The organism is Polaribacter sp. Hel1_85 (genome assembly GCF_000766795.1).
In the GTDB taxonomy this organism is placed as follows: Bacteria; Bacteroidota; Bacteroidia; order Flavobacteriales; family Flavobacteriaceae; genus Polaribacter.
Genome location: NZ_JPDS01000003.1, coordinates 1 through 230,686 on the forward strand (window position 1 = coordinate 1; position 230,686 = coordinate 230,686).

212 protein-coding genes, 4 tRNA genes and 5 pseudogenes (1 of these 221 cut by a window edge) are annotated in these 230,686 nt (G+C 29.6%); 111 read left to right on the forward strand and 110 right to left on the reverse strand.

Annotation, left to right across the window (positions count from 1 at the left end; translation table 11 throughout):
• Positions 1-247: 247 nt before the first annotated feature.
• Positions 248-1,516: a hypothetical protein gene (locus tag PHEL85_RS13720; protein ID WP_052108591.1), complete on the reverse strand. Its 1,269-nt coding sequence runs from the start codon at positions 1,514-1,516 to the stop codon at positions 248-250.
• A gap of 362 nt (positions 1,517-1,878) precedes the next feature.
• Here PHEL85_RS13720 and gyrB point away from each other — a divergent pair, with 362 nt between their 5' ends.
• The 3 genes from gyrB to mdh all read left to right on the forward strand — a co-directional run bounded on the left by gyrB (position 1,879) and on the right by mdh (position 6,102).
• Positions 1,879-3,813, forward strand: a complete 1,935-nt coding sequence (gene gyrB / locus PHEL85_RS13725) for a DNA topoisomerase (ATP-hydrolyzing) subunit B (RefSeq protein WP_036826469.1) — start codon at positions 1,879-1,881, stop codon at positions 3,811-3,813.
• Between the two features lie 195 nt (positions 3,814-4,008).
• Complete coding sequence (locus tag PHEL85_RS13730) at positions 4,009-5,040, forward strand: DUF6588 family protein (protein ID WP_036826472.1); 1,032 nt, start codon at positions 4,009-4,011, stop codon at positions 5,038-5,040.
• A gap of 135 nt (positions 5,041-5,175) precedes the next feature.
• Positions 5,176-6,102 carry a malate dehydrogenase gene (gene mdh / locus PHEL85_RS13735; protein ID WP_036826475.1) on the forward strand — a complete coding sequence of 309 codons (927 nt, stop codon included), beginning with the start codon at positions 5,176-5,178 and terminating at the stop codon, positions 6,100-6,102.
• Between the two features lie 62 nt (positions 6,103-6,164).
• Here the strand turns inward: mdh and PHEL85_RS13740 are convergent, their stop codons facing one another.
• Entirely contained in the window at positions 6,165-6,584 is a 420-nt protein-coding gene (locus PHEL85_RS13740; protein WP_036826478.1) for an SRPBCC family protein, read from the reverse strand.
• A 10-nt stretch (positions 6,585-6,594) separates the two neighbouring features.
• Entirely contained in the window at positions 6,595-8,271 is a 1,677-nt protein-coding gene (locus tag PHEL85_RS13745) for a formate--tetrahydrofolate ligase (RefSeq protein ID WP_036826480.1), read from the reverse strand.
• A 166-nt stretch (positions 8,272-8,437) separates the two neighbouring features.
• Between PHEL85_RS13745 and PHEL85_RS13750 the strand changes: the two genes are divergently transcribed.
• The 4 genes from PHEL85_RS13750 (at position 8,438) to obgE (ending at position 14,474) form a co-directional block, all read left to right on the forward strand.
• A complete protein-coding gene (locus PHEL85_RS13750) occupies positions 8,438-9,040 on the forward strand; it encodes a hypothetical protein (RefSeq protein WP_036826482.1) in 603 nt (200 codons plus the stop codon).
• Between the two features lie 154 nt (positions 9,041-9,194).
• Positions 9,195-12,173: a protein translocase subunit SecDF gene (secDF, locus tag PHEL85_RS13755; RefSeq protein WP_036826484.1), complete on the forward strand. Its 2,979-nt coding sequence runs from the start codon at positions 9,195-9,197 to the stop codon at positions 12,171-12,173.
• Between the two features lie 96 nt (positions 12,174-12,269).
• A complete protein-coding gene (locus tag PHEL85_RS17685) occupies positions 12,270-13,388 on the forward strand; it encodes an adenylate kinase (protein WP_081965156.1) in 1,119 nt (372 codons plus the stop codon).
• A gap of 96 nt (positions 13,389-13,484) precedes the next feature.
• Positions 13,485-14,474, forward strand: coding sequence for a GTPase ObgE (gene obgE / locus PHEL85_RS13770; RefSeq protein ID WP_036826486.1), 990 nt, complete (start codon positions 13,485-13,487; stop codon positions 14,472-14,474).
• A gap of 65 nt (positions 14,475-14,539) precedes the next feature.
• Here obgE and PHEL85_RS13775 read toward each other — a convergent pair whose 3' ends face one another.
• From PHEL85_RS13775 to PHEL85_RS13795, 5 genes are all read right to left on the reverse strand, one after another.
• A complete protein-coding gene (locus PHEL85_RS13775) occupies positions 14,540-15,016 on the reverse strand; it encodes a hypothetical protein (RefSeq protein ID WP_036826489.1) in 477 nt (158 codons plus the stop codon).
• A complete protein-coding gene (locus PHEL85_RS17430; RefSeq protein ID WP_156109244.1) occupies positions 14,961-15,554 on the reverse strand; it encodes an energy transducer TonB in 594 nt (197 codons plus the stop codon). Before PHEL85_RS17430 ends, PHEL85_RS13775 begins: the two co-directional genes overlap by 56 nt.
• 202 nt (positions 15,555-15,756) lie before the next feature.
• A complete protein-coding gene (locus tag PHEL85_RS13785) occupies positions 15,757-17,196 on the reverse strand; it encodes a M56 family metallopeptidase (RefSeq protein WP_036826492.1) in 1,440 nt (479 codons plus the stop codon).
• 131 nt (positions 17,197-17,327) lie between these two features.
• Positions 17,328-17,690: a BlaI/MecI/CopY family transcriptional regulator gene (locus PHEL85_RS13790; protein ID WP_036826494.1), complete on the reverse strand. Its 363-nt coding sequence runs from the start codon at positions 17,688-17,690 to the stop codon at positions 17,328-17,330.
• Between the two features lie 4 nt (positions 17,691-17,694).
• Positions 17,695-18,612, reverse strand: a complete 918-nt coding sequence (locus PHEL85_RS13795) for a hypothetical protein (RefSeq protein WP_036826498.1) — start codon at positions 18,610-18,612, stop codon at positions 17,695-17,697.
• Between the two features lie 154 nt (positions 18,613-18,766).
• Here PHEL85_RS13795 and PHEL85_RS13800 point away from each other — a divergent pair, with 154 nt between their 5' ends.
• From PHEL85_RS13800 to PHEL85_RS13815, 4 genes are all read left to right on the forward strand, one after another.
• Complete coding sequence (locus PHEL85_RS13800; protein WP_036826501.1) at positions 18,767-19,267, forward strand: DUF456 domain-containing protein; 501 nt, start codon at positions 18,767-18,769, stop codon at positions 19,265-19,267.
• A 626-nt stretch (positions 19,268-19,893) separates the two neighbouring features.
• The gene (gene lysS, locus PHEL85_RS13805; RefSeq protein WP_036826503.1) at positions 19,894-21,588 is read left to right on the forward strand and encodes a lysine--tRNA ligase; all 1,695 of its coding nucleotides are present in this window, start codon (positions 19,894-19,896) and stop codon (positions 21,586-21,588) included.
• A gap of 124 nt (positions 21,589-21,712) precedes the next feature.
• Positions 21,713-22,630, forward strand: a complete 918-nt coding sequence (locus PHEL85_RS13810; protein WP_036827867.1) for a glutaminase — start codon at positions 21,713-21,715, stop codon at positions 22,628-22,630.
• 201 nt (positions 22,631-22,831) lie between these two features.
• Positions 22,832-23,530, forward strand: coding sequence for a hypothetical protein (locus tag PHEL85_RS13815; protein ID WP_036826506.1), 699 nt, complete (start codon positions 22,832-22,834; stop codon positions 23,528-23,530).
• 38 nt (positions 23,531-23,568) lie between these two features.
• Here PHEL85_RS13815 and rsmG read toward each other — a convergent pair whose 3' ends face one another.
• The gene (gene rsmG, locus PHEL85_RS13820; RefSeq protein WP_036826509.1) at positions 23,569-24,198 is read right to left on the reverse strand and encodes a 16S rRNA (guanine(527)-N(7))-methyltransferase RsmG; all 630 of its coding nucleotides are present in this window, start codon (positions 24,196-24,198) and stop codon (positions 23,569-23,571) included.
• Between the two features lie 117 nt (positions 24,199-24,315).
• Between rsmG and PHEL85_RS13825 the strand changes: the two genes are divergently transcribed.
• On the forward strand, positions 24,316-25,407 hold the full coding sequence (locus tag PHEL85_RS13825; protein ID WP_036826512.1) for a fatty acid desaturase family protein: 1,092 nt from the start codon (positions 24,316-24,318) through the stop codon (positions 25,405-25,407).
• 35 nt (positions 25,408-25,442) lie between these two features.
• On the forward strand, positions 25,443-26,630 hold the full coding sequence (locus tag PHEL85_RS13830; RefSeq protein WP_200882364.1) for a pyridoxal phosphate-dependent aminotransferase: 1,188 nt from the start codon (positions 25,443-25,445) through the stop codon (positions 26,628-26,630).
• 284 nt (positions 26,631-26,914) lie between these two features.
• Here the strand turns inward: PHEL85_RS13830 and PHEL85_RS13835 are convergent, their stop codons facing one another.
• The 3 genes from PHEL85_RS13835 to PHEL85_RS18215 all read right to left on the reverse strand — a co-directional run bounded on the left by PHEL85_RS13835 (position 26,915) and on the right by PHEL85_RS18215 (position 30,276).
• Positions 26,915-27,130, reverse strand: a complete 216-nt coding sequence (locus PHEL85_RS13835; RefSeq protein ID WP_036826515.1) for a hypothetical protein — start codon at positions 27,128-27,130, stop codon at positions 26,915-26,917.
• A 195-nt stretch (positions 27,131-27,325) separates the two neighbouring features.
• Positions 27,326-29,968 carry a T9SS type A sorting domain-containing protein gene (locus PHEL85_RS13840; RefSeq protein WP_036826518.1) on the reverse strand — a complete coding sequence of 881 codons (2,643 nt, stop codon included), beginning with the start codon at positions 29,966-29,968 and terminating at the stop codon, positions 27,326-27,328.
• Between the two features lie 185 nt (positions 29,969-30,153).
• Positions 30,154-30,276 (reverse strand): hypothetical protein, encoded by a 123-nt coding sequence (locus tag PHEL85_RS18215; protein WP_262501564.1) that lies wholly within the window; start codon positions 30,274-30,276, stop codon positions 30,154-30,156.
• 276 nt (positions 30,277-30,552) lie between these two features.
• On the opposite strand from PHEL85_RS18215, the gene PHEL85_RS13845 reads away from it, so the two are divergent.
• From PHEL85_RS13845 to PHEL85_RS18020, 3 genes are read left to right on the forward strand one after another with little or no spacing between them, the layout of a single operon-like run.
• Positions 30,553-31,074 carry a hypothetical protein gene (locus tag PHEL85_RS13845; protein WP_036826521.1) on the forward strand — a complete coding sequence of 174 codons (522 nt, stop codon included), beginning with the start codon at positions 30,553-30,555 and terminating at the stop codon, positions 31,072-31,074.
• 41 nt (positions 31,075-31,115) lie between these two features.
• A complete protein-coding gene (locus PHEL85_RS13850; protein WP_036826523.1) occupies positions 31,116-32,777 on the forward strand; it encodes a T9SS type A sorting domain-containing protein in 1,662 nt (553 codons plus the stop codon).
• Between the two features lie 25 nt (positions 32,778-32,802).
• Positions 32,803-32,970, forward strand: a complete 168-nt coding sequence (locus PHEL85_RS18020; protein ID WP_200882339.1) for a hypothetical protein — start codon at positions 32,803-32,805, stop codon at positions 32,968-32,970.
• Positions 32,971-33,281: 311 nt separating this feature from the next.
• Here PHEL85_RS18020 and ftsZ read toward each other — a convergent pair whose 3' ends face one another.
• The 13 genes and pseudogenes from ftsZ to mraZ form a co-directional block, all read right to left on the reverse strand.
• The gene (gene ftsZ / locus PHEL85_RS13855; RefSeq protein WP_036826526.1) at positions 33,282-35,183 is read right to left on the reverse strand and encodes a cell division protein FtsZ; all 1,902 of its coding nucleotides are present in this window, start codon (positions 35,181-35,183) and stop codon (positions 33,282-33,284) included.
• A 56-nt stretch (positions 35,184-35,239) separates the two neighbouring features.
• Complete coding sequence (ftsA, locus tag PHEL85_RS13860; RefSeq protein ID WP_036826528.1) at positions 35,240-36,571, reverse strand: cell division protein FtsA; 1,332 nt, start codon at positions 36,569-36,571, stop codon at positions 35,240-35,242.
• Between the two features lie 6 nt (positions 36,572-36,577).
• Positions 36,578-37,213, reverse strand: a complete 636-nt coding sequence (locus PHEL85_RS13865) for a cell division protein FtsQ/DivIB (protein ID WP_235318289.1) — start codon at positions 37,211-37,213, stop codon at positions 36,578-36,580.
• 79 nt (positions 37,214-37,292) lie between these two features.
• On the reverse strand, positions 37,293-38,696 hold the full coding sequence (gene murC / locus PHEL85_RS13870) for a UDP-N-acetylmuramate--L-alanine ligase (protein WP_081965157.1): 1,404 nt from the start codon (positions 38,694-38,696) through the stop codon (positions 37,293-37,295).
• Between the two features lie 60 nt (positions 38,697-38,756).
• Positions 38,757-39,854, reverse strand: a complete 1,098-nt coding sequence (gene murG / locus PHEL85_RS13875; RefSeq protein WP_036826533.1) for an undecaprenyldiphospho-muramoylpentapeptide beta-N-acetylglucosaminyltransferase — start codon at positions 39,852-39,854, stop codon at positions 38,757-38,759.
• Entirely contained in the window at positions 39,838-41,022 is a 1,185-nt protein-coding gene (locus PHEL85_RS13880) for an FtsW/RodA/SpoVE family cell cycle protein (RefSeq protein WP_036826536.1), read from the reverse strand. Before PHEL85_RS13880 ends, murG begins: the two co-directional genes overlap by 17 nt.
• Positions 41,023-41,163: 141 nt before the next feature.
• Positions 41,164-42,499, reverse strand: a pseudogene (murD, locus tag PHEL85_RS13885) (UDP-N-acetylmuramoyl-L-alanine--D-glutamate ligase).
• Positions 42,500-43,726 (reverse strand): phospho-N-acetylmuramoyl-pentapeptide-transferase, encoded by a 1,227-nt coding sequence (mraY, locus tag PHEL85_RS13890; RefSeq protein WP_036826537.1) that lies wholly within the window; start codon positions 43,724-43,726, stop codon positions 42,500-42,502.
• 6 nt (positions 43,727-43,732) lie between these two features.
• Entirely contained in the window at positions 43,733-45,196 is a 1,464-nt protein-coding gene (locus PHEL85_RS13895; protein ID WP_036826539.1) for a UDP-N-acetylmuramoyl-L-alanyl-D-glutamate--2,6-diaminopimelate ligase, read from the reverse strand.
• A 1-nt stretch (position 45,197) separates the two neighbouring features.
• Positions 45,198-47,165: a penicillin-binding protein gene (locus PHEL85_RS13900; protein WP_036826542.1), complete on the reverse strand. Its 1,968-nt coding sequence runs from the start codon at positions 47,163-47,165 to the stop codon at positions 45,198-45,200.
• Positions 47,166-47,224: 59 nt separating this feature from the next.
• Positions 47,225-47,551, reverse strand: a complete 327-nt coding sequence (locus PHEL85_RS13905; protein ID WP_036826545.1) for an FtsL-like putative cell division protein — start codon at positions 47,549-47,551, stop codon at positions 47,225-47,227.
• A 1-nt stretch (position 47,552) separates the two neighbouring features.
• A complete protein-coding gene (gene rsmH / locus PHEL85_RS13910; RefSeq protein WP_036826547.1) occupies positions 47,553-48,452 on the reverse strand; it encodes a 16S rRNA (cytosine(1402)-N(4))-methyltransferase RsmH in 900 nt (299 codons plus the stop codon).
• Complete coding sequence (mraZ, locus tag PHEL85_RS13915; RefSeq protein WP_036826550.1) at positions 48,439-48,906, reverse strand: division/cell wall cluster transcriptional repressor MraZ; 468 nt, start codon at positions 48,904-48,906, stop codon at positions 48,439-48,441. Before mraZ ends, rsmH begins: the two co-directional genes overlap by 14 nt.
• 201 nt (positions 48,907-49,107) lie before the next feature.
• Here mraZ and PHEL85_RS13920 point away from each other — a divergent pair, with 201 nt between their 5' ends.
• The 4 genes from PHEL85_RS13920 to PHEL85_RS13935 all read left to right on the forward strand — a co-directional run bounded on the left by PHEL85_RS13920 (position 49,108) and on the right by PHEL85_RS13935 (position 51,986).
• Entirely contained in the window at positions 49,108-49,875 is a 768-nt protein-coding gene (locus tag PHEL85_RS13920) for an alpha/beta fold hydrolase (protein ID WP_036826554.1), read from the forward strand.
• A 2-nt stretch (positions 49,876-49,877) separates the two neighbouring features.
• The gene (gene yihA / locus PHEL85_RS13925; protein WP_036826556.1) at positions 49,878-50,489 is read left to right on the forward strand and encodes a ribosome biogenesis GTP-binding protein YihA/YsxC; all 612 of its coding nucleotides are present in this window, start codon (positions 49,878-49,880) and stop codon (positions 50,487-50,489) included.
• Positions 50,490-50,495: 6 nt separating this feature from the next.
• Positions 50,496-51,182, forward strand: a complete 687-nt coding sequence (locus PHEL85_RS13930; protein WP_036826559.1) for an RluA family pseudouridine synthase — start codon at positions 50,496-50,498, stop codon at positions 51,180-51,182.
• Positions 51,183-51,248: 66 nt separating this feature from the next.
• A complete protein-coding gene (locus PHEL85_RS13935) occupies positions 51,249-51,986 on the forward strand; it encodes a nitroreductase family protein (RefSeq protein WP_036827871.1) in 738 nt (245 codons plus the stop codon).
• A gap of 42 nt (positions 51,987-52,028) precedes the next feature.
• Here the strand turns inward: PHEL85_RS13935 and PHEL85_RS13940 are convergent, their stop codons facing one another.
• Both PHEL85_RS13940 and PHEL85_RS13945 read right to left on the reverse strand, forming a co-directional pair.
• Complete coding sequence (locus PHEL85_RS13940; RefSeq protein ID WP_156109246.1) at positions 52,029-52,718, reverse strand: lycopene cyclase domain-containing protein; 690 nt, start codon at positions 52,716-52,718, stop codon at positions 52,029-52,031.
• A 10-nt stretch (positions 52,719-52,728) separates the two neighbouring features.
• Positions 52,729-55,110: a penicillin acylase family protein gene (locus PHEL85_RS13945; protein WP_036826565.1), complete on the reverse strand. Its 2,382-nt coding sequence runs from the start codon at positions 55,108-55,110 to the stop codon at positions 52,729-52,731.
• 99 nt (positions 55,111-55,209) lie between these two features.
• Here PHEL85_RS13945 and PHEL85_RS13950 point away from each other — a divergent pair, with 99 nt between their 5' ends.
• From PHEL85_RS13950 to PHEL85_RS13980, 7 genes are all read left to right on the forward strand, one after another.
• The gene (locus PHEL85_RS13950) at positions 55,210-56,358 is read left to right on the forward strand and encodes a DegT/DnrJ/EryC1/StrS family aminotransferase (protein WP_036826568.1); all 1,149 of its coding nucleotides are present in this window, start codon (positions 55,210-55,212) and stop codon (positions 56,356-56,358) included.
• Positions 56,359-56,367: 9 nt separating this feature from the next.
• Complete coding sequence (galE, locus tag PHEL85_RS13955; protein WP_036826570.1) at positions 56,368-57,378, forward strand: UDP-glucose 4-epimerase GalE; 1,011 nt, start codon at positions 56,368-56,370, stop codon at positions 57,376-57,378.
• Positions 57,379-57,485: 107 nt separating this feature from the next.
• Positions 57,486-58,421, forward strand: a complete 936-nt coding sequence (locus PHEL85_RS13960; protein WP_036826573.1) for a TIGR01212 family radical SAM protein — start codon at positions 57,486-57,488, stop codon at positions 58,419-58,421.
• A gap of 106 nt (positions 58,422-58,527) precedes the next feature.
• On the forward strand, positions 58,528-59,478 hold the full coding sequence (locus PHEL85_RS13965; RefSeq protein ID WP_036826576.1) for an SDR family NAD(P)-dependent oxidoreductase: 951 nt from the start codon (positions 58,528-58,530) through the stop codon (positions 59,476-59,478).
• Between the two features lie 29 nt (positions 59,479-59,507).
• Positions 59,508-60,611, forward strand: coding sequence for an MBL fold metallo-hydrolase (locus PHEL85_RS13970; RefSeq protein WP_036827872.1), 1,104 nt, complete (start codon positions 59,508-59,510; stop codon positions 60,609-60,611).
• A gap of 5 nt (positions 60,612-60,616) precedes the next feature.
• Complete coding sequence (locus PHEL85_RS13975; protein WP_036827873.1) at positions 60,617-61,528, forward strand: helix-turn-helix domain-containing protein; 912 nt, start codon at positions 60,617-60,619, stop codon at positions 61,526-61,528.
• Between the two features lie 3 nt (positions 61,529-61,531).
• Positions 61,532-62,044 (forward strand): hypothetical protein, encoded by a 513-nt coding sequence (locus tag PHEL85_RS13980; RefSeq protein ID WP_036826579.1) that lies wholly within the window; start codon positions 61,532-61,534, stop codon positions 62,042-62,044.
• Between the two features lie 84 nt (positions 62,045-62,128).
• Here PHEL85_RS13980 and fabD read toward each other — a convergent pair whose 3' ends face one another.
• A complete protein-coding gene (fabD, locus tag PHEL85_RS13985) occupies positions 62,129-63,016 on the reverse strand; it encodes an ACP S-malonyltransferase (protein WP_036826581.1) in 888 nt (295 codons plus the stop codon).
• 229 nt (positions 63,017-63,245) lie between these two features.
• On the opposite strand from fabD, the gene PHEL85_RS13990 reads away from it, so the two are divergent.
• The 9 genes from PHEL85_RS13990 (at position 63,246) to PHEL85_RS14030 (ending at position 70,274) form a co-directional block, all read left to right on the forward strand.
• Entirely contained in the window at positions 63,246-63,932 is a 687-nt protein-coding gene (locus PHEL85_RS13990; protein ID WP_036826584.1) for a queuosine precursor transporter, read from the forward strand.
• A 177-nt stretch (positions 63,933-64,109) separates the two neighbouring features.
• Complete coding sequence (locus tag PHEL85_RS13995; RefSeq protein WP_036826586.1) at positions 64,110-64,820, forward strand: DUF547 domain-containing protein; 711 nt, start codon at positions 64,110-64,112, stop codon at positions 64,818-64,820.
• Between the two features lie 35 nt (positions 64,821-64,855).
• Positions 64,856-65,191 carry an arsenosugar biosynthesis-associated peroxidase-like protein gene (locus PHEL85_RS14000; protein WP_036826589.1) on the forward strand — a complete coding sequence of 112 codons (336 nt, stop codon included), beginning with the start codon at positions 64,856-64,858 and terminating at the stop codon, positions 65,189-65,191.
• 76 nt (positions 65,192-65,267) lie between these two features.
• A complete protein-coding gene (gene arsS / locus PHEL85_RS14005; protein ID WP_036826592.1) occupies positions 65,268-66,323 on the forward strand; it encodes an arsenosugar biosynthesis radical SAM (seleno)protein ArsS in 1,056 nt (351 codons plus the stop codon).
• A gap of 61 nt (positions 66,324-66,384) precedes the next feature.
• The gene (arsM, locus tag PHEL85_RS14010; protein ID WP_036826593.1) at positions 66,385-67,353 is read left to right on the forward strand and encodes an arsenosugar biosynthesis arsenite methyltransferase ArsM; all 969 of its coding nucleotides are present in this window, start codon (positions 66,385-66,387) and stop codon (positions 67,351-67,353) included.
• A 136-nt stretch (positions 67,354-67,489) separates the two neighbouring features.
• Positions 67,490-67,975: a rhodanese-like domain-containing protein gene (locus PHEL85_RS14015; RefSeq protein ID WP_036827875.1), complete on the forward strand. Its 486-nt coding sequence runs from the start codon at positions 67,490-67,492 to the stop codon at positions 67,973-67,975.
• Positions 67,976-68,111: 136 nt separating this feature from the next.
• Positions 68,112-68,723 carry a TIGR04282 family arsenosugar biosynthesis glycosyltransferase gene (locus PHEL85_RS14020; protein ID WP_036826596.1) on the forward strand — a complete coding sequence of 204 codons (612 nt, stop codon included), beginning with the start codon at positions 68,112-68,114 and terminating at the stop codon, positions 68,721-68,723.
• Positions 68,724-68,729: 6 nt separating this feature from the next.
• Positions 68,730-69,431: a DM13 domain-containing protein gene (locus PHEL85_RS17435; protein ID WP_081965158.1), complete on the forward strand. Its 702-nt coding sequence runs from the start codon at positions 68,730-68,732 to the stop codon at positions 69,429-69,431.
• 27 nt (positions 69,432-69,458) lie between these two features.
• Complete coding sequence (locus PHEL85_RS14030) at positions 69,459-70,274, forward strand: purine-nucleoside phosphorylase (RefSeq protein ID WP_036826598.1); 816 nt, start codon at positions 69,459-69,461, stop codon at positions 70,272-70,274.
• A 186-nt stretch (positions 70,275-70,460) separates the two neighbouring features.
• Here the strand turns inward: PHEL85_RS14030 and PHEL85_RS14035 are convergent, their stop codons facing one another.
• Positions 70,461-71,432, reverse strand: a complete 972-nt coding sequence (locus tag PHEL85_RS14035; protein WP_036826600.1) for an IS110 family transposase — start codon at positions 71,430-71,432, stop codon at positions 70,461-70,463.
• Positions 71,433-72,008: 576 nt separating this feature from the next.
• Between PHEL85_RS14035 and PHEL85_RS14040 the strand changes: the two genes are divergently transcribed.
• The gene (locus tag PHEL85_RS14040) at positions 72,009-75,461 is read left to right on the forward strand and encodes a pyruvate carboxylase (RefSeq protein ID WP_036826602.1); all 3,453 of its coding nucleotides are present in this window, start codon (positions 72,009-72,011) and stop codon (positions 75,459-75,461) included.
• A gap of 261 nt (positions 75,462-75,722) precedes the next feature.
• Here the strand turns inward: PHEL85_RS14040 and PHEL85_RS14045 are convergent, their stop codons facing one another.
• The 6 genes from PHEL85_RS14045 to PHEL85_RS14070 form a co-directional block, all read right to left on the reverse strand.
• Positions 75,723-76,454 carry a metallophosphoesterase family protein gene (locus PHEL85_RS14045; protein ID WP_036826605.1) on the reverse strand — a complete coding sequence of 244 codons (732 nt, stop codon included), beginning with the start codon at positions 76,452-76,454 and terminating at the stop codon, positions 75,723-75,725.
• A gap of 68 nt (positions 76,455-76,522) precedes the next feature.
• The gene (locus tag PHEL85_RS14050; protein ID WP_052108643.1) at positions 76,523-77,797 is read right to left on the reverse strand and encodes a POTRA domain-containing protein; all 1,275 of its coding nucleotides are present in this window, start codon (positions 77,795-77,797) and stop codon (positions 76,523-76,525) included.
• Complete coding sequence (locus PHEL85_RS14055; RefSeq protein WP_036826608.1) at positions 77,797-79,203, reverse strand: hypothetical protein; 1,407 nt, start codon at positions 79,201-79,203, stop codon at positions 77,797-77,799. Before PHEL85_RS14055 ends, PHEL85_RS14050 begins: the two co-directional genes overlap by 1 nt.
• Before the next feature lie 8 nt (positions 79,204-79,211).
• Entirely contained in the window at positions 79,212-80,045 is an 834-nt protein-coding gene (locus PHEL85_RS14060; RefSeq protein WP_036826611.1) for a universal stress protein, read from the reverse strand.
• An 81-nt stretch (positions 80,046-80,126) separates the two neighbouring features.
• Positions 80,127-81,131: a glycoside hydrolase family 113 gene (locus tag PHEL85_RS14065; protein WP_036826614.1), complete on the reverse strand. Its 1,005-nt coding sequence runs from the start codon at positions 81,129-81,131 to the stop codon at positions 80,127-80,129.
• 24 nt (positions 81,132-81,155) lie between these two features.
• Positions 81,156-82,028: a hypothetical protein gene (locus tag PHEL85_RS14070; RefSeq protein ID WP_036826617.1), complete on the reverse strand. Its 873-nt coding sequence runs from the start codon at positions 82,026-82,028 to the stop codon at positions 81,156-81,158.
• 159 nt (positions 82,029-82,187) lie between these two features.
• Here PHEL85_RS14070 and PHEL85_RS14075 point away from each other — a divergent pair, with 159 nt between their 5' ends.
• From PHEL85_RS14075 to PHEL85_RS14110, 8 genes are all read left to right on the forward strand, one after another.
• A complete protein-coding gene (locus PHEL85_RS14075; protein WP_036826619.1) occupies positions 82,188-83,537 on the forward strand; it encodes an NAD(P)/FAD-dependent oxidoreductase in 1,350 nt (449 codons plus the stop codon).
• Between the two features lie 3 nt (positions 83,538-83,540).
• Positions 83,541-85,163: a 4Fe-4S binding protein gene (locus tag PHEL85_RS14080; RefSeq protein ID WP_036826622.1), complete on the forward strand. Its 1,623-nt coding sequence runs from the start codon at positions 83,541-83,543 to the stop codon at positions 85,161-85,163.
• Positions 85,163-85,645, forward strand: a complete 483-nt coding sequence (locus PHEL85_RS14085; protein WP_036826624.1) for a toxin-antitoxin system YwqK family antitoxin — start codon at positions 85,163-85,165, stop codon at positions 85,643-85,645. Before PHEL85_RS14080 ends, PHEL85_RS14085 begins: the two co-directional genes overlap by 1 nt.
• Entirely contained in the window at positions 85,645-86,337 is a 693-nt protein-coding gene (locus PHEL85_RS14090) for a glycosyltransferase family 2 protein (protein WP_200882365.1), read from the forward strand. The genes PHEL85_RS14085 and PHEL85_RS14090 overlap by 1 nt, the downstream gene beginning before the upstream one ends.
• A gap of 56 nt (positions 86,338-86,393) precedes the next feature.
• Positions 86,394-87,827 (forward strand): cellulose synthase family protein, encoded by a 1,434-nt coding sequence (locus PHEL85_RS14095; RefSeq protein ID WP_410477255.1) that lies wholly within the window; start codon positions 86,394-86,396, stop codon positions 87,825-87,827.
• A complete protein-coding gene (locus PHEL85_RS14100) occupies positions 87,827-89,185 on the forward strand; it encodes a DUF2029 domain-containing protein (RefSeq protein WP_036826633.1) in 1,359 nt (452 codons plus the stop codon). The genes PHEL85_RS14095 and PHEL85_RS14100 overlap by 1 nt, the downstream gene beginning before the upstream one ends.
• Before the next feature lie 61 nt (positions 89,186-89,246).
• Positions 89,247-90,275, forward strand: coding sequence for a LacI family DNA-binding transcriptional regulator (locus PHEL85_RS14105; protein WP_036826635.1), 1,029 nt, complete (start codon positions 89,247-89,249; stop codon positions 90,273-90,275).
• A gap of 25 nt (positions 90,276-90,300) precedes the next feature.
• Positions 90,301-91,116 carry a Cof-type HAD-IIB family hydrolase gene (locus tag PHEL85_RS14110; protein ID WP_036826638.1) on the forward strand — a complete coding sequence of 272 codons (816 nt, stop codon included), beginning with the start codon at positions 90,301-90,303 and terminating at the stop codon, positions 91,114-91,116.
• Between the two features lie 3 nt (positions 91,117-91,119).
• On the opposite strand, the gene PHEL85_RS14115 is transcribed toward PHEL85_RS14110, so the two are convergent.
• The gene (locus tag PHEL85_RS14115) at positions 91,120-91,962 is read right to left on the reverse strand and encodes a glucosaminidase domain-containing protein (protein WP_036826641.1); all 843 of its coding nucleotides are present in this window, start codon (positions 91,960-91,962) and stop codon (positions 91,120-91,122) included.
• Positions 91,962-92,918 (reverse strand): 1-aminocyclopropane-1-carboxylate deaminase/D-cysteine desulfhydrase, encoded by a 957-nt coding sequence (locus PHEL85_RS14120; RefSeq protein WP_235318290.1) that lies wholly within the window; start codon positions 92,916-92,918, stop codon positions 91,962-91,964. The genes PHEL85_RS14115 and PHEL85_RS14120 overlap by 1 nt, the downstream gene beginning before the upstream one ends.
• A 158-nt stretch (positions 92,919-93,076) precedes the next feature.
• Between PHEL85_RS14120 and rsgA the strand changes: the two genes are divergently transcribed.
• Together rsgA and PHEL85_RS14130 are read left to right on the forward strand one after the other, a co-directional pair.
• Positions 93,077-94,141, forward strand: coding sequence for a ribosome small subunit-dependent GTPase A (rsgA, locus tag PHEL85_RS14125; protein ID WP_036826644.1), 1,065 nt, complete (start codon positions 93,077-93,079; stop codon positions 94,139-94,141).
• A 47-nt stretch (positions 94,142-94,188) separates the two neighbouring features.
• Positions 94,189-94,710, forward strand: coding sequence for a GNAT family N-acetyltransferase (locus PHEL85_RS14130; protein WP_036826646.1), 522 nt, complete (start codon positions 94,189-94,191; stop codon positions 94,708-94,710).
• Between the two features lie 56 nt (positions 94,711-94,766).
• On the opposite strand, the gene PHEL85_RS14135 is transcribed toward PHEL85_RS14130, so the two are convergent.
• Positions 94,767-96,683, reverse strand: a complete 1,917-nt coding sequence (locus PHEL85_RS14135; RefSeq protein WP_036826649.1) for an ABC-F family ATP-binding cassette domain-containing protein — start codon at positions 96,681-96,683, stop codon at positions 94,767-94,769.
• A gap of 45 nt (positions 96,684-96,728) precedes the next feature.
• On the opposite strand from PHEL85_RS14135, the gene PHEL85_RS14140 reads away from it, so the two are divergent.
• The 3 genes from PHEL85_RS14140 to PHEL85_RS14150 all read left to right on the forward strand — a co-directional run bounded on the left by PHEL85_RS14140 (position 96,729) and on the right by PHEL85_RS14150 (position 99,896).
• Positions 96,729-97,133 (forward strand): DUF983 domain-containing protein, encoded by a 405-nt coding sequence (locus PHEL85_RS14140; RefSeq protein WP_235318291.1) that lies wholly within the window; start codon positions 96,729-96,731, stop codon positions 97,131-97,133.
• 100 nt (positions 97,134-97,233) lie between these two features.
• Entirely contained in the window at positions 97,234-99,249 is a 2,016-nt protein-coding gene (locus PHEL85_RS14145) for a sensor histidine kinase (RefSeq protein ID WP_036826655.1), read from the forward strand.
• Entirely contained in the window at positions 99,246-99,896 is a 651-nt protein-coding gene (locus PHEL85_RS14150) for a response regulator transcription factor (protein ID WP_036826658.1), read from the forward strand. The genes PHEL85_RS14145 and PHEL85_RS14150 overlap by 4 nt, the downstream gene beginning before the upstream one ends.
• A 324-nt stretch (positions 99,897-100,220) precedes the next feature.
• On the opposite strand, the gene PHEL85_RS14155 is transcribed toward PHEL85_RS14150, so the two are convergent.
• The 7 genes from PHEL85_RS14155 to topA form a co-directional block, all read right to left on the reverse strand.
• Positions 100,221-101,258 carry an NAD(P)/FAD-dependent oxidoreductase gene (locus PHEL85_RS14155; RefSeq protein ID WP_036826660.1) on the reverse strand — a complete coding sequence of 346 codons (1,038 nt, stop codon included), beginning with the start codon at positions 101,256-101,258 and terminating at the stop codon, positions 100,221-100,223.
• A 76-nt stretch (positions 101,259-101,334) separates the two neighbouring features.
• Positions 101,335-102,189, reverse strand: coding sequence for a gliding motility protein GldN (gldN, locus tag PHEL85_RS14160; protein ID WP_036826662.1), 855 nt, complete (start codon positions 102,187-102,189; stop codon positions 101,335-101,337).
• A 17-nt stretch (positions 102,190-102,206) separates the two neighbouring features.
• Positions 102,207-103,745, reverse strand: a complete 1,539-nt coding sequence (gene gldM, locus PHEL85_RS14165) for a gliding motility protein GldM (protein WP_036826664.1) — start codon at positions 103,743-103,745, stop codon at positions 102,207-102,209.
• 45 nt (positions 103,746-103,790) lie between these two features.
• Positions 103,791-104,426 (reverse strand): gliding motility protein GldL, encoded by a 636-nt coding sequence (gldL, locus tag PHEL85_RS14170; protein ID WP_036826666.1) that lies wholly within the window; start codon positions 104,424-104,426, stop codon positions 103,791-103,793.
• Between the two features lie 55 nt (positions 104,427-104,481).
• Positions 104,482-105,852 carry a gliding motility lipoprotein GldK gene (gene gldK / locus PHEL85_RS14175; protein WP_036826669.1) on the reverse strand — a complete coding sequence of 457 codons (1,371 nt, stop codon included), beginning with the start codon at positions 105,850-105,852 and terminating at the stop codon, positions 104,482-104,484.
• A 107-nt stretch (positions 105,853-105,959) separates the two neighbouring features.
• Positions 105,960-107,120: a formimidoylglutamase gene (locus PHEL85_RS14180; RefSeq protein WP_036826672.1), complete on the reverse strand. Its 1,161-nt coding sequence runs from the start codon at positions 107,118-107,120 to the stop codon at positions 105,960-105,962.
• 36 nt (positions 107,121-107,156) lie between these two features.
• On the reverse strand, positions 107,157-109,670 hold the full coding sequence (gene topA, locus PHEL85_RS14185; protein ID WP_036826674.1) for a type I DNA topoisomerase: 2,514 nt from the start codon (positions 109,668-109,670) through the stop codon (positions 107,157-107,159).
• 202 nt (positions 109,671-109,872) lie between these two features.
• Here topA and miaB point away from each other — a divergent pair, with 202 nt between their 5' ends.
• The 7 genes from miaB (at position 109,873) to groL (ending at position 116,501) form a co-directional block, all read left to right on the forward strand.
• A complete protein-coding gene (miaB, locus tag PHEL85_RS14190) occupies positions 109,873-111,330 on the forward strand; it encodes a tRNA (N6-isopentenyl adenosine(37)-C2)-methylthiotransferase MiaB (RefSeq protein ID WP_036826676.1) in 1,458 nt (485 codons plus the stop codon).
• A 167-nt stretch (positions 111,331-111,497) separates the two neighbouring features.
• Positions 111,498-112,721 carry a sigma-54 interaction domain-containing protein gene (locus tag PHEL85_RS14195; RefSeq protein WP_036826678.1) on the forward strand — a complete coding sequence of 408 codons (1,224 nt, stop codon included), beginning with the start codon at positions 111,498-111,500 and terminating at the stop codon, positions 112,719-112,721.
• Between the two features lie 3 nt (positions 112,722-112,724).
• On the forward strand, positions 112,725-113,231 hold the full coding sequence (locus PHEL85_RS14200; protein WP_036826680.1) for an LptE family protein: 507 nt from the start codon (positions 112,725-112,727) through the stop codon (positions 113,229-113,231).
• Positions 113,225-114,016: a hypothetical protein gene (locus PHEL85_RS14205; RefSeq protein ID WP_036826684.1), complete on the forward strand. Its 792-nt coding sequence runs from the start codon at positions 113,225-113,227 to the stop codon at positions 114,014-114,016. The genes PHEL85_RS14200 and PHEL85_RS14205 overlap by 7 nt, the downstream gene beginning before the upstream one ends.
• On the forward strand, positions 114,013-114,345 hold the full coding sequence (secG, locus tag PHEL85_RS14210; protein WP_036826687.1) for a preprotein translocase subunit SecG: 333 nt from the start codon (positions 114,013-114,015) through the stop codon (positions 114,343-114,345). The genes PHEL85_RS14205 and secG overlap by 4 nt, the downstream gene beginning before the upstream one ends.
• Positions 114,346-114,518: 173 nt before the next feature.
• Positions 114,519-114,794 (forward strand): co-chaperone GroES, encoded by a 276-nt coding sequence (groES, locus tag PHEL85_RS14215; protein WP_036826691.1) that lies wholly within the window; start codon positions 114,519-114,521, stop codon positions 114,792-114,794.
• 75 nt (positions 114,795-114,869) lie between these two features.
• Positions 114,870-116,501 (forward strand): chaperonin GroEL, encoded by a 1,632-nt coding sequence (gene groL, locus PHEL85_RS14220; protein ID WP_036826693.1) that lies wholly within the window; start codon positions 114,870-114,872, stop codon positions 116,499-116,501.
• Positions 116,502-116,655: 154 nt separating this feature from the next.
• On the opposite strand, the gene PHEL85_RS14225 is transcribed toward groL, so the two are convergent.
• Positions 116,656-119,034, reverse strand: coding sequence for a TonB-dependent receptor (locus PHEL85_RS14225; RefSeq protein WP_156109250.1), 2,379 nt, complete (start codon positions 119,032-119,034; stop codon positions 116,656-116,658).
• 599 nt (positions 119,035-119,633) lie between these two features.
• On the opposite strand from PHEL85_RS14225, the gene PHEL85_RS14230 reads away from it, so the two are divergent.
• Together PHEL85_RS14230 and PHEL85_RS17800 are read left to right on the forward strand one after the other, a co-directional pair.
• Positions 119,634-120,092 (forward strand): helix-turn-helix domain-containing protein, encoded by a 459-nt coding sequence (locus PHEL85_RS14230; RefSeq protein ID WP_036825498.1) that lies wholly within the window; start codon positions 119,634-119,636, stop codon positions 120,090-120,092.
• Positions 120,050-120,886, forward strand: a pseudogene (locus PHEL85_RS17800) (IS3 family transposase); the annotation flags it as partial. The gene PHEL85_RS14230 and the pseudogene PHEL85_RS17800, both read left to right, overlap by 43 nt.
• Before the next feature lie 211 nt (positions 120,887-121,097).
• On the opposite strand, the gene PHEL85_RS14240 reads toward PHEL85_RS17800, so the two are convergent.
• The 5 genes from PHEL85_RS14240 to xrtF all read right to left on the reverse strand — a co-directional run bounded on the left by PHEL85_RS14240 (position 121,098) and on the right by xrtF (position 125,276).
• A complete protein-coding gene (locus PHEL85_RS14240; RefSeq protein WP_036826698.1) occupies positions 121,098-121,505 on the reverse strand; it encodes a heavy-metal-associated domain-containing protein in 408 nt (135 codons plus the stop codon).
• 42 nt (positions 121,506-121,547) lie between these two features.
• Complete coding sequence (locus PHEL85_RS14245) at positions 121,548-123,791, reverse strand: TonB-dependent receptor domain-containing protein (RefSeq protein ID WP_036826700.1); 2,244 nt, start codon at positions 123,789-123,791, stop codon at positions 121,548-121,550.
• Positions 123,792-123,865: 74 nt separating this feature from the next.
• The gene (locus PHEL85_RS14250) at positions 123,866-124,267 is read right to left on the reverse strand and encodes an HYC_CC_PP family protein (RefSeq protein ID WP_036826701.1); all 402 of its coding nucleotides are present in this window, start codon (positions 124,265-124,267) and stop codon (positions 123,866-123,868) included.
• Between the two features lie 44 nt (positions 124,268-124,311).
• On the reverse strand, positions 124,312-124,743 hold the full coding sequence (locus PHEL85_RS14255) for an exosortase F system-associated membrane protein (RefSeq protein ID WP_036826704.1): 432 nt from the start codon (positions 124,741-124,743) through the stop codon (positions 124,312-124,314).
• A complete protein-coding gene (gene xrtF, locus PHEL85_RS14260) occupies positions 124,740-125,276 on the reverse strand; it encodes an exosortase family protein XrtF (RefSeq protein ID WP_036826707.1) in 537 nt (178 codons plus the stop codon). Before xrtF ends, PHEL85_RS14255 begins: the two co-directional genes overlap by 4 nt.
• 50 nt (positions 125,277-125,326) lie before the next feature.
• Between xrtF and PHEL85_RS14265 the strand changes: the two genes are divergently transcribed.
• The 8 genes from PHEL85_RS14265 (at position 125,327) to rodA (ending at position 133,363) form a co-directional block, all read left to right on the forward strand.
• Complete coding sequence (locus tag PHEL85_RS14265; RefSeq protein ID WP_036826710.1) at positions 125,327-125,782, forward strand: GAF domain-containing protein; 456 nt, start codon at positions 125,327-125,329, stop codon at positions 125,780-125,782.
• Between the two features lie 235 nt (positions 125,783-126,017).
• Positions 126,018-126,146 (forward strand): hypothetical protein, encoded by a 129-nt coding sequence (locus tag PHEL85_RS18220; RefSeq protein WP_262501565.1) that lies wholly within the window; start codon positions 126,018-126,020, stop codon positions 126,144-126,146.
• Positions 126,147-126,236: 90 nt separating this feature from the next.
• Complete coding sequence (purH, locus tag PHEL85_RS14270; protein ID WP_036826712.1) at positions 126,237-127,763, forward strand: bifunctional phosphoribosylaminoimidazolecarboxamide formyltransferase/IMP cyclohydrolase; 1,527 nt, start codon at positions 126,237-126,239, stop codon at positions 127,761-127,763.
• 78 nt (positions 127,764-127,841) lie between these two features.
• Positions 127,842-128,870 (forward strand): rod shape-determining protein, encoded by a 1,029-nt coding sequence (locus PHEL85_RS14275; RefSeq protein ID WP_036826716.1) that lies wholly within the window; start codon positions 127,842-127,844, stop codon positions 128,868-128,870.
• A 19-nt stretch (positions 128,871-128,889) separates the two neighbouring features.
• Complete coding sequence (mreC, locus tag PHEL85_RS14280) at positions 128,890-129,720, forward strand: rod shape-determining protein MreC (RefSeq protein ID WP_036826718.1); 831 nt, start codon at positions 128,890-128,892, stop codon at positions 129,718-129,720.
• Positions 129,713-130,216, forward strand: coding sequence for a rod shape-determining protein MreD (mreD, locus tag PHEL85_RS14285; protein WP_036826720.1), 504 nt, complete (start codon positions 129,713-129,715; stop codon positions 130,214-130,216). Before mreC ends, mreD begins: the two co-directional genes overlap by 8 nt.
• Positions 130,216-132,102, forward strand: a complete 1,887-nt coding sequence (gene mrdA, locus PHEL85_RS14290) for a penicillin-binding protein 2 (protein WP_036826723.1) — start codon at positions 130,216-130,218, stop codon at positions 132,100-132,102. Before mreD ends, mrdA begins: the two co-directional genes overlap by 1 nt.
• Positions 132,083-133,363 (forward strand): rod shape-determining protein RodA, encoded by a 1,281-nt coding sequence (gene rodA, locus PHEL85_RS14295; RefSeq protein ID WP_036826725.1) that lies wholly within the window; start codon positions 132,083-132,085, stop codon positions 133,361-133,363. Before mrdA ends, rodA begins: the two co-directional genes overlap by 20 nt.
• A gap of 302 nt (positions 133,364-133,665) precedes the next feature.
• On the opposite strand, the gene rpsT is transcribed toward rodA, so the two are convergent.
• The 3 genes from rpsT to proS all read right to left on the reverse strand — a co-directional run bounded on the left by rpsT (position 133,666) and on the right by proS (position 135,600).
• Positions 133,666-133,917, reverse strand: a complete 252-nt coding sequence (gene rpsT / locus PHEL85_RS14300) for a 30S ribosomal protein S20 (RefSeq protein WP_036826727.1) — start codon at positions 133,915-133,917, stop codon at positions 133,666-133,668.
• Positions 133,918-133,953: 36 nt separating this feature from the next.
• Positions 133,954-134,025: transfer RNA gene (locus PHEL85_RS14305), tRNA-Glu, on the reverse strand.
• Positions 134,026-134,121: 96 nt separating this feature from the next.
• A complete protein-coding gene (gene proS, locus PHEL85_RS14310) occupies positions 134,122-135,600 on the reverse strand; it encodes a proline--tRNA ligase (RefSeq protein WP_036826730.1) in 1,479 nt (492 codons plus the stop codon).
• Positions 135,601-135,757: 157 nt separating this feature from the next.
• Here proS and PHEL85_RS17440 point away from each other — a divergent pair, with 157 nt between their 5' ends.
• From PHEL85_RS17440 to PHEL85_RS14335, 5 genes are all read left to right on the forward strand, one after another.
• Entirely contained in the window at positions 135,758-137,059 is a 1,302-nt protein-coding gene (locus PHEL85_RS17440; protein ID WP_156109252.1) for a hypothetical protein, read from the forward strand.
• Between the two features lie 23 nt (positions 137,060-137,082).
• On the forward strand, positions 137,083-138,450 hold the full coding sequence (locus PHEL85_RS14320; RefSeq protein ID WP_036826733.1) for an OmpP1/FadL family transporter: 1,368 nt from the start codon (positions 137,083-137,085) through the stop codon (positions 138,448-138,450).
• A 134-nt stretch (positions 138,451-138,584) separates the two neighbouring features.
• On the forward strand, positions 138,585-139,490 hold the full coding sequence (locus PHEL85_RS14325) for a NifU family protein (RefSeq protein ID WP_036826736.1): 906 nt from the start codon (positions 138,585-138,587) through the stop codon (positions 139,488-139,490).
• Positions 139,491-139,494: 4 nt separating this feature from the next.
• Positions 139,495-140,226: a bifunctional demethylmenaquinone methyltransferase/2-methoxy-6-polyprenyl-1,4-benzoquinol methylase UbiE gene (ubiE, locus tag PHEL85_RS14330; RefSeq protein ID WP_036826739.1), complete on the forward strand. Its 732-nt coding sequence runs from the start codon at positions 139,495-139,497 to the stop codon at positions 140,224-140,226.
• Positions 140,226-140,936 (forward strand): porin family protein, encoded by a 711-nt coding sequence (locus tag PHEL85_RS14335; RefSeq protein WP_235318292.1) that lies wholly within the window; start codon positions 140,226-140,228, stop codon positions 140,934-140,936. Before ubiE ends, PHEL85_RS14335 begins: the two co-directional genes overlap by 1 nt.
• A gap of 88 nt (positions 140,937-141,024) precedes the next feature.
• Here PHEL85_RS14335 and PHEL85_RS14340 read toward each other — a convergent pair whose 3' ends face one another.
• The gene (locus PHEL85_RS14340) at positions 141,025-141,756 is read right to left on the reverse strand and encodes a TrmH family RNA methyltransferase (RefSeq protein ID WP_036826741.1); all 732 of its coding nucleotides are present in this window, start codon (positions 141,754-141,756) and stop codon (positions 141,025-141,027) included.
• Between the two features lie 69 nt (positions 141,757-141,825).
• Between PHEL85_RS14340 and PHEL85_RS14345 the strand changes: the two genes are divergently transcribed.
• The 9 genes from PHEL85_RS14345 (at position 141,826) to PHEL85_RS17445 (ending at position 153,942) form a co-directional block, all read left to right on the forward strand.
• Complete coding sequence (locus PHEL85_RS14345) at positions 141,826-144,339, forward strand: BamA/TamA family outer membrane protein (protein WP_036827891.1); 2,514 nt, start codon at positions 141,826-141,828, stop codon at positions 144,337-144,339.
• 99 nt (positions 144,340-144,438) lie between these two features.
• Positions 144,439-145,506, forward strand: coding sequence for a class II fructose-bisphosphate aldolase (gene fbaA / locus PHEL85_RS14350; protein ID WP_036826744.1), 1,068 nt, complete (start codon positions 144,439-144,441; stop codon positions 145,504-145,506).
• 162 nt (positions 145,507-145,668) lie between these two features.
• Positions 145,669-146,526, forward strand: coding sequence for an acetyl-CoA carboxylase, carboxyltransferase subunit beta (gene accD, locus PHEL85_RS14355; RefSeq protein ID WP_036826747.1), 858 nt, complete (start codon positions 145,669-145,671; stop codon positions 146,524-146,526).
• Positions 146,527-146,681: 155 nt separating this feature from the next.
• Positions 146,682-146,951, forward strand: a complete 270-nt coding sequence (rpsO, locus tag PHEL85_RS14360; RefSeq protein WP_036826749.1) for a 30S ribosomal protein S15 — start codon at positions 146,682-146,684, stop codon at positions 146,949-146,951.
• 240 nt (positions 146,952-147,191) lie between these two features.
• On the forward strand, positions 147,192-149,432 hold the full coding sequence (locus PHEL85_RS14365) for a polyribonucleotide nucleotidyltransferase (protein WP_036826752.1): 2,241 nt from the start codon (positions 147,192-147,194) through the stop codon (positions 149,430-149,432).
• A 133-nt stretch (positions 149,433-149,565) separates the two neighbouring features.
• Entirely contained in the window at positions 149,566-150,543 is a 978-nt protein-coding gene (locus PHEL85_RS14370) for a YHYH protein (protein ID WP_052108596.1), read from the forward strand.
• 49 nt (positions 150,544-150,592) lie between these two features.
• Positions 150,593-151,153, forward strand: coding sequence for a hypothetical protein (locus tag PHEL85_RS14375; RefSeq protein WP_156109254.1), 561 nt, complete (start codon positions 150,593-150,595; stop codon positions 151,151-151,153).
• Positions 151,154-151,272: 119 nt separating this feature from the next.
• Complete coding sequence (folK, locus tag PHEL85_RS14380) at positions 151,273-152,397, forward strand: 2-amino-4-hydroxy-6-hydroxymethyldihydropteridine diphosphokinase (RefSeq protein ID WP_036826756.1); 1,125 nt, start codon at positions 151,273-151,275, stop codon at positions 152,395-152,397.
• 66 nt (positions 152,398-152,463) lie between these two features.
• Positions 152,464-153,942, forward strand: a complete 1,479-nt coding sequence (locus tag PHEL85_RS17445) for an OmpA family protein (RefSeq protein ID WP_081965159.1) — start codon at positions 152,464-152,466, stop codon at positions 153,940-153,942.
• Between the two features lie 173 nt (positions 153,943-154,115).
• Here the strand turns inward: PHEL85_RS17445 and gldC are convergent, their stop codons facing one another.
• Both gldC and gldB read right to left on the reverse strand, forming a co-directional pair.
• Positions 154,116-154,451: a gliding motility protein GldC gene (gldC, locus tag PHEL85_RS14390; protein WP_036826759.1), complete on the reverse strand. Its 336-nt coding sequence runs from the start codon at positions 154,449-154,451 to the stop codon at positions 154,116-154,118.
• A complete protein-coding gene (gene gldB / locus PHEL85_RS14395) occupies positions 154,451-155,410 on the reverse strand; it encodes a gliding motility lipoprotein GldB (RefSeq protein ID WP_036826762.1) in 960 nt (319 codons plus the stop codon). The genes gldC and gldB overlap by 1 nt, the downstream gene beginning before the upstream one ends.
• Before the next feature lie 59 nt (positions 155,411-155,469).
• On the opposite strand from gldB, the gene nadE reads away from it, so the two are divergent.
• A complete protein-coding gene (nadE, locus tag PHEL85_RS14400; protein WP_036826766.1) occupies positions 155,470-156,258 on the forward strand; it encodes an NAD(+) synthase in 789 nt (262 codons plus the stop codon).
• A 273-nt stretch (positions 156,259-156,531) separates the two neighbouring features.
• Here the strand turns inward: nadE and PHEL85_RS18225 are convergent, their stop codons facing one another.
• The 16 genes and pseudogenes from PHEL85_RS18225 to PHEL85_RS14475 all read right to left on the reverse strand — a co-directional run bounded on the left by PHEL85_RS18225 (position 156,532) and on the right by PHEL85_RS14475 (position 177,144).
• Positions 156,532-156,663, reverse strand: a complete 132-nt coding sequence (locus tag PHEL85_RS18225) for a hypothetical protein (protein WP_262501566.1) — start codon at positions 156,661-156,663, stop codon at positions 156,532-156,534.
• Positions 156,664-156,764: 101 nt separating this feature from the next.
• Entirely contained in the window at positions 156,765-158,798 is a 2,034-nt protein-coding gene (gene dnaG, locus PHEL85_RS14405) for a DNA primase (protein ID WP_036826769.1), read from the reverse strand.
• 267 nt (positions 158,799-159,065) lie between these two features.
• The gene (gene clpX, locus PHEL85_RS14410; RefSeq protein WP_036826771.1) at positions 159,066-160,304 is read right to left on the reverse strand and encodes an ATP-dependent Clp protease ATP-binding subunit ClpX; all 1,239 of its coding nucleotides are present in this window, start codon (positions 160,302-160,304) and stop codon (positions 159,066-159,068) included.
• Positions 160,305-160,334: 30 nt separating this feature from the next.
• Positions 160,335-160,997, reverse strand: a complete 663-nt coding sequence (gene clpP / locus PHEL85_RS14415; RefSeq protein ID WP_036826773.1) for an ATP-dependent Clp endopeptidase proteolytic subunit ClpP — start codon at positions 160,995-160,997, stop codon at positions 160,335-160,337.
• Between the two features lie 180 nt (positions 160,998-161,177).
• On the reverse strand, positions 161,178-162,500 hold the full coding sequence (tig, locus tag PHEL85_RS14420) for a trigger factor (RefSeq protein ID WP_036826776.1): 1,323 nt from the start codon (positions 162,498-162,500) through the stop codon (positions 161,178-161,180).
• Between the two features lie 95 nt (positions 162,501-162,595).
• A pseudogene (locus PHEL85_RS14425) lies at positions 162,596-162,956 on the reverse strand (phage holin family protein).
• A 106-nt stretch (positions 162,957-163,062) separates the two neighbouring features.
• Positions 163,063-164,706: a polysaccharide lyase family 7 protein gene (locus tag PHEL85_RS18290; RefSeq protein ID WP_316931388.1), complete on the reverse strand. Its 1,644-nt coding sequence runs from the start codon at positions 164,704-164,706 to the stop codon at positions 163,063-163,065.
• A 284-nt stretch (positions 164,707-164,990) separates the two neighbouring features.
• Positions 164,991-167,540 carry an adenosylcobalamin-dependent ribonucleoside-diphosphate reductase gene (locus PHEL85_RS14435; protein WP_036826781.1) on the reverse strand — a complete coding sequence of 850 codons (2,550 nt, stop codon included), beginning with the start codon at positions 167,538-167,540 and terminating at the stop codon, positions 164,991-164,993.
• Positions 167,541-167,728: 188 nt separating this feature from the next.
• A complete protein-coding gene (locus PHEL85_RS14440; protein ID WP_036826783.1) occupies positions 167,729-168,907 on the reverse strand; it encodes an AIR synthase related protein in 1,179 nt (392 codons plus the stop codon).
• Positions 168,908-169,008: 101 nt separating this feature from the next.
• Complete coding sequence (locus tag PHEL85_RS14445; protein WP_036826786.1) at positions 169,009-170,520, reverse strand: PD40 domain-containing protein; 1,512 nt, start codon at positions 170,518-170,520, stop codon at positions 169,009-169,011.
• 11 nt (positions 170,521-170,531) lie between these two features.
• Positions 170,532-171,872: a CsgG/HfaB family protein gene (locus PHEL85_RS14450; protein WP_036826789.1), complete on the reverse strand. Its 1,341-nt coding sequence runs from the start codon at positions 171,870-171,872 to the stop codon at positions 170,532-170,534.
• A 7-nt stretch (positions 171,873-171,879) separates the two neighbouring features.
• Positions 171,880-172,284 (reverse strand): curli assembly protein CsgF, encoded by a 405-nt coding sequence (locus PHEL85_RS14455; protein WP_036826792.1) that lies wholly within the window; start codon positions 172,282-172,284, stop codon positions 171,880-171,882.
• Positions 172,285-172,306: 22 nt separating this feature from the next.
• The gene (locus tag PHEL85_RS14460; protein ID WP_036826794.1) at positions 172,307-173,026 is read right to left on the reverse strand and encodes a CsgE family curli-type amyloid fiber assembly protein; all 720 of its coding nucleotides are present in this window, start codon (positions 173,024-173,026) and stop codon (positions 172,307-172,309) included.
• 14 nt (positions 173,027-173,040) lie between these two features.
• Complete coding sequence (locus PHEL85_RS14465) at positions 173,041-173,472, reverse strand: hypothetical protein (RefSeq protein WP_036826797.1); 432 nt, start codon at positions 173,470-173,472, stop codon at positions 173,041-173,043.
• Between the two features lie 67 nt (positions 173,473-173,539).
• Positions 173,540-174,538 (reverse strand): hypothetical protein, encoded by a 999-nt coding sequence (locus tag PHEL85_RS14470; protein ID WP_036826800.1) that lies wholly within the window; start codon positions 174,536-174,538, stop codon positions 173,540-173,542.
• A 422-nt stretch (positions 174,539-174,960) separates the two neighbouring features.
• Positions 174,961-177,144: a glutamine synthetase III gene (locus PHEL85_RS14475; protein WP_036826801.1), complete on the reverse strand. Its 2,184-nt coding sequence runs from the start codon at positions 177,142-177,144 to the stop codon at positions 174,961-174,963.
• A gap of 168 nt (positions 177,145-177,312) precedes the next feature.
• Between PHEL85_RS14475 and PHEL85_RS14480 the strand changes: the two genes are divergently transcribed.
• Positions 177,313-178,326, forward strand: a complete 1,014-nt coding sequence (locus PHEL85_RS14480; RefSeq protein WP_036826804.1) for a glutamine synthetase beta-grasp domain-containing protein — start codon at positions 177,313-177,315, stop codon at positions 178,324-178,326.
• Positions 178,327-178,537: 211 nt separating this feature from the next.
• On the opposite strand, the gene PHEL85_RS14485 is transcribed toward PHEL85_RS14480, so the two are convergent.
• Positions 178,538-179,470 carry a calcium/sodium antiporter gene (locus PHEL85_RS14485; RefSeq protein WP_036826807.1) on the reverse strand — a complete coding sequence of 311 codons (933 nt, stop codon included), beginning with the start codon at positions 179,468-179,470 and terminating at the stop codon, positions 178,538-178,540.
• A 557-nt stretch (positions 179,471-180,027) separates the two neighbouring features.
• Between PHEL85_RS14485 and PHEL85_RS18165 the strand changes: the two genes are divergently transcribed.
• The 4 genes from PHEL85_RS18165 (at position 180,028) to PHEL85_RS17805 (ending at position 180,919) form a co-directional block, all read left to right on the forward strand.
• Positions 180,028-180,180: a hypothetical protein gene (locus PHEL85_RS18165; RefSeq protein WP_036826809.1), complete on the forward strand. Its 153-nt coding sequence runs from the start codon at positions 180,028-180,030 to the stop codon at positions 180,178-180,180.
• Positions 180,181-180,192: 12 nt separating this feature from the next.
• Positions 180,193-180,423: a putative signal transducing protein gene (locus PHEL85_RS14495; protein WP_036826811.1), complete on the forward strand. Its 231-nt coding sequence runs from the start codon at positions 180,193-180,195 to the stop codon at positions 180,421-180,423.
• A gap of 58 nt (positions 180,424-180,481) precedes the next feature.
• A tRNA-Arg gene (locus PHEL85_RS14500) sits at positions 180,482-180,555 on the forward strand.
• Between the two features lie 133 nt (positions 180,556-180,688).
• Positions 180,689-180,919 carry a hypothetical protein gene (locus PHEL85_RS17805; protein WP_036826813.1) on the forward strand — a complete coding sequence of 77 codons (231 nt, stop codon included), beginning with the start codon at positions 180,689-180,691 and terminating at the stop codon, positions 180,917-180,919.
• 372 nt (positions 180,920-181,291) lie between these two features.
• Here the strand turns inward: PHEL85_RS17805 and PHEL85_RS14510 are convergent, their stop codons facing one another.
• From PHEL85_RS14510 to PHEL85_RS14530, 5 genes are all read right to left on the reverse strand, one after another.
• Positions 181,292-181,564, reverse strand: coding sequence for a hypothetical protein (locus PHEL85_RS14510; protein WP_036826816.1), 273 nt, complete (start codon positions 181,562-181,564; stop codon positions 181,292-181,294).
• Between the two features lie 2 nt (positions 181,565-181,566).
• On the reverse strand, positions 181,567-181,842 hold the full coding sequence (locus PHEL85_RS14515; protein WP_036826818.1) for an ATP-dependent Clp protease adaptor ClpS: 276 nt from the start codon (positions 181,840-181,842) through the stop codon (positions 181,567-181,569).
• A 23-nt stretch (positions 181,843-181,865) separates the two neighbouring features.
• Positions 181,866-182,702 carry a 50S ribosomal protein L11 methyltransferase gene (prmA, locus tag PHEL85_RS14520; protein WP_036827899.1) on the reverse strand — a complete coding sequence of 279 codons (837 nt, stop codon included), beginning with the start codon at positions 182,700-182,702 and terminating at the stop codon, positions 181,866-181,868.
• Positions 182,703-182,779: 77 nt separating this feature from the next.
• Positions 182,780-183,538, reverse strand: coding sequence for a triose-phosphate isomerase (tpiA, locus tag PHEL85_RS14525; protein ID WP_036826821.1), 759 nt, complete (start codon positions 183,536-183,538; stop codon positions 182,780-182,782).
• 114 nt (positions 183,539-183,652) lie between these two features.
• The gene (locus tag PHEL85_RS14530) at positions 183,653-184,153 is read right to left on the reverse strand and encodes a TlpA family protein disulfide reductase (protein WP_036826824.1); all 501 of its coding nucleotides are present in this window, start codon (positions 184,151-184,153) and stop codon (positions 183,653-183,655) included.
• A 104-nt stretch (positions 184,154-184,257) separates the two neighbouring features.
• Between PHEL85_RS14530 and pyrF the strand changes: the two genes are divergently transcribed.
• A complete protein-coding gene (gene pyrF, locus PHEL85_RS14535; RefSeq protein WP_036826827.1) occupies positions 184,258-185,076 on the forward strand; it encodes an orotidine-5'-phosphate decarboxylase in 819 nt (272 codons plus the stop codon).
• A gap of 68 nt (positions 185,077-185,144) precedes the next feature.
• Here pyrF and PHEL85_RS14540 read toward each other — a convergent pair whose 3' ends face one another.
• The 4 genes from PHEL85_RS14540 to PHEL85_RS14550 form a co-directional block, all read right to left on the reverse strand.
• Complete coding sequence (locus PHEL85_RS14540) at positions 185,145-185,855, reverse strand: DUF4197 domain-containing protein (RefSeq protein WP_036826830.1); 711 nt, start codon at positions 185,853-185,855, stop codon at positions 185,145-185,147.
• 53 nt (positions 185,856-185,908) lie between these two features.
• Positions 185,909-186,073 (reverse strand): DUF5522 domain-containing protein, encoded by a 165-nt coding sequence (locus tag PHEL85_RS17900; protein ID WP_162179439.1) that lies wholly within the window; start codon positions 186,071-186,073, stop codon positions 185,909-185,911.
• A gap of 90 nt (positions 186,074-186,163) precedes the next feature.
• Positions 186,164-186,700: a DUF4136 domain-containing protein gene (locus tag PHEL85_RS14545; protein ID WP_036826833.1), complete on the reverse strand. Its 537-nt coding sequence runs from the start codon at positions 186,698-186,700 to the stop codon at positions 186,164-186,166.
• A 12-nt stretch (positions 186,701-186,712) separates the two neighbouring features.
• Complete coding sequence (locus tag PHEL85_RS14550; RefSeq protein ID WP_036826835.1) at positions 186,713-188,710, reverse strand: urocanate hydratase; 1,998 nt, start codon at positions 188,708-188,710, stop codon at positions 186,713-186,715.
• 17 nt (positions 188,711-188,727) lie between these two features.
• Between PHEL85_RS14550 and PHEL85_RS14555 the strand changes: the two genes are divergently transcribed.
• Positions 188,728-189,102 carry a hypothetical protein gene (locus tag PHEL85_RS14555; RefSeq protein ID WP_316931389.1) on the forward strand — a complete coding sequence of 125 codons (375 nt, stop codon included), beginning with the start codon at positions 188,728-188,730 and terminating at the stop codon, positions 189,100-189,102.
• 72 nt (positions 189,103-189,174) lie between these two features.
• Positions 189,175-192,738, forward strand: a complete 3,564-nt coding sequence (locus PHEL85_RS14560) for a methylmalonyl-CoA mutase family protein (protein WP_036826842.1) — start codon at positions 189,175-189,177, stop codon at positions 192,736-192,738.
• 57 nt (positions 192,739-192,795) lie between these two features.
• Here the strand turns inward: PHEL85_RS14560 and PHEL85_RS14565 are convergent, their stop codons facing one another.
• From PHEL85_RS14565 to PHEL85_RS14605, 8 genes are all read right to left on the reverse strand, one after another.
• A complete protein-coding gene (locus PHEL85_RS14565; protein WP_036826845.1) occupies positions 192,796-193,197 on the reverse strand; it encodes a hypothetical protein in 402 nt (133 codons plus the stop codon).
• A gap of 23 nt (positions 193,198-193,220) precedes the next feature.
• Positions 193,221-193,712: a hypothetical protein gene (locus PHEL85_RS14570; protein WP_052108598.1), complete on the reverse strand. Its 492-nt coding sequence runs from the start codon at positions 193,710-193,712 to the stop codon at positions 193,221-193,223.
• Positions 193,709-194,059, reverse strand: coding sequence for a hypothetical protein (locus PHEL85_RS14575; protein ID WP_052108599.1), 351 nt, complete (start codon positions 194,057-194,059; stop codon positions 193,709-193,711). The genes PHEL85_RS14570 and PHEL85_RS14575 overlap by 4 nt, the downstream gene beginning before the upstream one ends.
• A 424-nt stretch (positions 194,060-194,483) precedes the next feature.
• On the reverse strand, positions 194,484-194,987 hold the full coding sequence (locus PHEL85_RS14585; RefSeq protein ID WP_036826850.1) for a GbsR/MarR family transcriptional regulator: 504 nt from the start codon (positions 194,985-194,987) through the stop codon (positions 194,484-194,486).
• Positions 194,988-195,081: 94 nt separating this feature from the next.
• The gene (locus PHEL85_RS14590; protein ID WP_036826853.1) at positions 195,082-195,264 is read right to left on the reverse strand and encodes a hypothetical protein; all 183 of its coding nucleotides are present in this window, start codon (positions 195,262-195,264) and stop codon (positions 195,082-195,084) included.
• Between the two features lie 19 nt (positions 195,265-195,283).
• The gene (locus PHEL85_RS14595; protein WP_036826856.1) at positions 195,284-195,643 is read right to left on the reverse strand and encodes a RebB family R body protein; all 360 of its coding nucleotides are present in this window, start codon (positions 195,641-195,643) and stop codon (positions 195,284-195,286) included.
• Positions 195,643-195,867: a RebB family R body protein gene (locus tag PHEL85_RS14600; RefSeq protein WP_081965160.1), complete on the reverse strand. Its 225-nt coding sequence runs from the start codon at positions 195,865-195,867 to the stop codon at positions 195,643-195,645. The genes PHEL85_RS14595 and PHEL85_RS14600 overlap by 1 nt, the downstream gene beginning before the upstream one ends.
• A gap of 23 nt (positions 195,868-195,890) precedes the next feature.
• Positions 195,891-196,124: a RebB family R body protein gene (locus PHEL85_RS14605; RefSeq protein ID WP_052108600.1), complete on the reverse strand. Its 234-nt coding sequence runs from the start codon at positions 196,122-196,124 to the stop codon at positions 195,891-195,893.
• 181 nt (positions 196,125-196,305) lie between these two features.
• On the opposite strand from PHEL85_RS14605, the gene PHEL85_RS14610 reads away from it, so the two are divergent.
• Both PHEL85_RS14610 and PHEL85_RS14615 read left to right on the forward strand, forming a co-directional pair.
• Positions 196,306-196,647, forward strand: a complete 342-nt coding sequence (locus PHEL85_RS14610) for a DUF3703 domain-containing protein (RefSeq protein ID WP_036826859.1) — start codon at positions 196,306-196,308, stop codon at positions 196,645-196,647.
• Between the two features lie 232 nt (positions 196,648-196,879).
• A complete protein-coding gene (locus PHEL85_RS14615; protein ID WP_036826862.1) occupies positions 196,880-197,419 on the forward strand; it encodes a sigma-70 family RNA polymerase sigma factor in 540 nt (179 codons plus the stop codon).
• Positions 197,420-197,512: 93 nt separating this feature from the next.
• Here PHEL85_RS14615 and PHEL85_RS14620 read toward each other — a convergent pair whose 3' ends face one another.
• On the reverse strand, positions 197,513-198,193 hold the full coding sequence (locus tag PHEL85_RS14620; protein WP_036827911.1) for a hypothetical protein: 681 nt from the start codon (positions 198,191-198,193) through the stop codon (positions 197,513-197,515).
• A 145-nt stretch (positions 198,194-198,338) separates the two neighbouring features.
• Here PHEL85_RS14620 and PHEL85_RS14625 point away from each other — a divergent pair, with 145 nt between their 5' ends.
• The 6 genes from PHEL85_RS14625 to PHEL85_RS14650 all read left to right on the forward strand — a co-directional run bounded on the left by PHEL85_RS14625 (position 198,339) and on the right by PHEL85_RS14650 (position 204,318).
• Positions 198,339-199,559 (forward strand): sulfite oxidase, encoded by a 1,221-nt coding sequence (locus tag PHEL85_RS14625; RefSeq protein WP_036826864.1) that lies wholly within the window; start codon positions 198,339-198,341, stop codon positions 199,557-199,559.
• On the forward strand, positions 199,559-200,032 hold the full coding sequence (locus tag PHEL85_RS14630) for a hypothetical protein (RefSeq protein ID WP_036826867.1): 474 nt from the start codon (positions 199,559-199,561) through the stop codon (positions 200,030-200,032). Before PHEL85_RS14625 ends, PHEL85_RS14630 begins: the two co-directional genes overlap by 1 nt.
• Positions 200,033-200,046: 14 nt before the next feature.
• The gene (locus PHEL85_RS14635; protein WP_036827914.1) at positions 200,047-200,922 is read left to right on the forward strand and encodes a sterol desaturase family protein; all 876 of its coding nucleotides are present in this window, start codon (positions 200,047-200,049) and stop codon (positions 200,920-200,922) included.
• A gap of 88 nt (positions 200,923-201,010) precedes the next feature.
• On the forward strand, positions 201,011-201,898 hold the full coding sequence (locus tag PHEL85_RS14640; RefSeq protein ID WP_036826870.1) for a dienelactone hydrolase family protein: 888 nt from the start codon (positions 201,011-201,013) through the stop codon (positions 201,896-201,898).
• 111 nt (positions 201,899-202,009) lie between these two features.
• Complete coding sequence (locus PHEL85_RS14645; RefSeq protein ID WP_036826872.1) at positions 202,010-202,831, forward strand: class I SAM-dependent methyltransferase; 822 nt, start codon at positions 202,010-202,012, stop codon at positions 202,829-202,831.
• A 44-nt stretch (positions 202,832-202,875) separates the two neighbouring features.
• Positions 202,876-204,318, forward strand: a complete 1,443-nt coding sequence (locus tag PHEL85_RS14650; RefSeq protein ID WP_036826874.1) for an FAD-dependent oxidoreductase — start codon at positions 202,876-202,878, stop codon at positions 204,316-204,318.
• A 139-nt stretch (positions 204,319-204,457) separates the two neighbouring features.
• Here the strand turns inward: PHEL85_RS14650 and PHEL85_RS14655 are convergent, their stop codons facing one another.
• Entirely contained in the window at positions 204,458-205,609 is a 1,152-nt protein-coding gene (locus tag PHEL85_RS14655; RefSeq protein ID WP_036826877.1) for an adenylyltransferase/cytidyltransferase family protein, read from the reverse strand.
• A 307-nt stretch (positions 205,610-205,916) separates the two neighbouring features.
• On the opposite strand from PHEL85_RS14655, the pseudogene PHEL85_RS14660 reads away from it, so the two are divergent.
• Positions 205,917-206,153, forward strand: a pseudogene (locus tag PHEL85_RS14660) (transposase); the annotation flags it as partial.
• A pseudogene (locus PHEL85_RS18355) lies at positions 206,151-206,466 on the forward strand (transposase); the annotation flags it as partial. The pseudogenes PHEL85_RS14660 and PHEL85_RS18355, both read left to right, overlap by 3 nt.
• Before the next feature lie 69 nt (positions 206,467-206,535).
• Here PHEL85_RS18355 and PHEL85_RS14665 read toward each other — a convergent pair.
• Positions 206,536-207,453, reverse strand: a complete 918-nt coding sequence (locus tag PHEL85_RS14665) for a hypothetical protein (RefSeq protein WP_156109256.1) — start codon at positions 207,451-207,453, stop codon at positions 206,536-206,538.
• Between the two features lie 395 nt (positions 207,454-207,848).
• On the opposite strand from PHEL85_RS14665, the gene PHEL85_RS14670 reads away from it, so the two are divergent.
• A complete protein-coding gene (locus tag PHEL85_RS14670; protein ID WP_036826882.1) occupies positions 207,849-208,049 on the forward strand; it encodes a transposase in 201 nt (66 codons plus the stop codon).
• Positions 208,050-208,155: 106 nt separating this feature from the next.
• On the opposite strand, the gene PHEL85_RS14675 is transcribed toward PHEL85_RS14670, so the two are convergent.
• From PHEL85_RS14675 to PHEL85_RS14685, 3 genes are all read right to left on the reverse strand, one after another.
• Positions 208,156-210,126 carry a YgiQ family radical SAM protein gene (locus PHEL85_RS14675; protein WP_036826885.1) on the reverse strand — a complete coding sequence of 657 codons (1,971 nt, stop codon included), beginning with the start codon at positions 210,124-210,126 and terminating at the stop codon, positions 208,156-208,158.
• A gap of 277 nt (positions 210,127-210,403) precedes the next feature.
• Positions 210,404-210,901, reverse strand: coding sequence for a hypothetical protein (locus PHEL85_RS14680; protein WP_036826888.1), 498 nt, complete (start codon positions 210,899-210,901; stop codon positions 210,404-210,406).
• A 2-nt stretch (positions 210,902-210,903) separates the two neighbouring features.
• Positions 210,904-211,650 carry a DJ-1/PfpI family protein gene (locus PHEL85_RS14685; RefSeq protein ID WP_036826891.1) on the reverse strand — a complete coding sequence of 249 codons (747 nt, stop codon included), beginning with the start codon at positions 211,648-211,650 and terminating at the stop codon, positions 210,904-210,906.
• Positions 211,651-211,910: 260 nt separating this feature from the next.
• Between PHEL85_RS14685 and PHEL85_RS14690 the strand changes: the two genes are divergently transcribed.
• The gene (locus tag PHEL85_RS14690; RefSeq protein WP_036826894.1) at positions 211,911-213,830 is read left to right on the forward strand and encodes a CocE/NonD family hydrolase; all 1,920 of its coding nucleotides are present in this window, start codon (positions 211,911-211,913) and stop codon (positions 213,828-213,830) included.
• A 37-nt stretch (positions 213,831-213,867) separates the two neighbouring features.
• A complete protein-coding gene (locus PHEL85_RS17450; RefSeq protein ID WP_052108601.1) occupies positions 213,868-214,713 on the forward strand; it encodes a DUF3667 domain-containing protein in 846 nt (281 codons plus the stop codon).
• Here the strand turns inward: PHEL85_RS17450 and PHEL85_RS14700 are convergent.
• Positions 214,687-215,919 carry an MFS transporter gene (locus PHEL85_RS14700; RefSeq protein ID WP_036826897.1) on the reverse strand — a complete coding sequence of 411 codons (1,233 nt, stop codon included), beginning with the start codon at positions 215,917-215,919 and terminating at the stop codon, positions 214,687-214,689. The genes PHEL85_RS17450 and PHEL85_RS14700 overlap by 27 nt on opposite strands.
• 232 nt (positions 215,920-216,151) lie before the next feature.
• Between PHEL85_RS14700 and PHEL85_RS14705 the strand changes: the two genes are divergently transcribed.
• The 4 genes from PHEL85_RS14705 (at position 216,152) to PHEL85_RS14720 (ending at position 219,074) form a co-directional block, all read left to right on the forward strand.
• Entirely contained in the window at positions 216,152-217,201 is a 1,050-nt protein-coding gene (locus PHEL85_RS14705) for an SMP-30/gluconolactonase/LRE family protein (protein ID WP_036826903.1), read from the forward strand.
• 17 nt (positions 217,202-217,218) lie between these two features.
• Positions 217,219-217,752: a DUF4252 domain-containing protein gene (locus PHEL85_RS14710; protein WP_036826906.1), complete on the forward strand. Its 534-nt coding sequence runs from the start codon at positions 217,219-217,221 to the stop codon at positions 217,750-217,752.
• 2 nt (positions 217,753-217,754) lie between these two features.
• The gene (locus PHEL85_RS14715; protein WP_036826909.1) at positions 217,755-218,372 is read left to right on the forward strand and encodes a DUF1684 domain-containing protein; all 618 of its coding nucleotides are present in this window, start codon (positions 217,755-217,757) and stop codon (positions 218,370-218,372) included.
• A gap of 90 nt (positions 218,373-218,462) precedes the next feature.
• Positions 218,463-219,074: a type IV pili methyl-accepting chemotaxis transducer N-terminal domain-containing protein gene (locus tag PHEL85_RS14720; RefSeq protein WP_162179440.1), complete on the forward strand. Its 612-nt coding sequence runs from the start codon at positions 218,463-218,465 to the stop codon at positions 219,072-219,074.
• Between the two features lie 8 nt (positions 219,075-219,082).
• Here PHEL85_RS14720 and PHEL85_RS14725 read toward each other — a convergent pair whose 3' ends face one another.
• The 5 genes from PHEL85_RS14725 to PHEL85_RS14745 all read right to left on the reverse strand — a co-directional run bounded on the left by PHEL85_RS14725 (position 219,083) and on the right by PHEL85_RS14745 (position 223,321).
• Entirely contained in the window at positions 219,083-219,331 is a 249-nt protein-coding gene (locus tag PHEL85_RS14725; RefSeq protein WP_036826915.1) for a hypothetical protein, read from the reverse strand.
• Positions 219,331-219,657, reverse strand: a complete 327-nt coding sequence (locus PHEL85_RS14730; protein WP_036826919.1) for a nucleotide pyrophosphohydrolase — start codon at positions 219,655-219,657, stop codon at positions 219,331-219,333. The genes PHEL85_RS14725 and PHEL85_RS14730 overlap by 1 nt, the downstream gene beginning before the upstream one ends.
• Before the next feature lie 67 nt (positions 219,658-219,724).
• Positions 219,725-221,533, reverse strand: a complete 1,809-nt coding sequence (locus tag PHEL85_RS14735; RefSeq protein WP_036826922.1) for a GNAT family N-acyltransferase — start codon at positions 221,531-221,533, stop codon at positions 219,725-219,727.
• Between the two features lie 53 nt (positions 221,534-221,586).
• Entirely contained in the window at positions 221,587-222,840 is a 1,254-nt protein-coding gene (locus tag PHEL85_RS14740; protein ID WP_036826925.1) for an aspartate kinase, read from the reverse strand.
• Position 222,841: 1 nt separating this feature from the next.
• Positions 222,842-223,321, reverse strand: a complete 480-nt coding sequence (locus tag PHEL85_RS14745; RefSeq protein ID WP_036826927.1) for a GNAT family N-acetyltransferase — start codon at positions 223,319-223,321, stop codon at positions 222,842-222,844.
• A 174-nt stretch (positions 223,322-223,495) separates the two neighbouring features.
• Between PHEL85_RS14745 and fbp the strand changes: the two genes are divergently transcribed.
• From fbp to PHEL85_RS14765, 4 genes are all read left to right on the forward strand, one after another.
• A complete protein-coding gene (gene fbp / locus PHEL85_RS14750) occupies positions 223,496-224,506 on the forward strand; it encodes a class 1 fructose-bisphosphatase (RefSeq protein ID WP_036826929.1) in 1,011 nt (336 codons plus the stop codon).
• Positions 224,507-224,617: 111 nt separating this feature from the next.
• A complete protein-coding gene (locus PHEL85_RS14755) occupies positions 224,618-225,226 on the forward strand; it encodes a superoxide dismutase (RefSeq protein WP_036826931.1) in 609 nt (202 codons plus the stop codon).
• A gap of 382 nt (positions 225,227-225,608) precedes the next feature.
• Positions 225,609-225,680, forward strand: a tRNA-Gly gene (locus PHEL85_RS14760).
• A 20-nt stretch (positions 225,681-225,700) separates the two neighbouring features.
• Positions 225,701-225,786 (forward strand) — tRNA-Leu (locus PHEL85_RS14765).
• A 267-nt stretch (positions 225,787-226,053) separates the two neighbouring features.
• Here PHEL85_RS14765 and PHEL85_RS14770 read toward each other — a convergent pair.
• The 7 genes from PHEL85_RS14770 to PHEL85_RS14800 all read right to left on the reverse strand — a co-directional run.
• Positions 226,054-226,758 carry a LytR/AlgR family response regulator transcription factor gene (locus tag PHEL85_RS14770; protein WP_036826934.1) on the reverse strand — a complete coding sequence of 235 codons (705 nt, stop codon included), beginning with the start codon at positions 226,756-226,758 and terminating at the stop codon, positions 226,054-226,056.
• A gap of 19 nt (positions 226,759-226,777) precedes the next feature.
• The gene (locus tag PHEL85_RS14775; protein ID WP_036826937.1) at positions 226,778-227,092 is read right to left on the reverse strand and encodes an Hpt domain-containing protein; all 315 of its coding nucleotides are present in this window, start codon (positions 227,090-227,092) and stop codon (positions 226,778-226,780) included.
• A 33-nt stretch (positions 227,093-227,125) separates the two neighbouring features.
• On the reverse strand, positions 227,126-227,536 hold the full coding sequence (locus PHEL85_RS14780; protein ID WP_036826939.1) for a response regulator: 411 nt from the start codon (positions 227,534-227,536) through the stop codon (positions 227,126-227,128).
• A 126-nt stretch (positions 227,537-227,662) separates the two neighbouring features.
• On the reverse strand, positions 227,663-228,112 hold the full coding sequence (locus PHEL85_RS14785; protein ID WP_036826941.1) for an Lrp/AsnC family transcriptional regulator: 450 nt from the start codon (positions 228,110-228,112) through the stop codon (positions 227,663-227,665).
• A 91-nt stretch (positions 228,113-228,203) separates the two neighbouring features.
• The gene (gene accC / locus PHEL85_RS14790; protein ID WP_036826943.1) at positions 228,204-229,541 is read right to left on the reverse strand and encodes an acetyl-CoA carboxylase biotin carboxylase subunit; all 1,338 of its coding nucleotides are present in this window, start codon (positions 229,539-229,541) and stop codon (positions 228,204-228,206) included.
• A gap of 89 nt (positions 229,542-229,630) precedes the next feature.
• Positions 229,631-230,110, reverse strand: a complete 480-nt coding sequence (gene accB / locus PHEL85_RS14795; RefSeq protein ID WP_036826946.1) for an acetyl-CoA carboxylase biotin carboxyl carrier protein — start codon at positions 230,108-230,110, stop codon at positions 229,631-229,633.
• Between the two features lie 26 nt (positions 230,111-230,136).
• Positions 230,137-230,686: the 3' portion of a beta-ketoacyl-ACP synthase III gene (locus PHEL85_RS14800; protein ID WP_036826948.1), read on the reverse strand. 446 nt of this gene lie beyond the right edge of the window; only the last 550 of its 996 coding nucleotides appear in the window; the start codon falls outside the window, past its right edge; its stop codon occupies positions 230,137-230,139.

Here is a 230,686-nt window from a genome sequence, read left to right on the forward strand (position 1 = left end):
TTTCGAATTCGGAAGGCTTTATATATTTCTAAACAACAACCTTCCAACCCTAACAATTAGGATTATTGAAATTACGATTGTTATTATTGTTTGTCATTTTTGTTTTATTGCTGACAAATATAGACAGAATATATCTTATAAAAACTTCTTTTTTAAGATTTTGTCTAAGCTTTAAAGTATTCTTAAAAAATCAACTTTATATTATGAATACATTAAAAAATCTCTAAAAAGAAATATTTAATTCAATTTATTTTAAAGATATTTGATATTGCATTACAAACATTCCTTTGTAATCTTTCTGCGTAATTGTTGCAGCATCAAAAATAGGTCTATGTTGATATCCCAAACTTAACTTTCTACCATGTTTACCATCCATTAAAAAGTTAACGGTAAAATCATAAACTGTCATTGTATCATTTAAAACATCCCAATTAGAGCTTTGAACTGCAATATTAGGTTGAATTACCATTGGATAACTTAAAATTTTAGATTTTTTAAAAGCATATCCAAATTGTGTATACCAAGTTGTTCCAGTACCAATCATTGGAAAAGCAACACCAGCTCCATTAAAGTCAGATCCACCTCCAGATGTAGGATTGTTAGCTCCTACATTTCTAATATAATCTTTACCAAAATCATAATCATAGAAACCTAAATATGCAGTAATTGCTCCTTCATTATTTAAAGGCAAGTTTAAAAAAGAATCTACCGCCCAATGGTTCATGTCATACAAATTAGTCCCTGCCAATAAAGCATCTCCATCACTCATCGCTTTTTCTTGAAATTGAAATCCAGCTCCTATGTTAAAAACTTTTTTATCCTGTACATATGTCCCTGTTTGATAAGCAGATTTATTAGACTCATGCTCAAAAAACTGATATTTAACATATGATGAAGTTTTAACTCTTGGTCTGTTATTAGCAAAATCAACTCCACCAGTTGGTATACTAGTTACAGCTATTGGATTTCCAAAACTTATTCTATAATCAATTTTACCTACCTGTCCTTTTGCCCAAACACCAATAACTCGACCAATATCATCTGTTTTATTTACTGTGTTTAAAGAAAAAAGAGGAGAGTCTAATCCCATTAATGTTTTATTAGAACGGACATTCCACCTATTTAAACCTTGCCATCCAGATTTTCCCACACCTACTTCAAAAGCCTTACTGAAAGCATATTCTGCATATAAATCCAAAATTTGCATTGGAAAATTTTTAGATTTAAAACTATGATTATTACCACCTATAATTGAATAAAAATATAGTTTGGGAGTTAACTGAGAAGTAACAGGAATTCTCAACCTTCTTATAGAAACATCGGTATAACTACTTGTAGACTCTCCATTTACCAAAGAACCTTCATTTAAATCTGAGTAACGCATCCATAATTGTGCTCTCACATTCCATTTAATAGTTGGCTTAAACTCTTTCTTTTCTTGTGCATTTACAAACATTGATGACAATAAAATAATTGCTATCAAAAATTTATTCATGTTACTCTGTACTAACTTCATTTTAATCTTATTCTTAAATTAGGTGCAAAACTATGGTGTTCTTATTTTTAATAAAGTGACAAACATCATGTTTCATTATTAAATTTTAACAAGATTGATGCTTTTATATATTTTCTGATAAATTTAAGAACGTAAAATTAAACAATTAAGAAGTTTTATTCATTCTATTTCTTGCGACAAATAAAAAATAATTAAAATCCTTATTTAAAGTCTTTTTTAAGCGATTTAAGACACTTTTAGAATTATTAACAATTTCACTATTTATCAACAAAAATCATTTTAACCTTATGTTTTTATCTATATTTGAGAGGTTGTATTTTTTACAATTATCAAATAAATCCAGAAAATTTAAGACATATATAATGAGCGAAGAAAAAAAGAATTATGATGCTTCCAGTATTCAGGCATTAGAAGGGATGGAACATGTAAGAATGCGCCCTTCTATGTATATTGGAGATGTTGGAGTGCGTGGTTTACACCATTTAGTATATGAGGTTGTAGATAACTCTATTGATGAAGCAATGGGTGGTTATTGTGATACTATTGAAGTTACTATAAATGAAGATAACTCTGTTACAACTAAAGATAACGGTCGTGGAATTCCTGTTGGAATTCACAAAAAAGAAGGCGTTTCTGCATTACAAGTTGTAATGACAAAAATTGGTGCTGGAGGTAAATTTGATAAAGATTCTTATAAAGTTTCTGGTGGTTTACACGGTGTTGGTGTTTCTTGTGTAAATGCACTTTCTGATCTTTTAGTAGCAACAGTTCATAAAGAAGGAAAAATTTGGCAACAAGAATATTCACAAGGAAAAGCATTGTATCCAGTAAAAACAATTGGAGAAACTGATTTTACAGGTACAATTGTTACTTTTTCACCAGACAAAACAATATTCACACAAACTACAGAATATAATTACGAGACTCTTGCGACTCGTATGCGTGAATTAGCGTATTTAAATAAAGGAATTACAATTACTTTAACAGATAGACGTATTACAGATGATGAAGGTAATTTTATTTCTGAAACATTTCATAGTGATGAAGGTTTACCAGAATTCATAAAATATTTAGATTCTACTCGTGAGCAGTTAACAGCGAATATCATCTCTATGGAAGGTGAAAAAAATGGCATTCCTGTAGAAGTTGCCATGGTTTATAATACTTCGTATTCAGAAAATTTACATTCTTATGTAAATAACATTAATACACATGAAGGAGGTACACATTTATCTGGTTTTAGAAGAGGATTAACACATACTCTTAAAAAATATGCAGATGAATCTGGATTATTAAAAAATGTAAAATTCGAAATTGCAGGTGATGATTTTCGTGAAGGATTAACAGCTATTGTTTCTGTAAAAGTTGCAGAACCACAATTTGAAGGACAAACAAAAACAAAATTAGGAAACAGAGAAGTATCTTCTGCAGTATCTCAAGCAGTTTCAGAAATGTTAACTGATTATTTAGAAGAAAACCCTAATGATGCTAAGACTATTGTACAAAAAGTAATTTTAGCAGCAACTGCAAGACACGCAGCACGTAAAGCCAGAGAAATGGTGCAACGTAAAACTGTAATGTCTATTGGTGGTTTACCTGGTAAATTATCTGACTGTTCAGAAACTGATCCTGCTCAATGTGAAATTTTCTTAGTTGAGGGAGATTCTGCAGGTGGAACAGCAAAACAAGGACGTGATAGAAACTTTCAAGCAATTTTACCACTTCGTGGGAAAATTTTGAACGTTGAAAAAGCAATGCAACATAAAGTTTTTGAGAATGAAGAAATCAAAAACATGTTTACAGCTTTAGGTGTTTCTATTGGTACAGAAGAAGATCCAAGAGCTTTAAACTTATCTAAAGTACGTTATCATAAAGTAGTTATTATGTGTGATGCCGATGTGGATGGTTCTCACATTGCTACTTTAATTTTAACATTCTTCTTTAGATATATGAGAGAAATGGTAGAGCAAGGTTATATTTACATTGCAACGCCACCGTTATATTTAGTGAAAAAAGGACAAAAAAGAGAATATGCTTGGGACGATAATCAACGTGATTTAATCGCTCAAAAACTAGGAGGAAACGTAGCTATTCAACGTTATAAAGGTCTTGGAGAGATGAATGCAGAACAACTTTGGGATACAACAATGAATCCTGAGTTTAGAACTTTACGTAAAGTTGTAATTGACAATGCAACCGAAGCAGACAGAGTTTTTTCTATGTTAATGGGAGATGAAGTTCCACCAAGAAGAGATTTTATTGAACGCAATGCAAAGTACGCAAATATTGATGCCTAATCATTCAATTATCTTTAATAATATTTATTTTAAACCCCAACATTTTTGTTGGGGTTTTTATTGAAAAATAATGGGTGTTTACACGGTATTTTTACCAAAACAACAACTTATTCTACAATACTTTAACATATTTTTATATATTAGCCTACACAAACACTAACTTTTAAACAAATATTAACCAAAAACTATTAACAAATGAAAAAGTGTATTTTAATTTTTATAGGTGTATTCGCCTTAACTTTTAACACAAAAGCACAAGAAGGATTTGAAGCTATTCTTCTAGCTGATGCAGCAGATTCTAAAAAATTGATGCAATCTTATTTTGCTCCAGGAATGGAAGGTTTTATCAATGCCATGAACAATGGGTGGTATCATACAGCTAAAGTTCACAAACCTTTTGGTTTTGATTTAGCTATAGGCTTAAGTGGTGCAATGATTCCTACTGAAAAAGAATTATTTAACATTTCTGCCTTAGGATTAACATCTATAACTTCCTCTGCAACAACTGCTTCAACATTTGCTGGACCAAGTAACACTACATCAATGACTGTTAACACAACAATTAATGGGCAAAACGTAACTGCAACTTTTGATTCTCCTGGTGGAATTCTATCTGACTTACCAGCTAAAGCTGTACCTGCTCCTATTGTTCAATTAAGTGTTGGATTACCTTGGAAACTAGAAGGTATGCTTAGATTTGTGCCTGAATTAAGTATTGGTGAAGATGATGGTAAAGTGAAAATGCTCGGTTTAGGTGTTAAAAAAGAAATTACAGATTGGTTTGGTCCAATGGAAAAAACTCCTTTACATGTATCTCTTTTAGCAGCGTATACAACAATGGATGTAAGTTATGGTATTGCTGACCAAAATTCTGGAGAAATTCAAGTTCAAAATGCTTTAACAGAATTTAATTTAAAAGCATTTACTGTTCAGGCAATTGCTTCTTTAAATTTTCCAATTATAAATATATATGGAGGTATAGGATATAATAGTGGTAGCTCTAGTTATGCAATGTCAGGTACTTTTATTGGTGAATTTACTGACACTACAAGTGGGCAAAAAGTTACAAAAAACTTAAGCGTTCCAACTGATTTAGAATTTGATTCAAGTGGGTTTGCAACTACTGTTGGTGCTAGATTAAGCTTAGGATTCTTTAAAATATTTGCAAGTTATGCTTTACAAGATTATAATACTTTCTCAGCTGGAGTTGCATTAAGTATTAGATAAGAAAACAATAAAAATATAACAAAAAAAGACATCTCGTGTAGATGTCTTTTTTTTGTTTTCAAGAAGTTAATCCTTGTGTAATTTTTGTACTTTTGCATTTATCAAATTTGAATATAAATATTAAAAATAAAAGATATGAAAGTTACAGTAGTAGGAGCTGGTGCAGTAGGTGCAAGTTGTGCAGAATATATTGCAATTAAAGATTTTGCTTCAGAAGTTGTTATTTTAGACATTAAAGAAGGTTTTGCAGAAGGTAAAGCAATGGATTTAATGCAAACTGCTTCTTTAAATGGTTTTGACACAAAAATTACAGGAAGCACAAATGATTATACAAAAACAGCTGGTTCTGACGTTTGTGTAATTACTTCTGGTATTCCTCGTAAACCAGGAATGACTCGTGAAGAATTAATTGGAATTAATGCAGGAATTGTAAAAACTGTTTCTTCTAATCTAATTGAACATTCTCCAAATACAATTATTATTGTAGTTTCAAATCCTATGGATACTATGACTTATTTAGTTCATAAAACTACAGGATTACCTAAAAACAGAATTATTGGAATGGGTGGAGCTTTAGATTCTGCTCGTTTTAAATATAGATTAGCAGAAGCTTTAGGAGCTCCTATTTCTGATGTTGATGGAATGGTAATTGGTGGTCATTCTGATAAAGGAATGGTTCCTTTAACAAGATTAGCAACTCGTAACTCTATTCCTGTTTCAGAATTTATTTCTGAAGAAAGATTAGAACAAGTTTTACAAGACACTAAAGTTGGTGGAGCAACATTAACTGGTTTGTTAGGTACTTCTGCTTGGTATGCTCCTGGAGCTGCAGTTTCTGGAATGGTACAAGCAATTGCATGTGATACTAAAAAAATATTCCCTTGTTCAACTTTATTAGAAGGTGAATTTGGTTTAAATGACTTATGTATTGGTGTTCCTGTTGTTTTAGGTAAAAACGGAATTGAAAGCATTGTAGAAATTAATTTAAGTGATGCTGAAAAAGCACATTTACAAGAATCTGCTGTTGGTGTTTCTAAAACAAATGGTTTATTAGAATTATAAAATCAAATTACTATTTAGTAATTTTTAGATATTAAAAATCCAGCTTAATGCTGGATTTTTTTTTATTTCTCTAAATATTCTTTTAACCTGTTTGCAAAATAATTCCATCCACCAAGACAACTTTCTCTTGTAAATTCAGGTATATTTTTAGGCAAACTTTCCAAACCAAAGCAACTAATTGTTAAAATTGATTTACCATCAACATCTTCAATCTCAAAAACAGATAAAGATTCTCCAATAATGTCTTTATAATTCCAAGCATAAGAAATCCTTTCATAAAGCATAACTTCTTTAACCTTCCATTGATGATAAAAATCTCGAGTTGTAGATTTTACATTAAATGAAGTTTCAAAACCGACTTTGGCTTCAAAATCTGGAATTTTTTCAAAAAACCATTTTGTCATTTGATTGACTTCAGTTATTGCTTGCCAAATTTTTTCTTTGGAAGCATTTGTTTCTATTTTAACAACTATTGGAATCATAATTTAAAATTTAAGACAATCCAGAAATCACTCCATTATTATCAATCGTCATATTTTCTGAGGCAGGAATAGATGGCAACCCAGGCATTCGCATCATTTTTCCTAAAATAGGAATCACAAATTGTGCTCCAGAAGCAATTTCTATCTCCCTAACTGTTACAGTAAATCCTTCTGGCCTACCAATTAAAGAAGCGTTATCTGAAAATGACTTCTGAGTTTTTGCCATACAAATTGCAAAATCATCAAAACCTAACCTACTAATTCTTCTTAGATTTAATTGAGCCTTCTTACTATACTCAACATTCTTAGCTCCATAAATTTCTTTCGCAATTATTTCAATTTTATCTTTTATTGGAGATTTCCAATCATACAAAGATTTGTAATGAGTTGCTTTATTTTCAACCACATTTACAACTGCGGTTGCTAAGCTTTTTGTACCTTTTCCTCCATTTCCCCAACCTTCAGATAAAACTGCTTCAACACCTAATTTTGCACATTTTTCAATTACAAAATCAGCTTCTTCCTTCGAATCAGAAATAAATGAATTAATTGCAACTACTGGCTCAATATTAAACTTTCTAATATTCTCTATGTGTTTTTCTAAATTGATAAACCCTTTTGATACTTTTTCTAAATCAGGAATATTATATTCTTCTGGCTTTGCTCCTCCATGATGACGTAAAGCTCTAATAGTAGCAACCAAAACAACACATTTTGGATTTAATTTTGCAAAAGTAGATTTAATGTTTAAAAACTTTTCTGCGCCTAAATCTGCTCCAAAACCAGCTTCTGTAACTACATAATTAGACAATGACAATCCCATTTTAGTTGCAATTATGGTGTTTGTTCCTTGAGCAATATTTGCAAAAGGGCCTCCATGAATAATTGCAGGGTTTTCTTCTAAAGTTTGCACCAAATTTGGCTTTATTGCATCTTTTAGCAAAATTGCCATCGCATTTTCCGCTTTTAAATCTCTAGCAAAGATTGGTTTATTATCAAAAGTAAAACCAATAAAAATATCACCTAAACGTTTTTTTAAGTTTTCTAAATCAGAAGCCATACATAAAATAGCCATAACTTCTGATGCAGGTGTAATGTTAAATCCATCTTGCCTTGGAACTCCATTCATAGTTCCTCCTAAACCAATTGTAATATCGCGTAAAGCTCTATCATTCATATCAATTACACGTTTCCAAAGAATTGTTCTTGGATCAATATTTAAATTATTGGTTTTACTTTGAATATTATTATCAATTAAAGCAGACAACAAATTATTTGCTTTTTCTACAGCGTTAAAATCTCCTGTAAAATGCAAATTGATATCTTCCATAGGAACAACTTGCGAATATCCTCCTCCAGCTGCTCCTCCTTTAATTCCAAAAACGGGTCCTAAAGAGGGTTCTCTTAAAACAACAGTTGCTTGTTTTCCTATTTTATTTAAACCTTCTGTTAAACCAATAGAAACCGTTGTTTTACCTTCTCCTGCGGGAGTTGGAGTTAATGCAGTAACTAAAACTAAATTATTTTTCTTAACTTTTTCATCATCAATTAAAGACAACGGAAGTTTTGCTTTGTATTTTCCATACATTTCTATATCATCTTCATCTACTTTTAATTTTTGAGCAATTTTTTTAATATGAATAAGTGTCTTTGATTGAGCAATTTCAATATCAGATAGATGTGCCATATTTAGATTTTAAAAATTTATTTTTACGAATTTAAACGAATAAATATAATGATTTTTAAGAATCAATAAAATAATATTGTTATTTACTTAAAAAATTACATATAATTAAATTAAATAAGATTAGATATTTCAGAACTATAAAGCAATCTTTTTATATATTTGACACATGAAAGTAAAATGGTACATCAGTACTTTATTCTTACTATTTATTTGTTTTGGAGCATTTCAAGAAGAGGTTACAATCCCTAATCAAGAAATTGTTCTAGAATTTGTTGATGCTAAAATCAATAAAAAAAATATTGAAAATACAATTACTGATGTAAAAGAAAAACTGCTAAAAGTTGGTGTTACTAATATTAAAATTAGTGAAACGCAAAACGGTACTTTAAAAATTTCTTACCATAGTGATTTTCATATCGATAACATTAAAAAAGAGCTTGCTAAAGAGAATGAATTAGTTTTAAATCAGCATTCTGAAAATCAACCAAAAAACAAAGATTCTTCTAATTACAATCTTGATATTTATGAGTTAACAAACGAAACTGATATATCAAATTCAGATTTTAAATTTGTATTTGAGGTTAAGTATAATTCTGATAGATTTACAACTTATAATTATTTTGCTTTTCTTAAAAAAATAGATCAACACAAAGCTGATCAACTTTTTAAAAACACATATAAAACAAACAAAAACAATCCTTTTATAAAGGATCATTCTTCACACAAAGAACCAGAAGTTAGAGCAGGTCCCAAAAAACACTATAGTTAAAAAATGTAATTATTTACATTTTTCTATTACCGCTTAACATCATGAGTTTAAACTCATAATATCAAATAAACAATCAACAAAAATAATTGTCAGGTTTTACGAGAAGCTATATATTTGCTCGTTTTAAAAACCTTGACTCTAAAATAAATATAAAATGCAAAATAAAGGACTTATAAAATTATTTGCAATCCTTTTTGGATTGGTAAGTTTATATCAATTATCATTTACGTTTTTAGCTAATAAAGTTGAAGACAATGCTGTAAGTTATGCAGAAAGCAAAGGATCAGATTCTGATGCAAGACAAAGAGCTACTTTTGAAAGAAAGTACTTAGATAGTGTTGCCAACAAAGACATTATTGATCTAGGTGTTACTAAATACAGCTACAATGATGTTAAAGACAAAGAAATGAATCTTGGTCTTGACTTAAAAGGTGGTATTAATGCAATCCTACAAGTATCTGTAAAAGAAGTTTTAAAAAGTTTATCTAACGATTCTAAAAACGAAGTATTTAATCAAGCATTAACTGCAGCAGATGAAGCTCAGAAAAATGACAATGCTAATTATTTAGATTTGTTTTTTGAAGAGTTTGAAAAAATTGCAGGAGACACTAAATTAAGTGACCCTTCTATTTTTGGAACAAAAGCTTTAAGTGACAAAATTACTTTTAACGAAGATAATACAACTGTAAAAGAAACTTTACAAGATGAAATTAACAGTTCTATTGGTACTGCATTTGAAGTATTAAGAAGTAGAATTGATAAGTTTGGGGTTACACAACCTAACATTCAAAGAATTGGAAATTCTGGAAGAATTCAAATTGAATTACCAGGAGCTAAAGATATTGAGCGTGTTACAAAGTTAATTACTAGTAAAGCAGAATTACAATTCTGGGAAGTTTATACAAATGCAGAAGTACAAAACTTCTTTTTCTCTGCAAACACTAAGGTTGCAGAATTATTAAAAGATACTACTGTTTTAGAAAAAGCCGTAGATTCTACAAAGAAAGATGATATTGATGATTTATTAGGTGAAACTACAGATTCTACAAGTGTAGCTCAAAAAAATCTTTTTACTTACTTTTTTCCTAATGTAGCACAGTCTCAACAACAAATGAGTTCTTTAGTAGGACAAGCTAAAGTTTTAGATACTGCAACCGTAAACGATTTATTAAACAGAAAAGAAGTAAGAGCTTTATTACCTAATGAATTAAAGTACGTTAAGTTTTTATGGGATTACAAATCTAACAAAAGTGCTGATGGTACAACTGAGTTAATTGGTTTATACGCAATTAAAGGTAGTAGAACAGGTAAAGCTACTATTGAAGGTGATGTAATTTTAGATGCTGCTCAAGTATTTGACCAGTTAAACAAACCAGAAGTTAGTATGACTATGAATAGTTCAGGTACTAAACAATGGGCTAAAATGACTACTGAAAATCAAGGTAAATTTGTTGCTGTTGTATTAGATAACTATGTGTATACTGCTCCTTCTGTTAATTTACCTATTACAGGTGGTAGAACTTCTATTTCTGGTGGAAGTATGACAATTGCAGAAGCTGAAGATATTTCTACTGTTTTAAAAGCAGGTAAATTACCAGCTGCTGCTAGAATTATTCAAGCAGAAGTTGTTGGACCATCATTAGGTCAAGAAGCAATTGATGCGAGTTTCTTATCTTTTGGATTAGCAATTTTATTAGTTTTACTTTGGATGATTTTATACTATGGTAAAGCAGGTTTATATGCAGATGTTGCCTTAGTAGTAAACATCTTATTCATCTTCGGAATTTTAGCTTCATTTAATGCTGTGTTAACATTACCTGGTATTGCAGGTATTATATTAACAATTGGTATGTCTGTTGATGCAAACGTTATTATCTTCGAAAGAATTAAAGAAGGATTATTCAAAAAGAAAGGATTAAAACAATCTGTAGAAGAAGGATTCTCTGTAAAAGGAGCTTTGTCTGCAATTATTGATGCAAACATTACTACCTTATTAACAGGTATTATTTTATATGTTTTTGGTACAGGACCAATTAAAGGTTTTGCATTAACATTAATGATTGGTATTGCTACTTCTTTATTTACAGCTGTATTTATTACTCGTTTGTTAATTGACAGATCTGTAAACAAAGGAAATAACTTAACATTTAATACTTCTATCTCTAAAGGGTGGTTCCAAAATATAAATGTAGAGTTCTTAAAGAAACGTAAAATTGCTTATGTAATTTCTGGTGCTATTATTGTTGCTGGTATTGTTTCTATTTTCTCTATTGGATTAAAACAAGGAGTTGACTTTAAAGGTGGACGTTCTTATGTAGTTCGTTTTGATCAAGCAATGAGCGCAACAGATGTTGCAGGAACTTTAAAAGATGCTTTTGGTACTGCTCCAGAAGTTAAAACTTATGGTTCTGATCATCAATTAAAAATTACAACAGTTTATAAAATTGACGAAGAAGGTACAGAAGTAGATGACCAAGTGCAAAGTGCTTTATATACAGGATTAAAATCTTATTTAGGAGATACTACTTATGAAAACTTTAAACCAGGTTTCGAAAAAGAAGGAGCAGGCGTAATGAGTTATATGAAAGTAGAACCAACAATTGCAGATGATATTAAAACATCAGCACTATATGCAGTTTTAGGTTCTTTACTAATAGTTTTCTTATACATTTTATTACGTTTTAGAAAAATATCATTCTCTATTGGTGCTGTAGTAGCAGTTTTCCATGATGTATTAATTGTATTAGGTGTATTCTCTATTACTTATAGTTTTATGCCTTTTGATATGGAAATTGGTCAATCTTTTATTGCAGCAATTCTTACTGTGGTTGGTTATTCTCTGAATGATACCGTGGTAATTTTTGATAGAATTAGAGAGTTTACAGGCATACATACTAACTGGAAATATAGTGAGGTTGTAGATAAAGCATTAAGCTCTACTTTAGGTAGAACAATAAATACCTCTTTAACAACTTTATTAGTAATGTTAGCCATCTTCTTATTTGGAGGAGATTCAATTAAAGGATTTATGTTTGCTTTAATTGTGGGTGTAGCAGTTGGTACGTATTCATCATTATTTGTGGCAACACCAATTATGTATGATACTTCTAAAAAAGAAGAAAAGAATAAATAATTTTATTTAAAAATAATTTGAAACCGTTTTTAATGCCTGACTTTCAGATTAAAAACGGTTTTTTCATTAAACATATACTATTATATTTGCAATCTGATGAGCATAATTAAACTTCAAGACCTTTATTTTAAACCTTATATTAATGAGGCAGAAATTGCTACAATTGTTAAACAATTAGCATTACAAGTAAAAGCAGATTTACCAAAAGAAGAAGTTCCTATTTTTGTGGGAATTTTAAATGGATGTTTCTTATTTGCAGCAGATTTTATTAGAGAATTTAATGGAGATTGTGAAGTTTCATTTGTAAAATTAGCTTCTTATAGCGGTACTTCTTCAACCGAAAACGTAAAACATTTGGTTGGTATTAATGAAGATTTAACAGGAAGAACTGTAATTATATTAGAAGATATTATTGATACTGGAAACACGCTTCAGGAAATTTATAATATCTTTAGAGATAAAAATTTAAAACAACTAAAAGTTGCGACGTTATTTTTTAAACCAGATGTATTTAAAAAAGAATTGCCAATTGATTATATCGGAAAAAGTATTGAAGATAAATTTATTGTTGGTTACGGATTAGATTATAATGGTTTAGGTAGAAATTACCCAGCAATATATCAACTATCAACACAACCGAAAATGAAAAACATAGTATTATTTGGCCCTCCAGGAGCCGGAAAAGGAACACAAGCAGAATTCTTAAAAGACATGTACAACTTAGTGCATATTTCTACAGGAGACGTGTTTCGTTTCAATATTAAAAACCAAACTGAACTTGGTTTATTAGCTAAAAAATACATGGATGAAGGAGATTTAGTTCCAGATGAAGTAACGATTAATATGCTAAAAGCAGAAGTAAATAAAAATGCTGATGCTAATGGTTTTATTTTTGATGGTTTTCCAAGAACACAATCTCAGGCAGAAGCTTTAGATGCTTTTTTAGCTGAAAAAGGAGAACAAATAAATGGAATGGTAGCTTTAGAAGTTCCAGAAGATGTTTTAGTAACTCGTTTATTAGAAAGAGGGAAAACTAGCGGAAGAACAGATGATACTGATGAAAGTAAAATCAGAAATCGTTTTAACGAATACAATACAAAAACTGCAATTTTAAAAGACTTTTTTGATGAGCAGCAAAAATACTATGGAATTAATGGTGTAGGGTCTATTGAAGACATTACACAACGTATTGCAACAGTATTTGATACACTATAAAACGTGTAACTGTGTAAATGTTTAATTGTGTAAACTTTTAAATACTATTCACAGAATAATTACACAGACAAACAATTACACGATTAAACAACAATAATGACTGAAGGAAATTTTGTCGATTACATAAAAATATATGCTTCTTCTGGTAAAGGCGGACAAGGTTCTATGCATTTACATAGAGAAAAGTTTATTACCAAAGGTGGACCTGATGGTGGAGATGGAGGACGTGGAGGACACATCATTTTACGTGGTGATAAAAATATGTGGACATTATTTCACTTAAAGTTTAAACGTCATTTTAGAGCAGAAAGTGGTGGTGGTGGAAGTGCTAGTAGAAGTTCTGGTGCAGATGCAGATGATATTTATATTGACGTTCCTTTAGGAACTATTATTAAAGATGCAGATACTGATGAAGTAATTGTAGAAATTACTGAAGACCAAAAAGAAGTTATTTTATTACGTGGTGGAAAAGGTGGACTTGGAAACTGGAATTTTAAATCTTCTACAAATCAAACACCAAGGTACGCACAACCAGGAATGGAAGGTTTTGATGGTTGGTTTAGATTGGAATTAAAGTTATTAGCTGATGTTGGTTTGGTTGGTTTCCCTAATGCAGGAAAATCTACTTTATTATCTGTTTTAACAGCTGCAAAACCAAAAATTGCAGATTATGCTTTTACAACTTTAAAACCCAACTTAGGAATTGTAGAACACAGAAATCATAAAACATTTGTAATTGCAGATATTCCTGGAATTATTGAAGGTGCTGCAGAAGGAAAAGGTTTAGGACATCGTTTTTTACGTCATATTGAGCGTAATTCTGCGCTATTATTCTTAATTCCTGCTGATAGTGATGACATTAACAAAGAATATGAAATTCTTTTAAATGAACTTAAAAAACACAATCCTGAGTTGTTAGATAAAGCTAGATTATTAGCTATTTCTAAATCTGATATGTTGGATGATGAATTACAAGAAGAAATTAAAGCTGAATTGCCAGAAGGTGTTGAAGCTTTATTTATCTCTTCTGTTACTCAAAAAGGTTTGCAAGAATTAAAAGACAAACTTTGGGAAATGCTGAATTAGTGAATAATTAGCTTTAAAACAAAAAATAATAGATCAAAAACTCAAACAAATTCTGTTTGAGTTTTTTATTCTTTTAATTGTATTCTAATTGGTAACTGATACTTTGTAGTAACAGGAATTCCTCTCTTATTTGCAGGAAATATTTGAGGTAAATTTTGAACGCTAACTTTTAGCAAACTATCTAATTGAGGCAATTCTTTTTTTATGTTATTTGAAGACTGAATAGAATCCAAAATAAAAATCCCTTTAGAATTAATTAGCAAATCAACATAAATAATTTCGTCTATTGAATCTTTAATCGTAAATAAATTCTTTTGCAACTCCTCTCCTATTTTTTGATGAATTGTATTTCTAAAACAATCAGATTTTTTTGTTTTATCAATAATAGAATCACAAGGTTTAAATGAAGGAAAAGTATCTACGGAAGAGAAATCTACAATAGTATCTAAAACTTGAATATTTTTGTTTTTTGATAAAGAAATTTTATCACACGAAGTGATAAAAAATATAATTAATAAAAAAGAAAAAATACGTTGAAACATGAAAACCTAATAATAAGTGAAAATAGTAAATTAAAAGATTAGTTTTTGTTTTTTTATCCATTCTTTCTTTTTTCCTTCTCGCTTTTTTTTGTGATTTTGTTTCTTCTACTAAAATTGTAAAAGGTATTGAATATTTTACAGCAACATTTTCTCCTTTTACTTTACCTGCAATCATTTTAGGTGATAAATTCATAACTCTCTTAACCTCCTCTTTTAATTTTGGATGCGGTGCTCTTACAACAACATTCACAACGTCTCCAGAAGCAGTTATTTTAAAACCTATAAAAACTCTATACTTTCCTTCTTTAAGAAGTAATTGATTAGGTAAATCTGAATCAAAGTTCTCAATAAATAATCTTTGAATACCTTGACTAAAGCAATTTTTTAAATCTTGTTTACTTCCTTTACACCCAGGATAAACAGGCACCTCATCAATAATCAAAAAAGAAACTTCTTTTTCGGCTTTCTTATCCTGAGAAGAGACCGTTAAATTAAAGGACAGAAATACAATTATAAAAAAACAAAACTTTTGCAGCATTTTTAACAAGTTAAATAAATATTATTAATACGTGAAATTACAAAACTTTAATGACTTCTGTTCTAAACTTTTTACCTCAAAATACAACTCATTTTTTAGATATTTAAAAAGCTGTTTTTAACAACAAAAAGGTCGAAGTTTGCGCTTCGACTTTTAATATTGCAAATAATAATACAAGTAAAATTTTCTTTTTCATAAAAATCTATTTGGTTTTATCTATATGCAAAGTAAATGGAATTGAATACTTTACAGCTACTTTGTTACCATTATCTTCTCCCGGAATCATTTTTGGTAATGTACTCATAACTCTTATAACTTCTGCTTTAAGTTTTGGGTGTGGTGCTCTTGCTTTTATTTGTACAACTTTACCTTCTTTATCAATTTTAAAAGCGATAAAAACTCTTTTCTTGCCTGTTTCTAAACCCAATTGGTTAGGTAAATCTGCATTAAAATTTTTACCAAAATGCATTTGTACCATTTTAGAAAAACAATATTTATCTCCTGTTTCGCAACCGGGAAAAGTTGGTGCTTTATCTATTGTCATAAATGAAACTGAACCATCTGAATTTATTCTTTCTTCACCACTCTCAGATAGTTTTTTTTCATATAGTTTTCTCTTAACAAACTCATTCATCTTTTCATTAAGTTCGCTTTCCTTATTTAATATAGTTATAGAATCTTTTAGTTTTTTATTAGCTAGAATAGCAGCTTCCAACTCTAAATTTTTAACTTTTAAGTTATTTTGTGCAAGTCTTTCTGATTCTGTAAGTTTATTAACAGTTGCTTTTGAAGCACAAGAAGTATAAAATAGCATACACACTAATACAGGAATCAATACTAAATACTTTAACTGATTCATTTTTTTGGATTGATTTTTCTTCATCATAATAATTCTTTTTTTAATTAATGTTTGTTTGTAAAATTGGTTGACAAACGCAATGTTTTCAACCTGAAAAAAGTTGGATAGCAAATTATTTATATAGATTTCTCTGGTTTCTGATTTTGTAGCAATATCATCAGAAATGTATTCGTGTATTAAAGTGATTCTTTTTTGATAAAAGAAAATCATAGGATTAAACCACATGACAATTTTTAAAAATTCAAAGAACAATAAATCTAACGAATGTTTTTGTTTACTGTGTACTAACTCATGTGCTATAATTTGTTCTTGTTGGTTTTTAGGGATTTCTTTTCCTAAAAATATATAATTGAAAAACGAAAATGCTTTGGTTTGTTTAGGTATAAAAACTAAAGTAAATTGTTGTTTCTTATCAACTTCATATTTTCTAATTAATGTGGCTATTTTAAATAATTTGACTAGAAATAGTATGGTAAAAATACTTACGCCAATCCAAAATAAAATGCTTAGATAATTGACTACAGAAACTGATTGATAAATTTCTGTTTGCTGAATTACTTTTTCTGGTGATAAAACAATTTCTGGTAAATAAATAATAAACTCTTCTGGAACTGCTTTTTGAAACGTCGGAATTTTAATAAATGGTAAAATGAAAGATAAAACTGGTGTACTTATTAAATACCATCTGTTTTTAGCAAAAAAAGTTTCTTTACTAAGGAAGAAATCATAAATAGCCAAGAATAACACTTGGAATAAAATTACTTGTAGAATATAATTTATCATATTTTTTATTTTTATTTTAGATTTGTCATTTCGACCTTGTGGAGAAATCTCAATTTAAAAGATTTCTCAATTTCACTACGTTTCATTCGAAATGACAAGGTTTTACGAAAACTACAACTGCAAACTGCTTACTAATTTTTCTTATTTACTTCTTTTAAAATTGATTCCAATTCAGAAACATCCATTTTGTTCTCTTTTACAAAAAAGGAAACCATGCTTTTAAAAGAACCATCAAAATAACCATTCATTAATTTATGTAAACTTTGGTTACTATACGCTTCTTTTTCTATAATAGGAAAATACACAAACCCTCTCCCAACAGGTTTATGATTTACAAATTCTTTAGTTTCTAAAATTCTAATAATAGTAGAAACTGTGTTGTATGCAGGTTTAGGTTTTGGTAATTTATCAATTACTTCTTTTACAGACGCTTCTTCTAGAGTCCATAAAACTTGCATTATTTGTTCTTCTGCTTTTGTTAATTGTTTGCTCATAATTTTATTTTTTACTTAACCAATATATTAGGTTTCTTATAAACTCAATATTATTTGGTGCTTGTTCAGAATGAAATCCAAACTTATAGGTTCCTGAATTATTAGTAACAGTTTGTGCTGTAAACATTGCAGCTTCTCCAAAAACTGCTAATTTTCCTTTTCCAAAATTTAAGATTGCCCCTTGAAAACTATCTTTTAAATCTGTATTTGGTGTATTCTCTAAAAATTGCCAAGCAACTTCTGGTGCTAAACAACAATCTCCCTTTTTAAATTTTAAAATTCCTTTTGCTTTTTTAGGAATAGAAAAAGAAGAGCCTGTAAATGTTGTTATTTCATCTAATTTTTCACCCAAAAAGCCATTGGTTATATTTGTATTTAATAAACGTTTATTTGATATTGAAAAAACATCTGGCGAATTTTCTACTTCTTTATTTAGATATGCAAAACCATCACAAAAACTAAATCCAAAAGCATTAGCTAAACCATTACTTGCTCCAGAAAAAGGCATATGATCTGCAATTAACAAAAGTTTACCTCCATTTTTCACCCATTCTTTTAAATATAGAATTTCATCTTTTGTAAATGCTTGGTGAATAGGTTTCCTCCAATTTCGTAAATTATTTACATGAATTGGGTTAGCAATAACTAATATATCTTCATTTTTTAACTTTTTTAAATTAATAATACTATCAACTTTATATCCATCAGAAATTAACAAATCAGAAAACGGTTTAAATCTACCTGATTTTTGATGAAAATTTTGATGGCTTTGATCTATATAAAGGTTTGGTCCTTTACCCTTTTGAAATCTTGGTTTACTAATTTTCGGAATTTCTACCACATCTGCTCTTTGTTGAGAAAAGCCTACGATTGAGATAAAAAACACTATTAATATCACTATTTGATATACTAATTTATTCATGATAGGAATTTTAATCACACAAATATAACTAAAAAATTAGTTTAAACTAATTTTTTAGTTGAATATATTTGTAACAAACAATTCAATTTTTCGTCTTATATTTAAAAAACTGGCGCGATTATTGACTTTAAGCTAGTATAATTATTAAAAAACAATGGATATATTTTTATTACTCTTAGGCTTCGTATTTGTTTGTCTAGGAATTATTGGCTCTTTTTTACCCGTTTTACCTGGACCATTAACAAGTTGGTTTGGTTTATTGCTATTACATACAACCAAAATTATTCCGATGGATTGGACTTTTTTAGGAGTCACTCTAGGATTAGCAGTTCTAATTTGGATTCTCGATTATTTTATACCTGCAATGGGAACAAAACGTTTTGGCGGAACTAAATATGGCGTTTATGGAACCATAATTGGTTTAATTGTTGGTTTGCTCTCTCCTATTCCTTTTGGAATGTTAATTGGTGCTTTTTTGGGTGCATTTATAGGTGAAATGCTATTTGACAGTAAAGACACAAATAGAGCAATTAAAGCTTCCTTTGGTGCATTTTTAGGCTTTTTAGCTTCAGCAACTATTAAATTTTCTATAGCTGCCGTGTATTTTGTGCTATTTATCATTCAGTTTTGGGAATATAAAAGTGTTTTCTTTTAGAAGCTATTTCCTGCTTTCACTACTCGCTTTTTTTTATGCTGAATTTATTTCAGCATAAAAAAAGAGCTCAAACAGACCGTTCAATCAGGGCTAAAACTGTTTGCCAACTTATCACAACTTTAATATACTAACTGATTTTTTAAATACTTTTTAGGGGTTCTTGCCTGCGCAGAAATGACAAGCAATTAATAAATTATAAGATTTACAAAAAAACAACAAACAAGTCTAGCCCTGATTGAAACGACATCCTTTTTACTGTCAGTTCGAGTGAATTTGTGAAGAATGAGTAAATTTGTATCGAGAACAGTAGTAAAAAGATACAGTGTAAAGCAGGAAATAGCTTCAAAAAAAAAGTAAAATAAAATCCTGAAGTAAATTCAGGATAAAAAAAAAGCGACCCGTTTCAGGGTAGCTTTCCATTGGTTAACAAAACCACGACGCTTTTACTAAAACGCCAAAACAACACAACTAATACTGCCCTAACAAAAAGCAGCTGGCAAATATACAACGTTTTTAGATATTCGCAAATTTTATAGCTCTTTTTTATTTTATTCTCAATTGTCTATTAAATCAAAGCATTGTATCTTTGCATTCTTTAATAAATAACAGAAAATAAAGACATTAAAATGCAATTATCAGAACAAGAAGTTGTACGTAGAGAAAAGCTTGTAAAGTTACGTGCTTTAGGCATCAATCCTTATCCTGCAGATTTATATCCTGTTGATTCAAACTCAACTAAAATAAAGGAAAAATTCTCTGAAGGAAAAAAGGTAATTATTGCTGGTAGATTAATGTCTATTAATATACAAGGAAAAGCTTCTTTTGCACAACTACAAGATGGTGAAGGTAGAATTCAAGTCTATTTTAATCGTGACGAAATTTGTGCTGGAGAAGACAAAACGAAATACAATGATGTTTTTAAAAAATTATTAGATTTAGGTGATTTTGTTGGTATAGAAGGTGAGTTATTCACTACTAAAGTAGGAGAAAAAACAGTACGTGTTAAAGACTTTACTTTATTAAGTAAAGCTTTAAAACCTTTGCCTTTGCCAAAAGAAAAAGATGGTAAAATTTACGATGCTTTTACAGATCCTGAATTACGTTACAGACAACGCTATGCAGATTTAGTGGTAAACCCACATGTAAAAGAAGTTTTTGTTAAGAGAACAAAATTATTTAATGCAATGCGTTCTTTCTTTAATGACGCTGGTTATTTTGAAGTTGAAACTCCGGTTTTACAACCAATTCCTGGAGGAGCAGCAGCAAGACCTTTTATTACACATCACAACTCGTTAGACATTCCATTATATATGAGAATTGCTAACGAATTGTATTTAAAAAGGCTAATTGTTGGTGGTTTTGATGGAGTTTATGAATTCTCGAAAAACTTTAGAAATGAAGGAATGGACAGAACTCATAATCCTGAATTTACAGCCATGGAAATCTATGTTTCTTACAAAGATTACAATTGGATGATGGATTTTTGTGAGCAGCTTTTAGAACATTGTGCAATTGCTGTAAACGGAACTTCTGAAGCTACTTTTGGTGAACACAAAATAGACTTTAAAGCGCCTTACGCAAGAGTTACCATGGCAGATTCTATTAAACATTTTACTGGTTTTGACATTACAGGAAAAACAGAAGATGAAATTAGAGAAGCTGCAAAAGGAATGAATATTCCTGTTGACGAAACAATGGGTAAAGGAAAATTAATTGATGAAATTTTTGGAGAAAAATGTGAAGGAAACTACATACAGCCAACTTTTATTACTGATTATCCAAAAGAAATGTCTCCACTTTGTAAAGAACACAGAGACAATCCTGAATTAACGGAGCGTTTTGAATTAATGGTTTGTGGTAAAGAAGTTGCAAATGCATATTCTGAATTGAATGACCCAATTGATCAACGTGAGCGTTTTGAACATCAATTAAAATTGGCTCAAAAAGGTGATGATGAAGCTACCGAATTTATAGATGAAGATTTCTTAAGAGCTTTAGAATATGGTATGCCTCCAACATCTGGAATGGGAATTGGAATGGACAGACTAATTATGTTTTTAACAAACAATCAATCTATACAAGAGGTTCTTTTCTTTCCGCAAATGAGACCAGAAAAGAAAGCGCCGGCTGTAGAATTAAATGATGAAGAAAAAGCAGTTTTAGCAATCATTACAAAAGCTGAAAAAATTGATTTATCTGAATTAAAAACACAATCTGGATTATCTAACAAAAAATGGGATAAAACCATTAAAGGTTTAACTAAAAAAGAAGTTGCCAAAGTTTCTAAAACCGATGACGGTTTGTTTGTGGAAATTGTTTAAAAAGTAATTTTTTAATAAAAATTAATAGAAGGAATTACAGCAATGTAGTTCCTTTTTTTTGATTTAGACTTTCTGTTGTTTTGTAAACTATTTTCTGATAGATTTGTTAAATAATAAAACATCAATGAAAAATTATAAAAAAATTATTGAAGACATTTATAATGACGTTAAACAAGTTGATGACATTGGTAAAGTTGCCAATTACATTCCTGAATTAGCAAACGTAAATGAAAATAATTTTGGAGTACATATAACCACTATTAATGGAGAAGAATTTAGCATTGGAGATGCTGATAAAAAATTCTCAATTCAAAGTGTTTCAAAAATTTTAACCCTAACATTAGCTTACAAACTAATTGGAGAAAAAATTTGGAATCGTGTAGATGTTGAACCTTCTGGAAATCCATTTAACTCATTATTACAATTAGAAGCAGATTTAGGGAAACCTAGAAATCCGTTTATAAATGCTGGAGCAATTGTTGTCTGTGATGTTTTAATAAGTGAATTAAAAAACCCGAAAGAAGATTTTTTATCATTTTGTAGAAATATTACCAACAACCAATCTTTAAATTATTCTGATAAAGTAGCGCAATCTGAAAAGAATACTGGTTTCAGAAATATTGCGCTTTGTAATTTTATAAAATCGTTTGGAAACATTAAAAATGATGTTAATCGAGTATTAGATTTTTATTTTTACACATGCTCGTTAGAAATGAGCTGTAAAGAATTATCTGAAATATTTCTTTATTTGGCTGATGACAATTATAAAAATGATAAAGAAGAAACCATTTTATCTACAAGTGAAGCTAAGAGAATAAACGCAATAATGTTAACTTGTGGTTTTTACGATGAATCTGGCGAATTTGCTTTTAGAGTTGGTCTACCAGGAAAAAGTGGTGTTGGCGGAGGAATTATTGCAATTCATCCAGATGAGTTTTGTATAACTGTTTGGAGTCCTAAATTAAACCCAAAAGGAAACTCTTATAAAGGAATGTTGTTTTTAGAAAAATTCACATCAAATACAGAGAATTCTATTTTTTAAAAAAGATATTTTATATATTAAAAATTATGATGAAGCTTCAACATTTCATCACTACCAAAAGGTTTGTATATTTTAACAATTTCTGACTTAGAGAATAAAGATTCTAAAACTTTTAAAATTATTAAAGAATAATAAAACTTCGCTAACTTTGGTAAAAGTCATTAGAACGACATTATTTAATTATTAAAAGTTAAAATTATTATGATTCATTTATCTGATACTGAGAGTCAAATTCAGAATGTCTTAAATTTTCAAGACCTAATTTCTACACCTTTTCAAGGAGAAATTAATGCAATGTGCTGGAATCGTAATCTTATAGGTGATTTTTCTGAGATTGTTAAAAAGATAGAATTAAAAGAAAATATGATTGAACTTGATTTAGAAAAACTTCGGGAACTTCAATTAAGTGAACAAGGACAATTAGCTCGTAAAATTCTTTTAAATGACTTTAACTTACTAAAAGAACATGGAGCATCTCCAACTCTTAATATTATTAAAAATTATGAAAGAGATGACGCCTTTCCATTTTTTCCAACTGATGTGTATTCTTATCATGTAGATCGATCTCCAATACCAACAGCTACTTTTTTATGTACATATTATGGAGCATCGAGTGATATTTTACCAAATTCACAAGCTACACAAAAAGTATTGATTCCAGAAATACGTGCAGAGCTCAAAAAACTACATGGTGAAGATGAAAAAGGTTTTGAATCTTTTTTAAGTGAATATTTCTTTGATTTACATTATCAAGAAAAACCTAAATCGCAACCCATTAACTTAGGAATTGGTCATTTATGGAAACTAGCAATTGATCACCCAGAAAGTAAAGTACTTCCTTGCATTCATAGAGCCCCAAATGAAAAACACGGAGAGAGTCGATTATTATTAATCTGTTAAAGAAAGGTTTTCAAGTATTTAAAGAAGAAATAAAAAATCTATCCTTTATATTTCATCGCTAAGTGAACCACTTTTTTAGTTTCAAAAAAGTCTTCCTCAAAATAATCTGTTAAATTATAAATAGTTGCAGATGTGTATAATTTTAACTCTTCTGTTAAATCACCACCTTTTAAATATAAGATTCCGTTTTTTAACTCATGGTTTTGCTTTTTAGCAATTTTTCCTTTGTTCCAACGTACAAAAGTTTCCATTTGAGCAACTGCTCTACTTACAATAAAATCATACGTATCTTTTACTTCTTCTACTCTACCATGTGTAGTTTTTACGTTTTCTAAACCTAAACCAGCAACAACTTCGTTTACAACTTTTATCTTTTTACCAATAGAATCTACCAAATGAAACTGAGTTTCTGGAAACAAAATTGCTAACGGAATTCCAGGAAATCCTCCTCCTGTACCAACATCCATTACTTTTGCTCCAGGTTTAAAACTCATCACTTTAGCAATTCCTAAAGAATGTAAAACATGACGTAGATATAACTCATCAATATCTTTTCTAGAAACCACATTTATTTTTAAATTCCAATCTTGGTATAAATCTTGTAGCTTAGAAAATTGTTCTATTTGAGTAGTTGTTAAATTTTTAAAATATTTGTGTAATAATTCCATAGAAAAAGTATCAGCTGCAAAAATAGTTATTGTTCACAAACAATTAGCAACAAAATGATACGTTTGTTACATAAAGCTGTTTTAAAAATCATATTTTTGTAAATTATAGATAGATAAATGAAAACAATAAACTTTTCTAGAGTAGATAAAGCCAAGTTCTTTAGAACTCTTAATAAAAGAGTAAATACATATTTTAAAGAAAATAAGCTAAAAAGAACAGGTAATTGGAAACTGTATACAAAGGCAATTATTATGTTTTCTTTGTTCTTAGTTCCTTTTATATTAATATTAACCGTTTCGATGCCTCAATGGGTTATGGCTTTATTAATGGTGGTTACAGGAATTGGAATGGCTGGTGTTGGTATGAATGTTATGCACGATGCTAATCACGAATCTTTTTCTAAAAGAAAATGGGTAAATAAACTCATGGGAAGCAGCATATACATTTTAGCTGGTAACGTTTATAACTGGAAAGTACAACACAATGTTTTACACCATACTTTTACAAATGTCGAAGGTCATGATGAAGATATTGATGCTGGTAGAATTATTCGTTTTTCTCAACATTCCAAATGGTTTAACATTCATAAATTTCAAAAATATTATTCAATTTTCTTATACGGATTATTAACAATTAACTGGGCAATTACTACAGATATAAAACAAATGCACCGTTATTTAAAAAGAAAGTTATCTTATGGTAAGTTCCCAAATCCTGCTACAGAATGGACAAAGTTGGTAATTTCTAAAATTGTTTATTATTCGCTTTGGATTGTTTTACCAATCTTAGTTTTAGATATTGCATGGTGGAAAGTATTTATAGGTTTTTTTGTAATGCATTATACTGCTGGTATGATTTTAAGTTTGGTTTTTCAACTAGCTCATATTGTACCAAATACAGAAATGCCAATTCCTGATAAAGAAGGAAATTTAGAACACACTTGGGCAGTCCACCAATTATACACTACATCTAACTTTGCACCTAGCAACTGGTTGGTAAATTTCTATACTGGTGGGTTAAATCATCAAGTTGAACATCATATTTTTCCACACATTTCTCATGTACATTATGATAAATTAGCTAAAATTGTAAAAGAAACTGCCAAGGAATTTAATTTGCCTTACAATGAATATGACACAATGCGCAAAGCCATTGTAGAACACTTTAGACATTTGGGAGTTTTAGGTAAAAATCCTGAAATAGCATAAGTAAAACAACAATACAACAACAACTAACAGTAAAAATGAAACATCCATTATCGGACAGAATTAACAGTTTACCTGTATCTCAAACTTTAGCAATGGCTGCTAAAGCAAGAGAATTAAGAGCGGAAGGAAAAGATATTATCGGTTTAAGTTTGGGAGAACCAGATTTTAACACACCAGAGTTTATCAAAGACGCTGCCATTGAAGCTATCAACCAAAATTACAACTCATATTCTCCTGTAGACGGATATGCAGATTTAAAAGAAGCCGTTTGTAAAAAATTTAAACGCGATAATGACTTAGTTTACAAACCAAGTCAAATTGTAGTTTCTACAGGTGCAAAACAATCCATTGCAAACATTGCACAAGTTTTATTAAACCCTGGTGATGAAGTTTTATTACCAGCTCCTTATTGGGTAAGTTATTCTGCAATTGCAACATTATGTGAAGCAAAATATATAGAAATCCCTTCTTCTATTGACACTGATTTTAAAATTACACCAGAACAGTTAGAAGCAGCAATTACGCCAAAAACAAAAATGATTTTCTTTAACTCACCTAACAACCCAAGTGGAACTATTTATAGTGAAGCTGAGTACAGAGCGTTAGCAGCAGTTTTAGAAAAACACCCACAGATTTACATCTTATCAGATGAAATTTACGAACACATAAACTACGATTCAAAACCTTTTAGTTTTGCAGCTATAGAAAGCATGTACGATAGAACAATTACTGTTAACGGTTTGGCAAAAGCATTTGCTATGACAGGTTGGAGAATTGGTTTTATTGGTGCTCCAGAATGGATTGCCAAAGCTTGTACAAAAATGCAAGGCCAAATTACATCTGGTACAAATTGTATCGCTCAAAGAGCAGCAATTACAGCATTATTAGCACCGGTTTCTAAAATTCAATTTATGGTAGATGAGTTTAAAACTCGTAGAGATATCATTATTGGATTGTTAAGAGAAATAGACGGATTTAAAGTAAACGTACCTGAAGGAGCTTTTTACGTTTTTCCAGACGTATCTGCATTCTTTGGTAAAACAATAGACGGTGTAAAAATTGAAACAGCTAGTGATTTTTCTTTATTCATTTTAGAAAAAGCAAATGTAGCAACTGTAACTGGTGATGCTTTTGGTACACCAAATTGTATTAGAATTTCTTATGCAGCATCTGAGTTACAAATTAGAGAAGCAATCAAAAGAATTAAGACAGCATTAAGCTAAATAACTGCTTTTGTTAGTTCGAGCGCAGTTGAGAACAAAAATTAAATCCATCTTTTTTAGATGGATTTTTTTTGACTTTATTTTGGCGTGTTTTTGAAAAAACAAAAACCGCGCTTTTCACTATATCTTTTTATGTTGAATTTAATTCAGCATCTCAATTTTCAAAAAAAGTATTTAATTATTTTAACAAATTCTAAATCGAGTTAAGCATAAAAAGGATGCCGTTTCAATCGCTCACGCAAGCTTGTTTGCAAACTAATAGCCAATTATTAGTTAGATCTTTTTTAAGAAGCAATTAAAATAATAGCAACTACAAATAAAGAAACTTGTAAGATAGTACCTGCTTGACTTTCTATTTTTTCATGATGATTTAAAATCATAGATTTAATTTTAGATACAGATTTAGATTTCTCTATTCTCATGTGCTGTTTTATCTCTTGTTTATAAGCAGAAGTTAAAATTCCTCTTTCTTTTACGGATACTGTTTGTAAATATTTCATGGTATTTGGTTTTGTTGATTATATAAAGTAGACGACAATTAAAATATTTTGTTACAAAAAAAAATCAGAAACACCTAAAAAAAACAAGCATTTGCAGTACTGATGGTTTACGACAATATGAAAAAAAAAGTAAAAAAAAATCTCATAATTAAATTCATTATGAGATTTTTTAATAAAATTTAGAGACTTTTTTTTTTAATTTACAACCAATTTTATGGCCTTATAATTTCTAAAATCATTTCTAATTTTCACAAAATACATTCCAGGTTTTAACCCTTCTCTTTGTAAAGAAACTTTGTTGTTTCCAATAGCTGTATTTTCTTCTGTTCTTCTAATTAAAGCTCCTGTTAAATTATAAACTTCAATTTTTGTATTTGAATTTGTTTCAGCATAAAAACTTAATTCAGAACTTACATGCATCGGATTAGGCATTAAAATAGCCTCATTTTCTGCAATCACTTCATTTCCCACACTAAGTACTTGTTGTGTAAACTGAATATCTTTTAAACTCATTTCTTTATTTAAAACCTCTACTCCATCAGAAGACATTGTAAAAACAATATTTACTGCATCATTTAAATCTAAATCACCTCCTGCTACTGAAACAAAGTGTGCAAAAGGAATTGCAAAATGACTCTCTGTTTCGTTTAATTTAATAGTAGTTCTGTATTGGTTTTCCCAAGCATCAATACTTTCTTTAACAATCGTAATTTCTACATCTCCTGTTCCAAAAGCATCTAACTCTAATACATCATAGTCAGATAAATCTATAGCTGTAAATCTTGGAGTAAAAGATCTAAAAGCAGATACATATTCACTGGTAGTTGCTTTTAAAGAAATATTTCTCTCTACTCTATAACCACTTCCCGCATAAATATTATCGTTTTGAGTTATAGAAAACTCATTTACTGTTGTTCCTTCTGGCGAATCATCATTACCCCAAACTCCATCAGACATAAATAAATCGTCTGGTGTTAAATCATATTCATTTTCTATTCTAAAACCAATATCAAAAATGTTTCCTGTTTCAATTACTAAAGATTCTATATAATTACCTGTTAATTCTACAGTATTATTAAAATACTCTGTATTTGAAGTTTCAGTTCTTTTAAAACCTGCATCAATCACAACGCTTTTAGTTCTTCTAACGTTTATTAATTCTAACTCTAAAGTTCCATTTACGTATTTTCCTTTTTTAACAAATACAGGTGGTGGAGTAGATGTATTATAGTTTGATACTGGCCTTTGAATATCAAATAAAGCAATTGCCTCATGACCTAAAGTTAATAAATCATCTACACTATTAGACCAAATTTGAAAATTATAATACGTAGCACCTGCCTCATATTTATCAATATTCCAATGACTATCTATTTCAAAATTTTCTTCACTATTAATTAACCTTCCAGAAAAACTTAAAACAAATTCTTTAGTACCATTACTGTTTTTTATGATTGACTTAATAAATTGTACTCCTTCTACACCTTCGTCTTCTCCTTCTTCTCCAAATAACTCAATTGTAGAAACTGATAATAATTCTGCACCTAATAATCGATCACAAATAAACTTTGTATGCTCATATACACCATTTTCTGTTTTTGTTGCTAATACAACAGCTATTGTTTCATCATCTTTTACATAATCTACAGAATACAATTCTGTTGCATTTGTAATAGCAATTAAATCTAATGGAGAAGACTCTACGGCTGTTGCTCCAGAAAGAACATCTAAAGGAATTAAATCTTTTAATTCAAAAGTAGTAGATTTAGATTTAGCTAAAGTCTTTTTATAACTTTTAGTCTTAATTACTTTCTTTGCTTTTAATTTATCAAATTTAAAATTAGATTTTTTTCTTAAATAATTTCTTTTATTAATCTGTTGAGAAAGACGATCATTACTTTCTAAACCTCCTTCATTACCACTAGAAACCTCTGGAGTTATTACAGGGCAAGCCGCAACACCAGAACAAGCAGGGTCATCACAATCTACCAATCCATCACCATCATCATCAATTCCATTAATACAATCTTCTTGAGGAACTGGTGCTGTAGGACATCTAGCTCCATCATTAGAACTACTAGCAGGACCAAAAGCAAAAAGATTAGACTCCATTTCACCTCCAACTTCTAAACCTTGTACATCTTTAATCATATAAACAGTACCTGTTTGATTTGCAGACACGTAAAAACGACCAGAAGCATCAAAATAAACGGCTCCAAAATGATAATTTAATCCTGTTAATATTGGCACTTCACCTAAATCTATAATTTCACTTGTTGTTGCATTTATTCGATATAAATGATTTGTACCTTTTTCTACAGTGTATAAATGTCCATCAACAGAATTAAATGCCCAATCATGAATACTTAAATTTAAAGAAAATGTTCCTTGGCTTATAAATTTTGTATAATTTTCAGATTCTGGATTTAAATCAATTGTATAATATTTTGTTCCTGCTCCTTTTAAATAATAGATTCCTTCTGAACTAACATCACCAATATAAATACTAGAAGTAGGCAGTTCATCTATATAAAAACTTTCTACATTAAAACTCTTTCCAATTCTTACAATTGTTTGAGAACCGTTAGTTAATGCTCCCCAAATGTATCCATCTGCAGGGTTATAACCTACAGCATTAATATTGCCTTCGGTAACATCTTCTTTTACTAAATAAGAACTTCCTGAAGCTAAATCTAATGCATAAATATCATTTCTTTGAAATAAATATGCATTATAATCACAATTAAAAGGTTCATTTTGCGCACTCAAAGAAATGCTTAAAATTAGAGTAAATAAAAATAAAATTCTTGTCGTTGATTTTTGTAAATGTGTTGTCATCTGTGCTATTTTTATGTAAAAGTATTATTATTTAACCATTAAGAATTACAATTCAAGACAAATAACAATAAAGTATAGACGAATTGTAACTTTAAAATGTTGAGTTAATTTTTCTATAATAAAGAAAAAGCCACATCTACGTGTAGACATGACTTTTTGGCTTTAGGGGTTACCTCTTAAAATATCTAATCTACATTATCATGTAAAAAAGAATTATTCAATTTTAATTGAATATCATCATTTTCGGTATTTAAAGTAGTTTTAGACTTACTCATAGAAGCATTTGTTGCATCTAAATCTACTCCCATTCTCTTATATGCTTGCTAACGTTCTATTTCATCAATGTTTTTATTCATTTGATATGTGAACTTATAATTGAATCCTTTTATCTTTTGATGAAACTATTTTACCTAAAAACTTCTGTTTTTTTTTACATTTACAACTTCTTCTTTAAAACTTAATTCCTAAAAAAAAAGATTTAACACTCAAAAAACACACTTTTATCCCTATTATTTGTTATTAAGGTATATCATTATTAGTTTTAGCCTTATATTTAATTTCAATTTTAAGTCTTTTAAAGATAAATGCAATCATTTTTAAAAATAGCGCTAAATTTTATAATCTTTTTTTTTCTTTCTATATCTTATAGTCAATCATTAGATTCACTTAAAATAAGTATAACTGATGTTGAGAATAAAAACGATTTTAAAGAGGTTGCATTGTTTTTTAAGGAAGTAGAAAATCAGAAAACGAATAACAACTTTAAGTTATTAGAAGAACATTTAATACTTGCTCAAAAAAACCTTATTTGGGCAGTAAAAGAAGGAACAATTGAAGAACAATTATTAGCGAAGTATTTTATCTTCTTATATTATAATAGTAATAATAATGAAGTTGAAATAATAACAAGAGGTAATGAGCTAATTTCTATACCTGAATTCCTTAAACTTCCAGAGTCAATTTTTACACTATTTTGTTTAAAAGCAAGTTTAGAAAGAACAGACCAATTTAATACTCTATTACAAATTCTCCCATTATATTATAAACATATGGAAGATTATGGCGCCGTTTTTGGAGTAAAGTTAGAACAGTTAGTGAGATTTTAACAAATAAAGATGTTGAAGTATCAAATACTGAAACCGATTTATTGGCATATTATCAATTTAATCAAGGTGCAGACGCTGCAAATAACTCAAGTGTTACAACGTTAACAGATAATAGTGTTAACAATTACACCGGAACACTCATCAATTTTGCTTTAACGGGTGCAACTTCTAATTGGCGTTCTTCAAATACTTGGACAGGAGCAACTGATACAAACTGGGCAAATGCAAGTAACTGGAGTTTTAATACTATACCATTCGCTTATACTAATTTAGTAATACCAAATGTAACTAATAAGCCAGTTGTTAGTTCAAGCACAGGAGCTGTTGCAAATGATATTACAATAGACGCTTCTTCTTCTGTAACTGTAGAAAGTGGAGGTTCTTTAATTATTGAAGGAACTGCTACTGTAAATGGAGATTTTAATTATAATGTAAATGTTGCAGATGATAAATGGCATTTAGTTTCTTCTCCTGTTGTAGGAGAACAATATGGTGATATTTGGAACACTGCAAACAGTATTGATCACAATCTACCAAATGAAGCAGTAGCTCGTTATATAAATACAAGTGATACAGATGGTGATTGGATCTATTTTCAAGATTCGGGTTCATCAACTACGTTTGGTTCTGGTTCTGGATATTCATTAAAAAGAACTGCTGCTGGTAATTATACCTTTACAGGTACTTTTCCTGCACCGCCTGTTAATCCAACAATTACTGCAAATGACATTGGTGGAGGTGCTGAAAACAGATGGAATTCTGTGGGTAATCCTTTTCCTGCACATATTAACATTGCTACTTTTTTAGCTGATAACACAACTCCATTAACAGATACACACGAAGCTGTTTATGTTTGGAATGCTACTGCAGATGAATATCAAGATTTAACAACTGGTCAAATTCATCCTGGTCAAGCATTTTTTGTTAGTTCTAATGTAGCTTCTACTTCCGTAACTTTTACTAAAGCAATGCAAAGTGACCAAAATGGAGTTACTTTTTACAGAACTACATCAAACCCAAAATTAACCTTATTAATGGCTGATGATACCAAAACAAAATCTACAGAAATTAATTATTTAGAAGGTAAAACTACCAGTTTAGATCCTGGTTTTGATATTGGTACCTTTACAGGTCAATCATCTAGCTTAAATATTTATACTCATTTAGTTAGCAATAGTGAGGGTGTAGATTTTAAAAGACAAGCATTACCAGATACTAATTTCGAAAACATGATTATACCTGTTGGTGTTTCTGTTACAGCTGATAAAGAAATTACTTTTACTGCAGAAGGCTTAAATTTACCATCGGGCATTAAAATTTTTTTAGAAGATAGAATCACAAATACATTTACGCGTTTAGATGAAGCCAATAGTAATTATAAAATTATTCCATCTGAAAATTTAAACGGAATTGGCAGATTCTATTTACATACAACCAACAGTGCACTAAGTGTTGATAATAATGTAGCTTTAGAGAATGTTAGTATTTATAAATTAGACAAATCTACTTTAAGAATTGTTGGTTTATCACAAGAAAAAACAACAGTTTCTATATTTAATTTATTAGGAAAACAAGTGTTAAATACTTCTTTTACTTCTAATGGTGTTAAAAATATTGATTTACCAAACCTATCTAAAGGTGTTTATCTGGTTCAACTAAAAACCAATTCTGGCAAGTTGAACAAAAAAATAATTTTAGAATAATCTAACTTTTAAAAGACAAAACATCATGAAAAAAAATATAGAAAACAAACAAGACATCACAAGAAAAGAAGCAATTAAAAAAATAGGAAATTACGGTAAATATGCAGCTTTAACTGCATTGGGAACTTACCTAATTTTAAATCCGCAAAAAGCTCAGGCTTCAAGTCCTGAAGCGCCGGGAGAAGGGTTCTAATAATCAAGCTTAATTTTATAGTATTCATAAAAAAATCACATCTATATCTAGATGTGATTTTTTGGTAATCAAGGGGTAAGCATACGTAAAGGGTAATGTTTTTCTATTATCTTATTATCGTTATAAATACTTTTCTAACTTACTATAAAGATATTATTACTTACTCTAAATAAATAAACTATTAGACAAACAAGCAAAAACAATAGACGAACTGTTACAGTTAAGTCGTTAACTTACATTTTATTAACAAAAAAAAGCCACATCTACGTATAGACATGGCTTTATGACCTTAGGGGTTACCTCTTAAATATCTAATCTACATTATCATGTAAAAAAGAATTATTTGATTTTAAACTGATTTCGTCAGTATCTTTTTTAATCGATGTTTTTGTATTACTAATAGAAGTATTTGTATCTAAATCTACTCCAAGTCTTTTATATGCTGGTTGACGCTCAATTTCATCAATATTCTTGTTCATTTGATCGTTGAACTTATAATTGAAACCTTTCATCTTTTTTCTTCTCTCTTCTGCTCTTTTTTGTAACTCAGTAATTGTTAAATCTAAAGGAGAAACTTCTTCACTTTGTGTTTCAATTTTATTAATCTCTACTTGTGGAGTTCTAGTCTTTAATTCAAACTGAACTTCTTCTTCTTCTTCAACTTTCTCTTCAACAAAAGCAGAACTTTTACCAATAGTTGGTTGTGCATCAAACTCTTCTAAAACATAACGTTTTTCAACCTCTTTTCTCTCAAAAACAATTTCTTCAGTGCCTAAAACTTCAATCTCATTAACATTTACTTTTGGCTCTTCTTGCAAACTAAAACGAATTTCTTCCTCTTCTTTTACTTCTGTATAAGAATTTAAAGGTAAATCAAACAATAAATCTGCTTGTATTTGCTTAGGTTCTTCAACAACTTTCTCTTCTTGAACTGGTGTTGCATCTGTAATTACAAAATCATCCTCAGAAACAGTTTCTATTTGAACCTCTTCAAAAAGAACAGACATATTAGCAATTTCATTGGTAGTTTTTACCAAGTTTGCTTTAGGAGTAACTACTTCTACTTCATCTTCTAGTGTGTGTACAATTTTCTCCTCAACTTTATTTGTTAACGGCTCATCTAACGTTGGTGATTTTGTGATTTTTTTCTCACTAAAATCATAAGTCGCTTTTTGTTCATCTTCTAAAGTATGTACAATCTTCTTAACTTCTGTATTGGTAATTGTACTTTGTTGATCTGCTGCAAAACCTGTAGCCACAATAGTTACAGCAATAGCATCACCTAAATCTTCATCTTCTCCAATTCCCATAATGATGTTTGCATCATAACCTGCCTCATCTTGTATATAGTCATTAATTTCTCCAATTTCATCTAATGTAACTTCATTAGTACCAGATACAATTAATAACAATACATTTTTAGCTCCAGTAATTTTGTTATCATTTAACAAAGGAGAGTCTAATGCTTTTACAATAGCATTTTTAGCTCTAGTTTGTCCTTCTTCTTTTGCAGAACCCATAATTGCTGTTCCACTATTAGAAAGTACAGTTTTGGCATCGTGTAAATCAATATTTTGCTTATAGTGATGTGTAATAACCTCTGCAATTCCTCGAGAAGCAGTAGATAAAACTTCATCTGCTTTAGAAAAACCAGCTTTAAAACCAAGGTTTCCATAAACTTCACGTAATTTATTATTATTAATTACAATTAAAGAATCTACATTTTGGCGCAGTTGGTCGATTCCTATTTGTGCTTGTTTTGATCGTCTTCTACCTTCAAAAGCAAAAGGCATTGTAACAATACCCACAGTTAGGATATCCATATCTTTTGCAATTTTTGCAATTATTGGTGCTGCTCCTGTACCAGTTCCACCACCCATTCCTGCAGTTATAAATACCATTTTTGTTTGGGTATTTAACATTTGCTGAATTTCTTGCATGCTTTCTTTAGCTGCTTGTGCACCAACTTCTGGATTTGCACCAGCACCTAAACCAGATGTTAAGTTTGCTCCTAATTGAATTTTATTAGGAACAGGACTGTTTTCTAAAGCTTGTGAATCTGTATTACAAATTACAAAGTCTACTCCTTTAATGTGTTGCGTAAACATGTGGTTTACTGCGTTGCTTCCTCCACCACCTACACCAATTACTTTAATGGTGTTAGATTGTGTTTTTGGCATGTCAAATGAAATGTTATCGAATTCTGCGCTCATAATAACCTATCTATTGTTTATTATTGATTTTTGTTTTTGTTTCTTATTTACAATTTTTACTCTGCGTTGTCTAGAAAATCTTTAAGACCTTCAGTAAACTTTTCAAAAAACGACTTCTTTTTTGGTTTTGGCTTTTCTTCAACAATTGGCTGTGTTTCCTGTTGATTTTCTTCTTGATTTTCATCAATAACTTCTTCAACAATCTCCGCAACTTCCTCTTCAGTAGAACCTTTTTCTAAACCTTCCATTAATAAACCAACAGCTGTTGCATAAGAAGGACTAGATAATGTCTCATCAGAATCTCCAGCTAAATGTTCATTAGGAAAACCAATTCTAGCATCCATACCAGTAATATATTCTACTAACTGACGTAAATGTTTTAATTGAGAACCTCCACCTGTTAACACAATACCTGCAATTAATTTTCCCTTTGCAGTTTCATGTCCATAATTTTTTATTTCTAAATATACATGCTCAATAATTTCTTGAACTCTAGCATGTATAATTTTTGATAAATTCTTTAATGTTATTTCTTTTGGCTCTCTACCTCTTAATCCAGGAATCGAAACAATTTCTGTTTCTTTATTTTCCCCTGGCCACGCAGAACCAAACTTAATTTTTAATAATTCAGCCTGTTTTTCTATAATTGAACAACCTTCTTTAATATCATCTGTAATTACATTTCCTCCAAAAGGAATTACAGCCGTGTGTCTAATAATTCCGTCTTTAAAAATAGCTAAATCTGTAGTTCCACCTCCAATATCAATTAGTGCAACTCCGGCTTCTTTTTCTTCTTGACTTAATACAGCTGATGCTGATGCTAATGGTTCTAATGTAATTTCACTTAAACCTAAACCTGCACTTTTTACACAACGTCCTATATTTCTAATCGATGAAACTTGCCCAACAACAACATGAAAATTCGCTTCTAAACGACCTCCATACATTCCAATTGGTTCTTTAATATCAGCTTGAGAATCTACTTTAAACTCTTGTGGCAACACATGAATAATTTCTTCTCCTGGCAACATTACCAACTTGTGAACTTGATTTACTAAATTTTCAATATCGTTTTCATCAATAACTTCATCTGCATTGTTTCTTGTGATATAATCACTGTGATGTAAACTACGAATATGTTGCCCAGCTATACCCACAACAACTTCTTCAATCTTAACACCAGAAACACTTTCTGCCTCATCTACAGCTTGTTGAATAGATTGTATAGTTTGTGTAATATTACTAACAACACCACGTTTTACACCTAAACTTTTTGCTTTTCCAATACCAACAACCTCAATCTTATCGTATTCATTCTTACGACCAATCATGGCAACAATTTTGGTTGTACCAATATCTAAACCAACTGCTATTTTATTGTTTTCCATTTTGATTTATTTTGTGCACACAACTTGGTTGTGATATTTTACATTAATCGTTTTATAATTCTGTATCGTTTTATCTTCAAATGTTTTGTTATAAAACGCTTTTAACTTCTTAAATTTCACTTCCATTTTGGTTAATTTTCCAAAATCAATTTTATAATTTCCACTTCTCACGGAAAATTGATACTCTTCGTCTGCGAATTTCTGAATTCCTACCACTTCTTTTTGCAAGAAATTATCTTCCAAAATGAACGATATCAAAGGCAATATTTCATTAATTTCTTCACCACCTTCAACACCAGAAACCAATAGTACTCTGGCTGAATAATTACTAGACAAAGGTATTTTCACCCCTTGTTTATCAACATAATAAGAATCGTTCTCATTTACAATTCTAGCAACAGGAGTTCGCTGTTTTATGATTGATTTTAATGTACCAGTAATGGTTAAAAACACAGATGCATTTTCTACATATGGATTTTTAGAAACCGTTTTTTCCAAACTGTATAAATTTATCACAGATTTTGCTTGGTTTTTCACACTTTCATCATTTTGTATTAACAATTTATCAACCATAGAATGTGTTAAAAAATTATTGTCTCCAGCTTCAAATTCAACGACAACTTCATCTACATTTTTTTTCAAATTTCTACTTGAAGAAAAACTATACAAAAAACCCAAACAACCTATTAACAAAAGGAATGCTATATATTTTAAAAACTTCTTAAACTTCATTTTCAATAGGCTTTAAAAGTTGATTTGTTACTTCATTAATCATCACTCCAATGTCACCAGCTCCTAACATTGTTAACACTTTTGCTGATGAATTCTTAATATCTTTTATTAAATCCTTTTTTTGAGTCAATTTTTTATGTCTAGTAGTAATTTTACTCAACAACCACTCAGAATTCACTCCAGAAATTGGTTCTTCTCTTGCTGGATAAATATCTAACAATAAAACTTCATCGAATTTTGACAAAGCAGAAGCAAAATCATCTATAAAATCTCTTGTTCTCGAAAACAAATGTGGCTGAAAAACAACCAACACCTTTTCATTCGGATACATTTCTCTTACAGAGTTTTCAACTGCATTTATTTCTGTTGGATGATGTGCATAATCATCAATCAACACAAAATCTTCTGTTTTAATTTTATATGAAAACCTTCGTTTTACACCTTTAAAAGTTGATAAACGTTGTTTAATATTTTCTAAAGAGACACCATACACATCTGCCATTGCCAATGCAGCTAGAGCATTCATCACATTATGCTGACCTGGTAAATGAAATTCAATATTTTTAATTTCTGATGATGGTGTTTTTACATCAAAAACATACTTACCGCTTTCTATTTTTAAATTGAATGCTTTATAATCTGCATCTTCATCAACTGCATAGGTTAATCCTTTTAAAGGCAACCCTTTTGCAATTATTAATGTATCCGTTACTTTATTTGAAAACTCAACAAAAGACTCGTTTAAAGCTTCAGAATCTCCATAAATATCCAAATGATCTGCATCCATAGAAGTTACACACGCAATATTTGGACTTAATTTTAAGAAAGATCTATCAAACTCATCTGCCTCAACTACACTAATTTTATCTTCTCCTAAAATTAAATTCGAATTATAGTTTTCTGCAATTCCACCCAAAAATGAAGTTGCATTTTCTTTAGCCATAATATGACCTAAAATAGAGGAAGTTGTCGTTTTACCATGTGTTCCTGCAACTGCTAAACAAAAAGTGGATTTCGTTATTTCTCCTAAAATTTCTGCTCTTTTTAAAACTGTAAAATTATTATCTAAAAAGTAATTTAATTCAGTATGATTTTTAGGTATTGCAGGTGTATACACCACTAACGTTTCTTCATTGTTCAAAAAAGAAATAGGAATATTTTTTAACGCATCTTCAAAATGAATTTCTACTCCTAATTCTTCTAATTCTAATGTAATCTGAGAAGGAGTTTTATCATAACCAGCAACTTTTTTCCCATTAGACGCAAAGTAACGAGCAATTGCGCTCATTCCTATACCTCCAATTCCGACAAAATAAATATAAGCCCATCCTAAATCCTTCCCAAAGGGAAGAACTTTCTTACTCTTGTTTATATTTTTATCTTTATTACTCATATTATTTTCACTTTCTTAGCACCACACTTTTCTCAATCGTGTTTCTTCCCTTTGGGAAGATTAAAGATGGGGTAATAATTTTTCTACTTCGTTAACAATATCTGTTGTTGCACCAGGTAATGCCAATTCATTTATATTTTCTGATAAATACTCTTGTTTTCCTTTGTCTTTTATTAAAGTTTCAAAAACAATTGGAAACGTATCTAATTCACTTTCTCTTAATAAAATTGCACCATGTTGATCTGCAATTGATTTTGCATTTTTTGTTTGATGATCTTCTGCCACATTAGGAGAAGGAATAAAAATTACTGGTTTCCCTACGATACATAATTCAGAAACCGAACTAGCTCCTGCTCTAGAAATAATAATATCTGACGCTGCATAAGCAAAATCCATTCTGTTTAAAAATTGATGAACTTGAATATTTTCTAGTTCATTATATTTTTTATAATCCTCAAAATATAATTTTCCACATTGCCAAATAACTTGAACTTCTTGAGTTTTAAAAAAATCTAAATTATCTTCTATAAGCTGATTTATTTTTCTTGCCCCTAAACTTCCTCCTAAAACTAAAATAGTTTTCTTCTTTTTATCTAACTTAAAAAAGCCTTTTCCTTCTTCTGTTTTTGAATGAATAGATAATAAATCTTGACGCACAGGGTTTCCTGTTTTTACAATTTTATCAACCGGAAAAAAACGCTCTAAATTATCATAGGCAACACAAATTTTATGTGCTTTTTTACTCAATAATTTGTTCGTAATTCCTGGATACGAATTCTGTTCTTGTATCAGTGTTGGAATTCCTTTTCTGCTCGCCATAATTAATGTTGGTCCACTTGCAAAACCTCCAGTACCAATAGCAACATCTGGCTTAAATTTTTTGATAATTTTAGAAGCTTTCCACAAACTACTTATCATTTTAAAAGGGAATGATAAATTCTCTACCGTTAATTTTCTTTGAATTCCAGAAATCCACAATCCTTTAATTTCATATCCTGCTTGTGGAACTTTTTCCATTTCCATTTTATCTTTTGCACCAACAAATAGAAAATTCGCATCAGGATAACGCAACTTTAATTCATTTGCTATTGCAATTGCAGGATAAATATGACCTCCTGTTCCACCACCAGAAATTAAAATGTTAATCGATCGTTTCATGAAGTATGTCTAAAGGGTTATCATCTAAAATATCTTCTTCTGTTTCTTCTTTGGATGCACTTACACTTAGAATCATTCCTAAAGCAAAACATGTCATCCAAATAGAAGTACCTCCACTACTAATTAGCGGTAAAGTTTGACCTGTAACTGGAAATAAATTCGTAGCTACTGCCATATTAATAGTTGCTTGAAAGATGATTGGAAAACCAACACCTAGCACTAATAAAGTTCCAAAAATTGTAGTTGTTTTTTTAACAACAACAAAAATTCTAAATAGTAATAAAAAGTAAATGGATACAATTAAAAACCCACCAACTAAACCATATTCTTCAACAATTATTGCAAAAATAAAATCTGATGTTGATTGTGGCAAAAAGTTCTTTTGCACACTTTTCCCAGGACCAACTCCAAATGTTCCTCCGGTTGCAATAGCAATTTTAGCCTTTTCTACCTGATATGCTTCTTTACCTCCTTCTTCAGCAAAACTTTCTATTCTACTTTGCCAAGTTTGTACTCTATTTGGCATTGCATCTGGAAATGCTTTTGCAATCAAAACAAATATTGATAAGGCTACAATGCCTGCTCCTAAAATAAATGCTATATATTTTATTGGATAACCTCCTATAAAAGTTACCATTAAAATCATCACAAAAATAATAGCTGTTGTAGAGAAATTTGCTGGTAAGATCAAAATTAAAACAGCAGCCACAGGTAACCAAAGTTGCCATAAACTTTCTTTAAAATTGATTACTTTTTCTTTATTCTTAGCCAAATACCTAGCTACATAAACCATTAAAACCAAACCTGCTAAAGTTGATGTTTGAAAACCAATTCCACCTATTCGTATCCATCTACTTGCATTTGCTCCTCCAATTGTGGTTCCTTGTGCCAACGTAAAAATCAACAAAACAATAACAACAGGAAGCATTAAAACGGAACCTCCAGAAAAATATCGATAGGGCACTTTATGCACTCCATAAATAATTGCAAAACCCATAATTAGCAAAACAATATGCTTTACTAAATGACCTAAAGTAGACCCAGAACCAACAACGTACACCAAGTTTGTGCTTGCACTATAAACTGGCATAAATGAGAATATTGCCAAAACAGCAACAATTGCCCAAATGGTTTTATCTCCTTTTATATGTTGAAAAATGGTTTTCATAAGCCTCTCTTAATCTCTCCAAAGGAGAGAAACACTCTTGTGTTTATCTTTGTTATTTATTTTTATTCTTTTTTAATACGACCAACTCACCTCCTAACCTCAAACATGCTAATTCCTTCCCTTTGGAAAGGTTGGGATGCGCTACAAACTTCTTACAGCTCTTTTAAATTGACGTCCTCTGTCTTCATAGTTTTCAAATAAATCGAAACTAGCACAAGCTGGTGATAATAAAACAGTTTCTCCTTTTTCTGCTAACTTATGAGAAACCTTTACAGCTTCTTCTGCTCCTGCAGTTTCCACAATAATATCTACTACATTTCCGAATGTATTTTTAATCTTATCATTATCAAGACCTAAACAAACAATTGCTTTTACTTTTTCTCTTACTAATGGTAATAAATCATTATAATCATTCCCTTTATCTACACCACCAACAATCCAAACCGTCGTTTTATCCATGCATTCTAACGCGTAATAAGTTGCATTTACATTGGTTGCTTTAGAGTCATTAATATATTCTACACCTCTAACTTTAGCAACATTTTCCAAACGGTGTTCTGCTCCTTCAAAATCTTCTAAACTTTCTTTAATCGTTTGCTTTCTAACTTTTAATAATTGCGCAGCCATAGATGCTGCCATAGCGTTTTTTGTATTGTGTTTTCCTTTAATTGATAAAGTTGATAATGGCATAGTAAGTTTATCTTTATTGATGTTGATTATAATATTATTGTTTTCTAAAAAGGCTCCGTACTCTATTTTTTTTTCTACAGAAAACGGAACTAATTTTGCTGCTGTTTTATTTTCTTTCAACCAATTATTGATAGCTTCATCATCTGCATCATAAATTAAATAATCGGTTGCTTTTTGGTTTTTTGTTATTCTAAATTTTGATGCGATATACTTATCAAAATCATACTCATATCTATCTAAATGATCTGGTGTAATATTGGTTAAAACAGCAATATGACTGTTAAATTCCTCAATTCCATCTAACTGAAAACTACTGAGTTCTAACACATATTTATCAAAAGAATGTTCTGCAACTTGTTGCGCAAAACTGTCTCCAATATTTCCTGCAACTCCAACATTTAATCCTGCATTTTTTTAAAATATGATGCACTAACAATGTTGTTGTTGTTTTTCCATTAGAACCTGTAATTCCAATAATAGTAGCATCTGTAAACTGTGCTGCAAATTCAATCTCAGAAATAACAGGAATTAAATTCTCTTTTAGTTTTTGAACTAAAGCTACTTTATCAGGAATTCCAGGACTTTTCATCACTACATCAGCATTTAAAATTTTGCTTTCTGTATGATTTTTCTCCTCAAAATCTATTTCATTATTTAAAAGAACTTCTTTATATTTTTGTGATATTTCACCTTTATCAGAAACAAAGACTTCATATCCTTTTTTCTTTCCTAAAAGCGCTGTACCAACTCCACTTTCTCCTCCACCAAGAATTACCAATCTTTTCATTTATCTCAATTTCAAAGTAACTATCGCAAATACTGCTAATAAAATTCCTACAATCCAAAAACGGACTACAATTTTACTTTCGTGATAACTTAATTTTTGATAATGATGATGTAATGGCGCCATTCTAAAAATCCTTCTACCTTCTCCATACTTCTTTTTAGTAAACTTAAACCAAGAAACCTGCATGATTACAGATAGATTCTCTACAACAAAAATTCCTGCTAATATTGGAAGTAATAATTCTTTACGGATTGCAATTGCAATAACTGCTATAATCCCTCCTATAGTTAAACTACCTGTATCTCCCATAAAAACTTGTGCTGGATAGGTATTATACCAAAGAAAACCGACTAAAGACCCTGCAAATGCTAGTATAAAAACTGTCATTTCTCCAGAATCTGGTATATACATTACATCTAAATAATCGGCAAAAATAATATTACCAGAAACCCATGCAAAAATGGCGAGTGTTATTACAATTATTGCTGAAGATCCTGCTGCCAAACCATCAATACCATCTGTTAAATTTGCTCCATTAGAAACTCCTGTTACAATAAAAACAGTGATAAAAATAAACACTATCCATCCGTATTTCTCATAACCTTCTCCTAAAAAACTAAACGCTTTTGAATAGTCTAATTCATTATTCTTAAAAAACGGAACAGTTGTTTTAGTAGATTTATGAGCTTCTCCAAACACAATTTTTCTTCCATCTTTATTTACAACCTGTTGTTCTTTTGGCAATTGTTCTTTTATAGTAACTCCATCATTAAAATATAGCATAGAACCTACAATTACCCCTAAACCAACCTGACCTATAACTTTAAACTTTCCACTTAAACCCCCTTTATCTTTTTTAAACACTTTTATATAATCATCAACAAAACCAATTAACCCCATCCAAAGTGTAGTTATTATTAGAAGAATTATATAAATATTATCTAATTTGGCTAATAATATAGCAGGAATTAAAGTTGCTAATATGATAATAATCCCTCCCATTGTTGGAGTTCCTGCTTTTTGAACTTGACCTTCTAATCCTAAATCTCTGATAGATTCACCAACTTGCTGTCTTTGTAAAAAACCGATGATTCTTTTACCATAAATTGCAGAAATTAATATTGATAAAATAAATGCTGCTGCTGCTCTAAATGTGATAAACTGAAACACACTTGCACCTGGTAAACCAAATTGACTCTCTAAATATTCGAATAAATAATACAGCATTCTTAGTTATTTTTTTAATTGATTGAAACAATTTCTCACTTCTTCTAAATCATCAAAATGAGATCTAACTCCATTTATTTCTTGATAATTCTCATGTCCTTTTCCTGCAATTAATATGATGTCTCCACTTTCAGAGAATTTACAAGCTGTTTTAATTGCTTGTCTTCTATCTAAAATTGATAATGTTTTCTTATAGTTCTCAGAAGCAACACCAACTTCCATTTCATCTAAAATGGATTGTGCATTTTCTGTTCTTGGATTGTCTGATGTAAAAATTGCCTGATTACTTAATTGTGAAGCAATGTGTGCCATTTTTGGTCTTTTTGTTTTGTCTCTATCTCCACCACATCCAACAACTGTAATTAGTTTTTCATTACCTGTTCTAATGTCATTAATAGTTTCTAAAACATTTTTTAAAGCATCTGGAGTATGGGCATAATCTACAATCGCAGTAACACCTTCTTCAGAAACAACATATTCAAAACGACCACTTACATTTTCTAATTGACTGATAATTGTTAAGGTTTCTAGCTTTTCTAAACCTAATAATTCTGCAGTAGCAAAAATTGCTAGTAAATTTGAAGCATTAAATTGACCAATTAACTTTGTCCAAACTTCAGTATCATTAATTTTTAAAAGTGTTCCAGAAAATTGTTTCTCTAAAATCTTCGCTTTGTAATCTGCTACTGTTTTTAAAGCGTATGTTTTCTTTTTTGCTTTTGTGTTTTGCAACATAAAGTTGCCATTTTTATCATCAATATTTGTTAGCGCAAAAGCTGTTTTTGATAAAGAATCAAAAAAAGATTTCTTTACATTTCTATACTCAGCAAAAGTTTCATGATAATCTAAATGATCATGTGATAAATTGGTAAAAATTCCACCAGCAAAAGTTAATCCTTCTGTTCTTTTTTGATGAATTCCATGAGAGCTTACTTCCATAAAACAATAATCAATACCAGCATCAATCATTTTATCTAAATAAGAATTGATTGATACAGAATCTGGAGTTGTATGTGTTGCTTTAAATTCAGTTTCATCAACTAAAATTTTCACCGTAGACAACAACCCAACTTTATAACCTGCTTTTTTAAATAATTGATATAAAAGTGAAGCGATTGTCGTTTTTCCATTCGTCCCTGTTACTCCTATAAGAGGCATCTTTTTAGACGGATTATCATAAAAATTAGAAGCCATAATCGCTAAAGCAATATTTGCATCTGCAACTTGAATATAGGTTACTCCTACTTTTTTATCTGTAGGAAAGTCTTCACAAATAACTGCAATCGCGCCTAAACTAATTGCTTTTTCTATATATAAATGACCATCAACTGTGACTCCTTTTTGAGCAACAAAAACATCATTCTTCTCAATCTTTCTAGAATCGAAAACAACATTATTCACCTCAATATTTGTAAGCCCAAATACTTGATTAATGGAAACCTGATATAATATGTCTTTTAAATTTTTCAGTTTATGAAAGTTTTAAAATGATAGTTGAACCTTTTATTAATTTATCTCCTTTACTCAATGATTGAGATTTTACTTTACCTACACCAGTAAATTTAACTTTGAGCCCAATATTTTCCAATAAGGACAATGCATCCATTCCTGACATTCCTCTAACATCTGGAATTTCTTGATACTCTTTGTTTAATTTAGTATTGTATTTTTCATACTGACTACCTATTGAAGCAAACTCTACTTTATCATCAACAGATTGATTATCTACAGGAGTTGTAGTATATATTTTTTGAGCAATTTCTTTAAAAACTGGCGCAGCAACTGTAGCACCATAATATCCTTTTTCTTTCTTAGGATCATGAATCACAACAATGCATGAGTATTTTGGATTATCCGCTGGAAAAAAACCAGCAAAAGAGGCTACATAGTGTTTTGTTGAATAATAACCACCTTGCCATTTGCCATTTTGATCTTTTGTTCTTGGAATGTATTTTTTTGCTGTTCCTGTTTTTCCTGCCATAGAAAAATTAGATGAATATATATTATCCGCAGTTCCTTTTATTACTACGTTTTCCATCACTTTTTTAATTTTATCTAAAGTTTCTGCAGAAGCTATTTTAGAATTTAAAACCTCTGTTTCAAAAACTTTTTCAGTTTTATCTTGCCTTCTTAATTCCTTAATAAATCTTGGTTTTACCATTACCCCATTATTAGCAACAGCGTTATAAAACATTAAGGTTTGCATTGGCGTAACAGAAACTCCATAACCCCAAGCCATCCATTCTAAAGAAATTTTATTCCAACGTTTTTTATCTTTTGGCTTCGGTACATAAGGCCTACCCTCTCCTTTTATTTGAAATCCAATAGGTTTTGTAAACCCATATTCTTCTAACTTATCTATAAATTTCTGAGGCTTATCATCATAATGCTCTTTAATCATTTTCACGATTCCTACATTAGATGAAACTTCAAAAACTCTTGCAGCAGAAATTTTACCATAACCACCTCTATGAGAATCTTCAACTTTTCTATTATGAATATAAATCTTACCTTTTTCTGTATCAATTACTGTTGACGTATCTATAACTTTATCATCTAAAGCTATCATTAAACTTGCTAATTTAAAAGTAGAACCTGGCTCATGACTTTCCCAAACAGCATAATTTCTTTTTTCAAAATAAGTTCCTTTTGATGTTCTTCCTAAATTTGAAATCGCCTTAATTTCTCCTGTTGCAGTTTCCATAACTACAGCACAACCATGATCTGCTTCAAAATACTCTAACTTACTCAACAACGCATGATGTGTAATATCTTGAATATTTACATCTAATGTTGTTATAATATCATGTCCATCAATTGGCTCCTTCTCATTTACATCATTAATTGGTTTCCATTGGTTTTTAGCAATTTTTTGTTTCCAACGCAAACCATTTTCTCCCTCCATATAATCTGCAAAAGCTCCTTCTATACCAGCACCTCCTCTATAATCATCATAACCAATGGTACGTTCTGCAATTTTACCAATTGGATGCGCACGTACTGTTCTGTGTTCAGCGATAAAACCACCTTTATAAACGCCTTTATTAAATATTGGAAACTGTCTCATTTTTAGATAATCCGTATATCCAATATTTCTTGCAATCAATAAATACCTGCTTTTTTTGTTTTTTGCTTTTCTAAGTTTATCCTGATAAAAAGCAGATGTTTTACCCAACATTTTAGAAAGCTCTTTTGACAAACCTGCAATATTTTTCTCAAAAACACCACTATTAACAGCAGCAACAACATCCATTCTAATTGTAAATTTCGACATTGATGTTGCTAGCAAATTTCCATCTGCAGCATATACATTTCCTTTATTAGCGTAAATAGTATCTTGCTTAATAGTTAGCTCCGTAGATAATTTTCTGTATTTTTCTCCTTCTGAATACTGAATTGCAAACACACGAAAAACAACAGCCAACAAAAAAAGCGTCATAAAAGCAGCCACCAAGTAGAATTTTGTAAGTATGCTTTTTTTGTGAGTTGCCAATTTTATTAATCTTTAATAGTTACTTTTATTTTTTTTGGAGGGGACTGTAAAGGTTGCAAACCTCTTATTTTTGCTTTTTCTCTGATATTAGATTCCATTTTCATTCTCATTAAAATAGTACCTGTATCTACATATTCTGCTCGTAATTCTCTTTTCTCTTTATTCAATTTTGATATCTGAATCACTTTTTTATCAGCCTTATGCGCACTTGTAATCATAATTAAAAGCAGCACAACAACAAAAATGATAATTCGCCAGTTTTTAAAAGCAGATTCATCTGTAAGGAAACTTCCTCTTAGAAAATCATAGACTCCTTTTTTAACTTTAGACATCTTACTTCTTTAAAGTTGCTATTCTTAATTTAGCACTGCGAGCCCTATTGTTTAGTTTAATTTCATGCGGGGCAGGCACTATTAACTTTCCAACTTTCTGCAAGGGCACATCACTGTTTCCAAAAAAATCTTTTTCGGGCTCGCCACTAAATAATCCTGTTCTAATAAATCTTTTTACCAACCTATCTTCCAATGAATGATATGAGATCACACTTAACCTACCATCTTCTTTCAATAAACCTGGAGTCTGAAGTAGAAATTCTTTTAAAACTTCTAATTCTTCATTTACCTCAATTCTAATCGCTTGAAATATCTGAGCAATTATTTTATGCTCTTTTGCTTTTGGCAAATACTTCTGCAACACTTTTCTTAACTGAAAACTTGTATCAATTTTCTCTTCTTCTCTTTTCTCAACAATTGTTTTTGCTATATTTCTAGAATTCCTCAACTCTCCATATAAAAACAATATTTCCGCTAACTTTTCTTCAGAATACTTATTGATGATTTCTTTTGCTGAAACTTTAGACTTCTGATTCATTCTCATGTCTAAATCACCATCAAAACGGGTAGAAAAACCTCTTTCCGCTTCATCAAACTGATGAGAAGAAACTCCTAAATCAGCCAAAATCCCATCAACTTTTCTCACACCATGAAACCTTAAAAATCTTGAGATATACCTAAAGTTCTCTGGAATCAAAACAAAACGTGCATCATCAATACTATTTTCTTGCGCATCTGGATCCTGATCAAAACCAAATAATTTTCCTTTTTCACCTAATCTTTTCAAGATTTCTCTTGAATGACCTCCACCACCAAACGTTACATCCACATAGATACCATCTTCCTTAATAGCAAGACCATCTATACTTTCGTGCAATAAAACCGGATTATGATAATTCATCTAATTCTGTATTTCCCATTACTTCTTCAGCCAAATCCGCAAAATCATCAGACGCATCATCAATAGCTTTTTCATACTTGTCTTTATCCCAAATCTCAATAATATTTACCGACGAAGACATTACTACTTGTTTCTTTATCCCTGCGAATTCAAATAAATCTTTCGGAATTAAAATTCTTCCAGTAGCATCTAACTCCACCATCTTTACACCTGCTGTAAATCTTCGAATAAAATCATTATTCTTTTTCTTAAACCTATTTAGTTTGTTGATTTTTTCCATCATCAAGTTCCACTCACTCATTGGATACAACTCTAAACACGGCTGAAAAACAGCTCTCTTTACCACAAAACCATCTTGCAAAACAGAAGACAATTGCTTTTTGAAAGCTGATGAAAACATCAATCTTCCCTTAGCATCTGCCTTACACTCATATGTCCCAATTAGGTTTATCACTCTAAAAATTTATTAATTGAAATCAAAAATAGATAAAATCTACCACTTTTTACCACTTTTTACCACATTGTTAATAAATAACGTATTTGTTAACAACTCATTGCCTTTTTTTCTCTAAAAAATTAAAAACCCGAAACCTTAAAATCATTATTTAATTCATAAAAAAGGTTTACATTTGCTTTTAAGCGAATTGAAAAATCAATGACTGACGAGTTAATTACTGAAGGAAAATTTAAGTATGCAGAAGCTGGAGAAGGACCTGCAATCATTATTTTACATGGTTTAATGGGAGCTTTAAGTAACTTTGGTTCTACTTATGAACATTTTTCTAAAAATGGTTATAAAGTTTTAATCCCTGAACTACCACTTTACTCTCTTCCTCTTTTAAAAACCAATGTTAAAAACTTAGCAAAGTTCTTAAAAGAATTTATGGAATTTAAAGAATTGGATAATGCTATATTATTAGGAAACTCCTTAGGAGGACATATCGCTTTATATTTTACAAAACATTATCAAGAAAAAGTAAATGCATTAGTGCTTACAGGTAGCTCTGGATTGTACGAAAACTCTATGGGAGATAGTTACCCAAAAAGAGGAGACAGAAACTATGTTACTCAAAAAGCACAAGATGTTTTTTACGACCCTGCAATTGCAACTGAAGAATTAATTGATGATGTTTATGTTGTAATTAATGACAGAAATTCTCTAATTAGAACTTTGGCAATTGCAAAAAGCGCTATTAGACATAATATGGCTAAAGATTTACCAGAAATGAAACTCCCAGTTTGTCTTATCTGGGGAAAACATGATAAAGTTACGCCTCCAGAAGCGGCAAATGATTTTCATAAATTATTACCAAATTCGGAATTATTTTGGATTGATAAATGTGGACATGCTGCAATGATGGAAAGACCAGAAGAATTTAATGAAGTTCTTGAAAATTGGTTGATTTCTAAAAATTTAAAATAGCCATGAAAATAAAATCGGCGGAGTTTATTATGAGTAACAGTAATGTTACCAAGGCACCAAAAGATAGAATGCCAGAATATGCATTTATTGGACGCTCAAATGTTGGAAAGTCTTCATTAATTAACATGTTAATGGAACGAAAAGATTTGGCTAAAATTTCTGGAAAACCTGGAAAAACACAACTCATCAATCACTTTAAAATAAATGATGAGTGGTTTTTAGTTGATTTACCTGGTTATGGCTATGCTCAAGTTTCAAAAAAGAAAAGAACAATTTTTCAGTTTTTTATTGAAAACTATTTTAAAGAAAGAGAGCAACTAGTATGTACTTTTGTTTTAATTGACTCTAGACACGATCCTCAAAAAATAGATTTAGAGTTCATGCAGTTTCTAGGTGAGAATCAAATTCCGTTTTGCATTGTTTTTACCAAAGCAGATAAATTAGGAAGCTCTAAATTAAACAAGCAAATTACTTCTTATAAAAAGAAATTATTAAACACTTGGGAAACGCTTCCAACATCATTTATTACTTCTTCTTCTTCAGGACTTGGTAGAAGAGAATTTTTAGAATTTATTGATGGTGTAAATGAAGATGTTGCCAAAGATTTTAAATAACTTCTAATGCATTCTACCAAAGAAAATTTACAAATTTTATTTGAAGACAATCACATTATCATTGTAAATAAACGCGCTGGTGATATTACACAAGGTGATAAAACTGGTGACAAACCTTTAAGTGAAGTTGTAAAAGAATACATTAAAGACAAATACAATAAACCAGGAAATGTTTACTTAGGTGTTGTACACAGGTTAGACAGACCTACTTCTGGTATTATAATTTTTGCAAAAACTTCTAAATCTTTAGAACGACTTAATAAGATGTTGCGTGACAAAACAATCAATAAAACATATTGGGCTGTTGTAAAAAATCATCCGAAGAAAGAAAAAGACACATTAATCAATTACTTAAGAAAGAATCCTAAAAACAATAAATCTACAGCTTACACCAAAGAAATTAAAGACAGCAAAAAAGCCATTCTTCATTATAAAGTAATTAAAAAACTAGACAACTATTCTTTACTAGAAATTGATTTAGAAACAGGCAGACATCACCAAATTAGAACACAATTATCTAATATTGGAAGCCCTATAAAAGGCGATTTAAAATATGGTTTCGATAGAAGCAATAAAGACGGAAGTATTCACTTACATGCTCGAAGAATTCAATTTACACATCCTGTAAGTAAAGAACAAATAAACATAACTGCACCAACACCAAATGAAGTTATTTGGAAAGCTTGTTTGTAATTTTTGTACTTTGTAACTCTTTTACAAAAAGAGTCGATTTCTATTTCATTTAAAAAACTAAAACTTATGTCAAAAGAGAAAACAGTATCTGAAGCTATTAATTATAGACGTTCAGTTAGAATTTTTGATACTGAAAAACCAATTGATAAAAAAGTTGTAAAAAAATGTATAGAACAAGCTGTTTTAGCACCTAATAGTAGTAACATGCAATTATGGGAATTCTACCATATTACATCTAAAGATATTATTGAAAAGATTGCCCCTCTTTGTTTCAACCAAAATGCAGCAAAAACAGCGCAACAATTAGTTATTTTTGTCACCAGAAAAGATTTATGGAAAAAAAGAGCAAATGCCAATTTAGCTTATTTAGATTCTGTTTTTGGTAAGAACAATCCAAAAAAAGAACAATCTAGCAGAGAAAAAGTAGCCAGAAACTATTATGGAAAAATCATTCCTTTTGCCTACTCTGAGTTTTTAGGAATTTTAGGTTTCTTTAAATATTTAATGATTTTAGGAATTGGAGTTTTTAAACCAATTTACAGAGAAGTTAGAAAAAGTGACATGAGAATTGTTGCCCATAAAACCTGTGGATTAGCTGCACAAAACTTTATGATTTCTATGGCAGCAGAAGGATATGATACTTGCCCCATGGAAGGTTCTGATACTTGGCGAATTAAAAAATTATTAGACTTACCATTTGGCTCAGAAATAAACATGATTGTTTCTTGTGGCGTTAGAAAACCAGAAGGTGTTTATGGCGAACGTTTTAGAATTCCTTTTAATGAAGTTTATAAGGAGGTTTAATTATTTTGGAGAATAGAATATCAACAATTTTTTAACTTTAAATTAAAAAGAAACTCTTTTTTTACCAGACACAAATTCATAAAAAATACCAACGGTAAAACCTATTGTTATAAAATAAAACATTTCTGTTAATGGAATATTTAAAAAGGTTATGTCGTATTTTGTGTTTGCTAGTAAGTAGTACTTTTTCCAATAAGTAGGACTAAAAAAAGTAAACAATGGTATGTAAAAAATTATTTGAATTACCCAGCTTAACAAACCAGTAATTAAAGATTCTTTTATCATACCTGATCTAAAGTACAACATAATAATTCCGTAAAAAATATAAATTCCACTGTAAACAAAAATTGAATTTATCTTTAAAACACCTGTCAGAATATAAACAATAATAAAACTTGCTATAAACATTGCATAAAAAATACGTTGTAATTTTTTTTCTTTTCTATAACTAATCAACTTTAAATTAAATACAGTTTCATAGATAGTTGCAACTACACTTATTATTAATGCCCCCATTAAAACATCTTCAAAATAAGCATATTTAAAATTCAAAATAGATGGAGGAACCCAATAATCTCTGAAGTGAAAATAATCTGTAAAAGGAGCTACAATTCCACCAGCAATTGATGTTCTAACTAATTTTTTCCTTAAATCTTTTCGTTTAAAAAAAACGTATAACCAAATAGGCATATAACACAAACACAGATAAAAAAAAGCATATTCTTCTTTCATAAAAAATATTTTACATTGGTTTAAAAATCAACACATTTTCACTTTGCTCAATTTCAGATTGATTTAACCTCATCTTTACAAACTCACCATTTAAAAATTTTTGCGTTTGGTCTTTATAATACTCACTAAACACATTACCAGATTGACCAGTAGGTATAATTGCTGAACTGTTTTCAATATCAGAGAAATCGATAATTCTTCTTGTTGATGGGCCCGCATTTATTTTATAATAACCTGTACTATCCAATTTAAAAATCTGATTATTAATCACTTCATTTCCTCCAATGGTTTCAAAAGGACCAACATTAAAAAAGCTACGCAACAAACCTCCTGCTTTTCCAATGGCATGTTCATATTCTACAGAAACAACTCTATTCCAAGTCCAATCATCTATATTTTCTCCTAACTGATTTTGTAAAAAAGAAATCGCTTTTTTAAATGAAATTTGAACAATATCACTTCTTGTTTCAATTTCATCTTTTGTATCAATATCATCCCACCAAACAGAATTAATTCTATTTATTTGAGTTGGCAATACTTGATCTTGTAATTGCGAATTTATAAATAATTCAAAACCATCACCCAATTCATCATTATAAGTTGCTTTTAAAAATTCGTATAAAAAGCGATTATAAATTGTTGGACCTATAGAGGTTTTTAAGTGAGTTCCATTCCAGTTTTCTAATACAGAAAATACTTTTCTTTCTGAAGCAGTTAATTTAAATGTATCAACATTTTCTAATAAATCTGCACTAATTTCAGAAGCTGTAGAAGATTTTACATCATAAATCATTTCTACAACATCTTCTTTTGTAAAATCATTTTTATCACCTAAAAATTCAACAATTCTTTTTGATCTATCTTGTGGTTGATAATATCCTGGGTACAATTTACCTCTCACAGAATCTATTTGATGATTTGCAGAATACACATAATTACTTCTTGGATTTATAGCTTGTGGATTTTCATCAAAAGGTAAATACTCAATAATTTCATCATTTCCAGAAGCACCATTTAAATAGGTTTTAGAAGACAAACTATCTCTTAATTGATACAATTTAGCCGATGAAAACCAAGCAATATTATCTTTTGCATCTCCATACATTACATTTAAACCTGGAGCATGAATTCTTGAAACAGAATTTCTAAAATCATCCATTGAATTCGAATGAGAAATTCCATAAGAAACTTCTAACATTTCATTTGGTAATTGGGTGTAAATCCAATTCATTGCAATGGGTCTTTCATCTATAATATGCTCTACCAACCCATTCATTATTGGCCCATGTTTACTTACCTTTACTTGAAAAGAAGTATCAATTTCATTTTTTATACGGATAGTTTTCTCAATAATTTCATATTTCTCATAACCTTCAGGAGTTTTATATTCTAAAGAATTCTCAGGATTATTTTCTTCAATATAAAAATTCAAATCATCATTTGCCAACATTGTCAAACCATAAGCATATTCTCTATTATGCCCTAATAAAGGAAATGGCATTAACGCAATATTGAAACCATAAATTTCAAAATGGGGTGTTTTTATATGATTTTGATACCATACAGAAGGTTGTGAAAATGCAATATGAGGATCATTTGCAAAAATAACTTTTCCATTCTTCGTTTTTTCTGGTGCTATGACCCAAGAATTGCTTCCTATAAATGGCGAAACTGGTAAATCATCCATAATAGAAGCTACCGTTTTAGAGAATGACGCATCTATTTTATCAGGAATACTAGTTCTATTAATTGTTAAGTTTTCGCTATAAGAACTTAACAATTCACTTAAATAAGAATCTCCTAATTTTTCTTTTATTTCTGTTAATAATGGATCTGTTTTATGAGCAACCGCAAAACTAAAAGACATGTAACCAAAAACATTATATACATCTTTTAAGGTATATTTTTCTTTTTCTACTCCAACCATTGTAAACTCCAAAGGTGTTTTTCCTTCTTCTATAAACTGATTAATTCCATTTAAATAAGCCTGTGTTAAAACATAAGCTTCTGAAGTAGTATCTATACTGGCAATTGTTTTCTCTGCAGCTTCTTCAATTCCTAATCCTCCAAAAAACTGATCAACCCTTACCAAGTCTTTTCCAAAAATTTCTGCCAATCTACCTGCAGCAATTCTTCTTATCAATTCCATTTGCCACAACCTATCTTGAGCTTGCAAATAACCTAATGCTACATAGGCATCTTTTTGATTTTGAGCATTAATGTGAGGCACACCAATATCATCAAAATAGACTGTAACTTCTTCAGAAATATTTTTCAAATCTAACTCACCAGAATAATCTGGATGGTACATTTTAGAATACGACCAACCACAAATAAACACCAATACAATAATAATTAATAGAATTCTTAACGAACGTCTCAAAAACTTCATGAAAATTGATTTTTTTCAAAGATAACAGAAATATTATTTACGGATAACTACAAAGAAAATGAAAGGAAGTTCGTATTTTTGGTTTGCAAAATTTTTTATATGAAAAAAATTCAAATGGTTGACCTACAAGGTCAATATAAACAAATAAAAGAAGCTGTAAACACTTCTATTGATCAGGTTTTAAATTCTTCTGCTTATATAAACGGACCTTTAGTTCATGAGTTTCAAGCAGACTTAGAAAAATATCTAGATGTAAAACATGTAATTCCTTGTGCAAACGGAACTGATGCATTGCAAATTGCAATGATGGGTTTAGGTTTAGAACAAGGTGATGAAGTTATTACAGCAGATTTTACTTTTGCTGCAACAGTAGAAGTTATCGCATTATTAAAACTAACACCAGTTTTGGTAGATGTTGATGCAAAAACATTTAACATAGATATTGAAGCTTTAAAAAGAGCAATTACTCCTAAAACAAAAGCCCTTGTTCCTGTTCATTTATTTGGACAAGTTGCAAACATGGATGCTGTTATGGAAATTGCAAAAGAACATAATCTTTTTGTAATTGAAGATAACGCCCAGGCAATTGGCGCAGACTACACGTTTAAAGACGGAACAAAAAAGAAAGCTGGAACCATTGGAAATGTTGGAACAACTTCTTTCTTCCCTTCTAAAAACTTAGGTTGTTATGGAGATGGTGGCGCAATTTTTACCAATGATGATGCATTAGCACACACAATTCGTGGAATTGTAAATCATGGAATGTACACTCGTTATTATCATGATGTAGTTGGTGTAAACTCTCGTTTAGACTCTATACAAGCAGGAGTTTTAAAAGCGAAATTACCTCTTTTAGATAGCTATTGTGATGCAAGAAGAAATGCTGCTCGTTTTTATAACAAAGCTTTATCAGTATCAGAACATATTATTACACCAACAACAAGTGCTTGTGGAGAAATCTGTGACACTTGCGATTGCCACGTTTTTCATCAATATACATTACAAATTACAAATGGTAAAAGAGATGATTTACATAAACATTTGTTAGAAAAAGGAATTCCAAATGCAATTTATTACCCAGTAGCATTGCATTCTCAGAAAGCATATGTAGATGCTCGTTATAAAGAAAGTGATTTCCCTGTAACAAATGGATTGATAAAAACGGTGATTTCTTTACCAATGCATACTGAGTTAGACAACGAACAATTAACATTTATAACGAAAACGATTTTAGATTTCGTTAATTAAAACAACACAATGAAAAAAATATTAGTAACAGGAGGATTAGGTTTTATTGGTTCTCACACAGTTGTAGAATTACAAAACGAAGGCTTTGAAGTTGTAATTATTGATGATTTATCAAATACCTCTATTGGTGTTTTAGATAAAATTACAGAAATTACTGGAACAAAACCAGATTTTCATCAAATTGATTTAAGAGTTAAAAATGAAGTGAAAAACTTTTTCGACAACAATAAAGTAGATGGAATTATACATTTTGCTGCCTTTAAAGCTGTAGGAGAAAGCATGCACAAACCTTTAGATTATTATGAAAATAATTTAGGCTCTTTAGTGTATTTATTACAAGAAATGAGAGACAGAAAACTAGACAACTTTATTTTCTCTTCTTCATGTACAGTTTATGGACAAGCAGATGAATTGCCTATTACAGAAAATGCACCTGTTAAGACAGCTGAATCTGTATATGGTAATACAAAACAAATTGGAGAAGAAATCTTAAAAGATGCAAGTAAAGCTCATGATTTAAATATTATTGCTTTAAGATACTTTAATCCTATTGGCGCGCATCCTTCAATAAAAATTGGTGAACTTCCTTTAGGTGTTCCTCAGAATTTAATTCCTTATATTACTCAAACTGCTGCTGGTATGCGTGATCAACTATCTGTTTTTGGTGATGATTATGATACAGTAGATGGAACTGCTGTACGTGATTATATTCATGTAGTAGATTTAGCAAAAGCACATATTGCTGCTTTAAAAAGGTTGATCAACAAGAACAACAAAAAAGCATTCGAATATTTTAATGTGGGTACAGGTACAGGAAGTTCTGTTTTAGAAGTTATAAAAGCTTTTGAAAAAGCTTCTGGAAAACCATTAAATTATAAAATTGTTGCAAGAAGAGAAGGTGATATTACAGCTGCGTATGCAGACACCACTATTGCAAACAAAGAATTAAATTGGAAAACAGAAAAAAGCCTTGAAGAAGCTTTAGCATCTTCTTGGAAATGGCAATTACAACAAAAATAAACTCACGCTATAAAAACTCCAATTTTTAAAAATTGGAGTTTTTTTTATTTTATAGTCTATTTACTCTTTAAAATAAACCAATAATTAATTATCAACCCCTATTCTTAATGAAATTCTCAGGGAAACGTTATTTAGATTACGCTTCATTTATAAAACTAACTTTTGGAGAAAGAGTTCAAAAAATATCTTTAGATATTGGTTTCTCTTGTCCAAACAGAGATGGATCTAAAGGTTTTGGTGGTTGTACCTATTGCAACAACAATACTTTTAATCCAGATTATTGTGAACCTCAAAAAGGTATAAAACAACAATTAGAAGAAGGAATTTCTAGATTTTCTGCGAAATATAAATCTCAAAAATATCTAGCTTATTTTCAAGCATACACAAATACATATTCTGATTTTGAATCCTTAAAAAGAATGTATGACGAAGCTTTAAGTGTGCCAAATGTTATCGGTTTAGTGATTGGTACAAGACCAGATTGTATTGAAGATGAAATTATTGATTATCTATCTTTATTATCCAAAAAACACTTTATTTCTCTAGAGTTTGGTGTAGAAAGCACATTAAACAGAACCTTAAAAAAAGTAAACAGATGTCATTCTTACGACGACACTATTGCAGCTTTTGAAAAATGTAAAAACAGAGGATTTCATTTAGGAGCACATTTAATTATTGGCTTACCAGGAGAAACCAAAGAAGATCTATTAAACCATGCCATTGAAGTTTCTAAATTACCAATAGACACTCTAAAATTACATCACTTACAAATTGTAAAGCAATCTATCATGGCTTCTCAGTACAAACGAAATCCTGAAAATTTTGATCTTTTCACTTCTGAAAGTTATATCAATTTTATTATAGAATTTGTTGCTTTATTAAGACCCGATTTAGTAATAGAGCGGTTTATTAGTCAAGCTCCTTTTGATTTATTAATCGCGCCTAATTGGAACGGATTAAAAAATTTCGAAATCGTTTCTAAAATCGACAAACAAATGGAACTCGAAAATACTTGGCAAGGAAAAAATCATCAACCTTCATAAAAATTAACAACCAAAAAGTATAAAACATCCGAAAATCTGTATACGTAAATAAGACTATTGCTACCTTAATTTTGCCTTATAATTGTTAATCATAAAAATAGGTGAAATGAAAACAAATCAATTTGGTGAAAATGGTTGGACACCAAACAGAATTGGAAATTTAAATAGCAAAATATACCTCATTACAGGTACTACAAGTGGAACAGGTTTTGAAGCTGCAAAAATATTACTTTCTAAAGGTGCTAATGTGGTAATGCTTAATAGAAATATAAAGAAAGCAGAAAACACCATAAATACTTTACAACAAGAATTAGGTAATTCTATTAATGTAACCAACATACAAATGGATTTATCAAAACAATCATCTGTAAAAAAAGCTGCAGAAGAAGTTCTTAATACAGTTACTCAAATTGATGCACTAATTTGTAATGCTGCTATTGCACAAGTACCTAAACAAATACTAACAGAAGATGGTTGGGAAAGTCAAATGGGAACAAATTACTATGGAAACTGGACCTTACAAGCTTTATTATTTCCTCTTATTGAAAAATCTAAAGGACGAATTGTAACAGTAGGAAGCATGGGATATGATATGGGCCTAAAAACTATCAAATTTGACGATTTAAATTGGGATAAAGATTACACGCCTAATGATGCATATAGTCAAAGTAAATTAGCTCAAATTATGTCTATCTACGAATTACAAGACAGATTAAAAGCAGCAGAAAAATCAACTGTAAAAGCATATGCTTGTCACCCTGGTTCTTCAAAAACCAACTTAATAAATACAAGTGGTAGTTTTATGATGAAATTAATTTTTAATATCATGAAAATTTTCCCAATTGTACAATCTGCAGAAAAAGGTGCTTATCCACAATTAATGTGTGCAACAGAACCTAACTTAGATCAAAGTGGTTTTTATGGCCCTACAGGAAACAGAAATTGGGTTGGACCTGTTGGAGCACATCATATAGAACCACATGCTAAAGATAAATCCGTTTCTAAAAGACTTTGGGAAGTTTCTGAAAAAGAAACTGGTGTCGTTTGGAATTTGTAATTTTAACAATGCGAATCTTAAAAAAAATAATGCTAGGAATCTTTTTTATCATCATTACTATTGGTGCAGTTACTTTTTTGTTCTTAAACACAGAACGTTTTGGTAAACATCCATCTGGAGAGCGTTTAATTAAAATAAAACAGTCTCCCAATTATAAAAATGGTAGTTTTCAGAACCTGAATCATACACCTACTTTAACAGAGGGAATTAGCATTAGCAAAGTGATGTATGAATTTATTTTTTCTGCAAAACCTAAAGAACCTTCTGCAGCAATCCCTTCTATTAAAACTGAATTAAAAACTCTTAATCCAAATGAAAATGTACTCATTTGGATGGGGCATTCTTCTTATTTTATACAATTAGATGGTAAAAAATTTTTAGTAGATCCTGTTTTAAGCGGCAACGCATCACCATTATCTTTCACTACCAAAGCTTTTAAAGGAACTGATATTTATAATACTGATGATTTACCAGAGATAGATTTTTTATTTTTATCTCATGATCATTGGGATCATATGGATTATAAAACACTTAAAAAATTAATTCCGAAAGTTAACAAAGTAATTACTGGCCTTGGTAATGGAGCTCATTTAGAGTATTGGGGATTTAATCCTGAAATAATTTTTGAAGGCGATTGGTATGATACTTTTACTTTTAAAAATGATTTTAAAATTCACATCACTCCAGCAAGACACTTTTCTGGAAGAGGTTTTAAACGTGCAAAAACACTTTGGGCATCTTTTGTATTAAAATCTTCAACCACTACTATTTATATTGGTGGTGATAGTGGTTACGATTCTCATTTTAAAGATATTGGTGATAAATACGGTCCAATTGACTTGGCTATTCTTGAAAATGGACAATATGACCATAAATGGAAATACATTCATATGTTACCAGGAGAGCAATTCAAAGCGGCTAATGACTTAAAAACTAAAAATATTTTGCCTGTACATTCAGGTAAATTTACTTTAGCAAATCATGATTGGAATGAACCTTTCAATAAAATTACAAATCCAAGTAATTCATCAACAATAAAAGTAATGACACCTATGATTGGTGAACAGGTTAATTTAAAAGATAGTTTGCAGCAATATAAACCTTGGTGGAATCTAAAAACGTTAAAAAAATAACCAATATGAAACATTTTAAAACATTATCATCATATCTAGATTATTTAAAACTTCCTAAACCTGAGCATCCTATGTTAAGCGTTTTCAGTTCAAAAGGAGATGGCAACTTACCTTGTCCAAGAGAAAGCTCGCCACCAATTACCAATGATTGTTACACCATCAGTTTTAAAAAATTTGTAAAAGGAGATTTAAACTATGGTAGAACTAAATACGATTTTACAAATGGTGCTTTAATTTTTATTGCACCAAGGCAAGTTTTACAATGGGATGAAAGTGTGGTTTTTGAACAAAAAGGATTTTCTATTAACTTTCACGAAGATTTTTTAAAAGGAACTGAATTAGCTCATCAAATAAAAAAATATGGTTTCTTTTCTTATTCCGTAAATGAAGCTTTACACCTATCACCAAAAGAAGAAAAGCAAATTGAATCAATTGTAGAAAACATAGAAACAGAATATCATAATAATCAAGATGCGTTTAGTAAAGAGATTATTATTTCTCAATTAAATACTTTATTAAAATATGCAAATCGTTTTTATGAAAGACAATTTTTAAATAGAGAAAAAATATCTAACGATTTATTAGAGCAGTTTAATATGCATTTAACTGCATATTTTGAATCTGGTCAATTGCAAGAAAAAGGCATTCCTAGTATAGAACAGATTGCAAATAATATGTTAGTTTCTCAAAGATATTTAAGTGATACTTTAAAAAAAGAAACAGGCAAAACAACTACAGAACATTTACAATTGCATTTAATAGACGAAGCAAAAAATATTTTATTACAACCTAGTAAAAGTATCTCAGAAGTGGCTTATGAATTAGGGTTTGAATATCCACCCTATTTTTCTAGATTATTTAAAAAGAAAGAAGGGATCAGTCCTACTAAATATAGAGAAAAATACAAACTAAATTAAATTATGGAAATCTTAAAACTAGCCACAGAGTGGGCAAAATCAGAAGTCTTTTCTACACGTTTTTTTATCATTTTTGCTCTTTTATTTTTAATTGCTAGTGTTGGATTTTGGCAATTAGGAAAAACAGATTTAGCAAAAGCCTATACCATTCCTACTTTGGTAGCAGGCCTTTTGTTAATGACTATAGGTCTTGGTTTATTTTACACGAATAAAACAAGAATTGTTCAATTTGAAAAAGCCTATAATAGTGATGTCTCTTTGTTTTATCAATCTGAAATTGAACGAACAGAAAGTACTTTAAAAGAGTATAATGTTGTATTTAAGGTCATTCCTATTTTAATTATTGTAGCTGCATTAATTTTGCTATTTATAAATATTCCTATCTGGAGAGCCATTAGCATTACCACAATTGCAATGTTAATTGTTATCTTATTGATTGATGGAACAGCATACTCAAGAATGGGAGTTTACCACAAAGAATTGAAATTATCAACTATAGAAAATAGCTATACATAAGCCTTTAACAAAACCAATCATAAAAAAAAACGCGAACTTAATAAGTTACGCTTTTTGTTATTTATAAGTATATCTAATTCTAGCTTATTCCGCCAAAGCAGCTCCACTTGCAGCAACAGATCTATCAATCTTACGCATTAAACCTTGTAAAACCTTACCTGGTCCAACTTCAATAAATTCAGTTCCACCATCAGCAATCATTGCTTGTACACATTGCGTCCATTTTACTGGCGCAGTTAATTGTGCAATTAAATTTTCTTTAATTTCATCAGGACTCGTAACTGCTTTTGCAACTACATTCTGATACACAGCACAAGTAGGCTCACTAAATTCTGTTGCTTCAATAGCAGCAGCTAATTCTTCTCTTGCAGGCTCCATCATTGGTGAATGAAATGCACCACCAACTGGCAATAATAAAGCTCTTCTTGCTCCTTTTTCTGTTAAAACCTCGCATGCTTTTTCAACTGCAGCAATTTCACCAGAAATTACTAATTGACCTGGGCAGTTGTAATTTGCAGCAACCACAACTCCATCAATTTCAGCACACGTTTCTTCTACAATATTATCTGCTAAACCTAAAACTGCAGCCATTGTACTTGGTGCAGCTTCACATGCTTTTTGCATTGCCAAAGCACGTTTAGAAACCAATTTTAATCCATCTTCAAAAGTTAAAACGCCATTAGCAACTAATGCAGATAATTCTCCTAAAGAATGTCCTGCAACCATTTCTGGCTGAAAAGAATCTCCTAAAACTTTCGCTAAAATTACAGAATGTAAAAATATTGCAGGTTGCGTCACTTTCGTTTCTTTCAACTGTTCTGCAGTTCCTTCAAACATAATATCTGTAATAGAGAATCCTAAAATATTGTTTGCTTTTTCAAAATATTCTTGTGCCAAAGGCGATTTTTCGTATAAATCCAATCCCATTCCTGTGAATTGCGCTCCTTGACCTGGAAAAACATATGCTTTCATGTAATCGTTTTTTGTTGTTGTTTGTTTCGACAAAAATAATCATTTTTATTGGAAGCTATTTCCTGCTTTCCACTATATCTTTTTTGCTTTGTTCTCGATATAAATTTGTTCATTCTTCACAAATTCACTCGAACTGACAGCAAAAAAGGATGCCGTTTTAATCAGGGCTAAACTTGTTTGCCAATGAATAGAAATCTTAAACTAATAGAATATTTAGTAAATTCGCCACATGACCATAAAAGACAAACAACTAGCAAACAATATTTATTTAATTCTTGCTGCACTATTTATAGCTTCTTTGGTTGCTTCGAATTTAATTTTTCAAAAATTCTTTTATTGGGAACCTTTTGGCATCTATCGATTTGAAATCTCTGTTGGTATTTTACCTTATCCAATTACATTTTTAATCACAGATATTTTATCAGAAATCTACGGAAAGAAAAAAGCGAATCAAGTTGTTGTTGCAGGTATTTTTGCCTCTTTTTTCTCAATGCTTATTATTTTGATTGCAGATTTTGCACCTGCTATCAATAATTCTCCTGTCAATGATCAAACCTTTCATCAGGTATTTGGTTTATCTCCTTTAGCTGTATTGGCTTCTATGATGGCGTATTTATTTGCGCAGTTTATAGATATCAGAATATTTCACTTTTGGAAAAAACTCACCCATGGAAAACATTTATGGTTACGTAATAATTTTTCAACATTTGCTTCTCAATTTATAGATACTTTTACAGTAGTTTTTTTATTATGTTCTTTTAAAATTCTTCCTTGGAGTATTTTTACAAGTTTGCTAATAAGTGGCTTCCTTTTTAAAATAATAATTGCTGCTTTAGACACACCTATTTTATATGGAGTTGTATATCTTTTTAGAAAAAGATTCAACTTAAAAGTGGGAGAAGAAATTTTGGAGTAATTAAAAAATGTATTTCGATGTTTCTAACATCGAAAGTTCAATTAAAATTGTCATTCCCGTGAAAACGGGAATCTAAAAAACATAATTTCTGTTTAGTCTCTTATAATAAAAGAAATTATAGTTTTTTTTTGTAATCAATAGAAAAAGCTTTCGTCTAAAAAGTTAGAAATAAAAAAAATGAAGAAAACAGGAATACTTTTAGTAGCAATTTTAACTTTAACGCAAAGTTATGGGCAAACATCAATATTTAACGAATTGTTACAAAAACATGTTACAAAAACAGGAATTGTAGATTACAAATCTTTTAAAGAAGATACATCAAAATTAGATGGGTATATCTCGTATTTAGAAAAAACAACTCCAGATAATTCTTGGTCTACAAACAAGCAAAAAGCTTTTTGGATAAATGCTTACAATGCTTACACTATCAAATTAATTTTAGAGAATTATCCTTTAAAATCAATCATGGACATCAAACAGAAAGGAAAATCTGCTTGGAAAATTCCTTTTGCCAAAGTGGGTGGTAAAACCTATACTTTAGATCACATAGAGCATGAAATCTTACGTAAAAACTTGTTCGACCCTAAAATTCATGTAGGTGTAAATTGTGCTTCAGGTTCTTGTCCTAAATTAGGAAACAAGGCTTTTACAGAAGATAATATTGAAGCAGAATTAACGCAATTGATGAAAGACTTCATCAACGATACAACAAGAAATAAACTTTCTAAAAAGAAAGTTCAAATCTCTTCAATCTTTGATTGGTTTAAAGAAGACTTTACAAAAAACGGTTCTGTTGTCGATTATTTAAACAAATATTCTGATACAGAAATTAACAAAAAAGCTAAAATTAGTTTTCTAAAATACAATTGGACTTTAAACGGAAAATAGTACCTTTATTCTTCATCTGAAATAACACAAAAACAATGTCGAAAAATTATTATGATGCTGCCGATTTAAGAAAATTTGGTAAAATTACAGAATGGAGTGAAGAGCTTGGAAACAAGTTTTTTGATTATTATGGAAAAGTGTTTGAAGAAGGTGCTCTAACAGCTCGTGAAAAAAGCTTAATTGCTTTGGCTGTTGCTCATACAGAACAATGCCCATATTGCATAGATGCCTATACAAAAGACGGTTTACAACGTGGAATTACAAAACCAGAAATGATGGAAGCAATTCATGTGGGTGCTGCCATAAAAAGTGGTGCAACTTTGGTTCATGGAGTTCAAATGATGAATAAAGTAAACAAACTTGACGGATAATAGTTAGCAGTATTCAGTAGCAGTATTCAGTTAAACGTCTACTGTAAACTGAGACTGTAAACTGTAAACTTATAAAATGGCTACAAAATCACTAAAAGCAAGAAATAACGATATTGCAAATACGGCTCGTCAACTAGAAATTCTTTCAGGAGGAATTTTTGCGAATGGAGAATTACCCACTTTTGCTGATAAAATTAAAGAAACCAATCAGTTTCCTTTACGTCCTAAAAAATTAGAAATTTTACAAATAAACTTAGGTTACATGTGTAATCAAGTTTGTTCGCATTGTCATGTAGATGCAGGTCCAGATAGAAAAGAAATTATGACTATCGAAACCATGAATGAATGTTTGGATGTCATCAAAAAAACGGAAGCACACACCTTAGATTTAACAGGTGGCGCTCCAGAAATGAATCCTAATTTTAGATGGTTTGTAGAAGAAGCATCCAAAGCAGGAATTAAAGATTTTATTGTGCGTTCTAACTTAACAATTATTAGAGCGAATAAAAAATACCACGATTTGCCTGAGTTTTTCAAAAAACACAATGTCCATGTCGTTTCTTCTATGCCTCATTGGACACGTGGAAAAACGGACAAACAACGTGGAAACGGTGTTTTTGATAAATCTATAAAAGCTTTGCAAGAATTAAATGCTGTTGGTTATGGAATGCCAAATTCCGATTTAAAACTAGATTTGGTATACAATCCTTCAGGAGCATTTTTACCTGGAGATCAAATGGCTTTAGAAAATGATTTCAAAAAAGCGTTGAAAGCTGATTTTGATATTGATTTTCATAGCTTATTTGCAATTACAAATTTACCAATCAGTCGTTTTTTAGATTATTTAATTGCATCAGAAAACTACGAGGATTATATGTACTCTTTAGTGGAAGCTTATAATCCTGCAGCTGTAGAAAATGTAATGTGTACCAATACACTTTCTGTAAGTTGGGATGGAAATTTATACGATTGTGATTTCAATCAAATGTTAAATTTAAAAGTAAATTCTAAAGTAAAGCACATTTCAGAGTATAACGAAGCCTTGTTGCAAGACAGAAACATTATCATCAGTCAACATTGTTATGGTTGTACTGCTGGCGCAGGAAGTAGCTGCCAAGGAGTTGTTGCCTAACAATATCAAAATTAAAAATGAAGTCTGAGTGATTATTTCACTTTAGCAAAAAATAAAATATATGAGTTATTTAGAAACTACACATAATGTATATAAAGAAGCAGCTTTAACACCAGATGTTGGTTTGTGCTGTACTACAAATCCTATTTGGGAATTACCAGGTCTTAAGATCCCAAGAATTATGCAAGAAATGAACTACGGTTGTGGTTCTACAGTGCATGCTAGAGATTTAACCAACAACCCAAAAATGTTGTATGTGGGTGTTGGAGGTGGAATGGAATTATTGCAATTTGCTTATTTCAACAGAAATAAAGGTGGAGTAATTGGTTTAGATGTTGTTGATGAAATGCTAGAAGCTTCTCGCAAAAATTTCAAAATAGCTGAGGAACAAAATGATTGGTTTAAATCTGATTTTGTAGATTTACGAAAAGGTGATGCTATGGATTTACCTGTAGAAAGTAATTCTATTGATGTTGCTGCTCAAAACTGTTTGTTCAATATTTTTAAGTCAGATGATTTAAAGAAGGCTATTGCAGAAATGTACAGAGTTTTAAAACCACATGGACGTTTGGTAATGAGTGACCCTACTTGTGAGCAACCTATGAATGATGAATTACGTAATGACGAACGTTTACGAGCTTTATGTTTAAGTGGTAGTTTATCGATTGCAGATTATGTAAAAGCGTTAACAGATGCTGGTTTTGGAACGATTGAAATTAGAGCTAGAAAACCGTACAGAATTTTAGATCCAAAGAATTATCCAACAGACGAATTAATTTATATAGAATCTATTGAAGTTGCTGCAATTAAAGATCCAATGCCTGCAGATGGACCTTGTATTTTTACTGGAAGAGCTGCTATTTATTTTGGTGATGAAGATTATTTTGATGACAATGCGGGTCATGTTTTATTAAAAAACCAACCTTTAGCAATTTGTGATAAAACAACTGCGCAATTAAAAGCTTTGGGTAGAGATGATATTTATTTTTCAGAATCTACTTTTCATTATGATGGTGGTGGGTGTTGTTAAGTCGTTTTTAGTTAATGGTTGTTAGTTGATAGTTTGTCATTTTGAGTGAAATGAAATGGAGTCGAAAAATCTATAATCAAATAGTTAAATAGATTTCTCCACAAGGTCGAAATGACAATCTAAAATTTAAATGAGTATGAAAAAAATTCTTATCCTTTTTCTTTTAATTTCATCCGTTTCTTTTGGGCAAAAGAAATTAGATAAATTACTGAACAAATTCAACAAGAATAATGTTCCTTATATTTCTGTAGATTCTTTGGCGACTACAAATGCAATTTTGTTAGATGCAAGAGAAACCAAAGAATATAAAGTAAGTCATTTAAACAATGCCATTTGTGTGGGTTATGATTATTTTGATGTTACTAAAACTTTAGAAAAACTCCCGAAAGACAAAAACGCAAAAATTGTAGTGTATTGTTCTTTAGGAATTCGATCAGAAATTGTGGCCGATAAATTGATAAAAGAAGGATATACCAATGTGTATAATTTATACGGAGGAATTTTTGAGTGGAAAAACAATAACTACTCTATCATTGATACTTTAGGAAACAAAACTGAAAAAGTCCATACTTTTAATAAAGATTGGAGCAAGTGGTTGAAGAAAGGAAAGAAAGTATATTGAAAAAAGTAAGCAGTCTCAGTTTTCAGTTATCATTGTTGTGATAAAAAATAAATCCAATGTCATTTCGACCTTGTGGAGAAATCTAACTAAAACCTAGATTTCTCCACAAGGTCGAAATGACAAATAAAAATATATTTTGAAAAAAAACTTACTATTAATCTTCACAAGAAACCCTGAATTAAGAAAAGTAAAAACACGTTTGGCAAAAACTGTTGGAGAAGAAACAGCTTTAGAAATTTACACCTTTCTACTTCAAAAAACATGTAACATTGCATCCAGAGTAAACGCTGACAAGGCTGTTTATTATTCTGTAAAAATTCGTGAGAATGATATTTGGGATGCCAACGTCTTTCAAAAACACCAACAAGTTGGACAAGATTTAGGCATTAGAATGTTAAATGCTTTTAAAAATGGTTTTACAGCCGGTTATGAAAAAGTGCTAATAATTGGTAGTGATTTGTACGATTTAACATCAGAAAATATCGAAAATGCTTTTCTTCAATTAGACACCAATGATGTGGTTTTAGGTCCTGCAGTAGATGGTGGTTATTATCTTTTAGGTATGAATACTTTACAAGAAAAGGTGTTCAAAAATAAAAATTGGGGCACAGAAACGGTTCGGAAAGACACTTTAAATGATTTAAAAGATAAAAAAGTGAAATTATTAGCATTTAAAAACGACATAGATGTATATGAGGATCTATTAGACATCCCAGAAATAATGTCAACGTTCATCAACCAAAAATAATTAACCATGAAAAAACTACTACTTTTTATATTTCTTACTTTTTCTATCATTCAATTGAATGGGCAATGTTCTGAGGATTTAAGTGGATTTGGAAACAACCCAGACAATGCATCTTACAATATTACCGGCGATGTTTCTATTACTTTAAATACGAATACTACAGTTACTTTAAATTTAGAAAATAATTTTAGCACAACTGCAGGACCAGATGTAAGAGCCTATTTAGTAGCATCTAATGGAATTTCAGATGCTGTTTTAGCAACCACATTAATTGCAGATCTAAATTATATTGAGTTTGGCTTAACGCAAGCTAGTGGAGAACAAACTTTAACGACTACGATTCCTAATGAACAAGATATTACAGAATTTGACAAAGTCTTTTTCTATTGCTTAGAGTTCAATCATTTTTGGGATTTAGGTACTTTCACTAATTTTACTTCAAGTAATTGTGCTGTTTTAGATGTTGATAATTTAAATACTGATAAAATTACTTTCTATCCAAATCCTGCAAAAAACAAAATTCATATTTCAAATATTGATGGGTTTTCTTCTGAAATTCGTATTTTTAATGTTTTAGGAAAACAAGTTTTTCATCAGAAAAATATCACAGAAAAAACAATAGATATTTCAGCTTTTAATAAAGGAGTTTATTTAGTAAAAATAGATGTTGATGAAAAATCGAAAACACAAAAATTAGTTATTCAGTAATTAGATACTGAAATAAAATCAGCATAAATGAAACAACAGCAATTAACAGAAACGATCGATTTTTTAAAATCAAACGGAATTACAAATCCTGAAATTGGTATCGTTTTAGGAACAGGATTAGGCAAACTAGTCGATGAAATTTCCATTGAAAAAGAAATTGCCTATTCAGAAATCCCTAATTTCCCTGTTGCCACGGTAGAGTTTCATTCTGGTAAATTAATTTACGGAATATTAGCTGGCAAAAAAGTTTTGGTAATGGCAGGTCGTTTTCATTTATATGAAGGCTACAATGCTTGGGAAGTTACTTACGGAATTAGAACAATGCATGGTTTAGGCATTAAAAATTTATTAATTTCTAATGCTGCAGGTGCCATTAATTTAGCTTACAAAAAAGGTGATTTAATGCTGATTGAAGACCACATTAATTTACAAGGAAGTTCTCCTTTAGCTTTTAAAGGAGCAAACAAATTTGGTAATATTTTTGCAGATCTGTTAGAACCGTATTCTAAAGAATTAAACACTAAAATTAGTGCTATTGCAAATCAAGAAAACATTTTATTACACAAAGGGGTGTATGCAAGTGTTTTAGGACCTCAACTAGAAACCAGAGCAGAATATAGAATGCTGCAAATTTTAGAAACCGATGCTGTAGGTATGAGTACTGTGCCAGAAGTGATTGTTGCCAAACAACTCAACTTGCCTTGTGCTGCTATTTCTGTGTTAACGGATGAATGCGACCCTAAAAACTTACATCCTGTAGACATTGCAGAAATTATTGCTATTGCTGGTAAAGCAGAGCCAAAAATGATTGCTTTGTTTAAAGGAGTGATTGAGGTATTGTAAAAAACTAACAACGTCAGTTTGTTTCTGCTTGTCATTGCGAACGCAGTAAAGCAATCTTTTTGTTTATAAATGTCATTGCTAATGAAATGAAACAAGCTGTTTATGAGTAGTTACAATTTTATGAGATTGCTTCGTAAACTCGCAATGATCTGTGTTAAAAAACTATTATTTTTAGTTATTTTTTTTTTAATTTATGCAATATAAACTTTGATGGTTTTCATTGTAATATTTTTTGTTTTTTGCGATAGCAAAAATCTGTTTTATTAACTTATTTGCTATTGCGATTTTAATAACTCTCTCGGGTTTTCCTTTTTCTTTTAGTCTCTTATACATTTCCATACACGTTTTATTCACTCTTTTTGCAGACCAAGAACACAAGTATAATAACTTTCTAATTTGTGGTTTTCCCATTTTACAAATATGTCCCTTTCCCTTTACACTTGTTCCTGATTGATATAATCTTGGGCTAAAACCTACAAAAGCTGTGAGTTGTTTATAATTTTCAAATTTTGTAAAATTGTCTGTAATAACACTCATCATAATAGCCGTTTTCAGCCCGATCCCTGGAATTGTTTTTATTCTTTCGACCGTGTCTTTATAGGCTAATTTCCCTATTTGCTCTATCTTTTTCTCAAACTTATCTATGCGTCTTATTAATAATATTAGTACTTGTTTTAATTCTTTTCTAAGATCAGGACTCAACAAACCTGTTACTTCAAAGGATTCTAGTTGTCTTTTTGTTTGATGTTTTTGTTTTTTTAGTAATTCTAAAGCTGTGTAAAGTTGTTTAATCTCTATACTAGGTTTACTCTCTGGGCACCATCTTTTTAACTCATATTGAGCACCATATTCGGCAATTGTCTTTGCGTCTTTTTTATCCGTTTTTGCTCTATATAATCTTGTTTGACTATATCTTCTAATTATCAATGGATTTAATACACATACATTAAAATTAGATGCATGTAAAAAAGTTGCTAACTGAACATAATAAGGACCACTAGCCTCCATTACAATCCAGTCTGATGTACCAATCAATTTAGTAAATTGCTCAAATCCTCTATTTTGATTTTTAAAAATTTTGTGTATCAATTTATCTTTTTCTAAATAAGAAACATCAAAGGTTTGCTTACTAATATCAATTCCTATAATTTTACTCATATCAAATGTTTTTATAGAAAAATTACTACATTTACTTATCAATCCTAAATACAGACTTAGACGTCTAATGATCTGTTCAAGTTTATGTAGTAAGAGGTAAAGTGATTAGCATTGCGAACGGTCTTTAATGACAAATGACGGACTATAATCTTTTCCTTTACCCTTACTTTTCTTGTTAAATATTAAATCTAATTTAAACTTTTTTAAAACAGATTATTATATTTTACAAACATAGGATGACAGGTTGCATTCGTCATTGTGAATGGAATGAAACAATCTGTTTGTTATTAGTTTCAATTTATAAAATTGCCACGTCCTTTGTCTTTGCAATGACAGTATACTACCATAATGATAAAAAAAACCAAATGTCATTTCGAAATGAGTGACCATAGGAATGATTGAGAAATCTCTAGGATTCTAGTGCTTATACATGAGATTCCTCGTCGTTCCTCTTAACAATGACGGAATCTATTTAACTTTCAAGAAAATAAATTTAAAAAACATTTACTACATCGATTTCGCTCACTATCTTTAGCAACAAAAATATTCCTAAACACTAAAAACACGTTTCATAAGATGAAAATTGAAAAAGTATTGGTTGCCAACAGAAGTGAAATTGCTATCAGAATTTTTAGAGCTTGTACAGAAATAAATGTGAAAACAGTAGGTGTTTACACCTTTGAAGACCGATATTCTTTACATAGATATAAAGCGGATGAATCTTATCAAATTGGCGAAGACAATGATCCTTTAAAACCGTATTTAAATATTGATGAAATTATTAAGGTTGCTTTAGAAAGTGGCGCAGATGCAATTCATCCTGGTTATGGTTTTTTATCTGAAAATGCGAACCTTGCTCAGAAATGCGAAGACAATGGTATTATTTTCATTGGACCAAAAGTATCTGTTTTAAAATCTTTAGGCGATAAAATTACAGCAAAAGAAGTTGCTGTTGCCAATAACATCCCTGTTATTAGAAGCAACGAAAAACCGTTAGAAAATATTGAAATCGCTTTAAGCGAAGCAGAAATAATCGGCTATCCAATTATGTTAAAAGCGGCTTCTGGTGGTGGTGGAAGAGGCATGCGAGTTATTCGAAAAGCCGAAGAATTAAAACGTGCTTTTAATGAAAGTAAACGAGAAGCTTTAAATGCTTTTGGAGATGATACTGTTTTTCTTGAAAAATTTGTAGAAAACCCAAAACATATCGAAATTCAAATCGTTGCCGATAATTACGGAAACACAGTGCACCTTTTTGAACGTGATTGCTCTGTGCAACGTCGTTATCAAAAAGTAATAGAATTTGCTCCTTCATACGATTTAAAACAAGAAACAAAAGACGCACTTTACAAATATGCCATTGCTATTTGTAAAGCGGTTGATTATAATAATATTGGAACCGTAGAATTTTTGGTTGATGATGATGGTGCTATCTATTTTATTGAAGTAAATCCAAGAATTCAAGTAGAGCACACCGTTACAGAAGTAGTAACGAATATTGACTTGGTAAAAACACAATTATTTATTGCGGGTGGATATCATTTGTCTGATCAACAAATAAAAATACCAAATCAAGCGTCTATAAAAGTAAATGGTTATGCTTTACAATGTAGAATTACCACAGAAGACCCGCAAAATGATTTTAAACCAGATTATGGAGAAATCTCAACGTACAGAAGTGCTTCTGGTTTTGGAATTCGATTAGATGCTGGAAGTGTGTATCAAGGTGCAATTATATCGCCTTTTTTTGATTCTATGTTGGTAAAAGTCACTGCAAATAGTAGAACTTTGGATGGCGCTTGTAGAAAAGTTCGTCGTGCTTTGGCAGAATTTAGAATTAGAGGTGTAAAAACAAACATGCTCTTTTTAGATAATATTTTACAGCACGAAACTTTTAGAAAAGGAGATGTTACTGTGAACTTTATCAAACAAAACCCTGATTTATTTATTTTTAAAGCACCAAGAAATAGAGCGACTAAATTGGTAACGTATTTAGGCGATGTAATTGTAAACGGAAATCCGGATGTTAAAAAAATTGATCCAACAAAAACATTTGTAAAACCAATTGTTCCTAAATTTGATATAAATGCTACACATCCAAAAGGAACTAAAGATTTATTAACAGCATTAGGTCCAGATAAGTTTTCGCAATGGTTAAAAAATGAAAAAAAAATTCATTTTACAGATACTACCATGCGTGATGCGCATCAGAGTTTATTAGCCACCAGAATGCGAACTTTTGATATGCTAAAAGTTGCTGAAGGCTATGCTAAAAACAATCCAGAAATCTTTAGTATGGAAGTTTGGGGAGGTGCTACTTTTGATGTGTGTATGCGATTCTTACAAGAAAACCCTTGGGAACGCTTGCAATTATTACGCAAAGCAATGCCAAATGTATTGCTACAAATGTTAATTAGAGGTTCCAACGGAGTTGGATACACAGCATATTCTGATAATTTAATTGAAAAATTTGTAGAGAAATCTTGGGAAAATGGTGTGGATCTTTTTAGAATTTTTGATTCTTTAAATTGGATGAAATCCATTGCACCTTGTATAGAATATGTGAGAACAAAAACGGATGGTTTAGCTGAAGGTTCTATTTGTTATACGGGTGATATTTTAAATCCAAAAAACACAAAATACAACCTTAAATACTACACAACTTTAGCAAAAGATATTGAAAATGCTGGTGCACATATTCTAGCAATTAAAGATATGGCTGGTTTATTAAAACCTTATGCCGCTTACGAATTGGTTTCTGCTTTAAAACAAGAAGTGAATATTCCTATTCATTTACATACACATGATACTGCATCCATACAATCTGCAACGTATTTAAAAGCAATTGAGGCTGGTGTTGATGTTGTAGATGTTGCATTGGGTGGTTTATCTGGATTAACATCACAACCTAATTTTAATTCGGTGGTAGAAATGATGAAATTCAACAATAGAGAAAGCAACTTAAATATTGATTCTTTAAACGAATATTCTAACTATTGGGAAACTGTTAGAGAATATTATTATCCTTTTGAATCTGGTTTAAAAGCTGGTTCTGGAGAAGTTTTTAAACATGAAATTCCTGGTGGACAATATTCTAATTTAAAACCTCAAGCACAAGCCTTAGGTTTGGAAGATCGTTTTCATGAAATCACTAAAATGTATGGTGATGTAAATCATCTTTTTGGAGACATCATAAAAGTAACTCCAAGTTCTAAAGTGGTTGGAGATATGGCACAATATTTAGTAAGCAACCATTTAACGGTGCAAGATGTTTTAGAACGTGGTGATACCATTTCTTTTCCTCAATCTGTAGTGAGTTTCTTTAGAGGAGATTTAGGGCAACCTGTTGGTGGTTTTCCAAAAGATTTGCAGAAATTAATTTTAAAAGATGAAAAACCTTTTACAGACAGACCCAATGCACATTTAGAACCTATCAATTTTGAAGAAGAATATAAAGAGTTTAGAAAAGTATTTGAAAATGGTTTAGGAAGGGCCATCAATTTTACAGATTTCTTATCCTATAAATTATATCCAAAAGTATTTTTAGATGCCTTTAACAAACATTTAAAATATGATAGTTTAATCAATTTACCAACTAAAAACTTCTTCTACGGAATGGAAAGAGGAGAAGAAATAATCATCGAATTAGAAAAAGGAAAAACACTTTTAATTACGTTAGATTCTGTTGGAAAACCAAATGAAGATGGCATGGTAACCGTTTATTTTAAAGTAAACGGACAAGGTAGATCTGTACAAATAAAAGACGCATCTATAAAAATTGATAAAGTTGAACACCTCAAAGCAGATAAAAATAACGTGAAAGAAATTGGTGCACCTTTACAAGGAATGTTGTCTACTATTTTAGTTAAAAAAGGGGATCAAGTAAATAAAAATCAACCTTTATTTATTATAGAAGCCATGAAAATGGAAACTACGATTACTGCCATAGAAGCGACAACCATCAAAAAAATCAATTTAAAAGCTGGAATCATGGTAAATGCTGATGATTTAATTTTGACTGTAGAATAATGGGATAAAAAACCGGTTTTTTGAGGTACAAAACCAAATTGTCATTACGAGGACGTTAGGACGAAGTAATCTGTTATTTATAGTTACAAATCTTGAGATTGCTTCGTAAACTCGCAATGACGAAATATACCAAAATGTCATTTCGAAATGAGTGAAGTATGAACGATTGAGAAATCTTAATAATTCTAGTTCTTAAGCATGAGATTCCTCGTCGTAAACTCGCTCGGAATGACAGTGTGCATTCGTCATTGCGAAATGTATTTACTTATTTCTCCCTATTTCATTTGGATACAAAGAAGGCAAATTATCACTTTGAAAATACGCTTTTGTATCAATATTCATTCCAGTAACCTTTCCTTTAAAAGCAGCACCAGTATCAATATTCCAAACACTTTCTATGTTTATTGGTGAAGATTCATCGTAATTGGTTGTTGGTGTATGCCCAATGTAAATTTCTTTATAATGCTGTAATCTTTTTGGATACAAAATAGAATCTCTTGGAATACTTCTATCCATTACTAATAACATTTCCCACAAAGATCTATCCGTATAAAAATATTCTTGATGTTTCTCCTTTTCTACACCATGTAAAGAAGTAAAACCTGCATGTAAGAATAATCTATTTTTAGCATCTAAATGATATAAGGGTAAGTTTTCGAAAAAGGTAAGATGTAGTTTTTTTTCTTCCTCAGAAAAACTCTCATAACTTTCCATCGTTTCTTTACCTCCATGAATGTACCAAGAAGGATTTACATCATTTGTGTCTTTTAACCAGTTTTCACACCAAACATCATGATTTCCTTTGATGAAAACACAATCGAATTTCTGAGAAAACTCGATTAAAAACTGAACAACTTGTGCAGATTCACTCCAACCATCTACATAGTCTCCCATGAAAATAATTTTATCTCCTTCTTTAATTTCTAGTTGATTTAAAACTTGAATTAAAGCTTTTAAGCCTCCATGAATATCACCAATTGCAAAAGTTCTCATCTATTTTTTATTTTCTGCAAAACTAAAAGATTCTTTTAAAAAGAAAAGAAATCAATATTAAATTAACTTTAAAAATATTGCCCAATACCAAAGACCAATCCACCTTTAGAGTTCTCACTATTTCTAGAAACTTTAAATCCGTAATCGATTCTAAAAGTAGCATTGTATATTTTTTTACTGATAAAACGCAGACCAACCCCAGAATAGACTCTTAAATTTTTAGGTTCAATAAAGTCTTTTAATTCTCCTCCAGGATTACGCCAAGTACCAAAATCAGTAAAAACATTGGTTTGAACTGCAAACCATTTTTTGTCATAAACAGTGTGTCTGTATTCTGTATTCCAAACAATACTTCCTGTACCTCTATCTACTAGAATACCAACACCTCGTAAATTAACGTTGTTATCTAATGCAAAAGGTGCAAAAGGAGAATTTTGATTTGAAGACAAACCTACACGTACTCTATTTGCCCAATTCCCTTTATCTCCATGTCTTTTGTAGTAAAAAACATCATTCCAAGCAATAAAGAAATTTTCTTGAAATTTATTATTGGCAGTTACAAATTGAGTCTGTAATACATTTCTAAATCCGCTTAAATACTGATAATGATGTTCTAAATTATTATGTGTGTAAATAAATTTATAAAGTACTTTATTTAGATCTAGTTTTTGTGGAACTTCTGGTGCAGTTGCACCTGATAAATATTGGTATTTCTCATTAAAAAAAGTTACCCCAAATTGAAGTCCGTTTTTTAAATTAATTCTATGCAAGCCTAATACTTCATAGGAAACATTATTATATAAATAATTGGCAGTTTCATTACCAAAATACAGTGGTTCTTCACTTTTCCAGTTTTTAAAATTCAACCCTAAACCCCATTTTTTAGAGAACAAAAAAGGAGCTCTAAAATTTAGTGCATACGAATCGAAACCATTATTTTGATAGAAACCACCCAAGGTGATATGTTTTCCAAATAGATTGTATTCATACAATCCTATTTTATAAGAAAACAGTTTATTGGTGGTGGTCCAAATATTAATATTCGGAATCAAGGTTCCATTTTCTTCTACATGAAATAAAACAATAAGTGTATTATCTTCTCTTGCTTCAACTTTAAAATAGGCATTACTTATAGCTGGTAACCTTTTGAGCCTTGTTACATCTTTTTGTAAAGAAATAGAGTCTAAAACTTTCCCTTTTTTAGTTCTTAACAATTGCTTTAAGAATACTGTATTTGTTTTTTTAGCTCCTTTAATTTTAACTTCATCTATTGTTTCTTCTTGCGAAAACAGAAGAGATGAAAATGATAAAAAAAGAAAAATGAGAATGTTTTTAAATGCCACTACTCCGCTATAAATGATTGTTGAATGATCAAATTTACCCAATTATCAGAACTTAATCCCATTAAGGTGAAATTATATTCATCATCAAAAATTAATTCTGGTGGTGTTTCTGTATTAATGTTTGAAGTTGTATTGGAAAGGTCATAATACTGAAACGTTTTATCTGTTGTAAAAGTCCCTGATAAAAAACTGCTTTCACTATCTGTAAATACTTGAAGGTATCTAACAGAATCATCATAAGTTCCGTCTATCCAAGTAAATTTTGGTTGTAATCTTTCAGAAGAATCTATAGTAACATTTTCGTCGGTTAACCATTCTGTTGGTTTTTCATCAATATTAATTTTTATTGGATTTGATTTGTACAAAATATCTCCAATAACATAGGTTATAATACTCCAACACTCTTCAGTATCTGTTCTAGAATACCTTCTAAACTTAGCTCCCAAAACAGCTCCATCGGTTAAAGTTTTTCTTCGATATTCAGAAAAATCTGTTTCATCTACAGAAGTTCCTACTGTTTCATAATACCTCATATCTGAAGCACCAACTAATGGATAATAATAAATATAACTTAAACTAGATGATCCACTTGCGCTTGCAGCAAAAGCAGTTGCAACCTCAACAGTTTTTGTTGCGTTTACCTCTAAATATTCTTCTAAATTTCTTGGTATAAATGTTTCTTCAATTACTGTATTAACCCAATTATCTTCACTAACAGCCATCATTGTAAAAAGATATTCAGTATCTTCTACCAAATCTTCTGGAGTTTCATCTACATTAATGTCTAGAACAACATTTGTATTATCAAGATATTTAAAAAAAGTATCATTAGTATATGTCCCTGAAAGAAATGTTTCATCTTCACTTTCTGAAATTACTTCAAAATAAATTTCATTGTCTTCTCCAAAATCAGACCATGTAAATTGTGGCATTACTGTTTCTGGAAACTCAATAGTTACTTCATCCGTCCAAGTTGTAGGTTCATTTACGTTTTTTAAACGAATTGGATTTGATTTATGCAACTCTCCATTTAATTTATAGGTAACCAAACACCAGTTTTCTTCAGTATTTGATCTTTCAAACCTTTGTAGCTTTCCTCCAAAAACATCTGTAACAGTTAATATTTGTCTTCTATATTTAGAGAAATCTGTTTCATCTACATCTAAACTATCTGCTTCATAATATCTAATATCTGTTGCTCCTTCTTCTGGATAATAAAAAACATAAGATAAGCTGGTACTTCCTTCAGCACTTGCTGCACAAGCGATAACTTCTCCAAAATCTTTTGTTGACGAGGAATCTATATACTCTTGTAAATTTCTTGGAACTGTAACATCATTATCTTCTGTACAAGAAAAGAAAAAAAGAGAAACAAAAAGAGCTATCAAATAATTTTTAAAAGTCATGTATTATTTTACATTTTTAAAGTCATAATTGGCAAGGTAGAATGATTTGTTAAATCTTCTGCAATACTACCTGCAAAAATATGAGATAATCCTTTTCTACCATGTGTAATTACAGAAATTAAATCTGCACCAACAGCATTAGAGAAATTTAGGATTCCTTTTTCAATAGATCTATCACAAACATAATTTACATTAATCAATCTATGAGAGTCTCCTTCTGCTTTCATTAAAAAATTATTTGCCATGGTTTCCATTTCTGAAGTTGTTTTAAAATCTTCATTAGGCAAGTTTACATATAAAATATGCTTTTGAGCATTTAAAAAATCCAGTGAATTTATCATTTTTTTAAATGCAGGAATACTTTCATCAGAAAAATCTGTTGCAAGTACAATATCTTCAAAATCTACATTTACCATTTCATTTTTAATCACTAAAACCGGTAAACTTGAATATCTAACCACTTTTTCTGTATTAGATCCTACAAAGAATTCTTTTAAACCACTTACCCCATGAGAACCCATAATAATTAAATCGGCATTTACTTCTTCGGCAATTGCATTTACTTCACTAAAAACTTTAAAGTGTTTTATAACAGGTACTATCTTTATGCCTTCTAAATAATCTTTTACCAAAAAATCTTTAAATTTTTGTTCTGCTAATTTTAAAAAAAACATTGCTTTTTCTTGCTGATTTATTTCACTTTCAGTTAAAGACACCTCTTGTATATCTAGCATATGCAAAGCATAAACAGTTGCATTGTGTTTATGAGCCAATAAAGCTGCAGTTTTTAATGCATATTCTGAATGTTTAGAAAAATCTATTGGAACAATTATTTTATTCATTTTGATGATTTAATTGGTTATAACGCAAATTTAAGCCCTAATTTCAAAAATATATAGGACATTCGTCATATTTTTTGATTTCTATTTTTGTTGATATAATTTTCGAAGCACTTCTTCTGCTGGTTTATTTTGTACTGTAAACATATGGTTTTTTTCGCCTCCAACTTTATCGTGAACATGAAACCATTTCCACAGAAAACCACCGGCAAACCAATCTTCTTTCCAAAATTGATTGTGTATTGCGTGCAATCCATTTACTTGAGCTTGTAAATTAACTTCGCCTAAATCTCTATCATATTTCCAAGGCTCTTTGCCTGTAAAATCTACACTTCTGTAACCAAATTCTGTAAATAAAACTGGTTTCTTAAATTGTTTTTGAACTCTTGAAATTTCTTTTTTATGTGTTTGCCAACCTAATTCTAATTCTTCAATTGTAGGTGATTTTTTATCACTTAAAGGAAAATATGCATCAATACCAATGTAATCTATTTCTTTCCAAAAAGCGACTCGTTTAAATTCATCCCAATTTGCTGCGTATGTTAATTTTCCTTTATAAATTTTTCTAATTTCTGAAATTAATTTTTGCCAATATTGTGGTCTGTTTACAACGAATTTTTCTAACTCAGTGCCAATACATAAAATATCTGCTTTTAAATCTTGTGCTGCTTTTGCATAGGTTAAAATAAACTCTGAATAAGTGTTTTCTAGTATTGTCCATTTTTCTTCAGAATCCATTTCAATAAAGCCTGTATATTCTCCTTTCCAAACCCAAATCTGAGGTTTTACCATAATTTTGACTTGTTCGTTCTGAAAAAGTTTTGCGTATTGTAACAACCCTTTTTTAGTTTCTCCAAACCATTGTCTGTTGGTATTATGAATTATTTTTGGTGATGATAATTCTCTTATAAAACCAAAAGGCATCAATGCAACATAATTGCCTTGTGCCTTTATTACCGGAGAAATATGTTTTGTATTAATCGTATCTCTAGAAGCCACAAAACTAATTCCGTTTATTTTTTTATGTTGACTATTGCATGATAATTGAATTATAATCAGCAATAAAAAAAGGAGCTTATTTGTTTTCATAAATCTCCTAAAAATAGTTTTTTATTAAAACAATGCTCTTAAACCAATGTTAAAACTTTGTCCAAGCCCAGTATCACTACCTCTAACAAACTTACTATACAATACTTCTAAGTTAAGAGTTGGGTTTAATTGGTATTTACCTCCAAAACCTAAAGATGTAAAATCTTGAGAAAAATCTCCAAATCTTTGATAATGTTGTAAAAAACCTAATATCGTAGATTTATCACTTGGAAAATAACTCATAAAAACACCAGGAGCAAGTACAAAGGTTTTGTTTGCAAAACTTGCCTCTTCACCAAAATTGTATTCTGTATTTAACTCTGTAAACAATTGCCAGTCTCCACTAGGAAAAGTATGATCAAAGAAAAATCTATTTTGAAAAGTATAGGCTGTTTGATCTAAATAAACCTCATTAACATCTTCTTCTTCTGAGATAACTGGAATGTGAAATGCAGATTGAATAGAGAAATTACCAATACTTTCTATTGGTTGCCATTTTAAAGCTGGCGCAAAAGAAGACAATCCGTTTCTAGAATTTACATCATCTTTAAAACCAAATACCGATGTTGCACTTTTTCCTCCATTTGTATTAGATCTATATTCTAATAACAAACCAACATTTAACCTATTGTTATCTGAAATTCCGGTAAAGATATCTAAAGTAGATGTAAAATAATTTTCTCTAGCTTTGTCTGCTTTTACACCATTATATCTTCCTTTCGTTTCGCTATATAAATTATTAAAAAACTTAATATCCCATTGCCCTTTATCTAATAATTTTGAAGGTGTATATGTTTGTATATTACTTTTATCAACTTTCACTTCTTCTTGTCCATAAGAATATAGACTGATAATCAATATAAAAGCAAATAGAATTCTAGATAGATTTTGTTTCATTTTATTAGGTTCAATTAATTTTAATATAACCTAAGTCTATACATTTTACTACAACTTACAAAAATTTACAAGAATCATTATTTAAAACAATTCTAAATTAAAGTTTGCGTTTAAGTTCTTAACTTTATCTTCGACATAATTTGCAACAATCAATCAACTATGGACCATATTGTAATAATTGGTAATGGAATTTCTGGAGTTACTGCTGCAAGGCATATTAGAAAAAACTCTGACAAGAAAATAACAATAGTTTCAGCAGAAAATAAATACTTTTTCTCAAGAACTGCACTCATGTACGTTTACATGGGCCATCTAAAATTTAGTCATACACAACCTTATGAAGATTGGTTTTGGGAGAAAAACAGCATAGATTTAAAACAAGGTTTTGTAGGCAATATAAATACAAAAGAAAAAGTTTTAAATTTTTCTAATGGAGAAAACCTTACGTACGATCAATTAATCATAGCCACAGGATCTAAACCAAATAAGTTTGGTTGGCCTGGGCAAGATTTAGATGGCGTTATGGGAATGTACCATAAACAAGATTTAGAAAAATTAGAAAAATATGCACCCAATAATGACATTTGTAAAAGGGCTGTTATTGTTGGTGGTGGATTAATAGGAATTGAATTGGCAGAAATGTTAAGGAGCAGAAAAATTCCTGTTACTTTTTTAGTGCGTGAAGCAAGTTTTTGGAACGGAGTTTTACCTGCACAAGAATCTGCAATGATTAATGAACACATTAAAGAACATCATATCGACTTACGTTTAAGTACAAATTTAAAAGAAATTAAAGCTGATGAAAACGGACGTGTAAAATCAGTAATAATTGAAGAAACAGGTGAAGAAATCTATTGTGATGTTGTTGGCTTAACTGCTGGTGTAACTCCGAATATTAATTTTCTAAAAGAATCTGGAATAGCATTAGGGCGTGGCGTAAAAGTAAATCGTTTTTTAGAAACAAATATAAAAGATATCTATGCAATTGGAGATTGTGCAGAACAACATGAAGCCATTGGCCAACGCAGAAACATTGAAGCTGTTTGGTATACCGGTAGAATGATGGGAGAAACTGTAGCACAAACTATTTGCAATCATAAAACAGCATACAAACCAGGACATTGGTTTAATTCTGCCAAGTTTTTAGACATCGAATATCAGACCTATGGTTGGGTTTTTAGTGAAAGAGGAAAAAAAGAAAATGAAGCATATTTTCAATGGAGACACCCAAAAGATAATAAATGTATTACCATTTCTTTTGATAAAAACTCAAACAAATTCTTGGGTATAAATACCTTTGGAATTAGAATGCGTCATGAAATTTTTGATAAATGGCTAACTGAAAATAAATCGATTGAACATGTTTTAGAATATTTAGCTGATGCCAATTTTGATCCAGAGTTTTACAAATTTCACGAGGCTGAAATTATTGCTAAATTCAATCAAGAAAATAACACTAATATTCAACGAAAAAAGAAAAGCTGGAAACGCATCTTTAGCAAAGCATAATATATGAAATTCATAAAACAAACAGGTTTAATTATATTTTTATTAGGATTATTTTTCTTTATAGGAACGATTTTTACAGGTTCTTTCCGATTAACTCAAACAGAATTAGACAATTTTATTCAAGAAAAAGGATATAAAAGTGATGTAATTAAATCGCAACTTACAAATGCAATTGTAACCGATAAAGACTTAAATATTTTTGAATTTTCAAGTCGTGTTAGAAATGCATATAACATGTCGAACAAACATTATGATAAGTTAATTGCTAAATATGATGCTGAAAAAAACTGGGACAAAAAAGCAGCACAATTTCAGTATAAAATATTTGGCAAACCTCATAGTTTAAGTTTTTCACTTGCTAAAAAAGCAGGCAAAGGACTTTTGGTTGAAAACACTGGACTTATGTGGTTTTTAACTTTTGGATTGGGAATTATTGGTGCACTGATGTTTATTATTCCTGATGTAATTTTATTAGGAAAACCAGGAATAAAAAATGATGGAATTTTTCTAAATGCAGCTACAAATCGTGGTTGGATTGGTTGGTTTGCCTTTATCTTTTTAGTTACTTTTTACATTCTCCTATATTTTTATCCAGATTTAATAGTAAACTGGGTGTATTTGGTAGATCCTATTAGCAAATCTATTAGTGGTAACCCTGCAAGTCAATGGTTTTTATATGGTTTTTTATACTGCGTTGTAATGGCTGTGATGGCTGTGAGAATGTATATAAAATACCGTCATAATAAATATCAAATTTTAAGAACTACTTCTGTTTTATTCTTTCAAATTGTTTTTGCTTTTTTAATTCCAGAGATTTTAGTACGCTTCGAAAAACCTTGGTATGACTTTAAAAATGCATTTCCTTTAGATTATGATTTTTTCTTTAAATGGAATTTAGACGAACTGCTTTCTAGTGGAGGTTTTGGTTTATTCATTTTAGTTTGGGGAGTAGTTTTAACAATTGTAGTTGTACCTGTAATGGTCTATTTCTTCGGAAAAAGATGGTATTGTTCTTGGGTTTGTGGTTGTGGAGGATTAGCAGAAACTTTAGGAGATCCTTACAGACAACTTTCAAGTAAAACCTTACTTTCTTGGAGAGTAGAACGCATTGTAATTCACGCTGTACTTGTTTTTGTTTTAGTGATGACAGGTTTTGCTCTATATACATTCTTTTCTGGTGCTGATCAAGCTTTAGGAATTAAGACACAAACAATTCAAGATATTTATGGGTTTTTAATAGGATCTATTTTTGCAGGTGTAATTGGTACTGGCTTCTACCCTATTTTTGGTAACAGAGTTTGGTGCCGTTTTGGTTGTCCTTTAGCAGCTTATTTAGGTTTTATACAACGTTTTAAATCAAGATTTAGAATTACTACAAATGGAGGTCAGTGTATCTCTTGTGGAAATTGTTCTACATATTGTGAGCAAGGTATTGATGTTAGAGCTTACGCACAAAAAGGAGAAAATATTGTACGATCTAGTTGTGTTGGTTGTGGTGTTTGTTCTGCTGTTTGCCCAAGAGGAGTTTTAAAGTTAGAAAACGGACCAGAAGAAGGTAGAATTAATCCTACCGAAATTTTATTAGGAAATGATGTAGATTTAATGGATTTGGTAAACAAAAATTAATGTTTAAATACACTTTCTTCATTTTCTTTTTTCTTTTGATGAGTTTCTCATCCTTTTGCCAAAAAGAATATCATAAAGAATACTATAAAAACAAACAAATAAAAGAAGAAGGATGGCTTTTAGATGCTAAAAAAACAGCTTTTTGGAAGTTCTATTACAAAAATGGAAATCTAAAAAAAGAAGGCCATTTTTCAGACAATTTAGAAACGAATTATTGGTATTTTTACAACAACGATTCCTCCAAAAAAAAAGAGGGTCATTTTAAAAAAGGAACAAAATATAATTGGTGGTTATTTTATGATGATAAAGGTTTTATAAACCACAAATGTCAATTAAAAAACAATCAAAAAAATGGATATTGCTTAATATATAAAGAGGAAAAACTTATAAAAGCATCCAAATATAAAAAAGGTAAAAAAATAAAAGAATGGACAGACTTTTCATCCTTTAGAGTTGAAAACAGTCTCAATGATTTAAGATAATGGCCCCAATAATTAAAGTAATTATACCTGCTTATAACGAGCAAGATTCTATAACAAATGTAATTAACGATATTCCTAAAATCGTTGATGAAGTTATTGTAATTAGTAATAATTCTACTGATAATACAGAAATAAACGCAAAAAACGCTGGAGCAACAGTTCTTAAAGAACATCGTAAAGGCTATGGTTATGCATGTTTAAAAGGAATGGAATACATTTCTAATCAAAAAATAAAACCAGAAATTTTAGTTTTTTTAGATGGAGATTATTCTGATTACCCAGAACAATTAACAGAAATTGTTGCACCAATAATTCATAACAATATCGATTTTGTAATTGGTTCTCGTGTAAAAAAATTGAGAGAAAATGGTTCTATGACGCCCCAACAAATTTTTGGTAATTGGTTAGCAACATTTTTAATGAAGCTGTTTTTTGGAGCAAAATTTACAGATTTAGGTCCTTTTAGAGCTATTAAATACAATACATTACTGGCTTTAAATATGGAGGACAAAACGTATGGCTGGACTGTAGAGATGCAGTTAAAAGCTTTAAAACAAAAATTGAGTTACGTAGAAATTCCAGTGAAATACAGAAATAGAATTGGCGTTTCTAAGGTGTCAGGTACTGTAAAAGGAAGTATCTTTGCAGGTATAAAAATATTAGGTTGGATTTTTAAATACAGTTTTAAATAGTGGTTATAGAATACATCATCATTGTTATTTATTCAATATCGTTATTGCTTATTTTTATGTATGCAATTGCGCAATTAAACTTACTTTTTAATTATTTAAAAGCAAGAAAAAAGGAAGACAATTCAGATAAATTTGATTTTTCAAAGAAAGAAGAAATTCCTTTTGTAACCATCCAATTACCTGTTTATAATGAATTGTATGTTATGGAGCGATTGTTAAAAAACATTGCCAAATTAACATATCCAAGAGCGAAGTTAGAAATTCAAGTTTTAGATGATTCTACAGATGAATCTGTTGAAATTACAGCAAAACTTATCAAAGAAATTCAAGAAGAAGGAATAGATATTCAGCATATTAGAAGATCTAATAGAGAAGGTTTTAAAGCCGGTGCATTAAAAGAAGGTTTAAAAACGGCAAAAGGAGAATTCATTGCCATTTTTGATGCCGATTTTTTACCGAAATCTAATTGGTTGTATCAAACTGTGCCTTATTTTAAAAATCCAAAAATTGGTGTTGTTCAAACAAGATGGGGACATATCAATAGAAATTATTCTACGCTTACAAAAATACAAGCTTTTGCTTTAGATGCACATTTTACTTTAGAACAAGTTGGTAGAAATAGCAAAGGTCATTTTATAAACTTCAACGGAACAGCTGGTGTTTGGAGAAAAGAATGTATTTATGATGCTGGTAATTGGGAAGGAGATACACTTACAGAAGATTTAGATTTAAGTTACAGAGCACAATTAAAAGATTGGAAGTTTAAATATTTGGTTGACGTTGAAACTCCTGCAGAATTACCGGTAGTAATTAGCGCTGCAAGATCACAACAATTTAGATGGAATAAAGGTGGAGCAGAGAATTTTCAGAAAATGATGAAGCGAGTAATTACTAATAAAAATATTCCTTTTAGAACTAAAATACATAGTTTACTGCATTTATTAAACAGCTCTATGTTTACTTGTATCTTCTTAGTGGCAGTTTTAAGCATACCCATGTTATATATCAAAAATGAACATGAACATTTAAAATACTATTTTTATATAATGAGCTTTTTTGTAGTAAGTTCACTCATATTTTTTATTTGCTATTGGTATATGTTTAAGACAATTTATGGTGGTGGCTTTGTAAAATTCATTAAATATATTGGTTCTTTTTTTACGTTTTTTTCTATTGCGATGGGCTTCTCTTTGCACAACACAATTGCCGTTTTAGAAGGGCATTTTGGTAAAAAAAGTGAGTTTATTAGAACACCAAAATTTAATATTAATACGATAAAAGATGGTTGGAAGAACAACAAGTATATTAAGAAAAAACCATCTATTCATGTTGTTTTAGAAGGATTGTTAGCAATCTATTTTGTCTTTGGAATGTACAGTGCATTTATAGTTGGAAATGAAGGTGGAGATTTTGGTTTATTCCCTTTTCATTTTATGCTTTTTGTAGGTTTTAGTTACGTTTTTTTTAAATCAATATTTTCTAAAGCCTAATGTCTTTTTTCACAAAACATAAAGATGTTTTATTAATACTAGTAAGTACACTTCTCTATTTTATTTTTGCTTATTTTTTAGAAAGAACTGAGTTTTATAAACTACTTTTTTTATGGTTTGCACTTTTTGGTTGTTTCTATTTATTGATAAAAAGCAAAACCATTCATACTTCAACTTTAATTGGTTTAGTAATACTTTTTAGGTTAATTTTTCTATTTTCAATTCCTAATTTATCCCAAGATTTTTACCGATTTATTTGGGATGGACGAATGATTCTAGAAGGATTTAACCCCTATTTGTCATTACCAGAAACTTTTATTCAACAAGGAAAACAGCCAATTTCTGAAGCCTACAATTTGTATATTGGAATGGGAGAAATGAATGGAAGTCATTACACCAACTATCCACCAATAAATCAACTTTGTTTTTTAATTGCAGCTTTATTTGCAAGCAAAAGTGTATTTGGATCTGTTATTGTTCTAAGAGTCATCATTATTTTAGCTGATGTAGGAATTTTATATTTTGGGAAAAAATTATTAGAACGCCTAAACTTGCCTATAAAAAACATTTTTTGGTACGCGCTAAATCCTTTTATAATTATTGAAATGACAGGTAATTTACACTTTGAACCAGTCATGTTATTTTTCTTAGTTTGGAGTTTTTATAAATTGCATCAACAAAAATGGATTTGGGCAGCAATTCTAATAGCCTGTTCTATCTCCGTAAAATTAATTCCATTGTTATTTTTACCTTTATTTTATCAATGGTTTGTGAAAAAAGAACAAAATTGGTTTACAGGTTTTAAAAAACTAAGTTTATTTTACGCTATTACTTTAAGCACAGTTATACTTTTATTTCTTCCTTTCTATTCCTCAGAATTTATTACTAATTACTCAGATTCTGTAGGTTTATGGTTTAGAAATTTTGAATTTAATGCAAGTTTTTATTATATTTTTAGAGAAATTGGATACTTATTTAGAGGTTGGAATGAAATTGCAATTATTGGAAAAATTACTCCGATTTTAACAATTGTATTTCTAATAATTATTACTTTTTTCAGAAAAAACAATTCCATGATTCAATTCATAACTGCGTTATTATTTGGTCTTTGTTTTTATTATTTTACAGCAACCACTGTTCATCCTTGGTACTTAGCAACTCCTTTAATTTTATCCGTTTTTACTAAATATCGATTCCCAGTTATTTGGACTATTGTTATCATTTTCAGCTATCAAGCATATGCAAATAATCCTTGGAAAGAAAACTTATGGCTCGTAATTTTAGAGTATTTGTTACTCTATGGATTCCTAATTTTCGAGCTTCGAAAAAATGATCAATATTATAAAATTGTAAAATAGTCAATTTTTTCATCCATAATTAAGGGATTTTTGTATTTTAGTCATTAATATTTGAATTAAAATGAAAAGACTTACCATAAAAGACATTGCCAAAGAATTTAGTGTTTCTATTTCTACAGTGTCTAAAGCTCTGAATGACAGTTATGAAATTAGTGTGAGTACTAAGGAGAAAATCCAAAAATATGCTAAAGAAAAAAATTACAAACCTAATTTTAATGCTTTAAGTTTAAAAAATAGGCAGACCAAAACTATTGGAATTATTATTCCCAATATGTTAAACTATTTCTTTGCTCAAGTTTTTAATGGAATAGAAAAAGTAGCCAACGACAGAGGTTATAAAATAATTTCATGTATTTCTAATGAATCTTTTGATAAAGAAGTAGAAACAATCGAGATGCTTTCTAATGGAAGTATCGATGGTTTTATTTTATCTTTAGCTGAAGAAACCGTTTCTAAAAACAATTTTAATCATTTTCAAGAAGTTTTAGATAATGGAACTCCTATTGTTATGTTTGATAGAGTTGCAGATAAAATAAATTGCGATAAAGTTGTTACAGATAATTTTGACAGTGCTCGAAGTACAGTTGCATATTTAGTGAAATCTGGTCATGAAAACATAGCTTTTATTTCTACCATGAACAGTTTAGAAATTGGAAGAAGAAGACAATTAGGCTATTTAAAAGGTTTGGAAGATTATAATATTAAAGTTGAAAAAAATCTAATTATAAATATAGATGACGACTATAAAAATTATGAAAAAATCTTAGAGCCAATATTTAAAAATAACAATATAGATAGTGTTATTGCAACAGATGAATCTTCTGCAATTGCTGCAATGAAAGTTGCTATAAAAAAAGGACATAGAATTCCTGAAAATTTTTCTGTAATTTCTTTTTCTAACGGAATTTTAGCAAGACACTCTAGCCCAAGAATGACCACAGTTAGTCAACATGGAGAAATTATGGGAGCTACTGCAGCTGAAATGCTTATAAATAGGTTAGAAGACAAATCTGAAGACAAGAAAAAGCCAGAAACAATTGTTGTTAAAACAGATTTAGTTGAAAGAAATTCAACAAAAAAAATCTTATAATTTCAAAAACTACTTTTAAGAAACTATGAACCTATCTAAAGTAAAATTAGTAGTTTCTGATATGGATGGAACACTACTAAACTCAAAAGGAGAAGTTAGTGATTTGTTCTTTGATTTGTTTCAACAATTAAAAAATAAAAACATTCATTTTTGTGCTGCAAGTGGAAGACAATACAATAGTATTGTTCATAAATTAGCTCCAATAAAAGATGATATTTTTGTAATTGCTGAAAATGGTGGAATTGCAAAAAAGAAAGATAACTTATTAGTATTAAATGCTCTTTCACCTGTTAAAATTAAAAAAATAATTCCTGTTTTAAGAACCATAAATAATGCACATGTGGTTTTATGTGGAAAAAATGGTGCTTTTATCGAATCTAAAAATCAAGAATTTATTAATCTTTTTCAAGAGTATTATCACACCTATGAAATAGTAGATGATTTAACGGCAATTGCAGATACTGAAGACTTTTTAAAAATTGCAATTTATCATTTTACTTCATCAGAAGAATATATTTACCCAACAGTAAAAGAGTTTGAAAGTGAAATGCTTATCAAAATTTCTGGTAAAAACTGGCTGGATATTTCAGATGAAAAAGCCAACAAAGGGAATGCTCTAAGAGAAGTACAAGGTTTGCTTAAAGTTACCAAAGAAGAGACAATGGTTTTTGGTGATTATCATAACGATATAGAAATGCTAAAAGAGGCAAATTTTAGTTTCTCAATGAAAAATGCCCACAAAGACATTACCAAACTTGCTAATTATTCAACAGAAAGTAATGACAATTTGGGAGTAGAAAAAATATTGAACCTTTTGATAAAAAGCAACTCTAACTTATAGACTTTAATGCGTTAACAAATGTTGACCAATTGCAATTGTATTGCTTTTTAAACCATTAAGTTCTTTTATTTTGGCAACTGTAGTATTAAACTTCTTTGCTATAGAATACAAAGTATCCCCTTTTTCTACTTCATAATAATTACCTACAGAATATTCTGGCTTTACTTCTTTTTTAGTTTTCTTTACTGTTTCTTTCTTAAACTTAAAGTCTTTCTTTTTTACTTTATCAAATTGGTATAAATTATAATCTTCAATAATTTTAATAAGTTTATTAGGATATTTTTTATCAGTAGCATAACCTGCCTTTTTTAAACCTTTTGCCCATCTTTTATAATCCTTAGAACCATAATTAAACAAGAAAGAATATCTTTTCCTTTTAGTTAAAAATGCTGAATGATCATCATAAGAAGTAGCTACATATTGATATTTTCTAAAACATTCTCCTTCCTCATCATCATCATGATACACACGTTCTCCTTTCCATTGAGTATGACATTTTATACCAAAATGGTTGTTAGATTTTAAAGCTAATTCACTTCTTCCTTTACCTGACTCTAAAATTCCTTGTGCTAATGTTATACTTGCAGGAATTTTATGTTTATGCATTTCCTTTACAGCAATTGGCGCATATTTTCTAATATAAGCTATTGTGTGTTTATTTAGTTTCGGGTTTTTCTTAACTAACTTTTTAGTAATTTCTTTTTGGTTAACAGAAGGTAATTTTTCTGGTTTAGACTCATTTAAAACAACACCAGGATTTTTCTTTTGTTGACTCGTTTTTTTGTGAGACCCACAACTTGATAATACTAATAAACAAACACAATATAAAACAACCTTTAACTTCATTAGACTTCTATTAGTTGTTGATTTTTACTTTTCAACATTTGGTTAAACCCCTCAATTCCTTGAATTCCTCCTGTATGAATTGCTACTATTTTAGTTCCTTCTTTAAAGGTATCTTTCTTAATTAAATCTATAATTCCAAATATCATTTTCCCTGTATAAATAGGATCTAACAAAACATCAGTATCCTTTTTAAAGTTATTGATAAAAGTAATTAATTCTTCATCATATTTTGCATATCCACCAAAATGATATTTTTTCTGCAAACTCCAAGTAACATCTTTAACTACATACTTTCTAATCTCTTCAGATAAAAAATTCCCTTTTAAAGCAGGAAAACCGATAACTTTCTGACGTTTCTTTTTTGATTTTATCAATCCAGCAATTGTTCCTCCAGTTCCTACGGCCGAACAAATATAATCGAACTTAGCATCTTCTTTTGTTAAAATTTCTTGACAACCATCAACCGCTAAACAATTTGTTCCTCCTTCAGGAATTAAATAAAAATCGCCCCATTTATTTTTCATTTTCTCAATAAAGCCAAACGAAGATTTTTGACGATATAATTCTCTAGAAACAAAGTGAAACTTCATACCGTTTTCATGAGCTTCTCTTAAAGTAGCATTTTTTTCTAAGGTTTCTTTTAAGTTTTTACCTAATTCTTCACCTCTAATAATACCAAAAGTTTTAAAACCTGCCAATTTACCTGCAACTGCTGTTGCAGCAATATGGTTAGAAAATGCACCACCAAAAGTAAGAAGTGCATTCTTCTTTAATTTTTTAGCCTCTAGTAAATTGTATTTTAATTTTCTAAATTTATTACCAGAAACAGAAGGATGAATTAAATCTTCTCTTTTTATAAAAAGTTCAACCTTTTTTTCTTCTAAAATTGGAAGAAAAACTTGTTGATTTATGGAAATAAAATCGGTGTCGAAAAAAGAATTACTTGTGTTACTCAATATTATAAATTTGCTACTACAAAAATAACAGATAATAATTTGATAACATGCAAAAGCTAGTTATAAAAATAAAATAAATTACTTTTACTAGTATCTCTAATTTTAAATTTACTTTAACTCACTAATTGTAATTACATTATTTCATAAATTGTAAAATTATGAACAATGAAGACTTAGGATATAACTCTTCTTTTGAGGATTTTAGAATTGAACAAAACCTAACTTCTTTTGATGTTGCTAGAGTAATATCAGAACATAAAGATAGGTATACTGTTAAGAATAGCGCCAATGAATTTGAAGCTGAAATTATAGGGAACTTAAGATTTAACTCTATCAATAGAAAGGATTTACCTGCTGTAGGAGATTGGGTAGCTATTTCTGAATATGACAAAAACAAAGCTTTAATTCATGCCGTATTTCCAAGAAAAGCTATTTTAGAAAGAAAAGCTGTTGGTAAATTAGGACAGACTCAAATTATTGCGACCAATATAGATTTTGGAATTATTGTGCAATCTGTAAACAGAGATTTTAGTATAAATCGTTTAGAACGATACTTAACAATTTGTAATGCCTCTAAAATTGAGCCAATAATTGTTTTAAGTAAAATAGATTTAATAGATAAAGATGAGCTGAATGAAGTATTAAAAACTATTGAAAAGCGTATTAAAAACGTTCCTATATTTACTATTAGCAATCAATCTTTAGTTGGAATTGAAGAAATTAAAGCATCATTAATTAAAGGAAAAACCTATTGTCTTTTAGGTTCATCTGGCGTTGGTAAATCAACTTTAATAAATATTTTAACAGGGACTAATTTAATGGACACTGGAGCAATTAGCGAAAGTATTGACAGAGGGAAACATATTACAAGTCATAGAGAATTAATTGTTTTTGATAATGGTATTTTAATTGACAACCCTGGAATGAGAGAAATTGGAATGACGGATATTTCTCATGGAATAGAAATGACTTTTGAAGAGATTTTAGAGCTAGCAAAAGATTGTAAATTTAGTGATTGCTCACATACAAGTGAAAGAGGTTGTGCTGTTTTAAAAGCATTAGAAAATAAAGAATTAGATAAAGATTCTTTTAATAACTTTCAGAAAATGGAAAGAGAAAGAGATTATTTTGAATCTACTGTTACAGAGAAAAAACAACAAGGTAAAGACTTAGCAAAACTCATTAGGCAAAACAAAAAAAGAAGAGATAACAATAAATATTAGATGCATGCTTTAACCTAAAACATTTTATCTTTACGCAAACAAATTGTATGATTACCACAAAAAGACTAACGCTAAGACCTATAGAATTAAAAGACAGTAAAGATGTTTATTCATACAGATCAGATGCAGAAACAAACAAATATCAAGGTTGGTCTCCAAAATCAATAAATGAAATTGAAGAATTTATTTCTAAAAATCCAAAAGAATTTAACAAACCCACAACTTGGTTTCAATTTGTAATTTCAGAAAACGATTCACAAACAATTATTGGCGATGTTGGAATCCATTTTATTGATAAAGATCAATGTGAATTAGGCATAACTTTAGCCAAAAATAATCATGGAAAAGGTTTTGCTACAGAATCTTTAAAAGGTGTCATTGACTACCTATTCAATTCTTTACATAAACATAGAATTATAACATCAATTGACCCTAGAAATGTAGCTTCTATAAAACTTGTAGAAGCTTTAGGTTTAAGAAAAGAAGCACATTTTAAAAAGAGCCTTTTTTTTAAAGGTGAATGGGTAGATGATATTATCTATGCAACGCTTAAAAAAGAATGGAAATAAAAGTTAACAATTAACTTCTATTTCCATTCCGTAAATTTTAATATAAACTATAAGAATTACTTAAAGTTAGCAACTTCTGCTTCAATTTTTTCCCAATCTTCCATTAAAGTATCTAATTTTGCTTTTTTAGTTTTGTATTTTTCAAAGAAATTTGGTCTTACAGAAACTTCATCATAATTCTGTGCCAATTCTAAATCTATTTTTGCAATTTCTTTTTCTAAATCAGCAATTTGAGTTTCTATATTAGAAAGTTTGTTTTTCAACTTCTTTAATTGTTTTTCTTGCTCTCTAGACATTTGATATGCTTCTTTTTTATCAGAAGTTTTATCAACTTTTACAACAGTTCTTTTTTCTGCTTCTCTAAGGTTTTCAATTTTATGCTGCTCTAAGAAATAATCAATATCTCCTAAATATTCTTTAATCACTTTATCTTTAAAACCATAAACTGTACTTGTTAACCCTTGTAAGAAATCTCTATCATGAGAAACCAAAATTAACGTTCCATTAAATTGTTTTAAAGCTTCTTTTAAAACGTTTTTAGAAGCTATATCTAAGTGATTTGTAGGCTCATCCATTATTAACACATTAAAAGGTGATAATAATAATTTACACAATGCTAACCTGTTTCTTTCTCCTCCAGAAAGTACTTTTGCTTTTTTATCTACTGCATCTCCACCAAATAAGAAAGAACCTAACATGTCTCTAACACGCATTCTGTTTCCATCTGTTGCAGCATCTTCCATTATTTCTAACACCGTTTTTTCTGGTGGTAAATGTTCAGATTGGTTTTGAGCAAAATAACCAACTTCTACATTATGACCAAGCTTAAGATTTCCTTCAAAAGGAATTTCTCCCACCATCATTTTTGCTAAAGTAGATTTTCCTTGTCCGTTTTGACCAACAAAAGCAATTTTACTATTTCTTTCAATTAATAAATCTACATCTTCTAAAACGTGTTTATCACCATAACTTTTGCTTAAGTTTTCTGCTTCAACAATAATTTTTCCTGGTTCTTTAGAAATTGCAAAACGCACATTCATGGCAGCATTATCATCTTGATCAACTTCAATCAATTCAACTTTATCTAGTTGCTTCATTAAAGATTGTGCCATAGATGCTTTACTTGCTTTGGCTTTAAATTTGTTAATTAAATGCTGTTTCTGTTTTATTTCTTTTTCTTGATTTTTCTGTGCTTGTAACTGCTTTTCTTTAATTTCTCCACGTAATTTTAAGAATTCAGTATATGGTTTTTTGTAATCATAAATCTGACCTAAAGAAATTTCTATAGTTCTATTTGTTACGTTATCTAAAAACATTTTATCGTGAGAAACCAACACAATGGCACCAGCATAAGATTTTAAGAAATTCTCTAGCCAAATAATAGATTCTATATCTAAATGGTTTGTTGGCTCATCTAATAAAAGAATATCATTATTCTGTAAAAGTAACTTTGCCAATTCTATACGCATTCTCCAACCTCCAGAAAAAGTATCTGTCAATTTATCAAAATCTTCTCGCTGAAAACCTAAACCTTGTAAAATTTTCTCTGTATCACCTTGATAATTATAACCACCTAGTAATTCATAACGCTCAGTGTTATCAGTTAAATCATGAATTAAATCGCTATAACCTTCACTTTCATAATCGGTTCTAGTTGCTAATTGTTCATTAATTTCATCGAGTTTTAGTTCAATTTCCTTAATTTCTTCAAATGCTTGATATGCTTCTTCTAAAATGGTTCTTCCTTCTACAAAATCTATATCTTGTCTTAAAAAACCTATTTGTACATCCTTATCAAAAGCCATAGTACCACTACTTTCGATGTCTTTAGATAACACCTTTAGAAGTGTAGATTTTCCTGCTCCATTTTTCCCAATAAGACCAATTCTATCTCCTTTGTTTAGTTTGAAAGTAATTCCTGAAAATAAATCAGTTCCCATAAAAGAAACTGACAAGTTATGTACGTTTAGCATGTATTGTAATAATAGTTACTTAAAAAAAAGTTTAAAACTTTATATTTGCAAAAGTATACAAATTTATATTCTATTATGTTTAAAAAGGGAACCAAGTTGTACAGTATTGTAAATGCCAAATGCCCAAGGTGCCATGAAGGAGAATTCTTCAAATATAAATTTACTTACAACCCAAATAAAGTAACTAAATTACATGATAATTGCCCAAAATGTAATTTAAAATACATGATGGAACCTTCCTTTTTTTATGGAGCTATGTATGTAAATTACGGAATAATTGTAGCTTTATTTGTTGCCATTTTTATCATTTGTAAAGTAATTTTAGACTTAACAATCATACAAAGTTTTGCTACTATAATAGTGGCCTCTTTGGTTTTAGCGCCAGTAAACTTAAGATTATCTAGAATTATCTGGATAAATATGTTTGTAAGTTATCAAAAAAAACAATAAAGAAAATTTATTTAATTTTTTTTTAAGGGTATTAACACCCGCTGTTTTATTTTTTTTTTTGCGACTTTTACATATTTTTCAATTAAAAAAATCCCCCCACATGAAACAAATAAATATTTTATATTTATGTCTATCCCTATTTTATTCTTATTCAATTTTTTCCATAAATAAAAATAGTATTTATAATACTAACTTTAACTTAACAAGACAGAGTAAAGAATTACAACTAAGGTCTCTAGATAGTTTAATTAATAAAACAAAAGATGTAAAGTCTTTTAAAAATTATACATTACAGTATATAAACATTGTACTTAAGCAAAACAAACACAATATTGCTGCCTCCAAAATTTTAAATTGGTGCTCTAGACTTGAAGTTGAATTTAATGATTATGATTTTGCAATTCTTTTATTAAATAAATTAGAAAAGCATAAAAAAAATATTAATAACACCTACCTTTTAGGTGGTATTTTTCAACAAAAGGCAAAAGCTTACTTCAATAAAAATAATTTCAACAAAGCCTTTGAAAATTGTAATATTTCTATAAAAAGTTACGGAAAAAGCAAAAAAGATTCTCTTTATAAAGCAGATGCAATATTTTTGAAAGGTCAAATTTTAGTGAAAAAAAATAATTTTATTGAAGCTATTAAAAATTATGAATTAGCCTCTATTTACTACGAAAACTTAAACGACTTACATTATACTTTTTTTATTAAAACAGCTATTATTTCTATTTATAGTAAAATTGGCTTAAATGAAATAGCTATTGAAAAACTTTTAGATATTATAGATAAAAAAAAGTCTTTAAAATATAATATTGGTTTAACTTCTAACTATTACAATTTAGCAATTAATTATAGAGCTATTGATGATACAAAAAAATATAAAGAATATTTAGATAAAGCTCTACTAAATAAAGAAATTAGTAAAGATAACGATGGTTTTATCCCTTATTACCAAACTGCAATTGCAGAATATTATTTACAGTATGACTCCTTAAATAAGGCCGAAAAATATTTAAATAAAGCTACTATACAAATTAAAAACTCTAATGCAAATTCTTTAAGTATCGATTATTTTAACAAAACAAAAAGCTTTTATCTATATAAAAAGAATCAACTAAAAAGCGCATTATATTTAGCACAAAAAACACTGTCAGAAATTGAAAATAATGGAGATATCAATTCGAAAAAAGAGTTAAATAAATTAATTTTTGATATTTATTTAAAAAAAAATGATTCTAAAAATGCCTTAAAATATTATCTATCTTATACACAAACTAAAGATTCTATTGCTAAGATTAATACAATAAGTGTTGTTAACTATTATCAAACTTTGTCGGAAAAAGAAAAAGAAGAACAATTAAAGAATGACAAAATAGTTCTCTTAAAAAAAAACAATAAAACGAAACAACAATTAATAACAGCTATCGTCATCTTTACCCTCCTTGTATTTATTATTATATATCTATATTGGAATCGACTCATTTTTCTAAAAGAAAAAAAAATGCAGGTTGATTTTTCTCAAAAATTATTATTAGCACAAGAAGAACAAAGAAAAAGAATATCTAAAGACTTACATGATGGGTTAGGACATAGTTTATTGTTAATAAAAAACAAAATATTATCTACAAATGACCTATATACAGTGAACTTAATTAATGAAGCTTTAGAAGAAATGCGAAGTATTGCTAGGATATTATACCCTTTTCAATTAAAAGGAATTGGCATAACTAGTGCTCTAGAAAACCTCATGCGCAAATTTGATAAGAATAGTGATACATTTATTTTTGGCGATATAGATAGTATAGATAACCTTTTAAATGTAGAACAAGAAGTAAATGTTTTTAGAATAGTACAAGAGTGCCTTTCTAATATTATAAAACATGCTCAAGCAAATTCTGCGAGAGTAACTTTAAAACTTATAAAAAAAAATCATATATACATTAAAATTCAAGATAACGGAATTGGTTTTAATTATCTTGAAAAATTAAATGAAGATAAATGTTTAGGGCTAAAAACAATAAATCAGCGAGTAGATTTCTTAAAAGGAACTTTAAACATAAATTGCTTGAAAAAAAATAATACTGTTATTAAAATTTTATTCCCCTTAAAATGAAACAATCTATTTTTATAGCAGACGATCATCCAATATTAATAAAAGGTTTAACTGAGTTATTAATTGAAAAAAAAATGAACATAATTGGTGTTGCTTCCGATGGACGATCTGCTCTTAATTTTATTTATAAAAGAAAACCAGAAATTGCAATTTTAGATGTAGAAATGCCTTATTTAACAGGAATTGAAATTGCAAATGAGTGCAAAAAAAACAATATTTCAACTAAAATTATTTTAATTACGCTTCATAAAGAAATAGATCTTTATTTAAAAGCTAAAAAACTAAATATTTACGGTTACTTATTAAAAGAATTTGCATTAGAAGAAATAGAACTATGTATTAATTCTGTAAAAAACAACATTCCTTATTTTAGCAAAAAAGTTAAAGAATACATTGGTTTTACAGATGAAGATGATCGTATTTTAAAAGATTTTTCTTTAACAGAAAGAAGAATATTAAAGTTAATTTCCCAATATAAAACCAATAAAGAAATTGGTCATTTACTTTTTATATCTCATAGAACGGTAGAAAAATATAGAAGTAAAATTATTATTAAATTAAACCTAGACCCACAAACAAATACTCTTGTTAAATGGGTGCAACAAAACAAACACCTTTTTACTATTTCAATAATTATAGGGTATTGATACCCTATGAGGTTTTAAATATTTTTATTTTCTTTGATGTATAACTTTTAACCCCCACATTATGTTTAAAATATATAATTTTATTTTTAAAAAGCAATCAAAAAGCATGGTCAACGATCTAGAAGATGATCAAGTACAACATTTAAATTATAACGAAGAAATAAATATGTTTTTGAGTAGTGTAAATAAAAACGTAATACATTAACTTATAATACAAAGTAGGTAATTAAAAAAAAATTACTATACTTTAAAAGCACTCATTTTTTGAGTTTTATTCCCCCCAAAAAAAGCAACCTAATTCATCTGAAAAAGGTTGCTTTTTACTTAAAACCTATTTATATTTATTTCACTATCTAATTCTTCATCATTTTCTAAATGATGAAAGAGGTTTTTAGCAATGGTTGGTGCAATCATTACTCCACGAGTTCCTAAGCCATTTAAGACAATTAACTGTGTATATTTTGGATGCATACCAACCAAAGGTCTTCTACCAGCAACTGTTGGTCTAATTCCTGCAGTTTGATCAACAATTGTATAAGGCACATTAATTACTTTTTTTAATTTTTCTACCAGCTCTTGTTTTCCTTCCTCTGATGGATTTGAAGTTTTATCTGTCCAATTAAAAGTTGCCCCCACTTTATACAAATTATCTCCTAAAGGAAGTACAAAAAGTGTTGATTTTAATAAAAAATCAATATTTAATTCTGGTGCATAAATTGTTAGCAACTCTCCTTTAGCTTCATTTAATGGTAAGTAATTAAAATACGGATTTTGCTTTATTCCAAAACCTTCACAAAAAACAATTTTAGAAGCATTAATGTCTTTGTATTTTAATGATTCTTCATCAATATTTAATTCTTGATGTTCAAAATTTTCGAACCTGATGAAACCTCTTTCTTTAAGATATGCTCTATAAGATTCTACTAGTTTTTTTGTATCAATTCTACCAGTTTCTTTTACATTTCCAAAACTAAAATCAGCGATAACTCCTTTATAACTTTTAGTATCTAATTTAGGGTCTAAATAATCTACTAATTTTGGTTTGTCTAAAGCTGTAAACCAATTGTTTTGATCTTCAATTGATTTAAAAGATTTTTTGATTACAAACTTTTCATCAATTTTAATATGTAGCTTTTTTTCTAATCTCTGATAAAAAGGAATTGCAACTTCTAACTGTTCTTTACCATTCCAAACAGGTGTAAACCTTTTTAAAATAACAGGATTATATACGCCTCCAGCAACTAGAGAAGAAGTTTGAGAATCATCTTCAAAAACTAAAAATGATTTTTTTGCTGCAATTAATTCTTCTACAAAAGCTAAACCTGCTAAACCTAAACCTACTATTATGTAATCTACTTTCACAGGTTAAAAATAGTTCTTTTAAAACAAAAAACGTTCCAAAATTGGAACGTTTTTTTATATTTTAAATTGAAGAACTTTAATAATTCCACATATCCATTTCTCTGTTTCTAATACCTTCTTTAATCTTATTAGCTTCTAGTAATTGGAATAAAGAATTACCTCTTACATAATCTGAAATAGCTCTATTTCCATAGATATTTTCTTCTCTAACAATTGTACTGCTAAATCTTCGTGCGTTTAACATGTGATCAAAAGAAATCGGATGTGCTACGTTTTTAGGGTTAAATACTTTTGCATCATGCAAAACATCTCTTGTTGAAGGAAAGAAAACCCAAAATAATTCGTATAACTCTTCGTCTTCAATATCTTGAACACCTAAAGTTTGCACATCTTTACCCATTGGAGCTAATGCCAACAATCTATATTTTAATTCACCTTGACGTTTATCAAAATACCACATTCCTTTAATCATGTATCCTTCTACATCTTGTGTTTGCAACCTAATGGTATCGCTATATCCGTTTTCTTCTCTAACACTAGTTAACCTAGAATCAATTTCGTTCTGAGTAATTTTTGATGTAAAAAAAGAATCTGAATATGCTTCTTGAATTTTACCTTGTTTAATTCCTTTAATCAATGTGTCAAATAAAGATCTTCTATCTGAAGAAATATTTGTTGTATCGATAGGAAAATAATAAGGTAAATTTATTTTTTGATTTAAATCTATAAACTCCCAAACTACTTTAGACCATAATACATCTCTATCATCTACATATCCATAAGGAATAGGAGCATCATTATCTGCTGCTATTTGTTGCTCGTTTTTCTTTCCTATTTGATCAACTTTTTTTGCATTCAATAAATTTGCTTGCGCATTTATTGAACCACTTATCATCAAAGCGAAAAATAATATTAAACAATTTTTAAACATATTTTATTTTTTAACTTCTAGTTTGTTAATTCTATATTAACTGGTAATACTTTTTTAAGATTATACCCATTAGCAGTAGCTTTAATACCATAAATATTAATGATATCTCCCCTTTTTGCTTTAGACAATTTTTGTTTTGCAGCGGCATTTAATTTAGATCCGTTTACAATAATTGTCAATTGTCCTGGTACTTTAATTTTAAAACTCTGAACTTTAATTTTTAAATCGAATTCAAAATCTGGTAAACCTGCTGCAATTGGTGCATTAGGCAACCCTGATTTTGGCATTCTTACAGTTCCATATTGACCTCTAACAGATCCCATAGCAGCTGGTATATCTTTAATTCTAAAAGTAGCTTTAGAATTTACTGTTTTACCACTACTTAATTTAGCGCTTACATTAATAACTGCAGTATTACCTGCACTTGGTTTAAGTACATATTTACCTCTACTACCTGATAAACTCCCACCAGTTGCAGAAACTCTTAAGTTATTATCACTAACACCAGGTAAAGAAACTGAAATAGGGTTATTTAATCCTCTATAGACCACATTCATTTTATCTGCAGAAACTACTGCATTACTAGGTTCTGGTATCACAGAATAAGAACTTTCAAAATCTACATTAACTGGTTCTCCATCTTGTGTAAATGTTATCTGTCCTTTAATATCATGATTCCCAACATTCCCTGCTGGCATATCAATAATTACTTGTCCATCTTTAATATTAGTATAAGGTCTTCTATTTAAAGTAACTTTATCTGGAACCATTGTAGCATCATAACGCCCTAAAACAATTTTACCTGTAACTTTTTCACCAGCGAAATACGCGTTTTTATCTAAAGCTACAATTCCTTTATAATTATCTAATGATAATGCTTCTTCTAATTTACCACCCAATAAATCTGCAACAATATCTGCTTCTGTATTTTTAATATCAGCCTGCATTTGCGTTAAATTTGTTAAAGAAGCAATTAAAGGAAATCCTTTATATCTATAATCTAACCAAGGTCTAGGTTTTTTTGGAGCATCTTTCTTTTTGGAAACAACTGGATTTGTATTAAAACGTTTTTCAATCGCACTAATAAACTTATTATCACTACCCAAAACTGAAACTACATTTGTTCTATAAGCATTAATTTTATCCAAAAACTCTTGACCTTCAGTCGTATATTTATCACCTTTAAAGAAGTATTCATCTAAAAAAGCTGTTTTATCCATAGATTCATAGTCTTCCTTATCTTCGACATCTGCTGTCATTTTACCTTTTAAATCCTCTAAATAAGAATAAAAGTCTGTTGAGTATCCTTTAATTTGTATAGCTTGTTTATTAAGTTCACCAAATTTTGCTGCTTGCTCTGAAGCCTTTGTTGCTAAATTAGCATACGCTTCTTTGTTTTTTGTTGTTGTTGAAACGTTGTTTTCAGCTAACTTTTCATTCATAAAACCAAAAGCAGATAAAACCTCTTTACTCATATTTAATGCTAACATTGCAATAAATACCAGATACATTAGGTTTATCATTTTCTGTCTTGCGGACATTTTTCCTCCTGCCATTATAATTAGTTTTTTAAGTTAAATTTATATTAGTTAAACTAATTATTATTTAGACATTGCAGAAAGCATACCACCATAAACTCCGTTTAAAGAAGATAAGTTTTGTGCTAAAGACTCCATTTGTTCTTTTAATTTTTCTGTATTTTCTACTACAGCACCATTTAATTCTGATTGCTTTGTAGTATTTTCTACTTGTACTTTATACAAGTTATTTAAAGTTTCCATTTGTGCAGCTGCCATAGAAACTTGCTCATTATATTTATTTGTTGATGAAATAGATTCTGATGCAGCAGATAAACCTTCTGCAGCTCCTTGAAAATTCTTCATGCTTGTTCCTAAACTTTCCATTAAACCAGCATCAATATTAGCTTCTTGTAATAAAACATCTAATTTCTGAGATAATAAACCTTGTGCTCCAACTTCATCTTTTTCAACAGTAAAACCGTCTTCTCCTAATTCAGGATAAACTTTAGACCAATCAAAATCATCTTCAGGAGTATCAAATGCCGAAATTGCAAATACTATTGCTTCTACTACTAATCCAATCGTTAACATTATTCCACCAGTTAACGGTCCTATAGAAAAATGCTGAATTTTGAATAACGCTCCAATAATAACAACTGCTGCTCCCATTCCGTAAACGAAATTCATTGTCTTCTTATAAGTTCTTGATTGTGCCATAATTTTTTTTATATTTTTATTTAGGGGTTTAATTTTTTGTTGTTAATGTTATTGTTTACTTATTTGCTGTACCAATATAGTTTTGTACAGTTCTAAAACCAATGTAACTTCTTGCTGTATCTGCATATTCATAATCTCTAGAACCAACTTCTAAAAAGTATGCTACATCTTTCCACGAACCTCCACGTATAATTTTTCTTTTATTTTTTCTATCCTCAACATTCGGGTTCATCGTAGAAGCCATTTGATAAGAAGATAAGTTATAGGCAGTGTTTGTCCATTCTGAAACGTTACCTGCCATATTATACAAACCATAATCATTCGCATTAAAAGATTTTGCTTCCATTGTATACAAAGCACCATCAACTGCATAATTACCTCTAACTGGTTTAAAGTTTGCTAAGAAACAACCTCTATCACTAGTAGTACCTCCAGTACCCCAAGGATAAGTTGCGAATTCTAAACCACCTCTTGCTGCATATTCCCATTCTGCTTCTGTTGGTAATCTAAAATCTGGAACAGAAGTTGCATTTTTTCTACCTTTTAAATAATCATTTTTCTTTTTAGTTCTCCAATTACAAAAAGCATTTGCTTGTCCCCAAGTTACACCAACTACAGGATAATCTCCATAAGATTGGTGATTAAAATAATCTTGATGCATTGGGTCATTATAAGAATAGTTAAAATCTTTTACCCAAACTGTTGTATCTGGATAAATATTTAATACTTCTGTTTTAACAAAATCTTTTCTATTACCACCTTTTCTTGCTGCGTTATCTCTATCAAACCAAGTATATCTATACTTTAAGTATTTAGTGTTAAATGTTCTAACTCCATCAACAGCTTCTTCTCTGGGTATATATAAAGAATCCATTACTTCTACATAATCTACATCTGGGTATTCTTCTTTATTCCATATAATATCAGTTTCTTTATTCAATGGCTTTATAGAATCTATACCATCTCCTAAACTATAATAGTTATCATACATATATTTTTGATACGCACTAGCATCTGTTGTATCTGGCACTGCAAAAGCATAATCATGAATTCCTCCAGATAAAGGTGTTCCATCTGGATTAGAACCTAACATTGCTGCAAATTCTTGTTGATAACCTAACCTAGTTCTTACAATAGAATCTTTTACCCACAACACAAACTCTTTATATTCATTGTTTGTAACCTCAGTTTCATCCATATAATATGGTCTAACAGTTACCGTTTTAGTTGGAGCATTCATAGTACCAATTATATCTTGATCTTGCTTACCCATAGTAAAAGAACCTCCAGGAATTAAAGCTGTTCCAAATGGTTTTTCTGAAAACCATTTTTTCTTAGACTTCACCCCTACCAATTCTCCTCTATCATTAGAGCCACAACTGTAAAAAACCGCTATTAAAAGTGCAAATATTGCTGCTTTCTTCATATTATAAAATGTCTTTACTAAAAAGTCCGTAAACCTATTATTTTTTTTGCTAAAAAACAATACTCAAATTGCATTTTAACGTTATGTTATTTCAATATATATATTTATTACACCAATTTACTCATTGCTTTATACCATTTTTCTGGAATAATTTGCTTTGTAGCATCTGTGTAGTCACTATAAGTACATGGTATTAACGCATGTCTTTTGTATTTATTATCTGATAAAATTTTTATCTCTATCCACCATCTACCAGATTTATTACTTTTATAAAATGTTAAAGGATCATCATCCTCTAATAAAACTGTAAATTTTTGATAATTTTCCTTTCCTGAAAACGGATAATCTTTTACTCTAAAATTTACTCCCTCAATAAAATACCAAATCATTTGTGCTATTAAATGTGCTGTTTGATGATTGTTATCAAGCATAGAATTATACTCATAAATTCCAAAAGAAGATACTTTATCACTTAAACCTGCATACCTAGAAATAGCGCAAATTTCTTCTCCATAAAACCCATTTGGAGAAGCATTATTATTTGCTGGAGCTTCACTTTGTCTTACAGAACCTAAATCTATAGAAACAATATCTGCGTTTCTAAAAACTGGCTCAATATTTTCTAGTTCTTTTGCTTTTCCTAATCGATGAGCATCAAAAAACAAACTATCTAATAACTGAATTTCTTCTTGCGAATTAAAATACGTTTGATAACCAACATTACTATAATTAAACAAGTTGTTAGGTTCTTGCATAATTATTTTACTTAAGTAAGACTGTGAGGTTAATTCATCATCTAAATTACCTAAATCAAAACGACTGTCTACAGTAGCGATATTAACTGTTTGTTCTAGAGAATCATATGCTCTATAATTTACGTAAGTAATATCTTGACCACCACCAATAATGATAGGAATAATATTTTTTTTAAGTAAACCTGTTATAATTTCTGAAACAGCAAAATAAGTATCTGTAACTGAATTTCCTTTTAATACATTTCCTAAATCAGCTATTTGAGTATTCCAATTTCCAGGAAATAATCCATATAACTTTCTTCGGATAAAATGTAAATCTTCTCCACAACCAAAATTATTTTCTGAATTTCTATCTTCTTGAACTCCTAAAATTGCTATTTGAACGTTTTCTAAATCAGGAAAACCTTCTTCTTGTGTATGAATTTTAAAAGTTTTCCCTAAACATAAATTGGACTGCAACGATAAATACGCTACAACCGATTCTTTTACAGGGGTTAAGAAATCTTGGTTCATTAATTTTTTTTAATAGGAATGCAATATAACAAATCCCTACTTCTTTTTCGTTGTTTTTTTGGCAGGAGTTTTTTTCTTTACTGCTTTTTTCTTTGCAACTTTTTTCTTTGGTGTTTTAGCCTCAATCATTTTAACAGCTTCGGCTTTAGATAATTTTTCTATTTCTGTTGTTTTTGGTAACTCAATTTTAATTTTTCCTTTTAAAACATTAAAACGTCCCCATCGTGCTTTCTCCACACGAATACCAACATCTTCCCAATTATGAATAACTTTATCTATTTCCTTTTGTTTTTTAACTTCAATTAATTCAACAATATCGTCATCAGAAAGGTTATCAAAATCGTATTTTTTATTTACGTTGATAAACATATTATTCCACTTTATAAAGGGTCCAAAACGTCCAACACCCTTTTGTACTGGTAATTCTTCGTAATGATAAATTGGTGCATCTGCTTTTTGTTTTGCAACAATTAATTCTTCTGCTCTAGGCAAATCAACTTCCATAGGGTTTTCTCCCCTATCAAGAGATACAAACATTTTCCCAAAACGAATATATGGTCCAAAGCGTCCATTAGAAACAATTACTTCTTCACCTTTATATGTTCCTAAAGTTTTTGGAAGCAAGAATAATTCTAATGCTTCTTCCATGGTAATTGTACCTAAATGTTGATCTTTATTTAAGCTTGCAAATACTTTTTCTTCATCTTCTGGAGCTCCAATTTGCGCAATTGGTCCAAATTTACCCAAACGAACTAAAACTGTTTTTCCTGATTCTGGATGTTTTCCTAAAATACGCTCTCCACTTTCTCTATCAGCATTTTCTTTTACGTCTTCTACGGTATCATGAAATTTGTTATAAAAACCTTTAATCATTTCTATCCAATCTTCATCACCATGAGAAATATCATCAAAAGAGTTTTCTACTTTAGCTGTAAACCCAAAATCTAAAATATTAGAGAAATTCGCTACTAAAAAGTCGTTAACAATATTTCCAATATCAGTAGGAATTAATTTATTTTTATCTGTACCTGTTTTTTCAGTCAAAGATTGACTTTTTACAATTCCTCCAGACAAAATCATCTGTTCGTAAGCTCTTTCTACACCTTCATTTTGGCCTTTTTCTACATAACCTCTTCTTTGTACTGTAGAAATTGTTGGCGCATATGTAGAGGGTCTACCAATACCTAATTCTTCTAATTGTTTTACCAAAGAAGCTTCTGTAAAACGATAAGGCGGACTTGTAAATCTTTGTGTTGCGTTAATAAAAGTATAGTCTAAATGTTCACCAACTTTTAATATTGGTAACATTCCTGCTTGTTCTTCATCTTCATTGTCATTTCCTTCTAAATACACCTTTAAAAATCCATCAAACTTTATCATTTCTCCATTGGCAGTGAAAATTTTTGAGTTTTCAGAATTCTCAATTTTCATATTTGTTCTTTCCAACTGAGCATCACTCATTTGAGAAGCCAATGTTCTTTTCCAAATTAAATCATACAATCTATTTTGATCATATTCAGATGAAATAGAATGTGCTTTCATATTTGTAGGTCTAATGGCTTCATGGGCTTCTTGAGCTCCTTTTGCTTTCGACTTAAAAACACGTTGTTTACTATACTCTTTTCCGTAATAATTTGTAATTTCTTCTTCAGCTGCATTTCTTGCATCTACAGATAAGTTTACACTATCTGTTCTCATATATGTTATTAAACCTGCTTCATACAAACGTTGTGCAACTTGCATTGTTTTTGCTACCGGAAAACCTAATTTCCTAGAAGCTTCTTGTTGTAACGTAGAAGTTGTAAATGGTGCCGCTGGCGATTTTTTTGCTGGCTTTTTAGTTAAATCAGCAATAGAAAAATCGGCATTTGCACAAGAATTTAAAAAACTTTCTGCCGCTTTTTTAGAATCGAAATTCTTAGGTATTGAAGCTTTAAAAGTTTTTCCTTCGTTATTAGAAAATTCTGCAACTACTTTATAATGTGTTTCAGATTTAAAATCGTGAATACTTCTTTCTTTCTCAACAATTAATCTTACAGCAACAGATTGCACTCTCCCTGCAGACAAACCACCTTTTACTTTTCTCCATAAAACTGGCGATAATTCATAACCAACAAGTCTATCTAAAACTCTACGAGCTTGTTGTGCGTTTACCATATTATAGTCGATATCTCTAGGATTTTCGACTGCTTTTAAAATGGCTTTCTTTGTAATTTCGTGAAAAACGATACGCTTTGTATGCTTGTCTATTAAATTTAGTTGCTCTTTTAAATGCCAAGCAATAGCTTCTCCTTCTCGATCCTCATCACTTGCTAACCAAACTGTTTCAGCTTTTTTCGCTAAAGCTTTAAGCTTTTTTACGACTGGTTTTTTATCATCAGAAATTATATATTTTGGACTAAAATCTCCTTCTACATCTATTCCTAACTCTTTGGATGGTAAGTCTGCAATATGACCATAACTAGATTCTACTTGAAAATCTTTTCCAAGAAATTTTTCGATGGTTTTTGCTTTTGCTGGTGACTCTACAATTACTAAATTCTTTGCCATTTATCTTTCTTTAATCACTAAAAACGCTCTAAAAACGTATTATTTTCATTTGCAAAAGTAGACAGTTTTTTGTAAAAAAAAATTATTTCGTCAATTTTCAACAAAAAATTATTAGAATTACTAAATTATTTTTTCTGCCAATTTGTCACAAAAATTCAAATTTGGTTGTATCTTTGCACACCTTCAAATGATAAATTGATAGATGGAACACGTAGAAAAAATCATAGACGATAAAATACAAGGAAAAGCACTTGTAACTGAAAATAAAAAAGATAACACTAAAAAACTATTCATTGAAAGCTATGGCTGTCAGATGAATATGAATGATAGTGAGATTGTCGCTGCTATTTTAGACAAAGAAGGTTATAATACAACTCAAGTTCTTGAAGAAGCAGATTTAGTATTGGTAAATACCTGCTCAATTAGAGAGAAAGCAGAAACATCGGTTCGTAAAAGATTACAGAAATATAATAGAGTAAAAAAAGAATCTAATAAAAAAATGAAAGTAGGCGTTTTAGGCTGTATGGCTGAACGTTTAAAGGAGAAGTTTTTAGAAGAAGAAAAAATAGTAGACTTAGTTGTTGGTCCAGATGCATACAAAGATTTACCAAATTTATTAGAAGAAGTTTATGAAGGTAGAGATGCTGTAAACGTAATTTTATCTAAAGAAGAAACCTATGGAGATATTTCTCCTGTTCGTTTAAATTCTAACGGAGTTTCTGCTTTTGTTTCTATTACTAGAGGTTGTGACAATATGTGTACTTTTTGTGTGGTTCCTTTTACACGTGGACGTGAAAGAAGTAGAGATCCAAAAAGTATTTTAGAAGAAATTCAATCTATGGTTGATAAAGATTTTAAAGAAATTACGCTTTTAGGACAAAATGTAGATAGTTTTCTTTGGTTTGGTGGTGGTTTGAAAAAAGATTTCAAAAAAGCAACAGAAATGGCGCAAGCTACAGCTGTAGATTTTTCTCAACTCTTAGACATGTGTGCTACAAAATTCCCAAAAACACGTTTCAGATTTTCTACATCTAACCCACAAGATATGAGTTTAGATGTAATTCATACCATGGCAAAACACAAAAACATTTGTAAATACATTCACTTACCAGTACAAAGTGGAAGCAATGCAATGTTAAATGCTATGAACAGACAACATACTCGTGAAGAATACATGGAGTTGGTTGATAATATTTTTAAAATTATTCCAGAAATGTCTTTAAGTCAAGACATGATTGTTGGTTTTTGTGGAGAAACAGAACAAGATCACCAAGACACTTTAGCATTAATGGAATATGTAAAATACGATTTCGGTTTTATGTTTGCATATTCCGAAAGACCAGGAACATTAGCTGGAAAGAAAATGGATGATGATATTCCTCACGCAGTTAAAAAAAGAAGATTACAAGAAGTTATAGATTTACAACAAAAACACGCTTTATACAGAACGCAACAACATTTAGGTAAAACCGAAGAAGTTTTAATTGAAGGAACTTCTAAGAAAAACCCTAATGAATGGAAAGGAAGAAACACACAAAATACTGTAATTGTTTTTCCTAAAAAACATTATAAATTAGGAGATTTTGTAAATGTAAAAGTAGAAGATTGTACTTCAGCAACTTTAAAAGGAACTGCTGTTGGGTATTCTGATAATAATTAGAAGCTATTTCCTGCTTTACGCTATATCTTTTTTTAAGAAAAATAAAAAAAGGATGTCGCTTCAATCAGGGCTAAACATATTTATATAAAACATAGCATTAAAAGAATTAATTGCCTTTCTAAAATAATTTAAAAAAGCAACAATAATTAACTTTGCAACTGAAAAAAATGGAAAACTTACAAGCATTAAAACAACGTTTTGGAATTATCGGAAACGATATTCATTTAAACAGAGCTTTAGAAAAAGCAGTAAGAGTTGCTCCTACAGATATTTCTGTTTTAGTTACTGGAGAAAGTGGGGTTGGTAAAGAAAGTATTCCTAAAATTATACATTCTTTATCTCACAGAAAACACGCAAAATATATTGCTGTAAACTGTGGTGCAATTCCAGAAGGAACTATAGATAGTGAATTATTTGGGCACGAAAAAGGTTCTTTTACAGGTGCAACACAAGACAGAAAAGGATACTTTGAGGTTGCAGATGGAGGAACCATCTTCTTAGATGAAGTTGGCGAATTACCTTTAACTACTCAAGTGCGTTTGTTACGTGTTTTAGAAAATGGAGAGTTCATAAAAGTTGGTTCTTCAAAAACACAAAAAACCGATGTTAGAATTGTAGCTGCAACCAACGTAAATATGCAAGCTGCAATTCAAAAAGAAAAATTTAGAGAAGATTTATATTATAGATTAAGTACTGTAGAAATTAACTTACCAGCATTAAGAGAACGCAAAGAAGACATACATTTATTGTTTAGAAAATTTGCTTCAGATTTTGCTCAAAAATACAGAATGCCCTCTATTCGTTTAGATGAAAATGCTGTAAGTCTTTTAATGAATTACCGTTTTCCAGGAAACATTCGTCAGTTAAAAAATTTAGCAGAACAAATTTCAGTTATTGAAGAAGATAGAATTGTTTCTGCTACAAAATTACAACAATATTTACCGAACAACAATGGTAATTTACCTGCTGTAATTGGTGGTAAAAAGGAAAATGATTTTTCTACAGAACGTGATATTATGTATAAAATATTATTTGATATGCGTAATGACATCAACGATTTAAAGAAGTTGACACTAGATTTAATGAAGAAAGGAAATATTGAAGAAGTTCAGGAAGAACATAATCAATTAATTGAAAAAATTTACGGAGACAAAGAGGTTCAAGACAATAATGTAGAAGTCTTAAATATTCCTCAAAATTCATCAGCAGAAAAAGATTATGATTTTATTGAGACTATTGAGGAGGATGAATCTTTATCTTTACAAGACAAAGAAATTGAAATGATTAAAAAGTCTTTAGAAAAAAACAGTAATAAACGTAAATTAGCCGCTAAAGAACTCGGAATTTCAGAAAGAACTTTATACAGAAAAATTAAACAATACGATTTGTAATTTATGAAGAAAATTCAATTCATTATCTTATTTTCAATAACTACATTAGTTCTTGTTTCTTGTGGAGCTTATTCTTTTACAGGAGGAAGTACTGGAGATGCAAAAACATTACAAGTAGATTTTTTTCCAAATCAGGCACCATTAGTTGAGCCAACTTTAAGTCAACGTTTTACAAATGATTTGTTAGATCTATTCACAAGACAAACTAATTTAACCTCAGTAAAATCTAACGGAGACTTATATTTTAGTGGAGAAATAACTGGATACAGAGTTACACCAATGAGTGCAACTTCAAACCAAACTGCTGCACAAAATAGACTTACAATTACTGTAAATGTTCGTTTTGTAAATAAGTTAATAGAAAAAGATGATTTTGAAAAACAGTTTTCATTTTACTCTGATTTTGCTGCGGATGCTCAACTTACTGGAGGTGTTTTAGAAGCTGCTTTAGATGAAATTATGGAGAGAATTACACAAGACATATTTAATGCTTCTGTAGCAAAATGGTAGTTTCAAAATTTATAGACATATTAGAAAAGAAACAAAATATTCAGCAATTAGAAACTGCTGAGTTAAAATCTATCGTTGAAGAATTTCCTTATTTTCAAGCAGCTAGATCTTTATATTTAAAAGGATTAAAAAATCAAGATAGCTTTAAATACAATAATGAATTAAAAATAACTGCTTCTTACACAACAGACAGAACCGTTTTATTCAATTATATAACTACAAACGATTTCAATTACCAGAAAGAAGATATCCATCAACAGATCTCTGAAAAAATTTCTGAAGAGAAATTAATTGAAAAACCTATTAAAGCTATTGAAATTCCTTCAGAAAAAACAATGGATGTAGTAGAAAAAGTTATTGAAACTAAAATTATCCAAGAAGTTAAAGAAGAATTAGAGATAGGAAAACCTATTTCATTTTCATCTTCAGAAAGTCATTCTTTTGGTGAGTGGTTGCAGCTATCAACCAGAAAACCTATTGTTAGAAAAGAAGAAAAAACAGTTAAGAATCCTTTAAAAAAGGAAGCTTTGATCGATAAGTTTATCGAAAATAATCCTAAAATTAAACCTTTAGCAAAAGATAAAATAATTGCTGTGCCTGTTGCAAAAAATCAACAAGACTCTTCTTTAATGACCGAAACTTTGGCAAAGGTTTATTTAGAGCAGAAAAAGTATGAAAACGCTATACAAGCTTATCGAATTTTAAGTTTGAAATATCCAGAAAAAAGTGGTTTCTTTGCAGACCAAATTAAAAGAATACAAATTTTACAAAAAAATAAATCATGAGTTACACAGCATTTTTAATTCTAATTTTGATTGTAGCCATTGCATTAATCTTAATAGTGATGGTACAAAATCCTAAAGGTGGAGGATTATCTTCTTCTTTTGGAGGTGGAGGAGCACAATCTTTAGGTGGTGTGCAAAACACTAACAATTTTTTAGACAGAACAACTTGGACTTTAGCTATTGCTATGTTTGCTTTAATTTTATTAGCAAATTTTGCAATTCCAAGAAGTGGAGACGACAACTTTCAGTTAAAAAATACTTTAGAGGGTGTTGAAACTACAGCTCCAGTTGAAAATACAATTCCTACAACTAACGATAGTTTAAAATAATTATCCGTTAGAAACAACTTAAAATGCCAACGTAAATGACACGTTGGCATTTTTTTTGCTAAACATTTAACAAAAATATTAATCAAAGAAAAATTGTCAGTTTTATTGTAATGGCATAATTTCTGACTATTTACTGAAAGTAAACAATAAATTAATTATCAAAAAATATAAAAATGGGATTAAACATTAAGCCTTTAGCAGACAGAGTTCTTGTAGAACCGGCTCCAGCAGAAACAAAAACAGCATCTGGATTAATTATTCCTGACAATGCAAAAGAAAAGCCTCAAAAAGGAACTGTTGTAGCAGTTGGTAATGGTAAAGTTGATGAACCTTTAACTGTAAAAGTTGGAGACACTGTTTTATATGGTAAATATGGTGGTACAGACTTAAAATTAGATGGCGTAGATTATCTAATGATGCGTGAATCTGATATTCTTGCAATTATTTAAAAGTATTCAATTTTCAGTTACAGGTTAGTAACAGATAAACGAATAAACAATTAAACGAATAAACAATTAAAGAAAATGGCAAAAGATATAAAATTTGATATTGAAGCAAGAGACGGACTAAAACGTGGAGTTGATGCTTTAGCAAATGCAGTAAAAGTAACATTAGGACCAAAAGGAAGAAACGTAATTATTTCTAAATCTTTTGGCGCACCAACAGTTACAAAAGATGGAGTTTCTGTAGCAAAAGAAGTTGAGTTAGAAAATGAGCTAGAAAACATGGGAGCTCAAATGGTAAAAGAAGTTGCTTCTAAAACCAATGATTTAGCTGGTGATGGAACTACAACTGCAACTGTTCTTGCACAAGCAATTGTAAAAGAAGGGTTAAAAAATGTTGCTGCAGGTGCAAATCCTATGGATTTAAAACGTGGAATTGACAAAGCTGTTCTAGCAATTGTTACAGATTTAGAAAAACAAGCTAAAAAAGTTGGTAATTCATCAGAAAAAATAAAGCAAGTTGCTGCAATTTCTGCAAATAATGATAATACAATTGGCGATTTAATTGCCACTGCTTTTACCAAAGTTGGTAAAGAAGGTGTAATTACAGTAGAGGAAGCTAAAGGTATGGAAACATATGTAGATGTTGTTGAAGGTATGCAATTTGACAGAGGTTACTTATCTCCTTATTTTGTTACTGATGCAGATAAAATGATTGCTGATTTAGAAAATCCTTATATTTTATTATTTGATAAAAAGATTTCTAACTTACAAGAAATACTTCCAATATTAGAACCAGTTTCTCAATCTGGAAGACCATTATTAATTATTGCAGAAGATGTAGATGGACAAGCATTAGCTACTTTAGTTGTTAACAAACTAAGAGGTGGATTAAAGATTGCTGCAGTAAAAGCCCCAGGTTTTGGAGATAGAAGAAAAGCAATGTTAGAAGACATAGCAATCTTAACTGGAGGAACTGTAATTTCTGAAGAAAGAGGGTTTTCTTTAGAAAATGCTACTTTAGATTTATTAGGTACTGCAGAAGGTATTACTATTGATAAAGACAACACAACAATTGTAAATGGTTCTGGAAATGCAGATTCTATTAAAGCAAGAGTTGGTCAAATTAAATCTCAAATAGAAACTACAACTTCAGATTACGACAAAGAAAAATTACAAGAACGTTTAGCTAAATTAGCTGGTGGTGTTGCAGTTTTATATGTTGGCGCTGCTTCTGAAGTAGAGATGAAAGAAAAGAAAGATAGAGTTGATGATGCTTTACACGCAACGAGAGCTGCTGTTGAAGAAGGTATTGTTGCTGGTGGTGGTGTTGCTTTAGTACGTGCTAAAAAAGTTTTAGAAAAAATTACTACAGATAACTTAGATGAAACTACAGGTGTACAAATTGTAAACAAAGCAATTGAAGCTCCTTTAAGAACTATTGTTGAAAATGCTGGTGGTGAAGGTTCTGTTGTAATCAATAAAGTTTTAGAAGGTAAAAAAGATTTTGGTTATGATGCAAAATCTGATCAATATGTAGACATGTTAGAAGCTGGAATTATAGATCCTAAAAAAGTTACTAGAGTTGCATTAGAAAATGCTGCTTCTGTTGCTGGAATGATTCTTACAACTGAATGTGCCTTAATTGACATTAAAGAAGATGCTCCTGCAGGAATGCCTCCAATGGGTGGTGGAATGCCAGGAATGATGTAGTGGCAAATATTGACACTAACAATATTTAACTTGCTCAAAAAAAAGTTTTAAGAGCAATTTTACTCACTCTATCTAATTTTTGGGTGGAAAAATTATAAAAATACGCTTCTCAAAATTATTGAGGAGCGTTATTTTATATTTGAATTAAATTAATCTACAATCTATCTTTAGTACTCAACTCTATAATATCATAAAATAAATTGCCATTATCATTCATTCCATTTATGAATAACTTTATAATGTCATGTTTTCCTTTATAAACTTTAAGAGAATTTGTTTTATTTGGCAGGATATTAAAATAAGGAATCCAATCTAAGGTTTCATAAAACTGTTGAGAAATTAAAGAGCTAAATTGAAATGGATAATTTCCAAAAAATGGTTTAGAAGTAGTAAAACCTAAATCTGTTTCACTAGTAAAATAATTATGGTTTGTTTTTAACTTATTTTTTTCATTCCCTTTTTTTAAATCAATAGAAATAACACCTGCTCCACCACGCATACCGTAACCAGCACCACTAGCATTTACAGCTATCGAAGCTATTTGATTTAATCGCATTTGATATAATAAATCTAAGTTTGTAGTAGGGAAACCATCAATTAATAATAAAGGCATACTTGAACCGTAAAACGTACTAACCCCTCTTTTAATCCTAAGGTATACCGAGCCAAATTTTTCTTTTGCATCAATATTTACTTGTCTATCTAAATATTGAACTACAGTTAAAGTTAGGGATTGAACCTCACTAATACGTAATTTTTTAGTAAAACCACTCCCTAATAAACCTGGAGTGTTAGGGTATAATGATTCTGGTACTGTTCCCTCTTTTTTTATTTGTGCTGTAACTATCACTTCATCTAACTTTTGAGCATCTTTATATTCCAAAAAATTATAATCAATATTTGTTTCTACATTCTCTTTTTTAGCTGAAATAAATTCATCCTTTTTATATGAAAGCAAGCTATCTACTTTATAACTTTGATTTTGTTTATAAATATAAAATCCTGACTTGAGCAATAAACCCTTTTCATTCAATAAAGCCAGTTTATAATTACTATTATCTTTTAATATTAAATTTGAAAAAGAAAATTTTTTATCAGGTTTTATTTTTGTTACCTCTAAAATTTCACTTTCATTTGAACTTAGTAACACTTTATAATTTTCTTTAATTTCAGCATTAATAGTACCATTTATTTGCAAACCAGTTTCTGGAGCGAATATTGGTTTTTTATTATTTATATGATGACTTTTAAAAGAACTTAATTGAGTTTGCAACAACATATCTAAATCATTATTAGACATTTTATGCGTTGCAGCTACATTTTTATTAATATATGGAGCTAGTAAAAAAGCATCTAAAATATTGATTGCATTATTATTTAACTTAGTATCTTTTGGTAGTACCGAGATGCTTAAATTAGTATTTTTTAAACTGCTTTTTAAGTAAAAATCAATAGTTAATGAATCTTTTGTAATCTCACCATGTTCAGCTATAATATTTATTTTCGACTTAGTTTCTGAATAAAAATGACGCCCAGAGATTGGTTTATTTTCTTTATTAAATAGGGTTAAAGTATTAAAACCGTTAAACAAATTTTCTTTATTAAAAGCCAACAAGTATTTAGTATCTTTTTTATTTATTTTAAATGGTAAAACATATAACAACTTATTATTACGGTGAATAGTTGCAAAAAACGATTGTTCATTATATGTTTTTAATACATCTTTAGTAAACTCTACTACAAAATTTTGTGTAATATTATTTTCTTGATTGTGTTTTTTATGAATAATAACACCTGAATCTTTAGCTGGATCTAAATCGAAAGTATATGTATTATTTTTATAATTTAATGAAGCTGTATAATTATGCATAGGTTTACTTAGCAAAGAAAATTTAGCCTGACCATTTTTGTTAGTTTTTGCTTTAGCTACTATTTTATTAGTTTTATTATCTAATATAGTTATCGGTTGTTCTGCTATAAAAACTCCATTATTTTCCAAATTTAAATAAACCCAATTTACAGTATTATTAAGCAAGGTGCCACTTTCTGGATAAAAATTGAGATTTAAATTATCGGCATTTTTAGCTACAGAATTTTTAGCTGTGACCACATTTATTTTAGGATTAATAATTTGTATAGGAAGCACATATTTTTCCATAAAATTTTTATTCCAATGGGTATCTAATTGTATATAATATGTTCCTGAACTTAAATTTTTTGCCAACTCAATATCTCCATGAGCCATTCCTTTTTCACAATAAAATAAATTATGAGAGATTAGTTTTTTATTTGCATCATAAAAATTAACATATAAATTTGTTGTAGTGGTTGGTTTATCGCTTAAATCACTTACTATATAAGCTTTCCACCAAATGGTTTCACCAGTTAGATAAGTTGTTTTATTAGTATGTAAAAAAAACTTTTCTTGTTGTAGATCGTGAAAAAAATTGGTCTTATCCAATAAATCCTGACTAGGGTTTTGCGAAAAGACAAAACTCGTGATGAAAAGGAAAATAAAATAAAAATTTTTCATTTAATGATAGTTTGTTTTATTAAAGAAATAAAATATTATATCAAAGCAATACCACATTTTTTCTATTTTCTAAAAAACTAAACTATCGCCTAACGTTTTGTAAGATAGTATTTTTAAACAAAAAAAACAATTCTTTTCTTAAGGTACGTAGTAAAATTATTTTTCCTAAAAAAAGTTTATACTCTATAAACCTAAGCACAAACTACTTTTTTTTAACAATAGCGACATTGTCTTTTTTACCTTTTATTTTCTTAAAACCAATTGACTTTTGCTGTTCTATACATATATCATTTAAAGAACTACCTAAATATATAAATAATTTATTATTGTTTTATTGACAAATAAAAACTAAAAATAAATGAAAAAAATATTTTATACTGCTATTTTTCACACTCTTCAGCACATTTAAACATGATTCTTCACAAGTACGTACTACAATAATCATATTATCATGTTCACTAGATTACTCTATACACTATTTAAATTATTAACAACAAAAAAATCATTCATTCATACTCAACTAAGTTGTCATATTAACCAAACAATGAACTTTCCTGAAATAGGTTGACTAAAAATTAAGCAATTAATTACAGTCACTTATGAAAACAAAAAATGAACACTGGCGAAAAAAAAGCTATCAAAAAGTAACTTTAGAAACCAAACTTTTAGTCGTTGACCAAATTCTTAACGGACAACTATCCAATAACCAAGCTTCAAAAAAATATGATGTTCCTAGAACAACCATTACCTATTGGTTAAGAAAATACAGTACCTTAGTACAACAAAATACAGGTATGAGTAAAAACGATGAAATTAAAAAGCTAAAGGAAAAGATTGAAGAACTTGAGTTTCAAAAAGACTTCCAACAGGACATTATCGCTGATATGGAACTTATTACAGGCGTTGATATGTCAAAAAAGTCATTACCCAAAACATTAGCAAAAGAGATAGAGCTAAAGAAAAAGGCACGTATAAAAGAAAGTGGCTTTATGGATGTTTTGGGGTTAGCAAACAAGCCTTCTACAAAAGACTCAAAGTACAACGAAAACAAGAAGTAGACCATCAAAAACTAATCAAATTAGTTAAGCAATACCGCAAAAAAGTAGGTTCTAAAACTGGTGGAATAAAACTTTATGCTGAGCTTAAAAAAGACTTTATAAACGCTGATATTAAGATAGGTAGAGACAAATTCTATCGATTCCTCAGACTTAATAATCTTTTGATTCCTAAAACTAAAAATTACATCACAACGACAAACTCAAACCACATGTACAAAAAATATAAAAACCTGGTTAAAGACCACGTGCCTACTCGACCTGAACAACTTTGGGTAAGCGATATTACATACATTAAAACCGAGAATGGACATAATTACCTCGCCTTAGTAACAGATGCCTATTCTAAGCAAATTATGGGGTATAAAATAGATAACCATATGAGAACATCGCTTTGCAGTGATGCGCTTGCTATGGCTATTAAAAACAGAAAGTATCACAATCAAAAAATTATTCATCATTCGGATAGAGGTTTTCAATACTGTAACCCTAAATACACAGCATTTGCTGAAGAAAATGGAATTATAATAAGTATGACTGAACAATACGATCCCTATGAAAACGCTGTAGCTGAACGAATTAATAGAACTTTGAAATATGAATATGGTTTAAAACAAAACATTAAAAACACTGAATTAGCACAAAAAATGACAGATCAAGCCGTCTATATTTATAACAATTTGAGAACTCATTTTAGCATAGATCTCAGAAAACCTGCTGAAGTCCATCTAAATCCTAACATCAAATACAAATCCTATCGAAAAAATAATGTAAATTTACCTGAACTTAAGATTTAACAACAGAACTAGTTCAAACTATTTTTTGCCTTCTAAACGGCTAAAAAAAATTGTTTGAACGGTATAAATTAAACTAAAAAAAGGTCAACCTATATCAGTATAATACATAATCTTGAAATACTCATACACAGAGGTGTAATTTATTTACATTCAGTAAATAATAAATTTACCGAAAATACCACATCTAATACAAGCATTTTCATTTTTATTATTATTGTTTTTTCTGTTTTTTCAATCCACCTTCATGATCTAGTACTATTTCTTCATCTCTATATTTACAACAAGGATGTACAGAATTATAAGCTTCTTCTGTTGCTGCTATTTTTTGTGCATCTAAACCAACAACATCATGACCAACTTTTAAAATATTTTTTTGAACTGTTAAAACATCGGTTTTACGTTCATCCATAATGAGATTTAATTGATGAGAACTAACATCCCAAAGGGCAAACTTTACACCTTTAGTTTTTAAAGCAGCTGTTTCTATTCGCTTTTTACACATACCACAAATTCCATCAACTTCAAAAGTTACTTTTGCGTTTTTCTTCTTTTTTATTTCTTGTGATTGAACCGAAAATCCAATTAAGAATAAACTGAATATGAATATTATTTTTTTCATTTTATAAACTTTTTATCATTTTAATTAACCCCACTTTGTGGGTTATTTTATTTTAAATCGTAAACCTGCATACATTGCTCTTCCAAAAATTGGAGAATACAGAATGGTACTATCAAAATTTGAACCAAAAGGAGCATCACTTGCTAAAATAGGATTTTCTTGCTGAACATTTGTTAAATTCTCTGCCCCTATATATACTTCAAACTTGTTAGAAAACACTTTTGTTATTTGTGAGTTTAACATTTGATAAGCATCTGAATATTCTGACAATTGATATTGAACAGGATTAGAAGCTGTTTTTGGCAAACGCTGTTTACCGATACTATTAAAGGTTGCATCAAACTTCCATTGAGAACCATTTTCTTTTGCAACAGTTTCATAAGAAAGGTTTGCAAAAAATCGGTTTTTAGGTTGAATCGGTTTTTGCAAATTTTCACTTTTATAATCTATGGAAATATCGAAATACTTATAAGCTGTTCTTAAATTAAAATTTTCAGCTAGAGTATAACTTAATTCAACCTGAAAACTATTTGCAACACTTTTTCCATCTAAATCATAAAAAGAAATTTCTTGCGGATTTTCCCAATCTACAATTACTTGATTTTGAAAATCTGTTTGATAAAAATCAAACGTAATATCTCCTTTTTTATCAAAAACATTGAATTTCTGCATATAAGAAACTCCATAATTCCATGCAATTTCTGGATTTAATCCGTAGATATTACCACCAACATCTTTAACATTAATCTGTCTTGAACTTGCAAATAATTGTTGATTTTCAGCAAAAATATTTGCACTCCTCTTCCCTCTTCCAAAGGAAGCTCTTACTACACTATTTTCCCAAGGAACATATCTTAAATAAAAACGTGGCGTTACAAAAGTTCCTAATAAATTATGAGTATCAATTCTTAATCCTGCAGTAAAACTAAAATCATCTAAATTATCAAATCCATATTCAAAGAAAGCTCCTAAAGAATTTTCTTTTCTATCATAATTAGTTATGTTCACCAACTCATCAAATTTATCATATGTAAAACTAATTCCGGTTTTAAATTTATTTCTAGTATCACCTATAATTGAATTGAATATCAAATTAGAATAAATGCTTTCATGTTCAATATCATAAACATTCAAACCAAAATAAGAATCTTGTTGATGATTACTATATGCCATTTGAAAGCCAATACTTTGAAAAGGCAATTCTGGAAAAACATATCCTAATTTTGCTGAAGTTTCAAAACGTTTTGTATCAATTTCACTTCCCCAAGCATTGGTTGTTCCTTTATCTAATTCTGGATTAAAATTGATTTCTCCTGTTTGTTTTTCATCATTTAAAAAACGAACATTTATAAAACTAACCCAACCTTTTTTAGCATCTGTATATTGCCAACGATTCATTACGTTTATTTGGTTTGCAAGAGGATTATCTAAAAAATTATCATTGTTTTTATCGAATTTTTCTCCTCTATAATTCCCATGAATGTAAATCCCAGTTTGCCATTTATCTGAAACTCTTTGATTAAAATGGGTGTTTAATTCTAGTCTTCCATTTAAAGAAGAGTAAGCATTTAAAAAGAATTTATTATCAGAAAAAGGTTTTACCAATTCTGCATTTATTTGACCAGAAATACTTTCATACCCGTTAACAACAGATCCTGCTCCTTTTGTAATTTGAATACTTTCTACCCAAGTTCCTGGAGTAAATGTGAGTCCGAAAACTTGTGAAGCTCCTCTTACAGAAGGGATGTTTTCTTGAGAAATTAACAAATACGGACTTGTTAAACCTAACATTTGTATTTGTTTTGTGCCTGTTAAAGCATCAGAAAAACTAACATCTATAGATGGATTTGTTTCAAAACTTTCTGCCAAATTACAGCAGGCTGCTTTTAATAACTCTTCAGAATTAACAGTAAACATATTAGCTGTTGATAAAAAGGATTTATAAGTGGCTTTCTTTTTAGTTTTTACAATTACTTCATTCAGTTCACTTTTTAGTGTTAAAAAATGATGAATTGGTTTTAAACTTGTTATTAAAATGGTATCTGTTTTATATCCTAAATAGCTAACTACTAATTTCTTATATTCAGTTTTATAAGGAATTGTAAACCACCCTTTTTTATTTGTAATTGCACTAACATTTGTATGTAACCAATGTACACTTACATCTTCTACACCCAAATTATCTTTGGGATTGTTTTTGTCCATAATCATTCCCTTAAAAGTTGTTTGAGAGAAAATTATAAACGGAATTAGTAGTAAAAAACTACTTAATATGTATTTTTTCATTGTTTTTGATTTTAATAATTATACATCTTAGCTTCTTTGTAAAAAGAAACTTTCTAGAGACAATAATTATAAAATCAAATTAAAAAAGATTGGTATAAAACCTGATAATCTATAGGAATATCTGGTGGAGAAAAGTCTTTGTAATATGTTTTCTTTGATTCGTTTTCAACAAATAAATCATTAAAGGAAATATGAAAAGCAACTAGAAATTGTTGTTTCGATATATCAAAATCATCAATAGAAACTTGTTGTAACTCATCTTGACCTTCAATGTGATGAATCTCATCTTTACAACAATTTTTCTTTTTTGCTGATTTTATTTCCATTTCCATTCCACAATTATCAGCATCACCTGTAAAAGAAACGTCCATCAAAAACTCACCACAATAATGTTTTTCTACGGTAAAAGAAAACGTAGAAAATAACACCAGAAGTGCTAAAGAAAAGGATGCTATTTTAGAAATAATATGTTTCATTGCTTGTGCAAATTTACAATAAGAAAATCTAACTTTTTGTTAAATTATCTATTACTCAACTTTTGATAATAAAATGCTGGTAGCAAAATCAGTAAAAATATTGGATGAATTATAAATCTACGTATATAAAATGGTAGTAAATAACCGCTTTCAAAATCATCTCTTATCAGTAAAACAAAGACAACAATAAGTATCATAAATGCTAACATTAAGAAAAAACCAGAAAACTTTAGATAATCTTTTCTTTCAAACAATACCCATATTAAACCCAGTGATATTAAAGAATTTAACGTGTATCTAAACAACAAATTCACAGTTAAGCGCCAAACATCAATATTATAAATATATTTATATAGATAATCATTTTTAAAATACTCTAACAAAGGATCATAAAACAATTTAGACTCAAATGCTCTAACCATAAAAAGCAGTAAAAAAAGTATTAAAACGAGTACTATTTTTATGTATTTGTTCATCTTTTATAATTAGAAAATTTATTAACCCAAACAACCCAAAGTAAAAAAACAGTACCATAAATGATTGCTGGAAACAGTAAATCGTGTAAAATTCCTATTTGATTTGGAAACTTATAAATTAGAACTGTAAGAAAAGCAATTCTTATTACATTAACTACATAAATAAAAATACTTCCAAAAACAGAAAATAAAAACGTTGCTTTTATTGAACCAGAAAAGGCAATAATAAACGAAACAAATAAAATAATTAAGCTTATAGAATTACAACCCTCAATAACTCTTGCAGTATATTTTCCTTCAATTATCAATTTTACTGACATTTCACTTTCATTCTGTACAGCATCTACTCTATAACCAAAAACATCAAGTACTTTTACTGTTTGATTAGCAACAGCAGTTGTAATTGATGAAGTTTTATATACATTATCTTTTTGTTGAGATTTTTGTAAGTAAGTATCATAAATTGTAACTAACAAAAAATAGGTGATAAAAAACTTAATAAGAAAAATGATAATGTTTTTATGTTTTTTCACAATTATTTTTAATTTAATTTTGCAACTTATTTACATCACGAATATACAAAATGAATATAGATATTATACAACAAGAAATTGATACAATTATTTTATCCAATAAATCTAAGGATGAAAAGCTACAAACTATCTGTGATTACTTAGAAAATGAAATATTTTATTATGATTGGGTTGGTTTCTATTTTAAAAACGGTGATAAGGAAGAATTAAAATTAGCACAATATACAGGTGAAGAAACTGACCATGTTATTATTCCTTTTGGTAAAGGTATCTGTGGGCAAGTTGCAGTAAGCAACCAAAACTTTGTTGTACAAGATGTTTCTGAGCAAGATAACTATATTTCTTGTGGTTGGAAAGTGAAATCAGAAATAGTAATACCAATTTTTGTAAATAATGAAAATATTGGTCAAATTGATATAGATTCACATACTGCTAATATTTTTACAGAAAAAGACGAACAACTTTTAGAATACATTTGCAAGAAAGTAGCAAAAATTTTATCGTAAAAGTTGTTTAATTACTTATTTTTCACTACGTTTGTTGAGTATAAAACACATTTTAATCATTCTATTAATCATTAATCCCCTAAGTAATGAGACAAAAAGAAGACACTACCTACGTTACATCCAGTAACAAAAACTCAAATCTCTATAGAAGCAAACCCTCTATTTTAAATCAAATTACAATTTGGTTTAGAGATTTTATCGAAAATGCAGAATAATTTTTTTAATCCCCCTAATTATGAAAAAACAACCAAACAGTATTGTACTGAAAGTACTTCCATTTTTACAGAAAAAACAAGAAAAAAAAGTTTATCGAGATTATGCCACTTTAGTAAGACATTTTAAATCTAGAGTTCAAATGGAATAATTGTTAACTATTTGCTTGTTTTGTTACTATCTTTTATTGTCTCACAAGATTGCTTTTATTAAATTTGCACGCTTAACAAGACAACACTAAATGAGCACTTCAAAAACAATTAAATCCGCATTAATTTCGGTATTTCACAAAGATGGTTTAGAACCACTTGTGAAAAAATTAAATGAGTTAAATGTAACCATCTATTCTACAGGAGGGACAGAAAAGTTTATTAAAGATTTAGGGATAAACGTTGTTCCTGTAGATGAGGTTACTTCTTATCCTTCAATTCTTGGCGGTAGAGTTAAAACACTTCACCCCAAAGTTTTTGGAGGAATTTTAAACAGACAAGACAACGAAAGTGATGTTGCTGAATTAGCAGAGTTTGATATTCCGCAAATAGATTTAGTGATTGTAGATTTATATCCGTTTGAAAAAACAGTTGCTTCTGGAGCACCTGAACAAGATATTGTAGAAAAAATTGACATTGGTGGAATTTCTTTAATTAGAGCGGCTGCTAAAAACTTTAAAGACACATTTATTGTTTCTTCTATGGATCAATATGATCGTTTCTTAAGCCTTATTTCTGAAAATAATGGAGAAACTACTATATCACAAAGAAAGAAATTTGCTGCTAAAGCATTTAATATTTCTTCACATTATGATACAGCAATCTTCAATTATTTTAATGAAGATGAAATAGTTTATAAAGCTAGTGAACAAAAATCTAAAGTTTTACGTTATGGAGAAAATCCTCATCAAAAAGGATATTTCTTTGGAGATTTGGAAGCGATGTTTGACAAACTTCATGGTAAAGAATTAAGTTACAACAACTTATTAGATGTTGATGCTGCTGTTAATTTGATTCAAGAATTTAAAGGAGAATCACCAACTTTTGCTATTTTAAAACACAATAATGCTTGTGGTTTTGCACAAAGAAAAACTATAAAACAAGCTTATATAGATGCATTAGCAGGAGATCCAGTTTCTGCTTTTGGTGGAGTTTTAATTGCAAATACAGAAATAGACAAAGAAACTGCAGAAGAAATTCATTCTTTATTTTGCGAAGTTGTAATTGCTCCTTCTTTTTCAGAAGACGCTTTATCTATTTTAAAAGGTAAGAAAAACAGAATTATCTTAATTCAAAAAGAAGCTAATTTACCAACAACAACTGTAAGAACTTGTTTAAATGGTTCTTTAGTTCAAGATAAAGATAATATTACAGATAGATTAGAAGATTTAACATATGTTACAAACAATAAACCAAGCCAAAGTGAGTTAGATGATTTATTGTTTGCTTCTAAATTGTGTAAAAACACCAAATCTAACACTATAATACTTGTAAAAAACAAGCAATTGTTAGCAGGTGGAACTGGGCAAACAAGTAGAGTTGATGCTTTAAATCAGGCAATAGAAAAAGCCAATTCATTTAATTTTGATTTAAATGGTTGTGTAATGGCAAGTGATGCTTTTTTCCCTTTTCCAGATTGTGTAGAAATTGCAGATAAAGCTGGTATAAAAAGTGTTATACAACCTGGTGGATCTATTAAAGATCAACTAAGTATTGATTACTGTAATGATCATAATTTATCTATGGTTATGACAGGAACAAGACATTTTAAACATTAATAAATAATATGTATTTTACACTTAGATTTTTAGTAAGTTTGTAAGAATACATCAAAAATAATACAATAAAGATATTTTATGGGTTTTTTCGATTTTATGACGGAGGATATTGCGATTGATTTAGGAACCGCAAATACATTAATAATTCACAACGGAAAAGTGGTTATTGATAGTCCATCTATTGTTGCAAGAAACAGAATTTCTGGAGACATCATTGCAATTGGTAAAGAAGCCAATTTAATGCAAGGAAAAACCCATGAAAATATTAAAACTATTCGTCCTTTAAAAGACGGAGTTATAGCTGACTTTGAAGCGTCGGAACAAATGATTAAAGAATTTGTAAAACAAATTCCATCAATTAAAAAGAAGCTATTTCCACCTGCATTAAGAATGGTTATTTGTATTCCTTCTGGAATTACAGAAGTAGAAAAACGAGCGGTTCGTGATTCAGCTAAACACATGAATGCTAAAGAAATTTATTTAATTTATGAACCTATGGCTGCGGCAATTGGTGTTGGGATAGACATTATGGAGCCTAAAGGAAATATGATTATTGATATTGGTGGTGGTACAACTGAGATTGCTGTTATTGCTTTAGGAGGTATTGTTTGTGATCAATCTGTAAAAGTTGCAGGAGATTTATTTACAAATGATATTATGTATTATATGCGTACTCAACACAATTTACATGTTGGAGAAACGACTGCTGAAAAAATTAAAATACAGATTGGAGCTGCTACTGAAGATTTAGAAACTCCACCAGATGAAATGTTGGTTCAAGGAAGAGATTTACTAAGTGGTAAACCTAAACAGGTTCAAGTATCTTATAGAGAAATTGCAAAAGCATTAGATAAATCTATTTTAAGAATTGAAGATGCAGTTATGGAAACACTTTCTAAAACTCCACCAGAATTAGCTGCAGATATTTACAATACAGGAATTTATTTAGCAGGAGGAGGTTCTATGTTAAGAGGTTTAGACAAGCGTCTTTCTAGAAAAACAGATTTACCTGTATATATTGCAGAAGACCCTTTAAGAGCTGTAGTTCGTGGAACAGGAATTGCTTTAAAAGAATTAAAAAAATACAAAAATGTATTAATGAAATAGCAGTTTTTAAGTTCTAACAATGCAGCAGATTATCTATTTTTTTCAGAAGTTTAAATATTTTCTGTTTTTCATATTGTTAGAGTTTATTGCGCTAACATTCACTTTTAATAACCTTAATTTTCATAAAAGTAAATTTGTAAACTCTGCAAATTCAATAACTGGCGGTTTTTATTCAACTCTTTCTAACTCAACTGAATATTTAGATTTAAAATCTGAAAACGAACTTTTATCAGAAGAAAACACGCGTTTAAAAAATATATTAGAAAAAAATATTACTGTAAGTTTTGATATTGATTCGACAGTAATTGATAGTTTAAAGTATCAACAAAAATATACTTTTACAAACGCAAAAATCATTAACAACAACTACTCTAAACCTTTTAATTTTCTGACTATCAATAAAGGTAAAAACCAAAAAGTAGATAAAGAAATGGCTGTAATTAATAGCAAAGGAATTATTGGAATTACAGAAAACTCATCAAGTAATTACACGAGAGTTCAATCCATTTTAAATAAAAATAGTGGAATTAATGCACGTCTTAAAGGAAATACTTCTTATTACGGAACTTTAAAATGGGATAGTAAAGACTATAATACTGTTCAATTACACGACATTCCAAGACAAGCTCCATTAAAAATCGGAGATACTATTGAAACTGGAGGTAAATCTACTATTTTTCCAGAAGGAATTCCTATTGGAAGCATCTCGAAAATAAACCAAGGAAACACTGCAGATAACAAAGTAGATGTGCTACTTTTTAACGATATGAGCAACCTTGGCTTTGTTTATGTTATTAAGAATTTACATAAAGAAGAAATACAATCTTTAGAAAACACTAACAATGAATAAAAGCTTAAATCAAAGTTTATTTTTTTTATTCTTGCTGTTTTTGCAAGTTCTAATCTTAAATAATATTAATTTTTTAGGATATATTAACCCATATCTATACATCTCATTTGTTTTTCTATATCCCTTAAAAGAAAAAAGGTTTTCATTTCTGTTTTTTAGTTTTCTTTTAGGCCTTTTAGTTGATTTTTTCTCAGACTCAGGAGGAATTCATGCTTTTTCAACTTTATTTATTGCTTATTTTAGATTGTTTTTTGTGAAAGTGTTTTTCAGAAAAATACCTGCTGATTATCCTTTTTTTAACATAAAATCAGAATCTTTTGGTAAAGTTTTTAACTATGTGGTAACTTTAACAATAATTCATCATCTTATTTATTTTTCTTTTGCTAATTTTAGTTTTCAAAATTTATCAATGGTTTTTCTAAACACATTATATGCTAGTGTTTTTACATTGATTTTATTTTTTACAGGAAACTATATTTTTACTAAAAACGAATAATGCAAAGAAGTTTTTTACTCTATTTTCTAATTACAATTATTGGAATAATTTTTATTGGAAGACTTTTTCAACTTCAAATAATAAGAGGCTCTAATTATGATCCAATTCATAATTCTGCTGTAAAAATTGAATATGATTACCCAGAAAGAGGATATGTATATGATAGAAACGGAAAACTTTTGGTTGCAAATGAGCTTTCTTATGATGTTATGGTGCAACCTAACCAAGTTAAGCCTTTAGATACTTTAGAATTTTGTAATCTTTTAAAAATCGATAAAGATAGTTTCTTAAAAAGATTTCAAAGAGCAAAAAATTATGCTTCTTACCTTCCTTCACCTTTTTTAAAACAATTAGCAAAAGAAGATTTTGCTTTTTTACAAGAAAAACTGCATAAATACAGTGGTTTTTTTATTCAAAAAAGAATTATTAGACAATATCCAATAAATGCTGCTGCAAATGTTTTAGGGTATATTGGTGAGGTAAATGAAACATTGGCAAAAGAAAACGACTATTATCAAGCTGGTGAATTAATTGGTAAAGATGGTATTGAAAGAGAATATGAAAATTATTTGAGAGGTAGAAAAGGAAAAAAATACTTACAAAGAAATAACCTAAATAAAGTTACAGGATCCTTTTCGAATGGAAAATATGACACATTACCAGAAAACGGTAAAGATCTCTCGTTAACTTTAGACATAGACTTACAAGTATTTGCACAGAAATTAATGTCTGGAAAAAGAGGTGGAATTGTAGCGATAGAACCTTCGTCTGGAGAAATCTTAGCTTTGGTAACTGCACCTTCTTACGACCCTAACATGTTAGTGGGAAGAAAACGCTCTAAAAACTCTACCATACTATTTAATGACACTATAAGCAAACCATCATACGATAGAGGTTTATTAGCTGCCTATGCTCCAGGTTCACCTTTTAAAATGATGAATGCTTTAATAGGTCTTCAAGAAAACGTTATTAATGAGCAGACATCTTTTAAATGTTACCATGGATATAAATATGGAAAAAGGACAAACGAATTTATGGGTTGTCATTGTGGAATTATTGGAAGACCTATTAAGTTAAAAACTGCTATTGCTAAATCTTGTAACAGTTATTTTGCTAATACCTATAAGAGAATTGTAGAAAAAAACAACAAACCTTCCGAAGGTTTAGATAATTGGCATAAACACATTTCAAGTTTTGGCTTAGGAAATTATTTAGGGTATGATTTACCTGCAGGAAGTCCAGGTTTTATACCAAAAGGAGCAACATACGATGATATTTACAAATATTCTTGGAATGGTTCTACGACAATATCTAACGCAATTGGTCAAGGAGAAGTTTTAACAACACCAATTCAATTGGCCAATTTTACTGCAGCTATTGCTAATAAAGGGTATTTTTATACACCACATATCTTAAAACAAGTTGACAAAAAACCTATTGATAATCCTAAATTCACAATTGCTAAACAAACCACTATTGACGAAAAGCATTTTTCTCCTGTAATTGAAGCCATGCATGAAGTTTTTAAAACAGGTACAGGAAAATGGAGTCAAGTAAAAGGTATAGAAATCTGTGGAAAAACAGGAACTGCTGAAAATTTTGCAAAAATTGATGGGCAAAAAATTCAGTTACCAGATCATTCAATTCTTGTTGCATTTGCTCCTAAAGAAAACCCTAAAATTGCCTTGGCTATTTTTGTTGAAAATGGCGGTTATGGGTCAACAATTGCTGCTCCAATTACAAGTTTACTTATTGAAAAATATTTGACAGGAGAAATATCTAAAGCAAATAAATACAGAGAACAGAGCATGTTAAACTTAAGTTTACAGGACATTTATGACAAATTAAATCAAAAACCAAAAGAAATTGCGTCAGGAACGAAATAACATTTTTGCACAAATCGATTGGATTTTAGTTTTTCTATTCATTACTCTTGTTGGTTTTGGTTGGATGAATATTTATGCGGCTTCTAAAACGGAAGAGAATAATCAAATATTAGACTTTTCAACTAAATACGGAAAACAAATTATCTGGATTGCTTTAAGTGTTCCGTTAATAATTATTATCCTTTTTTTTAATTCAAAATTTTACGAGCGATTTTCCAGTATTTTTTATGTTATTTCATTAATTGCTTTGGTCTTGTTATTTCCTCTTGGAAAAGAAATAAACGGCGCTAAATCTTGGTTTAACTTTGGCGCTATGAGTTTGCAGCCCTCTGAATTTGTTAAAGCTTTTACAGCTTTAGCTGTTGCTAAACTTTTAAGTGACAGACAATACAATTTAAAGCTAATAAAAAATCAAATAAAAGCTTTTATCATTGTTTTTACTCCTGCTCTTTTAATAACATTACAGCCCGATGCAGGTTCTGCATTAATTTATCTTTCGTTCTTTTTTGTTTTAAACAGAGAAGGCTTAACACTAAATTATATAATTTTTGGGTCCTTACTAATCATTCTTTTTATTTTAACAATTTTCTTTGGATACATTCCCATCCTACTATCTTTATTAATTCTGATTACTATTGGAGTTTTTTACGCCATTTACAAAGGCGGAAAAAGGTTTATTCGTTTTAATTGGTACAAAGTATTAACTATTTATTTAGTTTCAACACTTTTTATGTTTGTAACAAATTTTACCTACAATAAAGTTTTTAAACAACATCATAGAGATCGTTTTGAAGTTCTATTAGGACTTAAAACTGACAAAAAAAACATAGGTTATAATTCCCACCAATCCGAATTAACAATTAGTTCTGGTAGTTGGACAGGTAAAGGTTTTTTAAAAGGTGACATTACTAAAGGAGATTTTGTACCAGAACAACACACAGATTACATTTTTAGTACTGTTGGTGAAGAATGGGGCTTTCTAGGAAGTAGTTTTGTAATTATTCTTTTTATGTTGATGCTATATCGCATTATCTACCTCGCAGAAACTCACAACAACAAATTTGGACGAATATATGGTTATGGAGTAGCTTCTATTCTCTTTTTTCATATTATTGTTAATATAGGAATGGTTATTGGCTTATTACCTACTGTTGGAATTCCTCTTCCCTTTTTTAGCTATGGAGGCTCTTCTCTTTGGGGTTTCACAGTCTTGTTATTTATCTTTATAAGATTAGATGCTCATAAAAACTACGATTGGTAAGTTCTAACTACAAATCAACTAATAGCTTTATTCGTATTTTGATAATGTCTTTTAAATACAAGTTGATTCTTCAAAAATTAGTTAATTCAAAATAACCTTATAATATTCTTTAAAATTAGAAGTACAATTTTAGCCAATACAACTATTTTATTTTTCTAACATTGAAAAACAGTACCAAAAAGATATATCAACACTTTATATTATAAATTCAGAAAAAAGAAAATTAAAACTTTACTTTTAAAAATAAAAAAAACTCTGAATTTTCATTCAGAGCTTTTAAATTTTATGATAATATAAAAATCTTACATTGCAGCAACGTGCTTTGTTAATTTAGATTTTAAATTAGCAGCTTTGTTTTTGTGGATAATGTTATTCTTAGCTAACTTATCTAACATAGAAATAACTTTACCTAATTTCCCTTCTGCATCTTTCTTATCTTCTGCAGAACGTAAATCTCTTACAGCATTACGAGTAGTTTTATGCTGATATTTGTTACGTAACCTTTTAGCTTCGTTACTTCTAATTCTCTTTAATGCTGACTTATGATTTGCCATAATTCTTAATTTATTAGTTTTTTATATTAAAACTTGTAGTCCGTACGGGAATCGAACCCGTGTTACATGGATGAAAACCATGCGTCCTAACCCCTAGACGAACGGACCATAACAATTAAATATGTCTCAATTGCGGGTGCAAATATACAACGTTTTTTAAATTCTGCAAGAATTTTGTAAAAAAAATCACTTTTTTTTTCAAAATTAATAAGCCTTTGCAAAAAGCACTCTTTTTGTTGAAGGTTTACCCGTTAAAACACAGACTCCTACCTCCTCTTTTGCATCATTTGGAATACATCTAATAGTTGCCTTTGTATATTCTTTAATTCTATCTTCAGTCTCTTCTGTACCATCCCAATGAGCTGAAACAAAACCGCCTTTATTCTTTATTACTTTTTTAAATTCTTTAAAATCATCTACAACAGTAGTATGCTCTTTCCTAAAACCAATTGCTCGATTAAATAAATTATCCTGAATTTCTTCTAAAAGATTCTCTATAAATAAAACTGCATCATCTTGTGCAACAGTTTGTTTCTCTAAAGTATCTCTTCTTGCAATTTCTAAAGTTCCGTTTTCTAAATCTCTGTTTCCAATAGCAACTCTAACCGGAACTCCTTTTAATTCATATTCTGCAAACTTTGCTCCGGGTCTAAAAGTATCTCTAGTATCAAACTTTACTGAAATTCCTTTTTTGCGCAATTGTTTTACAAATAAGTTCATTTTCTCTGAAATAGCTTCCAATTGTACTTCACCTTTATAAACAGGTACAATAACCACTTGAATAGGCGCTAACTTTGGAGGAAGCACTAAGCCAAAATCATCAGAATGCGTCATAATTAAACCACCAATTAAACGAGTAGAAACTCCCCAAGAAGTTGCCCAAACATATTCTTTTTTTCCTTCTTTAGAAGTAAACTTTACATCAAAAGCTTTTGCAAAATTTTGACCTAAGAAATGGCTTGTTCCTGCCTGTAATGCTTTACCATCTTGCATTAAAGCTTCTATAGTATATGTATCTTCTGCACCTGCAAATCTTTCGCTATCAGATTTTACTCCTTTTACAACGGGCATTGCCATAAAGTTTTCTGCGAACTCAGCATAAACATCTTGCATTTGTCTAGATTCTGCTACTGCTTCTGCTTTTGTAGCATGTGCTGTATGCCCTTCTTGCCATAAAAACTCTGCTGTTCTTAAAAATAAACGTGTGCGCATTTCCCAACGCACAACATTTGCCCATTGATTAATTAATAATGGTAAATCTCTATAAGATTGAATCCATCCTTTATAAGTATTCCAAATAATTGCTTCAGAAGTTGGTCTTACAACTAGCTCTTCTTCTAATTTAGCTTCAGGATCTACTCTTAATTTTCCTGGATTATCAGGATCATTTTGTAAACGATAATGTGTAACAACTGCACATTCTTTTGCAAAACCTTCTGCATTTTTTTCTTCTGCTTCAAACAAGCTTTTAGGTACAAATAACGGAAAATAAGCATTCTCATGTCCTGTTTCTTTAAACATTCTATCTAGCTCTGCTTGCATCTTTTCCCAGATTGCAAAACCATATGGTTTTATTACCATACAACCTCTCACTGCAGAGTTTTCAGCTAAATCTGCTTTTACTACTAATTCATTATACCATTTTGAATAATCGTCGGCTCTTTTTGTTAAATGTTTGCTCATAGTTAAAAGTTTGGCACAAATATTGTTACCTTTAAAGTGAAAGTTTTGTTAAAAAATTAGTATCTATTTTACAAAAACGATACAAAATTACTATAATTTAAAGAGTTTTTAGCAAGATTTAATTAATAAAATAAGTATTCATCTAAATATAATCATCATGAAACTACAAAATATAAACCTTAACACAAACCGACTATTATTATTACTTACAACAAGCTTGCTGTTGGTTTCTTGTGGAACTTATCAAAATGCATCTAATGATGATGGCATTTATGGTGATGATACTGCCGTAAAAGAAAAAAAGAAAGTAGTTATTGTTGATGAAGAAGAATATAAAGATTACGAAGACAATTATTTTTTAAACAAATTAAATAGTTTAGAAAATATAGATAATAATGATGTTTTTACAGAAGTAGATGATTATAATACTGTAGACACCATTTATGTTGATGAAGAAATAATAGATGAAACTTTAAATTATAATCCTAATCAACCTTGGGGACAAGGTGAAAATAATGACGTAGTAGTTCATATAAATTTAAATACAAATCCTTATTGGAATGATTTTTATGGTTATGGATATTATGATAATTGGGGTTACAGAAACTGGAGAAACCGAGGTTATGGTTGGAATTACAATCCTTACTGGCATCCATATCATAATTACTATGCATGGAACGTAGGGTTTTATACACCTTTTTATTACCAACCTTACTACTACGGATATTCAAATCCTTATAGAAATTATAACAACAGATACAATAATAATTATTACAGAAATAGAAATTATAGTAGAAGAACTGCAAACAATAATACTTACAGAAGAAATAGTAGTGTAAATTCTAGAAATAGAAGTACAACTAGCAGAAGAACAAATTCTTCTGTAAATAGAAAACCCACAACTTCTTCTAGAAGAAGTAGTAACACTTCAACTTCTCCTAGAAGAAGTTCTACAACAAGAGGAACCTCTACTACAAGAAGAAGCACATCACCAACAAGAAGTACAAGAAGTAGCTCTTCTACAAGAAGCAGTTCTGGAAGCAGAAGAAATATTGCAAGTGTAGACGCATCTAATGCAAATATTAGAAACCATAGACAAGTTGTTGTAGTAAGAAGATCTTCAACTCCTTCAACTTCTAGAAGATCTTATAATTCCACAAATAGAAATTCTAATACTTCTACAAGAGGAACTGTAAGAAGCACAACAAGAAACAACTCTTCAACTAGAAGTACTACTAACAACTCTTCAAGCAGGAGCTATAATAATTCTTCTAGAAGCAATAATAATTATAAACCTTCAACCAGAAGTTCTTCTTCTACAAGATCATCTTCATCTAGAAGTTCATCAACAAGAAGTACACCAAGTAGAAGCAGCTCTAGAAGTTCATCAACAAGAAGCTCTAGTTCAAGCAGAAGTTCGTCATCAAGAAGTTCTTCATCATCTAGAAGAAGAAATTAATCTAAATTAGAAAAACATTTAAAATGAAAAAGTTTATAACAATAGCGATTTTTTTCGCAGCAACAATTACGTCTTATTCGCAATCTTTAGGGTATCAAGATTTAGGTATTTTATTTTCACAAAATGATGAAAATGGTTCTGCACGTTTTACAGCAATGAGTGGTGCTTTTGGAGCATTAGGAGGAGATGTTTCTGCAATGAGTATTAATCCTGCAGGTATTGCAATATTTAAAAACAGCTCTTTTTCTGGCACATTTAATTCTAGAAATTCTGATATTATTGCTGATTATTATGGAAAATCATTGACAACACAAAATCAATTTTTTAATCTTTCTCATGCTGGTGCCGTTTTAGTTTTTGATAGCGCTTACAATTCTGAATGGAATAAATTTGCAATTGGTTTTAACTATAGAATTACAAAAGATTTTTCTAATAATTTTTTAGCACAAGGAAATAGTGGTGTTGCTACTTTTAGAGATTCACCTTTAGATAACAGTGTTCCTGCCATAGATTTTAATATTGCAGATGAACAACGTTTTTCTAATAATTATAATGGTGAAATTTCTGAGTTAAATATTGCCTTTTCATCTGTTCATCAAAAGAAATTATATGTTGGATTAGGATTAAACTTTTATGACTTAAACTTTAGTCAACAAACACTTTTAACAGAGTTTAATAGTGATGTAAATGGAAATGAATTAGATGTAGATTTATATCAAGAAAACATTACAACAGGTACTGGTTTTTCTGCAAATGCAGGATTTATTTACAAAGCACATCCTAATTTTAGATTTGGTTTAGCCTACCAAACACCAACTTGGTATTCAGAAATTTTACAAGACACCAATTTTAACCAAGATAATGATATTGATATTGGAGAAACTACATTTTATCAAGGAAGCCAAGATTTAACAGAGTATAATGAATGGCAATACATCAGCTATAGTTTAAAAACACCAAGTAAATTAACTGCAAGTGCTGCGTTTATTTTTGGAAAAGATGGTTTAATAAGTTTTGATTATATCAATAAAGGGTACCAAAACATGAAATTATCTAACGGTGTTTTTAATGATGAAAATCAGTTTTATCAAAATGAATTAAGAAACACGCATTCTTACAATGTTGGTACAGAATGGAGATTAGATAGATTTAGTGTTAGAGGTGGGTATAAATTTGAACAGAGTCCAGATATACTAGCTTTAGATTCTGATAACTTAAAAGGATATTCTTTAGGTGCAGGATATAACTTTGGAAGTTTTAAATTAGATTTTTCTTATACTGATAATAATAAAACTAGCCCATATAACTTCTACCCTGGCTTTAATGTAAATCCAGCAGAATTACAATTAGACAACAAAACAATTACGGCTACAGTTACTTTAAATCTGTAATTTTTAAACGCTTAAAATTAAATTCCGCTTAAACAGATAAACACTGTCTTTAAGCGGAATTTTTATTTAACATATCAAAAACATTTCTGTTTCCCTTTTTTCCCTTAATTTTGCAATTCAATTTTTTCAAGACAATGAAAGACGTAAAGATCACAATTCAAGAAACTACCAACAATACAATTATAAAATTTAACACCAATCAAGTTTTAATAAATGGTGGAAGTTATGAATATAGCAATATAGACGAAGCAAAGAATTCGCCTTTAGCACAACAGTTATTCTACTTACCATTTGTAAAGAAGATTTTTATAACAGCAAATTTTATTGCTATACAACGTTTTGATATTTTAGAATGGATAGATGTACAAGAAGAAGTTAAAGAGCAAATTGAAGCTTACTTAAATGACGATGGTGTTGTTGTAGAGGAAAACCCAACATCAAAAAAAGAAGCAATTGAGGTATATTCTGAGGTTACACCAAACCCTTCAGTAATGAAATTTGCAACCAACAAAGCGCTAACGCAAACAAATGTTGAATATAAAAACATTGATGAAGCGAGCAAATCTTCTCCTTTAGCACAAGCTGTTTTTAATTTTCCTTTTGTAAAAGAAGTATTTATTTCTGATAATTATGTTTCTGTTACAAAATACGACATGGTAGAATGGAGTGATGTTTTTGCAGAAGTAAGAACTTTTATTCGTGAGTACTTAGTTTCTGGTAAGGCGATAATTAAAGAACTTCCAACAGAAAAGAAATCTACTAAAGAAGATAAAGTTGAAGTACCTAAAGTACAATTAGAAGGAATTGAAGCACAAATTGTAGATATTTTAGATGAATATATAAAACCTGCTGTTGCTAGCGATGGAGGAAATATAGCTTTTCGCTCTTATGACGAAGAAAACAAAATAGTAAGTGTTATTTTACAAGGTGCTTGTAGTGGATGCCCTTCTTCTACTGCTACTTTAAAAAACGGAATAGAAAACTTACTAAAAGAAATGCTACCAAATCAAATAAATGAAGTGGTAGCAATTAACGGTTAATAGAATGTCAGCAGAAAAGATAAACCCATACAAAGGTTCTAAACTTGGTAAGAAAGAGCAAGTTGCTAAAATGTTTGATAACATTTCTGAAAATTACGATGGTTTAAACAGAGTTATTTCTTTAGGAATTGATGTAAAATGGCGTAAAAAAGTAGTGAAGATTGTTGGGCAAAACAATCCGAAACAAATTTTAGATATCGCCACAGGAACTGGAGACTTAGCTATAATGATGGCTGCTTTAAATCCTGATAGAATTGTAGGTTTAGACATTTCTGAAGGAATGTTAGAAGTTGGAAAACAAAAAATTGCAAAAGAAAATCTATCAGACAAAATAGAAATGATTGTTGGCGATTCAGAAGAAATGCCTTTTAAGGATAATACTTTTGATGCAATTACAGTTTCATTTGGAGTTAGAAACTTCGCAAACTTAAACAAAGGAATTAAAGAAATTGCTAGAGTTTTAAAACCGACAGGTGTTTTGGTTATTTTAGAAACCTCTAATCCAACCAAGTTCCCTTTTAAACAGGGCTATAAATTATATACTAATTTATTTTTACCAATTGTAGGCAAGTTATTTTCTAAAGACAAAGTTGCCTATTCATACTTATCAAAATCTGCAAATTCTTTTCCTTTTGGAGAAGCATTCAACAATATTTTACAAAAAAATGGGTTTACAAATACAGAAGATAAACCCGTAACTTTTGGAGTTGCTACAATTTATACTGCATGTAAATAATGATGAGTAAAAAATTTATAATTTTCAGTTTTTTCCTTTTAACTTCAATTACTTTTTTTGCACAAAATGAAGGGGTTGAATATCTACCAACTTTTGATAAAAGAAAATTACATTATGGCTTTTATTTAGGTCTAAACCAAAATGATTTTAAAGTAAGTTTAAAAGATGTTCCTTCGGTTCCAAATGCAAGTATAACTGTAGAACCTACTGCTGGATTTAATGTAGGTTTAATCGCAGATTTACGATTGCATAAAAATTTAAACTTACGTTTTGAACCTGGTTTAATAACCAATGCTAAAAAAATATATTTTAATCACTTAGCAATACCTCAAGACAGTGTTAGAGAAGCCAGTTCTACTTATTTACACATTCCGTTATTATTAAAATTTAGTACAGATAAATATAAAAATATTCGTCCTTTTCTATTAGCTGGTGTTTCATATAACTACAATTTTTCTAGTAGTGAAGACAACCAAGATGATAATTTTGCAGGACAATTTAGAATGAATACAAGCAACTTTATGTATGAAGTTGGTGTAGGTGTAGACTTTTATTTATACTTCTTTAAATTCTCTCCTTCTATTCGTGGAATTTTTGCAATAAACAACGAGATTAAATATGACAATCCTGCAAATGGAACAAGTCAGTGGACAGCTCCTGTAAATTATATGGGAACTCGTGGTGTATTTCTTACTTTTGCTTTTGAGTAGATATTAGTTGTAAAGTTTTAAAGTAAAAAAGTTGCAAAGTTTAATGCAGCGATTTTTAAAGGTATTTTTTCAAACTTGCTAACAAAAACTAACAACCTCGTTTAAACTCACTTAATAAAATAGCAGTAGCTGTAGCTACGTTTAAACTTTCAGTTTCTTGTATTTCTCCAAATCTTGGTATCGAAATTTTATTAGTAATCAACTTTTTTATTTCATTAGAAACTCCATTAGCTTCATTTCCCATAATAAGAATTCCTTCTTTTGGTAAATTCGTTTTGTATACGTTTTCACCATCCATATCTGCAATAAAAGTTGGTAAATTAGTTGCTGATAAATATTCAGCTAAATCTACATAACGTATAGAAATTCTTGTTAAAGACCCCATACTTGCTTGCACAACTTTTTGGTTAAAACAATCTACGGTGTCTTTTGAGCAAATTAACTCCTCAACACCAAACCAATCACATAAACGAATAATGGTTCCTAAATTTCCAGGATCATTTATAGCGTCTAAAGCAATAACTAACCCTTTGTTTTTAAAAGCTTTTTCATCAGGAAACTTAAACAAACCTAAAACTTTATTGGGTGTTTTTAAATTACTTATTTTCTTTAAATCTGTTTCAGAAATCCGAACTATATTTTCATCAGAAATATTCGTAGAAAAATCATCAGTACAAAAAAGTGTTTCAACTTCAAGAGAAGAATTCAATAATTCTTGCACCACTTTTATACCTTCTGCTATAAATAATTTATGCTTTTGTCTATACTTTTTTTGAGATAAACTTGTTATTAATTTAAATTGATTTTTTGATATACTCATTAATTGATTGTAAATAGAAATAAACCGTCGAAAAATACTATTTTTGATTTTGATAGCATTGCTAAATTAATGAAAAAACTTTCTTTATCATTTTTATTCTTACTCATTTTAGTTTCATGTAATTCCACAAAACATGTTGCTGAAGATGAACACATGCTTACGCAAAATTATATTTTTGTTGACAGTGTTAGAAATAAAAGCAGTGATATTCAAAAATATATACTTCAAAAACCAAATCCAAGGTTTTTAAATTTCCCTTTTGCTTTGTACTTGCACAATATTGGTAGCTATAAAAAACCAAAAACACCATCAGAATGGGGTAAAAAAAACCCACGTTCATATAATTTTATCAAAAATATCTTTTCAGAAAAACAAAGTATTGGATATGCAAACTCCTTTATTGGTTTAAATAATTGGTTTTTAAAATATCAAGGGCCAGAAATCATTAATAATAGAAAAATAAAAAGAACTGCAGATAACTTATGGGCATACTACAAGACTCAAGGATATTTTAAATCTAAAGTAGATACTGTTGTAAACTTATATAAAGACAAAAAAGCCACTGTAGAATATCATATTACAAAAGGAAAGCCAACTCTTTTAGACACCATAAACATTAAAATAGAGTCTCCAGTTTTAGACTCTATTTATAAAAACTCTAACACTTCTTCCATGCTAAAATCTGGAAGTCAATACAATGATAAAACATTTAGAAATGAAGCTAGTAGAGTCTTAAAACTATTTAGAAACAATGGTATTTACAACTTTACAGAATCTTCATTAGGTTTTTATGTAGACTCTACAAGGGCTGATTACAAGACAAATGTTGAGTTTTTAATTTCTGGAAATAGATTAGAAGATAAAAATGGTAGTTATATTAATACTCCTTATAAAATAAAAAAAATAACTGAAGTTAATGTAACTACAGATTATTCTTTTACAAAAAAAGGAGAACCTTTATTAGACTCTTTAAATTATAAAGGGATTAATTTCTTTGCTCATGGAAAAATCAAGTACAACCCAAAATTTTTATCACAATCCATTTTTTTAAAACCGAATGGAATTTACAAAGACACTTTAAGGAACTTAACAAGAAATCATTTAAAATCACTTAAAAACTTTAAGTCTACAAATATAAAATTTAGTGAAATACCTGGAACTGACAATGAACTAAAAATGGACATTTTATTAGCACCAACAGAGAAATATACACTAGGTTTAGAAACCGAAATAACACATTCTAATATTAGAAATATTGGTTCTTCTGCAAAATTTTCTATAACAAATAGAAATGCTTTTAGAGGTGCAGAATTATTAAAACTTTCTTTTTTAGGATCTTATTTTAATTCTAATAGTGGTCCTGGTTGGGAAATTGGAGCAGATGCTTCTTTAGAAATACCAAGATTAGTTGCCCCTTTTGGTTTAAGTAAATTAGTTCCAAAAGAAATGTCTCCAAGAACATTATTTTCTATAGGATCTAGCTTTCAAAAAAACATAGGTTTAGACAGGCAAACATTTACATTTTTATCTGATTACAAATGGCAGTTTAACCCAAAAAAAACAATACAATTAGAAATATTTAACACTCAGTATATTCAAAATTTAAACATTAGTAGCTATTTTGATATTTATAGTTCTGAATTTTCTAATTTAGATGATGTTGCTGAAGTATATGATGCAGCGAATACCTCAACAACAGACCCAAACTACCATCCACTTTCAGATAAAATAGAAGACCAAGTGACTAAGGCAATTATTTTTATGACTAAAGTTTCTGATAACAATAGTTTTAAAACAACAAACCCTGACGATTACAACACTGCTTTAAATATTTTAAATAGATATAATATTATAACATCCGATTTCTTAATTCCCGTTCTAGCTTATTCTTACACTTATAATAGTCAAACAAAGTTTAACGACAATAATTTTTCGTTTTTTAAAGCAAGAATTGCTAATTCTGGAAATGTTTTAGGATTAATTTCGAAAAACACGAATGCAAATGGTAAAAAAACATTTGCTAAAATACCTTTAGCACAATATTTTAAAACAGATTTAGAATACAAACGTTTTTGGGATGTTGGTGCTAATTCAGTTTTAGGTTTCAGAACATTTTTAGGTGCAATTATTCCTTATGACAATTCAGATATTCCTTTTACTAAAAGTTACTTTGCTGGTGGTTCTAATGATATTAGAGCTTGGCAAACTTATGAATTAGGTCCTGGAAGTAGAAACACAGGGTTAGAGTTTAATGTTGGAAGCCTTAAATTTCTTACAAGTGCAGAATACAGATTTGATGTTGTAAGCAAGTTAAAAGGAGCTTTATTTATTGATGCTGGAAATATTTGGGACATTACTGGCTCAAGTTTTGTTGATGAAGATGCTAAGTTTAGTAGTTTATCGTCATTAAAAAACATTGCAATTGGCTCTGGCTTTGGAGCAAGATTAGATTTTAGCTTTTTAATTCTTCGTTTTGATATTGGCTTTAAAACCTATGAACCTTATTTAACTGGTAACAAATGGCTTAAAAACTACAACTTTGCCAATGCTGTTTACAACATAGGGATTAACTACCCATTCTAAAAACAACGAAAAACCTATAACGTTTTCGTTATTTTATTCATATTTTAAGACCTATTTTTAGTACTTTTGATGAGTAATTAATGATTAAAAAAAACAAACATGAGTCATAATATAAAACCAGGTGTTGCAACTGGAACAGAAGTTCAAGATATTTTTAATTTTGCAAAAGAAAAAGGATTTGCTTTACCAGCAGTTAACGTAATTGGATCAGATACAATCAATGCTGTTTTAGAAACTGCAAGAGATTTAAACGCTCCAGTAATCATTCAGTTTTCAAATGGTGGTGCACAATTTAATGCAGGTAAAGGGTTATCTAACGAAGGTGAAAAAGCAGCTATTGCAGGTGCTGTTGCTGGTGCAAAACACATTCATGAATTAGCAGTTGCTTATGGAGTTCCTGTAATTTTACATACTGACCATGCTGCAAAAAAATTATTACCTTGGATTGATGGTTTATTAGATGCATCAGAAAAGCATTTTGCAGAAACTGGTAAACCTTTATATAGTTCTCATATGATAGATTTATCTGAAGAGCCTTTAGAAGAAAATATCGAAATTTGTAAAACATATCTAGCTCGTATGAGTAAAATGGGTATGACTTTAGAGATTGAATTAGGTATTACAGGTGGTGAAGAAGATGGTGTAGACAATTCTGATGTAGATGCTTCTAAATTATACACACAACCAGAAGAAGTTGCTTATTCTTATGAAGAGTTATTAAAAGTTTCTCCTCAATTTACAGTTGCTGCAGCTTTTGGTAACGTTCATGGTGTTTATAAACCAGGAAATGTAAAGTTAACTCCAAAAATCTTAAAAAATTCTCAAGAATTTATCACAAAAAAATATGGTGTTGAAGAAAACCATATCGATTTTGTATTTCATGGAGGTTCTGGATCTTCTTTAGAAGAAATTAGAGAAGCAATTGGTTATGGTGTTGTAAAAATGAATATTGATACAGATTTACAATTTGCTTTTACAGAAGGAATTAGAGATTACATGCAAGGAAAAGCAGCTTATTTAGCTACTCAAATTGGTAATCCTGATGGAGCAGACCAACCTAACAAAAAATACTACGACCCAAGAAAATGGTTACGTGAAGGTGAATTAACTTTTAAAACACGTTTAAAACAAGCTTTTGCTGATTTAAACAACGTAGATACTTTATAATAAGCATCTTTTAAAATAAACGAAAAGCACTTTGATATAATCAAAGTGCTTTTTTTATGACTTTAGATGTCAAAAAGGGAACTTTAAAGAAAAAACTTTTACATTTGTATTTCTAAATTTTTAGATGCAAATTTAGAAACAACCTAAAACAAAACAACTAGTATGGCTTGGTTTAAAAGAACGGATAAAGGAATACAGACTTCTACAGAAGATAAAAAAGATACTCCAAAAGGGTTATGGTATAAAACTCCTAGTGGAAAAGTAATAGATACAGAAGAATTAAAAAGAAACTTATATGTAAGTCCAGAAGATGGTTATCATGTAAGAATAGGAAGTAAAGAATATTTCGAATTATTTTTTGATGACAATAAGTTTAAAGAATTAGATGAGAAATTAACATCAAAAGATCCTTTAAAATTTGAAGACACAAAAAAATACCCAGACAGATTAAAAGCTGCACAGGAAAAAACAAAATTAAAAGATGCTGTTAGAACTGCTGTTGGGTTGTCTTTAGGGAAAGAGATAGTAATAGCTGCTATGGATTTTGCTTTTATTGGAGGCTCAATGGGTTCTGTAGTTGGAGAAAAAATAGCAAGAGCTATTGATTATTCAATAAAAAACAAAATTCCTTTTTTAATGATTTCTAAATCTGGTGGTGCACGTATGATGGAAGCTTCACTTTCATTAATGCAATTAGTAAAAACATCAGCAAAACTAGCACAATTAGCAGAAGTTAAAATACCATATATTTCTCTATGTACAGATCCAACAACTGGAGGTACAACTGCATCTTATGCAATGTTGGGAGATATTAATATTGCAGAACCAAATGCATTAATTGCTTTTGCAGGACCAAGAGTTGTAAAAGATACTACAGGTAAAGATTTACCAGAAGGTTTTCAAAAATCTGAATTTGTATTAGAACATGGGTTCTTAGATGCTATTTATGAACGTAAAAACTTAAAAAAGCAGGTAAACTTGTATATCGATTTAATACAAAATATACCCATAAGAGCATAATATAAAAAGCCAGCAATTGCTGGCTTTTTTATTTTTAGAGTAAAACTACAAAAGAAGAACTTTGGTTCCGTTTTTATTCAAAAAAATAATTATATATTTGCAGCTTCAATGAAACAATCATTGATATACATAATAATCATTTAAATAATATTGGAATGTATTTAACTAAAGAAGTAAAAGAAAGCATCTTCGAAAAACACGGTAAAGGAAAAAACGATACTGGTTCTTCAGAAGGTCAAATTGCATTATTTACACACAGAATTAACCACTTAACGGAGCACTTAAAGAGAAATCGTAAAGATTTTAACACTGAGCGTTCGTTAGTAATGTTAGTAGGTAAGCGTAAAAGTTTATTAGATTATCTTAAGAAAACGGAAATCAATAGATATCGTGCAATTATTAAAGAATTAGGAATTAGAAAATAATTCTTACAAAAAGAGGCTCTATAAACGTGCCTCTTTTTTATTATGATAAATTCTTGTAGCTAGCTACAAAACAATAATTTATCTATCTTGCGAAAGCAGGAATCAAAAAGTATTTAATTCTGACTAACAAACAGAATCTATATAAAAAAATCAAAAATAGTAACAGCATTTTTGAATTTCCATTGCAACAACAGACAACAACACAACAAAACAAAAATTTAAAATTTAGAATTAAAATTTATGATTCCAAAAGTATTTAGAGAGGTAATAGACCTTGGAGATGGAAGAACTATCTCATTAGAAACCGGTAAATTAGCAAAACAAGCACACGGTTCAGTTGTTGTTCAAATGGGTAAAGCAATGTTATTATGTACTGTAGTATCAAGCTACAAAGCAGGAACAGTAGATTTTTTACCTTTAACAGTAGATTATAGAGAAAAATTTGCGGCTGCAGGTCGTTATCCAGGAGGATTCTTTAAAAGAGAAGCAAGACCAAGTGATGGAGAAGTATTAACAATGCGTTTAGTAGACCGTGTTTTACGTCCATTATTTCCAAAAGATTATCATTCAGAAGTACAAGTAATGATCCAATTAATGTCTCATGATGAAGATGTTATGCCAGATGCATTAGCAGGTTTAGCAGCATCAGCAGCTATTCAATTATCAGATTTCCCATTCGAATGCCCAATTTCTGAAGCACGTGTTGCAAGAGTTAATGGAGAATTCGTTATCAACCCAAGTAGAGCTCAATTAGCAGAATCTGACATCGATATGATGATTGGAGCATCAGCTGATTCTGTAATGATGGTGGAAGGTGAAATGGATGAAATTTCTGAAGAAGAAATGGCAGATGCTATTAAGTTTGCACATGAGTCTATTAAAATTCAATGTGCTGCTCAAGTTAAATTAGCAGAAGCTTTTGGTAAGAAAGAAACAAGAGAATACGAAGGAGAAAGAGAAGATGAAGAATTAGCAGCAAAAATAAATGACTTTTGTTACGATAAATGTTATGCAATTGCTAAAAAAGGAACTTCTAAAGTAGAGCGTACTAATGCTTTTTCTGAAGTAAAAGAAGCATTAAAAGCTACTTTTTCTGAAGAAGAATTAGAAGATTATGGTGATTTAGTTGGAAAATACTTCAACAAATCTCAAAAAAATGCAGTTAGAGAATTAACTTTAGCTGAAGGTTTACGTTTAGATGGTCGTAAGACTGATGAAATTAGACCGATTTGGTGTGAGGTAGATTATTTACCATCAACACATGGTTCTTCTATTTTTACTCGTGGAGAAACTCAGGCTTTAGCTACAGTAACTCTTGGAACATCTAGAGATGCAATAAAAATAGATATGCCATCTTACGAAGGTGAAGAAAACTTCTATTTACACTATAACTTCCCTCCTTTTTGTACAGGTGAAGCTAGACCATTAAGAGGAACATCTCGTAGAGAAGTTGGTCATGGTAATTTAGCTCAAAGAGCATTAAAAGGAATGGTTCCTGCAGATTGTCCTTATACAGTAAGAGTTGTATCTGAAGTATTAGAATCTAATGGTTCTTCTTCTATGGCTACTGTTTGTGCTGGTACAATGGCATTAATGGACGCAGGAGTTCAAATGACAAGACCAGTTTCTGGTATTGCTATGGGATTAATTTCTGACGGAGATCGTTACGCTGTTTTATCTGATATTTTAGGTGATGAAGATCACTTAGGAGATATGGACTTTAAAGTAACTGGTACTGCAGAAGGAATTACTGCTTGTCAAATGGATATTAAAGTAAAAGGACTTCCTTACGAAATTTTAGTAAATGCACTAAAACAAGCTCGTAATGGTCGTTTACATATTTTAGAAAAATTAACTGATACAATTACTACTCCAAACGAAGAAGTAAAAGATCATGCTCCTAAAATGATTAACAGAAGAATTCCTAATGAACTAATTGGTGCATTTATTGGACCAGGTGGTAAAAATATTCAAGAATTACAGAAAGAAACAGAAACTACAATTGTAATTACTGAAGACCCTGTAACTGAAGAAGGAATTATTGAAATTTTAGGTACAAAACCAGAAGGAATTGAAGCTGTAATTGCTAAGATTGAATCTATGTTATTCAAACCAGAAAAAGGTTCTGTATATGAAGTTAAAGTAATTAAAATGTTAGATTTTGGTGCTGTGGTAGAATATACTGAAGCTCCTGGAAATGAAGTTTTATTACATGTTTCTGAATTAGCTTGGGAACGTACAGATAATGTTTCTGATGTAGTTAAAATGGGTGATATTTTAGACGTAAAATATTTTGGAATAGACCCAAGAACTCGTAAAGAAAAAGTTTCTAGAAAAGCTATTTTACAAAAACCAGAAGGATTTGTTGAAAGACCACCAAGAGATAATAATCGTGGAAGAGACAACAGAGGTAGAGATAATCGCGGACGTGACAACAGACGTGATGATAGAAAACCTAGAGAAAACAAAAAAGAGGATTAATTTCTTTCAACTATAAAAAAAAATCCATAAAAGATTAAATTTAATCTTTTATGGATTTTTTTTATATATTAAGAACAAGTTTCTAAAAAAAACAACATCTAATACATTAACTACAGTAATAAAAACAATAATTATGAAATTAAAAATGAAACCTCATTATTTATTTACCTGTTTTTTTTCAATCATTATATTAACTACAACATTACAATCTTGTAGTTCTGATGATAGTACAGAAGAAATAACAGAAGAAGAAGAAGAAGAAACAGAATGTGTTCAGCAAGAAATCGTCGAAAATAATGCTACATGTGACAATGAAGTAGACATTACTCAAGAAAATAGTTTTGTTATTGACGGTGACAATAGAAATATTACCACAAATAATATTCCTAGCCACTTAGTTGGTGAATTTAGGAATGCTGATATAAGTGCCCAAAATGAAACTTATACTATAACTACGAATCCTGTGTCAACAGGGAGTTTAACATCACTTCAAGGAGATAGCGGACCAGAATACATGTTCGGAGTATTACTAAACGGTGTAGAATTAGACCCAATTGCTGCAGAACCTTGGCCTCATAGTGATTTAGGTATTATGGATCCAGATGCAAACTGGGACTGGAATTTAGAAGCTTTAAGTGTACCTATTGGTTTAGATTGTAATTATGCGCATGTGCAACCATCTGGTAAATACCATTACCATGGTTCTCCAACATTATACGATTTAATTTTAGATTCAGATGGAACAGAAATGGTTCAAGTTGGATGGGCAGCTGATGGTTTTCCAATTTATTATAAATATGCATATAGTAGCGCAAGCGATAGTAGCTCAGATGTAATTGCAATGACATCTAGCTATCAATTAAAAGAAGGTGACAGACCTGGTGATGGAGTAACTGCTCCTTGCTCAGAATATAACGGAGCTTATTCTGCAGATTTTGAATATATTGAAGATTTAGGAACACTAGATGAAACCAATGGTAGAACAGGAGTTACTCCAGAATTCCCAAATGGCACATATTATTATGTATTAACAGATGGAGATGAATTTCCAAGCATACCAAGATATTTTAGAGGGACACCTTCTGATGATTTTCGTCAAGGTGGAAACTAAAAATACATAAATAATGAATAAATATTTATTAGTAAATATATTTAGCTTCATGTGTATACTTTTTGGGTATGCACATGATACTGATAAAGCATATTTTGATATTGTAACAAAAGGCAATAATACAGTTGTACACAGTGAGTTTCCTTGGACTATACGAAATGCTTTAATAGCATATGACCCAGACTTTAACTATGCAAAAACAGAAGAAGAAATCAATGCTATTTTTTTTAATTATGCTAAAGACAAGCTTAAACTTTATAAAGCTAATGGAGAAGAACTTTCTTTATTAGAAGTTATTCTTGAGAAGGATAATACGCATAACCATGCAACAAAGTATACACTTATATATAAAGGTACCGAAGTAGAAAAAGTATATAACATTATTATGCTAGATCTAATGAAATCTCAAAAAAATTATAATTGGTACACAAATTATAAAGGTGAAAAAATTGAATTTATTACAAGTAAATTATCCCCTAGCTTTAACATAAAGGTTAAAAATAACACCAAAATATATACGTATTATATACTTATTTTTGGGTTTATAATACTATTAGCTGTGTTGTATTTCTTAAGAAAAAAAAGACCTATTATATTAGATAGAAGTTGATAAATAGAACTACCTCTTTTATATAATTTAACTAATATTAAAAATCGTCAAAATAATTTGACGATTTTTTTGTTTAAAACCTAATAATATAAATGCTTTTATTTTCTTTGTAACTCTTTATGAAAATACAACGCATTACATATTTATCATTAGGTACAAATCAAGGAAATAAATTTGAAAACCTACAAAATGCTATTAATTTAATAGACCAACAAGTAGGGGAAATCAAAAAAATTTCATCTATATACAAAACCCGATCTTGGGGTTTTGAAGGAGAAGATTTTTTAAATATTTGCATTAAAATCTCCACTCATCAGCAACCAGAAACTTTAATGAATTCTTTATTAGAAATAGAGAATGAATTAGGTAGATTACGCACTTCTGAAGCAGGGTATCAAAATAGAATTATTGATATTGATATATTATTAATTGATGATCAAATAATATTATCAAAAAAGTTAATTGTTCCACATCCTAGAATGTTACAGCGAAAATTTGTAATGATTCCTTTGTCTGAAATAGCAGGTACAGTTTTACATCCAATAGAAAAGAAGCAAATTTCTACTTGTTTACAGAGTTGTAATGATAGTTCAGACATAATATTAACAAATGAAAAGCTAAAAAGACCGATACCACTTACTGAAAAATACAACTATATTGCTATTGAAGGAAACATAGGTGCTGGTAAAACATCTTTAGCAAATATGATTTCAAATGAATTTAATGCAAAAACAGTTTTAGAACGTTTTGCAGAAAACCCTTTTTTACCAAAATTTTATGAAGACAAAGAAAGATATGCTTTTCCACTGGAAATGAGCTTCTTGGCCGACAGATATCAACAGTTAACCGATGATTTAGCTCAATTTGACTTATTCAAGAACTTTATAGTTTCTGATTATTATATCTTTAAATCTTTAATTTTCGCACAGGTTACATTACAAAAAGAAGAATATTTATTATATAGAAAAATGTTCGATTTGATGTACAAAGAAATTACAAAACCAGATTTATATATTTATTTATTTCAAAATACAGAGCGTCTTTTAGAGAACATAAAAAAAAGAGGAAGAGATTATGAGCAAAGTATAGAAACCTCCTACTTAAAAAGTATTCATAATGGTTATAAAAGTTTTATAAACACTGAAAAAAACTTAAATTTGTTAATCATTGATGTGTCAAAAATGGATTTTGTAAACAATATTGAAGATTACAAGTACATTGTTAATAAAATAAAGCATTTTTAAAAAAAAAATTATATTTTTGCAGGAATAAATAATTCCCCCAATTGTTTAAAAAAAAAACATATTAAAATGAGGAGAATTTTTTTATTTCTTTTATTGGGTAGCTTAATAGTTGCTAAATCATATAGTCAATTTACTACAGATGAAATTACTTACGGAAACAGAATTGATTTAGAAAACAGTAATAGTTGGGCTGTTGGTGGTGGTTTCAGTAACTTTATAATGCATGGAGATTTACGTTCAATAGGATCAGGTGATGATACAAATTATTTGAATTTCGGAGTATTTGGTTCTGTAAACAAAATGTTCAATCCTTTATTAGGGTTAGAATTTAAAGCTACTTATTCTAAAATTTCAGGAGGTGCTCAATACTTTTCTACAACAAATGAATACAAAGTATTATACACTAATAGTACTGTACTTCAAGACAATATATATTTTAAAGGTATAGCTTATGGAGCTGAATTAAACTTAATTTTTAGTTTTACAAATTTATATGAAACAACAGCAAGTAACTGGAATGCCGCTGGTTATTTTGGAGTTGGTTATCATTCATATGATTCTGCACTTTATGAAATAGATGTAACAGGAGCAAGTCCTGATAAACTTTTAGTGGATTTTGGTTATAACCCAGCTCGAAATAGTGTAAACCAAGCAAGTTCTATTTATTTATCTGCACAATTTGGTATGAAAAGAAGAATAAGTAAACGTGTAGACCTAGAGTTTAGAACTGGTATGTATTTTAACTATGAAGACCATTTAGATGCAGCAATATCTAACAAACAAGATTGGGAAACTTTTTTTGTAAGTAGTGTTGGTGTAGTTGTAAAATTAGGTAAGAAAAAAGTATTTACTATTTGGGGTGATAAAAATGGTGGTGGAGATAAATTTAAGATCTTAGATACTGATAAGGATGGTGTAATGGATCAATTAGATATTGAGCCAAATACTCCAGCAGGTGTTATGGTTTATGGTAATGGTAAAGCTGTAGATTCTGATAAAGATGGTTTACCTGATTATAAAGATAAATGTCCTTTAAAATATGGACCTATATCTAATGAAGGATGTCCATTGAATGTAGATTCTGATGGTGATGGAATTATGGATGGAGAAGATTTATGTCCAAATACTCCTGGTGTTGTTGAAAACAGAGGTTGTCCTAAACAAGAAGTAGCATCACCAAATAATGTTACTCAACAAATTGGATTATTAGCAGCAAGTATCTATTTTGATACTAATAGTGATAGAATTAAATCGATCTCTTTTGCTACTATTGATAAAATTATCAACTTAATGAAAAAAATACCAAATGTTAAATTTGTTATTGAAGGTCATACAGATGATAGAAATAGTGATAGATATAATTTGTATCTATCTCAAAGAAGAGCAGCAAGTGTCAGAAAATACATGATACAACAAGGAATCGTAAGTGAAAGATTAGAGTCTAAGGGTTATGGTGAAGCAAGACCTAAATTCTCTAATGATAATGCAGGTGGTAGACAATTAAACAGAAGAGTTGAAATTAAACCTGTAGGTTCATTAGATTAATAATTCTTAAAATTAATAAACAAAAAAAGACTACTTAGAAAGTAGTCTTTTTTTTGTTCTCTACTAATCTATATTTGTTACAAAAAAACACATTTAATACCAATATTTTTAAATTATAGAGCCTCTTAAATTAATTTAAGAGGCTTTATAACATACTTATATAAGAGTAAGTATTATTTTTTAATTTCCAGTTTTTCAGCGAAATAATCACAAAAATCACGCATTGTTGCACTCATTTTTTGATCGTCTGTTGCTCGCTCAAATGTATCTGCCATAGAAACTAAAGTTTGATGATAAAATTGCTTCATTTCATCTACAGGCATATCTTTTGTCCATAAATCCATACGTAAAGTATCTTTTTCCTTATGATCCCAGACAGAAATCATAATAGCTTTAGAAACTTCATTATTTATCCCTCCATCTTTTGCTGTCCAAGAAATTTCTTCTGGCACTTTGTTTTCATCTAAACCAATTTCAAAATTAATTTGTGAATTATGTTTTACTGACATTATTTTTTAGGCTTGTATTTTGATTTTTTGAATAAAACTTCTGAATCAATTGTTAATAATTCTTGCAAAGATACATCATTATTTTGCATAAAAGACTTCACTATTTGCCATCCTAACCATATACCAATTCTTCCAGGAGACTGATTGTCACTTTGTAAATAAAACTTAGAAAATGGAGCATTATCTAAAAACCTTTTATTTAATTTAGTATCTGTACTAAACAATAATTTTCTTTCAATAAAATACTTCCAGATTTCTACTTCATTATTAATTGCCCAGTCAATTTTTTCTTCAGAATATCCTATTTTTAATTTATCAGAAATAGAAGGCAAATACATATCCAATAGATACATTTTTTTTCCTTCATGTATCATCTTACCTATAAAACTTCTATTATTAATTGATAATAATTGCTTGTCTATTATAGAATTTGCAACATCAACAATAATGTTTTCTTTAGTATTATTTTCTTTTACATATTTTGGATACTCTGAATAAAACTCATGCTCTTTCCCTAGATATACATCCAAAGAAATAAGCATTAAACTATCTGCATAAATAACTCTACTATCATAATCTATATTAGATATCATAGTAACAACATTAGGTGTTTTAAATTTAGAATTATAATATTTAATATGCTTAAAAAGAGATATTAATTGAGTTTCTAATTCAGAAATATTACTATATAAGTTTTGAGTTTCTTTATATAAATTTTGCTCATCTTTATCATTAATTTTTGCTATTGCCAAACTATCTGTAAATGATTTTGGAAACAAGTAAGCATATTTCTTTTTTAATAAGGGCAACTTTTCTTTTGAAGCATTATAAAAATCTACTTCATATCTTTTTATTGAGAAATTTAAATCAATATTTGAAACATCGACAGTTTTTTCTTTATTTGATTTACATGAAAGGAAGCTAAATAAAATAAAAAAAACTATTATAAAAAATCTCATAAACTTTGTATCTTGCTATTAGAATTATAAAACGATAAAAATACTAAAATAGTTTATCAATGAAAACCGAAAAAGTTGCAGAACATATAATAAAATGGTTAAAAGAGTATGCCGAAAACGCAAAAGTAAAAGGGTTTGTTGTTGGGGTTTCTGGAGGAATTGATTCTGCCTTAACATCAACATTATGTGCAAAAACTGGTTTCCCTACTCTATGTGTAGAAATGCCAATTCATCAAGCAGAAAGTCAAGTCACAAGAGCACAAGAACATATTAATCAATTAAAAGAAAATTTTAATAATGTTTCTGATGTAAGAGTAAATTTAACTTCTACTTTCGAAGATTTTAAAAATGTAGTTCCCAATACAGAACCTTCTGCTAAAGTAGACTTATCTTTAGCAAATACTAGAGCAAGACTTAGAATGACAACCTTGTATTATCTAGCTGGTTTACACAGTTACTTAGTTGCAGGGACAGGAAATAAAGTTGAAGATTTTGGGGTAGGTTTTTACACAAAATATGGAGACGGAGGTGTTGATTTAAGTCCTATTGCAGATTTAATGAAGTCTGAAGTTTATGAATTAGCTGCATTTTTAGGTGTACCAAATTCGATACAAACTGCACAACCAACAGATGGACTGTTTGGAGATAGCAGAACAGATGAAGATCAAATTGGCGCTTCTTATGACGAATTAGAATGGGCTATGAACATGCAAAATAAAGGAAAATCTGAAGATGAATTTTCAGGAAGAGAAAAAGAAGTTTTTAAAATTTATTCAAGATTAAATAGAATTAATCAGCATAAAATGATTCCAATTCCGGTTTGTGAAATCCCAAAAGAGATTAAATAAAAAATAAAAAAGCCTTAATTTAAGAATTAAGGCTTTTTTATTTTTAAAGAAAATTGGCTGAAATCATTTTTTTCTTAATTCTTACGTATGCTTTTTTCTTTGATCCTTTTATAATTTCAAAAGGGAGAAGAATAAATAAAAAAATAATTTTTAAGAACTCAATTAATCTTTTCATTTTTTAAATTTTTATCAACACTTATTTAGACACACAAATAAAAAAAAGTCACATATTTAATATGTGACTTTTTTTTAAGATTTTACCAAAATAATTAATTAAAGCAGGTTTGCTGCAACCATCATTTTTTTAATCTTCATGTACGCTCTTTTCTTAGAACCTTTTGAAATTTCAAATGGTAAAAAAATGAACAATTGAATAATTTTAAGTAATTGTAATAGTCTTTTCATAGAACTAAGTTTTTCTTTTAGCGTGTGCAATATACAAAAAAACTATTTAAACCTAAAAAATTCCTATGGGTGTAAACACCCTTTTTTACAATTTCTTAATATTAGACAACTCTATTTAATTTTTCAAAAAGCCTCATTTTTAAGTTGGTATAGTTCCTTATAACTTCTAAATCTATTGAAACTCCCTGATCTTTTACTGCAGCATTCATCAACTCTTCAATTTTTTCTCCTATTAAAACTCTTCTTAAATTATATACCACATCATTCACTCCTTTTGCTAATACTTCTAAAGCAGATTTTACTTCAATATTTTGTCCTTCCCAATCACTTAGTTGACGATTAGGGTTTTCTTTCTCCATTAAAATGGATGTTACTATTGTAGCTATTTCAGGGTTTTTATGGTTAATTAAATCATCAATATTTAATTTTTCTAACTGATTTAACTGATGAATAATTTCAGTATAAATTTCTTGAAAAATAGCATTAGAAAACTCTATTTCATCTTCGTGCAAATGCACATAAATTTCTGCCGAAACAGTATTTTCATATTTTCTTAACGCAATTTTTTCTCTTCCTTCATCATCAACATTAATAACCTCTTCAATAAATTCTATCTCTTCGTTTCCATATAAAAGTAGAATTTTAATAATTTCGTTTTCTAAAATTGAGAGTTGATCAATTTTTTGAGAAGAAACTGGGCCACCTTTAACCAAGCCCATTTGAGCTTGTTCTTGTTCCATAAAATATTCTGGTGGTGGTTCATTAGGATCTTGCTGAGGACTATTTTGATAATTTCTATTTTGTTGCCTATTTGTTTTACTCTTTTCTTGTATCCCTTTTTTTAATAACTGCGCTAATTCGCTAAATAAAACTCGCTCAGAAATATCCATAATTCTAGAACATTCTTGCACATAAACTTCACGCTGAATTCCATCAGGAATTTTAGAAATACTCGTTACAATATCTCTAATTACTCCTGCTTTTTTTATAGGATCGTTATTAGAATCTTTTAATAAAAGTGAAACTTTAAAGTTGATAAAATCTTGCGCAGAATTTTCTAAATACGCTTTTAAATCTGCATCTGAATTTGCTTTTGCAAAACTATCTGGATCTTCACCATCTGGAAATTGAACTACTTTTACGTTCATTCCTTGTTCTAGAATTAAATCGATTCCACGAATAGAAGCTCTAATTCCTGCTGCATCACCATCAAATAAAACGGTAATATTTTTTGTAAGTCTGTGTACTAATCTAATTTGATCTGAGGTTAAAGCTGTACCAGAAGAAGCCACAACATTCTCTACTCCAGATTGATTGAAAGAAATTACATCTGTATAACCTTCTACCAAAAAACAGTTGTCTTGTTTTGCTATTTCTTTTTTAGCTTGATAGATTCCATATAGAATTTTACTCTTGTGATAAATATCACTTTCAGGTGAATTTAAATACTTTGCTGCTTTTTTATCGGCAGTTAAAATACGTCCTCCAAAACCTAAAATTCTTCCAGACATAGAATGTATAGGAAACATTACACGTCCTTTAAAACGATCGAATTGCTTGTTTTCTTTTACAATTGTTAACCCTGTTGCCCCAAGATATTTTAAATCATAACCTTTATCTAAAGCTGCTTTTGTAAAATTATCCCATTCATCAATACAATATCCTAATTCGAATTTTTTAATCGTTTCATCTGTAAAACCACGTTCTTTAAAATAAGACAATCCTATTGCTTTTCCTTTATTGGAATTCAGCATTAAATCATGAAAATAATCTTTGGCAAAATTAGAAACCAAAAACATACTTTCTCTTTCATTCATCTGAGCTTTTTCTTCTGATGTTTGCTCAGTTTCTTCAATTTCTATATTGTATTTTTTAGCCAACCATCTTAATGCTTCTGGATAAGAAAAATGTTCATGTTCCATTAAAAACGAGACTGAATTCCCTCCTTTTCCTGTAGAAAAATCTTTCCAGATTTGTTTTACGGGAGAAACCATAAAAGAAGGAGATTTTTCGTCTGTAAAGGGACTTAAACCTTTAAAGTTACTACCTGCTTTTTTAAGTTGAACAAATTCACCAATAACCTCTTCTACTCTTGCAGATTCGAAAATACGGTCTATGGAACTTCTTGATATCATTAATTGGGTTTATTGGAAAGTAATAACAAATATAGGAATTAGAATTTTTGTTTTAAAAGTTCTAAAATGAAAAACTTCAAAGATTTTTATTCTGGTTAAATTTCAGAACAATTGTCTTTGAAGTTTTTATAAATTCTAAAAGAAAATTTTACAAACTTCCTTTTTTAGTGAGCATTACGCGTTAAGGATTGAAACGACATCCTTTTTTCTTTTTCAGAAAAAAGATATAGTGAAAAGCCTGACCTGAAAAGGAACGCCCACAAAGATTTAAGAAGCCGCTTTTAACTTCTTTAAAGTTGTATTTGTTAATTTTGCTTCTGCGTATTCTTTAGTTACATTAAATTCTTTTTGATCTGAACTTGGTAAATCGAACATTGCATCCGTAAAAATCGCTTCACATAGAGAACGTAAACCTCTTGCGCCTAACTTATATTCAACTGCTTTACCTACAATGTAATTTAATGCTTCTTCTTCAATTGTAAATTCTACATCATCCATTGTAAACAACTTAGCATATTGCTTAATAATAGAGTTTTTAGGTTCTGTTAAAATTGCTCGTAATGTTTTTGCATCTAAAGGATTCATATAACTCAATACTGGTAAACGGCCAATAATTTCTGGAATTAACCCAAAAGACTTTAAATCTAAAGGCGTAATGTATTGTAATAAGTTTTCCTCATCTATTTTATCTTCTTCTAAAGAAGCACCAAAACCAACTGCTTGTCTGTTTAAACGTTTGCTAATAATTCTATCAATTCCAGAAAAAGCGCCTCCTGCAATAAATAAAATATCTTTAGTATTTACTTCTATAAATTTTTGTTCTGGATGTTTTCTTCCACCTTTAGGTGCAACATTTACAACAGAACCTTCTAATAATTTTAATAAAGCTTGCTGAACTCCTTCTCCAGAAACATCTCTTGTTATTGATGGATTATCACCTTTTCTGGCAATTTTATCAATCTCATCTATAAAAACAATACCTCTTTCTGCTTTTTCTACATCGTAATCTGCAGCTTGTAAAAGCCTACTTAAAATACTTTCTACATCTTCACCAACATAACCTGCTTGCGTTAAAACGGTTGCATCTACAATAGAAAAAGGTACATTTAACATTTTTGCAATTGTTCTTGCAACTAATGTTTTTCCAGTTCCTGTTTCACCAACTAAAACAATATTAGACTTTTCGATTTCCACATCATCTTCATCATCTTTATCTTGTAAAAGACGTTTATAATGATTGTAAACAGCAACTGCCATTGCTCTTTTAGTTTCATCTTGACCAATGATATATTGGTCTAAAAAGTTTTTAATTTCAATAGGTTTTTTTAGCATTAAATCTTTAGACAAACCATTAGATTTTGAGTCAGAAATTTCTTCCTCAACAATTCCATGCGCTTGTTCTATACATTTATCGCAAATATGAGCATCCATACCTGCAATTAGCAAATCTGTTTCCGCTTTTTTTCGTCCGCAAAACGAACATTCTAAGTTTTCTTCTTTCGACATTTTATCAGCTTTATTCTTTTAGCAATTAACCTATGATTTTCTAGCTAAAACTTCATCAATCATTCCGTAAGTTTTTGCTTCTTCTGCTTTCATCCAGTAATCTCTGTCTGAATCGTCATGAACTTTTTCTATAGTTTGTCCTGAATGACTTGCAATAATTGCATACAATTCATCTTTCAATTTTAAAATTTCTCTTGTTGTAATTTCAATGTCTGAAGCCTGACCTTGTGCACCTCCTAAAGGTTGGTGAATCATCACTCTAGAGTGAGGTAATGCAGAACGTTTCCCTTTTGCACCTGCACACATTAAAACGGCTCCCATTGAAGCTGCCATACCTGTACAAATTGTTGCAACATCTGGTTTAATAAATTGCATAGTATCATAAATACCTAAACCTGCATATACTCCTCCTCCTGGAGAATTAATATAAATTGAGATATCTTTATTGGCATCTACACTTTCTAAAAACAATAACTGAGCTTGTATAACATTGGCTACTTGATCGTTAATTCCTGTTCCTAAAAAGATAATTCTATCCATCATTAAACGAGAGAAAACATCCATTTGGGTAATATTCATTTGACGTTCTTCCATAATATATGGCGTTAAACTACTTGTTATTTTACCTAAATATGTACTGTTGATTCCTTGATGTTTTGTTGCGTATTTTTCGAACTCTTTTCCGTAATCCATTTTCGTGATTTTGTTTTAAGTTTAATACTGTAAATATAAGAACTATTTTCATACTTCTTTGTTACATATAGTCGCTAAAAAAACCTGAATCTAACAATTCAGGTTTTTTTTATGAGATTTCTCGACTTCGCTCGAAATGACAATTTCTAAAGCTAAATTCGAAAAAATAGTCTTTACTTTTTATTTATATACTTCTTTTACGAAATCTTCGTAAGAAAGTTCTTTAGATTTAAAGCTCATATTCTCTTTGTAAAAAGTCAATAATTTTTGACTAATTAATTGAGACTGTAATTTTTGAGCTTCTTCTTGGTTTTGTAAGATTCTACCAGCAATATCATCCAATTCTTTTTCTTCTGGATTCATATTACCAAATTGCGCCATTTGTTGACGGATAAATACCTTAGCATAGTCTACCAATTCTTGATACTCTAATTTGATGTCATTATCTTTCATAATCTTACCTTCGATTAATTGATAACGTAAACCTTTTTCAGACTTGTCAAATTCAGCAGCAGCTTCTTCTGCAGTTAATTCTTTTTCTCCTGCAGTTGCTAACCATTTCTTTAAGAAATCAGCTGGTAAATCAAACTTAGTGTTCTCTACTAAATGCTCTGTTACAGCATTTAATAATTGTTGATCTCCTTGTTGTAAGAATTGCTTTTCTGCGTCTTCTTTAATTTTTTCTCTTAATTCAGTTACAGAGTTTACACTTCCGTCAGCAAATAATTTATCAAATAATTCTTTGTCTAAATCAGCTGGTTCTGTTTTTGTAATTTCTTCTACAGTTAAAGACACTTTTACATCTAAATCATGAATTACATCATGAGATACACCTAATATGTGTTGTAATTTATGATCGTCTTCAAATAATTTCTTAGTATCTAACTCAATTACATCACCAACTTTAGCTCCTATTACTTTCTTTTCGTTTTTCTTCCCTTTAAGGTCGTTTACTAAAAAAGTTGATTTTTTGTTAATTTCACTTTCTTCATTTACAAAAGTACCAGTTACATTAGAATGCTCTGTAGCCTCATCTAAAGGACTCATTTTTCCATAACGAGTTTGAATATTCTTAACTTCTTCGTCAAGTAATTCTTCTGTAGCAATAATATTATATTGAGTTACTTTCTTTTTAGATTTTAAATCCACATCAAATTGTGGTGCTAAACCTAATTCGAATTCAAAAGAAAAAGTTTCAGCATCCCAATTAAAATCTTCTTGCATTCTAGGAATAGGATTTCCTAAAATTTCTAATTTTTCTTCAGTGATAAAATTATTTAAAGAACTCTGTAAAAGCTTGTTAACTTCATCTATCATTATAGATTTACCATACTGCTTTTTAATCATTCCCATTGGCACGTGTCCTTTTCTAAAACCAGGAACATCAGCCTTTTTACGATAATCTGTTAATAATTCTGTTACTTTTGCTTGATAATCATCAGCAACGATATCAACTTTTACAACTGCGTTTAACGCATCAATGTTTTCTTTTGTAATATTCATTTCTTGTTCTCTTATTCTTTAAAAAATCGAGTGCAAAATTAATCATTTTTATTGATTGCACAAATGTTTAAATACTTCTATTTCAGTATTTTTGTTTAGTTTTTAATTGATTTCTTATCTTCTTTTAATAAAGAAAATAATACTGACCTAAAAATGGACAGTAAAACGCTGAATAATAGCGCTGCAAAAAAAGCCTGATACTGCAAAACCATCTACCAATTTATCTGCCAACAATACAATACAAGCATTAATAACAAATAGGAATAAACCTAAGGTTACAATAGTTGCTGGCAAAGTAAAAAAGATTAAAAGTGGTCTTACAAACATATTTAGTAGCGAAATTACAACTGCAACTATAATTGCAGCAGTATAACCAGCTACAGAAATACCAGGTAATATATTAGCCAAAACAATTACTGCTAAAGCCGTTAGTAAAATTTTTAAAAATGTTTTCATAATATGTATTTTAGATTTCTGTATTCTCAGGAATAGTAATTTTTATTATCAAAAGCGAAAACTATACCAAAAGAAAAAGCATGAAGTTTTGGCAGGTTTTAAAACATCACTTCTTTACAATACGCTTATTTACTATACCTAAATCGCCCAAAAATCTAAAATTATAAATTCCTGATTTTAATGTAGAAATATCTATACTGCTATCTTGTACAGTTTTTTTTATAATTAATTTCCCTAATTGATCGTAAACAAATACAGTATTAAAAGATTCAAAATTATTTATATTTATACTATTCTTTGCAGGATTTGGCCATAATGTAATATTCTCTAAATTAGAAAAATTTGAATCAACATTTAAGGTTGTAACTTCAAAAACTCTTAGTTCTAATAAACTTACCCAAGAACCTGTATATAAATCTGCACCTGTTACTGTTATTTTAACAAAACGTGCATCTATTCCTGTAAAAACATCTACTATTGGGCTAGATTCTGTACCAGAAGTTGCATTATTAGATCTATCTACAATATCTGTATAAACACCATTTTCTGTATCAGATACTGAAATTGTGTACTGATATGCTCTGTCTGAATAACAAACTACTTCTGTTCTTTCTATTGGATAACTTTCACCCAAATCTACAATTGCAGATTGTGGAAACCCAGAAACAGACCATCTTGTAGATGTTAAACCATCTACTAAATTTTCTACAGCATTATCACCATCATGAGTTCCTGTTCCGGCAACAGATTTATTTAACGCTAAATTTTGCCCAAACGCATCTTCATATATAGTAACCATACTTGTATCTTTAAAACCTCCTTCATCTGTAGTAACTGTAATTGTAGCTGTTCCGGTAGATTTCGGTGTTACAATTCCGCTTGCACTAACAACAACTATTGATTCATCTGAACTGCTATAACTCACGCCTTTATTTGTTGCAGCTTCGGGTATTATTGAAGCTGTAAGTTGGTAAGCACTACTTTGGGAAAGACTTAAAGGATTTGGCGACAATGAAACTCCTGTTACAGCAACTGCATCATGTACAACAGAAAAATCATATACTAAAACCTCTCCGTAATTATTTGGATCATCAGTATCTGTCTCTTCTTTCTCTGCATTACTTTGCGTATAGTTTCCTATTTTAAAATAGGTTTCATCATAGTTTAAATCCATCACATAATCATTAGCTCCATCTTTAATTAAGTACGACTCTGCAGTTCCATTATTATAAGCTGCTAATAAATTATTGTCTTCTGAGTAATAACAATAATGTTTACCATCTTCTACCACAAAAATCACTTCATGTTTTGTTCCTAAAATATAATTGGTTTTTATGGTGATACCTTCTCTTAACTTACCTCCATTAAAAGATAAAAAAAGATGGTTATCTTCTAATCTTAAAACCATAGAATCATCTATACCATCATCTTTATTACCATGTATTTGTGTTGCTACTAAATGAGGTTTGTTAATTGGCAAATGCGTAATTGCTTGTTTTACATAAACCATGTGTTTACCCTCTGTAGTCCAATAAATATCACTAGAACCATCTGCTTCTCTTTCTCTTAATTCTGAACGGATGTAGCTTGAGTTTGGAGTCGTTCCGTTATCACTTCTAACAGGCGCATTAAATACAATAGCATCTCCAGTACTATTCACATAAAAATATTCATTATTTTCTTCTGTACATAAAGTTTTAACTTCATCTCCATTAGGGTAAGTTATTTTCCATTGACTACAATTTGCCATTAAATCTGCCGGTTTTTGGGCAAAAGAAGGAGTTATAAAACAAGTTAGTAAGAAGCAAAAAAGGAATAAATAACGAGAATTTTGTTTGTTAATTTTCATGTATTCTTAAAATAGTTTTGTACTAAAAAAATAAAATTGGTTAACCAATTTTATTTTACGCAAATTAAGAATAAAAAAAGGAATTACAAAGAATTGGTTAACCAATTTATAATTAACAAAATAAGCATAAAAAAACACCCAAAGCAATAATTGCAATGGGTGTTTTATATTTTGAAATTAAATTTCTATCCACATTTAGAAGAACCACACTCTTGACAGGTTAAACAACCTTCTTGATAAATTAAATCTGTAGAATCACAATTATCACAAGTTTGCCCTTTCGCTTTCGTACCATCTTCTACATAACGTTTTAATGCTCTTTGAACTCCGTTTTTCCATGTATTAATAGATTCTGAATCTAACTGTAAACTTTGTATCAATTCTACAATTTTATCAATTGGCATTCCATGACGTAAGGTTCCTGAAATTAGTTTTGCGTAGTTCCAAAATTCTGGATTAAACTTATGGCTCAACCCTTCAATAGTGGTTTTATAGCCTCTTTTGTTTTGATATTGAAAATCGTAACGAGAAGAACCATCTTCATTTCTACTTTTAATAATCAACCCTTTGTCTACCCAACGAGGAATTAAAATTCCATCTTCATCATCTATTAAACCTGTAAAAATTTCGTAAGGTTTATCATCAACCAAACCTACAAAAGCAATCCATTTTTCTTTTTGATTTTGAAAACGAACAACATCTGCTTCTAAGATTAGAGGACGTTTTTTTGGCAATCTAGAATTAATAGTTTTCTCATCCTTTTTTTCATCCGCAGAAATTAATACTCCAGAACGAGAACCATCTCTATAAACAGTTACTCCTTTACAACCTACTTCCCAAGCTTTTAAATATAATTCTCCAACCAAATCTTCTGTTACATCATTTGGTAAGTTAACTGTAACACTTATAGAATGATCTACCCATTTTTGGATAGCTCCTTGCATTTCTACCTTACTTTTCCAATCAATATCATTTGATGTTGCTTTGTAATAAGGAGATTTTTTTACCAATTCATTTATTTCTTCTTGCGAAAAATTCTTGCTAGAATCTATATTATTTACATCCATCCATTGTTTAAAACGATGATGAAAAACTACATATTCTTCCCAAGAATCTCCAACCTCATCAACAAAATCTACACGAATTCCTTTATCATTAGGATTTACTTTTTTTCTACGTTTGTAAACTGGCATAAAAACAGGTTCAATTCCAGATGAAGTTTGCGTCATTAAACTCGTTGTTCCTGTAGGTGCAATGGTTAACAAAGCAATATTTCTACGTCCATGTTCTAACATTTCATAATACAGCTTGCTATCGGCTTCTTTTAATCTTAAAATAAATGGATTTTCTTTTTCTCTATCTGCATCAAAAATAGAAAATGCACCCCTTTCTTTGGCTAAATTCACAGAAGCTCTATAAGTTTCTATCCCTAATGTTTTATGTACTTCTGTAGAAAATTTATTCCCTTCTTTACTTCCATAACGAATTCCTAAAGCAGCCAACATATCTCCTTCTGCAGTAATCCCTATACCTGTTCTTCTACCTTCGTATGCTTTTTGTCTGATATTTAGCCACAGGTTTTTTTCTGTTGCTTTTACATCATCTTGTTCTGGATCTGCATCAATTTTTGCTAAAATTCCATCAATTTTCTCTAATTCTAAATCAATGATATCATCCATCATTCTTTGCGCAATAACAATGTGCTTTTTGAATAATTTAAAATTGAATTTTGCTTTATCTGTAAAAGGATTCTCTACAAAAGAAAACAAATTCATTGCCAATAAACGACAAGAATCATAAGGACATAAAGGAATCTCTCCACAAGGATTTGTAGAAACTGTTTTATAACCTAAATCTGCATAACAATCTGGTACAGATTCATTGATTATTGTATCCCAAAACAAAATTCCGGGTTCTGCAGATTTCCAAGCATTATGTACTATTTTTTTCCAAATTTTAGTCGCTTCAATTTCTTTCGTATAAACAGGATTATTACTAAATGTTGGATATTTTTGAGTGTACTTTTTATCCGCTTTTACGGCTTTCATAAAAGCGTCATCAATTCTTACAGAAACATTCGCTCCGGTAACTTTTCCTTGCTCTAATTTAGCATCGATAAAATCTTCTGCATCTGGATGATTGATAGAAACAGACAACATTAAAGCTCCTCTTCTACCATCTTGTGCAACTTCTCTTGTTGAGTTAGAATAACGTTCCATAAAAGGAACAATTCCTGTGGATGTTAATGCAGAATTCTTTACAGGAGAACCTTTTGGACGAATGTGTGATAAATCGTGACCAACACCACCTCTACGTTTCATTAATTGAACCTGTTCTTGGTCTATTTTCATGATTCCTCCATAAGAATCTGACTCACCATTATTACCAATTACAAAACAATTAGACAAAGAAGCAATTTGAAAAGGATTACCAATTCCTGCCATTGGACTTCCTTGAGGAACGATGTATTTAAAATTTTTAATTACATCAAAAATTTCAGCTTCTGTTAATGGATTTTTATATTTCTGTTCTACTCTTGCAATTTCTGAAGCAATTCTTTGATGCATTTCATCAGGTGTGCTTTCATAAATATTATCGGCAGAATCTTTTAAAGCGTATTTATTTAGCCATACAGAAGCAGCTAATTCATCGCCTTTAAAATAGTTTAGAGCAGCTTTTAAAGCCTCATCTCTAGAATATGTTTTTTGAGGAGTGAGCACAGTTTGGGATTTCATTATATTTTTAGATTATTTAAATTGAATTGATTATTGGAGTCCTAAATGTCACAAAAAAGCACAAGGAAAAAGATGATAATTGTCATAAAGTTTCCAATAAAAAAGTTAAAACACTTATTTTTAGAATCTTATTGACTTATCAACATTAAAAAGTTAACAAATAATTTGATTTTTTTTAAGAACAGAATTTAATATTCAAAAACACCAAACTCACTTTTAATAGTCAGTTTTTTAGTTTCTGATGCTTCTACTCTTCCTACAATTTGAGCATCTACATTAAAAGATTTAGAAATTTTAATGATGTCTTCTGCAATTTCTGGAGAAACATATATTTCCATTCTATGACCACAATTAAATACTTGATACATTTCTTTCCAATCTGTTTTAGATTGTTCTTGTATCAATTTAAATAATGGCGGAATTGGAAACATATGATCTTTTACAATATGTAAATTATCTACAAAGTGCAAAATCTTTGTTTGTGCACCTCCAGAACAATGAATCATTCCGTGAACTTGATCCGAAGAAAAATTAGATAAAATTTCTTTAATAATTGGCGCATATGTTCTTGTTGGAGATAAAACTAGTTTACCTGCATCAATAGGAGAATTTTCTACTTTATCCGTTAATTTTATATTACCAGAATACACTAGATCTTCTGGTACAGCAGCATCAAAACTTTCTGGATATTTTTCTGCTAAATATTTATGAAAAACATCGTGTCTTGCAGACGTTAATCCGTTAGAACCCATCCCTCCATTATATTCAGTCTCATAAGTTGCTTGTCCAAAAGATTCTAAACCAACAATTACATCACCTGCTTTTATGTTTGCATTATCAACAACATCGGTACGTTTCATTCTTGCAGTTACCGTAGAATCTACAATAATTGTACGCACTAAATCACCTACATCTGCTGTTTCTCCTCCAGTTGAATGAATAGTAACTCCAAAGCCTTTTAAGTCTTCTATTAACTCTTCTGTTCCGTTTATAATTGCTGATAAAACTTCTCCAGGAATTTTGCTTTTATTACGACCAATTGTAGAAGACAACATAATATTATCTGTTGCACCAACACATAATAAATCGTCAATATTCATGATTAAAGCATCTTGAGCAATACCTTTCCATACAGAAACATCGCCAGTTTCTTTCCAATACATATAAGCTAAAGAAGATTTTGTTCCTGCTCCATCTGCGTGCATGATTAAACAATAATCATCATCATTTGTTAAATAATCTGGAACAATTTTACAAAATGCTTTTGGAAATAAACCTTTGTCTATATTCTTAATTGCATTGTGTACATCTTCTTTGGATGCAGAAACACCTCTTTGTGCGTATCTTTTAGAAACTTCTTGACTCATGTTGTTGTGTTGTTGAGTGCAAATTTAGTTTTTCTAAATTTTATATCAATAAAAAAAGCGAACGTTTTTTTATCGTTCGCTTTTAATTTTTTTGTTAGATCTTATTCCCAATCTGGCATAGTTGCGTCAGAAAACATAACTGTCCTTTTAATATTTCCTGATAAATTAGTTGATGTAATCCTTTTTTCTGAAATACCATCATTAGATGTGTTTACAAAAATAACACTCGCTTCATTTGGTGAAAAACGAGGATCTAAATCATTAGTACCATTTTCTTTTTCATCTTCAGAAACATCTATAAAAGTATAATCGGTAAAATTATAAATAAACAACCTTGTATCTAATTGTCTGTAATTAGATGCTTGATGATTAGAAACATCTCTTGTAAACAATAATTTATCACCTGAAGTGGATAAATTTAAACCACCTAAAGCTCCTTGTACTCCAGAAACAACATTTACTAAAATAGTACCATTTAAATCAATAACTAAAATAGCCCCATTGTATCCATTAGAATCGTTTGTTTTAATAGCTACTTTTGTTCCATCACTACTCCAATCACATTCTGATATTAAACTACCATCTAAAGTTTCAAATACTTTATGCAATCCACTTCCATCTTTATTTATAGCATATAGCTTATTAAAAGAAGCGTATAATAATTTACTGCCATCTGGCGACCATGAAAAATCCATTTCATTTAAGCTAAAACCAGATAATGGAATTGTTGACGTTATTTTATTAACGTCATCTCCATTCGTTTTCATAGTAAACAAATGAGCTTCATTGTCTTCTATTCTTAAAAATGCTACTAAGTTTGATATATTATTTCTTCTAGGTCTCCAAGAATTTAAGCTAGAGTTTGTTAATTGTACAGTATTAGAAACTTCACCGTTTTCTTCATTAAAACTTGAAGAATAAATTACATTATTTCCTCCTTCATTTTTTACATAAAAAAACCGGTTTGCTGGGTCATTTATAATTGCAAAGGAACTAATACTACTTATCACCTCTGTATTAATACCATCATTCACTTCAATACTCCAAAAATATTTTGCTCCATATTTTAAATCAGATAGTGTATAACTTTCTTCTGTTAAATCTGTAATTCTGGTGATTTCATTATTAAAATCATTTCTAATTTCAATGATATATAATAAATCATCATCATCTGGATCTGTAGATTCCCAAGTCAATTCAACTTCATTTGGTAAATCTATTTCTCCATCAATAGGCGAAACAAGTTCTGGTTTTGTTGGCGATTTATTTAAAGACGTTGAAATTTCCATTTCTAAAACAATATTTATAACTCCATCTACAACAACTGTTGCTCCCTCATACTCATCTAAATAACCATCTTTAACCCCTTTTACAGAGTACTCTTGCGTTTCTATTCCTTCAAATAAAAAAATTCCTTCAGCATCAGTAAACACTGTATTATTAGTGGGTGACAACACTATTTTTACATTTTCTAAAGGAAGGTAGCCTTCTTTCTCAACAACTTTACCCGATAAGTCTCCATATTCTATTAAACCAATAGTTCCATCTTCTCCACAACTAGCAAAAAAGAGAGTTATGAATAGTATACTTAATAATCTAATTTCTTTTTTCATCTGAATTTTGTTTAAAAATAAAAATTAACACCAATTCCAAAACGCCATACTAAATCATTTTTCTCTCCTACAACTTGTCCATCTAAACCATCACTTAGCAGCATATTATTTTCACCGTTTACAAAAAGTCCCACCTTATTTGAAACTAAATATTCAATACCCAATCCTCCTTGAAATTTAAAATAAGTATTACTCAAGCTTTTTCTAGACATTGTTCCAACTCCAGCATATATATATGGAGTAAATTTTTCATAGGGCAAAATCGTATATTCAAGATTAAGACCTGAGGTTATAAAAGTTTCATGAAAAATATCTTTATTATCGAGTTCAAACCTTCCAAAAGTTCCCCAAAAATTAAATTTTGGATCTTTGAATGTATGTTTTAACTTAAGATCAAAACCAAACTGACTTGTAGAGTTTGCATAATCTCCTTTTATTTGAGACATTCCTAAACCTACCCCTGCAGCAAACTTTGCACGTCTCTTTTCTTTTTTTCGATTATAAAGTTCAGTTTTATCTGCATTTATTTCTTCCTTTTTATAAACTTCTTTAACATGCTTTATTACTCCTTCACCTCCACTAGGCCTCCAAACACCATCAATAATTCCTTCAACAATTAATAAATCTACTGCTTTATCTATTGCTTCTTTTACAGCTAATTGAGAAGGTTCATTTTTAGTAACTCCTGTTTCTACCTCTAACAATCTTTTTAAAGATACGTAGCGATATAAGTTAGCAGAAACACCTTGAGATAAAATTGTTTTTGACACGTATACATTCTTTAATATTTCTCCTGTTGATGTAGATACCACTCTTAAATAAACAGTAATTCTATCTTGACGATATTGATTTGACATACCTGCTCCAAAATAACGCAATCCAGAACCCCCTGTTATAATATTTGAATCATAAGAAACTACGCCTCCTTCAATAATTGTACCTGCAAAAAGTAAAGGTGGCATTGTTACTTTTTGTCCATTTGCATATTCTTGACGTGTATTTCTAATTATTTGTCGTTCATTTAAAAGGTTTCCAATATTTTCTCTTTCAATAGGTCTAAACCATCCAGATTCTTCAAGTGATTTTAGTAAAATTGTAGTTCCTCCTTGTGTTACAGCAGTACTGAATGTAGAACCATTTTCTGCAGGTTTATATTGCCCTGTTTGATCTCGAAACTTATAAACACCTACAATAATTTTCTCTTTAGGAAGAAATTTTTTAGCTAAAAACTCGGGTGAAGTATTCTCTCCAATTCTAGCTTTTGTCTGAGTAAAAGGTTGATTAAAATAAGCGCCGCAACTCGTTAAAACACTAATTATTAACAAGTAAATAATACTTATAGGTTTTTTCATAGTGATTTTAATTGCTATTAGGGACTGCTATCAGGGTTTGCTCACCAGTTGTAATATTAAGTATATTAACATTTAAACCGTTTGTTCCAGGAGTTATTTCAACTACCAAATCACCAAAAGTATAAGTACCAACAGTTAAGTCTGTACTACCTAATTGCTCTTGAAATAAACTTTGAGATAAAGAACTAAGTAATCTAGAATTTAAACTATTAGTAAAACTTTCTAAAGCTGTTGTCACCTCTATTTCTGCACTTTCTTCAGTAAAACTATTTTGAGCTGATACAGATGCCAAAATTTGCTGATAATTAAAAGTACTACCTCCAAAAAATGGACTTATAGGCGTGTATACCAAATCTTGTGAATACACAAAACCAGATATTAAAATGAATATATATATTAATTTATGTTTCATAACGAATAGAATTAAATGATTTCTATAATTTATTACTAAAAGTGGTTTTTCTTTTTTGACTGTAAGCTCTTAATTTCATCATAGCACTTGATACATTTGCTTTTAAATAATCTTCATTAGGTCTTGAAAAGAACTCATGAATTTTATTTCTATCAACTTCAATTGATATAATACTACTCCTCCCCATCGCTGGTTTTTCAATTATCTTAACTATAAATGGATAATTTTTACCCGTTACTAAATATTCTTTGTAAAAAAAATCATGATAATCTCTACCTATCTTTGTCATAGATTCGTCTATAACAATACCTCTTATTAAAAACTGTTCTTCACCAACTTCTTTTTTAACTACTTCTTTATCTTTGATAAAAAATGTATCCCTATGTATTAATTTATTTTTGTACTTGATAAATAGGTATACTTTTAGTTCTTCATCTTTCTTTAAATTGATTTTAATTACTGATAATTGCTTTTCTTCATTTGGTTTTAATGAAAAATCATTGGACTGATTGTTTTTAGATAAATTTCCAGAACTCCCTTTTTTAAGAACTACAAAATTGTAGTAAAGATCGTTTATGAAAAATGATTCTTCATTTATAACTTGAGCTCTAAGTGTTAAAAAATCATCTATTCTAGTTAAATTAATTTCCCCTTTAACTTCATATTTATCAAACTCTTGGGCGTAATAAAAAGTTGTGAAAAAAACATTTACAAATAATAAAACTATAATTTTATTTTTCATAAAAGTGTATCTAACTAATAGTTAATTATACTCATTTTAGCGCCACCAAATTGATATATTTGAAGGTTCTGGAACATAGAATTTGTTCCAACTATTTTTAATAAATTATCATTTCCTGCTTGTAATACACCCAAATTAATTGGTTGACTACTATTATTTAAAAATTGATAATTATTTCCATCTCCAATTTGAAACAAAGTATGTTCTCCATTGGTGTATTTACTGTTAATATTAGCAATATTTTCGTCACCTATTTGCTTTAATGAAATGGTACTAAGAGTTTTTTCTTTATTAACTTGAAAACTATTTGAAATATCACCTTGTAATTGTTGCGTATTTAATTGTAATTGTTCTGAAAAATAATTAGGTAATTTTTCATCTTGAGCACTCACTAAAAGAGAAAATAAGAAAAGAAAAATAATTGATATTTTTTTTATTGATTTCATCTTTCTGCTTTTTAAATTAAGAAAATGAAGTGAGAATAAAATATTCTCACTTCATTTAAAACATTAGTTAAAAGATACTATTTGTTTGGCTTACTTGAGCCGTATTATTGTCACCGAATTGCTTAACACATGAAGCGTTTTTACCTCCTAAAACTGCAGTTTGATTAACTAAAGAAGAGTTATCGCTACCAATTTGGTTAACACAACTACTATTACTTGCTAAATCAGCATATTGAGTAACACATGATATATTATCATTTCCTACTTGATTAACTGTAGAAATATTCATTTCTTCCTCAAAATATCCTATCATAGTTTGAGTTTCAACAGATGTATTTCTATCTCCTGTTTGGTAAACAGATGCAAAATTTTCAGAACCTAATTGTACTTGTTGCGCACCATTATCATTTCCTACTTGGTTAACAAAAGCTACACTTCCACTAGATTGGTTAGGACCACTATTTTGATCTTGAACTACAGTATTTCTATCACCGATAGTAATAGCTGTTGCATCGTTATTATCATAACGTTGTTTTTGAGAAGTACTATTTTCATCTCCATCTTGTTTTGCATAAGCTAAATTACCTTCTGATTTCATTGCTGTATCACTTCCTACATCTTGGATTGCGTAGTTATCGTCTCCTAATTGATGGATACGCCCTTCATTACCTTCACCAAACTGTTTGATATCTGCACCATTACGAGATCCAATCTGCACTGTAGATGCTAAGTTACCTATTTCACTTGGAAGGAAATTAGAGTTATCTTGTCTTATTAAAGACATATTACCAATACCCTCTTGAGTTCCATTTGCTTCATTGCTATCACCCATTTGTCTAACAGCAACTTTATTTCTACCATTTTTTACAAAATCTTCAGGCATTATTACTTGATCTACTTCACACACTGCAGTTGCAGGTGCTCCATCTTGTACAAAAGTTACTACTGCATCTGGAGTTCCAGAAGTTTTTTTAATAGCACCTGTTTGTCCATCAGTTAATATTAAATTTTGAGAAAATGTGATTCCTGTAGCTATACACATAGCCATAATTAATAATTTTTTCATGATATATAATTTTAAAATACGTTTATAAAATTTAGCATATCAAATTAATATTCGATATGTAGCATATCAAATATTAATTTGATATAAATTCAAAAAGAAATGCTAGAATAAATTTTTAGGGGTACTTAAAATTACTGGGGAAAATGTAATTTATAACTTACATTTTGATTCGACTCTCAAAGACGAGAGTTGTAAATATCTATACTAATTCAATCGATCGTTGTTTAAACATATCAAATATAAGAAATTTATATATAATATACCAATAAATAACGCTTATTTTTCTTGTTTTTTAGACAAAAAATTAACCACTGTAAATAAGCATGTTACATGAAAAAAAATAGAGAAAAGTAAAAAATAAATGAAAGTATATACCTATATATATACTTTCATTATTGGAAAAAATTATAATTGACGATTTGCTATCTTGTAAACAATAACTCTCTATATTTTGTAAGTGGCCATAAATTATCATCAACCATACTTTCTAATTTATCACAATGATATCTTATGTCTATAAAATAAGGTTTTACTTTCTTACTGTAATGTTCTGCCAGTTTTAAACCTATATACTTATTCGCTTTAGATTTTTCTTCTTCCATTTTAATTACCAAAGCATTGATCTGTGTAATATGATTAGAAATAATCATTATTAATTCTATTTGTTCTTTAGCAATAATCTTATATTCACCTCCAAAAATTTCTTTTAAATTCTTAGTGTTTTCTAATAATGTATTCTGATAAATTATAGCTGTGGGTACAACTTGATTTCTTGCGATATCTCCTAAAACTCGGCCTTCTATTTGAACCTTTTTAGTATAAGATTCTAAATCAATTTCATAACGAGCATCAAGTTCTACTTTACTCATAACTTCCATTTCTTCAAAAAGAGAAATTGCTTTATCAGAAACTTTTACTTTTAAAGCATCTGGGGTTGACTTATTATTACTTAAACCACGTTTTTTAGCTTCCTTTTCCCAAGCTTCTCCATAACTATCTCCTTCAAAACGAATGGCCTTAGAGTCTTTAATATATTCTCTAAGAATATTAAAAACAGCTTCATCTTTTTTAAGTCCTTTTTCATCTACTAATGTATCAACTTCAATCTTAAATTGTTTTAACTGTTTTGCAACAATTGTATTTAAAACCGTCATTGGAATTGCGCAATTTGCCCAAGAACCCACTGCTCTAAATTCGAATTTATTTCCTGTAAATGCAAAAGGAGATGTTCTATTTCTATCTGTATTATCTAATAATATTTCTGGAATTTTACCAATAATATTTAATTTTAAATCTGTTTTCTCTTGAGGAGATAATTTTCCTTTGGTAACATTTTCTAATTCGTCTAAAACTGCAGACAACTGACTTCCGATAAAAACAGAAATAATTGCTGGAGGCGCTTCATTTACACCTAACCTATATTCATTACTTCCAGAAGCAATAGATGACCTTAACAATTCTTCATAATTATAAACAGCTTTTATAGTATTTATAAAAAATGTAAGAAACTGTAAACTCTTCATTGGCGTTTTACCAGGACTTAATAAATTAGTTCTATTATCTAAAGATAATGACCAGTTATTGTGTTTTCCAGAACCATTGATTCCTGCAAATGGTTTTTCGTGAAATAATACCTTAAATTTATGTCTTCTAGATACTTTCTGCATTACATCCATCAACAAAGAATTATGGTCTACTGCTAAATTTGCTTCTTCAAAAATTGGAGCAACTTCAAATTGATTAGGAGCAACTTCATTATGTCTTGTCTTTACAGGAATACCTAACAACATACATTCTTGCTCTAAATCTTGCATAAAACTCATAGCTCTTGCAGGAATTGTACCAAAATAATGATCGTCTAATTGTTGTCCTTTTGCTGGAGTATGACCTATTAATGTTCTACCAGTAAGTTGTATATCTGGTCTAGAAAGTGCTAAAGCATCATCAATTAAAAAAAACTCTTGCTCCCAACCTAAAGTTGCACTTACTTTACTTGCATTTTTATCAAAATACTTACAAACTGCAGTTGCATGTGTATCTATTGCTTGTAAAGCTCTTAACAATGGTGTTTTATTATCTAAAGCCTCACCTGTATAAGCCACAAAAATTGTAGGAATACACAATGTAGTTTCATAAATAAAAGCAGGTGAAGTAGGGTCCCAAGCTGTATAACCTCTTGCTTCAAAAGTATTTCTAATTCCTCCATTTGGAAAACTTGATGCATCTGGTTCTTGTTGTACCAGTTGCTCTCCATCAAATTTCTCCATTGCCAAACTTCCATTGATTGATTCAAAAAAAGCATCGTGCTTTTCTGCAGTTGCACCTGTAAGTGGTTGAAACCAATGTGTATAATGAGTTGCACCTTTAGACATCGCCCAATCTTTCATACTAACAGCAACTTGATCTGCAATTTTTCTATCTATTTTAGTTCCAAGTTCTATTGCATTCATTACACTTTCATAAGCTGCACGTGTAAGATACTGTTGCATAGCATGTTTGTTAAAGACATTTTGACCAAAAAGTGTCGATCTTTTTTCATTCTGAACTACTTTTATAGGACTTCTATGTAGTGTTTCTTGCAAAGCGTTGAATCTAATCCTTGACATATTACTAATATTTGCTACTTATTTTTAATTTTAAACAAAGATACCCTTTCAAAATTAGGGATAAAATTATTTTTTAATGATTTTCAATATTTTACCCCTCATTTTTTTGATATGTAGGTAAAATATTTGATTTTTGTAGAACGAACATCACACAAATTATAATATATTATGGCAAAAATTAAATTAGAGTACATTTGGCTTGATGGTTACAAACCAACACAAAACCTAAGAAGTAAAACAAAGGTTGAAGAGCATGAAAATTTTCAAGGAACAATTGAAGAATTAGGAGATTGGTCTTTTGACGGTTCATCTACAAAACAAGCAGAAGGTGGTTCCTCTGACTGTTTATTAAAGCCAGTTGCAATATACCCTGATCCTGCTAGGATAAATGGATATTTAGTTATGACTGAAGTTTATAATGCTGATGGTACTCCACACGAATCAAATGGACGTGCAACTATTGATGATGATGATAATGATTTTTGGTTTGGTTTTGAGCAAGAATACTTTTTAATGGATTCTAGAACTCAATTACCATTAGGATTCCCTATTGGAGGATATCCTGGACCACAAGGAATGTACTACTGCTCTGTTGGTGGTAAAAACACTTGGGGTAGAGAATTAGTTGAAGAGCATGCTAATTTATGTATAGATGCAGGATTAAACTTTGAAGGAATCAATCAAGAGGTTGCTGCTGGACAATGGGAATTCCAATTATTTGCAAAAGGAGCTAAAAAAGCTGGTGATGAAATTTGGATTGCGAGATATTTATTAGATCGTTTAACTGAGAAGCACCATTATTATATTGAGTATCATCCAAAACCAGTAAAAGGAGATTGGAATGGTTCAGGAATGCACGCAAACTTCTCTAATACTATTTTAAGAGAATGTGGTTCTAAAGATAAGTACGCAGAAATTTGTGAAGCTTTTCGTCCTGTAACTAAAGAACATATTGAAGTTTACGGAGAATACAATGATGAGCGTTTAACAGGTTTACATGAAACTGCATCTATTAATGATTTCTCATGGGGAGTTTCTGATAGAGGAGCGTCAATCCGTATTCCAATTATCGCTGTAGAAAAAGGATATAAAGGATGGTTAGAAGATCGTCGTCCAGCTTCAAATGCTGACCCATATAAAATTGCTGCAAGAATTATCAAAACTGTAAAACCAGTTAAGTAATATTAACGCTTATATAAAATAAAAAAACACTAACATTAATTTGTTAGTGTTTTTTTTATATGAATGTCTCGTCCTAATATAGTGTTACACTTAAATTCTAATTATTTATGAAAATCAATTATCTGTTTTAATTAAAGTTAGTTTTCAAATAAAAAACTTAAAAACGTTTCATCAAAAATAGATATAAAACATTCATTAAAACTGAATGAACTTATATAGTGAAATAAATAAACAACCCATAAATAGCCAAGAGAACTATACCATCTTTCCAGTTTAAACGCATTCCTTTTGGAAAAAACACCAAAGGAAGAATTAGTAAAGAAACTCCTAGCATCCAAAATATATCATTATTGAGCAACCCCATATCTGTAACTGCTACAGGCGTAATCATCGAGGTAACTCCTAAAACAGCCAAAATATTAAATACATTTGACCCTATAAGGTTTCCTAAAGAAATTGCTTTTTCTTTCTTTAAAACAGCTACTACAGATGCAGCAAGCTCAGGAATACTAGTTCCAATAGAAACTACTGTTACTGCAATTACACGTTCTGTTACACCAAACTCTAACGCTAATGCTGTTGCCCCCTTAATAAGTAATTCTGAGCCTCCCCAGAGCCCCAAACCCCCTATAGTTAAGAAAAGAACAATTTTATATAATGGTAAAGGTTCATCATCTTCTGGAAGCTCATCTAAAATCGCCGTTTTTTGAAAACGCAAAAGATATACAAGAAAAATAATTAGAAATGAAAATAAAATTACCCCTTCATATTGCACAATAACCTTATCACTAATTAAGAATAAATACAACATTGCAGAAGCAATCATCATTACTGGCCAATTTGTTTTATAAAAACTTTTTTGCACCTCCATACTACCTAATAATAAGGTAATCCCTAAAACCAATCCTAAATTGGCAATATTAGAGCCAATAACATTTCCTAAGGCTAAATCTGGTGCTCCACTTAATGCAGCATTTATACTCACAATTAATTCTGGGGCCGAAGTAGCAAAAGAAACTACTGTCATACCAATAACAATTTTTGGTATTTCTAATTTTAATGATAAGGCAACTGCAGATTTTAACAACCAATTACCACCTAAGATCAACAAAACTAAACCCGCAATTATTAATAAAAAATTCATGAATTTTATTTTTGGCGAAGATACATTTTTATCACTTTAAGAAGAAAACAAAAAATGAAAAGCATAAAAATTGGACTTAAAAAAATACATTTTCCTTTACATTTCAAAAACAAACAAAAAACCCCCTTTAAAAACTAACATATTTATACAACATAGCTATTTATAAGTTTAAATAATAAACCTAATAAAAGAAAATAAAGTTTCATATTATAATAAAAATAATTATTTGTATTATAAATAGTAAATCAAATTAATTAATAATTAATATTCCATTTGGTAATCATCTCTCAATCACTATATATTGATAAAACAATATAAAAATTAACCCATTTTACGAACCCAAATACCCAAAACCACTATGATTATTATCTTAATTAAATTTATCAAAACGTTGTCTGAAATTATATTTCAAATTCTATTTTAATTCAAAAATAAAATTCAAAAGAAATAATTAAAGAACAGAAACAGAGAAAGAAAAGTAACTTAGCTTTAAACAACTCAATCTTTAAGGAGAGAGTTGTTTATTTTTAGTAAATTTAATAACTAATTTACGAACAATGAAAAAACAGGCTTTTAAAACTCTTGCAAAGATTAATAAATTGATCTTACCTTCCTTCACAAAAAAAGGACTGGACATTTCTAAAGCATCAAAACTTCAACTAGCTATTGTTGGATGGAGAGCTTTTGTAACTAAAAATTCGTTAAACTAAAAAACAAAAATTATGACAGAAGAATATACAAAAGTATTTACAGAAAGTACAATTATAGTAAAAAGACTTCATACCATATTAAAAGAAGCAGGAGTTTCTTCTAGATTATCAGACAGGGTTGAATCTGCAAGACTAGGTGGTTTTGGAGTTCCTCCAAATTCAGTTGAATTATTCGTATTAAATGAAGATATAAAAAAGGCACAACCTATTATAGATTCTTTTAAAGAAAAAATAAATTCATAAAAAATTGAAATAGCCTTTCTGTTTTCAAAAAATGCTATTATATTTGCACCCGCTTTAAGGCCATGTGGCGCAACTGAATAGCGCACTTGATTACGGCTCAAGAGGTTCTAGGTTTGAATCCTAGCATGGTCACAAAAAAACTCATCTTTTTAAGATGAGTTTTTTCTTTTTACAATATTCTGTAAATGGAAAAGACCCTGAATAAAAATTCAAGGCCTTTTCGTCTAACCAAACTTAGTATAAAAACTAACTACTACTATCTTTAATGATCTTTACAGATCCAAATATTATACCTATTAGAAATAATATTCCTGACAAACCATCTATAGGCAAACCTGGAGGTGGTGGAGGTGGTACTGGAGGTGGAACCATTTGTCCAAATCCTAAAGCCGGAAGCAAAAAAATTATTAAAATTGCTATGATTTTCTTAATCACCATTTATTATCTCACATTTATAAGACTCTTATTCTTTCTAAAAGTCACTACAAATAAATAATAAATCTGACTTTTCTGTAAATCTTTTCGACGAATGACGCTTTAATGAAGATATTGTCTTTAGTTTAGACGATATTTGGAAATGCTCTAATTGTATTTACAATCAAATAAAACTAGCATTTAAAGGACTTTCACGCTAATACACCTTAAATACTTTTTCTTTCTTCAGTTAAAAATTGAAAAAATAAAATCTATATAATATTCCTAAATAAATTTAAAGGATGAGTTAAAATTTAAAGAGAAATTAATTAGACTGACCATATAACCAATTCTTTCTTGGAGTAATCTTATTTTTTTAATGATGGAAATTCTCTTTGCTGAAGGAAATTATTTTTTATAGTGATACTCAAAAAAAATCTAGCATAAGAACAGTTTAATCTAAATACTGCTTAATAGCAATACGATGTTCTGGAATACTTTTATCGTAATTTTCTATCAACAATTCTAGAATTTCTGGTGATTTTGAGCCGATATCTTTTTTATGATGATATCTTGATACATACAAGTTGTAAGATTCTCTATTTTTTTCGAAAATTAAAAAATGTGTCGCATTTAATTCTGTATAGCTAATTTCGTTTCCAGAAAAAGCATCTGATTTATCTACTATAAATTCTGAAAACTCATAATACTTAAAAACGTTTTCCATAATTACACCAATTCAGCAGATAAACCTAGTTGTAATAATTTAGAACATCTTGGTTCTAAATCTTTAAGTTCACCTGATTTAACAGTACATTTTCCTTTGTAATGTACTAAAGTTGCACACTGTTCTGCTTGTTCGAAGGAATGATCACAAACAGAAACTAAAGATTCTATTACATGATCAAATGTATTTACATCATCATTATGCAAAACTATTTCATGCTGAAATACTTCTTGCTCTAAAACATCAACTTCTTCTTGGATTTTTTCTTTTGTACTCATACTATAAAAATAGAAAATATTTTTTATTCTTTATTATATTTTAACGCAACCCAATTATTTCTTTCAATAAATGTTTCTAACTTTAAATTATATTTAGAAACCTCAGCATCTATTATTGGAATATCTTCTTGATAAAATCCACTTAATAGTAAAACTCCATTTTCATTTAAACAATTTGCATAAACCTTCATGTCAATCAATAAAATATTTCTGTTGATATTGGCAATAATAACATCATATTTTTTATTGATTAAAAGTGATGAATCTCCTTCATAAACGGAAATATTCTTACAATTATTGCGAGAAACATTTTCTAAAGAATTCTCATAACACCAATTATCAATATCTATTGCATCTGTAGGATTTGCTCCTTTCATTTCAGCAAAAATTGCTAAAATTCCGGTTCCACACCCCATATCTAACACTTTTTTATTTTCTAAATCTAAATTTAATAAATGCTGAACCATCATGTGTGTAGTTTCATGATGACCTGTACCAAAACTCATTTTTGGTTCTATTACAATATCGTATTTTAAATTTGGATTTTCATGAAATGGCGCACGAATACTCACTAAATCATCCACCTGAATAGGTGTAAAATTCTTTTCCCATTCTGCATTCCAGTTTGTCTGAGCTACTTCATTTTGATTATATTCAATAGAAAACTCATCAGAATTTAAAACAAAAATATTCTCAAGAATACTATTATTCCAATCTTCTTTTTGAATATACCCTGTAACTCCGTTTTCATTCTCAACAAAACTCTCAAAACCAACATTACCCAATTCTGCAATTAGAATTTCTGTGGCAGGTTCTTTTGGTGTTACTGTAAAATTGTATTCTATATAAATGTTATCCATAAATTTATTGTAAAAAAAATGCATCAAGATTTAAAATCTCGATGCAAATTTATTGTAAATATCTTTAAATACTATATTTAAATAGCTTTAATAATTCCTGTAAAATCATCAACATTTAAAGCAGCTCCTCCAATTAAACCACCATCTACATCTGGTTTAGAGAAAATTTCTTCTGCATTTGCAGGCTTAACACTTCCTCCGTATAAAATAGAAACAGCGTCTGCAACTTCTTTATTGTATTTTTTCTCGATAATACTTCTAATAAAAGCATGCATTTCTTGTGCTTGTTCTGCACTTGCAGTTTCTCCTGTACCAATTGCCCAAACAGGTTCGTATGCTAAAATGATACTTTTCCAAGCATCTGCTTCTAAATGAAATAATGCATTTGTTAATTGACTTTCTACTACTTTAAAATGATTTTCAGATTTTCTATCTTCTAATAATTCTCCAAAACAAAAAATAGTTTCTAAATCATTTTCTAAAATTGCATCAACTTTAGCCGCTAAAGTTTTATCTGTTTCATTAAAATAAGTTCTTCTTTCTGAATGTCCTAAAATAACTGTTTTAATACCGATAGCTTTTAACATATCTGCTGAAATTTCACCTGTAAAAGCACCACTTTTTGCTTGGTGCATGTTTTGTGCAACAACTTCAATCTTAGATTTTTTAGCGGCTCTTATAGATGCAGATAAGTTTACAAAAGTAGGAGCAACAATTACTCGAGTGTTTTTTAATTTCTCTTCTTTAATTGCTTTCTTTAAATCTTTGATAAGTTTTTTACTTTCTTTCTTATCATTATGCATTTTCCAGTTTCCTGCTACTATTTTTGTTCTCATAATTTTTATTTTATCACCAAAAAGGTTTGTATTAATTTCTGTTTAATTATGATGTAAATTTAAGAAATGGAAAAACAAAAATCGTTGAGAAAAACAAATAGTTACTAAAACGTTTTATATAGATTTTTTTAATGCTGTAATTATATCATTATCTGATGCATTAGTGGCTTTAAAGAGTATTATTTCTCCATTCTCATCAAGAACTATATATCTAGGAATCCAACTAACATTTAAGAAATTTACCAAATCACCATCTTTCATTCCTTTTGGCAAATTAAAATGTTCTCCTTTTAAATTGTATTTTTTTACACCTCGTTTCCAAGAACCAATTCTTTCATCAACAGATAAAAACAAAAAAACTACTTCTGGAAACTCTTTTTGTAATTCTTTTACCTTTGGCATTCCTGCTAAACAATCTCTACACCAAGAAGCCCAAACATCAATTAAAATTTTTTTTCCTTTATGTTCATCTATAACTTCTTTAAAAGTCGATGAAACATCATTTAAACTAAATATTTTTTCATTTAGTGCTTTTTCTGAAAATTCTGTTGGAGTTTCGAAATTACAACTCACAAAAAACAGTAGTAAAACTAAAATTGATAATTTTTTGAACATAAATTTATTTTTTACTTTTTGTCATCAAATATATCTATTACTTACAATTTGACTCTTTATTTAAAAACAAAAATACCTACTTTTGCCTAACTTTTAGAAAACAGATGAGAACACAAGAACTTATTGCCCAAATTAAAAAGAAAAAATCATTTTTATGTATTGGATTAGATGTGGATTTAAACAAAATTCCGTCGCATCTTTTAAAAGAAGAAGATCCTATTTTTGAATTTAACAAAGCAATTATTGATGCAACTCATCATTTATGCGTTGCTTACAAGCCTAATACCGCTTTTTATGAAGCTTATGGCATTAAAGGTTGGCAATCATTAGAAAAAACGATACAATATTTAAACAAAAATTATCCAGAAATTTATACAATTGCAGATGCAAAACGTGGAGATATTGGAAACACCTCTACCATGTATGCCAAAGCATTTTTTGAAGACTTAGCGTTTGATTCTGTTACGGTTGCCCCTTATATGGGGAAAGATTCTGTAGAACCTTTTTTAGCTTTTGAAAATAAACATACTATTATGTTGGCATTAACTTCTAACGAAGGTGCTTTCGATTTTCAAACAAAAAAGGTTGATGGAAAAGAGTTATATAAACACGTTTTAGAGACTTCTAAAGGATGGGAAAACTCGAAGAACTTAATGTATGTTGTTGGTGCTACAAAAGCTGAATACTTTAAAGAAATTAGAAAAATTGTACCTACTTCTTTTTTATTAGTCCCTGGTGTTGGTGCTCAAGGTGGTAATTTACAAGACGTTTGCAAATATGGTTTATCAGAGAATATTGGTTTACTAATTAATTCCTCACGTGGAATTATTTATGCTTCAAACAACACTGATTTTGCTGTTAAAGCGGCTTTAAAAGCTGAACAATTGCAAAAAGAAATGTCAGCAATTTTAACTGAAATGTAATAATATAATAACAAAAAAAGAGGCTATATTTATTAAATACAGCCTCTTTTTTTGTTATTATATTATTTCTATTTATTGTCTTGCAAAGCAAATACTTGCTTTAACAATGCTGTATCTCTTAATCCTACTTTTTCACGAATTCCTTTTTCCTCAACTTCAATCATTGTAAAAACTCCTTTTAAAGCTTGGTTTGTTACATATTGAGTTAAATCTGGATTCACTTTATTAACAAAAGGAATTGAATTGTATTTAGAAATTAAATTACTCCAAACTTTATCTGCCCCCACTTTACCAAAAGAATTTTTAATTACTGGACTAAAACTTGCCGTTAAATTATCGGTTGTTTTTCCTTGCAAATACGTTGTAGCTGCATTTTGATCACCTAATAAAATATTTTTAGCATCAGCAAATGTCATATCTTTTACTGCATTTACAAAAATTGGAGTTGCAGTTTTTACTGCATCTTCTGCTGCTCTGTTTAAAACTTTAATTCCTTCATCTGCTAAATTACCCAAACCAATTTTACGCAAACCTTTATCTACAGCTTGTAATTCTTCTGGCAATAAAATTTTAACTAAATCATTTTTATAAAAACCATCTGTAGATGTTAATTTAGATACTTGGTTTTTTATTCCATTGTCTAAAGCTTGTTTTAAACCATTACCTATTTGTTCTTGAGACAAAGCTCCTCCACTAGGTAAACTACTAACTACTTTTTGTAATTCTGCACATCCTACAAACTGAAGTACAACCACTAAAACTAAAATTCTTTTTATCATTTTTTTTTACTTATTTATTATTATGAAACTATTTTCTATATAAAGTCACTTTATTATTTAAAAGTATCTGTTTTTTTATCATAACCAAAAGGACAATGCTTACATCCACTTTTACAACAATATCCTCTTTTTAGATGGTACTTTTCTGTAAATACCCTATAACCTTGTTCATTTAAATAATAATCTCCTTCTTCTAATGGAATTCTTTGATTATACATAACACATTCTATTTAACCATAAAATAGGTGTTGCAAAAATAACTTTTTAATCCATAAAAAAAAGCGTTCATAAGAACGCTTTTTAAACTTTTATTTTTCTTGCCCTGGAGGAAACCTAGAAATAATTTCTTTAACAAACTCTTTAATTCTTACTTCCTTTTTCTCTCTATTCTGAAGTTTTAAAGCTCCAGTACCAATTCCTTGCCAAACCAATTCTTTCTTTTCTTTATCAATAAAATCGATAAATAAAGTTCCTTCTGTGTATTGGCTCACATTTACACTCGTATTCATTCCTCCCCACCAAGGGTTCCAACCCCAACCAAAACCTACATTATTTTGATTTTGATTTACATTTACTTTCTCTCTAGATTTTGTAAAAATACCAACCAACATATCTGGGTTTGAAGATTTTGTAAATCCTTTTGCTAACAATTCTGTTTCTATAGCTCTTAAAATTCTTTTTTTGTCTAAATCAGAAATTTTAGCTTTATCAATTTCTGGTTTATAAAAAGCAAAGGTTTTGTATTTATTAAAATCTACTTTAGAGTCATAATCTGTAACCACTTTTACCGAGTTACAAGAATATAATAAAACGATACTTAAAATTAAAAGAATACCTTTTTTCATAATAATTAGTTTTTAAGTTATTAAATCTATTAAAGCATCATCTACAGTATTTGCAAGTGTAACTTTTAAGTTTTTTTCTGCTTTCATTGCTCTTTTAATTGCAAAAACAGCTTCTTTATTTCTTGCCCAACTTCTTCTTGAAATCCCATTATTTACATCCCAAAAAAGCATTGATTCTAAACGCTTTGACGCTCCTTTACTACCATCAAGAAGCATGCCAAAACCACCATTTATAACTTCTCCCCAACCAACTCCTCCTCCATTATGAATAGAAACCCAAGTTGCACCTCTAAAACTATCGCCAATTACATTCTGAATAGCCATATCTGCTGTAAATTTAGATCCATCATAAATATTAGATGTTTCTCTATATGGAGAATCTGTACCCGAAACATCATGATGATCTCTTCCTAAAACAACTGCTCCTATTTTACCTTTTTTAATAGCCTTATTAAATGCTTTTGCTATTTTAATTCTTCCTTCTGCATCTGCATATAAAATTCTTGCTTGCGAACCTACAACCAATTTATTTTCTTGCGCTCCTTTAATCCATTGAATATTATCAGCCATTTGTTGTTGAATTTCTTTTGGAGAATTCTTTCTGATTTTTTCTAAAACTTTACACGCAATTTCATCTGTTTTTGCTAAATCTTCTGGTTTTTGAGAAGTACAAACCCATCTAAATGGACCAAAACCATAATCAAAACACATTGGTCCCATAATATCTTGCACGTAAGAAGGATATTTAAACTCTTTTCCTATTGTAGGATTTTGACTCATAACATCTGCTCCTGCTCTACCTGCTTCTAACAAAAATGCATTTCCATAATCGAAAAAATAAGTTCCTTTTGCTGTATGTTTATTAATTGCTGCAACATGTTTTCTTAAAGTTTCCTGTACTTTTTCTTTGAATAATGCTGGATTTTTAGCCATCATTAAATTCGCTTCTTCAAAAGAAACATCAACAGGATAATAACCTCCAGCCCAAGGATTATGTAATGACGTTTGATCACTTCCTAAATCAATAAAGATATTTTCTAAATCAAATTTCTCCCAAACATCAACAATGTTTCCTAAATATGCAATTGAGATTGTTTCTTTATTTTCTTTTGCTGATTTTACTCTTAAAACCAATTTATCAATATCTGATATAACTTCATCAACCCATTTTTGTGAATAACGAGTTTCAACTGCCTTTTCATTCACCTCTGCACAAACAGTAATACAACCTGCAATATTTCCTGCTTTTGGTTGTGCTCCAGACATTCCTCCCAAACCAGAAGTTACAAATAAGTTCCCTTTTGGTTCTTTGTTTATTTTTCTAAATCCGTTTAAAACTGTAATTGTTGTTCCATGTACAATTCCTTGTGGACCAATGTACATATAACTTCCTGCAGTCATTTGTCCATACTGAGAAACACCTAACGCATTCATTTTTTCTAAATCATCTGGTTGCGAATAATTAGGAATTACCATACCATTTGTAACCACAACTCTTGGTGCATTTTTGTTGGATGGAAATAATCCCATTGGATGACCAGAATACATTGTTAAAGTTTGTTTATCAGTCATTTCTGATAAATATTGCATCGTTAATAAATACTGTGCCCAATTCTGAAAAACAGCTCCATTTCCTCCATAAGTTATTAATTCATGTGGATGCTGTGCCACAGCAACATCTAAATTATTCTGTATCATTAACATAATAGCTTTTGCTTGCTCAGAATTTCCAGGATATTCATCAATATCTCTTGCTTTCATTTTATAATTTGGTCTGAATCTATACATATAAATTCTACCATATTCTTCTAATTCTGATGCAAATTCTGGCAATAAAACCTTGTGATGTTTTTTATCAAAATAGCGTAATGCATTTTTGATTGCTAACTTTTTTTCATCGAGAGATAAGATATCTTTTCTTTTTGGTGCATGATTCAACTCTAAATCATACTCTTTTGGTTTTGGTAAAACAGCTGGAATTCCTTGTTGAATTTCTTCTTTAAATGTCATTACTAAACTTAATTTGTGTGGATTATCAAATATATTTATTTTGGACTGATATTTGTTTGACTACTATTATGATTTTTATTTCTAAATATATGGTTCCAAATGGTTTTGTTGGAATTACGCTTTTTCCTTTTATCTTTCTAAAAAAGGTACACTTAAAGCAAGATAAAATTCTTATCAATCATGAAAAAATTCATTTAAAACAGCAAAAAGAGTTATTAGTTCTATTTTTCTATATTATTTATGTTTTAGAATGGATTTTTAAATTTTTTATTTATAAAAATAGTTATCTTACTTATCAAAACTTAAGTTTTGAACGTGAAGCTTATCAAAATGAAAGCAATCTACTTTATCTAAACAGTAGAAAACCTTGGGATTTCATTAAATATTTTTAATTAATTTAAAGAATCTTTGTGTTTTTTAATAATTCCGTAAATTGCAAGCCTAAAATTAAACATTTATTACGAATGACACAAATTACACCTTATAAACCTAAATATAAAGTACGTATTGTAACTGCTGCTTCTCTTTTTGATGGACATGATGCTGCCATTAATATTATGCGTAGAATTATTCAATCTACCGGAGTAGAAGTTATTCATTTAGGTCATGATAGATCTGTAGAAGAAGTGGTTAACTGCGCCATTCAAGAAGATGTAAATGCAATAGCTATGACTTCTTATCAAGGAGGACATAATGAGTATTTTAAGTACATGTATGATTTATTACAAGAAAGAGGTGCAGGTCATATTAAGATTTTTGGTGGCGGAGGTGGTGTAATTCTTCCTGAAGAAATTAAAGAATTGATGGATTATGGAATTACACGAATTTATTCTCCAGATGATGGACGCGAATTAGGTTTACAGGGAATGATTAATGATTTGGTTGAAAAGGCTGAAGAAGCCTCCCTTACCCCTACCAAAGAAGGGAAACACTCTACTGGAAAAGTGTGTAATGAAGATGGAGGTTGGTTGTTGGAATTAGGTAATGAGAGGGTTTTAGAAAATTTAAAAAACAAAGAAATTAATACAATTGCAAGATTAATATCACTTGCAGAAAATAACCATACAGATTTCGCAAAGATTTTTTCCCCTTTGGGGAAATTAAAAGGGGCTTCTGTTCCTGTTTTAGGAATTACAGGAACTGGTGGCGCTGGTAAATCTTCTTTAGTTGACGAATTAGTGAGGCGGTTTTTAATTGATTTTCCAGAAAAAACAATTGGGTTAATTTCTGTTGATCCATCAAAAAGAAAAACAGGTGGTGCACTTTTAGGAGATAGAATTCGAATGAATGCTATAAATAACGCCCGTGTTTATATGCGTTCTTTAGCAACTCGTCAATCTAATTTAGCATTGTCTAAACATGTAAATGAAGCCATTGAAGTTTTAAAAGCTGCAGAATTTGATTTGATTATTTTAGAGACATCTGGAATTGGACAATCTGATACTGAAATCATAGAACATTCTGATACTTCTTTGTATGTAATGACACCAGAATTTGGAGCTGCAACTCAGTTAGAAAAAATTGATATGCTAGATTTTGCAGATTTAGTTGCCATCAATAAATTTGATAAAAGAGGAGCTTTAGACGCAGTTAGAGATGTGAAAAAACAATATATGCGTAACAATAATTTGTGGCATATCAATCAAGATGATTTACCTGTTTTTGGAACAATTGCATCACAATTTAACGATCCAGGAATGAATACTTTGTACAAAAGTATTATGGATAAATTGGTTGAAAAAACTGGTGCAGATTTAAAATCAAACATGGAAATCACCAAAGAAATGTCTGAAAAAATCTTTGTAATTCCACCAAAAAGAGTTCGTTATTTATCTGAAATTGCAGAAAACAACAGAGATTATGATAAAAATGTTGATGAACAAGTTATTGTTGCTCAGAAATTATATGGAATTTATCAAACTATTCTATCTTTAACTGATGTCATTTCGACTGAAATGGAGAAATCTCTATTAACAAAATCTGGATTAAATATTGATGAAATTTTTCGACAGGCTCAAAATGACAAATCAGTTGTCATTTCGACAGATGAAGGAACGACTGACGAGAAATCTCAAACTTTTTTCCTAAAATTATTACTTGCTCAATTTGAAAAAGTAAAACTAAACTTAAATCCTTATAACTGGGAAGTAATTTTAAACTGGCAAGAAAAAGTTCAGAAATACAAAAACCCAATTTACACATTTAAAGTTCGTGATAAAGAAATAAATATTGAAACGCATTCAGAATCACTTTCACATACACAAATACCAAAAGTAGCATTACCTAAATACAAAGCTTGGGGAGATTTATTACGTTGGAATTTACAAGAAAATGTTCCTGGAGAATTTCCTTACACAGCAGGATTGTATCCGTTTAAAAGAACTGGAGAAGATCCTACAAGAATGTTTGCAGGAGAAGGAGGTCCAGAAAGAACAAATAGAAGATTTCATTATGTAAGTTTAGGAATGGATGCAAAACGTCTTTCTACTGCTTTTGATTCAGTTACTTTATATGGAAATGACCCTGGACACAGACCAGATATTTATGGAAAAATAGGAAATGCAGGAGTTTCTATTTGTTGTTTAGATGATGCAAAAAAACTGTATTCTGGTTTCGATTTAAGTCATCATATGACTTCTGTTTCTATGACCATAAATGGGCCAGCACCAATGTTGTTAGGTTTCTTTATGAATGCTGCTATTGATCAAAATTGTGAGAAATATATCAAAGAACATCAATTAGAAAATCAAGTTGAAGCTACTTTTATAGAAGTTTATGATTTAAAAGGATTAGAAAGACCAAAATATCAAGGACAATTACCAGAAGGAAATAATGGTTTAGGTTTGATGTTGTTAGGTTTAACTGGAGATCTGGTTTTACCTTCTGAGATTTATCAACAAATAAAAAAAGACACTTTAGCACAAGTTAGAGGAACTGTACAAGCAGATATTTTAAAAGAAGATCAAGCGCAAAATACGTGTATTTTTTCTACTGAATTTGCTTTAAGGTTGATGGGAGATGTTCAAGAATATTTTATTGAAAAACAAGTTAGAAATTTCTATTCCGTTTCTATTTCTGGGTATCATATTGCTGAAGCTGGCGCAAATCCTATTACACAATTGGCATTGACTTTATCTAACGGATTTACGTATGTAGAATATTATTTAAGTCGCGGAATGGACATTAATAAATTCGGTCCAAACTTATCATTTTTCTTTTCTAACGGAATTGATCCAGAATATTCAGTAATTGGTAGAGTTGCTCGTAAAATTTGGGCAAAAGCGATGAAATATAAATACGGAGCAAACCCAAGAGCACAAATGTTAAAGTATCATATTCAAACTTCCGGACGCTCTTTACACGCGCAAGAAATCGACTTTAACGATATTAGAACTACGCTTCAAGCTTTGTATGCAATTAACGATAATTGTAATTCTTTACATACAAATGCCTATGATGAAGCCATTACTACTCCAACTGAAGAATCTGTTAGAAGAGCAATGGCTATTCAGTTAATCATCAATAAAGAATTAGGCTTAACAAAGAATGAAAACCCAATTCAAGGAGCATTTATTATTGAAGAATTAACGGATTTAGTTGAAGCTGCAGTTCTGGAAGAATTTGATAGAATTACAGAACGCGGAGGCGTTTTAGGTGCTATGGAAACTATGTATCAACGCTCTAAAATACAGGAAGAAAGTTTGTATTACGAAACTTTAAAACACAATGGAGATTTCCCTATTATTGGGGTAAATACATTTTTAAGTTCTAAAGGATCTCCAACTGTTCAACCAGAAGAAATTATTAGAGCTACAGAAAAAGAAAAGCAATTTCAAATTCAGACTAAAGAAAATTTGAACAAAGCAAATCCAACGAAAGTTGAAAAACAAATTGCAATTTTACAAGAAGCTGCTATTCAAAATGAAAACTTATTTGAGAAATTAATGGAAGCAACGAAAGTTTGTTCTTTAGGACAAATTACACAGGCTTTATTTAAAGTTGGTGGACAATATAGAAGAAATATGTAGAAGGCAATGCCTTCAGATAATTATAAAAACCCACTCAATTTGAGTGGGTTTATCTTTTTAAGAATAATCCTTTGTAAGTAAATTTTGTTCTTTTTTAAATTTCAAATTATTCTCCTTACTTGCTTTTCTTCCTTTTAAAAAGAATACAATAAAAAGTATCATTACAATTCCTAAATAGATTGAAAAACCACCAATTTTTGCACTTAAAGTTTCTACTAAATCTTTATATCCAGATAAACTATAAATTGATATAATTCTTAAAGCAAAACCAATGTTTAGTAGATAAAATCCTATTTTAAATAATTTGTTTGTTGCCATTGCTATTTCTACTTTCTGATTAAAAATATCCAACATAAAAATCTTACTATTTTTAAATAAATGTTGAGATACAAAAGTGGTTAAACCAATAGCAATTGGTAAATAAATGATGTACGCAATTAATTCTAATGAAGTGTTCATAATTATTGATTTTAATATTAATTTTAATTTTCCTTAGTCATTATTCCTAAGTTTATTTTTTCTCCTTTTGCAAACGTAATTTCTCTTACTATACCCATGTCTTTCCATAAATAATTACTTCCTTTTAATCTTTTTGTTTGTCTAATTCTTCGTTGAAAAGCGCTGTATTCTTTTTCTGTAGCTTCTCTTTTTATTCCTAATTCTCCATATAATTTTATTGCAGGATATTCAGAAAAACTCATTTTAAATAATGATTTAAACCAAAACCATTTGTTACTATTAACTGCTAAAACACAAATATTTTTATTCATTTTTGAGTTGATATTTAATTTTGACGCAAACTTTTCAAAGTAAAAACCAGTCTGATTATTATTTAAAAATAAAGAACCAATGGGTGTAATTGTTGGTTGATGATTCTCATCAACAGAAGCAATTGAAACATGCATATTTGATCCAAAGGATTTACTAAAATGAATTCTTATTTTTTGCCAGTTTTCTTCTAAATTAATTTTCATTTTGATTGATTTTTAAAATGTTTCTGAATTAAATACACTGTATAAATATTGATAAAATGAAGCGAAGCAATGATCAATAAAATAAAACTTAATCTGCTACTAATTTCAAGAATAACCTCAACAGAATTCTTGATTTCTCTCATTGAATGTAAACTCCAAATTGCCAAACCAAGGTTCAATAAATAGTATGCAATTCTTAGTAATTTATTGATTCCGTTTCCAAAATTAATATCATTAGGAAAGTAACTTAATATGTAAACTTTTCCATTTTTGTAACACCAATTTCCAACGAGAATTACAATTGTACTTGAGAGTAGAATGTATAGTATGTATGTAATTTGGTTCATATTTGTTTTTTTAATGATTCTAAAATAAATGTCCAAAGAAGCGATAGTATAACTGGTATCCCAAATAGTAAAAAGATTATAAGTTCCTCAATATTATTCAATTTAAAATAATCAAGAATGAACCAAATAAAAAAATAAAACACAACTGATAAAATATAAGTGAATAAAAATTTCCTTGTATTCTTATCTATTCTCTTAAAATAAAAAGAGGTTAATAACGATGAAAATACTTGAAAGCAACAAACAGCAAAAGCTATATACATTGAATAAAAAATGTAATTAGAATACATTAATAATATTAACAAAGAGATTATAAACGGAACCATTAAAACTCTGTTTATCCAAGTCATGATTGAAATATTAATTCCCATATTTTTTTATTTTAAAACTTTCAGAAATATTTGAAAGTTTGTTTGCAAATTTTTTACTTTTTAATTATTTTTGTAAAGTTAGATAACAACCAATGTTCATCGGCTTTAATAGCATTATCTAAAATATTATTTACAGTATTTGTTACTGAAGACAAATCAGTAAGCACTTTTTTAAATTGCATTCCATCTTCAGTATTATCATCAACTTTTTGTAAATCTTCTAATACTTTTAAAACAGGCTCAATTTCTCTTTTCTTGCGTTCTTTAGTTATTTGTTTAAACAATTCCCAAATATCTTTATCCGCAACAAAAAATTCTTTTCGCTCTCCTACTACAAATTCTTTACTTACAATTCCCCAATCAATTAAAGCTCTTACATTCATGTTTACATTTCCACGAGAAATCTTTAAAGTCTCCATAATACCTTCTGCAGAAAGTGGTTTTATAGAAACTAATAACAAAGCATGTACTTGTGCCATGGTTTTATTAATACCCCAAGAAGTTGCTAAACTCCCCCAAGTTTGAATGTATTTATTTTTTGCTTCATCTAATTTCATACACCAAATGTACAACAATTTTCTAAACTTTCAATAATTATTGAAATAAAAATAACATAAACAAAAATTCTCACGATTTGTAAGGTATTTTTGTTTATGAATTAATTACATCACTAATAATCTGTAAAGATTCTTTTACAGCATTTTCAGCTACTTGTTGAGCTTTTAACAATTCATCTTCAGAATTTACATCTGTTTTCATGTTTTCTTCTGAGTCTATGGTTTTATTGACTTCTTCTTTTTGGTTTTTGTCTAAATTGTCATCTGAATTACTCATAATTTATGATTTTAGAATTTTATCTCTGTTCATTATTAAGTTCATTTATTAAACCTTGTAATTCTTTAATAGAAGTTGCTGCATTATTATTTTTCATTACCTCTTCCATTAATTTTACAGCTTCTAAAGGGCTTGTTTCTAACATCGCCTTAGCTGCAACAGTGGTAACAGTGTTTTGTAACATAAATAATTGCTGTTGTTGATTAACAACATTCAACATTGCCATTCCTGTAGCCTGTGTTAATATTTGACTTGAGATAGAAGTTAAATTAGAACTCCCATCTTCAAGCAAATTATTAATCTCTTTAATCGAATCAATTACTTGACTATTGACTGTAGAATTTTTAGAAGAATTTCTATTTTCTGCTTCAACATTCATTATTTACCAATTAAAGTTTCTATACATTTAGTGGTTACTGCTTGTGCAACTGCATTAGAATTCTGTTGCTGACTTACTGAGTTTTGCATTGCTATGCCCATTGAATTTGCCATAGATTGGTATAAAGAACCCATTGCCATTGCTGGTGCTTCACTTAATACTTGAACGTTTGATTGTGTAACTGCATCTGTAATTTGACTGTTAACTGCTGTTGGAAATGCCATAATTTTTGTATTTAAATTGATATTTATTTATTTTTTTTACCTAAAATTTTATCGATACTTATTGCTGTTGTTGTTTGTGCAACAGTATTATTGTGTTGTTGATTTGAAACTGCATTTTTAAATGCTAAAGAAATTGCACTAGATGTAGTTTGATATAAAGTACCCAAAGCAACTGCAGATGCATTACTTAAAACTTGTACATTAGATTGTGTTACTGAATCCGTTATTTGATCGTTCTCTGATGTTGGAAATGCCATTTTATTTTATTTTTAATTCTACATTATAAATGTAAAAAACCTATTAACAACTTTATTTATAATTACTCAAAATCAGGTGTTTACACCTACAAAATCAGTAAGTAATACCTACCTAAAAATAAAAATTATTGCTATTTTTTTCATCTTTTACCTAAAATAATCGTCATATAAAAAAAACTACATGACACAGCAATTATTAAGATCAGAATATCATAAACATTTAGAGTTAGGTAAAAAATTAATGAAAATAAAAGACTACAAAACTGCTTTTTATCATTTTGAAAATGCACATATTTTGGGGCAAAAACATTTATGGAAACATACAGTGAGTCATTACTGGATGTTGATTCTTGGTATAAAAACAAAAAATAGTAAGGAAATAGTAGGTCAAATTTTTAGAATTTTAGCTTCACTTCTATTCACATTAATTTGGGTACCTAAAGGAAATACTGGTGGTACAAACATATCATCCATGAAAGAAATTCCTATTAGAAAAGAATTAAAACAATATTTTAGAGAATAATGCATCTTTTTAAACTTTTTTCTGTCTATTAAATGAGCATTAAAAAATAATATCATGAAAAATAAAAAATGTACCTGTAATTGTGATGGTTGTATAACAGGAAGTTGTGCTAATTGTACTTGCGAAAACTGTTCTTGCACAAATTGCAATTGTTAATTCAACTATCTGTTAACCGATAACAGAAATTATTCATAACTTTATAAAGAATAATTTCTGTTTTTATTTCTTTAAAATGACTACAAAACAAGTTTGGACAAAATATTCTGAAGATTTAAAACGATTTATCATCAGCAAAGTAAAAGATACAGTTATTGCTGATGATATTTTGCAGGATACTTTTATTAAAATTCACACAAAACTGCATACTTTAAAGGACCTCAAAAAATTAAAATCTTGGTGTTTTACAATAGCTAGAAATTCAATTTTAGATTATTGGAAATCTACAAACAAGACTTTTGAGATTGCTAATTTTGAAACAGATTCAACTATTGAAGAAAATCTTCACACAGAACAAGATTGCTTAAAAGGAATCTTAATGAACCTGCCAAAAAAATATAGAGATCCTTTATTTTTATCAGATATAAAAGGATTAAAACAGCAAGAGGTTGCTAATCATTTGAAACAATCTTTACCAACGACAAAATCTCAAATTCAAAGAGCAAGAAAGTTAATTGCCCAAGGGTTTATGGATTGCTGTGGATTTGTAATGAACAAAGAAGGGAACTTAGTTGGAGAAATTCAAGAAAAAGAAGATTGTAAGGTTTGCAATTAAACAACTACTTTTTCAGTATTTATAAATAAAAAAATAGCTTAGAAAAGGATTTTATAAGAACCTTTTCTAAGCTATTTAATGAATTTAATTTTTTTAAGCTTTTGATTCTGGTAAATGAACACCTTGTTTTAATAATACAACACCCATTGTTAACAACCAAATAACTTTAATATGGAATACAGGTTTGTAAATTTCATAGTTATCTGGAATGGAAATAATAATACCCATTGCTATAAAACCTAGTATCATCGTAAACCAACCTAACCAAGTACTTAGTATTTTCCATTTAATAAAAGCAGCACCTAAAAGTATTAATCCAACACCAGAGAAAATACGTCCAAAACGTATAAAACAAGTAACATACTGGTTTGTAAATAAAATACTATCAATAAATTCAGCCATTTCAACAGCTGTCATTCCCGCTGTTTGTCCTACACCCCAAGCACCAAAATTATAATAATAGGCATTAGCTATAGCTAAGGTAAAAGTACCAACTACAATCATTCCTATTCCAGGATATACAACTACTCGATAAGGCTTACCTGTAGTTATAGACATCAATGCAAACATTGAAATCCCCATAGCAACCCATCCAAAAATATGAATACGATACATCCAAATCCAGTACCAAACATTTTCACCAATTTTCGTAAAATCTGAAGCCACTATATACTCTCCAATATGATGGGGAGATAACGCCCAACCAAACCAAAGCAATACTGCTGCTAAAATAAAAGCCCAACCAGTAAAACTAGTTTCGAAATCTTTTTTCATTAGTCTCATAAGTTCTTTTGTGTTTTTTATAATTGTGTAATGTTAAAAATATCTTTTCTATTTTTATGTAACATATGTTACAGATAAAAAGAGTTAATCGGCGTAATTTGTTTCGGTATAATATTTAACCAATAATTTTATCATTTTGGAAAGAAGATCCTTTATAAAAAAGACAGTATTAAGTTCATTTACAGCTCTTATAGGTGCAGAAATTGTTTTTGGCTCAAAAATCCAAAATGGTTATACTCCTTTAGCTTTACAAGATCCTGACCCTTATAAGTTATTCAGTAAAAACAAGGACATGGTTATACTAAATGACAAACCTTGGAATATTGAAGCGCAAGCTCATTTACTAGATGATAAGATTACACCTAACTCTTCTATGTTTATTCGAAACAACGGAAGAACTCCTGAAAAAATCAATCCAAAAGATTGGTTACTAACTATTGATGGAGAATCTGTTAAAAGTAAAAAAACATATACTTTAGATGATTTAAAATCTAAATTTCAAAAACATACATATCAATTGACATTAGAATGTGGTGGTAATGGAAGAAGTGAATTTGATCCACCAGCAAAAGGAAACCAATGGACAATTGGAGCTGTGCATTGTGCTTCTTGGACAGGTGTTCGTTTAAGTGATGTTTTAAAAGATGCAGGCATAAAAAGTAATGCTGTTTACATTGGATATCATGCTTTTGACACTCATTTAAGTGGAGACCCTAGCAAAGAACCTATTTCTAGAGGTTGCCCAATGTCTAAAGCATTGCAAGACGAAACTCTTTTAGCTTTTGAAATGAATGGTAAAGACATTCCACTTATTCACGGTTATCCTGTACGTTTAGTTGCAGGTGGCTGGCCAGCATCTGTTTCAGGAAAGTGGATAAATAGAATTAGTATTCGTGATAGAATTCATGATGGTACAAAAATGACAGGTACAGCATACAGAATTCCTTGTAATCCTGTTGCTCCAGGAGAAAAAGTAAAAGATGAAGACATGTGCATTATAGAATCAATGCCTGTAAAATCTTTAATTACATATCCAAAAACTGGTGCGACTATAAAAGAAGGAAAATCTTTAAATATTAGAGGTCATGCTTGGGCTGGAGAACTTGAAGTTAGTAAAATGGAATATTCAATTGATTTTGGTACTACTTGGACAACTTGTCCTATAGAAAAACCATCGAATCGTCTTGCATGGCAACATTTTTCAGCTAAAATAGATTTTCCAAAAAAAGGGTATTACGAAGTTTGGGCAAGAGCTACAGACACAAATAATACTGCACAACCAATGCTTTTACCTGGTTGGAATCCTAAAGGTTATTTAAATAATGCGTGTCATAGAATTGCTGTAAAAGTTATCTAATGAGTAATGATAAAGAGTTTGAAAAGAAAATAAAAAAAGCTGAAAAAACTGCTTATCTAGCCTTGTTTTTTTCACTTATAGCTTCTATTTTGCTTCTTTTTGCAGTATATAATCCTTCACTTTCAATTTTTGGAAGTCAAAAATCAGATGCTATTTATAGCGAAGTAATTGAAGATGAAGATAAAATTGAAAACGGAATTCACCTTAGAACGGGTCTAATTGAGGCAGAAGGTTTAATGACGGTTGTAAATAATTGTACCAATTGTCATTCAGCAAAACTGGTAACTCAAAATAGAATGAATGCTGAACGTTGGAACACAACCATAAAATGGATGCAAGAAACTCAAAACCTTTGGGATTTGGGCGAAAATCAAGAAATTATAGTAAATTATTTAGTTACAAATTACCCTGCAATTGCCAAAGGCAGGCGTATGAATTTAAAAGATATAGATTGGTACACTTTAAAAAATTAAAAAAAAATAAAAAAATGGGAAAATATTTAGATGCATTTATAAATGCTTTTACTGGAACTGTAGATTGGACATGGAAATCTATCATATTTGAAGTGCCTTGGTACACAAATTATTTTTGGGGACTAATTGTAATTTCTCTCTTTGTTTGGGGGTTAGAAATAGCCTTTCCTTGGAGAAAAAATCAATCAATTTTTAGACGCGATTTTTGGTTAGATGCATTTTATATGTTTTTTAACTTCTTCGTTTTCTCTATTGTAATTAGTGGTTTTTACGAGGTTTTAGGTTTACTTTTTGGTGAATTTAATATCACAGCAAAAAGTTTAACTCTTTTTGACATTTCTCATTGGGCACCTTGGCTACAACTATTAGTATTCTTTATTATTCTTGACTTTGTTCAATGGTTTACACATGTATTATTGCATAAATATTCTTTCTTGTGGAAATTCCATAAAGTACATCACAGTGTAAAAGAAATGGGTTTTGCTGCACATTTAAGATATCATTGGATGGAAAATGTTATTTACAAACCTCTAAAAACCTTTGGAGTAATGATTCTTGGTGGTTTTGAACCAGAACAAGCTTATATTGTTCACTTTATTGCCATTACTATTGGTCACTTTAATCATTCTAACATTAAAATTACTTGGGGAATATTTAGATACATTATCAACAATCCTGTAATGCACATCTATCATCATGCCTATGTTTTACCAGAAGGAAGATATGGTATGAATTATGGAATTAGTTTAAGTCTTTGGGATTATATTTTTAAAACAGATTACATCCCTGAAGATAGTGGAACTGTAGAAATTGGTTTTAAAGGTGATGATAAATTTCCAAAAGATTTTATACATCAAAATCTCTATGGATTTAAAAAAGGACAGAAATAAAAAAAAGGCTCATACAAATGTATGAGTTTTTTTTTTGTAAATGTTCATTTTTTTTAATTATATTACATGAAATCTAAATTCCAATAAAATGGCAGCACTTAAAAAAGAAGATATCAGTCAAGAAGTTTTTGATTTATATGATGATTATGCACATAACAAAATAACAAGAAAAGAGTTTCTACAAAAACTATCATTATATGCAGTTGGCGCTATTACACTGCCTGCTTTGTTGAGTTTTATTTCTCCCAATTATGTCGATTCTATTTTAGTAAAATCAGATGACCCAAGATTAAAGTCAGAAACTATTCATTATGAATCACCAAAAGGTGGAAAAAAAATGACAGGATTATTTTCGATCCCAAAAGATTCAGAAACAAAACTACCTGGAATTTTAGTGGTTCATGAAAATCGTGGATTAAATCCATATATAAAAGATGTGGGTAGAAGAGCAGCTTTAGAAGGTTTTGTAACCTTGGCTCCAGATGCACTTTCTCCTTTAGGAGGTTACCCTGGTAACGATGATAAAGGTAGAGCAATGCAAAAAACTAGGGACAGAAATGAAATGTTAGAAGATTTTATTGCTGGCTATAATTACTTAAAAAATCATAAAGATTGTAATGGAAAAGTGGGCGTTGTAGGTTTTTGTTTTGGTGGATGGATTTCTAATATGATGGCTGTAAAATTACCAGATTTAGGTGCTGCAGTTCCTTATTACGGAAGACAACCTTCTGATGAACAAGCTGCTAAAATTAAAGCTCCTTTATTACTACAATATGGAGAGCTAGACAAAAGAGTAAATGCAGGTTGGCCAGCTTTTGAAAAAGTACTAAAAGCAAATAACATTGAACATGAAGCACATTTTTACCCAAATGTAAATCATGGTTTCCACAACAATACAACGCCAAGGTATGACGAAGCTGCTGCAGATTTATCTTGGGAAAGAACCATTGCATTTTTCAACAAACATTTAAAATAACATATCCTTCATTAAAAACGATTTAAGAAACTTTTTAAAATGATCATTCTAAGATTAGAATGATCATTTTATGTTTTATATTATTTACTTTTATCTTTTTAAAATTATAAAGTGAAAAAGAAACCTCTTATCAGCAAAGAATTAGAAAACTTTTACAACAAAGCATCAGAAGAAACCAGACTAGAAAAAGGAATGGGGATTTTTGAATTTGAACGTATTAAAGATTTAATTAAACAACATATTTCTAAGCCAAATTCAACTATTATAGATATTGGTGGTGGAACAGGAAAATATAGTGAATGGTTGGCAAAAGAAAATCATGCAGTTCATTTAATTGAGCCTGTTTTAAAGCACATTAAACTAGCTGAAAAACGAGCTAAAAAACTAAAAAAACCTTTTTCTGTTGCCATTGGTGAGGCAAAAAGGCTACCATTTAAAGACAATACTGCAGACTTGGTAATTTTACACGGGCCATTATATCATTTACAAAAAAGAGAAGATAGAGTTGCTGCAATTATTGAGGCAAAAAGAGTACTTAAAAAGGATGGAATTATTTTAGGCTTCGCAATTAACGCAACTGCATCTACTGTTGTTGGTTTAATGAATGGAATGATTCATGCTAACTCATTTTTTGACATGTGTAAGAAAGAACTTACTACAGGAATTCATGATGCTCCAAAGGATTTTCCTTTTTTATTAGCGGATGCTTTTTACCACAAACCAAAAGAATTAAAGTCTGAGTTTTTAGATCAAAACCTCAACTTTATAAATCTGTTTGCTGTAGAAGGAATGATTTGGTTAGACAACGAATATTTTGCGAATATGTTAGATAAAAAGAAATCGAAAACTTTAAAATCACTACAAATTCTTACTCAAAATGATGAGTATTTATTACCTTTTAGTCCACATATGATGATTGCAGTTAAAAAATAGTTTTGTTATTTTTTAAACTCAAAAACTGATTAAATATAAAGTAGGTGGAAAAGAAGGAAGAAAATTGGATTATTTGTCAGAAATGCAAAGGTCAGGGAAAAAAAAGAAAAAGTCTTCCTAAAAAAGCACGACTTAACTATCAAACTGAATTAGACTTTTTTCAAAAAAATAATTTTAAAGGAACTGCTCCAATTCGTCCTAAAGGCAAACTACAAACATGTTCTAATTGTAAAGGTTCTGGTTTAGTTCATTCTAACATTCAACCTGTTGTAAATAAAGAAAAATATCCACATGTTGCCATTATTGGAGGAGGAATTGGAGGAGTTGCACTTGCAGTAGCTTGTTTACATCGCCAAATTCCTTTTACTCTTTATGAACGAGATAACAATTTTGAAGCTCGCTCTCAAGGTTATGGACTCACTTTACAACAAGCAAGTAAAGCCATTACAGGTTTAGGTATTACTTCTTTAGAAAAAGGAATAACTTCAACCAGACATGTTGTTCATAATTCCGAAGGAAAAATTATTGGAGAATGGGGAATTAGAAAATGGGGACGTTCAGAAAAAAAAGCATCTCCAAAGCGTAAAAACATCCACATTGCAAGACAATCTTTACGTTTAGCGCTTCTTGAACAATTAGGTGGACATAATAAAGTGAAATGGGGACATCAATTGTTAAGTTTTAACGAAAATGAAGACAAAGACGTACAGCTAACATTTAAAGTAAAAAATGAAATAAAAAATATAAATACAGACTTAGTGGTTGGAGCTGATGGAATTAGAAGTACTGTTAGAAAAATTTTAATTGGCGAACAAACTTCACCTCTACATTATTTAGATTGTATTGTTATTTTAGGTATCTGTCCTTTAAAACATTTAAAAAATATTGAGAGTCCTTTATTAGATTCAAAAACCGTATTTCAAACAGCAAATGGCAATGAACGTATTTATATGATGCCTTTTGACCCAGACACTATTATGTGGCAACTTAGTTTTCCTATATCAGAAAAAAAAGCAAAAGAATTAAATAAATTAGGCCCAAAAGCATTAAAGAAAGAAGCTATAAAGAGAACGCAATGGCACAGTCCCATTCCTGAAATTGTTGCAGCTACTCAAGAAAGTGAAATTTCAGGTTATCCTGTGTATGATAGAGAATTACTCAAACCTGAATTGTTAAAAAAAGGATTAAGTGTTACATTAATTGGAGATGCCGCTCACCCAATGAGTCCATTTAAAGGACAAGGTGCAAATCAAGCATTACTTGATGCATTATCACTTGCTAGAGAAATATCAAAAGGATGTAGCTCAATTTCTAAATGGAAAGAAATTGGTATAAGAAAAAGTGTTCTTAATAAATTTGAATCAAATATGATAGAACGAAGTGCTTCTAAAGTAAAAAGTTCTGCAGAGGCTGCTCAATTATTACATACCGAAATTGTACTTAAAGAAGGAAATGGTCCTAGAGGGAAATATAGAAATGAAGATTAAAATATTTCACAAATAGTTTATCTCATTTTCTTTTTCATTGGGGAATTTTACTCATTATTCCAGCGTTTAATTCAAAGGAAACGAGAATATCAAAAGTTTTACTAGTTTCTTGTACAAACATGTTGGTTACTTAAAAACACTATAACACTTCTTTTCTTCTCACTTTAATCTTCATTGCTCCATCAATAGGTTTATCTGAAACCAAGATTAAATATCCTGCTCCTCCAGCTCCTGCTAATTTCCATGCAAGTGCTTTTGTTTTATACTTTTCTATTTCTTTAAGAATTCTGTCATTTACCATTGCAGGAAACATTTTTACCTGAGCATTAAATGATTTCAGAAATCCTTCAGAAAATTTATCTAAATCTTTATTCTGTATTGCTTCCCAAACTTCTTCAGAAGCATTTGCTAAAGATTTTACATTTTCTTCATTAATATAAGTTTCACTTAACAAATCTAAACCTTGTTCTCTAGGCCATAAAAGTACCATTTGAATATGATCTTCTAACCAACCAAGTATAGATTCGTCATGTTCAGATTCAAATTTTGTAGGCCAATAACCATCACTATAATAATGTCTTACAAGACCTGGCATACAAATACCTATTGCATCTTGAGCTCCTGAAACCATGGTAGAACCTGGTGTATTTTCAAATTTAAAAAGTATTTCTGCTAATTTTTCTGGTTTATCTAAAGGCAAATAATGAGGCCATATTTTTTTTGCAGCATTTCTTGTTGAAGTAGACATTCCACAACGTTCATTATACTCAATAATAGGTTCTAATGACAATGTAATTGCCCATCCTGGATGATATTTAGAAACATAAGGTTGATCTACCCAAGTACCTCCAAGATCTATTCTATATGGTAAAGAACAATTTCCTCCTGTTCTAATGGCCGTCGTTGATCTTTCAGGAAGTCCTGCATCAGGAATTCTTTTCAAGTTTTTTAACTCAATATTTAATTCGCTACATAATTCTTCTTTAGCTGGAGAAAAACCATCTTCATTTACAATAAAATAATCTGGTTTTAATTCTATTAGATCTTCTTTAAAATCTAACATTCCAGAACCAGAATTTACAAAAGCATTTTTTACATATTTAATTGCATTGATCATATAAATTCTTTCTTGTTCAGAATTTATAGTTTGCCGTCCTTTTAACTCAGAAACAGTTTGATCAGAACCAATACCTACATATAAATCTCCATAAGTAGAAGCTTCTTTAAAAAACGCAATATGCCCACTATGTAACATATCAAAACAACCTGATACAAATACTTTCTTTTTCATTTATTTATAAATATTTTGGTATATTTAATTCAATTCTAACAACAAAAATACTTCATTTATTTTAGACCTCCAATTTCGTCAATTGTTAGTAGGTAAAGACTTTAAAGAAGTAATACCTTCTAAAGTATTCTTTTTTTTACTTGTTTGCTCATTTCTAATGAACTAATTTTCAGTGAAATTAGAAAAATTATTATAAAACATTACAATTATCTATATTTTTCATGTCACTTTTTATCATTCTATGTGTCCAATAGATAACATAAATTAAAATATAATCATGAAAAAAACACAATTCCTATTAACTTTAATATTCTTTTTTAAAGGTCAAAATCTTCTAGAGTTTGCTGATCGGTTTAAAACGGATGAAGATTGCAAGAAATACTTGGCTGATATTAAATGGAAAGATGGATATCAATGTGTTAAATGTGGTCATAAAAAGGCTCAAATAAGAAAAGATTTTTCACGTACTTGCAATATTTGTTCTCATCAAGAGTCATCTACCTCAAACACACTTTTTCACAAGGTAAAGTTTGGTGTTAGAAAAACTGCCTTGAAAGACTTTAAAATAAAATGGGAGCTAAATATTCTTATGCCATTATAAATTGAGAGAATGACTGGGATAAACTCACTGTGTTCTTTAGTTTTCCTATTGAAATAAGAAGCATTATTTATACCACTAATCTAATTGAAAATCTAAATAGAAAAATAAACTCTCTTTTCCAACAGATGATGCAGTAATGAAATCTGTCTATTTAACAGTGAGAGAAAGTACTAAAAAACGGAAAATGCCAATTAGAAATTGGAGAATCATTCTAGACCAATTTTTAGCTATATTTGAAAACAGGATTAAACTATAAATAATTTAACCCTGAATTTTTAAACTTACACAGTTTTTAGGATAGTGTCTAAGCGACAGCTATTTCATGTTAATAATTGTTTGGATCAATTAAATTATAACTATTTGTAATTGAACCAGTTCTTACACAACTACCTACGTTGTCAAGATATAGAATTCTCACTTCATCATCCGTGTAGTTACTTGTGTCGTAGCAATACATACCCATTTTGATTCCTACAACTGATGTTTCTGCATCATCATTGCTATCAAAGTTTCCAAAACCAAGATTAATACTCTTTTTATTTAATTCAACAACATCATCAATCATTACTGTAATCGTTCCATGATTGGTTCCTGAAAGTACAGCTCTAATCTTAAATGCTAAATTTGTATTAGTCGCTATATTACTTTTAACCAGTACTTCGGTAGCAGTTACACAAGCACTACGATAACTTAAGTAAAGGTCATCGTTTTTTAAGCTAAGGTGGGCTGTCCAATTACTACATCCATCTGTGTTCCAGTTGTATAATTGCCAGATGATGGTGTTTTTATTAAGTAAGTTATTACTTTGTCCCGAAGGAATAAAGAGGTGAAAACCAGTATAAATAGCACTATTGTCATGAACATTCAACTTAATTTCATGCCCTCTCTCTCTACGTGTACCATCGTATTCAGATTCTTTCCAAGTAAGCTTAAGTCTTTTACCTCCAAAATAGCCATTTTGAAAACTCATCCCTTCTCCATAAATTGCAGAGCCTGTATAGCCTTGGTCTTCAGCAAATGTTGACCCAAGACTATTATTATCAAAATCATGTACAGCTAATGTAGATGTATTGACGGTTCTAGATGCATAAGTATTTGTAATTTCTTCTTTTAAAGAACTTGCAATTTCTTCCTCAGGTAAACTTGTAATTCCTTCCTCCATACAACTTGATGTAAGTAGTAAAACTGTTGAAAAGAAGATTCCTTTTAAAAGGATCGTAATTTTGGTGTTGAAAATTTTCATTGTTTATTTATTTAGGGTTAATTTCATTATTTACAAGAAACAATATTAACACCAATATGTTATTTTTAATATAAACTATAGATCTTTATTAATAAAACATAGACCACATTAACAATAAAATACTTTTTAATTTAAAAATATGATAAATACAATTTTTTTAGACACTTTAACATTGTGTTTTTAGGGTTTTGAAATTAATAGGTATGAACGAAGCTTTTAATTTGATCACCAATAGAGTCCTAAACGTTTAAAAAGAGAAAGGGAAATTTGTTACATTAAGATTACCTTTGTGATACACCACAAAAAACATCTTTCTCAGATACTAAATCTATATGTAAAAATTGATTTACATATATGGCTCGATAATCTATTTAAAAAGTTTCACAATAAATTATTTGGGAAAATTTTTGGTGATAAAAAACTATATTAGTAAAGACTTGTTCGAAAAGTTATTTGTAGATGGAATTCACCTTATAACTAAAGTTCGTAAAAACATGAAAAACAAAGCAATGGATTATATAGATAAGGTAATTCTTAGAAAAAGAGCAATTATTGAATCTATATATAATGTACTCAAAAATACTTATCAAATATAATCTCTAGACTTATAGCTTATTTTTTTTACCTAAAAAACCATCTATCAAAATACCTAATCTATTGCCAAATATTGGTCTCGCTAAGGTAGAACTCAGATTCAAAATATCATCTTCTTCTTTTTTTACTAGAAGTTCTAGTAGCCTTTTTCTTTCTCTTATTAAAAGGAACAGGAACAGCATCATCAAAAGTATTCTTAGTTTCTTTTGCTTGCTTGTTCTTTTTCCAAGAATTATTTTCTGGCAATAATTTTTGTAATAAATCTTGTCTTCCAACTTTGTTTAGCGTGTTTTTAATCCAGTCTTTATTTTCTTTTTTATACCAAAAGAAAAACTTATGTTGGTCCTCACGTTCCTTTTTAGTTTTAGGAGTTTTAGTTGGTTTTAATGTATAAGGATGATATCCTGAATAATAAATTACAGTAGCAACCGTCATTGGCGTTGGTGTAAAACCTTGTACTTGTTCTAACTGAAACCCCATATCTTTAGTTTCTGCAGCTAAGTTTGCCATATCCTCTACCTCACTTGCTGGATGACTAGAAATAAAATACGGAATCAATTGAAGATTCAATCTTTTCTTAACATTTATCTTATCAAAGCGTTTTTTAAATAAGTGAAAATATTTAAAAGACGGTTTACGCATCAACTTTAAAACAGGATCAGAAGTATGTTCTGGCGCAACTTTTAGTCGACCAGAAACGTGTTTTGTCATTACTTCTTCTGTATACGCATCCAATTCTTTTGGATCTGCATTTTTATTGAATTCAGGCACCAACATATCATGTCTAATTCCACTTCCAATAAACGATTTTTTAATCTTCGGATGTTTATCAACTGCTTGATATAATTCCGTTAAAGGTTTGTGAGAAGTATCTAAATTAGAACAAATTACTGGCGAAATACAACTAGGCGCAACACATTTATCACAGATAGATTGTACTTTCCCTTTCATTTGATACATATTTGCAGAAGGCCCTCCAATATCTGACAAATAGCCTTTAAAATCTGGCATATTTGCCACTTTATCTATTTCTTTTAAAACAGATTCTTGACTACGACTCGCAATAAACTTTCCTTGATGAGCAGAAATCGTACAAAAACTACATCCACCAAAACAACCTCTATGAATGTTGATCGAAAATTTTATCATTTCAAACGCAGGTATTGGTCCACGTTTGTCATATTTTGGGTGTGGTAAACGCGTAAAAGGCAAATCGAAAGAACCATCAATTTCCTTTTCAGTCATTGTTGGGTAAGGCGGATTTATCACCAACGTCTTTCCTTCAACTTCTTGTAAAATTCTTCTCGCTTTTAACTTATTAGATTCTTGTTCTATCGTTTTAAAATTAGAAGCAAAAGTTTTTTTATCTTTTAGACAAGCTGCATGAGAATTAATAGTTACATCTTCCCAATCATTTACAACAGGTAATTTATCTTTTTTCTCATCAATAAAAACAGCTGTCTGTTTAATGTTTTTTAAGCTAGAAAACGGAACACCTTTCTGCAATAACTCTACAATTTCACGTAAGGGTTGTTCTCCCATTCCATACACCAACATATCTGCATTAGACGTTTCTAAAATAGAAGGCAATAACTTGTCAGACCAATAATCATAATGCGTTACACGTCTTAAAGAAGCTTCAATTCCGCCAATTAAAACAGGAACATCTGGAAACTTCTCTTTTAATATTTTCGAATACACAGAAGTTGCGTAATCGGGTCTAAAACCTTTATCACCATTTGGCGTATAAGCATCTTTATCTCTTCTACGTTTACTTGCAGTATAATTAGAAACCATAGGATCCATACAACCACCAGTAACCGCAAAAAACAAACGCGGTTTTCCTAATTTTTCAAAATCTTGTAAATTATCATTCACACTTGGTTGTGGCACAATTGCCACTCGCAAACCATAACTTTCTAGAATTCTACCAATTACAGCTGGTCCAAAAGACGGATGATCTACATAAGCGTCTCCACTAAATAAAATTACATCCAATTCTTCCCAACCACGGATCTTAACTTCCTTATTTGTAGTTGGTAACCAATCTGTTAACTGATGTTTCTTCGTGCCTTCCATATTTTGCAAAAATACATCAATTTTAATAGAATAAAACACTTTTTTTTAGAAGCTATTTCCTGCTTTCCACTATATCTTTTTAATTTTATTCTCGATACAAATTTGTTCATTCTTCACAAATTCACTCGAACTGACAATTAAAAAGGATGCCGTTTCAATCAGGGCTAGACTTGTTTGCTAGCTTCTTGTATAATAAAAGAAAGCTTTTCAACAAACAAACAAACAAACAAACAAACAAACAAACTGTGTACCTCTGTGACTTTACAAGAAAAAAAACTCAAAACTCATCATCAAAAGGATTGTTAAAAGGCAAATCATCGTCAATGTCATAATCGTCATAATTAACACCAGGAGGATTAAAAAGTCCCCATCTGTCAATAATATAATTCCATTCATCAAACGTTTTTACCCATTCTGCGAATAAAATTCGAAACTCTTCTACCTCATTTCTAATCAATTCTAAATAATCCAATTCTTTAAATCCACACATTTTTAAACCAGAAGTTGTTGCCAAAATAATTCGTGCTTCTTTCCTAATAATTGCAGCATTTTGCATTTTAATGTCATACAAGGTGTTTTCCTTATATGCACCCACAATTTTTGCAGGAATAATTAAAGCACTTTCATTCAATTGATTCTTATAGTCAACTAATATGTTGTTTTCAAAATCTTCTTTGTCTACATTTTCTTCTATCAACAAAGAAACTTTCTGTATCAACACATAAATCTCTTCTGCTTTTTTAAAAAGCGGAAAACTATATAATTTTTCATCCATAATTACTCAACAATTAAATGCGGAACATCATCAACATTCCAATCAATTACTAAACCACCGGCTAAAGATTTTGCAATTTCTTTTCCGTATAAAAATTCACATAAATACAAAGCTGCTTCAAAAGATTTTGCACCACCAGCAGAAGTAATATATTTTCCATCATGGACAAACAAAACATCTTTTCTAATATCTAAATCTGGAAACGTTTCTCTCATTTTATCAATATCACTTGGAAAAGTTGTAGAAACCTTGTCTTTTAAAACTCCTGCTTTTGCTAGTACAAATGCGCCATCGCAATGAGATGTTACATAAGTAGCTTCTTTATCAACTTGTTTTACAAAGTTAATCATCGCTTTATCTTCTAAATCTGTATCTAAATGATGTTCTGCAGATGGAACTACCAAAATATCAATTTTTGGTAAAGAATCTTTTAGATAATTATAATCTGGTAGAATTCTCATTCCTTCGAAAGTTGTTATTGGTTTGTCTGTATTTGCAACCGTAAAAACATTCATTGCTTTTATATTTTTTCTAAAAATGGTGTGCTGAAAAATATCAAAAGGAGCTGTTAACTCTGTATTAAAAGTTCCGTCCATAATTAAAAAAGCAACATTGTATCTGTCTTTTTCTAATTTAGGAAATGTTTTCTGTTGTGGAACTTCTTTTATAATTTCTGTATTCTTTTTTACAGGTTTAGAATTACAACTTACTAAGGTAATTAATAACAATACTAAAAATGTTCTTTTCATTTTTCTATCTTTTTAATAAAGTTTAAATGTATTTAAAATGATTATAACAACCCGTTTTTAAAAAATCTTTTTAATTTTTGGTTTTATAAATGACTTTTGCAAACAAGTTTAGCCCTGATTGAAACGGCATCCTTTTTTGATGAAAGAAAAAAGATATAGTGGAAAGCAGGAAATAGCTTCAAAAAAATCATTTTAACAGTAGTAGTTTTAGTAACTCTTTTTTGTTTTGTAGATTTAGCCTCATCTAAAACCAATCTTCAATGAAAAAATATTTTATTCTTTCAATTTTCGTTTTCCTAATTTTTACTTCTTGCAAAACATCAACAGAAAAAAAGCAACAAAAAGAAACTTTTGTAGAGAAAAACTACACAAAACAAGAGGTTGACATTACAATGCGAGATGGCACAAAACTACACACAACTATTTATTCTCCTAAAGATAAAAGCAAAACATATCCTATTTTAATGCAGCGAACGCCTTATAGTTCTAGACCTTATGGCGAAGGTAAAATGAAAACCAAAATTGGCCCCAATATTCATTTAATGAAAGAAGGAAATATTGTGGTGTACCAAGATGTTCGTGGTCGTTGGATGAGTGAAGGTGTTTATGACAATATGCGTGCTTACATTCCTAATAAAAAAGTAGACCAATCTGATGAAGTTTCTGATACGTATGACACCATAGATTGGTTGGTGAAAAATGTTGAAAATAACAATGGAAATGTTGGTACTTGGGGAATTTCATATCCTGGACATTATGCAACCGTTTCTGCAATTGACGCACATCCTGCTTTAAAAGCGGCTTCTCCACAAGCGTGTATTGGGGATTTTTTCTTTGATGATTTTCATCATAATGGCGCATTTTTATTAAGTTATTTTAGAGCAATTTCTTTATTCGGAACTTACAAAGACACACCAACAGATTCTGCATGGTATTCTTTTCCTAAAATGAATTCTCAAGATCAGTACCAATTTTTCTTAGACAAAGGTCCTTTAAAAAACTTGAATGAATATTTTCAATATGACAAATTAGATGTAAAAACTACAGAAAACAAAGACAGAATTGATGATTTTTTCTGGAAAGAAATTGTTGAGCACCCAAATTATGATTCTATCTGGAAAAGCAAAGGAATTATACAGCATATGAACAAAGTTCCATCTACAGTAGCAACTATGATTGTGGGTGGTTGGTTTGATGCAGAAGATTTATACGGACCTTTAGAAACGTATAAAGGAATAGAAAAACATGGAAAAAACAATTACAATACGCTTGTTTTTGGACCTTGGGATCATGGAAAATGGGCAAGAAACAATGTAAAAAATACGGTTGGAAATTATTATTTTGGAGATTCTATTTCGTTGAAATTTCAAAAAAATATTGAAACAAAGTTCTTTAATCACTTCTTAAAAGGAAAAGGTGATAAAAACTCTGGTTTGCCAGAAGCCTATGTTTTTGATTCTGGAAAAAAAGAATGGAAATCTTATGATTCTTGGCCTCCTAAAAATGTTGTAAAAGAGAATTGGTTTTTGAACAGAAATCAAGGTTTAGCAAAAAAGCATGATGGAAAATTAACACGTGAAATTAATTTTATTAGTGATATTAAAAGACCTGTCCCTTATTCTGAAGATATTAAAACGGTTTTTACACCAAGAAAATACATGACAGATGATCAGCGTTTTGCTGCAAGAAGACCCGATGTTTTGGTTTTTGAAACTGATATTTTAACGGAAAATCTTACACTAGCTGGAGATATTTTAGCAAAATTAAAAGTAGCAACTACTGGTTCTGCTGCAGATTGGATTGTAAAAGTAATTGATGTACATCCTTCTGACACAAAAGAAAATAACGATAAATTACAAGATCATTTAAAAATGAGTAATTATCATTTAATGGTAAGAAGTGAAGTTTTACGTGGACGTTTTAGAAATAGTTTTGAAAAACCAGAACCTTTTACTCCAAATAAAAAAACAGCTGTAAATATTAAGTTACAAGATGTTTTTCACACTTTTAAAAAAGGACATAAAGTTCAAATTCAAGTTCAAAGCACTTGGTTTCCTTTAATCGATTTAAATCCTCAAACTTATGTAGACAACATTTACAAAGCAGAAGAAAAAGATTTTAAAACGCAAACTCATACAGTTTTTACAGATTCTAGTATTGAATTTTCTGTATTGAAATAGTTTATATTCGTAAATGTTAAACTTCTAAAAAAAGTAAATGACCTGTAAAAATTGTAATACTCCATTAGAAAAAAATGCGCTATTTTGTGATAATTGTGGTGCAAAAGTTGTTACAAGTAGAATTACATTTAAACTTCTTACAACAGACTTATTTGTTAATGTTTTTGGAATAGACAGTAAATTTTTCTTAACCTTAAGAAAAATGTTAACTCACCCACAAGAGGTGATTAACGAATATATAACGGGTGTAAGGAAACGTTATGTCAATCCGTTTGCATTTTTAGCTATAGCTGCCGCAATTTCTTTATTAATATTTAATTATTTTGCTGATGATTTTATAAGAATTCAATCGAATGTAAATTCTCAACAACTAGAGAAATTTAAAGAAGCTGCAAATAAAGACATTAATAGCTTATCAAATATCTCTGATAAAGAACTTAAAAAGTTGAAATCAGAAAAAAAAGTTGCTCAATTTCAGTTAAAACTAGTAGATAATATGCAGCAGTTTATGCTTCGTTATTATAACTTATTAACTTTTGTTTTTCTATTTATTTACGCCATATTGAGTAAGTGGACTTATTGGAAACCTCATAATTTTGGTGAACATATTGTTATTAATGCTTATACATATGGTTTTGCAACATACTTTACAACTATAGCTTTTTTAATTGCAATGATTATCCATCCTTCAATTTATGTATATAGTATGTTTATTTACATCATTTACTATCTTTACGTTTTTGGAAAACTATACAAACAAGGGTTTGGAAAAGGAATATTAAAACTATTAAGGTTTATACTTGGTTTACTAATTTTTACAGCCATAACGATACCTATAATTGCTCTAATAGGTTTTCTAATTGGAATATTTGGTTTTATTTAAATTAACCTTTTCTTTCTTTAAAACTCTTGAGAGATATATCAATATTAAAACTCCTAAAAGTGCAAAAGCTGTTACTACATACCATGTAGTTTCAAAACCAAATTCAGCCACCATTTGCATACCAACATTATGACTAAAAATATGTGATAATGAAAATGAAATACCATACAAAGCCATATATTCTCCTTGATTTCCTTTTTTAGCTCTTTCTATTGCAAAGGCATTCGAAAACGGAAAAGCAATCATTTCTCCTATTGACATCAATAATATTCCAATAATTAAAATACCAACCCAACCTGTTAAGTTTAAAATAACAATACTTAAAGCTACCAAAAACAGCCCAAAAGCAATTAGTTTTACGTGCGATTTTTGAATTTCTTCTAACCATTTTATCAAAGGCATTTCTAATAAGAAAATAAAAAAGCCACTCAATCCCATTAGCAAACCTATCTCAAATTCTGATAAAAAGTGATCCTCTTTATAATACAAAGGCATGGTAGAAAAATATTGCATAAATACAAATCCGAAGATAAACATGGCTATAAAGAAAACCCAGAAAGCTTTGTCTTCATAAACAGACGAAGGATTTTCTACTTTTACTTCATCTAGTACTTTTACTTTCTTCGGATGTAAAACTTTTAATAATAAAATAGCTGCTAATACACATGTAATTCCATCTGTCCAAAATAAACCTTCATAACCAATTCCTGTAATTATTAAACCTCCAATTGCTGGTCCTGCAGAAAACCCCAAATTAATTGCCAAACGAATTAAAGTTACAGAACGTGTTTTATTTTCTGGTTTACTATAAGCACTTAACGCAACAAACATTGCTGGTCTAAAAGAATCTGCAACCAACATTACAGCAAAAATACCTAAACAAAATTGATTAAAAGTTGTTGCATACTGCAACAAAACAAACAAAATTCCTGTTAAAATTAAACTCACTAACATTACTTTGTAATAGCCAATAATGTCTGTTAATTTCCCTCCAATCCAAGTTCCTACAACAGAACCCAATCCAAAGAAAGACATAATCCAACCAACATCTGTTAGAGAAAAATCTAAACTTTCTGTAAGATACAATGACAGAAACGGAATTACCATGGTTCCTGATCTATTGATAAAAGTGATGAGTGATAGCCACCAAACTTCTATAGAAAGTCCTCTAAAAGTGTTTATGTAATTGTTATATAATTTTTTCATGGTTTGGTTGTTCTTTAAAAATAAAAAAGTCCGACGGTGAAGTCGGACTTTTTTAATTGCTTGATTTTATATTGATATCATCAAAACATATATACAGACCGATTTCTTCGTGATTTGCACGATAACTTGGTAATATATGTAATGACTTTCCTCATTTTGTTTTCTTAATTATGGGTTAAAACTACATAAAATATTTGAATATTGTATTTTTGAGAAGTAAATATTTATAAATATGAATTTCAAGAAAAGAATTTTATACGCTGTTTTAATTTTATTGATGCTATACATTGCCAATATTTTTATTTCAACTGGTTTTTTCAGAACCATAGAAAATAGTTTTGAAGGTCATATTTTAAAAGAAATAAACTTACCTGGCGCAGAAGATATTACAATAAGTCAAATTGATAGTTTTGCAATTGTTTCTTCTACAGCTAGAAATAAGTTTCCAAACACAAAACAAGAAATTGGCGGCTTGTATTTTATCGATTTAAAAGATAAAACATACAAACCAACTCTTCTTACTAAAAACTTTAACAAATCTTTTGCTCCACATGGAATCTCTATCTACAAGAAAGATAACATGTATACAATTGCAGCGATAAACCACACTAAAGAAGGTGAATTTATCGAAATATTTCAAATGAAAAACAAGAAATTAATCCATTTAAAAACATTAAAAAACGATTTTATATATAGTCCAAACGATATTGTTTTGTTAGATGAAAATCGATTTTATTTTACAAACGATCATAAATACAAAAAAGGGATTCAACGTTTAGCAGAAGATTATTTAGGTTTGGCAATTGCCAAAGTTATTTATTTTGATGGAAAAAATTACACACAAGTTGCAGATGGAATTGCATACGCCAATGGAATTAATTTTGATGCAAAAAGAAATTTGCTTTTTGTGGCTTCACCAAGAAAATTCTTGATTAAAGTCTATCAAAAAAACAAAGACAACTCTTTAACTTTTATTGAAGATATTGATTGTAAAACTGGTGTAGATAATATTGAATTTGATACAGAAGGAAATTTATGGATTGGCGCTCATCCTAATTTAATGTACTTTGCTTCTTATGCTAAAGGTGATAAAGAAATCTCTCCATCAGAAATTATTAAAATAAATTACAAAGGAAAAGGTGATTATACAATTAAACAAATTTATATGGAAGATGGAACAAGAATGTCTGCTTCTACAGTTGCTGCAACTTTTAATAATCTTATTTTTACAGGAAACGTGATGGATGATAAATTTCTAATTCTTGAAAAAACATCAAACTAATTTTATACATTCGTAAAATGAAAAAGCTCTTTATAATTTCTTTTAGTATTTTATTTTTTATCTCTTGTGGAAGTGGAAAATCTTTTCAAAGTTTTTTTAATGATCATAAGAGAGATTTAGGTGTTACTGCTTTTCAGGTTCCTAATTTCATGAGAGCATTGTTAACCAATATCTCTCCTGAAATAAACAACCTTTTTGGTAATGTTAAAGATTTTAAATTTATCACTTTTAACGATATTACAACCGTAAAACAAAATACTTTAATTCAGGAAATGGATTTAGTAACCACTAATAATTTTACTGATATTTTAAGAACAAATACTGTAGAAAAGACAAAAATAGTTTCTGTAAAAGAAGATGGTGATGTTGTTACACAAGCCATTATCTTTAATTCTACATTAGCAAAAACATCTGTTATTTATTTAAAAGGAAGGTTTGATCCTAATAAATTAAAGCAACTTTCAGAAACAGATCAATTTGAAAACTTATCGAATAAGTTAATTCAGAATTACCAACCTAAAGCAATTACTCCTGGGTTTAATCCTAATTAAAGATGAAAAAACTCTTATTTATACTTTCTGCACTTTTAATAATGATGTCTTGTAATTCACAAGGAAAACGTCCTTTAATGGGTGAAACCGACTATCAAAAAGAATTAAACGCTAGCTACAAAGACGCATCAAAATCACCTTTAAAAAAGAAAGATTTAAGAAAATTTAATGGATTAAAATTTTTTACTGTAGATTCATCATTTATTGTAAAAGCAAAATTCACTAAAATAGAAAATGCGCCAACTTTTGAAATGGCAACTACAACAGAGAGAAAACCTTTGTATAAAGAATATGGTTTATTAAATTTTACGTTAGATGGAAAACAACATGAATTGACTATTTATCAAAGTCAAGATGATTTACGAGACAAAAAGTACAAAGACTATTTATTTTTACCTTTTACAGACGACACTTCTGGCGAAGAATCTTATGGTGGTGGACGTTATATGGATGTAATGACCACAGATATAACAGCAGAAAATACTGTGATTTTAAATTTTAATAATACTTACAATCCTTATTGTGCTTATAATGATAAATACTCTTGCCCTTTAACTCCAAGAAAAAACCATTTAGATATTGAAATAAAAACAGGAATTAAAGTTTTTGAAAAGCATTAAACCAGTTATTACTTCATCTTTTTATTGTAAAAGCTTTCTATACTAGATATTAATCTATAGTTTCACACCTTAACCATCAAAATGTTTTTTATGAAGAAAAAAATAATTTTAGCAAGTATTCTCTTTATACTTATTACTGTTTCAAGTCAGTATATTTTTTATTTAGATATAAAAAGGCAATCTTATGATGCTAAAATTGTAAATACTTCTGGAAAACAAAGAATGTATAGTCAGCAAATTTCTAAAATTGCTTTATATACCAATAATGTTAATGATTTATACAAAAACTATATAAGTTTAGATTCAATAACAAATATTATTGATGATTTTACTCAAGATAATTATTATTTAAAAAACATTAATACTCAGAATTATAAGAATCCTGCTATAGATTCTTTGTTTTTAAAAAATCAGGTTTACTTTAAAAGAATAATTAAAGCTTCAAACGAATTAATAGACAACCCTAATGATCAAGGTTTTTTTGAAAATTTCATCACTAAAATAAATGAAAATGAGGGGGATTTTTTAATATCTATGGATACTCTTGTTAATGAATATCAAAAAACTTCCGAAAGAAAAATAAAGGGTTTTAAAAAAATATTAACACTCTATAGCTTAGTTACATTGTTTTTTTTAATTCTTATACTTTTGTTTATTATAATACCATTATATAAGAAAACTAAAATTTTGGATTCTAAATAATTTAATTATTACTTCATCTTTTTATTAGTAACATACAAACCATAAAAAACACTAAAAACAACTTTAAACCCAAAAAAGTTTTTCCATTTTCCATTGGCAAAATTAGTTTCTGAAACTTTATTAAAATCTCCAGAAAAAATATCGCTAAAACTAGCCATTAAAAGAGAAATTATAGTAACTATTATAAAAAAAGGCAAGGCTACTTTTACAAAGTTAGACCAAAAAAGAGGTTGTTTTATTTTATCTAGAAAACTCATTATTTTAATTTTTTATTGTTGTGATGACGATCGTGATCGCGTTTTGTTTTAATATCTAATTTCTTTTCAAAAGCGTCTTGTAAATCGATTCCTGTTTGGTTTGCCAAACATAAAACTACAAACATGACATCTGCTAACTCCTCTCCTAAATCTTTATTTTTATCAGATTCTTTTTCACTTTGCTCACCATAACGTCTTGCAATAATACGTGCAACCTCACCAACTTCTTCTGTTAGTTGCGCCATATTTGTTAACTCATTAAAATAACGAACTCCATGATTTTTAATCCAATCATCAACTTGTTTTTGTGCGTTTTCTATGTTCATTTTTCTTTATTAAGTAATGAAAATAATTAAATTAACAGGTTAGCAACTACTTCAAAAAAGCAGGCTTTTATTTATTCTGTAATTCTGTAGCTTTTCGCTCTAATTCCGCTTGAAATTCTTCCATAACAGGTTTTACAGTACTTTCTGGTATATCTGCTACTTTAATGTACATTAAACCATCTACTGCATTGTTAAATTTTGGATCAACATTAAACGCAACCAAACGTGCATTTTGTTTCACATACTTTTTAATTAAAACAGGAATTCTTAATGCTCCAGGCTCAATTTCGTCAATGATTTTGTCAAATTTTTGCATATCTGCTTTGGTAGCATCAAACACAAAATCTTTATCTCCGTCTTTTAATTTTACTTTGTATTCTTTCTTCGGATAAATATATTGCGCAATATATGGATCGTAATAATGAGATTTCATAAACTCAATCATTAATGATTTTGAGAAATCAGAAAACTGATTACTAATAGAAACACCACCCATTAAATATTTATATTCAGGGTAACGTAATGTAACATGTACAATTCCTTTCCACAATAAAAATAATGGCATTGGTTTTTGTTGGTATTCACCAATAATAAAAGCTCTACCCATTTCTATGGTATTACTCATCATTTGATGCAATTCTGGTTCAATTCTAAATAGCGTATGTATATAGAAACCATTAATACCATATTTTTTATAAATTTTCTTCCCAAGTCCCATTCTGTATGCACCTACTAAACGGTTTGCAACCCTATCCCACAAAAACATGTGATAATAATACTTATCGTATGTATCTAAATCTATTGCTTTGTTTGTTCCTTCACCAACATCTCTAAAAGTAATTTCTCTTAACCTACCTATTTCATGCAATAAATTGGGGATTTCTTTTGCATTAGCAAAAAATACTTCGTAATTCTTACTTTCTAATAACCTACCATCACCTTCTCTTAAAGCATTTACTTCTTTAACAAATAAATCTGAATTTCTTTGAGCCGTAATTTTTTTTGCAGGTTTTTTTGGTATTTTTAAATTCTGAGTTGAAATTAATTTATGTGCTTTCTCAAAAGGATTTGCTAACATGTACGTTTTCTTTCTGATAAACTCATAAAAAGCAGGAATCTCTTTAAACTCATTTTGATCTTTAACCGAAATTGGTTTCCCTATTCTAACTTTAATTACCTTTCCTTTTTGAGACATTAATTCTGAAGGTAATTTTGCCGTTCTTAAAGTTTCTGAAATGTTTGATAAAAAGTAAAAAAGACGACTGTTTTTTGCATGAAAATAAATAGGAATTACAGGCACTTTTGCTTTTTTAATCAACTTAACAGCACCTTCTTCCCAAGGTTTATCAACGTTAAGTTTACCTTCTTTATATGTAGAAACTTCTCCTGCTGGAAAAATCCCTAAAGGATTTCCCTCTCTTAAGTGTATTAATGCATTTTTAATTCCTGCAACACTAGATTTTGCATCCTTTCTATGTTCAAAAGGATTAACAGGCATAACGTATGGTTTAAGCGGCTCTATTCTATGCAATAAAAAATTAGCAATAATTTTATAATCTGCTCTTTTTTCCATTAACAATTTAAGTAATAAAATGCCATCTATTCCTCCTAAAGGATGATTAGAAATAGTAATAAAAGCTCCTTCTTTTGGAATTCTTTTAAAATCTTCTTCAGGAATTTCAAATTTGATATCACAATCATCCAAAACACCGTTTAAAAAATCTAAATCTGACTTGTTTTTATTATTGTCATAGATTTTATTTACTGCAGAAATACGAAGTATCTTTAATAAGATCCAACCAATAAAAGTTCCAAAAAAACCAAGTTTTTGTATACCAATTACCTGTGCAATTTCTTTAGATGTTACTAATGCCATTCGTTATTATTAAAGCGAACTGCAAACATACTAAAAAAACATATATGCAAATATTAATTTGTTGCTAAAACGATCTGAATCGTCTCTTTATTTACTTGTGTTAATAAAGATTCTCCTTTAACTTCAATACTTGAAACGGCAGCATCATCAAAATGACGAACTGTAAATAAATCTACATCTTTTTGAACTTCAATTTTAAACTGAGTTTTTAGCTCATCATAAAAAGCATCAAACTTGTTAAATTTATTATCAATACAAACAGAAAAACTAATCGCAGAATTCTGAATTAAGTTTACTTTTAATTGATAATCGTGTAATTTTTGAAAGATATAACTAATATTATTTTCTACCATAAAAGAGAAATCTAACGCAGAAATTGACACTAATATTTGATCTTTCTTCACAATAAAACAAGGTATGTAAGGTACTAATCTTGTTCCTTTAGAAACTCTTGTTCCTGTTTCTTTAGGGTTTACAAAAGAACGTACTAAAAGAGGAATTTCTTTTCTTTCTAAAGGCTGTAAAGTTTTAGGATGAATTACAGAAGCTCCGTAAAAAGCCATTTCAATTGCTTCTTCGTAAGAAATTTGCTCTAACAATGTTGTATCTGTAAATACTCTTGGATCTGCATTTAAAACACCAGGAACATCTTTCCAAATTGTTACATTTTCTGCGTCGAGACAATACGCAAAAATACCTGCTGTATAATCAGAACCTTCTCTACCTAACGTTGTTGTATTTTCTGTATCATTTGCAGCAATAAAACCTTGAGTAATATTTAATTTTGATGCATCTAATTTATTACTAATTATATTTTGAGTTAAATCCCAATCTACCTTTGCATCTCTATAATTACTGTCTGTTTTTATATAATTTCTTACATCAAACCAATTATTTTCTACGCCACTTTTTGATAAATAAGCACTTACAATTCTTGTTGATAAAAGCTCACCAAAACAAATAATTTGATCATAAACATAATTATACCTTTGTGATGTATTTCTGGCTAAAAACCAACTTAATTCACCTAAAAGAATATCAATTTCTTTATAAATACCGTCATTTTCATCAAACAAATCATTCATTAAGTTTTTATGAAAATCTTCAATAATACCTAATTTTTCAGATAATTTATCTGTCTTATTATAATATGCATCTATAACTTCTTCAAAAGCATTTGTAATTTTTCCCATTGCAGAAATTACAACTACAGTATTTTCTGTCCCTTCGCTTTGTAAAATTTGAGTTACATTTTTTACACTTGCTGCATCTTTTACAGATGCTCCTCCAAATTTAAAAATCTTCATTTTAACTATTTTGAATAAATTTCACCAAATTCTCTTTGTTCATTTGTACCACAGACCAATCATTTAAATAAGTGGCTCCTGTACTTTTATAAAATTCTACTGCATTGGTATTCCAATCAATTACCTCCCAAGCTACTCTATTATAATTATTATCGTGTGCATATTTTAAAACAGCTGTATACAATGCTTTTCCTGCTCCTATTTTTTGCTTTTCTTTAGTAACAATTAAGTCTTCTAAATGAATTGTTTTTCCTTTCCAAGTAGAATATCGTTCGTAAAACAAAGCAATACCAATAATATTATTTTCTTGTTCTGCTACAAAAATTTTAAACTGTGGGTTTTCAGAAAAACCATCTCTTAATAAATCTTCAACTGTAATTTCTACAGCTTTTGGTTCTTTCTCAAAAATAGCCAACTCTGTAATTAAATTTAATACAGATTGCATGTCTTTTTCTTTTCCTAGTCTTACTATAAAATCCATGTTCGTAAATTTTGTTCAAAGATAGTTTTTTTGATTTCGACCAAAAGTATTTGAAGATTTTACACAATTATTTTTGATTTGTTTAAATTTTTAACGAAAAAAATAAAGAACTAAAACGTTGTAGTAAGTGAAAAAAGTTTAGATATTTGTTGAAACCATCAATATTAAAACATAATGACAGGAAAAAATCAAACTTTAGGTGAATTTATCATTGAAAATCAACATGCTTTTAAATATAGCTCTGGTGAATTATCAAGTCTTTTAAACTCTATTAGGCTAGCTGCAAAAGTAGTTAATCATGAAGTAAACAAAGCTGGTTTGGTAGATATCATTGGCGCTTTTGGAGACACAAACATTCAAGGAGAGGATCAACAAAAATTAGATGTTTACGCAAATGATAAATTTATTCAAACTTTAACAAAAAGGAATATTGTGTGTGGTATTGCTAGTGAAGAAGAAGATAGTTTTATCACCATAAATAGTATTGATGAAAACCACCAAAACAAATATGTTGTTTTAATTGATCCTTTAGATGGCTCCTCTAATATTGATGTAAATGTTTCTGTAGGAACAATTTTTTCTATTTACAGACGTGTTACTCCAACTGGTACTCCTGTTCAATTAGAAGATTTTTTACAAAAAGGAAGCAAACAAGTTGCTGCTGGTTATGTAGTTTATGGTACCTCAACAATGCTGGTTTACACAACTGGAGCTGGTGTAAATGGTTTTACATTAAACCCAGCTATTGGTTCTTTTTACTTATCACATCCTAATATGGAGTTCCCTGAAAATGGAAGTATTTACTCTGTAAATGAAGGGAATTATTTAGATTTTCCATTAGGTGTTAAAAAATACATTAAATACTGTCAGGAAGAAGAAGGAGACAGACCTTATACAAGCAGATATATTGGTTCTTTAGTTTCTGATTTTCACAGAAATATGATAAAAGGAGGAATTTACATGTATCCAAAAGGCTCTAGAAATCCTGATGGAAAATTACGTTTATTATATGAATGTAATCCAATGGCATTTATTGCAGAACAAGCAAATGGTAAATCTTCTGATGGTTACACAAGAACTATGGATGTTGAACCTACAGAATTACACCAAAGAGTTCCTTTTATTTGTGGTAGCATAAATATGGTTGAAGAATTGGAAGAGTTTATGCAGAAATACGGAGAATAAATCTTTCTTATACCTTAATCAATTAACAAAACATAAACTTCTTGTAAAATCATTCATTAATGGTTAATTTTACAGTCGTAAAAAACAATACTAACTTTTAAAAAAATAAAAATGGCTTTTCAATTACCAAAATTAGGATACGCTTATGATGCGTTAGAACCAAATATTGATGCAAGAACTATGGAAATTCACCATACAAAACATCACAATGGATATACAACAAAATTAAATGCTGCAATTGCAGGTACTGATTTAGAAGGAAAATCTATAGAAGATATTCTTGCAAATTTAGACATGAGCAATGCAGCTGTAAGAAATAACGGTGGTGGGTTTTACAACCACTCATTATTCTGGACAGTGATGAACCCAAATGATAGAGGTTATTTATCTGGAGAATTAAAAGACGCTATTGAAGCTGCTTTTGGTTCTAAAGATGCTTTTATTGAAGCTTTTTCTAAAGCTGCTGCAACTCAATTTGGTTCTGGTTGGGCTTGGTTATGTGTTTTACCAGGAGGTAAAGTAGAAGTTTGTTCTACGCCAAACCAAGACAATCCATTAATGCCAGGTGTAACATGTACAGGTACTCCTATTTTAGGGTTAGATGTTTGGGAACATGCTTACTACTTAAACTACCAAAACAGAAGACCAGATTATATTAATGCTTTCTTTAATGTAATTAACTGGAATGAAATTGAAAGACGTTACGCAGAAGCTAAATAAATGCACAGCCTTTTTTTTTAGTATCTCACTAATTAGTAAAAAAGTGAGTTTATAAAATAAATTAGAAAAAGCATCCTAAAAATAGGATGCTTTTTTTTACATCTTCTTATAGGTGAAATCACGTTCTATTTTAAACAAGCTATTACTTTTATTTAAAAAAAATATAAACACTTAATTTTTAGATAAGTACGAAAATACATTAATTTAGAAATGATAAAGAATTAAATTCAACAATATTTTGATTATAAAAAAGTGCATTTTTTTTATAAAAAAATACGAAAAGTATTTGCGAGATAAACAAAACTTACTATATTTGCACCGCTCTAATAATTAGATGTTGTTTTTCATCTTAAAGCGAGAGTAAGTTCATAAAATAATGACTGCGAAAGTAGCTCAGGGGTAGAGCATCACCTTGCCAAGGTGGGGGTCGCGGGTTCAAATCCCGTCTTTCGCTCTATTCTAAAATATACCAATGCTGAAGTGGTGGAATTGGTAGACACGCTGGACTTAAAATCCAGTGGTCAGTAATGGCCGTATGGGTTCAAGTCCCATCTTCAGTACAAAAACCGTAACATTTATTTGTTACGGTTTTTTTTTACTCAAATTTTAAAGTTTGAGCATAAAAAAAAGCTGATATATTATATCAGCTTTTTTTAATTCAATCTATAAATCCCCCAACTTATGATTGATTATTTTTAATTAACCCATAACTATGATTATCAACACAATTACACTGTAAATCTACATTAGATTTAAGCTTAAAAATTTAACTTTCGTTTAAAGAGTGATATACATCGACGAATGGATGAATATTGTAGTTAAATGGATTAAAGTAAATTTAATCTTTTCATAAGTTCACTTTTATTAGATCTACTTATTGGAATAACACTTTTCTGAATTAAAACACTATTATCTTCAATATCAATTATTTGAGAAATATTAATTATAAAAGATCTATGAATTCTTAGAAATAGTCCTTGAGGTAGTTTATCTTCTATCTTTTTTAATGTAGAGTGTACTATGTAGTTTTTTGTTTGAGTTTTAATACTAATATAATCTCCCTTTGCCTCAACAAAATATATATCAGGTATATTAATTTTTATCAACCTTCTGTCTACACTTACATATATAAAACTTGAATCTTCTTTAGAGGAATATGAATCATTAGAAACTTTTGCTTCTTCTAAAGAAGCTAATTTATGTAATGACTTATTAAATCTTGCCTTAGTAATTGGTTTTACTAGGTAATCTACTACACACTCATACTCAAAAGCTTGCAATGCAAAGTTTTTATCAGAAGTAGATAAAATTATTTTTGGTGGAGATTTTAAGGTTTGTATAAAGTCAAAACCAGAAAATGTTGGCATATGTATATCTAAAAATATTAAATCTACTTCATTAGAATTAAGATATTTTATAGCATCTATTGCAGAACTAAATTCTTCAACTACAGAAACTTGCTCAGAATTACTACATAACTGCTTAATAATTAATCTAGCAGTTGCATCATCATCTATTATAATACAATTCATAACATTTTTAGGGACATAATTAAGCCACTAAATATACATGAATTTTGTTTAAAACTTTAACAAAATCATTATATAATTTTGTTTCGCTGTTTTTTAAATCTTTTTCAAACTTAGAAGCTAGTTCTAAACCTTTCTTAAAACCTAAAATGCTTATTTTATGTTTTAATTTATGTACATTATTTGAAGCCTCTAAATAATTCTTTTTTTCAAAATTATTATTAAAAAGTGTATATTCTTCAGGAAACTCTTTCTTAAGAACACTTAAAATACTTTCCTCAAAATCTACATCTCCTCCAGAAAGTTCCTTTATATAATTTAAATTTGGTGTTTCCATTTCATTTATATTAAAGTGATTTTATGAAAATAGTTATTCAGAAATAAGTTCATTCTTCTTCCAATATTTTAACAATGATCTTACTTTTTTAGCATACTTAGTGTATTGAGCTGGTTTTGTGAAATAGCCAGAAATTCCAAAATCATAACATTTTTTTAATTCACTATCATCTTCTGAGTTAGACATTATGATAATAGGTATATTCTTAAACTTGATATTTGCTTTTAATTTTTCTAAAAGCTCAAGACCATTCATTCTAGGCATATGCAAATCTAAAATAATAATATTGAAGGTATTTTCAAGGTTATTTAAAAAACCTAAAGCCTGTTTTCCATTTACAGCTTCTACAATAGAGCATGGAAAACTAATATCTTTACAAACTTTTTTAAATTTCATTCTTTCTATTGCATCATCGTCAATAAGTAATATAGAGAGGGATTTCATTTGTTTATAACATTTTTTATTTAGAGTACTGTAAAAATGAAACAAAAAAAGAAAAGAAAAATATTTGTTAGTTTATCTGCTTTAAAAACTCGTTAAATGGTTCGTTTTTAGTGTTCAATTTATTACTTAGACATGTATCTGTCTATCTATTTGTTGATTGAGCGAAATAAATGATTCAAACTTAGAAACACCTTTTATCACTTTTATCTTAGAATTTAAAAGCCTCATAAGATCTTCATTATCTTTACAAAGTACTTTAATAAAAATTGTAAAATTCCCTGTTGTGTAATGACTCTCTATTACTTCAGGAATTTCTTTGAACCTTTTTACAACAGAAGTCAATACTGCTGAAGATTCTAAATAAACACCTATAAAAGCAGTTGTAGAATATCCTAAAGCCTTATGATTTATGTTCATTTGATAACCATCAATCAAATCAGATTTTTCAAGCTTTCTTAACCTTTGGTGAATAGCTGCACCAGAAATACCAACATCTCTTGCAATACTTAAAATAGGGATTCTAGCATCTTTTATTAAACTTCTGATAATTTTCTTATCAATTCCGTCAATTTTCATCTTTAGATCTTTAACTATAAAGATAAAAAAAATAGAGAACACAAATTGTATTCTCTATTTTATTATTAATTTTTAACTAAATTTAAAATATTTATTTCATTTCGAAATCTTCCATAAACTTAGTTGTATAATTTCCTGCAATATAATCTGGATGATCCATTAACTGTCTATGAAAAGGAATTGTTGTTTTTACACCTTCAATTACAAATTCATCTAAAGCACGTTTCATTTTATTAATTGCTTCTTCTCTTGTTTGAGCAGTAGTAATCAACTTAGCAATCATAGAATCGTAATTTGGCGGAATCATATACCCTGCATAAACATGAGTATCAACTCTAACTCCATGACCTCCAGGAGAATGAAAAGTTGAAATTTTCCCTGGAGCTGGTCTAAAATTATTATAAGGATCTTCTGCGTTTATCCTACATTCTATTGAATGCATTTGAGGAAAATAATTTTTTCCAGAAATTGGAACACCTGCAGCAACTAAAATCTGTTCTCTAATTAAATCGTAGTTTACTACTTCTTCTGTAATTGGATGCTCTACCTGAATACGAGTATTCATCTCCATAAAATAGAAGTTTCTATGTTTATCAACCAAAAATTCTACAGTACCTGCACCTTCATATTTAATAAATTCTGATGCTTTTACAGCAGCTTCACCCATTTTATTTCTTAAAGCATCTGTCATAAAAGGAGAAGGAGTTTCTTCTGTTAACTTTTGATGACGACGTTGCACAGAACAGTCTCTTTCAGATAAATGACATGCTTTTCCAAAAGAATCTCCAACAATTTGAATCTCTATATGTCTTGGCTCTTCAATAAGCTTTTCCATATACATATCATCATTACCAAAAGCTGCTTTAGATTCTTGTCTTGCAGAATCCCAAGCTTCTTTTAAATCTTCAGCTTTCCAAACAGCACGCATTCCTTTACCTCCACCTCCTGCAGAAGCTTTTAACATTACAGGGTAACCAGTTTCTAAAGCTACTTTTTCACAATCTTCAAAGTCTTGAATAACACCTTCACTTCCAGGAACACAAGGCACGCCTGCTTTAAGCATAGTCGATTTAGCATTTGCTTTATCTCCCATTTGGTCAATCATGTCTCCTGTTGCTCCAATAAACTTAATATTATGCTCTTCACATAATCTTGAAAATTTAGCATTTTCTGATAAAAAACCATATCCTGGATGAATTGCATCTGCATTGGTAATTTCTGCAGCAGCTATAATATTAGACATCTTTAAATATGATTCTGAACTTGGGGCTGGCCCAATACAAACTGCTTCATCTGCAAATCTAACATGCAAACTTTCTTCATCTGCTTTAGAATAAACTGCAACAGTTTTTATGCCCATTTCTTTACATGTTCTAATAACACGTAAGGCTATTTCACCCCTATTGGCAATTAATATTTTTTTAAACATCTTTGTTGAATTAGTTATTAAGTTAATTTGAAAAAATAATAGTTAAAAAAAGAAAAAATCTAATTCTTAACTCTTAGTTTCTAATCTAACTATGATGGATCTACTAAAAATAAAGGTTGATCAAATTCTACAGGAGAAGAATCATCAACTAAAACTTTAATAATTTTACCTGAAACTTCAGATTCAATCTCATTAAATAACTTCATTGCCTCAATAACACAAACTGTATCTCCTACAGAAATATCAGTACCTACCTCAACAAAATTAGGTTTATCAGGTGAAGGTTTTCTGTAAAATGTTCCAATAATAGGAGATTTTACTGTAATGTATTTAGAATCATCACTTTCTGCTTTTGATGCTACTGCTTCAACAGTTTTTGCTTGTTCTTGCGCTACAGGAGCAGCAACTTGTGGCATACCAACCATTGGAGCTGCTTGCACTATAGTTGTTTCTGTTTTATTAGAGCCAGTTCTAATAGTAATTTTTACATCTTCCATTTCTAACTTTACCTCGCTAGCGCCAGATTTCGCTACAAATTTTATAAGATTTTGAATTTCTTTAATATCCATACTCATAATTATTTAATTGTTTTATTTTATGAATTATATGCCCATTTTAAGTATGCAGCTCCCCATGTGAAACCACCACCAAATGCAGCAAAAATTAAATTATCTCCTTTTTTTAATTGACTTTCGTAGTCTGCTAATAATAATGGTAAAGTAGCTGATGTTGTGTTACCATACTTTTGAATATTCATCATCACTTTTTCTGACGACACTCCTACTCTTTTAGCGGTTGCTTCAATAATTCGTTTATTAGCTTGATGTGCTACTAACCATTGAATATCTTCTTCTGTAAGATTATTTCTGGTTAACATTTTTTCAGCAACATCTGCCATGTTAGAAACCGCATATTTAAAAACAGTTTTTCCTTCTTGATACACAAAATGCTTTTTACCTTCAACTGTTTCTTTTGTTGCTGGCATTAAAGAACCTCCTGCTTCTATTCTAAGAAAATCTCTTCCTACTCCATCACTTCTTAAGTATTCGTCTTCTAAACCTAGCCCTTCATAGTTTGGTTCGAACAACACAGCTCCAGCTCCATCTCCAAAAATAATACAAGTAGCTCTATCTTTATAATCTATA

Bases quoted from the DNA above. Each gene is read 5' to 3' on its own strand.
- PHEL85_RS13720 (WP_052108591.1), bottom strand. From the start codon at position 1,516: ATGAAGTTAGTACAGAGTAACATGAATAAATTTTTGATAGCAATTATT.
- gyrB (WP_036826469.1), top strand. From the start codon at position 1,879: ATGAGCGAAGAAAAAAAGAATTATGATGCTTCCAGTATTCAGGCATTA.
- PHEL85_RS13730 (WP_036826472.1), top strand. From the start codon at position 4,009: ATGAAAAAGTGTATTTTAATTTTTATAGGTGTATTCGCCTTAACTTTT.
- mdh (WP_036826475.1), top strand. From the start codon at position 5,176: ATGAAAGTTACAGTAGTAGGAGCTGGTGCAGTAGGTGCAAGTTGTGCA.
- PHEL85_RS13740 (WP_036826478.1), bottom strand. From the start codon at position 6,584: ATGATTCCAATAGTTGTTAAAATAGAAACAAATGCTTCCAAAGAAAAA.
- PHEL85_RS13745 (WP_036826480.1), bottom strand. From the start codon at position 8,271: ATGGCACATCTATCTGATATTGAAATTGCTCAATCAAAGACACTTATT.
- PHEL85_RS13750 (WP_036826482.1), top strand. From the start codon at position 8,438: ATGAAAGTAAAATGGTACATCAGTACTTTATTCTTACTATTTATTTGT.
- secDF (WP_036826484.1), top strand. From the start codon at position 9,195: ATGCAAAATAAAGGACTTATAAAATTATTTGCAATCCTTTTTGGATTG.
- PHEL85_RS17685 (WP_081965156.1), top strand. From the start codon at position 12,270: ATGAGCATAATTAAACTTCAAGACCTTTATTTTAAACCTTATATTAAT.
- obgE (WP_036826486.1), top strand. From the start codon at position 13,485: ATGACTGAAGGAAATTTTGTCGATTACATAAAAATATATGCTTCTTCT.
- PHEL85_RS13775 (WP_036826489.1), bottom strand. From the start codon at position 15,016: ATGTTTCAACGTATTTTTTCTTTTTTATTAATTATATTTTTTATCACT.
- PHEL85_RS17430 (WP_156109244.1), bottom strand. From the start codon at position 15,554: ATGCTGCAAAAGTTTTGTTTTTTTATAATTGTATTTCTGTCCTTTAAT.
- PHEL85_RS13785 (WP_036826492.1), bottom strand. From the start codon at position 17,196: ATGATAAATTATATTCTACAAGTAATTTTATTCCAAGTGTTATTCTTG.
- PHEL85_RS13790 (WP_036826494.1), bottom strand. From the start codon at position 17,690: ATGAGCAAACAATTAACAAAAGCAGAAGAACAAATAATGCAAGTTTTA.
- PHEL85_RS13795 (WP_036826498.1), bottom strand. From the start codon at position 18,612: ATGAATAAATTAGTATATCAAATAGTGATATTAATAGTGTTTTTTATC.
- PHEL85_RS13800 (WP_036826501.1), top strand. From the start codon at position 18,767: ATGGATATATTTTTATTACTCTTAGGCTTCGTATTTGTTTGTCTAGGA.
- lysS (WP_036826503.1), top strand. From the start codon at position 19,894: ATGCAATTATCAGAACAAGAAGTTGTACGTAGAGAAAAGCTTGTAAAG.
- PHEL85_RS13810 (WP_036827867.1), top strand. From the start codon at position 21,713: ATGAAAAATTATAAAAAAATTATTGAAGACATTTATAATGACGTTAAA.
- PHEL85_RS13815 (WP_036826506.1), top strand. From the start codon at position 22,832: ATGATTCATTTATCTGATACTGAGAGTCAAATTCAGAATGTCTTAAAT.
- rsmG (WP_036826509.1), bottom strand. From the start codon at position 24,198: ATGGAATTATTACACAAATATTTTAAAAATTTAACAACTACTCAAATA.
- PHEL85_RS13825 (WP_036826512.1), top strand. From the start codon at position 24,316: ATGAAAACAATAAACTTTTCTAGAGTAGATAAAGCCAAGTTCTTTAGA.
- PHEL85_RS13830 (WP_200882364.1), top strand. From the start codon at position 25,443: ATGAAACATCCATTATCGGACAGAATTAACAGTTTACCTGTATCTCAA.
- PHEL85_RS13835 (WP_036826515.1), bottom strand. From the start codon at position 27,130: ATGAAATATTTACAAACAGTATCCGTAAAAGAAAGAGGAATTTTAACT.
- PHEL85_RS13840 (WP_036826518.1), bottom strand. From the start codon at position 29,968: ATGACAACACATTTACAAAAATCAACGACAAGAATTTTATTTTTATTT.
- PHEL85_RS18215 (WP_262501564.1), bottom strand. From the start codon at position 30,276: ATGGGAGTAGATTTAGATGCAACAAATGCTTCTATGAGTAAGTCTAAA.
- PHEL85_RS13845 (WP_036826521.1), top strand. From the start codon at position 30,553: ATGCAATCATTTTTAAAAATAGCGCTAAATTTTATAATCTTTTTTTTT.
- PHEL85_RS18020 (WP_200882339.1), top strand. From the start codon at position 32,803: ATGAAAAAAAATATAGAAAACAAACAAGACATCACAAGAAAAGAAGCA.
- ftsZ (WP_036826526.1), bottom strand. From the start codon at position 35,183: ATGAGCGCAGAATTCGATAACATTTCATTTGACATGCCAAAAACACAA.
- ftsA (WP_036826528.1), bottom strand. From the start codon at position 36,571: ATGGAAAACAATAAAATAGCAGTTGGTTTAGATATTGGTACAACCAAA.
- murC (WP_081965157.1), bottom strand. From the start codon at position 38,696: ATGAGTAATAAAGATAAAAATATAAACAAGAGTAAGAAAGTTCTTCCC.
- murG (WP_036826533.1), bottom strand. From the start codon at position 39,854: ATGAAACGATCGATTAACATTTTAATTTCTGGTGGTGGAACAGGAGGT.
- PHEL85_RS13880 (WP_036826536.1), bottom strand. From the start codon at position 41,022: ATGAAAACCATTTTTCAACATATAAAAGGAGATAAAACCATTTGGGCA.
- mraY (WP_036826537.1), bottom strand. From the start codon at position 43,726: ATGCTGTATTATTTATTCGAATATTTAGAGAGTCAATTTGGTTTACCA.
- PHEL85_RS13900 (WP_036826542.1), bottom strand. From the start codon at position 47,165: ATGACGCTTTTTTTGTTGGCTGTTGTTTTTCGTGTGTTTGCAATTCAG.
- PHEL85_RS13905 (WP_036826545.1), bottom strand. From the start codon at position 47,551: ATGTCTAAAGTTAAAAAAGGAGTCTATGATTTTCTAAGAGGAAGTTTC.
- rsmH (WP_036826547.1), bottom strand. From the start codon at position 48,452: ATGAATTATCATAATCCGGTTTTATTGCACGAAAGTATAGATGGTCTT.
- PHEL85_RS13920 (WP_036826554.1), top strand. From the start codon at position 49,108: ATGACTGACGAGTTAATTACTGAAGGAAAATTTAAGTATGCAGAAGCT.
- yihA (WP_036826556.1), top strand. From the start codon at position 49,878: ATGAAAATAAAATCGGCGGAGTTTATTATGAGTAACAGTAATGTTACC.
- PHEL85_RS13930 (WP_036826559.1), top strand. From the start codon at position 50,496: ATGCATTCTACCAAAGAAAATTTACAAATTTTATTTGAAGACAATCAC.
- PHEL85_RS13935 (WP_036827871.1), top strand. From the start codon at position 51,249: ATGTCAAAAGAGAAAACAGTATCTGAAGCTATTAATTATAGACGTTCA.
- PHEL85_RS13940 (WP_156109246.1), bottom strand. From the start codon at position 52,718: ATGAAAGAAGAATATGCTTTTTTTTATCTGTGTTTGTGTTATATGCCT.
- PHEL85_RS13945 (WP_036826565.1), bottom strand. From the start codon at position 55,110: ATGAAGTTTTTGAGACGTTCGTTAAGAATTCTATTAATTATTATTGTA.
- PHEL85_RS13950 (WP_036826568.1), top strand. From the start codon at position 55,210: ATGAAAAAAATTCAAATGGTTGACCTACAAGGTCAATATAAACAAATA.
- galE (WP_036826570.1), top strand. From the start codon at position 56,368: ATGAAAAAAATATTAGTAACAGGAGGATTAGGTTTTATTGGTTCTCAC.
- PHEL85_RS13960 (WP_036826573.1), top strand. From the start codon at position 57,486: ATGAAATTCTCAGGGAAACGTTATTTAGATTACGCTTCATTTATAAAA.
- PHEL85_RS13965 (WP_036826576.1), top strand. From the start codon at position 58,528: ATGAAAACAAATCAATTTGGTGAAAATGGTTGGACACCAAACAGAATT.
- PHEL85_RS13970 (WP_036827872.1), top strand. From the start codon at position 59,508: ATGCTAGGAATCTTTTTTATCATCATTACTATTGGTGCAGTTACTTTT.
- PHEL85_RS13975 (WP_036827873.1), top strand. From the start codon at position 60,617: ATGAAACATTTTAAAACATTATCATCATATCTAGATTATTTAAAACTT.
- PHEL85_RS13980 (WP_036826579.1), top strand. From the start codon at position 61,532: ATGGAAATCTTAAAACTAGCCACAGAGTGGGCAAAATCAGAAGTCTTT.
- fabD (WP_036826581.1), bottom strand. From the start codon at position 63,016: ATGAAAGCATATGTTTTTCCAGGTCAAGGAGCGCAATTCACAGGAATG.
- PHEL85_RS13990 (WP_036826584.1), top strand. From the start codon at position 63,246: ATGACCATAAAAGACAAACAACTAGCAAACAATATTTATTTAATTCTT.
- PHEL85_RS13995 (WP_036826586.1), top strand. From the start codon at position 64,110: ATGAAGAAAACAGGAATACTTTTAGTAGCAATTTTAACTTTAACGCAA.
- PHEL85_RS14000 (WP_036826589.1), top strand. From the start codon at position 64,856: ATGTCGAAAAATTATTATGATGCTGCCGATTTAAGAAAATTTGGTAAA.
- arsS (WP_036826592.1), top strand. From the start codon at position 65,268: ATGGCTACAAAATCACTAAAAGCAAGAAATAACGATATTGCAAATACG.
- arsM (WP_036826593.1), top strand. From the start codon at position 66,385: ATGAGTTATTTAGAAACTACACATAATGTATATAAAGAAGCAGCTTTA.
- PHEL85_RS14015 (WP_036827875.1), top strand. From the start codon at position 67,490: ATGAAAAAAATTCTTATCCTTTTTCTTTTAATTTCATCCGTTTCTTTT.
- PHEL85_RS17435 (WP_081965158.1), top strand. From the start codon at position 68,730: ATGAAAAAACTACTACTTTTTATATTTCTTACTTTTTCTATCATTCAA.
- PHEL85_RS14030 (WP_036826598.1), top strand. From the start codon at position 69,459: ATGAAACAACAGCAATTAACAGAAACGATCGATTTTTTAAAATCAAAC.
- PHEL85_RS14035 (WP_036826600.1), bottom strand. From the start codon at position 71,432: ATGAGTAAAATTATAGGAATTGATATTAGTAAGCAAACCTTTGATGTT.
- PHEL85_RS14040 (WP_036826602.1), top strand. From the start codon at position 72,009: ATGAAAATTGAAAAAGTATTGGTTGCCAACAGAAGTGAAATTGCTATC.
- PHEL85_RS14045 (WP_036826605.1), bottom strand. From the start codon at position 76,454: ATGAGAACTTTTGCAATTGGTGATATTCATGGAGGCTTAAAAGCTTTA.
- PHEL85_RS14055 (WP_036826608.1), bottom strand. From the start codon at position 79,203: ATGACTTTTAAAAATTATTTGATAGCTCTTTTTGTTTCTCTTTTTTTC.
- PHEL85_RS14060 (WP_036826611.1), bottom strand. From the start codon at position 80,045: ATGAATAAAATAATTGTTCCAATAGATTTTTCTAAACATTCAGAATAT.
- PHEL85_RS14065 (WP_036826614.1), bottom strand. From the start codon at position 81,131: ATGAAAACAAATAAGCTCCTTTTTTTATTGCTGATTATAATTCAATTA.
- PHEL85_RS14070 (WP_036826617.1), bottom strand. From the start codon at position 82,028: ATGAAACAAAATCTATCTAGAATTCTATTTGCTTTTATATTGATTATC.
- PHEL85_RS14075 (WP_036826619.1), top strand. From the start codon at position 82,188: ATGGACCATATTGTAATAATTGGTAATGGAATTTCTGGAGTTACTGCT.
- PHEL85_RS14080 (WP_036826622.1), top strand. From the start codon at position 83,541: ATGAAATTCATAAAACAAACAGGTTTAATTATATTTTTATTAGGATTA.
- PHEL85_RS14085 (WP_036826624.1), top strand. From the start codon at position 85,163: ATGTTTAAATACACTTTCTTCATTTTCTTTTTTCTTTTGATGAGTTTC.
- PHEL85_RS14090 (WP_200882365.1), top strand. From the start codon at position 85,645: ATGGCCCCAATAATTAAAGTAATTATACCTGCTTATAACGAGCAAGAT.
- PHEL85_RS14095 (WP_410477255.1), top strand. From the start codon at position 86,394: ATGTATGCAATTGCGCAATTAAACTTACTTTTTAATTATTTAAAAGCA.
- PHEL85_RS14100 (WP_036826633.1), top strand. From the start codon at position 87,827: ATGTCTTTTTTCACAAAACATAAAGATGTTTTATTAATACTAGTAAGT.
- PHEL85_RS14105 (WP_036826635.1), top strand. From the start codon at position 89,247: ATGAAAAGACTTACCATAAAAGACATTGCCAAAGAATTTAGTGTTTCT.
- PHEL85_RS14110 (WP_036826638.1), top strand. From the start codon at position 90,301: ATGAACCTATCTAAAGTAAAATTAGTAGTTTCTGATATGGATGGAACA.
- PHEL85_RS14115 (WP_036826641.1), bottom strand. From the start codon at position 91,962: ATGAAGTTAAAGGTTGTTTTATATTGTGTTTGTTTATTAGTATTATCA.
- rsgA (WP_036826644.1), top strand. From the start codon at position 93,077: ATGAACAATGAAGACTTAGGATATAACTCTTCTTTTGAGGATTTTAGA.
- PHEL85_RS14130 (WP_036826646.1), top strand. From the start codon at position 94,189: ATGATTACCACAAAAAGACTAACGCTAAGACCTATAGAATTAAAAGAC.
- PHEL85_RS14135 (WP_036826649.1), bottom strand. From the start codon at position 96,683: ATGCTAAACGTACATAACTTGTCAGTTTCTTTTATGGGAACTGATTTA.
- PHEL85_RS14145 (WP_036826655.1), top strand. From the start codon at position 97,234: ATGAAACAAATAAATATTTTATATTTATGTCTATCCCTATTTTATTCT.
- PHEL85_RS14150 (WP_036826658.1), top strand. From the start codon at position 99,246: ATGAAACAATCTATTTTTATAGCAGACGATCATCCAATATTAATAAAA.
- gldN (WP_036826662.1), bottom strand. From the start codon at position 102,189: ATGTTTAAAAATTGTTTAATATTATTTTTCGCTTTGATGATAAGTGGT.
- gldM (WP_036826664.1), bottom strand. From the start codon at position 103,745: ATGGCAGGAGGAAAAATGTCCGCAAGACAGAAAATGATAAACCTAATG.
- gldL (WP_036826666.1), bottom strand. From the start codon at position 104,426: ATGGCACAATCAAGAACTTATAAGAAGACAATGAATTTCGTTTACGGA.
- gldK (WP_036826669.1), bottom strand. From the start codon at position 105,852: ATGAAGAAAGCAGCAATATTTGCACTTTTAATAGCGGTTTTTTACAGT.
- PHEL85_RS14180 (WP_036826672.1), bottom strand. From the start codon at position 107,120: ATGAACCAAGATTTCTTAACCCCTGTAAAAGAATCGGTTGTAGCGTAT.
- topA (WP_036826674.1), bottom strand. From the start codon at position 109,670: ATGGCAAAGAATTTAGTAATTGTAGAGTCACCAGCAAAAGCAAAAACC.
- miaB (WP_036826676.1), top strand. From the start codon at position 109,873: ATGGAACACGTAGAAAAAATCATAGACGATAAAATACAAGGAAAAGCA.
- PHEL85_RS14195 (WP_036826678.1), top strand. From the start codon at position 111,498: ATGGAAAACTTACAAGCATTAAAACAACGTTTTGGAATTATCGGAAAC.
- PHEL85_RS14200 (WP_036826680.1), top strand. From the start codon at position 112,725: ATGAAGAAAATTCAATTCATTATCTTATTTTCAATAACTACATTAGTT.
- PHEL85_RS14205 (WP_036826684.1), top strand. From the start codon at position 113,225: ATGGTAGTTTCAAAATTTATAGACATATTAGAAAAGAAACAAAATATT.
- secG (WP_036826687.1), top strand. From the start codon at position 114,013: ATGAGTTACACAGCATTTTTAATTCTAATTTTGATTGTAGCCATTGCA.
- groES (WP_036826691.1), top strand. From the start codon at position 114,519: ATGGGATTAAACATTAAGCCTTTAGCAGACAGAGTTCTTGTAGAACCG.
- groL (WP_036826693.1), top strand. From the start codon at position 114,870: ATGGCAAAAGATATAAAATTTGATATTGAAGCAAGAGACGGACTAAAA.
- PHEL85_RS14225 (WP_156109250.1), bottom strand. From the start codon at position 119,034: ATGAAAAATTTTTATTTTATTTTCCTTTTCATCACGAGTTTTGTCTTT.
- PHEL85_RS14230 (WP_036825498.1), top strand. From the start codon at position 119,634: ATGAAAACAAAAAATGAACACTGGCGAAAAAAAAGCTATCAAAAAGTA.
- PHEL85_RS14240 (WP_036826698.1), bottom strand. From the start codon at position 121,505: ATGAAAAAAATAATATTCATATTCAGTTTATTCTTAATTGGATTTTCG.
- PHEL85_RS14245 (WP_036826700.1), bottom strand. From the start codon at position 123,791: ATGAAAAAATACATATTAAGTAGTTTTTTACTACTAATTCCGTTTATA.
- PHEL85_RS14250 (WP_036826701.1), bottom strand. From the start codon at position 124,267: ATGAAACATATTATTTCTAAAATAGCATCCTTTTCTTTAGCACTTCTG.
- PHEL85_RS14255 (WP_036826704.1), bottom strand. From the start codon at position 124,743: ATGAACAAATACATAAAAATAGTACTCGTTTTAATACTTTTTTTACTG.
- PHEL85_RS14265 (WP_036826710.1), top strand. From the start codon at position 125,327: ATGAATATAGATATTATACAACAAGAAATTGATACAATTATTTTATCC.
- PHEL85_RS18220 (WP_262501565.1), top strand. From the start codon at position 126,018: ATGAAAAAACAACCAAACAGTATTGTACTGAAAGTACTTCCATTTTTA.
- purH (WP_036826712.1), top strand. From the start codon at position 126,237: ATGAGCACTTCAAAAACAATTAAATCCGCATTAATTTCGGTATTTCAC.
- PHEL85_RS14275 (WP_036826716.1), top strand. From the start codon at position 127,842: ATGGGTTTTTTCGATTTTATGACGGAGGATATTGCGATTGATTTAGGA.
- mreC (WP_036826718.1), top strand. From the start codon at position 128,890: ATGCAGCAGATTATCTATTTTTTTCAGAAGTTTAAATATTTTCTGTTT.
- mreD (WP_036826720.1), top strand. From the start codon at position 129,713: ATGAATAAAAGCTTAAATCAAAGTTTATTTTTTTTATTCTTGCTGTTT.
- mrdA (WP_036826723.1), top strand. From the start codon at position 130,216: ATGCAAAGAAGTTTTTTACTCTATTTTCTAATTACAATTATTGGAATA.
- rpsT (WP_036826727.1), bottom strand. From the start codon at position 133,917: ATGGCAAATCATAAGTCAGCATTAAAGAGAATTAGAAGTAACGAAGCT.
- proS (WP_036826730.1), bottom strand. From the start codon at position 135,600: ATGAGCAAACATTTAACAAAAAGAGCCGACGATTATTCAAAATGGTAT.
- PHEL85_RS17440 (WP_156109252.1), top strand. From the start codon at position 135,758: ATGAAACTACAAAATATAAACCTTAACACAAACCGACTATTATTATTA.
- PHEL85_RS14320 (WP_036826733.1), top strand. From the start codon at position 137,083: ATGAAAAAGTTTATAACAATAGCGATTTTTTTCGCAGCAACAATTACG.
- PHEL85_RS14325 (WP_036826736.1), top strand. From the start codon at position 138,585: ATGAAAGACGTAAAGATCACAATTCAAGAAACTACCAACAATACAATT.
- ubiE (WP_036826739.1), top strand. From the start codon at position 139,495: ATGTCAGCAGAAAAGATAAACCCATACAAAGGTTCTAAACTTGGTAAG.
- PHEL85_RS14335 (WP_235318292.1), top strand. From the start codon at position 140,226: ATGATGAGTAAAAAATTTATAATTTTCAGTTTTTTCCTTTTAACTTCA.
- PHEL85_RS14340 (WP_036826741.1), bottom strand. From the start codon at position 141,756: ATGAGTATATCAAAAAATCAATTTAAATTAATAACAAGTTTATCTCAA.
- PHEL85_RS14345 (WP_036827891.1), top strand. From the start codon at position 141,826: ATGAAAAAACTTTCTTTATCATTTTTATTCTTACTCATTTTAGTTTCA.
- fbaA (WP_036826744.1), top strand. From the start codon at position 144,439: ATGAGTCATAATATAAAACCAGGTGTTGCAACTGGAACAGAAGTTCAA.
- accD (WP_036826747.1), top strand. From the start codon at position 145,669: ATGGCTTGGTTTAAAAGAACGGATAAAGGAATACAGACTTCTACAGAA.
- rpsO (WP_036826749.1), top strand. From the start codon at position 146,682: ATGTATTTAACTAAAGAAGTAAAAGAAAGCATCTTCGAAAAACACGGT.
- PHEL85_RS14365 (WP_036826752.1), top strand. From the start codon at position 147,192: ATGATTCCAAAAGTATTTAGAGAGGTAATAGACCTTGGAGATGGAAGA.
- PHEL85_RS14370 (WP_052108596.1), top strand. From the start codon at position 149,566: ATGAAATTAAAAATGAAACCTCATTATTTATTTACCTGTTTTTTTTCA.
- PHEL85_RS14375 (WP_156109254.1), top strand. From the start codon at position 150,593: ATGTGTATACTTTTTGGGTATGCACATGATACTGATAAAGCATATTTT.
- folK (WP_036826756.1), top strand. From the start codon at position 151,273: ATGAAAATACAACGCATTACATATTTATCATTAGGTACAAATCAAGGA.
- PHEL85_RS17445 (WP_081965159.1), top strand. From the start codon at position 152,464: ATGAGGAGAATTTTTTTATTTCTTTTATTGGGTAGCTTAATAGTTGCT.
- gldC (WP_036826759.1), bottom strand. From the start codon at position 154,451: ATGTCAGTAAAACATAATTCACAAATTAATTTTGAAATTGGTTTAGAT.
- gldB (WP_036826762.1), bottom strand. From the start codon at position 155,410: ATGAGATTTTTTATAATAGTTTTTTTTATTTTATTTAGCTTCCTTTCA.
- nadE (WP_036826766.1), top strand. From the start codon at position 155,470: ATGAAAACCGAAAAAGTTGCAGAACATATAATAAAATGGTTAAAAGAG.
- PHEL85_RS18225 (WP_262501566.1), bottom strand. From the start codon at position 156,663: ATGAAAAGACTATTACAATTACTTAAAATTATTCAATTGTTCATTTTT.
- dnaG (WP_036826769.1), bottom strand. From the start codon at position 158,798: ATGATATCAAGAAGTTCCATAGACCGTATTTTCGAATCTGCAAGAGTA.
- clpX (WP_036826771.1), bottom strand. From the start codon at position 160,304: ATGTCGAAAGAAGAAAACTTAGAATGTTCGTTTTGCGGACGAAAAAAA.
- clpP (WP_036826773.1), bottom strand. From the start codon at position 160,997: ATGGATTACGGAAAAGAGTTCGAAAAATACGCAACAAAACATCAAGGA.
- tig (WP_036826776.1), bottom strand. From the start codon at position 162,500: ATGAATATTACAAAAGAAAACATTGATGCGTTAAACGCAGTTGTAAAA.
- PHEL85_RS18290 (WP_316931388.1), bottom strand. From the start codon at position 164,706: ATGGCAAATTGTAGTCAATGGAAAATAACTTACCCTAATGGAGATGAA.
- PHEL85_RS14435 (WP_036826781.1), bottom strand. From the start codon at position 167,540: ATGAAATCCCAAACTGTGCTCACTCCTCAAAAAACATATTCTAGAGAT.
- PHEL85_RS14440 (WP_036826783.1), bottom strand. From the start codon at position 168,907: ATGAGTCAAGAAGTTTCTAAAAGATACGCACAAAGAGGTGTTTCTGCA.
- PHEL85_RS14445 (WP_036826786.1), bottom strand. From the start codon at position 170,520: ATGAAAAAAGAAATTAGATTATTAAGTATACTATTCATAACTCTCTTT.
- PHEL85_RS14450 (WP_036826789.1), bottom strand. From the start codon at position 171,872: ATGAAAAAACCTATAAGTATTATTTACTTGTTAATAATTAGTGTTTTA.
- PHEL85_RS14455 (WP_036826792.1), bottom strand. From the start codon at position 172,284: ATGAAACATAAATTAATATATATATTCATTTTAATATCTGGTTTTGTG.
- PHEL85_RS14460 (WP_036826794.1), bottom strand. From the start codon at position 173,026: ATGAAAAATAAAATTATAGTTTTATTATTTGTAAATGTTTTTTTCACA.
- PHEL85_RS14465 (WP_036826797.1), bottom strand. From the start codon at position 173,472: ATGAAATCAATAAAAAAAATATCAATTATTTTTCTTTTCTTATTTTCT.
- PHEL85_RS14470 (WP_036826800.1), bottom strand. From the start codon at position 174,538: ATGAAAAAATTATTAATTATGGCTATGTGTATAGCTACAGGAATCACA.
- PHEL85_RS14475 (WP_036826801.1), bottom strand. From the start codon at position 177,144: ATGTCAAGGATTAGATTCAACGCTTTGCAAGAAACACTACATAGAAGT.
- PHEL85_RS14480 (WP_036826804.1), top strand. From the start codon at position 177,313: ATGGCAAAAATTAAATTAGAGTACATTTGGCTTGATGGTTACAAACCA.
- PHEL85_RS14485 (WP_036826807.1), bottom strand. From the start codon at position 179,470: ATGAATTTTTTATTAATAATTGCGGGTTTAGTTTTGTTGATCTTAGGT.
- PHEL85_RS18165 (WP_036826809.1), top strand. From the start codon at position 180,028: ATGAAAAAACAGGCTTTTAAAACTCTTGCAAAGATTAATAAATTGATC.
- PHEL85_RS14495 (WP_036826811.1), top strand. From the start codon at position 180,193: ATGACAGAAGAATATACAAAAGTATTTACAGAAAGTACAATTATAGTA.
- PHEL85_RS17805 (WP_036826813.1), top strand. From the start codon at position 180,689: ATGATCTTTACAGATCCAAATATTATACCTATTAGAAATAATATTCCT.
- PHEL85_RS14510 (WP_036826816.1), bottom strand. From the start codon at position 181,564: ATGGAAAACGTTTTTAAGTATTATGAGTTTTCAGAATTTATAGTAGAT.
- PHEL85_RS14515 (WP_036826818.1), bottom strand. From the start codon at position 181,842: ATGAGTACAAAAGAAAAAATCCAAGAAGAAGTTGATGTTTTAGAGCAA.
- prmA (WP_036827899.1), bottom strand. From the start codon at position 182,702: ATGGATAACATTTATATAGAATACAATTTTACAGTAACACCAAAAGAA.
- tpiA (WP_036826821.1), bottom strand. From the start codon at position 183,538: ATGAGAACAAAAATAGTAGCAGGAAACTGGAAAATGCATAATGATAAG.
- PHEL85_RS14530 (WP_036826824.1), bottom strand. From the start codon at position 184,153: ATGTTCAAAAAATTATCAATTTTAGTTTTACTACTGTTTTTTGTGAGT.
- pyrF (WP_036826827.1), top strand. From the start codon at position 184,258: ATGAGAACACAAGAACTTATTGCCCAAATTAAAAAGAAAAAATCATTT.
- PHEL85_RS14540 (WP_036826830.1), bottom strand. From the start codon at position 185,855: ATGATAAAAAGAATTTTAGTTTTAGTGGTTGTACTTCAGTTTGTAGGA.
- PHEL85_RS17900 (WP_162179439.1), bottom strand. From the start codon at position 186,073: ATGTATAATCAAAGAATTCCATTAGAAGAAGGAGATTATTATTTAAAT.
- PHEL85_RS14545 (WP_036826833.1), bottom strand. From the start codon at position 186,700: ATGAAAAAAGGTATTCTTTTAATTTTAAGTATCGTTTTATTATATTCT.
- PHEL85_RS14550 (WP_036826835.1), bottom strand. From the start codon at position 188,710: ATGACATTTAAAGAAGAAATTCAACAAGGAATTCCAGCTGTTTTACCA.
- PHEL85_RS14560 (WP_036826842.1), top strand. From the start codon at position 189,175: ATGACACAAATTACACCTTATAAACCTAAATATAAAGTACGTATTGTA.
- PHEL85_RS14565 (WP_036826845.1), bottom strand. From the start codon at position 193,197: ATGAACACTTCATTAGAATTAATTGCGTACATCATTTATTTACCAATT.
- PHEL85_RS14570 (WP_052108598.1), bottom strand. From the start codon at position 193,712: ATGAAAATTAATTTAGAAGAAAACTGGCAAAAAATAAGAATTCATTTT.
- PHEL85_RS14575 (WP_052108599.1), bottom strand. From the start codon at position 194,059: ATGAACCAAATTACATACATACTATACATTCTACTCTCAAGTACAATT.
- PHEL85_RS14585 (WP_036826850.1), bottom strand. From the start codon at position 194,987: ATGAAATTAGATGAAGCAAAAAATAAATACATTCAAACTTGGGGGAGT.
- PHEL85_RS14590 (WP_036826853.1), bottom strand. From the start codon at position 195,264: ATGAGTAATTCAGATGACAATTTAGACAAAAACCAAAAAGAAGAAGTC.
- PHEL85_RS14595 (WP_036826856.1), bottom strand. From the start codon at position 195,643: ATGAATGTTGAAGCAGAAAATAGAAATTCTTCTAAAAATTCTACAGTC.
- PHEL85_RS14600 (WP_081965160.1), bottom strand. From the start codon at position 195,867: ATGGCATTTCCAACAGCAGTTAACAGTCAAATTACAGATGCAGTTACA.
- PHEL85_RS14605 (WP_052108600.1), bottom strand. From the start codon at position 196,124: ATGGCATTTCCAACATCAGAGAACGATCAAATAACGGATTCAGTAACA.
- PHEL85_RS14610 (WP_036826859.1), top strand. From the start codon at position 196,306: ATGACACAGCAATTATTAAGATCAGAATATCATAAACATTTAGAGTTA.
- PHEL85_RS14615 (WP_036826862.1), top strand. From the start codon at position 196,880: ATGACTACAAAACAAGTTTGGACAAAATATTCTGAAGATTTAAAACGA.
- PHEL85_RS14620 (WP_036827911.1), bottom strand. From the start codon at position 198,193: ATGAAAAAAGATTTCGAAACTAGTTTTACTGGTTGGGCTTTTATTTTA.
- PHEL85_RS14630 (WP_036826867.1), top strand. From the start codon at position 199,559: ATGAGTAATGATAAAGAGTTTGAAAAGAAAATAAAAAAAGCTGAAAAA.
- PHEL85_RS14635 (WP_036827914.1), top strand. From the start codon at position 200,047: ATGGGAAAATATTTAGATGCATTTATAAATGCTTTTACTGGAACTGTA.
- PHEL85_RS14640 (WP_036826870.1), top strand. From the start codon at position 201,011: ATGGCAGCACTTAAAAAAGAAGATATCAGTCAAGAAGTTTTTGATTTA.
- PHEL85_RS14655 (WP_036826877.1), bottom strand. From the start codon at position 205,609: ATGAAAAAGAAAGTATTTGTATCAGGTTGTTTTGATATGTTACATAGT.
- PHEL85_RS14665 (WP_156109256.1), bottom strand. From the start codon at position 207,453: ATGAAAATTTTCAACACCAAAATTACGATCCTTTTAAAAGGAATCTTC.
- PHEL85_RS14675 (WP_036826885.1), bottom strand. From the start codon at position 210,126: ATGGAAGGCACGAAGAAACATCAGTTAACAGATTGGTTACCAACTACA.
- PHEL85_RS14680 (WP_036826888.1), bottom strand. From the start codon at position 210,901: ATGGATGAAAAATTATATAGTTTTCCGCTTTTTAAAAAAGCAGAAGAG.
- PHEL85_RS14685 (WP_036826891.1), bottom strand. From the start codon at position 211,650: ATGAAAAGAACATTTTTAGTATTGTTATTAATTACCTTAGTAAGTTGT.
- PHEL85_RS14690 (WP_036826894.1), top strand. From the start codon at position 211,911: ATGAAAAAATATTTTATTCTTTCAATTTTCGTTTTCCTAATTTTTACT.
- PHEL85_RS17450 (WP_052108601.1), top strand. From the start codon at position 213,868: ATGACCTGTAAAAATTGTAATACTCCATTAGAAAAAAATGCGCTATTT.
- PHEL85_RS14700 (WP_036826897.1), bottom strand. From the start codon at position 215,919: ATGAAAAAATTATATAACAATTACATAAACACTTTTAGAGGACTTTCT.
- PHEL85_RS14705 (WP_036826903.1), top strand. From the start codon at position 216,152: ATGAATTTCAAGAAAAGAATTTTATACGCTGTTTTAATTTTATTGATG.
- PHEL85_RS14710 (WP_036826906.1), top strand. From the start codon at position 217,219: ATGAAAAAGCTCTTTATAATTTCTTTTAGTATTTTATTTTTTATCTCT.
- PHEL85_RS14715 (WP_036826909.1), top strand. From the start codon at position 217,755: ATGAAAAAACTCTTATTTATACTTTCTGCACTTTTAATAATGATGTCT.
- PHEL85_RS14720 (WP_162179440.1), top strand. From the start codon at position 218,463: ATGAAGAAAAAAATAATTTTAGCAAGTATTCTCTTTATACTTATTACT.
- PHEL85_RS14725 (WP_036826915.1), bottom strand. From the start codon at position 219,331: ATGAGTTTTCTAGATAAAATAAAACAACCTCTTTTTTGGTCTAACTTT.
- PHEL85_RS14730 (WP_036826919.1), bottom strand. From the start codon at position 219,657: ATGAACATAGAAAACGCACAAAAACAAGTTGATGATTGGATTAAAAAT.
- PHEL85_RS14735 (WP_036826922.1), bottom strand. From the start codon at position 221,533: ATGGCATTAGTAACATCTAAAGAAATTGCACAGGTAATTGGTATACAA.
- PHEL85_RS14740 (WP_036826925.1), bottom strand. From the start codon at position 222,840: ATGAAGATTTTTAAATTTGGAGGAGCATCTGTAAAAGATGCAGCAAGT.
- PHEL85_RS14745 (WP_036826927.1), bottom strand. From the start codon at position 223,321: ATGGATTTTATAGTAAGACTAGGAAAAGAAAAAGACATGCAATCTGTA.
- fbp (WP_036826929.1), top strand. From the start codon at position 223,496: ATGACAGGAAAAAATCAAACTTTAGGTGAATTTATCATTGAAAATCAA.
- PHEL85_RS14755 (WP_036826931.1), top strand. From the start codon at position 224,618: ATGGCTTTTCAATTACCAAAATTAGGATACGCTTATGATGCGTTAGAA.
- PHEL85_RS14770 (WP_036826934.1), bottom strand. From the start codon at position 226,758: ATGAATTGTATTATAATAGATGATGATGCAACTGCTAGATTAATTATT.
- PHEL85_RS14775 (WP_036826937.1), bottom strand. From the start codon at position 227,092: ATGGAAACACCAAATTTAAATTATATAAAGGAACTTTCTGGAGGAGAT.
- PHEL85_RS14780 (WP_036826939.1), bottom strand. From the start codon at position 227,536: ATGAAATCCCTCTCTATATTACTTATTGACGATGATGCAATAGAAAGA.
- PHEL85_RS14785 (WP_036826941.1), bottom strand. From the start codon at position 228,112: ATGAAAATTGACGGAATTGATAAGAAAATTATCAGAAGTTTAATAAAA.
- accC (WP_036826943.1), bottom strand. From the start codon at position 229,541: ATGTTTAAAAAAATATTAATTGCCAATAGGGGTGAAATAGCCTTACGT.
- accB (WP_036826946.1), bottom strand. From the start codon at position 230,110: ATGGATATTAAAGAAATTCAAAATCTTATAAAATTTGTAGCGAAATCT.